Source organism: Micromonospora sp. NPDC050417, from assembly GCF_044458865.1.
Classification (GTDB): domain Bacteria; phylum Actinomycetota; class Actinomycetes; order Mycobacteriales; family Micromonosporaceae; genus Micromonospora_G.
In genome coordinates this window covers 1-230,686 of sequence record NZ_JBITIH010000007.1, presented here as the reverse complement: position 1 = coordinate 230,686, position 230,686 = coordinate 1, and the positions used below count along the sequence as shown (strand labels likewise).

The window sequence follows — 230,686 nt, the reverse complement described above, 5'->3', positions numbered from 1 at the left end:
GTGCCGACGACCAGCACGCCGATCAGGATGCCGAGCAGGCTCTCCAGCAGGGGGTAGATCACCGAGGCCAGACTGAACAGGATACCGACCGCAATCAGACCGATACACGCGGTGACGACCCAGGGCACGCCGCTCACCTCCTCGAAGGCGGCGGCGCCGGTGGAGAGGTGACCTGGCCAGATATAGACCAGGATCGCCACCCCGAAGAAGAACCACATCAGCGGTTTGAACACCCGGGCGGCGCCGAAGAAGATGCTCTCGCCGGTCGCCATCGCGTACCGGGCCATCTCCAGCATCACGAACGCCTGCAGCGTCACACCGATCAGGAACAGCCACCGGATCTCGGGTCCGAAGACCAGGACCAGACGGGGCCACATGTACGCCTCGCCCATGCCCACGCCGAGCGCGACGAGGAACACGGTGGGGCCGAGCAGATGGATCGAGGGCGGAGCGTCGGGCAGTTCGCGGATCGGCATCGGTTCGAGCTTGCCGGCCCGCCAGACGCGTTCCTCTCCCGCGACCTTGGTGGATGTGGTGGTGCTGGGTGGAGCGGTGGTTCCGCCCCCCTGAGGGTGGGGGGCGGGAGTGTTCGTAGCGTCCACGTTGGACCTCCTCGGGACCTAGTGGCTTGGGGGTCTGGGGGACGGAACCAGACCCCGACGTCATGTCGTGTTCGCCTCCTGGCCGCGGAGCGGTCGCTGTCGCAGGTTTCCCCTCGGCAAGACCGGTGTGCCGCGGGTGTGTCGGATCAACCGCCGGTGCTCGGGTCGGCCTCGACCAGGCCGGCGGCCCGGGCCCAGCGGTACTTCGCACCGAGGACGGCGACCGGCTTCTCCGTGGTGTACGGGTAGGCCACGATGCCGTGCCGGTACAGGTGCTCGCTGGCCTGCTCCACCTCCACGTCGCCGGCGAGCGAGGCGACGACGGGCTTGTGGATGCCCTTGGCCCGGAACTCCTCGACCACGTCGACCACCAGCTCGGCGAAGACCATCGGCGGGGTGACGATGGTGTGCCAGTAGCCGAGGATCAGCGCGTGGATGCGCGGGTCGGACAGGCCGAGCGCGATGGTGTTCCGGTAGGTCGACGGCGGTTCGCCGCCGGTGATGTCCACCGGGTTCCCGGCCGCGCCGAAGGGCGGGATGAACTTGCGGAACGCCTGGTCGAGGTCGGTCGGGATCTCCATCAGACTCAGGCCGTTGTCGACGCAGGCGTCGGAGAGCAGCACCCCGGATCCGCCCGCGCCGGTGATGATGACGACGTTCTCGCCCTGCGGGGCGGGCAGCAGCGGGATGCCGCGGGCGTACTCAAGCAGGTCGTTGAGGCCCGGGGCGCGGATGACGCCGCTCTGCCGCAGGATGTCGTCGTACACCTTGTCGTTGCCCGCCAGGGCACCGGTGTGCGAGCTGGCGGCCTTGGCGCCCTGGTCGGTGCGCCCGGCCTTGAGCACCAGCACCGGCTTGGTCTTCGAGACCCGCTTGGCGGTGTCGGCGAAGGCCCGGCCGTCCTTGAGGTCCTCCAGGTGCATGGCGATCAGCTGGGTGTTGTCGTCCTGCTCGAAGAAGGTGAGCAGGTCGTCCTCGTCGATGTCGGCCTTGTTGCCGACGCCGACGATGGACGAGACGCCCATCTGGGCGGAGCGACTGAAGCCGAGGATGGCCATGCCGATGCCGCCGCTCTGCGAGGAGAGGGCGACCCCACCCTTGACGTCGTACGGGGTGCAGAACGTCGCGGAGAGATTCTCCGGGGTGTAGTAGTAACCGTAGATGTTCGGGCCGAGGATCCGTACGCCGTGCCGGCGGGCGATCGCGACGACCTCGTCCTGGAGTTCGTGGTTGCCGGTCTCCCCGAAGCCGGACGGGATCAGGATGGCCCCGGCCACACCCTTGGCGCCGACCTCCTCCAGCGCCTGCGGCACGAACTTCGCCGGGATGGCGAAGACGGCGACGTCCACCGGCCCGGGTACGTCGCTGATGCTCCGGAAGGCCTTGCGGTCGAGGATCTCGTCGGCCTTCGGGTTGATCGGGTAGATCTCACCCTGGAAACCGCCGTTGACCAGGTTCTTCATCACCGAGTTACCGATCTTGCCGGCCTCGGCGGACGCGCCGATCACGGCGATCGCGGCGGGCTTCATGATCCGGTTCATGCTGGCGAGGATCTCCTCGTCGGTGAACCGTTCCGGCGTCTTCGCCGCCGCGTCGTCGACCAGGATCCGGACGTCGACCGCGGTCGCCCCGGCGGCGGTCGCCAGCACCGGGTTGAGGTCGACCTCGGCCAGTTCCGGGAAATCGGTGACCAGGTCGGACAGGCGCGTGATCAGACCGGCCAGCACCTCCCGGTTGGCCGGCTCCGCGCCCCGTACGCCGCGCAGGATCTCGGCCGAGGCGATCCCGTCGATCATCGACAGCGCGGTGTCGTGGTCGGTCGGGGCGAGCCGGAAGGTGACGTCCTTGAGCACCTCGACCAGCACGCCGCCGAGACCGAAGGCGACCACCTTGCCGAAGGTCTCGTCCGTGACGGTGCCGACGATCACCTCGTGGCCGGCGTTGAGCAGTTGCTGCACCTGGACCCCGACGACGCGGGCGTCGGCCTTGTACGCGTGCGCGTTGTCCAGGATGGTCTGGAAGCCGTCGGCCACCTCCGCCGGGGTCTTCAGGCCGACGAGCACGCCGCCGGCCTCGGTCTTGTGCAGGATGTCCGGGGAAACGATCTTCAGCACCACCGGCAGACCGATCTCGGTGGCCAGGGCCACCGCCTCGTCCGCACTGGTGGCAAGCCCCTCCTTGGGCGTCGCGACGCCGTACGCCTCAACCACCAGCCGACCCTCGGGGGCGGTCAGCGAGTCGCGGCCCTCGGCACGGACCTGGTCCAGGACCCGGCGTACCGCCTCGCGGTCGTAACTGGTTGCGATATCTGGCATTTCCTCGTCTCTCCTTCGGACCGTACGCTCCGCCGTTCGCGGCGGACGCCTGTGAACAGCGGGATGGTCAGATCACACCGGCGGCACGCAGGTCGGCGACCTGGCGCTCGTCGTAGCCGAGCTCGGCGAGAACCTGGGTGGTGTGCTCGCCGAGCAGGGGCGAACGCTCGATCTCGACGGTCGAGTCGGAGAGCTTGATCGGATTGCCGACGGTCTTGTAGGCACCCCGTTCGGGGTGCTCGACCTCGACCACGGAGCCCAGCGCGGCGAGGGTCTCGTCCTCGATCAGTTCCTTGGTCGAGAGGATCGGACCGCAGGGAATGTTGTGGGCGTTGAGCTTCTCCATGACCTCCCACTTGGTGTGCTTCTCGGTCCACTCCTCGATCAGGGCGAATGCCTTGTCGAGTTTGGCGAGACGCACCGCCGGGGTGTTCCAGGCCGGGTCGTCGGCGAGCTCGGGCTTGCCGATCAGCTCGGTGATCGGCTTCCAGCCCACCGGCTGGATGATCACATAGATGTAGTCGTTCGGCCCGCCCGGTGCGCAACGTACGGCCCAGCCGGGCTGTCCGCCGCCGGAGGCGTTGCCGGAGCGGGGCACCTCGTCGCCGAAGTGCTCGTTGGGGTACTCCCCCAGCGGTCCGTGCGCCAGTCGCTGCTGGTCGCGGAGCTTGACCCGGCAGAGGTTGAGCACCGCGTCCTGCATCGCCACCTGGACCCGCTGGCCACGGCCGCTGTTGGTGCGCTGGTAGAGCGCGGCCAGGATGCCGGCGACGAGGTGGATGCCGGTGCCGGAGTCGCCGATCTGCGCGCCCGTGGCGGTCGGCGGTCCGCCCTCGAAGCCGGTGGTGCTCATCGAGCCGGCCATCGCCTGGGCAATCACCTCGTACGCCTTGAAGTTGGCGTACCGCCCGGGACCGAAGCCCTTGATGGAGGCGTACACGAGGCGGGGGTTGATTTCCTGGAGCCGTTCCCACGGGAAGCCGAAGCGCTCCACCACGCCCGGCCCGAAGTTCTCGACCAGGATGTCCACGCCGGCGACCAGGGAGGTGAAGATCTCCTTGCCCTGATCGCTCTTCATGTTCAGGGTGATGCTCCGCTTGTTGGAGTTGAGCATCGTGAAGTAGAGACTGTCCACGTCGGGCAGATCCCGGAGCTGGCCCCGGGTGATGTCACCGGAACCGGGCGCCTCCAGCTTGATGACATCGGCGCCGAGCCAGGCCAGGATCTGCGTGGACGAGGGACCCGACTGGACGTGTGTCATGTCGAGGACGCGGATGCCCTCCAGTGCCTTACCCATGAGCCGACCTCCTGTACGTGACACGCCACGTGTTGCTGATCAGGGGATTCAGACCCGAGGTGCGCTCCTCGCGGGCGGGGCTTGACGGTGGAGTCATCAGCACCCTCCGCATCCTCGGGGATTGCATACCGTATGGGGTAGGCAATATCGTGGCCCATGTAACAGCGGGGTGTCTAGGGGGTAGCAAAACGAATTCCTGCGAACCCCCCCGCGGGCCGGCCTCACCTGCGCAACGCCGGGAACCCACGCCCGCTTCGCCAGTCGGCGCCCATCCGTCCCGAGTCCGGGCGCGGCTTACCACGAAGGTCGAAAGAGAGGAAGGCCCTCAGTGGACCTGTTGGAGCACCAGGCACAGGATCTCTTCGCCAAACACGGCGTGCCTGTGGGTAGGTACCGCGTCGCCAGCACCGCTGAACAGGCCCGGGAGGCCGCCACCGAGATCGGCGGCCGGGTCGTGGTCAAGGCCCAGGTGAAGACCGGAGGCCGGGGCAAGGCCGGCGGCGTCAAGCTCGCCGACGACCCGGATTCGGCGTACGGCCGGGCGAGCGCGATCCTCGGCATGGACATCAAGGGCCACACCGTCGGCCGGGTCCTGGTCACCGAGGCCAGCGACATCGCCGACGAGTACTACGTCTCGCTCCTGCTCGACCGCTCCAACCGCTCCTTCCTCGCCATGGTCTCCCGTCAGGGCGGGATGGACATCGAGCAGGTGGCGGCCGAGAACCCCGGCGCGCTGATCCGACTGCCGGTCGACCCGGCCGAGGGGCTGACCCCCGCCACCGCCGCCCGGCTCTGCGTCGACGCGCAACTCCCGCCCGAGGTCCACGACGGCGTGAGCGACGTACTGGTCCGGCTCTGGACCGTCTTCCGCGAGGAGGACGCGACCCTGGTGGAGATCAACCCGTTGGCGAAGCTGGCCGACGGGTCGATCCGCGCTCTCGACGGCAAGGTCACCGTCGACGACAACGCCCGGTTCCGCCAGAGCGGACACGCCGAGTTCGTCGACACCGCCGCGGCCGACCCGCTCGAGGCACTGGCTGCCGCCAAGCACCTCAACTACGTCAAGCTCGACGGCGAGGTCGGCGTCATCGGCAACGGAGCCGGCCTGGTGATGAGCACCCTCGACGTGGTCGCGTACGCCGGCGAGGAGTTCGGCGGGGTGAAACCGGCCAACTTCCTCGACATCGGCGGTGGCGCCTCGGCCGAGGTGATGGCGAACGGCCTGGAAATCATCCTCGGCGACCCGGCGGTGCGCAGCGTCCTCGTCAACGTCTTCGGCGGCATCACCGCCTGCGACGCGGTCGCCAACGGCATCGTGCAGGCGATCGAACTGCTCACCTCCGGCGGCGCCGAGATCACCAAACCGCTGGTGGTCCGACTGGACGGCAACAACGCCGAAGAGGGCCGTCGGATCCTCAGCGCCGCCGCGCTGGACTGCGTACGGACCGTGGACACGATGGACGGCGCGGCCCGCCTCGCCGCCGAACTCGCCGCGAAGGGGGCATGACCGAGATGGCTATCTTCTTGACCGACTCCAGCAGGGTGCTCGTCCAGGGCATCACCGGCTCCGAGGGCACCAAACACACCCGGCGGATGGTCGCCGCCGGCACGAACATCGTCGCCGGGGTCACCCCGGGCAAGGGCGGCCAGCAGGTCGACGGCATCCCGGTCTTCAATTCCACGGCCGAGGCCGTCGCCGCGACCGGTGCCGACACGTCGGTCGTCTTCGTACCGCCACGGTTCGCCAAGGCGGCGGTGACCGAGGCGATCGACGCGCACCTGAGCCTGGTGGTCGTGCTCACCGAGGGCATCCCGGTACACGACACCGCCGCGTTCTGGGCGTACGCCCGCGCGACCGGCAACCGGACCCGGATCATCGGACCCAACTGCCCCGGGTTGATCAGCCCCGGACAGTCCAACGCCGGAATCATCCCGCCCGACATCACCGGCCCGGGCCGGATCGGCCTGGTGAGCAAGAGCGGCACGCTGACCTACCAGCTCATGCACGAGCTGCGCGACTTCGGCTTCTCCACCTGCGTCGGCATCGGCGGCGACCCGATCGTCGGGACCACCCACATCGACTGCCTGCAGGCATTCGAGGACGACCCGGAGACCGACGCGATCGTGATGATCGGCGAGATCGGCGGAGACGCGGAGGAACGGGCCGCGGAGTACATCGCCGCCAACATCACCAAGCCGGTGGTCGGCTACGTCGCCGGCTTCACCGCCCCCGAGGGCAAGACCATGGGACACGCCGGAGCGATCGTCTCCGGCTCGTCCGGCACCGCCGCCGCCAAACAGGCGGCATTGGAGGCGGTCGGCGTACGCGTGGGCAGGACACCGTCCGAAACCGCCCGGCTGATGCGCGAGACCCTGCTGTCGCGGATGGCCACCCGGTAACCGACACGACGATCCGGCCTCCCCCGCCATCAGGAGGGGGAGGCCGGATGGCTGACGTCGTACCGGACTCAGGAGCGCGTGGAGGCGGCCGGTGCCCGCTCGGCGAGCCCCAGCCGGTGCGCGCCGGTGTAGACGTTCATCGACGCGCCACGGAGGAATCCGACCAGGGTGAGGCCGTTGTCCTCGGCCAGGTCGACGGCGAGCGAGGAAGGTGCGGAGACCGCGGCGAGCGCCGGTACGCCGGCCATCACCGCCTTCTGCACCAGCTCGAACGAGGCCCGGCCACTGACCAGCAGCACGGTGCCGCGCAGCGGCACTCGACCGGAGCGCAACGCCCAGCCCACCACCTTGTCGACGGCGTTGTGCCGACCGACGTCCTCGCGCAGGCAGAGCAGTTCGCCGGCCGCGTTGAACAGCCCGGCCGCGTGCAGACCGCCGGTACGGTCGAAGACCCGCTGGGCGGCACGGAGCCGGTCGGGCAGTGCCGCGATCAGGTCCGGTTCGACGCGGAGCGGGTCCTGCGCGACCGACCAGGCCGCGGTGGTGCGTACGGCGTCGAGACTGGCCTTGCCGCAGAGCCCGCAGGACGAGGTGGTGTAGAAGTTGCGCTCCAGTGACGGGTCGGGCGCCGGCACACCGGCGGCGAGCACCACGTCGACCACGTTGTAGGTGTTGCCACCGTCGTCGGTCGCCCCGGCGCAGTAGCGGATGCCCGCCACGTGCTCGCCGCGCTGCACCACGCCCTCGCTCACCAGGAAACCCGCCGCCAGGTCGAAGTCGTCGCCGGGCGTACGCATGGTGATGGTGAGCGCGCGCCCGTTGACCCGGATCTCCAACGGTTCCTCGGCCACCAGGGTGTCCACCGGTTCGGTGACCGTCCCGTCGACCACCCGTACCACCCGACGCCGGCTTGTCACGCGTCCCATCCGCCACCACCCATCAGTAGATCCGGTTCCGGTCCGTGTCCCGGCCGTGGCCGGTCCGCCCCGGTGACCGGGACGGTCACAGCTCGTCGGGACGCAGCCGGGGCAGGACCGACAGGGTCGGCCGGCCCGGTTGGCGCATCCCGCTCGTCAACAGTGCACCGAACAGGCCGAGACAGCCAGCCGCGACGAAGGCCGCGATCGCGCCGGGTGTACCGGTCACCAGCCCGGCCAGCCCGATGCCGGCCAGTCCGCCGACCACCTTGCCGGAGTAGACGATGCCGTAGTTGAACAGGGTGGCCTCGCCACCGAACCAGTCCCGCACCAGGCTGACCAACAGAGAGTATCCGGCTCCGGTGCCAGCGCCGGCGAGTCCGGCGAACGCCACCACCGCCAGCACCTGCTCGGCCTGTACGGCGGCGAGCAGGCCGAACTGGGCGACCCCGCCGACCGCCAGGGCGAGTCCGAGGGTCCGACGCCGACCGAGCCGGTCGGAGAGCGAGCTGGTCACCGCCCGGCCGATGCCGGTGGCGACGGCCAGTACGCCGATCGAGGCGACGACGAGCGACGGCTGCCCGGCCCGGTGGTCGGCGAACCCGACCAGGTACGCGATGTCGAACAGGGCCATCGCGGCGGTCAGTACGACGAGGAAGAACATCAGCGGCAGCATGCCGCTGCGTACCGCCGCCCGGGGCGAGTAGGGGCGCAGGGCCGGCATGTTGTTCGGGATGCTGCGGTTGAGCCGGCGGTCGACGGCCCACCGCTGCGGGTCGATCTGCGCCGGCCACCAGTGCCGGGGCGGTTTGCGCAGCAGCAGACCGCTGACCGCGATCACGACGAAGACCGCGACCGCGGTGCTGTCCAGCACCACCGGAAGGTTCTCGATCCCCAGCGCGTACGCGGCGACCACGACGAACGGGACGGCACCGTAGCCGAACGCCCCGCTGACCACGCCCACCATCGTGGCGGTGCGCTCGGGGAACCACTCGGTCACGGTGGCGATGCAGGTCATGTAGACCAGTCCGGCACCGATGCCACCGAGGACCGAGTAGCCGACCAGCACCGTGGCGAGGTCCCGGCTGTGTCCGAGGGTGATCAGTGCGACCAGGCTCAGCGACGCGGCTGCGAGCATCGGTACGACGAGCCGTACCCGTGCCCGGCGGTAGAGCCAGACCGCCGGCAGGGCGGTGCCCGCCTGGCAGACGATCCAGACGGCGAGCACGGTGAACGCCTCCCAGAGGGTCCAGCCGTTGGCGCGGGTGAGCGCCGGGATCGCGGCGCCGAAGCCGTACTGGAACAGGCTGATCGCCAGCATCGAGGCCCAGCAGAGCCGGAGCATCCAGATCCGGGATCGTCCCGTGAGGTCGAAGTCGGTCTCCCCGACGCGGTACCGACGCCCGTAGACGTCACGCACCTCGCGCACGGGTAGGGCATTGCTGGAGTCCGGCATCCTGGCACCTCCACCTGTCGCCGTGCGGCGGGCGTGGTGGTCAACCCGCCGGCGGCCATTGTATACAGTATGTTACGTGCACTAGTGTCTACCAGGGATGCGCGGCTGTCCAGGATCAATCGATACCCACCCCTCGGGTCGGGCACGATGGAGGTGCCGGCGCGACCGACCGGAAGACGACGAGGAGCGCTGATGAGCCAGTTGCAGGAGGGGACCCACCGGGTCCCGGACGGTGGACCGGCGCGGGGCGGCCGGTCGTGAACGCGACCAGTTGGCCCGAGGCGCGACGGATCGCCCGCTCCGCCGGCCGCCCACTGGACCCGATCGACGTCACCCTGCCCGAGGCGCTCGGCGCCACGCTGGCCGTACCACTGACGGCGCTCTCGCCCCTGCCGGCGTACGACGCCGCCGCGATGGACGGGTACGCGGTCTCGGGACCCGGACCGTGGCAGGTGACCGGTCGGGTTCTCGCCGGCGACGCCCGCCCGGTCGAACCACTGCTCCCCGGTACGGCGGTGGAGATCGCCACCGGCGCCCTGGTACCCGCCGGGGTCGATGCGGTGCTGCCGTACGAGCGTGCCCGGTTCCGGTCCGACCGGGTGCACGGCGAGATCGAAACCGGTCGGCACATCCGGCGACGCGGCGACGACTGCCCGCTCGGCGAGGAGGTGCTACCCACCGGCACCCTCGTCACGCCCACCCTGCTCGGCCTCGCCGCGAGCCTCGGCCACGACCGGCTGACCGTACACCTGCGCCCCCGGGTGGGGGTGGTGGTCACCGGGGCGGAACTGCTCTCCCACGGCCTGCCCACACCGGGACGGGTCCGGGACGCGATCAGCCCGATGCTGCCCGGCCTGGTCGACTCGGCCGGCGGCACGATCGCCTGGACCACCCGGGTGACCGACGACAAGACCGCCCTGGTCGAGGCGATGTCCCGACCCGACGCCGAGGTCGTCGTGGTCTGCGGCGCGACCTCGGTCGGTGCCGCCGACCACCTGCGGGGCGCGCTGGAGGCGTTGGCGGCACAGGTGCGGGTGCACGGGGTGGCGTGCCGGCCCGGTCACCCGCAACTACTCGCCACGCTGCCCGACGGCCGCTGCGTCGTCGGGCTGCCCGGCAACCCGTACGCCGCACTGGTCGCCGCGCTCACCCTGCTCACGCCGCTACTCGGTCGGCTCGCCGGGCGGACGGAACGGCGACCGGTGACGGCCCGGCTGGTCGGCCCGGTCAAGGTCCTCGACCGGGACACCCGGCTGGTGCCGGTGGCCCGCGAGGGTTCGGTCGTGGTACCGGTCGGTCACGACCGCCCCGGCCTGCTCTGGGGCGCGGCCGAGGCGAACGCGCTCGCGGTCGTGCCGCCCGGGTGGCAGGGCGCCGAGGTCGAACTGCTCGCGCTCCCCGACGCGGACGCCGCCGCGGCGGTCGTGGTGCGCCCGCCCGCCTCCGGGACGTCGGTCGACCCCGAACCGACCCCGCCCGAGGCCGCTGCTCCTACCGGCGCGGGTGGGCCGCCCGGTGGCGTGCTGCGCCTGCCGGAGCGGGCGCCGCTCGCCGTGGCGACCTCCCACGAAAGCTGAGGGCCGCCACGGTCGCGTCGGCAACGGGCGTCAGGAGACGGGTTCGGGACGGGGAGCCGCCTGCCGAGCCAGTCGCACCGCCGCGTGGACCGGCGGCCGGGCCATCACCTGGTCGCCGAGCCGCAGCAGGCGCATCGTGTTCGTCGAGCCGGGCAGTCCGGGCGGACTCCCGGCCACGATCAGGACCAGGTCACCGATCTGGAAGCGGCCCAGCGAGAGCAGCACGTCCTGCACCTGGTGCACCATCTCGTCGGTGTGCACGACAACCGGCACGGTGTACGTCTCCACCCCCCAGGTCAGCGCGAGCCGGGCGGGTACGGCCCGGTCCGGGGTGAACGCGAGCAGCGGCGCCGTGGGCTGGTGCCGCGCCAACTGTCGCGCGGTCGCCCCCGACCGGGTGAAACAGCAGATCGCGCTGACGGTCAGCGACTGGGCCACCTCGGCGGCGGCCGCGGAGATGGCGTCCACGTTGCCGGCCGACCCGGTTGACGGCCCACCCTCACCAGCATGGGCGTTCCCCTCGGCCGCCTCGATGATCCGGGCCAGCGTCCGCACCGCCGGCACCGGGAACGCCCCGACGCTGGTCTCGGCGGCGAGTAGTAACGCGTCCGCACCGTCCAGCACCGCGTTCGCCACGTCGGATGCCTCGGCTCGGGTGGGCCGGGACTGCTCGACCATCGAGTCGAGTAGCTGCGCGGCCACGACCACCGGCTTCGCCAGTTCCCGACAGCGTCGGACGGCCTGCTTCTGGGCCAGGGGTATCTCATCCAGCGGCAACTCGACCCCGAGGTCGTCGCGGGCCACCACCAGCCCGTCGAAGGCGGCGACGATGGCGTCGAGGTGCCGTACCGCGGCCGGGGTCTCCAGCTTCGCCAGGACCGGCCGCCACACACCCAGCTCTTCCATCACCTCGTGGGCGACCGCGACGTCCTCCGGCGAACTGACGAACGAGAGCGCCACCAGGTCGACCCCGAGACCGAGGGCGAACCGTAGGTCGGCGGCGCGTTGCTCGGCCAACGCGGCACCGGTCGCGCGCTGTCCGAACCGGATCTGGGGACCACGCAGGTCGGCGAGGACGCCGACGGTGCGACCGGCGCGCGCGGCGACCTCGCGTACCAGGTGGTAGGTCGCGGCGTGCTCGACCCGGGTGCCGTGGCCCAGGTCGAGCCGGGCCACGTCCATCCCGGCCTCGACCAGTTCCCGCAACCGGTCCGCGGTGGCGGTCGCGGGTCCGAGGGTGCAGACGATCTTCGCGCGGCGGGCCATCGGAGGCGGCCTCAGCCCGAGGCGCGACCGGAGAGCTGCTCGACCAGCTTGAGCAGCGCCGAGTGGTCCAGTTCCCCGTGCCCCTGCGCCTTCAGCGCCGCGATGAGCTGGGCGACCGCCGCGCCGAGCGGGATCACGACTCCCGCCTCGCGGGCAGCCGAGGTGACGATGCCCATGTCCTTGTGGTGCAGGTCGATGCGGAACCCGGGCCGGAACTCCCGGGCCAGCATGCCGGCCGCCTTCCGGTCGAGAATCCGGTTGCCGGCGAGGCCACCGGCGAGCACCCGGACCGCGGCCTCGGTGTCCACCCCGTACGCCTCCAGGAAGACGATCGCCTCGGCGACGAGTTCGATCGTCCCGGCGACGATCAACTGGTTCGCGGCCTTGACGGTCTGCCCGGAGCCGTGCGGGCCGACGTGCACGATGGTCGCCCCGACCACCTCCAGCAGCGGACGGGCGGCCTCGAAGTCGGCCGCGTCACCACCGACCATGATGGAGAGCGTGCCCTCGATGGCACCCTGCTCCCCACCGCTGACCGGTGCGTCGAGGACCCGTACGCCGTAGGGTTTCGCGGCCTCGGCCACCCCCTGGGCGGTCTGCGGCGAGATGCTGCTCATGTCGACGTAGAGCTGGCCGGGGCGAGCCGTGGCGAGAATTCCGCCCTCGCCGAGGGCGACCGCCTCGACGTCCGGCGAGTCGGGGACCATCGTGATGACCACGTCGGACTCCTGGACGACCTCGGTGATGCCGGTGGCGGCGCGTCCACCCCCGGCGGCCAGCGCCTCGGTCCGGGCCGGGCTGTAGTCGTAACCGATCACGTCGAAGCCGGCCTTGACCAGGTTTCCGGCCATCGGGCCGCCCATGATGCCGAGGCCGATGAAACCCACGCGTGTCGTCATATCAGCGATCTCCTCACGTAGCTCCAGGTCTCACTGCCGGGCGCGGTGGGGCGGTAGGTCGGGCCGCCGCCCGCCTACCGCCCGGCGGGGGACACCGCGGTCACCCCCTAGGATTCTGTATGCAGTATGGAAGCCCGTCAAGGCGCTGTGGTCCCGGCGCCGAGGCGCCCGATTCCTACCGCACGGTCAGACGAGCGCGCCCACCGGCGCGACGACGGCCTCGTCCACGGGACACACCCACACGGCGGCGGCGCCGCGCACGGTCGCGACCAGCGGGTGGCTGTCGGGATGACGCGGGCAGACGGGCCAGTTCGTCGGCGCCCGCCGCCACAACTCCTCGATCACCCACTCCTGCACCTGGTCGGCGACGTGTGCGACGCGATCGGGTGCCGACTGCGCAACGATGACGCTCACACCCGCACCGCTGCCGTCCCGGCTCCACAACATCGCCGACTCAGTCCCCGGGTCATCGGCCCAGTCCTCGTCCCGGATGTCGGGCACGGGTGCGCCGGACACACCGATGTCCCGCAACACCGGCTCCAGCGCCTGCCGCAACACCTCACCCATGGTGACGATTCTCCGTGCCCGAGAGGCACGGGGCCACGAAATTCGATCTACTGTCCGCCCCGGTCCCCGCCGGGGGACGTACGACGCCCGGACGCGTCCGCCCGCCAGGTCCGGACGTACTTGGCCGCGGTGGTGCGCTCGGCCGGCGTGAGTCGGAGTTCCCGCACCGCGAGGTCGGTGAGGGAGGAGTTGTCCTGCTCGTCGCCGGTGGAGACCATGGCGTCGAGCAGAGCGTGCACCCGGGACCGCAGCGAGCCCTCCCCCGGGGCCGGGACCGAGGCGACTCCCCGGGCCGCACGTACCGGCTCGGCCGCCGGCATCGCGGCGACCTGGGCGGGCGCGAGCGTACGCGTCGCCGCCGCGGCGACCAGGTCCGGCAGCGGACGCTCGGTGATGGGCACCACCGGCACCGGCCCGCCCGGCGCGACGGTCTCCGACTCGACCGCCGGCGCCGGTTCGGGCTCTTCGGCCACGTCCGACCCGGCATCCACCCCGGTCGACACCGGTCGTGCGGGCGCCGGCTCCCGTTCCGGGCTGGTCCGTGTGGGACGCCGCTGGCTCGTCGAGAAGATGGCACTCACCTCGGCCGTCAAGGCGTCCCAACGGGGCCGTACCGGCTCCGGACGCTCGACGGAATCACCCCGCGCGCTCCCGTCCGGCTCGGAGTCGTCCACGCTCTCGACCGCCCGGTCCGCCTGTCCGTTCGTCCGGTCAGCCACCCGGTGGGTACGCCCGTTCGCCCGGTCCCCGCGCCCGTTCCCCCTGCTCACCCGCGCGGTCGCCCGCTCCTCCGACTCGACACGCACGGCCGACGAGCCCGGCTGACCGGCCGCCACGGCCGGCGCAACCGTCCGCTGCGCCGCCACGTCCGAGGAATCCGACCGTGCGTTCGCCGCCGCCGGTGGGGCCAGCGCGTCCGGTACGGCCGGGGTCTCGGCCGACACCGGCAGCGGGTCGGGGTGTGTGAGTGCGGGCGCGAGCGAACCACGTATAGCGCCGGCCATGGAGCGGTGTTCCGGGTGGAGCCCGGACGGGTCCGGCGCCGAGAGGGCATCGCTGAGCAGGCGCCCGGCCGAGGCGATCTCGACCGCGTCGGGTGTCGCCCGCCGACGGCGCCACCAGCGGCGGCGGGCCGCCGGCAGGTTGCCGGCCAGCACCCGCGCGGGCGAGAGGTCGGCGGCGATCAGCGCGGTCAGCCCGTCATAGTCGGCGCGCTCGGCCAGCCGCCGGGCGATCTCGTCGAGGTCGTACACCGCGACCGCGATGTCCGCCGTGGTCCCGTCGAGCGCACGTCTGATCTTGCGCCGGAGGACCTTGGCGAGCGCCGCCTGCCGCCGCTCGGTGCGTACCTGGGTGCGGGCCGCCTCCAGCGAACCGTAGAGACCGAGCGCGGGTGCCGCCTTGGCCAGGGTACGGGCCCGCCGGGTCAGCAACGGATGCCTCAGCCAGTGACCGGCGACCTCGTACGCGGGCGGGGTGGGCGGCAACTGCCGCTTGGCCCGCAACCGGTCACGGCGCTTGTTCTCCGTGTTCATCAGCCACACCAGGTAGCCCAGCAGCGACATGCCGCCGTAGAAGCCGCCCTCAAGGTGGTTGGAGTGGGCCAACCAGTTGAAGGCCACCGCGCCACCCGCGATGCCCGCTGACAGCAGCCGGGAGAGTGTCGCGTGTTCACCGAGCCGGCGCCGGACGTCCGCGTTCGCCAGCACCACCATGCCGCCGAGTTCGAGTGCGCCGACCGCCGGCAGCGCGACGTACCAGGGCATGTCCAACGCCTCCATGGCGCCGGACACCTGGCCACCGAGCGCGATCAGCAGCACCACCACGTAGAACGCGGTCCGCATCCGGGTGGTGGAGCGGACCGCGGCGGCCAGGTCGGCGTCCTCCTCCGGCTGCGCCGCGCCCGCCACCGACTGCCCCGAGTCGCGAACCCTCCCGTCGGGCAGCCCGCGCGCCGGATCATCGCGCCGGTACGGGTCCTGGGCTCCAGACATCGGGTCGCGTGTCCTTTCGTCGGGGCCGACCGCGGCTGGCCCGACGATCGTCGGAGCCGGGTGGCGCACCGGTCCGCCTCGGCACGACGTCAGGCGCGGCATCCGCGCCGAACCACCCGAAACGCCCCCACAAGATAGCCCCCGGACATGTCCTCGATCGACGCGGTCGGGGCATCACCGGAAGCCGGGGCGGCAGCGCGACGAAGGCCCGCGACGCGACCAGCGACGATCCCGTACGGCAACCGGGCCGCTACCGCCGATCGGTCGGGCGGGTGACCGTCACTGTGGAGCGGTCTCGATGCTCCCCCGCCACCAGGGCGTCTCGACGAAGCCACGGCGCAGGACGAGCAGCACCACGCTGGCGGTCCAGCCCTGCACCCCCTCCAGCCGACCCAGGGTGTTCGTGGTGAACTCGAAGAGGTCCTGGGTGGTCGGCAGGATCAGCTCGCACATCAGTGCGTTGTTGCTCAGCATCGCCGCGACGTACCGCACCCCTCGATAGGCGGAGAGGGTGCGGGCCACCGAGTCGAGGAACGGCGGGGCCACGGTGATGTTGAGGACGATCTCCGACTCGAACCCCAGTGCCGGTGCCGGGACCAGGGTGGTGACGATGATGCAACCACGGCCGAGCAGTGCCTCGAACCGTCGCCGTACGGTGCTCTCGTTGAGCCCGACCTCGGTGGCGACGGTCCGGAAGCTGGACCGACCGTCCTCGCGCATCAGGTCGATGATCTGCCGGTCGACCGCGTCGAAGTGACTCGGATCGCACTGGTGCGCCTCGGTCACCTCTTCCGGCGGTGCGTCGCTGAGCAGTTGCCGGCTCCAGTCGTGCGACACCTTGTACACGTGCAGCGTCAGGTCGGTGTCGCAGCGCTGCACGCCCTTGATCGCCAGGATCCGCTCGACGATCCGGGCCTGCAACGACTCCTCCCGCCGCAGGTTCAACTCGGCCAGGATGTCGTACGGGCCGGTCACCAGGCCAAGGAACCGCAGGTCGCTGTGGCGGACCAGTTCGGCGAGCACCTCCATCTGGGTGCCCGGCTCGCAGGTGATGCGGAGCACGAAGAGGTCCGCCGCACCGGCGTGGTTGTTTCCGGGGATGGCGGCGACCCGGACGACTCCCTCACGCAGCAGTTGCTGCCCGCGCCGGGCGACGGTCGCGACCGAGCTGCCGGAAAGTTCCGCGATCTCCGTCCAACTGGCCCGACCGTCGCTCTGCAACGCGGCGATGATCCGCCGGTCGAGGTCGTCGAGGTCGTCGGTGCTACTGCTCATCGGCGCCAATCTCGTGGAGGAAGTCTCGTACCACCTGCCGCCACCGCTGCGCCTCTTCGATCTGCGGCGAGTGGCCGGACTTCTCGAACACGACGAGCCTAGCGTCCGGGATCAGGGATGCAATTACCTCGCTGCTCGCCACGGGGGTGATCCAGTCGTCCCGGCCGACGGTCACCAGGGTCGGGCAGGTGATCCGGTGTAGCTGCGACTTGATGTCGTAGTTCGGCATGTTGACGGCGAAGGCGTAGTTGTGGGTCTGGTACCGGTACGGGGTCGCCTCCACCCGCTCGGCGACCTTCGCCGGGTCGTACACATGGTCGTAGAGGGGCAGGATCTCCTGCCAGCAGTCGCGCAGGTCGGCGTCGTCGCGGGTCCGCCCGGTGTTGATCCGGTCGAGTTTCTCAAGGTCGATGGTGACCCGGGTGGAGGTCTCCGCGTTGTGCCGGGCCGCCTTGTCGTTCTCGTGGTCGGCCGAGGTGTCCCGGAGCACGAGGGCGCGCACCCGCTCGGGGTGGCGGATGGCGTACTCCATCGAGATGAAGCCGCCGTACGAGCCGCCGGCCATCACGAACCGTTCGACCCCGGCCCACTCGCGCAGACCATCCACATCGGCCACCCACTGCTCATGGCTGAACGGCGGCTGTCCCTCGCTGATCCCGGAGCCCCGGGCGTCGAAGACGATCACGCGGAAGGTGTCCGCGAAGGGGCTGAAGGTGGCCCTCGGCTCGGCACGTGAGCCGAGACCGGGCGCCCCGTGGTGGGCGATCAGAACCGGGGCGTCGTCGGCGCCGAAGACCTCGACCTCGAGGTCGTTGCCGTTGATGGTGAGCCGCACAGTCTTTCCTTTCCTGCCGGGTGGTGGTGCGGGCCGAAGCTCCTGCCGGGGGTGCGGGCTAGAGCGCGATGACCACGTCGTCGAGACAGCGGGGGTACGCGGTGAACGACCGGGCCCCGTCGTCGGTGATCAGCATCGAGTCGGAGATGCGGTATCCCGCGTGTCCGGGGATGTAGATGCCGGGCTCGTTCGAGACGACCATGCCGCTCTCCAGCGGGGTGTCGTCACCGTCGGCGAGCCACGGCGGCTCGTGCATGCCCAGGCCGATGCCGTGCCCCTGCCGGTGCCGAAGGTATTCGGCGAGCCCGGCGTCGCGGATCACGTCCAGGCACCGGTCGTTCACGGCGGAGCAGGCCACGCCGGGACGCAACGCCTCACCGCCGACCTGTTGCGCCTGCCGGACCGCCTCGTAGTAGCGACGCTGGTCGGCGCTGGGCTCGCCGAGGATGAAGGTCCGCTCCCCCTCGACGAACCGGCCGCCGACCGCGCAGCCGAGGGAGAGCATGAAGGTGTCGCCGGGACGCAGCCGGTAGCCCGAGGGCAGCGCGTGGGGACGGGCGCTGTTCGGCCCGGCGTACACCAGTCCGCCGGCCAGTGGCGAGACCACCACCACGTCGGTGTGCTCGGCGTACATGGTGCGGGTGCCGACGGTGGTGATGTGGTCGGCGAGTTCGGCCTCGCTGGGCAGTTCGCCGCCGGCGGCGACCGCGTCGGCGATCAGGGTGCGGCCGGCGGCCAGCATCAGGTCGGTGATCCGGGCCGCCTCCGCGTGCAGCGCGATCTCCTCCGGCCGCTTGCGGAACCGTGCCCGGGTGACCAGATCGGTACGGACCAGGGTGGCGTCCGGGAAGGCCGCCGTCACCTGGGCCAGCCGGTCGACGCTCATGCTGCCGGCGTACCCGATCCGTCCGATGACCGGAGCGAGATAGCTGAACTGTGGTCGCAGGCCGGGAAACTCCGGGTACGCGACCAGTTCGGCGGCGCTGTGCTGCGCGGACGCGTGCTCGCGTTCCAGTTCGGGCAGGAGCAGCCGGGTGGTGCCGTCGACCGGGAGCAGCACCGCCACCGGCCGCTCGCCGGGGTGGTGGAAGAAGCCGGTCAGGTACGCGACGTCCTGCCGGTCGTCGGCGAGCATCGCGTCGAGGCCGTGGCGGGCCAGTTCGGCCCGCAGGTCGTCCTGGAGCGCCTGGTAGAAGAGGGGCGACAGCCGTTGGGTTTCCAGCATCGTTGCTAGTCCTCCCGGGTGCGGGGGTTGCGGGCGTCGTTGTAGGCGATCGAGATCAGGGTGGCCGAGACCACCAGGGCGAGCATGGCCAGCGAGGGGAAGAGCGTGGTCCACCAGGCGCTCGACATCGCGCCGGACTGCTGGGCCTCGTAGAGGATCCGCCCCCAAGACCAGCTGTTCGGGTCACCGAGGCCGAGGAAGGCCAGGCCGGCGGCGGAGAGTACGGCCCGGGAGGCGGTCAGCACCACCGACACCACGATCACCGGGGCGACGGCGGGCAGCAGGTGCTTGCGGATGATCCAGACGTGCGAGCCGCCGGTGAGCCGGGCCGCGTCCATGTACGGCAACCGGACCACAGACAGCGCCTGGGAGCGGACCACCCGGGTCACCTCGGGCCAGGAGAAGAACGCGATGACCAGGACGAGGGTGACCAGGCTCGGCCCGGCCAGCGCGGCGACCAGGATCATCAGCGGCAGCACCGGCAACGACAGGCAGAGGTCGACGATCGTGCCGATGACGGTGTCCGCCTTCGGGAAGTAGGCGCCGAGCACCGCGACCAGCACACCGATCACGATGGCGAGGGCGGAGGAGAGCGCGGCGATCACGATGCTGAGCCGGGCTCCCCAGACCACCTCGGCGAAGATGTCCCGACCGAGGTTGTCGGTGCCGAACCAGTGCGCCCCGGAGGGGCCCTGGAGCACCTCGTCGCCGTACCCGGACGGCGAGGCGGTGATCAGCGGTGCGCAGACGCCGACGACCACGAGCACGACCAGGATGCCGACGGAGAGGAGGCCGAGCGGGTTACGCCGGAAGGCGGCCCAGGTGGCGCGGGCGGCGGTGACCTGGTCCGCGGCGACGGTTTCCAGTGGGCCGGCTCCAGCGGTGGCTGCCGCGGTCATGCTGTCCTCACTCTCGGGTCGAGCAGTCCGTAGGCCAGGTCGGTCAGTACGTTGGCGACCACGACGGTGGCGGCCAGCAACACGAACGCGCCCTGCAGGACCGGGAAGTCGAGCTGGGTCACGGCCTCGTAGATACCCCGACCGATGCCGGGATAGGCGAAGACGGTCTCGGTCAACACCGCTCCGCCGACCAGGAAGCCGAGTTGCAGCCCCACCAGGGTGGTGGTGGGAAGCAACGCGTTGCGCAGCCCGTGTTTCCAGACCACCTTGCGGTTGGGCAGTCCCTTGGCGCGGGCGAGCACGCAGTAGTCCTCGCCGAGGGAGTCGATCAGGGTGGAACGCAGGGTCAGCACGTACGAGCCGAGCTGGACCAGGACCAGGCTGAAGCAGGGCAGGACGAGGTGCAGGGCGACGTCGCCGTACCAGGCGGGGCCGTAGACCCCGGGGCTGTACGCGCCGCCGATCGGCAGCCAGTGCAGTTGCAGTCCGAAGACGAAGAGCAGGAAGATGCCGACGCTGGGGACGAAGAGCGACTGGCCGGTGACGCCGCCGACCTGGACGAGTCGGTCCAGGAAGCCGCGGGGGCGGGTCGCCGCCAGCACCCCCAGGGGGATGCCGACGGCGACCGTCACCACCAGCGACGAGATGGTCAGCAGCAGGGTCCACGGCAGGCGTTGCAGGAGCACGTCGGTGACCGAGATCTGCTGGGTGAAGGAGATCCCCAGGTTGCCGTGGAGCAACTGCCACAGGTACTTGCCGTACTGGGTGAGCAGCGGCTGGTCCAGACCGTACTGGTGCAGCAGGATCTGGCGCGCTTCCGGAGTCATGTTCGGGCTGGCGACGGCCAGCGCGGGGTCACCGGGCAGCAGTCGGAGCAGGAGGAAGGTGACCGTGGCGGCGAACCAGAGGGTCAGCACTCCCCTACCCAGTCTGCGAATCGCGAATCGAACAACCTGGGGCATCGGCGTCAGCTCTTCGTCACGTTGGCCAGCGACTGCGGATCCACCACGGAGAGCAGCTCACTGGGCTTGATCACGAATCCGCTCCACTTGTCGCTGTGCGCGAAGTAGAGGTTCTGCATGTACATCACGTTGTCGTACACGTTGTCGTGGACCAGCTTGGCGGCCTGCTGGGCGAGCGAGCGCTGCTCGGCCTTGTCGGTGCTCGCCTGTGCCTTGGTGATCAGGGCGTTCAGTGCCGGGTCGTCGACCAGGGAGTAGTTGATCGCACCGCCGGGCAGGTAGGTCAGCGCCATGTTGGTGGTCGGGTCGTCCATGATGGCGAAATTGCCGGCGTAGATGTCGTACTCGCCCGCGGCCGTCTTGGCCAGGTAGGTGTTGCGGTCCATGCCCTGCAGGTTGATGGTGATGCCGGCCTTGGCCGCGTCGTCCTTGACGATGGTCGCCCACTGCGCGGTCACCGCGTCCTGCAACGAGTAGATCATCGACAGCGAGAGCGTCCTGCCCGCACCGTAGCCCGCCTCGGCGAGCAGTTGCTTCGACAGGTTGGGGTCGAAGGCGTACTCGGTCAGGGACGGGTCGACGAACTCCTTGAGCACCGGCGGGATCGGGCTGGAGCCGGTGCTGACCGCCTGGCCCTGGAGCACGACGGTACGGATCGCGTTGTAGTCCACCGCGTGGGCGAGGGCCTGACGCACCTTCAGGTTCTCCAACGGCTTGCGCTTCATGTTGTACGTCATGTGCGCGTACCCGAGGCCGGGCACCTGTTCGACCTTGACCCCACTGACCGCCTGGAGGTTCTTCACCTGGGCCGGTGGCAGCGCGTTGGCGATCAGGTCCACGTCGCCGTTCTTCAGCGCCAGGATCTCGGTGTTGATGTCCGGGTAGACCCGGTACACGATCCTCGCCACGGTCGGGGTGCCGTTCGGCGCGAACGGGTACGGGGTGACCCGTTCCAGGGTGTAGTTCTGCCCCTTGGCGAAGCTGGTCAGCTTGTACGGGCCGGCGCTGACCCAGTTGCTGTTGTTGGGGAAGTTCGCCACGCTGCCGGCGGGTTCGAAGACGTGCTGCGGGACCACGTTCATCCAGAACCCGGCCTCGCTGACCACGGTCGAGTCCGGGGCCTTGAGCTTCAGTTCGACCCGGGTCGGCGACGGCGCCGAAGCGGAGTCGACGTTGACGAGTTGGCCGTACGTGGTGTTGCCGGCCGGCTTGTCCTTGAGGATCGCGTTGATCGTGTACGCGACGTCGGCGGCGGTGACCGGCTTGCCGTCGCTCCATCTCATGTCGTCGCGCAGTTCGTAGTAGCCGGTGGTCGGGTTGGTGTAACCGAACGACTCGGCCAGGTAGGGCTGCTTGGCGCCGTTGGCGTCGATGGTCAGCAGCCGGGGGTACATCAGGCTGGTGATCCAGTTGTCGGTTCGGCTGTTGCCGACCAGCGGGTTGAAGTTGACCACGTCGGTGGTGGTGGCGATGGTGAGTGTCGTGTCGCTGCCGCCGGCCGTCTTGGACGGGGCGGAGGGGCCGCAGGCGGCGACCGTGGTCGCGGCGGCGAAGGCGGCGACCGCGACGAGTGATAGACGGGCACGCATCTAGACCCAGACCTCCTCGAGGACACGGATGGTGTTACCCCCGACGACCTTGCGGATCTCGTCGTCCGAGTAGTCGTGGCTGACCAGCCATCCGATGATGTTGTAGAAGCACTCGGCCGGGTTCTCCAGGCCGTCGACGTACTCCACCTTCGGGTGCTCCACGTGGCCGTGTGCCTGCGAGATGGACAGGTTGTTCGAGAACGCGTTGTGCAGTCCGACGTGGTCACCGAAGAGGGTGTCCGGACCGAAGGTCACGTGGTCGATGCCGATCTTGTCGACCAGGTGGGTGAAGTGGTCCATCACCGATTCGAGCGAGTGGTTCGGGTGCGCCTCGGAGAGGGTGGTGTGCGGTGCCGCCTCGATGCCGATCACGCCACCGCGCTCGGCGCACGCCTTGATCAGGGCGTCCGGCTTCATCCGGTTGGTCGGCCAGACCTCGCGGGATCCGCAGTGGGTGATCAGGACCGGCTTCTTGGAGTAGGTGATGACGTCGAGCGCGGTGCGGTCACCGGAGTGGGAGATGTCGATGGCGAAGCCGAGCTTGTTCATCCGCTCCACGGCCCGTTCGCCGAAGTACGTCAGCCCGCCGTCGCCGCGCTCCTTGAGCCCGCTGCCGAGGTAGTTGGCCTCGGAGTAGGCGATGCCGATCTGCCGTACGCCGAAGCCGTAGAGCACGTCGAGCCGGTCCACCTCGTTCTCGATCGGGGTCGCCGCCTCCAGTGCGAAAACGTGGGCGAGCCGGCCGGTCTCGTGGGCGTGGTGGATGTCCTTGAGCGACTCCGCCTTGATCACGTAGTCCTGGTGGGCCAGGTCGGCCATGCGTACGCCGAGGTCGAAGAGGACGTCCTGGTACTTCCAGCCGGCGTCGCTGGAGATGCAGCAGGTGCCGTCCATGCCGTTGTCGAAGACCGCGGTCATGCCGGAACGGGCCAGGCCCTGGTAGCCGGTGGGTTCGCGCCCCTGCCGGATGTGTTCGCGGAGCTGCCCCATGTCCTCCGGGAAGACCTGGACGTGGTCGTGCAGGGAGATCACGATTTCGTCGGTGAGTAGCCGTACGGTCCGTTCCCGCTGGCTGTCCGACAGCTCCAGCCCCTGGTAGGCGGGGACCCGACTGATCTGTTCGGCGTACTTGAAGATCCTGTAGTCCTTGCCCGGCTCCAGGTAGTCATACGCGGTGTAGCCGGTGTATCGCTTTGCGCTGTCAAGCATCAAAGCTCCTCTCTTCGTGACGCCGAGTCGCAGACCATTGGTGACACTCGGTGTCCTTGCACTGCCTGATGGGTGGAGACGCGATCCGGTCGCCGCGCCGGGCGGAAAATCCGCGACCGGGGCGACCCATGCAAGGCTTGCAATAATCCGGCACTGAAGTCAAGATGCAAAAGAAGAACAGGCACTGCAAGTGCTTGCTAAGCGAGCTACGGGCAGAAGCGTCCGGATGATTTACCGGGAGGAAACAGATGCGTCACCCGCCCGACGCCGCGTTGCACGTACGCGGCCTCTCGGTAACGTTCGGCACCCGCCGTGGCCCCGTACCCGCCGTAGTCGACGTCGACGTGGACGTCGCCCGTGGTGAACTCGTCGCCCTGCTCGGCGAATCCGGCTCCGGCAAGTCCGCCGCGGCCCGCGCGATGATGGGCCTCTCCGCCGCCAACGCCACCGTCACCGCCGACGCGCTCCGCCTCGGCGAAACCGACCTGCTCAGCCTCCCCGACCGGCAACACCGGGAGATCCTCGGCAACCGGATGAGCATGGTCTTCCAGGACGCGCTCTCCGCGCTCAACCCGGTGCTCTCCATCGGTGACCAGCTCGGTGAGCTGTTCCGCACCCACCGGGGGTCCTCCCGCCGACAGGCCCGTGCCGCCGCGATCGACCTGCTCGGCCAGGTCGGCATCCCGGCCCCGACGAACCGGGTCGACGACTACCCGCACCAGTTTTCCGGCGGCATGCGGCAACGCATCCTGATCGCGATGGCGATCGCGCTCGAACCCGAACTCGTCATCGCCGACGAACCGACCACCGCGCTCGACGTGACCGTGCAGGCGCAGATCCTCGAACTCCTCGACAAGCTGCGCCGAGACCTGAACATGGCCGTCCTGCTGATCACCCACGACCTGGGGGTCGTCTCCGAGGTCGCCGACCGGGTCATGGTGATGTACGCCGGCCGGGTGGTGGAGGCGGGCAGCGCCGACGACCTGCTCAGCCGGCCGTCCCACCCCTACACCGAGGCGCTGCTGCGGTCGGTCCCGGCAGCCGAACACCGTGGCCGGGAGCTGTACGCCATCCCCGGCAGTCCACCCAGCCCGGCCCACCAGCCCGGTGGCTGCCCGTTCCACCCCCGCTGCGCGATGGTCGTCGGGCGCTGCCGGACCGAACGCCCCGCGCTCACCGTCGTCTCCGCCGGCCGCAGCGCGGCCTGCCATCGCAGCGAGGAGGTACGCCATGTCGCCGTCCCCGGGTGACCTGGTGCTCGACGCCCGGGATCTGCACAAGACCTTCGCCACCGGCCGGTCCGGCCTGCGCAGGTCACGGGTCAGCGCGGTCGACGGCGTCAGCCTGCGCCTGCACGCCGGTGAGTCGCTCGGCATCGTCGGCGAGTCCGGCTGCGGCAAGTCGACCCTCGCCCGGATGCTGGTGGGGCTGGAACGACCCGACTCCGGCAGCATCGAGATCCACGGTCGGGACGTCACCCGGGTACGGGGCCGCGACCGGAGGCTGCTGCGCGGGCAGGTGCAGATGGTCTTCCAGGATCCGTACACCTCGCTCGATCCTCGGATGAGCGTGCGCGAACTGATCGGCGAGCCGCTCACCGTGCACAAACGGGTGACCGGCAAGGCCGCCCTCACCGACCGGGTCGCCGAACTGCTCGGCCTGGTCAACCTGGCGCCCGAGCTGATGCACCGCTTTCCGCACCAGTTTTCCGGCGGGCAACGCCAGCGCATCGGCATCGCCCGCGCGCTCGCCCTCGACCCCGAGGTGCTGGTCTGCGACGAACCGGTCTCCGCCCTGGACATGTCGGTCCAGGCCCAGGTGGTCAACCTGCTTCGCGACCTGCAGAAACGCATGAACATCGCGCTGCTGTTCATCGCGCACGACCTGTCCGTGGTCCGGCACGTCTCGGACCGGACCGCGGTGATGTACCTCGGTCGGCTCGCCGAGGTCGGTGACACCCCGACCGTGTACGACCAGCCGGCCCATCCGTACACCCAGGCGCTGCTCTCGGCAGCGCCGGTGGTCGACCGGGGCCGACGTCGGCTGGCCGACCGGATCATGCTGATCGGGGATCCGCCCAGCCCGGCCGACCCGCCCACTGGCTGCCGGTTCCACACCCGCTGCCGGTTCGCCCAGGATCGGTGCACCGCGGAGCAGCCGGTCGCCCGGCGGCTGGAGGACGCCTCGGACCGAACGGTGGCCTGCCACTTCGCCGAGCAGGCCCAGGCGGCGGTCGGCTGACCCCGCCCCGGACGCTCACCGCCGGCCGGCCGGTCCTCCTCAGCGGCCGGGCCGGCGGTGCACCACCGCGCAGCGGTCGCAGCGCGGGCCGGATCCCCGGTCGTGTGACCACCATCGCTGGATCTTGGTATTGACCTGAAGCCGGGTTGAGGTTCTAGCGTTTCCTTGTGCGGCCGGCTGCCGCCAGTGCCGCGAAGGAGCAAGGGAACAACTTATGGATCGTCCTGTGCGGGTCGCCGTCGTCGGTGCCGGGCCGGCTGGCATCTACGCCGCCGACATTCTCACCAGGGCCGCCGCAGCGGCGACGGTGGATATCTTCGATCGGCTGCCGACGCCCTATGGTCTGATCCGGTACGGCGTCGCACCTGACCACCCCCGGATCAAGGAGATCGTCACCGCACTGCATCAGGTGCTGGACGATCCACGGATCCGGTTCATCGGCAACGTCGACTACGGCGTGGACGTGAAGCCGGAGGAACTCGACCCGTTCTACGACGCGGTCGTGATCGCCACCGGTGCCGACCGGGACCGCGACCTGGACATCCCGGGGATCGACCTGCCCGGCAGCTTCGGCGCCGCAGACTTCGTCTCGTGGTACGACGGGCACCCCGACGCCCCACGCGACTGGCCGTTGACCGCCTCGAAGGTGGCCGTCATCGGCGCGGGGAACGTCGCGGTGGACGTCGCCCGGATACTGGCGAAGACCGCCGACGAACTGCTGGAGACCGAGATCCCGGAGAACGTCTACCAGCCGCTGCGGACCAGTCCGGTGACCGACGTGCACGTGTTCTCCCGGCGCGGCCCGGGCCAGGTCAAGTTCACCCCGCAGGAACTCCGGGAACTCGACGAGTCGCCGAACGTCGAGGTCGTCGTCCATCCCGAGGGCATCGAATTCGACGACGCGAGCCTGGCGACGATACGTGCCCGGCGGACGGTCAAGATGTGCGTCGACATCCTGCAGAACTGGGCGGCGCGCGAGCCTCGCGGCGGGGCCCGGCGCCTGCACCTGCACTTCCTGCAGGCACCGGTGGCGGTTCTGGGTACGGACCGGGTGACGCACCTGCGTACCGAGACGCAGCAACTGACCGGCGACGGCTGGGTACGCGGCACGGGCGAGTTCACCGACTGGGACGTGCAGGCGGTCTACCGGGCGATCGGCTACCTCGGCCGTCCGATCGCCGACCTGCCGTTCGACCCGACGACCGGGACCATTCCGCACGCCGATGGTCGGGTGCTGGACCTCGACGGGAACCACATCCCCGGACGGTACGTGACCGGCTGGATCAAGCGTGGCCCGGTCGGTCTGATCGGCCACACCAAGAAGGACGCGAACGAGACGATCACCAACCTCCTGGCCGACCTGCGGAGCCTGCCGCCTGCCGTCCACGGCGACCCCGCCGACGTGCTCACCTACCTTGCCCGGCGCGGCCTCGAATACACCACCTGGGCGGGCTGGCAGCGGCTGGACCGACACGAGATCAACCTCGGCCGCCCGCACGGCCGCAAGCGGGTCAAGGTCGTACCGCGCGACGAGATGGTCGCCATCGGCAACGGGGCGGACGCCTCGTTGCCCTGATGGTCGCGCCGGGGCGGCATGAGCCGTCCACCCGCGCGACGTCACGACCCTGCATGTCCATGAAGGAACTGACCGAGGATACGGCCCGCCCCTTCGGGGTTGGCCCGTTCGGGCGGGGTGTACGGAACCGGGTGGCAGGCTGCCACCCGGTTCCGGCGGTTCAGCTCTGCTTGGTCTCCCAGAAGATCTTCGAAATCTCCTCGATCTTGCCGAGGAGCCGCTCCGCGACGGCCGGGTCCACGGAACCCTTCGCGCCGCCGGCACCGGCCAGCTTGGTGGCCTCGTTGAAGAGGCCGTGCAACTGCGGGTACTTCTCGAAGTGCGGGGCCTTGAAGTAGTCGGTCCACAGTACCCAGAGGTGGTGCTTGACCAGCTCGGCCCGCTGCTCCTTGATGATCAGCGACCGGGTACGGAACTCCGGATCGTCGCTGGCCTGGTACTTCTCGGCGATCGCCTTGATCGACTCAGCTTCGATGCGGGCCTGCGCCGGGTCATAGACGCCGCAGGGCAGGTCGCAGTGCGCGCTCACGACGAGGCGCGGGCGCAGGAAACGTGGCAGGTGCATCAGATTCCTTCCGAGAACAGCGATGAGGTGACCGCCACGGCACCGAGCCGTAGCTTGATCCAGAACGGGACGGTAAAACCTCAACCGCACTTCATGTCAAGTTCCGCTGCCGTCGGCCCTCCGGCCAGGGCGATCCGGTGGGTCACCTATGTGTCCGCTGCGAGTCGAGGCAGTCGGACGGTCAGCGCGGTCTGCCCCGGACGGCTGCTCAGGGTGACCGTGCCCCGGTGTGCCTCGACCACCGCGGCGACGATCGCGAGTCCCAGCCCGGTGCTGCCCACGGCCCGCGAGCGTGAACTGTCGCCACGGGCGAAGCGTTCGAAGACCTCGCCCTGCAACGCCTCCGGGATGCCGGGCCCGTCGTCGCGTACGGTGAGCGCCACCCCGTCCGGTCCGACCTCGGTCAGGCTGGTGGTGACGGTGGTACCGGGCGGGGTGTGCGTACGCGCGTTGGTCAGCAGGTTCGCCAGGATCTGGTGCAGCCGGGCCGGGTCACCGCCGACACAGACCGCCTGTTCGGGCAGATCGAGCCGCCAGCGGTGGTCCGGCCCGGCGACGTGGGCGTCGCTGACCGCGTCGACCGCGAGCGCACTGAGGTCGACCGGTTCGACGGCGAGCGGGCGCCCCGCGTCGAGCCGGGCGAGCAGCAGCAGGTCGTCGACGAGGGCCGTCATCCGCGTCCCCTCCGACTCGATCCGGCGCAGTGCGTGGGCGATGTCCGGTGGCACCGGGTCCCGACCCCGCCGGGTCAGTTCGGCGTAACCCCGGATCGCGGCGAGCGGCGTACGCAGTTCGTGGCTGGCGTCGGCGACGAACTGGCGTACCCGGGTCTCACTGGCCTGGCGGGCGGCGAGCGCGGCGCCGACGTGGCCGAGCATCCGGTTGAGCGCCGCCCCGACCTGTCCCACCTCGGTACGTTGATCGGTGTCCCCGGCCGGAACCCGGACGGCGAGCGCCACCTCACCCCGGTCCAACGGCAGTTCGGCGACCCGCCCGGCGGTCGCCGCGACGCGACGCAGCGGACGCAGCGCGGCCCGTACGATCAGCGCCCCGGCGGAGCCGGCGAGCAGCAGGCCACCGGCGCCGATCCCCACCGACATGCCGATCATCTGCCAGACCGTCTGCTCCAGTTCGGTCAGCGGCAGGCCGGTGACCACCACGTCGCCGTCCGGCATCTGTCGGGCGATCAACCGGTAGTCACCCAACTCGCCCAGAGCGCGGGTACGGGCCCGACCGTCGGTCGGAAGGCTGGCCAGGGTGGCGTGCTGCGCCGCCGGTACGGATTCCGGTGCGGCGCTGGTGTCGGCCGGGAGGGTGGCCGCCCACTCGAACTCCCCGTCCACGATCCGGGCGGTGAGGGTGCCGATCGGCTGCCCACGTTGGAACGGATTGCCCGAGCCCGGTACGACGCCGGGGGGCGGCCCGCCGTTCGGTGGCCCGCCGGCCCGGCCGGCGACCGTGCCGAGTTGCTGGTCGAGCTGGCGGATCAGCGAGTGACGCATCGCGATCGTGGTGGCCGTACCGACCAGGACACAGACGACGGCGAGCAGTGCGACGACCGCGGCGACCAGCCGCGCCCGCAGCGACCAGCCGGTCAGCCAGCGGTGCAAAAGTGTGGGGTCAGCCGGCGGGTTTGAGAACATAACCCGCCCCGCGCAGCGTGTGGATCATCGGCTCCCGGCCGGCGTCGATCTTCTTGCGGAGGTAGGAGATGTAGAGCTCGACGATGTTGGCCTGGCCGCCGAAGTCGTAGTTCCAGACCCGGTCCAGGATCTGCGCCTTGCTCAGCACCCGGCGCGGATTGCGCATCAGATAGCGCAGCAGGTCGAACTCGGTGCTGGTGAGCGAGATCGGGTGACCGGCCCGGTGCACCTCGTGGCTCTCCTCGTCGAGGGTCAGGTCACCGACCACCAGCACGGCGTCCGGCTCGGTGGCGATGCCGACGCCGGCCCGGCGCATCAGGCCGCGCAACCGGGCGACGACCTCCTCCAGGCTGAACGGTTTGGTCACGTAGTCGTCGCCGCCCGCGGTCAGGCCCGCGATCCGGTCCTCGACCGAGTCCCGTGCGGTGAGGAAGAGCACCGGCATCGCCGGGGCGTGTCCGCGCAGCCGGCGCAACACCTCCAGGCCGTCCAGGTCGGGGAGCATGACGTCGAGCACCACCGCGTCCGGCTGGAAGCGCTTCGCCTGCCGGACCGCGCCCATGCCGGTGTCCGCGCTGCGTACCTCCCAGCCCTCGTAACGCAGCGCCATGCAGAGCAGGTCGGTCAGGACCGTCTCGTCGTCCACCACCAGCACTCGGACCGGCTCGCCGTCCGGGCGCCGCAGTTCCACCTGCCGACCGCTGGCGCGCGTGTCCGTCGTCATCCGACCATGTTGCGGTCAGTAGCTGTGTCGCACCTCGGCGTTACCTGTGTGCTGGCTGTGTGCGCCTCCCCTTCCGGCGCGCGGCCGAGGCGGGACCGGGCCGATCACACAGGGGACACACAGGTACGACCTACCACCTGCTCAGCCAGGCCGACGACGGTGGCGGGGTGATTCATCGAGACCGGGAGGCATCATGGTGGAAGCACGCTGGTCGGATCGGGGGACCGAGGTACGGGTGGTGGTGGCCGGAAGCGGGACGCCCCGAGCCGCCCGCCACCTGGTCACGGCGGAACTAGCCGGGCTGGACCGGGCCTGCGGCTCCCGGTGGGGTGGCAGTGAGCTGTCCCAGGTGCAACGGGCGGTCGGCCGACCGATACCGGTAGGCCCACGACTCGCCGAACTTGTCGGCGCCGCCCTGACCGCCGCCGAACTGACCGGCGGCGACGTCGACCCAACCGTGGGCACCGCCCTGCTCCGGCCGGCCCCGACCGTCGACGGAGGGCTGCCGGTCTGCGGCTCGACCCCGCGGCCGGCGGCGCAACCGGACGGGTGGCGGCGGGTGCTGCTCGGTGACGGGTGGCTTGCCGTACCGGCAGCCCTCCTGCTCGACCTGCGGGCCACCGCGCGGGCGGCGACCGCCCGGCGGTGCGCGGACCTGCTCGCGGCGCGCGGCGACGGCGGCGCGCTGGTCGCCCTCGGCGGTTGTGTCGCCACCGCCGGCCCGACACCGCCGGGTGGCTGGCGGGTGCCGCTCGACGGTCTCGTGCTCCAGCTTCCCGGCGGGGCGCTCGCCACCACCCGCGCGGCGGGTCGCGGCCCGGCCGGGCCGATCGTCGACCCCCGTACCGGGCGCCCACCGGCACCGGTGTGGCGACGGGTCACGGTCGCAGCCGCCGACCCGGTGGTCGCGAAGGCGCTGAGCGTCGCCGCGTTCATCCGCGGGGTCGAGGCGACCCGGTGGCTCGCCGGGTTCGGCGTCGCCGCCCGGCTGGTCGCACCGGACGGCACCGAACGTACGGTCGGTGCCGGCCCGCTGACCAGCCCGGCCCGCACGGCGACGACCCGCCCCGGGCCGGCACCGGAACGGGCCGGCACCCGGTCAGCGGCGGCCGAGGACGACCGTCGCCTGCAACTCCTCGTCGCGGGCGACGGCCGGATCGAGTCCTGACCCGGCGAGCACGTCGAGCGCCGCCGCCACCTGGTCACCGCTGGTTTCCAGCAGCAGGTGGCCGCCCGGGGCGAGCCAGTCCCGGGCGTCGGCGGCGACCCGGCGCAGCACGTCGAGCCCGTCGGCGCCACCGTCGAGCGCCACCAGCGGTTCGTGGATCCGCGCCTCCGGCGGCAGCAGGTCGACCGCCGCGCTGGGTACGTACGGCACGTTCGCCACCAGCACGTCCACCCGCTCGCGCAGTTCGGGCGGCAGTGGTGCGTACAGGTCCCCCAGGTGGACGTGGCCGCCGTACGGGGCGAGGTTGCGCCGGGCGCAGCGCACGGCCGCCGGCTCGATGTCGGCGGCGTGCACCGTGGGACGGTCGACCCGGGTGGCGACCGCCAGCCCCAGCGCGCCGGAGCCGCAGGCAACATCGACGATGGTCGCGCCGTGCGGGGCGAGCGCCACGGCCCGGTCGACGAGGAGCGCGGTGCGGCGGCGCGGGACGAAGACCCCCGGGTCGACCAGGACCCGCAGGCCGCAGAAGTCCACCCACCCGACGATGTGTTCGAGGGGCAGCCCGGCGACCCGCCGTTCGACCATCTCGCCGAGTGCGGTCGGGCTGGTCGCCGCCTCGACCAGCAACCGTGCCTCGGCCTCGGCGAAGACACAGCCGGCGGCCCGGAGGCGGTTGACAATGGCGGCCCGGCTCAGTGCCGGGGTGGAGCGGGATGTGGACATGTGTGACCCTTCGGGACGCCTCTGGGCGCTCCCGCGGTTACCGACCCTCGACCTCGGTCAGGGCAGCCATGGCGCCGCGTGGTGGGAGCACCCGCCGATCGTGACGAGAATCGAACCCACCTCCTCGGGCAGTGGCCAACTGAGGCCGGCAACGTTACCCCCCGACCCCGCCCCGAGGTGCCCGGGGGTCGGGACCGGGCCGGCGGGGACGAACGACCGGAGGGCGGTGGTAGATCATGTGGCGAACCGCCGCCCCCACGGAAGGGACCCCCTCATGTTCGTCGACTGGCCGTTGGACCAACTTCGCGACTATCTGCCGACCCGTACCGAGCCGGACGACTTCGACGACTTCTGGGCCGGGACGCTGGCGCAGGCCCGGGCCGCCGGCGGCACCGCGCGGTTCGAGCCGGTCGACGCCGGCCTGGCCACCGTACGGGTCTACGACGTCACCTTTCCCGGTTTCGCCGGGCAGCCCGTACGCGGGTGGTTCCTGCTGCCGCGCGACGCCGCCGGCCCACTCCCGTGCGTGGTGGAGTTTCTCGGGTACGGTCGCGGGCGCGGCCTGCCGCACGAATGGCTGACCTGGAGCTCCGCCGGCTACGCCCACCTGGTGATGGACACCCGGGGGCAGGGCAGCAACGGTTCGATGGTGGGCGCCACCCCGGACCCGGACCCGGCCGGCCTGCCGCAGACCCCGGGCTTCATGACCCGGGGCATCACCGATCCGCAGCACTACTACTACCGACGGGTGTTCACCGACGGGGTCCGGGCGGTCGACGCGGCCCGGTCACACCCGGCGGTCGACCCGGACCGGGTGGTGGTCGCCGGCATCAGCCAGGGCGGGGGCATCGCGATCGCCGTTTCCGGGCTGGTCGACGGGCTGGCTGGGGTGATGCCGGACGTACCGTTCCTCTGCCACCACCGGCGGGCGACCGAGATCACGAACGAGCAGCCGTACGCCGAACTGGTCACCTATCTGAAGACGCACCGGGAGAGCGTGGAGCAGGTTTTCGACACCCTCGGTTACTTCGACGGGGTCAACCTCGCCAGCCGGGCCAGCGCCCCGGCGCTCTTCTCAGTCGCGTTGATGGACGCGATCTGCCCACCGTCGACGGTCTTCGCCGCGTACAACCACTATGCCGGTACGGCGAAGGAGATCGCCGTCTGGCCGTACAACGGGCACGAGGGCGGTGCCGCCTTCCAACAGCGCCGCCAGTTCGACTGGCTGCGTGACCGCCTCGGCGGCGCCGCCACGGCCTGAGTGTGTGGAGGGGCCCCTTGTTATACAGAAAGCGATAACAAGGGGCCCTTCCTTACATCAGTTGGGGTAGACCTCCAGTTCGAAGATCCGGGCGGCGGTGTCGCTGTCGTTGGTCGGGGTGAGCACGTTCAACCGGACGTACCGGGCGGTGACCGGGGTGAACGTGTGTGTGGTGACGTTCGCGGTGTTGCCGCGTACGGTCGCCACCGTGCTCCAGGCGGTGCCGTTCGTACTGACCTGGAGATCGAAGTCGCGGGTGTTCCACGGGTTCCAGTTCGGCAGCCCGCTGATCCACATGTTCACCGTGTTGACGTTGCCGTCGCGGTAGTTGTAGTACTGGTTGGTGTTGGAGTTGCAGACCCGGCCGCCGGTGCCGGTGCCGACCCGTCCGGGTGCTGGGAGAAGGAGTCCATCAGCACCTTGCGCCGGTAGTGCCAGAAGTGGTTGTTCCGGGGCGCCGGGTTGGCGAAGTTCTCCGAGTAGAGCAGGTTCCAGGCCACCTGGGCGTTGGCGTCCGCCGGTGCCGCCGGGTCCGGCGCGGCCAGCGCACCACCGGGTACGAACGAGGTGAACGCGACGATGCCGGCGGTGACCGCGGCGACGGCTCGCCGACGGCCGACACCGCCGTTGGTGTGACGCATGATGGATGACGACCCTTCACTCGACGGGTAAAGAGCGACCTGATCTGTCGGGTGACCGTGGATGACGCGCCGATCGCCATCCGATAATTCGAGTTACTCGAATTATCGAGCAATTTCAATCACCTATCGGAAATGCTCACGCTCGCACCGACTTCAGTCCATGCGACCCGTTGTCGGGCCGACGCACGGGATACCTGAGTGGATCTCCGCACGGGGGCTGGGCCATGATGGGCGCCGGTTGTCCCGACAGGTGAGGAAGTCGACGTGAGCGCAGGAACTGTCGTCCAGACCCCGGACGGAAGCCCGGTCACCCTCGGCGAGATCGGCCAGCGGGTGCTGTTGGTCAACCCCCGGGTACGCGTCTGGGACGTCGCACTCGCCCCGGGCGAGTCCCAGCCCTGGCACCTGCACCACAACCCGTACGTGGTGCTCTGCCTGGAAACCTCGCCGTGCCGGATGGACTGGCTCGACGGCAGCCCGCCCCGGTTCCTCTCCGAGCGGGTCGGCGGCGTGGTGTACCGGCCGGTCTCCCCGGTGCACATGCTCACCAACCACGGGGACGCGCACTACCGCAACCGGATCGTCGAGCTGCTCGACCTCGGCGAGGAGGCGTCCGGCGTACCCGATCCCACTCTCCCGCCCGCCGAGCCCACCACCGACGGCCTCGACCCGGAGCTGGTCTTCGCCGACGACGACGTACGCGTCTGGGGCGTGGAGGTGGCGCCGGGCGCCCGCCACGAGTGGCGGGCCGGCAACCTTCCCGTGGTCGTCGTCGGCCTCACCGACCCGGACCGGGACGGGGTGCACTACCTCGCCCCGGGTGGGCGCCACGTCCTCGCCGCCGACGGTCCGACCCCGCACTCGTTCCGCCTGGTCGAGCTGGCCTACCTCGGCAGCGGGCCGTCCTGAACCCGGCCCGGCGGTAGGGTGGCCGAATGCTCACCCCTCCCGGCGACATCTCCGAGGATGTGCTCGTGGCGGCGCTGCACCGGGCCTGGGGGCTGACCGTCGCCTCGTTGACGTACCGGCCGGTCGGTTGGGGAAGCCACCACTGGGAGGTCGTCGACACCGGGGGCGGGCGATGGTTCCTCTCCCTGGACGAGCTGGAGATCAAACGACACTCCCGAACCGAATCGCTGGACGGGGCGTTCGGGCGGCTACGCGCCGCGCTCGATGCCGCCCGCGCGCTCCGCCAGCAGGGTACGTCGATCGTGGTGGCTCCCGTATCCACCAGTGACAACGAGTCGCTGACCCGGTTGTCCGAGCGGTTCAGTTTGGCGCTCTATCCCCATGTGGACGGAGAGAGCTTCGCGTGGGGCGACTACTCGGCACCGGGACACCGGGCGGCCCTGCTGGATCTCGTCGTCGCGGTGCACGCGGCCCCGGAGGCGGTCCGCGGACACGCCATGGCCGACGACTTCGCCGTACCGCACCGGGACGAACTGGAGGCGGGACTTCGCTCCGGCGACGACGTCGAGGACTGTGGCCCGTACGCCCGGCCCAGCGCGACGTTGGTCGCCGCGCACGCATCGCCGCTGCGCCGGCTCCTCGGGCACTACGACGACCTGGTCGTCGCCGCGCGGGCGCAGCCGTCACGGGCCGTGCTGACCCACGGGGAGCCACATTCGGGCAACAGCATGCTGACCGCCGAGGGCTGGCGACTGATCGACTGGGAAACCGCCCTGCTCGCGCCGCCGGAACGCGACCTGTGGAATCTCGACCCCGGTGACGGCTCGATCCTGCGGGCCTACGCCGAGGCGACGGGCGTGACAGCACTACCCCGGATGCTTGAGTTGTACCGCATCCGTTGGGACATCACGGACCTCGCGGTCGACGTCGACCGCTTCCGCCGCCCGCACAGCGGTAACGCCGACGACAAGCAGTCGTGGGAACTCCTGAACCGCCTGGTCGCTCACCTGAGCACCTGACGCGACGAGCCCGCCCCCTCGGTCATACCGAGGGAGCGGGCTCGTGTCGGTCCTGGCCACGGCTCAGCCGAACCGGTGACGCCGTCAGGGGGCGCAACTCGCGTCACGGCGCTCCAGCGAACTGCACCGGAACAGTGACTGGTTCACCTGCGACGGCGGCTGCCACTTCCGCGACGCCTGCTCGTAGTCGTACGCGAGGGAGAGCAGGGACGCCTCGGTGTAGGCGGTGCCGAGGAAGGACATGCCGACCGGACGGCCGTTCGCCGGGTCGTAGCCGATCGGCACCGCGACCGACGGGTACTGGGCGCGGGCGCCGATCCCCGCCGAGCCGCTGCCGACGAAGACGATCGCGTCCAGGGTCTGCGCCCGCAGCACCGAGTCGATCCGGTCCCGCGCGGCGGCGATGCCGGTGTCCCGGTTGGTCTCGTACGCCGCCTTCGCCACCGGGTCGGTCAGGTCGATCTCGTTCGAGGTGACAAGTTGGGTCTGGCCGAACTTGATGGTCCCCTCGGCCGCGTGTGCCAGGTTGTACCGGACCACATCGTCCAGGGTGTCCATCGGCGCGCTGCGCGGCAACCGGGCCAGGTAGGCGTTCAGGTCCCGCTTGAACTCGTAGTCCAGGATGCCCGGCGGCAGCCCGCCGGTGCTGACGGTGACCGGTACGACGGTGGCGCCCCGCGCCCGGAGCACGTCGAGCGCCTCGTTGAAGACGACCCCCTGGTTGCCGGTCGGGGTGCTGGCGACCCCGATCCGCTTGCCCGCGAGGGCAGTGGTGGACAGCGCCCGGGTGTAGTCGGTGCCGACCACACCACTGCTGGTGGCGGTGATCGGATCCTCCGGGTCGATCCCGGTGAGCGCGGTGAGCAGCGCGGCGGCGTCGTACACCGAACGGGTCATCGGCCCGGCGGTGTCCTGGCTGGCGGCGATCGGGACCACGCCGGTCCGGCTCACCAGGCCGACCGTCGGCTTCACCCCGACCAGCGAGTTCGCCGCCGACGGGCTGAGGATCGACCCGGAGGTCTCGGTGCCGATGGTGACCGAGGCGAGCGCGGCGGCGGCGGCCGATCCCGAGCCGGAGCTGGAGCCGCTCGGGGTCTGGCTCACGTCGTACGGGTTGAGCACCTGCCCGCCGAGTCCGCTGTAACCCGACGGCATCCCGTTGGTGGTGAAGTTGGCGAACTCGGTCAGGTTGGTCTTGCCGAGGATGATCGCGCCGGCCGCGCGCAGCCGGGTGACGAGGAAGGCGTCCTTGCCCGGGTACGATTCGGCGAGGGCGAGCGCACCGGCGGTGGTGGGCAAACCTCTGACGTCGATGTTGTCCTTGACCAGGACCGGAATGCCGTGCATCGGGCCACGGGCACGGCCCTTGCGACGGTCGGCGTCGGCCTGGCGGGCCTGCTCGACGGAGTCCCGGGTCAACACCCGGACCGCGTTCAACCCCGGGCCGTTGCTGTTGAGCGCCCGGATCCGCTCCAGGTACGCCTCCACCAGTTCCTCGGACGTGACCCGCCGGGCGTCGAGTGCCTGCCGCAGTTGCGGGATGCTGGCGCGCTCCAGGTCGATCGGGAACGGCCGGTGCCGGCCGGTCGCCTCCGTCGGCGCCCCGACGGAGGCGACGACGAGCGCTGCCGCGGCGGCGAGTACGGCGGTGAGCAGGACGAGCCGGGACGCGTGTCGCGGCCGGAATAGCGCAACGGTGTGACGCACCTGTACGACCCTTCGATGAGGCCGCGCCCGGTCGAAGGCCGGGCGCGAAGTGGATCCGGACGGTGTCGATCTAGGAAGAGAACACGGTCCCGCTGTTGTGGCCGTGCGACACCGAGATTGCCATCCGGTAAACGATTTCGCTTGCCCGTACCCGGTTCCCGGTCAGTCCACTTCGGACCTGCCATGGGTCCACTAACGAGCAGAAGTCGGCCTGCGCACCATGAACACGTCAACCGGGCCCTCGGTCTCAGGAACGAATCCGTGCCGCTCGTCGTACCGCCCGAGCCGCTCCAGATCCGGCCGGAGCACCACGGCCCGCAACTCGGCCAGCACCTCGACGTCGGCCGCCGAAGCGGGTCGAAGCTCCCAGTCCGCCATGATCGCAGACTACTTCGCCCGGCTCGCCCCGCTCCCGCCCAGGTCAGGGCGGTCAGCGCGCAGCCGGCGTTCGTAGCAGAGCGACAGCTCCGAGCCCACGTAGCTGCCGAACGCCTCGATCGGGTGGTAACCCTCGCGCTGATAGAAGCGCTGGGCGTCCGGCTGGGCGGTGCCCGTCTCCAACCGGAGGGTGCTCCAGCCCCGGTCCGTCGCGGCCGACTCCAACGCCCGGAGCAGGGCCGTCGCCACCCCGGTTCCACGCGCGTCCGGAACGACGTACATCCGCTTGATCTCCGCCGAGTGCCGGGACAGTTCGCGCAGCGCCCCACAGCCGAGCGGCCGGGTGGTGGCGACGACGAGGGCGACGACGAAGACCGCGATGTCGGACTCGGACGGGGGTGTTCCGGGCTCGTGTTCGTCGGTGCCGTAGCGGGCGTCCAGTTCGGCGCGCTGGCGGGCCCGCAGGTCCCGACCTGCCGGGTCGTCCCAGGGCCGGGTCTCGACGCGCCACGGTCGCGTTACCTCGCCGTGAGCGGGTCGGTCCGGACGGTTCACGGCACGACGAGGGTGATGCCGGCGGTGCCGGGCCGGTCCATGGTCGCCAGCGCCTCCGGCGCCTCGTCCAGGGTCAGTGTCCGGGTCACCAGGCGACCGGGGTCCAGCACCCCGCCGGTGATCAGACCGAGCAGCGCCGGGTACGCGTGCGCCGCCATGCCGTGACTGCCGCGTACTTCCAGTTCGCCGGCGATCACCAGGTCCATCGGGAGCGCCGGCGCACCGAGCACCGCCGGCAGAAGGCCGACCTGGACGTGCCGGCCCTGTCGACGCAGACTCCGGATGCCGGCCACGCAGGTGTCGTGGCTGCCCAGCGCGTCCACCGAAAGGTGTGCGCCGCCACCGGTGAGGCCCCGTACCGCCTCGGCCACCCGGGCCGGACCGGTCAGGTTGGCGACGTTCACGGTAGCCGCCGCGCCGCACTCACGGGCCAGGGCGAGCGCCGACTCGGACACGTCGACCGCCACCACCCGGGCCCCGCTCGCGGCGGCGATCATCACAGCGGAGAGACCGACCCCACCGCAGCCGTAGACCGCCACCCACTCGCCGGCCGCCACCCGTCCCTGGCTGACCACGGCCCGGAAGGCGGTGGCGAACCGGCAGCCGAGCGCCGCCGCCACCGGATAGCCGACCTGGTCGGGCAGGGCCACCAGGTTCACCGCCGCGTGGTCGACAACCACGTACTGCGCGAACGACCCCCACTGGGTGAACCCGGGCTGGGTCTGGTGGGCGCAGATCTGCTGCTGTCCGGTGCGGCATTCGGCGCACCGGCCGCAGCCGTAGACAAAGGGTGCGGTCACCCGGTCGCCGACCCGTACGTCGGTCACCTGCGGGCCGACCTCGGCGACGACGCCGGCGAACTCGTGACCGGGCACGTGCGGCAACCGGACGTCCGGGTCGTGCCCCTGCCAGCCGTGCCAGTCACTGCGGCACAGGCCGGTCGCCTCGACCCGGACCACCACCCCGTCGACCGGCGTGCGCGGATCCGGCACCGTACGGATCTCGGGCCGGCTGCCGTACTCCTCGAAAACCACCGCTCGCACGGACGGCATCCTGTCACAGGACCCGGTCGGCCGGCATCCCGTCCGAGTGCGGATCGCTCAGGTCACGGGTGTGACGCTGGCCGGCGGCGTCAGGTCGCGTACGGTGCCGATCGTCGCACCGTCGGCGCCGATCAGCACGATCGCGTAACTGGCGGCAGTCGGCCCGCTCAACGCGTGCGGGACGAGGAACCAACCGCCGGTCACGGTCACCTCGGTCGGTGGCCCACCCCGGCTGATCCGGACCAGTGTGGCCGGCCAGGTGCCCACCGTACCGAAGACGATCTCGCTGTTGCGGTTGACCGTGACCTGGTCGTCGGTACCGCCGCAGCCGCCGAACCCACTGACCCAGCCGCCGTGGTCCTCAAGGTCGAGGTAGTAGCAGCGGGCTCTGAGGTGCCCACTCGCCACCGGGTCGGTCACCCAGAGGCTGATCCTGGTGCCGTTGGCGAGTTGGTCGCTTCCGGCGAGCAGGTGCTGGGTCGGCGCCGCCGACACCCCCTCCTTCTCCCGTACGCCGTCCGCGTACCGCTGGAACGCCTGGTCGACCCGGGTCTCCCGGTCCGGGGCGGGCTCCTCCCGCCCGCCACATCCGACCAGTCCCACCGCCGCGACCAGCAGCGCGGCCCCTGCTAATCGGGCCCGTCCGGCCACCCCGTGACTCGTCACGCCACACGCCTCCCCCGTTGTACGTCCGCCCAGCATGCCCGCAGGAGGCAACCGGACGCACGCCGCGGAGACCGACGGACTCGGAATCAAACGGCTCATGGTCGATCGAGGGCCGTGTCAGGGCGACAGCGGCGGCCCGCTGCTGGTGTGGATCGGGTTCGGATCGGAAACGGCCGGTAGGCCCGGATCGTCGCACTCCTGCGCTGGCCCCTCCGCCCCGGTGCTACCGGTCCGGAATCCAGCGGTACAGGACGGCGACCGCCGCCGCGCCCACCCCGGCCATGGTGAGCACGGCGGCGGCCAACGGTCCGACGGTCAGGACGGCGGCGATCAGCAGCGGGCCGGCACCCGTGCCGAGGTCGGCGCAGAGGCGCCAGGCACCGAGGAACTGCGCCCGCCCCGACACCGGTGAGACGTCCGCCCCCAGAGTCATCACGAGCCCGCTGCTCATGCCGTTGCCCAGCCCCATCAGCATCGCCACCCCGGCCAGCCCGACCACCGTCGTGGCCAGCGGCAGCAAGGCGTGCGCCAGCCCGAGCAGGAACATCGACGGAACAGCGACCACCCGCCGGCCCCACCGGTCCATCACCTTGCCGGACGGGTAGAAGAGCAGCATGTCGACCGCGCCGGAGAGACCGAAGATGAGGCTGAGCGTGGCGGGGTGGAGGTCGAGGTGCGCGCCCCAGAGCGGGACGACCGTCTGCCGTGCTGCGCGCAGCGCCCCGACCAGCAGGACACCGAGGCCGAGGGTCCGTAGCACGGCGAGGTTGTCCCGGATCACCGCGAGCGTGCCGACCCTGGCCGGCATGGTTCCCGTACCCGCCGTCCGGTCGACCGGCAGGCCGGGCAGGAGCACCAGTACCGTCGCCGCCACGGCGGCGGCGACCGCGTGGACCCAGTAGCCGCCGTCGGTGCCGAGCACGGTCATCGCCGCCGCCCCGACGAACGGGCCGACAAACGCCCCGATCCGGCTCGCCCCACCGAGGGTGGAGAGGGCGCGGGCACGCAACGCGTACGGCACCACCTCGGTGACGTACGTCTGGCGGGCCACGCCCCAGACCGCGCCGACCAGCCCGACCGCGCCCACCGCGAAGCCGAGCATCCAGACCGAGGTGGCGAAGACACAGCCGAGCAGCGCGGGCACCACGAGCGCGCTGGACCAGACCATCGCGGGCCGCTCGCCGATCCGGGCGATCAGGGCGCCCGCTGGTACGGCTCCGACGATCTGCCCGACCCCGATGAGGCCGACCAGCACACTGGCGGTGCCGGCCGAGGCGCCGAGGGCGGTCCCGGAGAGCACGACCACCGGAGCGACCGCTCCCTGCCCGAGGCTGTAGATGGCGCTCGGCAAGTAGACCGTCGGCCCGAGGGAGCGGATCGTCACCGCCACGGTTCCGCCGGTCGGGCCGGCTTCCGAGCCGAAATGATCATGCACCGGATCAACCTATCCGGCGCCGACGCCGGACCAGTCACCAGGGCTGTGAACAGGCGCGACGACCCGGGAAGACAGGCCCGGACCACAGTCGCCGATCGATCGAGCGGTCCGTGGGAGCGGCTGCGGCGGGTTATATTCGGCGCACCCAAGGAATTGATCAACCTCCTTCTGGTTACCGCTCGTCGTCCATCCACCGCCCGCCCATCGCCGGCCCATCGCCGGCCCGTCGCCGCCCGTCGTCGGCCCAAGCCGCCCCGTCGCCCACCCATCGCCGCCCCGTCGCCGACACCCCGCCAGGAGGCCGAGATGCCCGCACCGGTTCCACCGTTCACCCGCGAGACCGCGATCCAGAAGATCCGCATGGCCGAAGACGGGTGGAACTCCCGCGATCCGCAGCGGGTGGCGCAGGCATACACGCCGGACTCCCGTTGGCGTAACCGGGCCGAGTTTCTCCAGGGACGTGAGGAGATCGTCGCGTTCCTCACCCGGAAGTGGGCGAAGGAAATCGAGTACCGCCTGATCAAGGAGCTGTGGGCGTACGACGGCAACCACATCGCCGTCCGCTTCGCGTACGAGTCGCGGGACGACTCCGGGAACTGGTTCCGCTCGTACGGCAACGAGAACTGGGAGTTCGACGACGAGGGGCTGATGCGAGTCCGGCTGGCCAGCATCAACGACGTACCGATCAAGGAGTCCGAACGGAAGTACCACTGGCCGCTCGGTCGCCGCCCCGATGATCACCCGGGACTGAGCGATCTGGGGCTGTAGGGCTCAACGGGTACGCGCCTCGCCCGGTGGCCGCCACGGCCACGGTACGTCCTGGAACGCCGCCCGTACCAGCAGATCCTCAAGATCGCGCAGCAGTGCCACGGCCCGGTCCGGCGGCAGGAAACAGGTGTCCAGGGTGAGGACCAGCCCCACCGCACCGGGTGCGTCCACCAGTTGCAGCCGGCAGCGCCAGACGAACCTGGTGGTTGGTTCGGACCAGACCATCGTGCTGCGCGTCCGGGCGTCCTCCAGTGCCCACCGATCCAGGTCCGGCCCACCGCCGACCGGATCCCGAGGCAGCCGGATGTCGTTGACGAGGCAGTACGGACCGAGCATCGTGAGGTAGTCGAACCCGAGGTCGGCGAAGGCCCGCCGGATGGCCGGCGGGTCGTAGTAGGCGTGCCGGTACCCCTCCATCGCGGCCTGCCCGACCCGGGGCAGCAGCTGGGCGAAGCTGGGCCGGTCGGCGAGGTCAACGACGATGAGTCCGAGCTGGTTGAGCTTCGCGATCGCGTCGCCGTATCCGGGCTGGAACCGGTTGTTCGCCATGCTGACCAGGCCGCAACGGTCCGGTCCGCGCCGGACCTCCGCGTCGCCGGAACCGGTCTCGGTGCGGGTGCCGGAACAGGTGCGGGCGCCGGAGTCGGAGTCGGCGGTCAGCGCGGCCGAGTCGGAGTCGGCGGTCAGCGCGGCGGTGGCCGCGAGCAGGACGGTGGAGGTGCTCACCCGGTGCCGCGCCGCGATCATGCGGGTGGCCAGTTCGACCGCCTCGGAGACCAGCGTCAGCCGCCGGTAGCGGGGCGGATGCGCCGGGCCACCGCGAGCGAATCCACCTGCGGGCAGGCACGGGAACTCCCTGGTCCAGTAGGCGATCGCCCGAGCGGAGCGACGTCGCTGCGCCTGGGCCTCCCGCTGGGCGACGTCGATCGTCTGCAGGCCCGGCGGGTCGGCCACGGTTCCGCGTACGAGTAGCAGCCGCAGATCCCGCAGCACGGTCTCGGTGGAATGAAAGTCCACTGTGGCGTGACTGAAGACGAGGACGATCCGTCGTACCCGGCCGGCGACGAGCACCAGCGCCACCCGCAGGGGCCACTCCTCGGCGTGGTCGAACGGTGCGTCGCCGAGTCGCTCCCCCGTCCTCCGGGCGAGCCCCGCGCCGTCGTCGTCCGGGAGACCGTCCTCCGTACCGCCGCAGGCCGCCTCGATCACGAGCAGGGGTAACCGTCCCGCGTCGGCCGCCACCTGACGCAGTTCGTCCCCGACCGGGCGGACCCGGGTCCGCAGCGACTCGTGCCGGCTGACCAGGGCGCCGATCGCGTTGGCGACCGCTGGCACGTCGGCCGGGCAACGCCCCGGTACGGCAACCGTTCGGCACAGGTTGAGCCAACTGTTTCGCGACCGGAAGTCGTCCAGGGTCCACCACATCGCCCGCTGTCCCCAGGTCAGCGGGGCGGTCACCGCCCGGTCGCCACGAAACTCGGCGTGCGCCCAGCGTCGCGCGGTGGTCCCGTCCGGCATCACCACCCGTGCCATGCACCCTCCCAGGACGTCTCGGTAACCAGCGATTCTCGGTCCCGATCGCGATGCCGGCAACGCCCCCGGCGTGTTAACAAGGGGCCCTTGTACTACCGAAAACGATAAGAAGGGGCCCTTCCTTACAACGAGGGGGAAAGCGGTTTCCTGGGGCTAGAGGTCCTATGTGGAGGGTATCCGTGATTCGGCTCCAATCCGCTGCCCCGTTCGGCCGATCCCCGCCGGCGAGCGCAACGGGCACACTGCGAATCGGAACGCCACGCTAACACTGAGCGACGGAACAGTGAGCTGACCGACCGACAGACCGACGATGCGGCCGATGCACGGGGTGGGCCCGCCGTCTCGGCGAATTGAGGCAGACCACGTGACCGAGGTCGAGCTACCCGCACGACCGGCCGCCCCCCGGCCGCCGACGATTCCCTGCCAGCCCGACGGACGCGCCCCGCTCTCCTTCGGCCAGGAACGGCTCTGGTTCATGGAGCAGTTCGCCCCCGGCACCGCCGCGTACGTCATCCCGGCAACCCTGCGACTGCGTGGTCCACTCGATCCCGAACTACTCGGCCGTGCCCTCGACGCGGTCGCCGCGCGCCACGACAGCCTCCGGATGCGCTTCACCCAGGACGGCGACGGCCTGCCCGCCGTCGACCTGGTCGGATCGGTCACCGTCGCGCTCGTCACCAGCCAGGCGCACAGCACCGAGCGCGCACGGGAAATGGTCGCCGAGGCCGCCCGCCAGCCGTTCGACCTCGCCACCGCGCCGCTGCTGCGGGCGCTGCTCATCCGGCTCGACGAGACCGACCACGTACTCCACCTCGCGGCCCACCACATCGTCACCGACGGCTGGTCGTTCGACCTGCTCCTGGGCGAACTGGCCACCCAGTACGCCGGGTACCTCGACGGCCGCCCCGAGCCCCCGGCACCAGCCGTCCGGTACGGCGACTACGCGGCCTGGCAACGGGAACGGGTCGACGGCCCGGCCGTACGCGGCCAGCTCGACTACTGGCGCGGCGCGCTGGCGGACGTACCGCCGCTGGAACTTCCCACCGACCGGCCGCGACCGGCCGAACAGGGGCACGAGGGCGCGACCCACCGCTTCACGCTCGACGCCGAACTCACCGACGAGCTGCGGCGGTTGGGCCGGCGCCACCGTGCGACGCTCTACATGACGTTGCTCGCCGGACTGCAGGCACTGCTGTTCCGCCAGTCCGGCCAGCGCGACTTCGCGGTCGGCTCGCCGGTCGCCGGTCGGGTGGTGCCCGAACTGGAGCACCTGATCGGCCTGTTCATCAACACGCTCGCGCTCCGGGCCGACCTGAGCCTCGACACCACCGCAAAAATCGGAGCCGGTGGCGGCACCGTCAGCACGGCTGCCACCGGCAGCATCGACGGTACGGCCGGCACGGGCGGCGCGGCCGAGCCGAGCTTCGCGACGCTGCTCGGACGGACCCGGGGGACCGTGATCAGGGCCCTCGCCCGCCAGGAGGTCCCGTTCGAACGGCTGGTGCAGGAGTTGCACGTGCCCCGCGACGTCAGCCGCGCACCGGTCTTCCAGGTGATGTTCGCGCTGCAGAACTACGCCCGGGGCGCGAACCGGTGGCCGGCCGGGCTGGTCGCGGAGAGCTTCGGCACGGGCATCTCCAGCGCCCGGTACGACCTGGCCGTCTATCTTTCCGAAGCCGATGACGGGTTGCGCGGCAGCGTGCTCTACAACACCGAACTGTTCGACCCGCCGACGATGATCCGCTTCACCGACCACTACCGCAACCTGTTGCGCGCGGCGGTGACCCGGCCTGACCTGCCCCTGGTCGACCTCGACCTGCTCGACCCGGCCGAACGGGACCGGGTGCTCTCCCTCGGCACTCCGGCACCGGCCCGGCGAACGGTGGACGGCGCGGCGGTGACTACCGGCGCCAGAAATCTCGCCGACCTGGTCACGCCGTACGTGGCCAGCACCCCCACGACGGCGGCCGTGGTCTGCGGCGGCGACTCGGTCACGTACCGGGAACTGGACCGCAGGGCGAACCGGATCGCCGGATTCCTGCGCGGGCGGGGCGTCGGGCCGGAGTCGCTGGTCGGCGTCTGCCTGGAACAGTCGGTCGAACTCGCGGTGACCCTGCTCGGCGTGCTCCGGGCCGGTGGCGCGTACGTGCCGCTCGACCCCGAGCAACCACCGGCACGGCTCGCCGGCATGCTCGCCGACGCCGGGCCGGCGATCGTCCTCACCGACTCCACGCTCCGCGCCCTACTCGCGCCGCTGACCGACGCCCCGCTGGTCTGCCTGGACCTGGTACGTGACGAGATAGCGGCCGAACCGGTAACCGCGCCACCACACGGGGCGTCCCCGGACAACCTCGCGTACGTCATCTACACCTCCGGCTCCACCGGCACCCCGAAGGGGGTGGCCGTCGCCCACCGGCAGGTGCTGCGCTACCTCGACGGCATCGCCGACCGCCTGGAGGTGGCACCCGCCGGCCGGTACGCGCTGCTCCAGTCGATGTCGTTCGACTTCAGCGTCACCGTGTTCTACCTGGCCCTGGCGACCGGCGGCACGGTCCACCTGGTGCCCCGCCGCTGCACCGGCGCCGAACTCGCCGACGAGCTGCGCCGACACCGGATCGACTACCTGAAGATGACCCCGTCGCACCTGGCCGCGCTCGCCGCCGACGTCCCGCTGGGTGCGCTCCTCCCCCACCGGGCGCTGCTGCTCGGCGGGGAGGCGGCCGAGCCCGGCTGGGCGGCCGGGTTGGCGGACGGGGACGCCTGGGTGGTGAACCACTACGGTCCGACCGAGGCGACCGTCGGCGTGACCACGTACCGGATCCGGGCGACCGGGACCGGGCCGGGACCGGTACCGATCGGCGCGCCACTGCCGTACGCCCGGGTCCATCTGCTGGACCACCGGCTGCGCCCGGTGCCGGTCGGCACCGTCGGGGAGATCTACCTCGGTGGGGACCGGCTGGCGCGCGGCTACCTGAACCAACCGGGGCAGACCGCCGGGCGGTTCGTCGCCGACCCGTTCGGGGCACCCGGTGACCGGCTGTACCGCACCGGTGATCTCGGCCGGTGGCGTGGCGACGGTGAGTTGGTCTTCCTCGGCCGCCACGACCACCAGGTCAAACTCCGCGGCTACCGAGTGGAGTTGGGCGAGGTCGAGGCGGCGTTACGGGAGCGGGACGGCGTCGTCCAGGCAGCCGTGCTGCTCCGCGACGACCGGCTGGTCGCCTATCTCGAACGGCGTCCCGGCGCGGTGGCGACCGAACCCGCCGCGCTGCGCCGCGCCCTCGCTGATCGGCTGCCCGAGTACATGATCCCCAGCCGCTATGTCTGGCTCGACCGGCTGCCGTTGCAGGAGCATGGCAAGGTCGACCGCCGGGCACTGCCCGCGCCGGGTGACGACCGACCCACGGGTACGCGGGCAGCGCCCGACGGCCCGGTCGAGACCGTCATCGCGGCGGTCTGGCAGGCGGTGCTCGGGATCGACCAGCTCGGCGTCACCGACGACTTCTTTGACCTCGGTGGACACTCGTTGCTCGCCACGCAGGTGGTGGCCCGGCTCCGACGCGAACTGCCGGAGACCGTCGACGGACCGGTACACCCGGTCACCGTGATGGACCTGTTCAAGCACCGGACCGTACGCGAGCTGGCCGAACTCGCCACCGGTGACGGCGGCCGGGGCAGCGGTCTGCTGCACGAGCTGACCCCACCGGTGCCGGTCACCGCCGCACGGGTCCGTTCACTGGTCTGCGTGCCGTACGGCGGTGGCAGCGCGGTGGTCTACCAGCCCCTGGCCGACGCGCTTCCCGTCGGGCACCGCCTCTACGCGGTGGCCGTACCCGGGCACGACATCGGTCTCGCCGACGACCCCCGGCCGATCCCGGAGGTGGCCCGCGAGGTCGCCGACGAGATCCTGGCGACGGTCGACGGCCCGCTCGCGCTGTACGGCCACTGTGGTCCCGGTGGTGCGCTCGCGGTCGAGATCGCCCGCCTACTGGAAGCCGCCGGCCGTGACCTGGACGCCCTCTACCTGGGTGGGGTGTTCCCGTTCGCCCGGCCGGTCGGCGGGGTGCTCGGACCGCTGCTGCGGCTGCGGCTGGCCGAGCGGATCCGCAGCGACCGGATCTACCGCACCTGGCTCCAGGCTCAGGGCGCCGACCTGGGTGCGCTCGACCCGGAGCAGGCCGCCTTCCTGATCCGCGCGATGCGGCACGACGCCCGGGTCTCCGAGGACTACTTCACCGCCCTGGTGCACCAGCGGGTGGCGCCGCTGCGTACGCCGATCGTCTGCGTGGTCGGCGACCGTGACCGGGGCACCGAGTACGCCGAGGAGCGGTTCCGGGAGTGGCACTTCCTTTCCGACCGGACCGCGCTGGCGGTGATCGACGAGGGCGGTCACTACTTCCTGAAGTACCGGGCAGCGGAGCTGGCCGAGATCGTCACCACGGTCGACCGCCGGCTGGCGGCGTCGGACCACACGCTGGCGGCGGCGGACGAGGCACCCGGCCCGGCGGGGTCGGATCCGGGCTGGCGGCTGGCGGAGGTGTCGGGGCGTACCGCGCCGGACAGGTCCACCACGGACGGGGCGTCCGACGACGCCGCCCCGGGGCAGGCGCGGGCCGGTGCGCCGCTCCCGGGGTTCGCCGGCGGCGGCACCGCGCGCACTCCCGAGCCGAGCATCCGGCGGTTCGCGCTGGTCGCGGTCGGTCAGATCGTGACCATGACCGGCACCGCGCTGACCAACTTCGCGCTGCCACTCTGGATCTACCTGGAGACCGGTTCGCTCGCCCGGTTCGCCCTCTTCGCCGTCCTCGGTCTGGTGCCGGGGCTGCTCGTGGCGCCGCTCGCCGGTGCACTGATCGACCGGACCAGCCGACGCCGGATCATCCTGCTCGCCTGTTGCGCCGCCGGTGGCGCCAAACTGGTCGTCGCCGCCGCGCTCCTCGCCGGACTGGCCCAGGTGTGGCACTTCTACCTGCTGGTCTCCTGGCTCTCGGTGGCGTTGGCGTTCCAACGGCTGGCCTTCGTCTCGGCCGTGCCACAACTGGTGCCGAAACGCTATCTCGGTCACGCGAACGGGGTGACCCAGACCGCGTCCGGTCTGACCCAGTTCATGGTGCCGTTGATCGCGGTGGCGCTGCTGGAGGCGGTCGACCTGCACGGAATCCTCGTCATCGACGTGGTGCTGTACGGGCTGGCGATCGTCGTGCTGCTCGTCATCCGGTTCCCCGCCACGATGGCGCTACGGCGGCGGGAGAGCATCGGCGACGAGATCACCGGCGGGCTGCTCTACTCGTGGCGACGACGCGAGTTCCGGGCCATGCTGGTGTTCTTCGCCCTGCTCAACCTCTTCCTCTTTCCCGCTCTGTTCCTGCTCTCCCCGCTGGTGCTCGGATTCGCCGACCTCGCCGAGGTGGCCCGGATCGCCCTGGTCGGAGGGCTCGGCGGGGCCGCCGGTGGACTGGTCATGCTGGTCTGGGGCGGTCCTCGGCACCACCGGATGCGCACCGTCCTGATCGGCACCGTGCTGCTCGGCGTGGCCTGTGTGGTCACCGGCCTGCGGCCCGACCTGACGGTGATCGCCGCCGGGGCGTTCGGCATGTACCTCGCGCTCGGCGTCGTCAACGGCGTGTACGCCACGGTGGTGCAGACCAAGGTGCCGCAACTGTTCCACGGGCGGGTCTTCGCACTCAACCAGATGGTGGCCTGGTCCACCCTGCCGCTGGGCTGGGGCGTGATCGCACCACTCGCGTCCGGATGGGCGGAGCCGCTGCTCCAACCCGGTGGGGCGCTGGCACCGACGGTGGGCGCGGTGATCGGGGTGGGACCGGGCCGCGGTATCGGCCTGCTCTACGTCGCCTTCGGGCTGTGCATCGCGGTGACCGCGGTGGTGTCGCTGCGTACCCGGGTGCTGGCGCGCTTCGACGACGAGGTGCCCGACGCGCCGCCGGACGACGTACTCGGCATCGAGGCCCGGCAGGCCAGGGCTGCCCAGGCCGGGACCGGGCCGACGGACCGGTCGGGGCGGGAAACGGCCGGTGTCGGAACCGGCGCGCGGCGCACGGACGGGAGCTGAGGTGGCCGGCGGGACGGGAGCTGAGGTGGCCGGCGGGACGGGAGCTGAGGTGGCCGGCGGGACGGGAGTCGCTGCCGGCGGCCGGGGCGGGCGGGGAGCCGTCGCGCGGACCGTACCGGAGCTGCTGGGCTGGCGGGCGGCGGCCCACCCGGACCGGGTGGCGATCGAGGTGCACCGGGTCGCGTCGCTGACCTTCGCCGAGTGGGAGGCGGGTGCGACGGCGCTGGCCGCCGCGCTGCACGCGCGCGGCCTGCGTGCCGGCGAACGGGTCGGACTGCTCTTCGGCGCCGCCGGCTGGGTCGACTTCGCGGTCGCGTACTGCGGGGTGCAGCGGGCGGGCGGGGTGGCCGTGCCGCTCTCCGACCGGCTCGCCACCACCCAGGTACGGCAGGCGCTGGCGCACTGTGCGGCCACGATGTTGGTCCACGGCACCGAGGCCGGTACCGGACCGGCGCCGGGCTGGCCCGTACCGGCGGCAACCGTGACCGACCTCGTCGCCGCCGGTGGCGGATCGGCCGGCACCGCTCCGCGCGCCGTGGTCCGTCCCGAGGATCTGGCCCAGATCCTCTACACCTCCGGCACGACCGGTCGACCCAAGGGCGTCGGCGCGACCCACGCGAACCTGACCGCCGGGGCGCCCACGCACCCACGCCGGCTGGCGCTGGGCCACTCGGAGCGCTTCCTGCACGCGTTCGCGATCGGCACCAACGCCGCCCAGACAATGCTCTTCAACGCGCTCACCGCCCGCCCCACCGCACTGACCCTGCCGCAGTTCACCCCGGCCCGGTTCGCCCGCCTGATCGAGGCGCACGGCACCGGCACGGTCTTCGTGGTGCCGTCGATGGCGATCGAACTGCTGAACTCCGGCGCGCTGCGCGGTCGGGACCTGTCCCGGGTGCAGTTGATCGGGTCGACGGCCGCCCCGCTGGCACCCGCTGTCGCCGCCCGGCTCGCCGCCACCTTCCCGAACGCGGCGATCGTCAACTACTACACGTCGACCGAGGCGGCGCCCGCTCAGACCACGATGCTCTTCGACCCGGCCCGCCCCGACGCCGTCGGCCGGGCCACCTCCGGCGCCCTGATGATCGCCGACGACCAGGGGCGGGCGCTGCCCGACGGCGCCACCGGGCAGGTCTGGCTGCGCTGCCGCCACCCGCGCGCCTACTACCGGGACGAGCCGGCCAGCCAGTCCACCTTCCACGGCGAATGGGTACGGATGGGTGACGTCGGTCGAATGGACGCCGAGGGCTACCTCTACCTCGCCGACCGGCACGAGGACGTGGTCAAGTCCGGGGCTTTCAAGATATCCACACTGGAGATCGAGGCGGCCCTCTACGAACACCCCCGAATCGCCGAGACGGCCGTCGTCGGAGTGCCCCACCCGGTGCTCGGCAGCACCGTCGCCGCGGTGGTCGTGCCGCACCCGGACACCCCGGAGGCAGAACTCGCGCTGCCCGCGCTGCGGTCCTTCCTCACCGGCCGGCTCGCCGACTACCAACTCCCGACCCGGGTGCTGGTGGTCGACCAACTGCCCCGCAACGAGGCCGGCAAGGTCCTGAAACGTCAACTGGTCAGCCAACTCGCGCACACCCAGCTTCCGGAGGGCCCGTGAAGAACACCGCGACGACGTACGCCCAACACGCCGTCTGGTTCACCGAGCAGGCCGGCGTCGCGGGCGGCACGTACCAACTGGCGCTCGGGATCCGGTTCGGCGCCGATCTCGACCGGTCCGCCCTGGCCGAGGCGTGCACGGCCGTGATCGACCGGCACGAGGTGCTGAGTACGGCGGTGGAGCCCGACCCGGACGGCGTCCCCGCCCTGGTTCCCGCTACCGAGAAGATCTCGCTGCTGCACGCGGAACTGACCGACGAACGGCTTCGTACGGAGCTGACCCGACCGTTCGACCTGCGCCGGGGGCCGCTGGCCCGGTTCACCCTGCTGACCGCGCCGACCCGGGGCCTGCTCCTGGTCACCGCACACCACCTGGTCTTCGACGGCATGTCCAAGGACGTACTCCTCGCCGACCTGGCGACCGCGTACGAGGCGGCGGTGGCCGGACGGCCGGTCGACCTGGGGCCGGCCGCCGACTCGTACGCCGGGGACGCGGCGGCCGAGCAGGAGCGGGTCACCGCCGAACTGGAGCCGGCCCGGCGGTTCTGGGGCGCCCGCTGGTCACCGCCGGGCGGGGTGGTCCTGCCCGGCCTGATCCGGGTGCCGACCTCGGCCGAGCCCGGGCAGAGCAGGGAGTTCACGCTCGCTCCCGCACTCGTGCACGGCCTCGACCGGGTCACCCGGGAGATCGGCGTGACCCGCTTCGAACTGCTGCTCGCCGTGGTGCACACCCTGCTCGCCCGCTACGGCAACCAGGATGTGCCGGTGGGCGTGGGCATGTCCACCCGTACCGCCCGCAGTGCCGACCGGGTCGGCCTCTTCGTCAACGAACTGCCGATCTACCCACCGGCCCCGTCGACGTACCCGCCGGACCCGTCCGGCTCCTTCCGTGACTACGCACGCGCGGTCCGGGCCGGCCTGCGGGAGGCGTACCGGTTCCGGCACGTACCGCTCGCTCGGGCGGTGAGCGGGCTGCGTCCGGCGCCCGCGCTGACCCCGGTCTCGGTCGGCTACCGTCGCCGGGCTGCCGCGCCGGAGTTCGCCGGTGCGACCACCGAGGTCGTCTGGAGCCTGTTCAACGGGACCGCCCGCAACGCGCTGCACGTGCAGGTCGTCGACGGTCCGGACGCGGTCACCGTGAGCCTGCAACACAGCCCCGCCGCGATCGACGGCGCGGCGGTGGACCGGATCGGCGCGCACCTGCGCACGGTGCTGGCGGCGGTGGTCGACGACCCCGACCATCCGATGGTGACGCTGCCGCTGCTGCCGCCGGACGAGTGGGCCGAGCTGGTCGACGGCGGGAACGCCACCGCCCGCGACTATCCCGTCGGGGCCACCGTTCCCGACCTCTTCGCCGCCCGGGTACGCCGTCGCCCGGAGGCGGTCGCCGTCGTCGACACCGACCGGCGGCTGACGTACGCGGAGCTGGACGCGGTGAGCGGACGGCTCGCGGGGCGGCTGCGCGAGCGGGGCGTCGGAGCGGGTTCGCTCGTCGCGATCGCCCTGGACCGGTCCTGGCAGGCGGTCGCGGCGCTGCTGGCCGTGCTGCGGCTCGGCGCCGCGTACGTGCCGGTCGACCCCGCCTATCCGCCCTCGCGGCAGGCGATGCTGCTCGACGACGCCGATCCCGCGTTGGTCGTCACGACCGCGGCGGTCGCCGCCCGACTCGACCCACGGGCTCCGGTGTTCGTCGTGGACGACCTGGACGCCGGCACCGAACCGGACGACCAGGTCGCGGGGCAGGCGGCGCCGGTCGGCCCCGACGATCTCGCCTACGTGATCTACACCTCCGGCTCGACCGGCCGACCGAAGGGCGTCATGGTGCGCCACGGCGCGCTGGCGAACCTGCTGTTCGGCCTCGGCGACCTGCTCGCCGCCGGGCCGGCGCACCGGTGGCTCGGGCTGACCTCGCTCTCCTTCGACATCTCCGGGCTCGAAGTCTTCCTGCCGCTGGTCACCGGCGGCCGTCTGGTGGTCGCCTCCGGCACCCACGCGGCCGATGGGCCGGCGGTGTGCCGGCTGGTCCGGGAGCAGCGGGTCACCCATGTCCAGGCAACTCCGTCAGGCTGGCGGATCCTGCTCGACGCGGGCTTCGGCGAGCCGGATACCGGCGGGCCGGATACCGGCGGGCCGGAAAGCGGCGAGCCGGAAAGCGGCGAGCCGGAAAGCGGCGGGCCAGACGCCAGCGAGCCGGAAGGCGGCGGGATCGTGGCGCTCGCCGGGGGCGAGGCGCTGCCGCTGCCGTTGGCCCGGGAACTGCGGTCCCGGGTGGCCCGCCTGGTCAACGCGTACGGGCCGACCGAGGCGACCATCTGGGCGACCGCCGCCGACCTGCCCGAAGGGGCGCAACAGGTGACGATCGGACGGCCGTTGCCGAACACGCGCGCGTACGTGCTGGATGACCGGATGCGACCGGTGCCGGTGGGCGTGCCGGGCGAGCTGTACCTCGGTGGTCGGGGGGTGGCCGCCGGCTACCTGCGCCAGCCGGAGCTGACGGAGGAACGGTTCGTACCCGATCCGTTCGTGCCCGCCGCGTCGGGCGGGACGGCGGGACGGCTCTACCGCACCGGGGACCTGGTCCGGCGGTTGCCCGACGGCCGGCTCGACTTCATCGGCCGGACCGACCAGCAGGTCAAGATCCGGGGGCACCGGGTGGAGATCGGCGAGATCGAGGCCGAGTTGACGGCACATCCGGCCGTGGTCGCCGCAGCGGTCGTGTTGCGCGGTGACGCGACCGAGGCCACGTTGATCGGGTACGTCGTACCGGCCGGCCCAGCACCTGAGCCCGGCGCGCTCCGTACCCATCTGGCACGGAGTCTGCCCGCCGTGATGCTGCCGAACACCTGGGTCTTCCTGGACCGGCTGCCACTCACCCCGAACGGCAAACTGGACCGGGCGGCCCTGCCCGACCCACCACCGGACCGGGCGCTCGTCCCCGGCCCGCCGACGACGCCCGTCGCCGAGGACGACGAGGTGGTGCGACGGATCCGGTCGATCTGGCAGGACGTGCTCCAGATCAGCGACATCGGTCTGGACGAGGACCTCTTCGACCTCGGCGGTCACTCGCTCACCATCACCCGGATCAGCGGCCGGATCCACCAGCACCTGGGGGTGGAGGTGCCGCTGGAGGTCTTCTTCGACACCCCGACGATCGCGGAGATCGCGGAGTTCGTACGAGATTCGGGAGGTGGGCGATGAACGCCGACGACGACCTGCGGCGACGGCTGGCCGAACTGGTGCACGAGGTCACCGACGGGGCGGTCGCGGCGGACGACGCGCTGGAGGCCACCGCCTCGCTGGTCGCCCTCGGCGTGGACTCACTGGGGCTACTCCGGCTGATCGACGCGATCGAGACCGAGTACGACGTCGAACTCGACATCGCCGCCGGTGGCCACGCCCTGACCACTGTCGACGACCTCGCCGCCCAGCTCACCGCCCACCTCCCGGCGACGCCCTAGTGGTTTCCGTTCACCGCCGTCCCCGCCGCGTTGTCAGCCGGCTGCTCCTGGCTACTCGGCCCGCAGGTCCCGGTGAGCTGCCGCCAGACGCGGCACATGCTGTCGGCCACCCCGGTCCAGCTGAACTCGGTGGTGGCCCGGGAGACGCCCTGACTGGCCAGGCGGCGGGCGAAGTCGGGGTTGTCCCGCAGCCGAGCCAACCGGTCCACCAGGGCCAGTACGTCACCGGCCGGGTAGGTCAGGCCCGCCGTGCCAAGCACGTACGGAATCTCGCCCACGTCGCTGCCGACGACCGGCACCCCGCAGGCCATCGCCTCCACCAGTACCCGGCCGAACTGCTCCCGCAGCGGAATGCCGATCCACCGGACCAGGTTGCGCTGGATCACCTCGATCGAGGGCAGGACCAGCACGTCCATCCGGGCGAGCAACTTCGGCAGGTCACCGTGGTCGGTCCAGCCGTGCAGACGCACCCGTCCCGGGCGGTTCGCGGCGAGGCGTTCGATCTCGGGGGCGAGACTGCCGCCGCCCACCGCCAGCAGGTCGCAGTCGAGCAGCTCGACCGCCCGGAGCAGGTCGTGTACGCCCTTGTGCGGTTCGAGCCGGCCGACGAAGCCCACGGTGAATCGGCCGCCCTGCGGTCGGGACACAGGCCGGGGCCGGAACAGCGTGGTGTCCACACCGAGCGGGACGATGGTCGCCGCCCCCTGGTAGCCCTTGGCGCGCAGCACGCCGAGCGCGGCGGGGGTGATCGGGAAGGCGTGGTCGACAGTGTCGTACGCCTGCCGTTCCAGTCGCGGGAACGGGACCGGGAAACGCATCACGATGTTCTGGGCGGCGTGAAGCGTGATCGGCGTGGCGGGCCAGTACCGCTGCCGCATCCGGATCGCCTGCCAGGTGGTCAGGTAGGCGGCCTCGCCGATGACGTGTACGACGTCGGGGCGTTGGCCCCCGAGCAGGCGACCGGTGCCGGGCCGGAACAGCACCGAGGCCATGTGCCCGGTGCGGTCCTCGCCGAGCAGGTGCGGCACCAGGTGGTAGCGGAGGTTCGGCCGTTGCCGGGCCAGCCGGTCCAGGGCCCGGTGGGTGGGTGCGGAGACGTCGGCGGCGAGCACCGTGAGTGCCACGTCGGGCCGGTCGCAGAGTGCCGCGAACAGCTCGGTCCAGTGTTCGGTACGTTTGCCCCCCGCCGTGATCAGGACGTGCATGGAGGTCCCCTTTCCACAAGGTCGGGGGTGTTTTTTCCGGCATCTCCTGAATCACTATGAACCACCCGACACGCCGGGAAGCGCGCAACACGACGATCAGGGGCGGACAATATCCGTGCCGGAGGCTGACCACGGAGGGTGGCCTCGGCCCGTCTGACCAGCTCTGTCAGGGGTCGAGGTCGCACGACCGTTGCGGTCGCGCGACCCCAGGAAACCCGGGTGTACGGGTGGACGCGGTCAGCCGGCCGTGCCGGACTAGCTGGTGCGCCAGTTCAGTTGGACGAGCAACTGACGCGCCTGTTCGGCCTGCTCCGCGTCGACCACGATGGCGTACTGCTCCGCCGACAAGGAGCTGCGTGAGGTGAAGCACCTTCCGCTGCATACCTCGTAAACCGGCCTAATTGGATGCGGCAAGGTCCGTCGAGCGGGAGTTGAACCTATCGCGCCACGAGGAAGCCCTTGCATTCACATGGAGTTCCTCCATAACATATTGACATCCTTGGATTTGTTGATCGGAATGAAGATCCATTCGATCCAAAACCTTGACGCCACCTCTCCTATTCGTGAGGTGCCGGCAGGGGCGTTCTGCGCGAGCGAGGAGGAGCGATGAGAGAGATCAGAATCAGTCGACGAGGCGGGCTTGCCGCGCTAGGTGCAGGCCTAGGCGCGGCGTTGCTCGGCACAAGCCTCGCCGACCAGGCAAGGGCGACATCGCGCGCGGCGTCATTCCGCGACACCCTGTCCGAGAAGGATGCGGTCGGCTACAGCATCACGATCTCAAACGCTTCTGCGCTGGACGGTATGAATGCCATCCTCTTCCAGGAAAACCCCGCACTTCCGAGTGACGCGGTCACGCTCGCCTGGATGTCGAAGATGTGTCACCCGTCGACAACGATCGAATATGACTGGAGCATCGACTATAACTTCGTCTGGGGCCAGGTTGGAACGCTCGTCCCCGGAACGCAGTTCGTGGCAGGTCAAATTCTTCCGGCGGACCTGACCCAGAACAACCTGGTCACCCTCTCCTACGTCGACGGCGGTTTCGAATTCGGGCCGACCAGTTCCTCCGGGAAGAACGGAAGCCTGATCATCAAGGAGGACGACACCGTCCCGGGGCCGGGAAACGAAGACCAGGGAAGTGTGGGTATCGGCATGTCGGGGGCCGGAACATTCGTCGTGCCGACGCTGACCAACGCCGGGGTCGAGTTCGACCCCAAACCCACCTACTGGATCGCCTTCGGGAGCTTCGCAAGCAGCGAGGTGATGGACGTCTCCGAACTCACCCAGCCGGCTCAGGTGTCGTACCCCGACGGCATGACCAGCGCCAAGGCCGTCTTCGACGGCAAGGAATGGAGCATCACCTACGGGAACTAGTGCCGTGACCACGAACGTTCGCGGCGTTGGGGTCAGGCTGCCTGGGTGGCGGGCTGGCCCCAGTCGCCGGATTCGGCGGCGAACGCCTCGAACCGTGCCTCCGCGGCGGCCACAGTCGGAGCGGTGTAGATGTCCCGCAACGCCACACGGGGCTTGTCACGGCCGTGATCATGCCGGTCGCTGAACGGGTATACACAAGGCGTCGTCACCATCACCTTCTTCGAGGAGTGTCGGTCCCGGGGTGGGTCGGGGGGTGCGGCGGTGGCGTCCCCGTCGACCTTGGCATGGGTCCGCCGGCTTGGCAATGTTGGTACGGTGTGCCGCCGCCCGTGGCGGCACGCGCCGGCCAACCCGCCCGAGGCCGACACCAGGGCCAGCAGACAGGACCACAGATGACACCCCCGTCCGCGACCGGACCGACACCAGCACCGGCCACCGATGCCCGGACCAACTGGGCCGGAAACATCACCTTCGGAGCCCGTGGGTTCCACCGCCCCTCCTCCGTCGCCGAGCTGCGTCGTCTCGTCGCCGGCAGCGGGCGGGTACGCGCACTCGGCACCGGGCACTCGTTCAACCACATCGCGGACACGTCAGGTGACCTCGTCTCGGTCGCCGGGCTGCCGGAACGGGTGGAGATCGCCCCGGACGGCCGGACCGTCACGGTGAGCGCCGGGGTTCGGTACGGGGAACTCGCCGCGCGGCTGCACGCGCGGGGTTACGCCCTGCACAACCTCGGCTCACTCCCGCACATCTCGGTAGCCGGTGCCTGTGCCACCGCGACTCACGGCTCCGGCCAACGCAACGGCAACCTGGCCACCGCGGTCTGTGCGATGGAGTTGGTCACCGCCGACGGGGGGCTCGTCACGGTGAGCCGGGAGACCGACGGTGACCGTTTTCCCGGTATGGTCGTCGGGCTGGGTGCGCTCGGCGTGGTGACCGCGCTGACTCTGGAGATCGAGCCGAGCTACGACCTGCGGCAGTACGTCTACCAGGACCTTCCCGGTGCACGGCTGCGCGACCGGCTCGACGATGTGCTCGGCGGCGGGTACAGCGTCAGCCTCTTCACCGACTGGACCGGCGCCGGGGTCAACCAGGTCTGGCGCAAACTCCGGGTCGACGGCGGCGAGTCCCCCGCCGCGCCCGACTGGTTCGGCGCCACACTGGCGACCGACCCGCTGCACCCCGTACCGGGGATGTCCGCGGTCAACTGCACCGAGCAGCTCGGTGTTCCCGGCCCCTGGCACACGCGGCTGCCGCATTTCCGGCTGGAGTTCACCCCGAGCAGCGGCGAGGAACTGCAGTCGGAGTACTTCGTGGACCGGGTCCACGCGCGCGACGCGCTCGACGCGCTGGCCACCGTCCGGGACCGGATAGCGCCGGTGCTGCAGATCTCCGAGATCCGGACGGTGGCCGCCGACGACCTCTGGTTGAGCCCGAGCTACCGGCGCGACAGCCTGGCTCTGCACTTCACCTGGGTCAAGGACACCGCGGCGGTGACGCCGGTGCTGGCCGCGATCGAGGAGCGCCTGGCCCCGTTCGCCGCTCGCCCGCACTGGGGCAAGCTGCACGGCGTCGACCCCGAGGTGGTACGCGGGCGCTATCCCCGCTGGTCCGACTTCGTCCTGCTGCGCGACGAGTTCGACCCGCACGGCAAGTTCCGCAACGAGTGGAGCGAGCGGTTCTTCCCCACTGACCACTGACCACCGGTGGTGGCGACGGTGGGCCCCGACGAGCCGTGACCACAAAAGTGGGGAAAATTCGCCTTTAATCTCCAAAGTGTCCGATCTAGGACATCCGTGGTGTCGCCTAGCATACGGCTAATACCACCCCGGTAGGCTGGCCAGCGCTCACAGAGCATCATTATCCGCTCACATTGAGTAGCGCCTGACCCGTTCGGGCTCGCCGAGCGGATCACCACCCGACCGGAGGCAGCCATGGAACTCGTCCGACCTGTCCAGCGGTCCCTTCGCACAGCCGCCGTACTCACCGCTGTCGCCCTCCTCGTCACCGCGTGCGGCCTGGGCCCGGGGGGCGGCCCGGCCGGCGCCGGCACTCCGACGCCGAGCGGGGCGGGGCACGGCGGCCACGACAGCAGCGCCGATCCACCCGTACCGGCCCCGCTTCGGGACGGAGAACGATTCGTCAACCTGACCATGCCCCAGCCGTACACGCCAGCGGCACCGAACGGTGGCACCGACGAGTACCGGTGCTTCCTGGTCGACACGGGGCTCACCAACCCGGCTTACCTGACCGGCAGCCAGTTCCTGCCGCAGAACGTCGACCTGGTCCATCACGCGATCTTCTTCCGAATCGCACCGGCCGAGGTCACCGCCGCCCGCGCACTGGACGACCGTACGCCCGGCGCGGGCTGGACCTGCTTCGGCAACAGCGGCATCGGCGGCGACGCGGCCTGGATCGCACACTGGGCACCGGGCGCGAACGAGACCCTGCTCGCGCCGAACCTGGGCTATGAGATGCCGCCCGGCAGCCATCTCGTCATGCAGGTGCACTACAACCTGCTCGGCGCGCCAGCCGGCGCGGTCGGGTCCGACAGGTCCGGCATCCGGCTCCGGCTCAGCGACGGCGGGGCCGACTTCGTCCCCTTGCACACCACACTGCTCTCCGCGCCGGTCGAACTGCCCTGCGCGGCCGAGGAGTCCGGGCCGCTCTGCGACCGGGCCGCCGCCGTCGCCGACGTCGCACACCGGTTCGGCGCCGAGGCCGAGGAGGCGGTCGGCGAGCTGAACCAGTACTGCAACGGGGGCCGCGCGCCGACCGCCGGGATCACCCAGCACTGTGACCACCAGGTCACCGAGAAATCCACCCTGTACGCGCTCGCCGGGCACATGCACCTGCTCGGCCGCTCGATCAGCGTGGAACTGAACCCAGGCACCGCGAAGGCGCGTACGTTGCTCGACATTCCCGCGTACGACTTCGACGCCCAGGCGATCCGGCCCCTGTCGACACCGGTCACGGTGGAACCAGGTGACTCCTACCGGGTGACCTGTACGCACGACGCCGGGCTACGCCGACAACTGCCCGCGCTCCAGCCGCTCCCGCCCCGGTACGTGGTCTGGGGTGAGGGCACCAGCGACGAGATGTGTCTCGGCCTCATCGTCGAATCCCACCCGGCCTAGACGGGCCATCGCCAACAGCACGATGACGGATGCCCTCGCTGCTCGCCGCCGCCGAACCAGTCGGCGCTGAGCAGCGAGGGCATCCGGGCGTACTCCGGGCGGGTCGAGACGTCGAGGCCCTGGTCGGATGTGGTCGGACGAACCGTCAGTCGAGAGTGCCGGTGCCGCCGGGGACCGGCTGTGCGGCGGGTACGACCGGCAGGATGATCCGCGACGGTCGGGCCGCGTCGTGGTGGACGGTCTGGTCGGCGAACGCGGTGCCGGTCCCGTCCACCGCCCCGGTGTTGGGGTTGCGGTCCCAGCGGGGGAAGTTGCTCGACGTGACCTGGACCCGGAGCCGGTGACCCCTGCGGAATACGTGCCCGATCGACCAGAGGTCGATCTCGTGCTCCACCGGCTGGCCGGGCTCGCACCCGACCCGAACGATCCCGTCGGCGAGGTTGCGCGAGACGCCCGCCGGGTCGACGTCGCAGAGTCGGGCCACCCAGTCGGTGCCCGGGGCGCTGGAGGCGGCGACCAGTCGCATCCGCACCCGCCCGGTCACCTCCAGGTCGTCGGTGAGCGGCTCACCGGTGTAGACGAGCACGTCCGGCCGGCGTTCGACCCGTTCCTGGTCGAACGGGCCCGGTGGGTACTCCGTCGCCATCAGGATCGGCCCGCCGTGCGTGCGGACCGGGTCGGCCGGGTCGTACCGGAAGGTGTCCGGTTCCTCGTCGGGCGCCGGAGGTTCGACGCGGAGCCGCCCGCCGGCGCCGAGGTACATCGGGGTGTCGACGGCACGGGCCAGCGGCCAGGCCGGTTCGTCCCGCCAGCGGTTGACCCCGGTGAGGAAGAGCCGCACCGGGGCGACTGGTGCCCTTCGGCGGTCCGCCGCCGGCTTCAGCCACCGGTCGAACCAGTCGAGTTGGATGTCGCCCAGGGTGGAGCGTAGGTCGAGGCTGCGCTCGTTGGCGGCCAGACCGAAGTTGAGTTCGCCCTGCTGGTGACCGCCCTGGCTGCGATGTGACCAGGGTCCGACGACCAGTTGGGCGGGGCGGCCGGCGTCACTCATGGCGCGGAAGTTGTCCAGGGTCCCCTGGAGGAACACGTCGTACCAGCCGCCGATGTTGAGGGTGGGGAGGTCGAGTTGGTCGTACTTGTCGGCGACCCGGCAGGCGGCGACCACGTCCGGGTCGGCGAGCGCGCGTTGGTAGCCCAGGTCCGGAACCTGATGGCGGGCGAAGGCCGGGAACGCCGCCGCGGGCAGTTCCCAGTAGGCACCGGTGTCGAGCCCGTCGAGTTCGGCGACGAGCGCGACCAGCCGCCGGTGGCGCTCGTCGGGTGCGTCGTGGAACCGGCGGCTGATCAGGTTGGCGCCCTGTTGCAGTGACCAGTTGGCGCCGAGTCCGAGTTCGATCGCGCCGCCCCGGCCGAACAGCCCGTCGAACGGTTCGGACCAGGTGAACGCGGGAGCGATCGCCTTCAGCTCCGGCGGCTTGCCGGCCGCCGCCATCCACTGCGCGTTGCCGAGGTAGCTGGGGCCGTACATGCCGACGAGTCCGTTGGCGCCTGGCAGGGCGGCGGCCCAGCGTACGGAGTCGTATCCGTCGGCCTGCTCGTGGCGCAGCGGTTCCCACTCCCCTTCGGACCCGTACCGACCCCTGGTGTCCTGGAGCACGACGACATAACCCCGGCGTACGGCGGCCAGCGGGTTGAGCGTGGCGAAGATGCCCGGATCCTGCTTGCTGTACGGCGTCCGGACCAGCAGCACCGGCCACGGTCCCGCCCCGGCGGGTCGGAACACGTCGGCGCGCAGGACGACGCCGTCGCGCATCTCGGCGGGTACGTCGAACTCGGTCCGTACGTCTGTCATGGTCGTCGTCCCTCCCGCACTGCCGTTGCGGCCGGACGTCGACGGCACCGGCCGGAACGAGAATAGCGGTGCGGTCAGGCCAGGTAGCCGCTCGCCTGGAGGTGGAACAGCTCCTGGTAGAGCCCGTCTTCCTGGACGAGTCGGTCGTGACTGCCCTGCTGGATGATCCGGCCCTGGTGCATGACGTAGATCCGGTCGGCGTGCCGTACGTTCGCCAGCCGGTGGGTGATCAGGACGACCGTACGTTCGGGCCGGCGCCGCAGTTGCTGGAACAGGGCGTGCTCGGCGCGGGCGTCGAGGGCGGCGGAGGGTTCGTCACAGATCAGCAGGCGGGCGTCGCGGTAGAGGCCCCGGGCGGCGACGAGTCGTTGCCACTGCCCACCGGAGAGGTCGTGGCCGTCCTTGAACTCACGGTTGAGCAACGTCTCGTAGCCGCTCGGCAGGCCGCTGATCATGTCGTGGGCGGCGGCTGCCGCAGCCGCCTCGGTCACGCTGGGGCCGTCACCGTTGCTCCGGTCGTAGCGACCGATGGTGATGTTGCGGCCGGCGGTGAACGGGAACCGCCACCAGTCCTGGCTGATCACCGCGACCTGGCCGCTCAGGCTTGCCGGGTCGAGCCGGCTGGTGTCGACTCCGTCCCACCGGATCACACCGCCGCTGGGCTGGTACAGCCCGGCGATGAGCTTGGCGAGGGTGCTCTTGCCGGAACCGTTCTCACCCACCAGCGCGATCACCTCGCCCCGGCGGATACGCAGGCTGACCTGGTCCACCGCAGGCTTCTCGGTATCCGGGTAGGAGAGGCTGACCTGGTCGAACTCGATTTCCTGGTAGCCCGGGGCGGGCTCGCCGCCGCCGGTCGGGGTGTGCCCGTCGGCGCGGTGGAGAAAGGACTGGAAGTCCCGGTAGTACAGGGCGTCCTCGTAGAGCGAGTTGGTGGCGTGGACGGCCGTACTCAGGCTGCCGCGAGCGGCCTGTAGGGCGAGCATCGCGGTCGCGGCGGCTGCCAGCGGCACCATGCCGGTCAGGAGCAGCCAACCGAGCACGAGATAGACGGCGAAGGTGGCGAGCCCGGCCGCGGACGCTCCGGCGAGCCGGGTCACCGTCTGCGAGCGGACCAGGCGCAGTTGTGCTCGGGTTTCCATCCGCATGATCCGTTGGTACTCGCCCAGCAGGAAGGTTCGCATCTGGTAGGTGCGTACCTCGGCGGCCGTGTGCCGGTTCGCCATCAGGTGGGCGAGCATCCACATCCGCCGCCGTCGGGTGAGCCGGGCGAGCATGGCGAGATACTCCCGGCGGGCCATCCGGACCGCTGTGACGGCCAGCGGCGCCGCCGCGAGGAGCAGACAGGGCAGGAGCAGCGGCTGGATGACGGTGACCGCTGCGGCCGTGGCGAGGACCCCCACCAGACCGGTGATCAGGTTGACCGTGTCGTCGACGATGGACGCCGCCTCCCCCATGCCCCGGTCCCGGGCGCGGTCCATCTCCTCGGCGAATCCGGCGTCGTCGAAGGCGGCGAGTTCGACGGCGGTGGTCGCCTCGAACAGACGCAACTCCACGCCGTAGTTGATCTGCGGGATCAACCGTGCCTGCGCCCAGCCGGCGGCGATGGTGAGTCCGCCCCGGGCCAGCACCGCCAGCGCCGCCAGCAGCAGCGCGGGAGCGGCGGACCGGACCCGGTCGGGGGTCGGGCCGACGGCGAAGAGTTCGGTCAGCACCGTGCTGGTGGCGAGCAGGCCGAACGTGGTCATCACACCGGCGGCGACGTTCAGGCCGATCGCGGCCACCGTGTCGCGGCGACTCACGCCCCAGGCGAGGGCGATCGCCTCCCGGACGATGGCGGGCAGTCGCCGGGCCACGGCCCAGAAACTGGTCGCCGCGAACGCGGTGCCGTGGTGCATCCAGTCGGGATCGGCCAGTTCCGGCAGGGTCGCGGCGGTGTCGGTGTCGTCGTCACCATCCGGGGATGTTCCGGTGCGCTGGCGAAACAGTCTGGCGGTCTGACGCACGGCTCCTCCGTCAACCTGGCCGCTCGACCTCGGGCGGTCGGGGAACCTCTCCGACCACCCGAGCAGGCCATCGCGTTGCGTTAGCTTCCGCTCACACTGTGCCAAACGCAGCCGGTCCTGTCGATGTGGAACCCCGAGCGCCGACGACATCCGCAGGAAGCTCTGGACTCCGGCGAGCAGAGCATGCCGTACGGGTATCCTGAGCTAGACAATCCAGCACAAACCTGGACGGGTGAGCGTGCCTGACTACCCGCAGATGATCGTTCCGGTCAACCACGTCGAACCTGTGCCTCGGCGGGTCCGGGCGATGCTCGATGGTGAGGTGGTGCTCGACACCACCAGAGCTCTGTACGTGTGGGAGTGGCCGAACTATCCGCAGTACTACATCCCCCTGGCCGACGTACGCCCCGGGGTGCTGGTGGACGAGAGGCATCCGCAGCGACTGCGCCGGGGCACCGCGCACCGGCACGGGCTGAAGGTCGGCGACGCCACGCGCGCGGAGTCCGCCTGGGTGTACACCGGAGAGGTCCTCGCCTGCCTGGCGGAGACGGTCCGATTCGAGTGGCAGGCGCTCGACGCCTGGTACGAGGAGGACGAGGAGGTCTTCGTCCACCCGCGCAACCCGTACAGCCGGGTCGACGCACTCCGCTCGACCCGGCGGGTACGGATCGAACTCGACGGACTCGTGCTGGCCGAGTCGTCCGCGCCGGTGCTGGTCTTCGAGACCGGCCTGCCGACCCGGTACTACCTCAACCGCACCGAGGTCGACTTCACCCACCTGGTGCCCAGCGACACCGTGACCCAGTGCCCCTACAAGGGTCGGACCAGCGGTTACTGGTCGGTGCGGGCCGGCGACAAGCTGCACCCGGACCTGGCCTGGGCGTACGACTTCCCGACCCGGCAACTGGAACCGATCGCCGGTCTGATCGCGTTCTACAACGAGAAGGTGGACGTGGTCGTCGACGGCGAACGGCTCGCCCGCCCGAAGACCCACTTCTCCTGAGCCGGACCGCGCGCACCGTCGGGTGCAGACTTGCGGGATGGAGACGCGTGGGCGGCCGGCCGCGCCGGGTTGGGTGACGGTTGTCGTCCGATACGCTGTCGCGGTCTTCGTGTACGGCACCGTCGTGCACCTGTTCCAGCTCGCGACCGGCGGCACCCACCCCTATCCGGACGCACCCACCTGGCTGGCCGTCTACTTTGTCTCGCTCACCCTGCTCGACCCGCTGGCCGCCGGGTTGCTGGCCGCCCGCCGGGCCGAGGGGTTGTTCCTGGGCTGTGCGGTACTGCTCACCGATGCCATCGCAGCGCCGACGCGGCCTGGTTCGTCCAAGTAAACGGCGGTATGCCACTCACGCCGGGCTGAACCGGCACCGGCACATCCACACGCACCGGGCGGTGGGCTGGCGATCACCCACCGGATATTGGCCATAATGGACGGATGGTCAAATGGGAGTACGCGTTGCTGGTCCGGCGTCGGGTGGGCGAGGGCCGAAGGTTGGATCTCACCTACATCTGGTACGGCCCCGACGGTTCCAGACGGGACGTCTCGGCGTTCGGGGACACCGCGATCGCGCACCTCAACCGGGTCGGCGCGGAGGGCTGGGAGCTGGTCTCGGCCGCCGAGGACGTCAACAACCAGGAGAGCACCTTCGAGGTGCACCGCTACCACCTCAAGCGACCCGTCTCCTGAACCAGCGCCACGCGGGCCGGCGGTGGGTCGCCCCACCGCCGCCCCGCTCGACCGGTCACCAGGCCGAAGGGACGTAGTCCTTCAGGAAGCAACCGTGGAGGTCCTCGCCCTGCTCGCCCCGGACGATCGGGTCGTACACCCGGGCGGCGCCGTCGACCAGGTCGAGCGGAGCGTGAAAACCCTCCTCGTGCAGCCGCGCCTTCACCGGGTGTGGCCTCTCGTCGGTGATCCAGCCAGTGTCCACGCTGGTCATCAGGATGCCGTCGGCGAGCATGTCGGCAGCGCTGGTCCGGGTCAGCATGTTCAGCGCGGCCTTCGCCATGTTGGTGTGCGGGTGACCGGCACCCTTGTAGCCCCGGCTGAACTGTCCCTCCATCGCCGACACGTTCACCACGTACTTGCGCCGCGCGGGTGCCGCCGCCATCGCCGAACGCAGCCGGCTGACCAGCACAAACGGTGCGGTGACGTTGCACAACTGCACCTCAAGCAGCTCCACCGGGTCGACCTCGTGCACCCGCCGGGACCAGCTGTTCACCGCGTCCAGGTCCGGGGCGAGGCCACCGGCGTCGATCGCGGTCGCCGCGGCGACCCGGTCGAGGGAGGCGGACCCACTGGTCAGGGCGAGCGCGGTCAGCTCCTGCGGGGCGAGTGTCTGCCGTTGCTGGGGCAGCGCGGCGGCCAGTGCCGGCATGCCGGATCCGTGGTGCCCGAAGGTGACCAGCTCCGGCAGCGGCCCGGACGGCAACGGTGCCGACTCGGCGGCGGCGAGCTGGGCGTACGAGCCGGCGGAGCGGCGCACGGTCTGCGCCGCGTTGTTGATCAGGATGTCCAGTGTTCCCTGTGCGCTGACCGAGTCGGCGAGCGCCACCACCTGGGCCGGGTCCCGCAGGTCGATGCCGACGATCCGGAGCCGGTGCAGCCACTCCTCACTGTCGGGCATGGCGGAGAAGCGGCGGATCGCGTCGTTGGGGAACCGGGTGGTGATGGTGGTGTGGGCGCCGTCCCGGAGCAGGCGCAACGCGATGTACATGCCGATCTTGGCACGGCCTCCGGTGAGCAGCGCCCGGCGACCGGTCAGGTCGGTACGCGCGTCGCGGCGGCTGTGGTTGGTCGCCGCACAGGACGGGCAGAGCTGGTGGTAGAACGCGTCGACGTGGACGTACCGCTCCTTGCAGATGTAGCAGGCCCGGGGCTTGCGCAGGGTGCCGGCGAGCGGAGCCTCGGTCGAGGACGTCAGCGGCAGGCCCTTGGTCTCGTCGTCGATGCGGCCGGGGGCTCCGGTGGCGGTGGCTGCCGTCACCGCCTGGTCTGCGGCGGCCACCGCGGCCTGACGCTCCTTGCGGCGGCGCTCCTTCACGCTCTTGAAGATCCGGGCGGTCGCGAGTCGCACCCGCAGCGCGTCCGGGTGATCCACCGGCAACGCGTCCACCTCGGCCAGTACGCGCAGGCAGGTCTCCAGCTCCGCTGGGTCGATCCCCGCCGCCGCCCCGTCGGCCCCACTCTGCTCACTCGCCGTCATTGCGCGCTACTGCTCCGTACCTCGTGTGTTTTTCGCCGGTGACCCCGGAACTCTACGCGGAACCGGCCGGGGTCAGGACGGTCCGGGTCGGCGCGGGTAACGGATCAGCAGGCTGGCGTGCACCTCGTCCGGACCGGCGGCGGAGTAGCTGTGCGGTACGTCCGAGCGCCAGGAGATGTGCTCCCCCGCCCCGGCGAGCATCGGCGCCTGTTGCGGGCCGGCCCGCAACACCCCGGAAAAGACGGTGACGTGCTCCGTCACGCCCCACTGGTGCGCGGGCGAGACCTGCACCGGACCGGGCAGGACGCGCAGCCGGAACAGCTCGTACGTGACCGCCTCCTCCTCGAACACCTGTAACAGCGTGGCGACCACCGCTCGTCCGCGTACGACCGGCGGCGCCGGATCGGTCGTGCCTCCCGGCTCGGCGAGGACCGCCGCCAGGGGTACGCCGAGCTGCGCGGTGACCGCGTAGAGCGTCTCCAGCGTTGGATTACGGGTGCCCGTCTCCAACCCGGAGAGGGTCGCCTTGCCGATGCCCGCCCGCCGGGCCAACGCGGAGAGGGAGAGCCCCTGCGCCTCGCGCAGGTCCCGCAGCCGTCGTCCCACGCCGGCACCGCCCGGCGCGGCCACGGTGTTGTCCATGGCGCTATTCTCCATACCCCCGGAGCTGTTCCGTTTACGGAACGACCGACGCCGCACCTGGGAGGGCCGATGATCCGCCTGCTCCAACCCGTCCTGGCCGGCGTGCTGGCCGCGCTGGTGGGCTTCGCCAGCACCTTCGCCGTGGTCCTCGCCGGCCTGCGGGCGGTCGGCGCCGACGAGCGGCAAGCCGCCTCCGGCCTGCTCGCCCTCTGCGTGGCGATGGGTCTGGCCGCGATCTGGCTCGGCGTACGGCAACGCACGCCGATCAGCGTGGCCTGGTCGACGCCGGGTGCCGCGTTACTGGTCTCCACCGGCGCCGTCGAGGGCGGCTTCGCCGCCGCCGTCGGCGCCTTTCTGCTCTGCGGTGTGCTCATCACCGCCGCTGGCCTGGTGCCCGCGCTCGGCCGCGCGATCGCGGCGATTCCCGCCCCGGTGGCGAGCGCGATGCTCGCCGGGGTGCTCTTCGACCTCTGCGTCGCCCCGGTGCACGCGCTGGTGCAGGTGCCGCTCTTGGCGGCGCCGATCATCGTCACCTGGGCGGTGCTGACCCGGTTCGCCCGACACTGGGCGGTACCGGCGGCGCTCGGCGTGGCGGTGGTGGCGATCGTGCTGACCGCACCGGCCGGCGGGCTTGCCGGCGCGAACCTCCGCCCCACCGTCGAGGTCACCGCACCCACCTGGACCCTGGCCGCGACGGTCAGCCTCGCCCTGCCGCTCTTCCTCGTCACCATGGCGTCCCAGAATGTCCCCGGCATGGCGGTGCTGGCCGGTTTCGGCTACCGGCCGACGCTGCGCTCGGTCCTGGTCGGTACCGGGCTGGCCAGCACCGCCGCCGCGTCGCTCGGCGGGCACGCGGTCAACCTCGCGGCGATCACCGCGGCCCTGGCCGCCGGGCCGGACGCGCACCCCGACCCTCGACGTCGCTGGATCGCCTCGGTCAGCGCCGGGGCCAGCTACCTCGTCCTCGGTCTGGGATCCGGACTGGCCACGGCGCTGGTGCTGCTCTCACCCCCGGTGCTGGTCGAGGCGGTTGCCGGGCTCGCCCTGCTGGGAGCGCTCGGCGCCGCGGTCGCCGGTGCGGTCGTCGACCCGGTCGGGCGCCCCGCCGCTGTGGTCACCTTCGTGGTCACCGCGTCCGGGATCACCGTTCTCGGCCTGGGAGCCGCGTTCTGGGGTCTGCTCGCCGGTGGTCTCTTCCTCCTGCTGCACCGTCAGCGGACCGACCAGGCGGGGCCGGCACCGGAGGTCGGCGTGCCGAGGCAGGCCGACCGTGGACCGGAGCAGGGCGACCACGGACCGCATCCGGTCGCTTCCGGGCCGGCGTCGCCGGCCCGGAGCGAGTGAGCTACGCGGACGGGTCAGGGAAGGGCGACGGGCGGCAGCGTACGAAGCTCGTCCAGGGTGTACTTGGCCACCTGCTCGACCAGCTTGATCCCGTCCGTCTGCTTCACGTGGTCGTCGGAGAGGACGGCGACGAGCCAGTCGTGTCCCGGCTCGACCAGGCGACCGATGCTGTTGACCTGCCAACGCAACTTGTTCGCGTCGTCCTGGACCCAGCCGTTCTTGACGAAGACGTCGGTGGTCGCGGCGGTTGCCGCCGCCGGGATCCCCCACCGCTGTTCGGAGTCGACCTGACTCATCAGATCGAGGATCAGCTCGCGGTTGGACGCCTCGAGTGGACCGTCGGTGGAGGTGATCGTCTCCAGCAGCCGGATCTGGTCAGCGGCCGTGGTGCTGGTCATGCCCCAGTGGACGTCCGGCTTCGTCTCGGTCAGGCCGAGCTTCTTGTTCGCGGCGGTGAGCCCGGAGACGCCGCCGATCTTGTTGAACAGGGCGGTCGCGGAGTCGTTGTCACTGATCACGATCATCTTCCGGGCCCGCTCCCGGTCACTGGCGGTGAGCTGCCCGCCCTGGTCCTGCAGCCGCAGCAGCAGCGACGAGAGGATGTCGACCTTGACGATGCTGGCGGTCTGGAAGTGCCGGGTGCCGACCGTGAGGTCGGTCGTGGTCAGCAGGTCGCGTACCCCGATGGCGATGCGGCCACCGGTCTGGGTGACGTACGCCTCGATCCGGGTCTTCGCCTCGGCGAAGTAGTCCGGGGTGGGGCTCGGGGTCGGACTCGGGGTGTCCTTCGCCGCCGCGGATCCACCGACGGCGTCGGGCTGACGCAGCACCACCCCCGCGCCGAGCGCGGCCAGACCGGCCGCCGCCACCACGCCGGAAGCGAGTGTCTGCCGGCGGGACAGACCACCGCCTTGCCGCGAACGCTTACCCACGGTGGGTAACCTCCCCGTTGCTGACCTCGGCGTCGCCGGGCCGTACGGTCATGACCGGTCCGGTCGAACGTACGCCGAGGCGGGCAACCTCGGCGCGTGGCCGGATTCCTGCAGCGTTCATCGATCTCCCCAATCGCGCGCTACCGACCGTACAGTCATCGCGGGTCAGAGACGCAACCGGCGCGTCGGAAACCCGCGCTGGGGGCAGCCGGATATCGCGCGTGTCACATCTCGCACACGACTGTGCGTACAGTTGAGCATCTTTCGGATAAAGCAGAAGATGTAACAGTCTCGCATCACTCAGCAGGCGTACGTCCCACGGCGTGGGATACCGGACATGCCGGGCGTGAGACCCACCCGGAGCGAGCCGGACACGCCGGAGTCGGGAGAATGGCGCGCAACGCGAGCTGTCCGGATCCGGAGGGGCGGGACCACCATGTTCGTCAAGGTCTGCGGTCTACGGACCGCCCCGGACATCGCGACAGCGGTGGACGCGGGCGCCGACGCGATCGGGTTCGTGCTCACCCCGAGCCCCCGCCGGGTGACCCCGGCCGAAGCCCGCGAACTGGGCGAGGCGGTGCCGACCGGCGTGCTGACCGTCGGAGTGTTCCGGGGCGAACCGGTCGACGTGGTCCGGGACGCGGTGGCGGCCTCGGGCGTACGCGCGATCCAACTGCACGGCGACGAGCCAGCCACCCACTACACCGCACTACGGGACCTGGGCCTGCCGCTGATCCGGGGCACCTCCCCCGGCCGCCCGGCCGGACTGCGCCCCGGCGCCCTCGGTGAGGACCTGCTGATCGTCGACTCACCGCAGCCCGGCTCCGGTGCCGCCTGGGACTGGGACACGCTGGACCGGACCGCGCTCGACGGGCGGTGGCTACTCGCCGGTGGCCTGCACCCGGAGAACGTCGGCGCCGCCATCGACGCCCTGCGTCCCTGGGGCGTCGACGTCTCCAGCGGCGTCGAGATGCGGCGCGGGGTGAAGGACCCGGCACTGATCCGGGCGTTCCTCAAGACCGTACGGACGCGGGTCGGGCAGAACTGACCCCGCGATCGTCCGCTATAAGTAGCGGATGGAGCTTCCCGCGTACCTCGCCACCATGCCGATGCACGCGATCACCGAGATCCATGGGGAGGCCGGACTGCGGGAGCGGTTCCGGCTGGAGATCCAGCGGTTCGCCGCCACCGACCGGGACCGGCTCACCGCCGCCCTCGACCTCGCCAGCGAACTGCACCGGGCCGACCGGCGGGTCCGCGAGCCGTACCTGAACCACCTGCTGCGGGTCAGCATCCGGATGCTGCACCACTACGACGTACAGGACGTCGACGTGATCGTCGCCGGACTGCTGCACGACGCGGTCGAGGACCATCCGGCGGAACTGGCCGGCCCGGCGGCCGAGGGCGGTGACCAGACCGAGGCGGCCCTCGCCGAGCTCGCCCGGCGGTTCGGTGCCCGGGTCGCCCGACTGGTCGCGGCGGTCACCAACCCGGCCTACACCGCCGACCGGGACCGACACGTCCAGTACCGCGAGCACGTCGCGGCGAGCCTCGACCGCGAGCCGTGGGCACGGGTGATCAAGATGTCGGACTTCACCGACAACGGCGTCGGCGTCATCCACACCACCGGCCCCAAGGTCACCTCGTCGGCCCGCAAGTACCGTCCCCTGGTGCCGGTCTTCCGCGAACTGATCGGCCGCCCGGACACTCCCCTGTCGACCCGGGTGAAGCAGCACATCTTCCAGCAGCTCGACCTGGCCGAGGAGCGCTTCAGCGCCATCCTCGACCAGCCCGCGTCGCACGCCTGAACCGCCCGGGTGGCCGGAACCGCTCGCGTTCCACACCCGATCGCCGCCTCGAACGCCTCGCCGTCGACCACGTTCGCGCCATCGGCGACCACGAGAGGACTGCCCGTGGGCAACCCTGGAGTTGTCCCTGCCACCCAAAACAGACGTCGAGGCGGTCTGCTGGCAAGCCGGTTCACACACCCGATCTGACCTGCTCGGCCGTGGGCGACAATGGGCGCCATGCGGTTCGGCATCCTGGGTCCGACCCGGGTCCTCCTCCCCGACGGGCGACACCTCCCCGTCGGCGGCGCCCGGCTGCGCGCCCTCCTGGCGCTGCTCCTGGTCGACGCCGGGCGGGTGGTGCCCGTACCGCGACTCATCGACGGCCTCTACGGAGACGAACCGCCCCGGGGCGCCGCGAACGCGTTGCAGTCACAGGTATCCCGGCTGCGTCAGGCTCTGCCCGGCGACGACGGAACCCCACCACTGGTCGAATTCCACCAGACCGGCTACCGACTCGCCGTGGACCCCGACCAGGTCGACGCACACCGGTTCACCCGGCTCGCCGCCGCCGGACACCGGGCGCTCACCACCGGCGACCGGCAGCACGCCGCCGCCCTGCTGCGCGAGGCCCTCGACCTGTGGCAGGGGCAGCCACTTGCCGACCTCGCCGACACGCCCACCGGCCGCGCCCTCGCCGCCCGGCTCGACGAGGTACGCCTCACCGCCCTGGAAAACCGGATCGAGGCGGAACTCGGCCTGCCGGCAGCGGCGCCACCCGTCGGCGAACTGCGCGAACTGGTCGCCGCCCACCCGCTGCGGGAACGGTTGCGCGGGCAGCTCATGCGGGCGTTGCAGACCGCCGGCCGGACCGCCGAGGCACTCGCCGCCTACGAGGACACTCGCCGTACCCTCGCCGACGAACTCGGCGCCGACCCGTCCGCCGAACTCGCCGCGCTGCACCTGGCGATACTCCGGGCCGTCGAGCCCGCCCGCCCGGCCTCGACGGAGGAACTGGTCCCGACCGGCACGGGCCACACCAGCACCGCACCGGTCGGGCCGACCCGGAACAGGCCACCCAGCCAGTTGACCAGCTTCGTCGGCCGGGAGGAGGAGCTACGTCGGGTCGGCAAGCTACTCGGCGAGGCCCGACTCGTCACGCTCCACGGTCCCGGTGGCGCGGGCAAGACCCGGCTCGCGATCGAGGCGAGCGGCCGGCAGGAACGGGACGTCTGCTTCGTCGAGCTGGCCCCGGTGGCCCCCGGGGCGAGCGTCGCCCAAGCCGTACTCGGCGCGCTCGGCGTACGCGAAGCGGGGTTGCGGACCCCGGCCGACCACCACCAGGACGCCACCGACCGACTCGTCGCCGCCCTGACCGACCGGCAACTGCTGCTCGTGCTGGACAACTGCGAGCACCTGGTGACCGAATCAGCCACCCTCGCCGGACGGCTCCTCGGCGCCGACCCAGGGCTGCGGATCCTCACCACCAGCCGGGAACCGCTGCGGCTGACCGGCGAGGTGCTCTGCCCGGTCTCAGGGCTGGCCCTGCCACCACACCGGACCAGCTCGGAGGCGGCGGGCGACTACCCGGCCGTACGTCTCTTCCTGGACCGGGCGGCCGACGTGTCACCGGAATTCAGCCTCGACGCCAGCAACGTCGACGCGGTGCTACGAATCTGCCGCGCCCTCGACGGTCTGCCACTCGCGATCGAACTGGCCGCCGCCCGGCTCCAGGCCCTACCGGTCGCGGAGATCGCCGTCCGACTCGACGACCGGTTCCGGCTACTGTCCCGGGGCAGCCGGACCGCCCTGCCCCGGCACCAGACGCTCCGCGCCGCCGTGGAATGGAGCTGGGACCTGCTCGACCCCGCCGAACGGCTGCTCGCCCAGCGGATGACCGTCTTCACCGGCGGCGCCACCCTCGCCTCGGCCGAGGGCGTCTGCGGGCTGTCCGGGCACGACCTGGTCGAGGTGCTGACCAGCCTGGTGGAGAAATCGCTGGTCGAGGTCGGCGACGGGCGCTACCGGATGCTCGACACCGTGCGCGCGTACGGCGCCCAGCGGCTGGCCGAGGCGGGCGAGGAGGAGTCACTGCGCCAGGCACACGCGGACTACTTCCTCGACCTCGCGCAGACCGCCGACCCGTACCTGCGCCGGACCGAACAGGTGGAGTGGCTCCGCCGGCTCGACGCCGAGCGGGACAACCTGCACGCCGCGCTCCGACAGGCCATCCGGGCCGCCGACCCGAGCACCGCGCTGCGGCTGGTCTCCGCCCTCTCCTTCTACTGGTGGCTGCGCGGCCTACGCGGCGAAGGCGCCGCACTCGCCGGCGAACTGCTCGGCCGGCTCGGCTCGCAGCCACCCCCGGAGTTGGCCGAGGAGTACGCCCTCTGCCGGCTCAACGCCGCGCTCGACGGCTCCCGTGACGCGGGGCCGAGGGTCGGCCCCGGTTCGGCGCAATGGCTGCTGCGCGACCTGACGCGGCCACCCCGGCAGCCGTTCCTGCTCTTCCTCTCCGCCATGGCCTCCGGCCCGCCGGAGGACGGCACCACAGAGATCATGCTCGCCATGAACGAGGCGAACGCCGGCATGCTCGGCGGCGATGCGTGGGCCCGGGCGCTGGCCTCGATCGGACTCGGCGTCACCCTGCTGTTCGAGGGCGATCCCACGGCCGCGGAAGTCGAGCTGACCCGCGCACTGCACGGATTCCGCGAACTCGGCGACCGGTGGGGGACCGTACTGGCGCTGGCCTCCATGGTCGAACTGGCCGACGCCCGGGGCGACCACCGGACCGCCCTGGTCTCGATGGCGGAGGCGCTGCGGCTGGCCGAGGAACTCGACTCCACCGTGGACCTGTCCGACCTGCTGCGCATCCGCGGTGACGTCCGGGTGCACGCGGGCGACCTGGCCGGCGCGTACGCCGACTACGGCCGGGCCGCCGGGTTCGCCCGGCAGGCGGGCGCACCGGAGATGCGGGCCGCCGCCCGGCTCGGCCTGGCCGAGGTGGCCCGGCTCCGGGGGGACCTGGTCCAGGCTCGCCGGCTCTGCGACGACGCACTGGCGGAATGCCCCCAGGGGTGGTTCGGCGCCGCCGGCACCCGGCTCAACATACTGGTCGCACTGGGCCGGATCGCCGAGGCGTCCGACGACGTCCCGGCCGCCCGCGACCGGTACCGCACGGCGCTGACCAGCACACTCGGGATGCCCAGCCTGCCCCCACTGGGCGACGCGGTCGAGGGCCTGGTCCGACTCGAACTCGCCCGGGAACACCGGGAGCAGGCGGCGCTGCTGCTCGGCGCGGTCACGGCGGTGCTGCGTGGCGCCACCGTCGCCGGCTCCGCCGAACTGGTCCGGCTGGCCGAGACCACCCGATCCGTACTCGGCCCCGCCACCTACGACCCGCCCTTCGCGCGCGGCGCCGCCCTCACCACCTCCCAAGCCCTCACCCTGATCGCCGGCTGGTAAGGAAGGGCCCCCTGTTATCGCTTCCGGTATAGGAAGGGGCCCTTCTTAACACCTGTGCGGTGGCCGTCAGCCGATCGTGCGTGGGCGGTCAGCGACAGGCCACACGCTCGGCTCATGACAACGCAACCACCCGCGGTGTACGCCGACGGGCTCCGCAAGCGGTACGGACCGAAGTGGGCCCTCGACGGCTTCGACCTGACCGTGCCGGCTGGCTCCGTACACGGGCTGCTGGGGCCGAACGGCGCCGGCAAGACCACGGCCGTACGCATCCTCTCCACCCTGCTCCGCTTCGACGGCGGGCAGGCCCGGGTGGCCGGCCTCGATGTGGCCCGACAGGCCGGACAGGTCCGGCGGCGGATCGGTGTCACCGGGCAGTACGCCGCCGTCGACGAGATCCTCAGCGGGCGGCAGAACCTGACCCTCTTCGGCCGACTGCACCACCTCGGTCCACGCGCCGCCCGACGGCGGGCCGACGAGTTGCTGGAACAGTTCGGGTTGACGGACGCGGCCGGCAAGTCGGTTGTGGCGTACTCCGGTGGGATGCGCCGCCGGCTCGACCTCGCCGCCAGCCTGGTCGTCACACCCCAGGTCCTCTTCCTCGACGAACCGACCACGGGCCTCGACCCGCGCAGCCGCAACCAGCTGTGGGAAGCCGTACGGACGCTGGTCCGGCAGGGCACCACCGTGCTGCTGACCACGCAGTACATGGAGGAGGCGGACCAGTTGGCCGACCGGATCTCGGTGATCGACGCCGGGCGGGTCGTCGCCGAGGGGACCTCCGACGACCTGAAGTCGAAAATCGGTGGCGACCGCCTCGAACTGGTGGTGCGCGACGCCAGCGCACTCGAACCCGCCGCCGGCATCGTCGGGCGGGTCTGTAGGTCGACCGTGGATCGTGAGGTCGAGACCCGTCGACTCAGCGTGCCGGTCACCGATCGGGTCGCCGCCCTCGCCGAGGTGATGCGATCCCTGACGGACGCGGAGATCACGGTCGAGGACATCGGGGTGCGCCGGCCCACACTCGACGAGGCGTTCCTCCGCCTCACCGGCGGTCCGGCCACCTCCCTGCCCGGGAGTACCAGTGGGATTGGAGCTAGGCAGCCATGACGACGAGCACACTCGACGCACGCCGCACCGACCGTACTCTCGCCGCCCCGCCGGCGGCCCCGACCCCGCTGGCCCGGCTGCGCTGGGCGGTGGCGGACGGCTGGACCATGACCCGGCGGTACCTGACCCACGTGGTCCGGGCCCCCGAGGAGGTGGTCCTCTACTTCACCCTTCCGATCATGTTCGTGCTGGTCTTCGGGTATGTCTTCGGCAGCGGCATGGCGGTCCCCGGTGGGGGCAACTACCGGGAGTTCCTTCTGCCCGGGGTATTCGTGATGACCATGCTGTACGGACTCGGCGCGACCGCCACCGCCATCGCCACCGACCTCAGCCGGGGCGTGGTGGACCGGTTCCGGTCGCTGCCGGTGAGCCGGTCCGCGTTGCTGACCGGGCGTAGTGCCGCCGACCTGGTCCGGGCCCTGCTGGAGATGTCCACCCTGGTGGTCTGCGGGCTGCTGGTCGGCTGGCAGTGGCGTAACGGCGTGGTGGACGCGCTGCTCGCGGTGGCGCTCATCCTGCTGCTGCGTACGGCGCTGACCTGGGTCGGCATCTGGCTCGGGCTGGTGGTGCCCAATCCGGACCAGGTCTCCATGATCGTCTTTCCGTTGGCCTTCCCGCTCACCGCGCTCTCCAACGTCTTCGTGGCGCCGGAGCTGATGCCGGAATGGCTCGGCTCGATCTCGACCTGGAACCCGCTGTCGGCCACCGTCGCCGCCGCCCGTGACCTGTTCGGCAATCCCGGCATGGGGGGCGACTCGCTGGTCGCCCAGCATCCGGTGCTGCTGGCCACCATCTGGCCGGTGTTGCTGATCACGGTCTTCGCGCCGCTGGCGGTCCGCCGCTACCGCCGCCTGAGCCGCTGACCCTGAGCCACTGGTCGGGGCCGCCGACAAACCTTCCGGGTAACCGCCGGATCGGACGTCCACGGCCCCACCACGGCTGCCGACGAATGTCGGCGACCGTGGCGCCGAGCAAGGTTCTCCTGCTGGCCGAGGACGACCGGATCACGGACCCGTCGATCCTCGACCAGCTTGACCGCCTGGCTCCGCGCTGAACGGTCGGGCCGTCGCCCACAATGTGGGTGTGGGCATGTCAGGTACCGGCCGGCCGCCGTCGACCAGCGGGACGCACGTGGCGAGGGCGCGCCCGGCCGCGGGTGGCGGACGGTGGGTGGAGGTCTCGCCGGTGCGGTTCCGTGGCTGGCTCGACGGTTTCTACCAACGGCACCACGGCGCCACCGAACAGGGCCTGGTGCTGACGGGTACGAGCAACGGTGACACCGCCACGCTGTATCCGCCGCCCGGCCTGACCGGCGTCGAGGATGTCGACACGCTGCTGGCCGGTCTCGTCCGACCGCCGCGGATCGCCGTGCTGCTGGCGCGGAAGGGCGCCGCCGCCATCGGTGTGGTGGACGGTACGTCGGTGACCGTCTCGAAGGTCGAACGCTTCTACGTCCAGGGCCGCACCGCGGCCGGCGGCTCGTCCCAGCAACGCTTCGCGCGGCGGCGCGCCAACCAGGCCCAGGCGGCCACCGACCGGGCCACGGAGATCGCCGCCCGGGTCCTGCTGCCGTACCGGCCCGGGGCGTCCGCCGATCCCGACGAGGCGATCCGTGCCCTGGTTTGCGGTGGCGACAGGTCGATGGTCGATGTGATCCTGACCGACCGGCGCCTGGCCGCGCTGGTGCCGCTGCGTGACCCGCACCTGCTCGAATCCGCCGAGCCACGGCTGGTTGTACTCAAGGACGCGGCGGTGGCCGCCAGGCGGGTCCGGGTCCATCTGGTGCCGTGACCGGAGCGCCGGCCGAGCTGTCGTACCCGGGTCTTAGGCTGGCCGCCGATTCCACCGCGACCCGCACGGGTGTTCGAGGTGGCTGGTGCGAGCCGGGGTGCGCGGAGCCGACCCGGCCGAGACGGGGGATGGGGTTCACACCGATGACGGGTTCCGGGGGCGAGCACACGGTCGAGCTGGTCGACACTGTTGGGCCGGTCGACACCGCCGAACTGGTCGACACTGTTGGGCCGATCGATACTGCCGAGCCCGTCGACACCGCCGAGCTGGTCGACACCGTGAACCCGGTGGTCGACGCGGGCCGGGCAGCGCCGTTCGAGGCCGTCGAGGAGTACCAGTCCGCGATCGAGGCGATCAGGTCGGCGGCGGTCGCCTACTACACCGGCACCGATGTGACCATGGACGACGCCAGTTACGACGCGCTGATGGCCCGGGTGAGCGCCACCGAGGCGGTGCGCCCGCAGTGGCGTACCGCCGACTCGCCCACCGGATCGGTCGCCGCCGGCGTCGACATCGGCGGTGACGTCGTGCACACGGCACCGATGCTGAGCCTCGACAACGTCTTCGGCGCGGACGAGCTGCGCGGCTGGGCGGCCCGGTTGGAGAAGCTGCTCGGCCGACCGGTCGACGGTTTCACGGTGGAACCGAAGATCGACGGCCTGGCTGTCTCCGCTCGGTACGTACAGGGCCGGTTGACCCAGCTCGCCACCCGGGGCGACGGGCGCGCGGGCGAGGACGTCACCACTCAGGCCCGGCTGGTCGTGGGGTTGCCGCAGCTCCTGGACGAACCGGTCACGCTGGAGATCCGGGGCGAGGTCTTCATGACCGACGCCGATTTCACCCGCGCCAACGAGCTGCGCACCGGTCACGGCGAGCCGGCGTTCGCCAACCCGCGCAGCGCCGCGGCGGGCAGCCTGCGCGCCCAGGACCGGGCGTACGAGGTGCCGCTCTCGTTCTACGCGTACGGCGTACTCGGCGGCGGCTCGCCGGACGGAGCCGGGCGCCACTCCGCCGAGATGGCGTACGTCGGCACCCTCGGTGTCGCCACCACCGCCGGTTCGCCGGCCGGGATGCCGGTCTGCGCCACGGTCGGGGAGGCGCTCGCGGCGGTCGAAACCCTCAACACGCGACGGGCCCAGCTCGGGTTCGCCGTCGACGGTGCCGTGATCAAGGCGGACGCCTCGGCGGACCGGGAGCTGGCCGGGTTCTCCAGTCGGGCACCGCGCTGGGGCATCGCCTACAAGTTCCCGGCCGACACCCGTACCACCACTCTGCTCAGGATCGAGGTGCAGGTCGGTCGGACCGGGCTGATCACCCCGGTCGCGGTGCTGGCGCCGGTGCAGGTCGGTGGGGTGGTGGTCACCTCGGCGACGCTGCACAACTTCGAGGATCTGGTCCGGCGCAACGTACGCGCGGGCGACACGGTGTTCGTACGGCGGGCCGGCGAGGTGATCCCCGAGGTGACCGGGGCCAAGCTCGACGAGCGGCCGGCGGAGGCGGTGCCGTTCGAGCCGCCGGCGCTCTGCCCCCGCTGCGGTGGAGAGATCGACCGGTCGCAGAAGCGGTGGCGGTGTGCCCTGGGTCGGGCCTGCGGCGCTGCCGAGTCCCTGGCCTACTTCGCCGCCCGGGACTCCATGGACATCGAGGGCGTCGGCGACAAGATCATCACCCTGGTGGTCGCGGCCGGGCTGGTGACCGACCCGGCCGACCTCTACGACCTCGACGCGGCGACCCTGGCGAAGCTGGACCGGATGGGCGAGACCTCGGCGACCAAGCTGGTGGCGAGCATCGAGCGTTCCAAGGCGCAGCCGCTCTCGCGGGTGCTGACCGGACTCGGCGTGCGGATGACCGGACGGTCGATGTCCCGCCGGTTGGCCCGGCACTTCGGCGAGATGGCGGCGCTGCGCCAGGCCGACGTCGCGCAACTCCAGGAGGTCGAGGGGGTGGGCCCGGAGCGGGCGGTCACCATCGCCGCCGAACTGGTCGACCTCGCATCGGTGATCGACAAGCTGGTGGCCCGGGGAGTCAACATGGTCGAGCCCGGCCTGCCAGCCCGGGTCGTTCCGGGCGCGGGCGCCGATACCAGCAGCGGACCGGCACCGTCGGCGGGCGCGCCGCCGCCGCTGCGACGGCCCGATGGCACCCCGATGACCGTGGTGGTCACCGGTTCGGTTCCCGGCCTGTCCCGCAACGAGGGCAACGAGGCGGTCGAACGGCTCGGCGGCAAGTCCTCGGGGTCGGTCTCCAAGCGAACCGACCTGGTGGTGGTCGGTGAGGGCGCCGGCTCCAAGGCGGCCAAGGCCGAGGAGCTGGGCGTACGGATCGTCCCCGCCGACCTGTTCGCCGAGGCCCTCGCCGCGCACACCGACGGGCGTACCGAGGAGGCCCTGCGCCTGCTCGGCTGACTGCCGTTCGTCAGTCGGTCACCGGTTCGGTCTCCAGCAGCGCGCCGGTGTGGTGCAGGTGGGCGCGACCGGCGGCGATCGCGGTCCGGGTGTCGGCGACGACCCGGCCGGCCTTCCGAAGCCGGTCGAGTACGCCGACAGCGGTGAGCGCCCGTTCGTGCCCGGCGGCGACGGAGGAGATGAAGACGGCGATCCCCCGCTGTTCCAGGTCTTCGATCGCGCCGCGCAGGACGAGTGCACCGGTGCCGTCGACAGTGGAAACCCGGGACATCCGCAGGATGATCACCCGTACGTCATCGACCTCGGAGAGTTCGCGCTGGAACCGGTGGGCGGCGACGAAGAACAGCGGCCCGTCGAACCGGTAGGTCACCATGTGTTCGCGCAGCACGCCCTCCTCTGCGGCGTGGTGGTCGGTGAGGTCGAGCGGCACCTTCTCCAGCCGGGCGGCCCGCCCGATCTGGCGCAGTGCCAGGGCCCCGGCGACGACGATTCCGATCCCGACTGCGGCAACCAGGTCCAGGGCGAGGGTGGCGATCGCGGTCAGGGCCATGACGAGGGCGTCGGATCGGGTGGACCGGGCCAGGGCGGCCAATGCCCTGACCTCGACCATCCGGACCGCGGTGGCGAGCAGCACGCCAGCCAGCGCGGCAAGTGGCACATGGGCGACCAGTGGCGCGGCGGTGAGCATGATCAGCGCGAGCACGATCGCGTGGGAGAGGGCGGCGAGTCGCGAGCGCGCACCGGAGCGGACGTTGACGGCGGTACGGGCCATCGCCGCCGTCGCCGGCACCCCGCCGAAGAGGGGGGTCACGAGGTTCGCCACGCCCTGTCCGAAGAGTTCCCGGTCCGGGTCGTGGCGCTGGCCCACGGTCATGCCGTCGGCGACGGTGGCCGACATCAGGCTCTCCAGTGCGGCCAGGGCCGCCACCGCCAGCGCGGCGGTGAGCAGTGACGGGACGGCGCCCGGGTCGAGGAAGGCCCACGAGGGGGTGGGCAGGGTGGCCGGCAGGGCACCGACCTGGGCGACGTCGAGCCGCGTGTAGTGGGCGACCGCCGTCGCCACTCCGACCGCGATCAGCGAGAACGGGAGGGTCGGCCGGAGGTGGGATCCGACGAGCATCATCGCGGCGACGCCGAGCGCCAGGGCAAGCACCGGCCAGTACGGTTGGGCGGCGAAGTCGCGCAATGCGTGCCCCGCGACCGCGAGCACCCCTTCCCCTGCCGACGCGGGCACGCCCAGCGCGGCGGGTACCTGTTGGAGGAAGATGACCGCGGCGATGCCGACGGTGAATCCCTCCACTACCGGCGCCGGTACGTGCCGCACGTACCGGCCGGCTCGGAGCAGGGCCAGGACCACCAGGATGAGCCCGGCGAGCAGGCCGACGGTGAGCACACCGCCGGGCCCGTGCTGTGCCACGATCGGCACGAGCACGACGGTCATCGCGCCGGTCGGACCGGAGACCTGCAGGTTGGAGCCGCCGAACAGGGCGGCGAGGATGCCGGCGACGATCGCGGTGGCCAGGCCGGCGGCGGCGCCGGCACCGGAGGAGACGCCGAATCCGAGTGCCAACGGCAGGGCGACCACGGCCACGGTGAGTCCGGCGACCAGGTCCCGTCGGGGTTGCCGACCCATCGCCGTGAGGTCCTGCCGGGTGGGCAGCAGGTCGACGAACCGACGCCACACCAGGTCGAGGGCGCGGGTGGCGGTCACCGGCGGGCCGCCACCGGGCGGTCCTCGGAGCTTCCCGGCTTCGGCTCCTCGTCGGAGGTGGCCGGCGCTTCCCGGAGGGTGTCGAGCAGCTCGGCCTGGTTGGTCAGCATGTCGGTGAGGAACCGGCGAGCCGCTCGCATCAGGTCCGCGACGTCTGGTCCGGCGAGGGCGTAGATGACGGCGGAACCCTCGCGTCGGGACGTCACGATCCCCGCCCGCCGCAGCACGGACAGTTGCTGGGACAGGCTCGACGCCTCGATTGCCACGTCTGCCAGCAGGTCGCGTACGGCCATCGGCCCGTCGCCGAGCAGTTCCAGCACCCGGATGCGTACCGGATGTCCGAGCGTGCGGAAGAACTCCGCCTTCCGTTGGTAGAGCGGAACCGTCACGTCTCCCCCTCAGCTTGACCAGCTATGCAATTGAAGACTCTTTCAATTGCATAGGTCTACATCCGACAGCAGTGATTCTCGCCACCGGCAACGCCAGGAGGGGAAACGGACCGGGCAGAGAGTTGCCAACCGGGAGTCCGGAACTCTCGGTCACGCTCCGGGCAGGATGGTTGTCATCGCATCGGCGGGACGCGCGAGCCGGTCCCCACCTTCGGGCACCCGTCGCCACCTGCGGATACAGACTCTCCTGGGAAACTCGGTCTTGACCCAAGAAGTTGAAGTGTTTAGATTTCCTTTCCGGAACACTTCCGATAAATTTCGCCCGAGCTGTACCCTGCCCATCCCCTCCAGGCACGGAGAGCGCGAAATGAGAAGGCCCCCCGTCCCGCCCGCTGTCGCCCCCACCGCTGCACGCCCGCGCCGACGCCGACTCGCCGCCATACTGGCCACCTGCCTGCTCACCGCCTGTGGCGCGCCGCAGCCGGCGACCCCGCAGGCGACCGGCGGTACGGTGCCGGAGAAGCCCGCCTCCCCGGTCGTCCTGAACGTGCTCGACGTCGCCGGCAACCTCCAGCTCACCCAGGGCATGATCGACGAGTTCGTGGCGAAGAACCCGGATGTGGTGTCGAAGGTGACGTACTCGAAGTCGCCGGCACCGGAGCTGGTCGGCAAGATCAAAGCTCAGCAGGGGGCGAACCGGGTCGACCTCGACCTGGTGCTGACCGGGGTGGACGGTCTGGCCGCCGGCATCGAACAGCAGCTCTGGACCCCACTACTGCCGGCGTACGCCAACCGGCTGCCGGGCATGGCCGACTATCTGCCGGGTGCGGCGGCGATGCAGCAGCTCGCCGGGGACTTCGGCGTGACGATCACCTACTACCCCTCCGGCCCGCTGATCGAATACCTGCCCTCGAAGGTGCCGAACCCGCCGAAGACCGCCGCTGAGCTGCTGACGTACGCCCAGGCGAACCCGGGTGCGGTGCAGTATGCCCGGCCGTCGAACTCCGGACCCGGCCGCACCTTTTTGATGGGGCTGCCGTACCTGCTCGGCGACACCGATCCCAAGGATCCGGTCCGGGGCTGGGACAAGACCTGGGCCTACCTCGCCGAACTGAACAAGCACGTCACCCTCTACCCGTCGGGCACCAGCGAGACGATGAAGAACCTGGCCAACGGCTCGGCGAAGATCATCGTCAGCACCACCGGCTGGGACATCAACCCGAGGGTGCTCGGCACCGTGCCGGCCGAGGCGAAGATCGGCACCCTGGACGGGTTCCACTGGGTCGCCGACGCCCACTACGCGGTCGTACCCAAGGGGGTGTCAACCGACAAGCAGGCGGCCGTGCTCGCCCTGCTCAACTGGATGCTCACCCCCGGCCAGCAGGCCAAGGCGTACGACAACGGCTACTTCTACCCGGGTCCGGCGGTGAAGGACGTGACCCTGTCGATGGCCCCCGAGGCGAGCCGCAAGGCCATCGAGCAGTACGGCCGGCCCGAGTACGAGCAACTCATCGCGGGCCATCCGGTCGAGGTTCCGCTCGGCGCGAAGGCGCTGGTCGAGGCGTTCAGCCGGTGGGACCGCGAGATCGGCGGCGCGAAGGTGGGCAAGTGACCTTCACCCGGCTGCGGCTCGACGGCGTCTCACGCAGCTTCGGCGGTCACCAGGCCCTGGTCGGGCTGGACCTGACCATCGAGCGGGGCGAGTTCATCGCCCTGCTCGGGCCCTCCGGCTGCGGCAAGTCGACCGCGCTGAACTGCCTCGCCGGGCTGCTGCCGCTGACCCGGGGCAGCATCTGGACCGACGACACCCGACTGGACACCCTGCCACCGGAGCGGCGCGGTTTCGGCATGGTGTTCCAGAACTACGCCCTCTTCCCGCATCTGACGGTCCGCCGCAACATCGCCTTCGGGCTCCAGATGCGCCGACTGCCCCGGGCCGAGGTACGGCGCCGGACCGACGAGGCGATCCGACTGGTACGCCTGGAGGAGCACGCGGGGAAACTCCCCGGCCAGCTCTCCGGCGGCCAACAGCAGCGGGTGGCGATCGCCCGCGCGGTGGTGCTGGAGCCCGCGCTGGTGCTGATGGACGAGCCGCTGTCCAACCTGGACGCGAAACTGCGGTTGGAGATGCGGACCGAGATCCGGCGGCTACACCAGTCACTCGGCCTGACCACGGTGTACGTCACCCACGACCAGGAGGAGGCGCTGTCGCTGGCCGACCGGCTGGTGGTGCTGCGCGACGGCCGGGTCCAACAGATCGGCGCGCCGGAAGAGCTGCACACCCGCCCGGCGAACCGGCACGTCGCCGACTTCATGGGCTACCGCAACCTGCTGCCGCTGCGCGCCACGCAACGGCATGCCAGCTCCCAGATCGTGGTGGAGGGTGAGGGGCTGCGACTCGTCGGCACCCCGGTCGGCCCGGTGAGCCCCGGCGACACGGTGATCGCCGCCGTACGCCCCGAGGACCTGCGGATCGCCGAGGTGCAGGGCACCGGCCTGCTCGCCACGGTCGAGGTGGTCGAATACCAGGGTCGCGAGGTGGCGGTCGAGGCCCGGACCGAGGGCGGGCTCACGCTCAACCTGCGTACCTCCCGGCGTCCGGCCCTCGGCGAACAGGTGGAACTGGTCGTCGCCCCGGCCCGCCTGCTGGTCTTCCCGACCGACGACACCACACCAGACGACACCTCGACCGGCGACAATGCCGCCGACGACGCTCCCGCCGAGGCCGACAAGGCCGTACCGGCATGACCGCGCCACCTGACACCAGCGGGTCGCCGGTACGGGTGGCACTGCGCCACCGCCTCGCCGAACGCGGCGTCGACCGGCAACTCCTGCTGCTCGCCCCGGCGGCACTCTTCGTCACCGTGCTCTTCGTCTACCCGTTCCTCTACGGGGTGGGACTGTCGTTCCAACCGACCCGGGGCGGGACGTTCGGGGCGTACCGCGAGTTCTTCGCCGACCCGTACCAGCGCGACACCATCTGGACCACGTTGCGGCTGTCCCTGCCGGCGGCGTTGCTCAACGTGGCGGCGTCGGTGCCGATCGCGTACCGGATGCGCGGCCGGTTCCGGGGCAAACGGCTGCTGACGACGGTGCTGGTAGTGCCGATCACGCTCGGTACGGTGCTGACCGCCCAGGGCCTGCTCAACTTCCTCGGCCCGACCGGCTGGTTCAACCGGACCCTGCTCACCAGCGGCCTGATCGACGAGCCGGTACGGCTCACCTACAACTACTGGGGCGTCTTCTTCTCCCTGGTCATCACCGGTTTCCCGTTCGCGTTCCTGCTGGTGCTGTCGTACCTGTCCGGGATCGACCCGGCGCTGGAACGGGCGGCGGCCACGCTCGGCGCCGGTTGGGCGCAGCGGTTTCGCCGGATCACCCTGCCGCTGCTGGCACCGGGGCTGGCGACCACGTTCTGCCTGACGTTCGTGCTCGCGTTCAGTGTCTTCCCGTCGGCGGTGCTGGTCGGTGACCCCGCCGGCGACACCCGGGTCATCTCGATCGCCGCGTACGAGGCGGCCTACCTGCGCTACGACTACCCGATGGCGGCGGCGATCGCGGTGCTGATGGGTCTGGTCGAACTGCTGGTCATCGCCGCCGTGCTCGGCTGGCGGTCGCTGCTCTACACCGGCTCGACGGCGGGAGGGAAGGGCTGATGCCGACGACCGGCGGCACGACCCGCCGACGGTGGGTCGCCAGTCCCGGGGCCTGGCTGGTCTGGGGCGCGGTGCTCTTCTTCTTCGTCAACCTGGCCGGCGTCGTCGGCTCGGTGCTGGTCAACTCGTTCGGCACCCGCTGGTTCGACACCTGGTTGCCACAGGGCTTCACCACCAACTGGTACGGCACCGCCTGGCGCGAGTTCGGCCTGCTGCCCGTACTGGTGGTGACGCTGGAGGTGTCCCTGCTGGTGGTCGGCGTCTCGGTGCTGATCGGGGTGCCGGCCGCGTACGCACTCGCCCGCCGGACGTTCCCCGGTCGACGGCTGCTGTACCTGCTCTTCCTGCTGCCGATCCTGATGCCACCGATCACGTACGGCATCCCGCTCGCCACCGTCCTCTACAAGTTCGGCTTCGCCGGGCACCTCTCCGGTGTGGTGCTGGCGAACCTGGTGCCGTCGGTGCCGTTCGTGATCCTGACCATGACGCCGTTCATCGAGCAGATCGATCCGGCGATCGAACGGGCGGCGCGGATGTGCGGTGCCCGTACCGGTCAGGTTTTCGTCCGGATCCTCGCGCCGTTGCTGACGCCCGGCATCCTCGCGGCCTCGATCCTGGTCCTGGTCCGCACGGTCGGGATGTTCGAACTGACCTTTCTGACCGCCGGCCCGGACTCGCAGACCCTGGTGGTGGCGCTGTACTACTCGATGTCAGCGGCCGGCATCCGGGCCCAGCAGTCGGTCGACGCGATGGCGGTCATCTACACCTCGATGATGCTGGTGCTGCTGGTGGTGGCACTGCGCTTCGTCAACCCGACCCAACTGGTGGCCAGGGTCCGCGACGACGTCGACTAGGAGCGGCATCGAAGCCGGCCAGAGCCATTCGCTGGCCTTCAGCATGCCGGACGGCACAGCGTCGATGCCGCCTACTCTTCGGCACCGGCCGACGTGTCCTCGCTCCGAGGTTGGTCGGCACCAGGAGCATGGCGTCCCAGCTTCCTGGTCTTGAACAGCGATGCGGCTGCACCCCCGACCGCGCCGGCCGCACCGGCGATCGCTCCGCCCACACCCTTCACCGCGGTCAGCGCCTGCGGCGCATCCGGGATGCCGTCGCCGTCCAGGTCGACGCTTCTGAACGGACGCGTCACGGCGCCCGCCGCAGCCGTCACGCCGGCGCCCGCCGCATTGGCGGTGTCGGAGATCCAGTACCCCGTCGCCTTCGCTGCGTCTTCCAGGGCCGCGAGCGCTCGGTTCGGTTCAGCCTCAACGTCATCGTCCTCGGGCTTCACCTTCACCGGAATGGCCAAATGTGCCGGGAACTCATCCGGAGCATCAGCGAATGCGACCCGGGCAGCGTCAACCACCTCCCGACCGAACAGGAAGCGCGTGACCCCTCCTGCCAGGGCGCCGACTCCGTATTCGATCGCCGCCTGCTGCTTTCCATTCAAGTTCAGGCGCACGGTGTCCAGTTGGCCCGTCTGAATGGTGCGAACAAGGCTCTGCGCCGCGCCACCAGGGAGCATGTCCGCAAGTGTGTTCGCCCAGTGCGACCAATCGCTCCGACCGGCAGCAATCGCGTGCCCGACGCCAACGGCACCCCCCGTCGACACACTCGCGAGGTCACTTGCCATCGCCGCGATCTGCTGCTGGTTGACGCGCTCGTTCGACAGTCCGTAGACCAGGGCGTGAGCTTGCTCCTTGTCGAGGTCCATGCTGTGGATGTCGGCGATGGCGAGCCCGAAGAGCGCCGTGATCTCGAACTGGAGCTGCTCGTCACCCGCAGGGAGTAGCGCCGCGACCCGACGAGCTCCCGTCGTCGCGGCGCCGAGCGCGACGTTCTTGGCAGCCGCCTTCGCGGCTTCCTTGGCGACGACCTTCGCAGCCTCCTTACCGGCCTTCTTCGCCGCCTGCTGCCCCGCGCTCTTGGCACCGGCCGCAGCGGCACCGACGCCGGGAATCAGCGCGATCCCGACATCGACCACTATCGCGCCGGCGGCGATAACGGCACCTGCGGCGCTGATGGCGGTGACGTACTGCCGCTCGATCAGTCGGATCACCTCGGCCGGTGTCGCGTCGGGATTCCGGCGGCGGACTCGCATGACGTACTTACGAGCGATCGAATGGCGAGCGCCGACCGCCTTCGCAATGTCACGCGCGGCATCCTGCTCGACGAGTTCAGCCTCGAATGTGCTCTCGCCCGTGTCGTTCATCGATCAGCCCCCTCCGGCCCCCGAATTATTGCCGCACCGACCGCCGACCGCTAGCGCAGATCTGGCCGGACGTCTCGCCTTCGATCGACGCGCCGGAGACGGCAACCGACTGCTCCGCCCTCGTCGTGCACACCACCGTTGCCGTGGGGTCGGGGCAGGCGAGTTGGCCTGCCGTACCTCGCAGGACCGGGACGTCCGACTCGCCGGCCTGTGCTTCTCGTGCGCCGTGGTCGCGTCCGTCCCCGTCGTCGGGGTGGGCGTGACCAGCCACTGAGGCGAGCGAACCGACAGGCGTTGCCGCCGGCAGGTGTCAGTGGGACGGGCCGGGCCGGGTGACGGTGAAAGCCTCGTTGCCGAGGGACAGCGATACACCGGCGGTGTCGGAGAGGGCGTGGGAGGTGGCGAGCGCTGCGGTACGCAGCGACAGGCGCGCGGGTCTCTGAAACTCCCCCGATCGCAGTCCCCACGTGTCGTCATTGGACGGAACCGCAAGGTTGACTGTCGCGTGGGCGTCGTGCGCCGCCACGCGATGCTTCGATGAGGGACCAGAACTCGCTCATGATCACGGGATCAGCCTAGATCGGGAGCAGGGAGCGAGAATCAGACCTTACGATGATCGACTGGCTTGCGGGGGTCTGGTCACCGACACACGTGGCACAGATCGTCGAAGGTGGCCAGGTCGGAGGTCCTCTATCCGCTCAGACGGTCGGCGGCAGTTAAGTACCCGGACAAGATGCGAGGATGGCTCCGTGGAGATTCGGTTTGGCTTCGGTAACGAGCGTGGGAGAGTGTTGGTGGAGGTCTCGCCGAATGCCGACCCGGTGGCCGTCGGTAAGACCGAGCGGGAGTTGGGCATGCCGGTGTGTACCGCATCTGTCGAATTCAGTGCCCAGGGTTACCGGTCGCTGCTGGGCTGGGTGCAGTTGGTCCGCGAGCCCAGCGCGACGGACCGATTCGGGATCGACCCGTTCGACCTGTTCGCCGACTCCAGCGCACCCTTCGCCTGGTACGGAATACGGCCGGTGCTCTTCGACGCTCCTTCCCGTTGGCGCTCGGATGCGGTGCGATGGGAGGCACACAGCTTCCTGACTATCGGTCCCTGGGACCTTGACCGGCGGCTCGTCGTTCCACTGGTCGGGTTCGCCTGGGGCTACGAGCAGGATCCGGAGGAGCGGCTGCGACTGTCGCCGGTGCGGTTGCTCGGGCCGGCTGACTGGGACGGCCACCGCCGCTACATGTCCGAGAGATACCCGACGTGGAGGTTCAGCAACGGCGACCACCTTGCAGAACAGCACTGACGATCGTTCGATCCACCGGGACGCACTCTCGATGTCAGCGATCCGAAAGCCGATCGGCACGGAGGGCCAGCTACGAGCCTGACGACTCTGGCCAGGGCTGGAGCGCACGGTCGACGGCAGAAGCGGATGCTGATCGCGCTGCACCAGAACGTGGTCCATCGGTGCCAGCCGTGGCCGCCCATTGACCGGTGAGGAAGAGGTCCTCGCCGTTGATCACTAGGCATCCGAACATGTCGCCGAGGACGGTTCGTTGGTGTTCCGTGAGCGGGTTTACGAACACCGCAACGTCGACCCCCGCAGCCCGGGACGCCTGCGCGATTTCGCGGGCTTTGCCGGGGCTAAGCAGTGTTCGCCGTGAGAGCGGGGCAGTCATCTTTGCCGCACCGCCGTGCGAGACACCGCGGCGCTGGACGTGCCGGCCCACCACTCGCCCACCATGTGCCTCCACTGATGCCGCCAGGAGATCGAGCTTTGCGTCGAACTCCTTGTCCTTGGCCGTGAACAGGCCTACCAGCACCACGTCGGCGTCCGCCAGCACTGAGGTCGGTGGACCACTGGGATATCGCCGCACGGGACCATGGTGCCAGACACCGCGCGCATCCGCTCATCGACAGTTCAGGATGCCGGCACCACGGGAGGCCGGACACCGAGCGTGACGGCTGCCGTCTGCCTGCGCGCCCAGTCGGCGGCATGTGCGGATAACAGCTGGCGAAGCTGGCAGTTTGTGAGTCATGGTTGCGGGGTGATCACAGTCCAGCGGGTGCGGGTGCGGTGGAGCGCAGCGGCACGCGGCGCTCAGCACGCCAACCTCCGCCGTGGCCTGAACCGGCCGGTGCCACTTCCTGTCTCACTACCGATGTGCGACGTGGCCGTCCACGAGGTGCTTTATGACGAGGCGGCCGGCTACGTGCGCCACGACGAGGTGCTCAGTGGGGGCGTAGAGCGAGCCCGCGACGTGGGCTTGTGGCTCACCATCAAGGGTTCCACGGCGATTGTTGATCGGCTACCCGGCCGTGCGGCATATCCACGCGACCGTGGCACGGCCCGCCTGTTCACACTCTCGCGGGGGCAGGTGGGCCGCTACCGGGCGAACTTCCGGTTCACGTTCACTCAGTGCGCCTGCAACCCCAGCTGGTTCTACGAGGATTGGGTAGTGCAGGTCGGTAGCGGCCCGGTAGAGCCCGACGGGTTCATACATCGCGAGCCGGACCATGATGTCGACAACCGCGTGCATCTTTACGGCGGATCGGTGAGGCCGATCGCAGGCAGACCTCACTGGTAGGACCGGTTGGAGCGCGGCGGCAGCGGAACGCGTGCCCAGCCGCCGCTCGTGTCTGCTGACGGTCTGGTCGGCGGCGTCAGAACCAAGTCCTTGGGCGGGCGAGTCGCCACAGGCGTCCACGCCAGCGCGCACGCTGAGGGTGCAAGAAGAGCTCGATGTCCTCCAACGCGTTGGTGGCGGTAGCTCTGACATGAGGGCGGACACGCCGTTCACGCAAGGCTGCGACGACGCGTCCCTCGTCGAGTCGACGGTAGACCCTTGCCAGGTGTCCAAGGCAGGTGGCGGCGAGTGCCTGCACCTGGTGGTCATGGTGATCCAGTAGAGCCAGGTAGAGATCCTGCGACTCTTTCCAACCGCCGTCGCCGTATAGCGCGCATCCCACCATGGCATTCAGGGCAGCGCTGATGTCTTCGCGATCGAGAGCAGTCCGCACATCGGCTGGCGTAGCCGACGGAGGATTGTGAAAGGTGTGATGCTGGTGGCTCATGCCTCACATCTTTGATCACCGCTGCTGTCAGCCAACATCCGCTCATCGACAGAAGAGTGCACCGGGGCAGCGCAACGTCCCCGTACCGGGTTGGCACGGGGACGTGTGTGCGAGGGCTGCTAGGACCGTGTGGCGAGGCTGACGAAGGCCCGCCACGCGTCGGGGCCGAAGGTGAGCACCGGCCCGGTCACGTCCTTGCTGTCGCGGACGCCGACGACGCCAGGAAGGTTCTTCGCCACCTCGACGCAGGTGGACCCGCCGTTGCTACTGCGGGTCGACTTCCGCCAGATGGCGCCGGTCAGGTCTGCCATGTCGGTGCTACTTCCTTGAGCAGGTCGAGGGTGAGCGCAGTGGGCAGGGCTACCGCCCGGATGGATTCCCACACCGCTTCCAGCCTATCAATGTCCGCTTGCTGGGTGACGACGCGCGCTTGCAGCGGATCGTCCAGGTGGGCGGCACCACCACCGAGCGGCCCCTTCGCCAAGATGAAGCCACCGGCGAGCCCAGCATGACCTCCGGCATCGGCCGGCACCACCTGAATATGCACATGGGGTCGCTCGGCGAGCCGGATGAGGTGCGCACACTGCTCGGCCATGATCTCCCGGCTGCCGACACGCCGCCGAAGAATCGCCTCGTCAAGGATGGCGAAGACCTGCGGGGGCCTCGATCCGGCGAGGATCACCTGCCGCTCGATCCGGGAGGTCGCGCGCTCCTCGACCTCGCCCTCGTTCATCAGACCGCCGAACGAAAGGACGGCCCGCGCGTACGCCTCGGTTTGCAGCACGCCAGGCACGAGGGCCGGCTCGAACCAGCGCAGCAGCCGAGCGTCGCGCTCGTGTTCGATCCACTCCCGCAACCACGTCGGATAGCGGCGCCGCGCTACGTCCGGCCAAAGGTCCTCTATGTCCTTTCCGACCAATGCCGCGACCTGTGCCCGGTGTCGGGTCTGCGGAACCCGTCCACGGCTTACCCATCGGGCGGCCGTCTTGGGGTCTACACCTACTTGAGCGGCTAGCGATTCGGCGGTCTGACCCGACTCGATCATCGCAATTTGAAGGGCGTGGTTCACTCCGTCTCCCCTTTGGACGTACTGAACATAGACGAAACCTACTGCAACGCAGTGTGTTTGTCCCACCACTCGGGGGGAGGGTTTTCGTGAGCGGCGTGGCTGGTGGAGGTTCGAGCCCGGCGGTCGCGCTGTGGGGCGCCCCAAGCAACGGGCGCGGGGCGCCCCTCCAACCCCAAGGAGGTGGCGCGGTGTTCACGTTCCGGCGATGGTGGTCCGGGTGGCCATGGGTCCCCGGGCCCACTCCCCCGACCCCGCCCGAGCCGTCGCACCCACCGGCCCGCCCCGAATGGGCCGACGAGCGTACGGCGAACCTGCGCCCGCTGCCGCTGCTCACCCACGGGCAGGCCATGGGCTACCGCGTGCCCCGGAACAAGGGTCGTCACCATGTCCGATGAACCCCTGGTCAAGGTCGGTGACATCGTCAACGCCGAAGGCGAGGACTACTACCGGGGCACCGGAGCCAACCGCCGCCCCGGCGTCGGAGACCTCCACCTACGGGTCACCCAAGTCCCGACCCACACCCGGGACGACAACCGGGAATGGATCCCCGTACGCGGCATCGAAAAACCCATGGGCAAACCCGAACGCCCCGAAGCCGAATACGTCATCCGCCGCCGCGTCCTGCTCGACATCGAACGCCCCGCACCGAAAGGGCCAACCTGGTGATCGACCCGAAGCCCGTCGCGGGTCGGCAACTCCACCTGCCGCTACGGCCGGTCTGGTGCTGCCGGGTCTGCGCCCAGCCCTGGCCGTGCGCGGACGCCCGACTCGACCTCACCGTCAGCTTCCGCCACCAACGCATCGCACTGATGCTCTACCTCGGCACCCAGTTCGTCGACGCCATCTCCGACCTGCACGTCTACGACTCCGCCCTCGGACCACCGCCGGACGTACGCGCCATCTTCGACCGCATCATGTGCTGGATGCCACCCGAGCGTCGCGAGGCGTAAGCGGCCTCGTAAAGACCGTCAGAGGGGCGTACCGGTGACGCAGGTGAGCAGACGGTCCTGCCCGTACGTCGTAATTGATCGTGTGGTGCTGAAACCGTGCGCCTGGAGCAGCCGTTCGGTCGACGTGACGTTCGCGGTGGCGTTCGCGGAGATGGGCCGCTCGCCGAAGACGCAGAGCCTGCCCCCCGGAGCGAGCAGGCTCCGCACCCGCTCGATCTGCTGCGTCGCCGCTCCCATCCAGAACAGGCTGACGTTGACCGCGAATATCGTGGTGAAGTGATGGGCCGGAAGGTCGGTGGAGTCGAATCCGGCATGCCGGATCTCGACCCGGCCGGAACGGATGTGGCTGGCGTTGCGTTCGGCGGCGAGCCGCGCCATGGTCGCCGCGCGGTCGATCGCCACGATCCTGCCGGTGGTGAGTCGTTCGGCGACCAGCGAGACGGCCACTCCCCGACCGCATCCGATCTCCAGCAGGTGGTCGTCGGGGGCGACGGCCAGTGTCTCCACCGCCCACCGCTGGCGATGCGTCACCGCAGTCGTCTCGGACGATTCGCGCGGTTGCGGGATGGAGCTGCCACCGACCACGGTCGGGTGTCGCACGGGCAGGGCACATCTCACGAGGCCGCTGCCCGGGCCGTGACCGGGACCGGGACCGGATCGTGCGGGCGGACGGAGCCCTCGTGTCGCACCGACCGGACTCTGCTCACACACCTGTCGCACCTTTCGGGATGGCGCCATTCACTGCGTCTTCGGCGACCGAAGCGGCGGCCAGGGGTGGCTGCGGCAGGGTGCCCGTCGTAGCTGACCGGACGAGAGTGGGGCGTCCGTGCAGCAGTAATCCAGGGTACGACCCACACGGCCGGCACCACAGTGGGCCGGGCGCAGTGGCGGCATATGGACTGGCGGCCCCGCCTGTCGAGCGGGGCCGCCAGTTGTGACATCCGGTTCCCCGGGGAATCGGACACCGCCGGGTGGACGCCGGTCGGCGCCCCGGCGATCAGTGCATCATCACCGGTACGGGAACATCTCCGGCGTTCTCGTCGTCGGACGCGCCCGACCCGCTCGCCACCGCGCCACCGTCCTGACGGCCGGCCGTGACCAGGGTGAACGTGAGCGCCGCAGCCGCCACGAGCACGCCGACCGCCCACCAGATCGCGGTCGCGTAACCGTGTACTGCGGCCTCATTGACCAGGCTCGGGTTGCCACCGTGGTCGAGCAGGTACGCCGTGGTGGCGCTCGCCGCGACCGTGTTCAGCAGTGCCGTACCGATCGAACCACCCACCTGCTGCGAGGTGTTGATCATCGCCGAGGCGACACCCGCGTCACGCGGCTCGACACCGTAGGTGCCCAGAGCCATCGCCGGCATGAACGCCGTACCCATGCCGAGGCCGAGCAGGATCATGCCGGGCAGGATCAGGCCCGCGTAGGAGCTGTCCACCTTGAGCTGGGTCAGGATCAGCATGCCGAGTGCGGCGACCAGGAAGCCCGGTCCCATCAGCAGCCGGGGTGCGACCCGGTTCATCAGCCGGGCACCGATCTGGGTCGAGCCGGTAATCATGCCGACGATCATCGGCAGGAACGCCAGGCCGGTGACGACCGGTGACCACCCCTTGACCACCTGGAGGTAGTAGGTGAGGAAGAGGAAGAGACCGAACATGCCGATGATCGCGATACCCAGCGCCGAGTAGACGCCGGCCCGGTTGCGCTCGGTCAGCACCCGCAGCGGCAGCAACGGGTGGGCGACCTTCGACTCGACCAGGACGAACGTGGCCAGCAGCACGGCCGATGCGACGAACGAGCCCAGGGTCCAGGCGGCGGTCCAGCCGTCGGTCTCGGCCCGGGTGAAGGCGTAGACCAAGGCGACCAGGCCGGTGGTGGCCAGCACCACGCCAGGGATGTCGAGCTTGTTGCGGTTACGGGCTCCCGGCACATCCTTGATCACGAGGACCGCCCCAGCGGCGGCGACCAGCGCGAACGGGATGTTGACGTAGAGCGCCCAGCGCCAGTTCAGGTACTCGGTGAGTACACCACCGAGGATCAGGCCGATGGCACCGCCACCACCCGCGATCGCACCGAAGACGCCGAACGCCTTCGCGCGCTCCTTGGCCTCGGTGAAGGTGACCGCCAGCAGGGACAGCGCCGCCGGGGCGAGCAACGCGCCGAAGACACCCTGGAGGGCGCGGGCGCCGAGCAGCATGCCGGTGTTGACCGCGATCCCGCCGAGGGCCGACGCGGCGGCGAAGCCGAGCAGACCGATGGTGAAGATCCGCTTTCGGCCGGCGATGTCGGCGATCCGGCCACCGAAGAGCAGCAGCCCACCGAAGGCGAGCGTGTAGGCGGTGATCACCCACTGCCGGTTGCCGTCGGAGATCCCCAGGTCGTGCTGGGCGGCCGGTAGGGCAATGTTCACCACGGTCGCATCCAGTACGACCATCAACTGGGCCAGCGAGATGAATATCAGCGCTGTCCAGCGCCTCGGATTGGCTTCAACTTCTGTGGACATGAAGGTCCCCGCATTTTTCGCAAATATGGATGGAAACGGCAGCCTGTGGACGCAGGCAGCCCAGGTGTAGCGGTGGTGGTGGCGACGGATCCCCCGGCCGCGCTGGTCAGGGGACGGGTTTACCGTTCGGCGTGGTGGTAACCGGCTCGTCGTTGAGCCGATGGACGGAAAGCCGGAGTTCCGCCAGGGTTGCCGGGCCCCCTGGAAGAACGGACCGTTGGGGTGCCCGCAACCCGTCGAGGAGGATTTCCAGGTGCCGGTGGGCGTACGGCTCGACCGTTGCCCGCGCCGTACCGGGCAGCGGCCGAGTGAGCTGGACGATTGGGACGATCAGGTCACCGAGGCCGATGTCGGGCCGTAGCTGACCGGACTCACGGGCCCGGCGCAGCATCAACTCGAAAGCGTCCTCCATCTGCTCCCGCGCCTCACGCAGCTCCGGATCGGTCAGGTCCAACTGGTCGGAGAAGACCGCACAGAGCCCCCCGATGAGCAGGTCGGCCGAGGCGTGCGCGAACTGCCGCAGTGCTTCGAACGCGTCCGGCTCGGTTGCCCCGATCTGTTCCGCCTGAGCTGACAGACAGGACATCAGGCTCAACACCACGACCCGAATCAGTTCGTTCCGGTTGGCGAAGTGTCGGTACAGGGTGGCGTTACCCACCCCGGCCCGATGGGCGATTTCGTCCAGTGGCACGTCCGCGCCCCGCTCCAGGAAGAGCCGGGCTGCCGCGGCGACGATCCGCTCGTAGTTACGAGAAGCGTCCGCCCGTTGACGAGGCAGCCGCTGCTGGACGGCAGAACCGGCCGCGGCAGTATCAGTCACGTCGACGCTCCTCACTGAAACCGGGGAGTCCTTCCCCGGTTATCCGAAGAGTCAAACGGGGAAAGCCTCCCCACTTATTTCGACCATGGCTGTGACCTGCGTCCCGACATCGATCAGCACCCTTCCCCCGCCGCAGAGCCGCCCAGCCTTCCGCCCGGACGTCCCTCCCGGCCTGTCATCGAGGTCACCGCGACAGCGAGCGACAATGGTGGTTGACACGTCAATCATCTTCATATGATTGACGTGTCAACCATATGGGGCCACTCACTCACGAGGTGACGGTCCCGAGGCGCCGACCAGACGGCCACACCAAGCCAGCCGGACGGGCCGCAGACCAAGGAGAGTCCCATGGGAACGCTGGACGGGAAGGTCGTACTCATCACCGGCACCGGAGGGGGGCTGGGGCGCGTCGCGTCACTGGCCTTCGCGAGGGAAGGCGCCAAGGTCGTCGGAGCCGACATCCAGATTGAGGCAAACAACGAGACGGTCGAACTCGTCCGCCGGGCCGGCGGGGAGATGACGGGCATCGCGCCGATCGACCTCACCGATCCCGAACAGGCGCGGAAGATCGTCGAGAACACCGTGGCGGCCTATGGCGGGCTCGACGTGGTCTACAACAACGCGGCCTCGCTCCGGTTCGGCCCGATGCCCGATTTCTCCGTCGAGGACTGGCGGGCCACCATCACCGGCGAACTCGACATTCCTTTCTTCGTGTCGAAGTTCGCCTGGCCGCACCTGGTCCGGCGGGGTGGCGGCGTCATCATCAACGCCGCGTCGATGGCCGGCATGATCGCTGGTGAGGTTCCCCCGATGGTCGCGCACGCCGCCGCGAACGCCGGCATCATCGGCATGACGCGGCAACTCGCGCTCGAAGGCGCCCGCGACGGAATCCGGGTGGTGGCGGTGAGTCCCGGCCCCATCCTGACCCCCGCCAGCGACCGCGACCTCGGGGACAACCAGGCCGCCCGGGCCGCGATCACCGGCAAGACGCTCGTCAAGCGCTTCGCCCAGCCCGAGGAGATCGTCGAACTGGTGGTCTTCCTCGCCTCCGACCGGGCGGCCTACATCACCGGTGCGAACTACCCGGTCGACGGTGGTGCGACCGCCTGGTAACACCACCGTCGCGAAGCCGGATCCTAGGCGGCGGTGAACGCGAAGCCGGATCCTAGGCGACGGTGAAGACGAGGGAGACGTTCTGGCCGCCGAAGCCGAAGGAGTTGCAGACGGCGGCGTCGAGCCGCTGCTCACGCGGAGCGCCGGTGACCACGTCGAGCTTCACCTCGGGAGCCAACTGGTCGAGGTTCAGCGTCGGTGGGATGACCCCGTTGGCAACCGACAGCAGCGTGACGATGCCCTCCACCGCACCGGCCGCGCCGACCAGGTGTCCCAGGCTCGACTTGGGAGCGGTGAGCACCACATCGTCGCCGAGCGCCTGCGCGATGGCGGCGGCCTCACCCACGTCGCCGACGACGGTGGAGGTGGCGTGGCAGTTGACGTGCTTCACGTCCGACGGCTGGAGCCCCGCGTCGGCGACCGCGTTGAGGATCGCCCGGATCTGGCCGGCACCAGTCGGGTCCGGGCCGGTGATGTGGTGGGCGTCGGAGGTGAGGCCGTAGCCGGCGAGCCGGCCGAGCACCCTGGCCCCCCGGGCGGCGGCAAAGTCCGCCCGTTCCAGGACCATCACCCCGGCACCCTCACCGAGCACGAAACCGTCCCGGTCGACGTCGAACGGCCGGGAGGCGCGCTCCGGGTCGTCGTTGCGCTTGGAGAGCGTACGGGCCTGGGCGAAGCCGGCGATGGTCAACGGCGCGATGGCGGCTTCCGCCCCACCGGCGATGACCACATCGGCCTCCCCGGAGCGGATCAGCCTGGCGGCGAGGGCGAGCGCGTCGGCACCGGAGGCGCAGGCGGAGACCGGGGTGTAGACGCCGGCGCGGGCACCGAACTCCAGGCTGACCCAGGCGGCGGGTCCGTTCGGCATCAGCATCGGCACGGTCAGCGGGGAGATCCGGGCCGGTCCCTTCTCCTCCAGCAGGTCGTCCTGGTCGAGCAGGGTGTTGACGCCGCCGACGCCGGTGCCGATCACCACCGCGAGTCGGATCGGGTCGACCTCGGGGCTGCCGGCGTCGACCCATGCCTGCTGGGCGGCGACGAGCGCGGCCTGCTGGCAGCGGTCCATCCGACGAGCCTGGACCCGGGGCAGCACCTCGGCCGGAGCAACGGCCATCGGGGCGGCGATCTTCGTCGGCAGGTCGTCGGCGTGCCCGAATGAGGCCACCAGGTCGTCGATCCGGCGTACGCCGGAACGTCCGGCGAGCAGTCCCTGCCACAGTGAGTCGACGTCTCCGCCGAGCGGTGTGGTCGCGCCGAGCCCGGTGACGACAACGTCCTGGGCGTTCATGCTGGCCTCCTCGTGGCGTACGTGGTGTGGGGGCTTGCCGTCCCGAAGTTGTATCGAATACAACTTTAGGATGTCCACCGCCGAACCGCAGCCCCGTCCCTTCGCCCCGACTCGGGACCGGGGGCGGCGTACCCGGGCGTTGCTGCTCGAACAGGCCGCGACGCTCTTCGGCGAACACGGCTTCGAATCCGTGAGCGTGGCCGGGATCGCCACCGCCGCCCGAGCCCATCCGAACCAGGTCACCTACTACTTCGGGTCCAAGGACGCGTTGTTCGTACACGCCGCGTTCCTGCTGCTGCTGCGCGACGCCGAGCGCCTGGAGCCGGTCGGTCGCCGCCAGCGCACGCCGGATGCGTTCCGCAGGGCGATGGCGCGCACGGCGCTGGCGCTGCCCGCCGTCCCGATCGCGATCCAGGCGATGTCCATCACCCGGCAACGGCCCGAACTGCGGCCGGTCGCCGAACAGAACCTGGCCCTCCTGTTCCACCGGGCGCAGCGCTACCTCACCGCGATCCTCGAACTGCACGACTGGGTGATCGACCGACCCGCCGACGTCGAGACCCGCACCTTCTGGAGTGCGGTGCTCGGGGCACGACTGATCTCGGAATCCGGCTTCGGCGACCGGTCCAACGACATCGACCTCGCCGGGGTGCTCACCATCCGCCGCCGGAGCACGGCCTACGGTCCGGAACGTGACCGTCATTGACAAGATCGCCTGGTGCGACGGTCCGGATGACCTGTCACACCGCCGACTACCAGGGCAAGCCCACCGCCAGCAACGAAATCGCCGAGGTGACCTGGCTCGGATACGCCGACCGGCACCGAGTGTCCGCCCTGGACCAGGTCATCTTCGACCGGCTGTACGCTCAGGGCCTGCTCCGCTGATCCCCGCTCGACCGGCCCGGACCCGCCCGTACGGAGCGGAGGGCCCCGAAAACGTCGTACGGCCCCGGGCGAGCCCGGGGCCGAACGTGTCGCGTGTTGGTGTGGATCAGCCCTGAAGGTCCTCCAGACCCGCGAGGCTGTCCTGCAAACCCTTCAGAATCTCGGCGAAGTCGGCGGTCTCGGCCGCCGGCGGGACGTCGATGGTGACGGGCTTGCCGTACTCGGTGTAGTCGATGGTCACGTCGTTGGCGTCGTTCGTGAAGGACCGGACACGACGAAGCTGGTACTGCTCGTCCGCCCAGAGGTCAACCTTGACCTCCTTGACACCCAGCTTGGTGAACTCCTTCTCCAGGGCAGCACGGACCGTCGCGTCGGGCACCGCGGTCAGGTACGCGGCAACCGGGACCACGGCGGTGTAGTGCACGGTCTGCACACCGGCGATCGCCTCCTGACCCACGACCGTGCCACCAGCACCCGCGATCATCTGCTTCAAGGTCTGGGCCGGGTCGAGTTGGTCCAGCAGGCTGGACATCGCCTCACTGCCCGCCTCACCGGCCATCGCGGCATCCATCTTGAGCCACTTCTTGCCGTCGTACTCCGCCTGCTCGGCTGGCGGAACCGCGATGTACATGGCGCTGCCGATGATGCGAGCCGTCGTCGGACCCTCCTTCGGGTCCTCCATCGTCATCTCCACCCTGCGGTCGCTGCCGAGGGTCGCGACGCCCTTGCCCTTGGTCGGCTCGCCCTCGGACTTGCCCTCCATGGTGAAAGAGACGGAGGTGGCCTTGCCGACGGTGTCGGCCACCTTTTGCAGCGAGCCCGCAGCATCGGTCGCCATCAATTCCAGTGCCGCCGGCTCCTTCTTGGCATCCGACGACGGGTTGTCCTGCGAGCCGCAGCCGGCGAGCCCGAGCACCGCGAGCGCGGAGACGGCCAAGACTGCGGAACTCTTCCAACGTGACACGAGAATGAATCCCCCGATGATGAGGTGTTGCTCAGGCAAGGCTCGACACTGTATCCCACCCGTCCGATCCCACGCTCCTCGATTCCAACGCAAGGAGTCGACCGGCGAACACGCCCACCCGGAGCCACGTCTCCGACCTCCGTCGCCCCGGTCGCCGCACTCTGACACGGCCCGGGTTTCCCCACGCGGCTACGGGGGTAGCAGGAGCCACGAACAGCCGTATCGGAAACACCAGGGGGTTCAGATGTCGACCGACGCTCTCGTTCTCTTGAAAGAGGACCACAAGGAGATCCGGGCGTTGTTCAACGAGTTCCAGCAGGCCGGCGAGAACGCCACGAAGAAGAAGGGGGCGATTGTCGAGCGCATTCTGGAGGCGCTGACCGTGCACACGTACATCGAGAACGAGTGCATGTACCCGGAGACCCGGAAGCTACTGCCGGACCTTGAGGACGACGTGCTCGAATCGTACGAGGAGCACCATGTGGCAGACGTACTCTGCCTGGAACTGGCTGCGATGAAGCCGGAGGACGAGCGGTTCGACGCCAAGACCATGGTGCTGATCGAGAACGTCACCCACCACATCGAGGAAGAGGAAGAGGAATGGTTTCCGAAGGTACGTGAAGGGCTTGACCGGAAGAAGTTGCAGGAAATCGGCGAGCGCATGATCGAATTGCGCGAGCAGGCGCCCCGGAAGCCGACCGATCCGAAGGCGATGAAAAAGGCAGTGGACGCGGCGACCGCCTGAGCGGCCACCCACGCCGACACGTCAGGAGTCTGTGATGCGCATCGGATATTTTCTCTCCAGCGAGGAGTACACCCCCAGCGAGTTGCTGGAGCAGGCGCGCGGCGCCGAACGGGCCGGCTTCGAGGCGCTGTGGATCTCCGACCACTTCCATCCCTGGGTCGACGCGCAGGGACAGAGCCCGTTCGTCTGGTCCACGATCGGCGCGCTCAGCCAGGTCTGCCGACTGCCCGTCACCACCGCCGTCACCTGCCCGACCGTACGCATCCACCCGGCGATCATCGCCCAGGCCGCAGCGACCAGCGCGGTGCTGCACGAGGGTCGCTTCGTGCTCGGGGTCGGCAGCGGCGAGGCGCTCAACGAGCACATCCTCGGCGACGCCTGGCCGAGCGCGGACGTACGCCTGGAGATGCTGGAAGAGTCCGTCGAGCTGATCCGCGAACTGTGGGAGGGCGGGTTCACCGACCACCACGGCAAGCACTACCGGGTGGAGAACGCCCGGATCTATACCCGGCCGGAGACTCCCCCGCCCATCTACGTCTCCGGCTTCGGGCCGAAGGCGGTCGACCTGGCCGCCCGGATCGGCGACGGCTACATGAGCACCATGCCGGACGGCGACCTGGTCAAGCGCTTCCGTGACGGTGGCGGCGGGGACAAACCGTGCCAGGCCGGCTTCAAGGCGGCGTACGCGAGCAGCGAGGCCGAGGGCGCGCGGATCGCGTACGAGCGCTGGCCGAACTCCGGGGTGCCGGGCGAACTGTCCCAGGTGCTGCCCTCGCCCCGGCACTTCGAGCAGGCCGCCGAACTGGTCACCGAGGAGATGGTCCGCAAGGCGTTCGTCTGCGGCAACGATCCGGACGCCCATCTGGAGATGATCGACCAGTACGCCAAGGCGGGCTTCGACGAGGTCTACGTCGCCAACACCGGCCCGCACTACCAGGGCCTGTTCGACCTGTACGCCAACCAGGTCCTGCCCGCGCTCCGCCACCAACGGTAAGGAAGGGCCCCCTCTTATCGCATTTTGTATAGGAGGGGGCCCTTGTTAACGCCCGCCCGCCCGCACCTACGCGGCGGGTGGGCGGGCGGCGGGCGGGGCGTCAGCCCTTCGGCGGGTACGGGTCGTCCCGGTAGGTGTACTCGGTCTCGACCTGCCCGTCGGCGGTGTGCAGGACCAGCTGACTCGGCTGGTTCGCCCGGGCGGTCTCCCGCCCCTTGTCGACAGCCTCCTGCTTGGTGGCGTACGTGCCGAACCCGCGTGATCCCTGTTCGACCTTCCAGCGCCCACCATCGGGTACGACGTGGAATTCGCTGCGGCTCATCGTGCCTCCTCACCAGGGGTTTGAGATCATCGATCCACTACTTCCTACCCCGGTGTCCCGCGCTCAAACGACCGTCCCGAACGACCGTGGCAGCGTGCCTCGACGAACCCGTGGCACCACGCACGCCCAGCTTGCGTCTCACGACGACAGGAAGTCGACCACGACGCGTTCGGCCCCCGCCCCGACATCGCCCCGGCGCCGCCGCATGGGCGATGTCGGCGGTTCGCCCGTCGAGATACCGCGATGATCCTGGGGTCGACGTAGGAGGCACGAGCAACGGCGAGAGTGTTCCCCAACAGCTCGGCGTCGCACGCGAGTCAAGAACGGCGAACGGCGGCGGGGACACCACGGCGTCGACCCGCCGAGGGTGGTTTACCCGCCTCGGGAGAGCATCGAGGATCACCACGCCGCGTAGACGTCAGCCGGGCGCGGGCGACGGACCAGACGCTGACGCGGATGACGAAAGCGTCATTCTTTACTTCGCTCTCAAGAATTCGGTTCTCTTGAAGAGCAATAACAGAATGACGTTTCTCGTCACCGTCGTCAGCGGGCACCCGTCGAGGCGCCCGCTACGGGCGTTTAGCTCTGCTTTGCCAGCCCGACGAAGGCACGCCAGGCGTCCGGGCCGAAGGCCAGGGCCGGTCCCGCCGGATCCTTGCTGTCCCGGACGCCAACGACGCCGGGAAGGTTGTCCGCGACCTCGACACAGTTTCCCCCGCTGGTGCCACTGCGGGTGGACTTACGCCAGATGGCGCCGGTCAAATCCATGGCTTCACTACTTCCTTGATCAGGTCCAGCGACTGCCGTCGTGGCAGGGCCTCGTTGCGCACGCTCTCCCACCGCTCCATCAGCGTATCCAGATCTCCGGGCCGGTCCACGACAACCCCGCCCAGTTGATGTTCGAGGTGCCCGACCCAGGTGAGGTCGGCCAGCCGCGCCAACGAGAGCGGACCGGACAGTCCGGCGTGGAGGACGACGTCGGAGGGGATGATGTGCACGCTGATGTGGGGTCGCTCCGCGAGGGTCAGCAGGTGCGTCAACTGCTCGACCATGATCTTTTCGTAGCCGGCGCCGATCCGTCGGATCGCCGATTCGTCGATCACGGCGATGAGTTGTGGCGCCGCCTCCTTGGAAAGAACGACCTGCCGGTCGATGCGCATGGCGACGAGCCGATCCAACCCCTCGTCGCTCAGGCGGGCGTCGAGGCGCAGCACCGCGCGGGCGTAGTCCGGCGTCTGGAGCAACCCAGGAATCAGATTCGGTTCGAAGCATCGGAGTTGGGTGGCCAGCTGCTCCGCCTCCAGCCACGGTCGGAACCACTCCGGCGCCCCGAGCCTGGCGACCAGACGCTCATACATTCCCCCGTTGTCGAAAGCCCGATCGGCGCCGCGAACGAAATCCATCGTGAGCGCCCGCGTCCGGCTCTCGACGGCGCTCACGTGCGAGGCGCTGAAGCCGGCCGCCTTGCCGAACGCCTCCTGGGTCTGACCGGTGGAGTTCCGCCTCCGACGAATCTCCTCAACGATGAATTCAGCGAGCGGACCCGGTACGTCAGGCACTTACTTTCCCCCAAAATCCTAGATCGACTACTCATGTCTCTCCACCGAAAACGGCTGATCGGCCAACTCCACCCGACGGCCGTGGATGCCTTCCGACAGTAGGCGCTCGCACACCACAGTGTCACTAGCGGAACTGCTCGGAGCTACGGCAAGGGCCAGGGCAGAACTGCGGGGCCGCCCCGTCTCTTCCCCACTTCCGTCCACCGCCGGGGCGGCCCCTTCCCACCAGGAGAGGAGAACCGCCGTGTTCAACCGCGACGACCAACCCACAACACCCGCCGCGCCCCCGCGCGAGATGACCCCGGATCTCCCCCCGGCTCCCGGCACCCGCCGCTGTCACCGCAACCGGGGGCGGTTCGACGCGGTGAGCAAGCTCGGCCCGACGGAGTTCTTCGCGGTCGGGGTGTCCGGGCGGGTCCGGCGCAACCCGACGGGCTGACCGGTGGACGACTGGGCCAAGCTGCCTGTCGGGGGGCGGGTGAAATACTGGCGGCAGCGCCGTGGCCTCTCGCTGCAACTGCTCGCCGACCGGGTCGGCAAGTCGAAGAGCTGGCTCGAAAAGGTCGAACGTGGCGCCCGTGTGCTGGACAAGTTCTCGACCCTGTATCAGCTCGCCACGGCGCTACAGGTCAGCGTGGATGTGCTGCTGGGGCGGACCGAGGGCACCGCGCGCGTGACCCCGGTCGACCCAATCGACCTGGACGCCGTCCGCGTGGCGCTGACCCACTACGCCCCGGCGACCCCACCCGGCGACGCTGCCACCGGGCCGCTGTTTCACGAGGTGGCCCGGTCTGTGACCCACGCCTGGCTGACGTTGCAGTACGCCCGTTACGACGTCCTCGTTCGCGGGCTGCCGAAGCTGCTCCGCGACGTGCGTGCCGCCGAGGCACACCACCGGGGGGAGAACGCTGTCCGGGCCGCGAGCCTGGTCGGGCAGGTCTACCAGATCATCTCTTCGGTAACCCGCAAGCTCGGCGCTTACGATCTTGCCCGCCTCACCGCGGAGCGGTCGATAGACGCCGCCCAGCGGGCCGGCGATCCGCTGCTTTCTGGCACCGGGACGACCCGGTTCGCTGACGCCCTGCTCGCAGCCGGTAACGACCGGGCGGCGTTCGAGGCGAACGTGGTCATGGCGCACCGCCTCGCCCCGGACGGCCCGACCTGGGCCGACCCCGACCGAGTTTCCGTGTACGGGTCACTGTTGCTACAGGCCGCCATGGCTGCCGCGCGCCGGAACGACAGTGCGAGCGTGTCCGAACTGCTGCGGGAGGCGGGACGGGCGGCCGAGACGCTCGGCGCCGAAGGCAACCGTTACTGGACCGGCTTCGGCCCGACGAACGTGCGACTGCACCACGCGGCGGCGGCGGTCGAGTTGGGCGAGGGCCGCGAGGCAATCGCCGTGCACAACAGCCTGTCGGGGCGATCACTCGGGACGCTCATGCCCGAACGCCGCGCCCATCACCTACTCGACCTTGCCCGCGCCTTTTGCCTCGTCGACGACGTGACCAGCGCCGGGGAAACTCTCGTGGAAGCCGACCGACTCGCCCCGGCGGAGATCCGCGCCCGACCGGTGGCCCATGACGTGATGGCGACGGTGTTGCGGCGGACCAAAGGCCGCCCGCCGACGCTGGTCGAGCACTTGTCCGAACTGATGGGAGCGCGGGTGTGAACGACACCCCGGATGGCGGCACACCCGTCAAGGTCTACCTAGCCTGATCGGAGCCAACGTGACCAGTGAACAGCACATCGACCCCCCGTCGGGCGCCCTGCACCGGCCGGGCCGGGGCTGGCGCTGCACGGATGACGGCGAGGAGTGGCCGTGCCGGATATTCAAGCGCCGCATGTGGACGTGGTACCGGGACGACCGGCGCCGCCTGGCCGGCATCATGGCGATCCACCGCGACAATGCCATGGCGGGCATGCCCAACCTGACCCGCGAGCAGGCTCAAGCCCGTTTCGTCGGCTGGGTGGAAGGTCCGCCGTCCCGCCACCCTGACGCCCCGCCGGTCCGTCACCGGACGCGGAGAATCTGACTGCTCCGGATTTCCTGAGCACTCCCCCGGGTCGCATCCCGCCCCCGGCCGACGATCCTGCGCCTGCGGTACCTTCTTCGGTAGCCTGGGGCGATGTCGTGGCGTAGGGCCAACTCGTGGTGGCTGCTCTTCGCCACGGTCGCCGTCGTGTCGTCGGTGCTGGTCCTGCGCCGACCCTCCGACGACCGCCTCTCCGACCTGCACATCTACTACGGTGCGGCGCAGGCCGTGGCCGCCAACCACCCGCTGTACGAGTACGTCGCCGCGAACGGTGGCCCGTTCACCTATCCACCGTTCGCGATGCTGCTGCTCCGCCCGGTCATGGCCCTGCCGGAGCCCGTGGTCCAGGTGATCTGGCTGTTCGGCGTCTGCGCGGCGGTGGCCGCTGTCGCCGCCGCCCTCGCCCGGGGGATCGCCACCGCACCCCGCCACCGCCCGGTGGTCGTCGCCGCCGCCGCGTGCGCCCTGCTGCTCTCCGCGCCGGTGCAGAGCAACCTCCGCTTCGGACAGGTCAGCATCTTCATCGTGCTGCTGGCCCTGGTCGACGCGGCCGGACTCACTCCCCGCCGCTACCGGGGCGCGCTGGTCGGTGTCGCCGCCGCGATCAAACTGACCCCACTGCTCTTCGTCGTCTTCTTCCTGTTCTGCGGCCGGTGGCGGGACGCGGGCCGGGCGGCGGCGGCGTTCGTCGGTTGCGCCGCGCTGGCGGCGCTGCTGCTGCCCGGGGACAGTTGGACCTACTGGACCGGGACCATGTTGGAGACCTCCCGGATCGGGAACCTGGCCTCGCTCGGCAACCAGTCGGTGCACGGCATGCTGATGCGGGTCGGCGTCGCCCCGCAGACCCTGCCGGTGCTCTGGGCGGTGCTGGTCGCGCTGGTCTGCGGCACCGCGCTGCTGCGTGCCCGGCAGGTGGCGGCGGACGAGCCGGTACGCGCGGCGGTGCTGGTCGGCTGCGCCACCGTGGTCGCGTCCCCGGTCTCCTGGACCCACCACCAGGTCTGGACCGTACTGGCGGCGATGCTGATGGTGGCGACACGGGGGGTGCCGCGTCGGGTCGCCGGGGTGGTCCTGCTGCTCGTCATGACCGTCTCGCTGGGGGCGGCGCTCGGCGACGTGTCGACCTTTCCCGGGGTGCAGTTCCTGCTGGAGAACGCCCGTGCGTTCGGTGCGGTCACGGTCTGTTTGGCCGGGCTCGGCGGTGTCGCCGTGGTGGCGACCCGCACCTCCCGGCGGGCTGGTGACCGGCGCGGCTGGCTGCGCGCGGTCACCGCCGCCACCGCCACCCTGGCCTGCTTCGCGGTGCTGCCGCTGCCGGCCGGGGCGGACCCGACGTTCAAGGCGTACCGCCTCGCCGACGTCGACAATCCGCGTTACTTCTACTTCTGTCGAGGGTCGGTGGAGTGCGCCCGCCTGGCGGCCGGCGTACCGGTGCGGTTCGCGGTGGTTCGGGAGAAGACGAAGGTACGGGTGAACGGTGTCGTCGACGGCTCCGTCGCCCGCCTGGAATACCGCTCCGCCCCCGGTGGCGCGCCCCGGGTCATCCCGCTGCTGGAGGTTCATCCCGCGCACCGGACCTTCTCGTTCCGCAGCGCGAACATGGCCCACGGCCAACTGGTCGCGTACGCGGCCGACGGGCGGATCCTCGCCAGTTACCGCGACGAACTCAATCCTTGACCGGGGTCGTGTGAGCCGTTCTACGCCCCGGCACACTAGCCGAAGATCAACTAGGGGTCGGACGTACCGCGCGTGCCCGGTCGGCGAGGGTACGCAGATATGCCAGGTTGTCCCGGGTCCGTTCGGCGAGCGGTTGGGCGGTGGAGAAGTCCTCCACCGTCACCCACCCGTCGTAGCCCACCTCGGCCAGTGCCCCGAAGTACGCACCCACGTCGGCCTGCCCGTGGCGTAGCGGCGCCCACTGCTCGGCCCAGGCGGTGGAGCCGTCCGGTCGCTGACCCACCGGTCGCCACACGGCGTTCTTCACGTGCACGTGGGCGAGGTACGGTCCGAGCATCTCGAATGCCGCCAGGTAGTCCTCCTGCCCCTCGATGACCAGGTTGCCGATGTCGTGGATCACCCCGACCCGGGCCGGATCGAGCCCGTCGACCAGCCGGATGGCGGCGGAGGCGGACGCGACGATGGTGCGGTGGTGCAGTTCGACCAGGACGCTCACCCCGTACCCGGCGGCCCGCTCGGCGGCCCACTCCAGGTCGCGCCGGGTGGCGTCGAACAGATCCGGGTAACGGCCGGTGCCGAGCGCCGGCATCGTCACCCGTACCCGGCCGGCACCGAGAACAGCGGTGGCGCTCAGCATCCGCTCGACGTTGGCCCGGTCGCGGCTGGGGACGTACCCGCCGAGGCCCGAGAACTCCAGCCCGCAGGCGCGGGTGATCCGGTCGATCTCGGCAAGGTGCTCCTCCAGCCCGCGCAGCGGCCAGGTCGCCCGGTTGCCCACCCAGAAGCCCGGCTCCGCCGCCGGCTCCTGATCGGTGATTCGCCACTCGATGCCGTCCCACCCCTGCTCCGCCAACGCGTTCGCGGCCTCGAACGGGGACCACTGCGGGGTCGAGGCGGTGAAGACCGAGAACCTCATGAGAGCCGCCCCTCGTCTCCGCCCGCCACCGGCACCGTCCCGACCGGTTCGTGCTGGTCGTCGTACGCGCCGGCCAGCACGTCGTCGTACGCCACCGGTAGGCCCAGCGCGGCGGACCGGTAGACCGCCTCGACCAGGGCGAGTGCGGCGAGCCCGTCCTCGACCCGGACACCCGGCGGGCGCCGAAGGTCGATCGCCTCCACCACGTCCTGGTACTGACGCAGATGCCCGAGCACGAAGCCGTCCCCGGCCTTCGGCGCCCCAACCAGGTCAGCGGCCGGAACCCGGGCGGCTGCCTGGTTGGGTGGACGATGCGGGGCGACGTCGTCGCCGGCGGCAACGTGGAAGTACGCGAGCTGGTCGTCGTCGATGACCGCGCTGCCCCGGGTGCCGTGCACCTGGAGCCGGACGCCGAGGCCCGGATAGGCGGCGGTGGTCGCGTGCAGGGTGGCCAGCGCACCGGACCGGAACCGGATCGTGGCGACCGCGACGTCCTCGACCTCGATCCCGTGGTGCGCCAACCGCGCGGTCTGGGCGGCGACCTCGACCGGCTGGCCAAGCAGCCAGAGCAGCAGGTCCACGGTGTGTACCCCCTGGTTCATCAGCGCGCCGCCGCCGTCGTACGCCCGGGTGCCGCGCCAGCCCGCCGAGTCGTAGTAGCCCTGCTCGCGCCACCACGGCACGGTCGCCACCGCCGAGGTGATCGACCCGAGCTCACCGGCGGCGACGGCCTCGGCCACCGCCACGGCGGCCGGGTCGAAACGGTGTTGGCTGACCACGGAGACGACGAGTCCGCGCTGTTGCGCGTCGGCGGCGAGGTCGGCAAGTTTCCGGGCCCGCCCGAGGGTGACCTCCAACGGCTTCTCGATCACCACGTGGGCGCCGGCCGCCAGCGCCTGTTCGGCGAGCGGAGCGTGCAGGCCGCTCGGCGTACAGATCGCGACCAGCCCGATCGGCTGACCGGCGAGCGCGTCGTCGAGCGTCGGGTAACGCCGGGGCGGCTCGGCTCCGGTCATCCCGGCGACCCGGTCGGCCAGCCCAACGGCGGCCACCTGGTCCGGGTCGACCAACGCGGCCACCCGCAGCCGGTGATGTCGTTGTACGGCAGCCGCGTGGTTGGCGCCGATGATGCCGGCGCCGACGATGGCGACGTCGATCGGGACGGGTACGGATGGGTCGGGTGTGCCGCCGTTCATGCGGGACGTTCTCCGATCGTCGGGGGCGGGGATCGGGGTGCCGGTCACTTGACCCCTCCGTTGGTGAGGCCACTGACCAGGTACCGCTGGAAGAAGAGGTAGAGGGTGACGACCGGTACGGCGCAGATCAGCGCCGCCGCCATCAGTTGGCCGTACACCGGGATCGCACCGCCCTCCTGGGTGGCGCCGAAGATCTGGAGCGACACGGCGGCCGTGCGGGTCTGCGGGTTGGTCAGCACCGAGGCGAAGAGGACGTCGTTCCAGCCGAGCAGAAACGCGAAGATGGCCGACACGGTGAGACCGGGCCAGCTCAACGGCACGATGATCCGGGTCAGCACCCGCCAGGACGACGCCCCGTCGACCCGGGCCGCCTCGTCCAGTTCGCGCGGCAGACCCCGCAGGTAGGTGACCATCACCCAGGTGGAGAAGGGCAGCCCGAAGGTCAGGTACGTGAGGAAGAGGGCCCACCGGGTGCCGATCACCGGGACGCCGAGCACCGTCGCCGCGCTGGCGAAGAGCACGAAGACCGGCAGCAGCATCAGCGTGCCGGGGATGGTCTGCAACGCGAGCAGCCCGCGCAGAATCGCGATCCGGCCCCGGAAGGCGACCCGGACCAGGACGTACGCGCTGACGAGCGACACCAGTGCGCAGACCACCGCGACCGCTCCGGCGACCAGCACGCTGTTGAGCAGACCGGGGCCGAGGTCGGTGGTCGACCAGATCCGCCGGTAGTTGCCGAGGTCGGGGTCGCGGGGCAGGAACTCACCGGCGGCGACAGCCAGGTCGGAGTTGACCGAGGCAAGGAACATGTAGAGCAGCGGCGCACCCACCAGCAACAGCAGGGCGGTAAGGACGACGGCGCGCAGTGGTCCCGGCAGGAGCCGGTTGATCTCGGTCGAGCGGGTGGGTCGGCTCCGGGCGGTCATGATGCACGGCCCTCGTCCGAGGTGTCGAGACGGACCGCGCGCAGGTAGATCGCGATCGGGATCGCGACCAACAGCAACGAGAGCACCGCCATCGCCGCACTGAGTCCGAAGCGGAAGTTCTGGAAACTCTCCACGTACGTCAACACCGGCAGGACCTCGACGTCACGTGGGCTCGGCACCCCGAAGAGCACGAACGGCAGGGTGAAGTTGTTGACGTGGTGCAGGAAGGAGATGACCAGCGCCAGCGAGACCGGGCCGCGTAGGTAGGGCGCGATGACGTACCAGAGCTTGGCCGACCAGCCGGCGCCGTCGAGTGCGGCGGCCTCGTGCACCACCGGGTCGACGGTGTGCAGGCCGGAGACGGCCAACAGGTAGACCAGGGGCCAGGCGGTCCAGACCTGCACGATGACCAGGGCCCAGAAACTGCGCGGACCGTTGAGCCAGAGTCCGGGCGCGACCCCGAACCAGGCCAACACCGCGTTCGCCACACCGTCGGGTTGCAGGATGATCCGCCAGACGGTGCCGACGACGAAGGCCGGCAGCACGTACGGCACCAGGAAGACCGAGCGGACCAACGCGCGCCCCCGGAACCGGTCGTGGGTGGCGAGCGCGGCGGCGACGCCGAGCGGCAGGGTCAGCACGGTGGCAAGGAGGGCGTACCCGAGGCTGACGCCGATCGCGTGGAGCAGGTGTGAGTCGCGTACCGCCTCGACGTAGTTCGCCAGCGCCACGAAGGGCGCCCCCACCCACTGCCGGATCGAGTACTGGTCGAGGTCGAGCAGGGAGATGTAGACCGCGGTGAGCAGCGGTACGACGATCACCACGAGGGTCAGTACGCCACCGGGGATCAGCATCCAGAGGGGACGGTGGCGCTGCCGCGTACGGCTCATTTGGCCTTGTCCAGCGCTGCCTGGCCGGTGGTCTGCGCCTCGGCCAGCAGCGACCGCAGTCCGGCCTCGTCGACCCGGCCGGCGGAGAGTCCCGGGATCGACTGGACCACGACGTTGACCAGCGCCAACTGGATCTGGCTCCAGGCCCCGGTGAAGGGTGTGCCGACCGCCTTCGAGGAGGAGTCGACCACCGCCGCGAGCGCGGGATCGCCGGCCAGGGCGGCGGCGGCTTCGGCGTTGGTCGGCAGCTCGCCGAAGGTCTTGTAGTAGAGACCCTGCATCTCCGGGTCGGTCAGCATCTTGATCAGCTTGAGGGCGGCGTCCTTGTTCCGGCTGTACTTCGCCACCACCAGGTTGTCACCGGAGAGGATGCTCGTCGCCGGGCGGCCCTGGGCGGGGAGCGTCGACGCGCCGGGCGGAACCGTGGGCATGATCGCGTAGGCGTACTTGCCGGCGACCGGGGAGGCGTCCAGGGTCACCTTCGAGGTCGCCGACACCATCGGCAGGAACGCCGCCTTGCCCGCCGCGAACGCCGCGATGGCCTGGGCGTTCTTCCAGCCGACCGCCGCCGGGTCAACCACCTTGTCGCCCGCCAAGAAGCCCAGATAGGTGCGGTACGCGGCGAGCGTGGTCGGGTCGTCGAGCCGCAACGACCCGCCGTCAACCAGGGGATTGCCGGCCTGGACGGTCATCGCCCAGATGAACTTCCACGGGTCGAACGAGTCGGCGTAGGCGACCGCGAGGCCGTACCGCCCGTCGGTGGTGAGCTTGCGCGCCTGCTCGCGCAGACCGTCCCAGCTCTCCGCCGGCCGGTCGATCCCGGCCGAGGCGAGCAGTTCCTTGTTGTACGCCATCACGAACGGTCGGCTGGCGAACGGGACGCCGACCTCCTTTCCCGGTTCGGGTCCGGAGATGCCGAGGGTGGCGGGGAGGAACTTCTCCCGCCCGCCGAGCTTCGCCCAGTCGTCGGCGCCGAGCTCCACGAACGCGCCGGTGGCGTACGCGGTCGGGGTGAAGGTGGTGCCGAGGGAGTAGACGTCAGGCCCCTGGCTGGAGAGGACCGACGTCTGGATCTTCGTCAGCTCGTCGTTCGGGGAGGCGAAGGTCTCGAACCGTACGGTCACGCCGGTCTCGGCGGCGAACCGGGCCGAGACGTCGGCGAACCACTGCCGCTGCTGCTCCGGGTAGATGGAGTTCGCCTGGACCAGGACGTCCAGGTGGGAACCGGTGGCACCGCCACCACCGCCGTCGTCGCCACAGCCGGTCAGGCCGGCGGCGACCACGATCAGACCGCTCAGGGTGGCCAGAGCTCGTCGCGTCTTCATCTACCTCAGCTCCTCGGCGTATCGGCGATGTGCTGGTGCGTGTTCCGGTCGGCGATGTGCTGGTGCGTGTTCCGGTCGGAGACCGTGACCCGGCGGATTTCACGGGACCGTAACAATCCCTCAGTATCGACGGCAATCGTTTGCCATGCTTTTGCCAAGCTGGTTGCCTGTCGACATGGCCAGCGCCGAGCAGCACCCCGCGCCCGCGACAGCAGCCACCGACAACCGGCGCCGTACCCGCCCGGTCACGATCACCGACATCGCCCGGGTGACCGGTGTCGTACCGTCCACGGTCTCCCGGGCACTCAACAAACCCGGCCGGGTCAACGCCGCCACCAGGGAACGCATCCAGGCCGCCGCCCGCGAGCTGAACTACGTACCGAACTCGCAGGCGCGGGCGCTGATCTCGGGGCGAACCGGAACCATCGCCGTGGTGGTCTCCGACGTGACGAACCCGTTCTACTTCGGCCTGATCCGGGGCACCCAGCAACGGTTGAAGGCCGCCGGCTACGCCCAACTGCTCATCGACACCGAGGACCGAGGCGAACACGAGGCCGAGATGCTGCAGAAGATGCGCCGGTCCCTCGACGGCGCCATCCTCGCCGCCTCCCGGCTGCCCGAACCGGCACTGACCGCCCTGGCCGGCGAGATCCCACTGGTCACGGTGAACCGCAACGTACCCCGGGTGCAGAGCGTCGTGATCGACACCCCGACCGGCATCGGCCTCGCCGTCGAACACCTGGTCGGGCTCGGCCACCGGGACATCGTCTACGTCGCCGGACCGGAGAACTCCTGGTCCAACCACGCCCGCTGGCGGGCCGTCCGGGCGGCGTCCCAACGGTACGGGCAGCGATTCCGCCACGTCGGCCCGTTCCCGAGCGGTCGCCGGTCCGGTTCAGCGGTCGCCGACGCGGTGCTCGCCTCCGGCGCCACCGCCTGCGTCTGCTTCAACGACCTGTTCGCCATCGGCATGCTCCCTCGGCTACGGCAACGCGGCGTACGCGTCCCCGAGGACCTGAGCGTGGTCGGCTGCGACGACATCTTCGGCGCCGACTTCTGCCACCCACCGCTGACCACGCTGACCGCACCGATCGAACAGGCCGGCGAGGTCGCGGTCGCGATGCTGCTGGCCCGGCTGGAGCAGCCGGTGACGGAACAACCTGGTACGGCACCGGGCCGACGAGTGGTGCTGCTGCCCGCGACCCTGACGGTCCGCGAGTCGACCGGCCCGGCACCGACCGGCGGTTTCAGCGCAGTTCGCCCTCCAGCAGGCCCATCGTGAACTTGTCGTACCACCGGCCGTCGCGGCGGAAGACCTGGCGCAGCCGACCCTCGTCGACAAAACCCACCTTCTGGTAGACGTGGTGGGCGGCGTGGTTCTCGGCCACCACCCTCAACGTGATCTTGTGGAGGCGCATCTTCTCGAAGCCGTACCGGCAGACCGTACGCATCGTGTCGGTGGCGTACCCCTGCCCCCAGTACTCCTTCTCGCCGAGGTAGATGTCGAGGTCGGCGACACCGGTCTCCGGTTCGGTGTCGCGCAGGCGTCCCAGCCCGATCAACTTGGCGTCGCTGAGCACCTCGACGCCGAAGAGCACGTCGCCGTACTCGTTGCGGGGCCGCTCGTCCTCCAGCCACCGCCGGACCCGGGCCAACGACTGGGCGTAGCCGTCGTCCATCCAGCGCATGACCTCGGGGTCGTGGTTCCACCGCCACAGCGACTCGGCGTCCGACGGCTCCATCGCCCGCAGCTTCACCAACTGCCCCAGTACAAACATGGGCTACCCCTCACCTGATCGAGTTCGTGGACCCACTGGCTCAGCTCAGCTTCGAGCCGGTGGTGGTCGGTCGGCTCGCGCCGAGGAAGAAGATGCCGGGCAGGCCCTGGGTCTCGAAGCCGTCGCTCGGGTTGCGCCGTAACGTCGAACTCTCGATCCGCATGGTGCCGCTGCGGTCGTTGCTGACGAAGAAGACCGCCCCACCGCCCTCCTTGGCGTGGTTGTTCTCGATGATGCTGCCGGCGATCCGTACGGTGAAGGTGTTGCCGTCGCAGTAGATCGCACCGCCGCTGCCGCCGCCCGGCGTACCGCCACGGGCCGGGTTCGCCCCCTGGCCGATCGCCTCGTTGTGGCTGAACACACTGTTGAGCACCACCCAGGAGACGCCGATACTGCTCAGCGCGCCACCGTTCGAGCAGGAACCGCCCTGACCGGCGGCGCCGCCGAAGGTGCTCTTCACCACGTACACCGGTTTGCCCTGGTACTGGCTGAGCACCCGGATCGCGGCCCCGCCCAGGTCCGGGCCGGTACGGTCGCACTTGTTGCGGACGAAGCGGGAGTTGACCACCTTGAACTGCCCGCCCCGCACGAAGATCGCGCCGCCGCCACCGCCCTCGGTCTTCTCCCCGGTCGAGTTGCCGTCGGCGAAGGTCAGGTTCTGTACGGTCAACTGCGGGTGGTCCTGGTTGTCGCAGTGCGACGTGGTCCAGCCCTGGGCCTGGTCACAGGTGTTCATGTAGAGAATACGGTGCCGGCCGCCACCGCTGAGCGTGACCTTGCCACCGCCGTCCAAGACGATCCGTGGACCGTTGCCGTTCCTGACCTTCGCCGTCTCCGTCATGGTGATGGTCACCGGATCGGGTCCACAATCGAAGGTGATCATCCCGCCGGCCGCGACCGCGGAGACGACCGCCTTGCCCGTGCAGCTCGCCGCGGTACCGGTACCGACCACCCGGGTCGGTCGGGCGGTGTCCACCGGACGACCCTCGGCCGGGATCGCGGCCCCACCGTTCGGATTGCCCGCGCGGGCCACCGTCGCCGTCGACCTGCTCGGCGAGGCCGACGGTGCGCCCGTCGGCGCCGCACCGAGCCCGTCGCTCGTGCCGGTAGCCGCTCCCGAGGTCGCGGAGGGGCTACCGGGGGATGTCGGCGGGGGCGTCGGCGGGGCGTCGTCGCCCGCACGACCGCAGCCACTGACCAGGGCTGCGGCCATACCGATGACGAGCAGAAACGTACCGGGCTTGACGAGCATTCGCCGATGCTAGAAGGCCGGTGGCGCGCAGGGCGAATCAGCCGGCGGCGCGGTCGGGCCGGCGGAAACGTACCCGGGGCCGGCCGTCGGCCTCGACGGTGACGTCGGCGTGGGCCCCGTAGACCTCCAGCAGCCGCTGCGGTGTGCACACCTCGACCGGGGTGCCGGCGGCGACCACCCGGCCACCGTGCAGCAACACGATCTGGTCGCAGTACTGCGCGGCCAGGTCGACGTCGTGCAGGGTGACCACCACCGTGATGGCCGACTCGGCGAGGAAGTGCAGCAGTTCCAGTTGGTGCCGTACGTCCAGGTGGTTCGTGGGTTCGTCGAGGAGCAGCAGGTCGGGTTCCTGGAGCAGGGCGCGGGCGATGTCGACCCGCTGCCGCTCCCCACCGGAGAGAGCTGACCAGCGGCGGGTCTCGAAGCCGGCCAGGCCAGCGTCGGCCAGGGCCCGGCGGGCCAGGTCGAGGTCGGTCGCGCTGACCGGCGCCAGCCGGGACCGGTGCGGGATCCGGCCGAGCAGGAGTACGTCCAGGGTCGACATCTCCACGTCCGGGCTGACCTGCTGGTGCACCACCGCGATCCGACGGGCGAGTCGCCGACGGGGCACCTGCGCCAGTGGTTCGTCGTCGAGCAGCACCCGGCCGGAGTCGGGTCGGCCCAGCCCGGCGAGCAAGCGGAGCAGGCTGGACTTGCCGGACCCGTTCGGCCCGAGCAGCCCGACGGTGGCACCGGGTGCGGCGGTGAGCACCGCCCCGCTGAGAATCCGGACGCCCCGTACCCCCCAGTCGACATTGTCCGCGGTGATCCTCATCCGGTCCGGCTCCTCCGACGCATCACGATCGCGAAGACCGGTACGCCGATCAGCGCGGTCAGCACCCCGACCGGCAGTTCCTGCGGGGCGAACACGGTACGGGCCGCCGTGTCCGCCCAGATCAGGAAGACCGCCCCGGCGATCGCGCAGGTGGGGAGCAGGATCCGGTGCTCTGCGCCGACCAGGAGCCGGGCCGCGTGCGGGATGGTCAGCCCGACGAAACCGATCGCGCCGCTCGCCGCGACCAACACGGCCGCCACCAGCGCGGTCGTGCCGAAGAGCACCAGTCGGGTACGGGCGGCGGCGAATCCGAGCGACTCTGCGGTGTCGACTCCGAAGGCGAAGGCGTCCAGCGCGGGCGCGTACCACCAGCAGACACCGGCGCCCACGACCGCGACCGCCGCCGCCAGAGTCACCGCCGGCCAGGAGGCCCCGGTGAGCGAGCCGAGTAGCCAGAAGGTGACGCCACGAGTGTTCTGCACACTGGCGTCGGAGATGACGACCAGGCTGGTCACGGCGCTGAACAGTTGGGAGACTGCGACACCGGCGAGGACGATCCGGGTCGACGAGCTCCAGTGCCGGCCGGCGAAGAGCAGGACCGCGCCGAACGCGGTGGCGCTGCCGAGGAAGGCCCCGGTGGAGACGGAGACCGAACCGACACCCAGGCCGAGCACCAGCACCGCCACCGCCCCGGTCCCGGCACCGGCGGAGATGCCGAGCAGGTACGGGTCGGCCAGCGGGTTGCGGGTCAACGCCTGCAGCACCGCGCCACAGAGCGCGAGACCACCGCCGACCAGTCCGGCGAGCAGAACCCGGGGCATCCGTAGGTCCCAGACGATGCTGTCGGCGAGCCGGGGCAGCGGTCGCGCCGGCAGGCCCAGGTGCACCGCCACGGCACGGGCGACGTCGGTCACCGACAGGTCGGCGGTACCGATGGTGACCGCCGCCGCGATGCTCAGGGCGAGCACCGCCAGCCCTCCGGTGAGCACCGGTCCTCCGATCCACCTTCCCGGTGTGCCGAGTCGTGCCACCGCCGGGCCCGCCGGGCGTCGCACCGGCGGGCTGCTCGGTCGTCGCACCGACGGGTCGGTCGACTGTCCTGACAGCGGGTTCATCGGCGGGCGAAGACCACGTAGTCGTCGAGGTACTGCCAGACGGTGCCGACCTCGGCGAACCCGGCGGTACGCAGCGCGGCGAGGTGGAAGTCGAGCGGGGCGAGTGCCTGCGGGGGGCGGTCGGCGAAACGCCGTTCCCGCTCCTGCGCGAAGGCGGCGACCGCCGGGCCGGCGAGGGCCTCGTCGTACCACTGCTGGTAGGTCAGCGCACCGCCGGCGAACCCCTCCTCCTGCGTGCGGATGTCGTGCCGTCGGGCCACGTCGTGCAGGGTGGTCGAGAGGCCGAACCGGAGGTGGTCGGCGTTGAGCAGGAGGCCGCCGGGTGGCAGGAGTTCCGCCGCCGCCTGGTAGACCCGGAGCAACTGGTCCGGCGAGAGCCAGTGCAGCGCGGTGGAGCTGAGTACGGCGTCGACCCGACGGCCGTCGAGGACGCTTGGCCAGGCCGGGTCCACCAGGTCCGCCTCGCGTACCTCCGCCCGTGGCCCGTGGTCGGCCAGCACACCACGGGCGATGTGCAGCAGGATCGGGTCGTAGTCGACGGCGACGGCGCGGGCGTGGGGAAGGGCGGTGAGGACCCGGTCGGCGATGGCGCCGGGCCCACAGGCCAGGTCGAGGACGGTCAGATCATCGGGGAACAGCAGCCGTAGGACGTCCAGCATGACGGTGAATCGCTCGTCGCGGGCGGCGACGTACGCGGCCTGCTGCTCGTCCCAGAGTCGCAGCAACCGCCGGGCGGTGGTGCTGGTCGTCGTCGTTTCGTGGGGCATGGGATTCTCCGGGTGTTCAGCGGGTGGTCGGGGCATTGGCACGGAGTCCGGCGCTGACCTGTTCGAGCGCGGTGACGCTGCGGATCGAGGGATCCATCGACGAGCCGGAGACGGTGATGAAGCGGTTGTGCACCACGGCGTCGAGCTTGGCGGTGACCGGGTTCGACCGGAGGAACGCGATCTTCGATGCGGCGCTGTCGCCCTCGCCACCACGGGTCAGGTCGGCCAGCACGATGATGTCCGGATTGCGCTGGGCGATCTCCTCCCAGTTTCCGGCGGGCCACTTCTGCTGTGCGTCGGTGAACGCGTTCCGCGCTCCGAGCAGGGAGCTGATGGTGTCCGGGAGGCCGCCGTGGCCGGCGACGTACGGGGTTTTGGTGCCGGAGTAGTACCAGAGCAGCGAGGTGTCGGAGACCGCACCGGCGTTCTGCTTCGCCGCGTCGAGCCGGGCCCGCTGGTCGGCCACCACCCGCTCACCCCGGTCCGGTACGCCGAAGATGGTGGCGATGTCGCCGATCTCGGCGAAGATGCCGTCGAACGTCACCTCGTTCTTGGCAACGGACGGGTCTTCACAGGAGAACGCGGAGAGGTACGCCGGCACCCCCAGGTCGCCGAGTTCCTTGCGCGCGCCGGCGGCGTCGGACGCGTACGCCGACGCGTACGTGGAGTAGGCGAAGTCCGGGTTGGCCGCGCGGAACGCCTCCCGGGACGGGTACAGCTTGGCCAGGACGGGCACCTTCTCGTATTCGGCGCGCAGTTCGGGCAGGACCGGGTCGGTCTGGTAACTGGTGCCGACCATCCGGTCGGCCAGGCCGAGGCTCAGCATGATCTCGGTGGCGTTCTGCTCCAGGGCGACCGCGCGACGGGGCGGCGCGGCGATGGTCAGCGGCAGGCCGCAGTTGGTCATCGCGACCGGTCCCACGGTGGTGGCTGGGGAGTCCGGGGCCGGTGCGGTGGTGGCGCATGCGGCGGTGCCGGCAACCATCAGCAACGCCAAAGTTGAAATGAAAGTCGTTTTCACGAAGCGGAAGATTACCAGGTCAACGCCGTGCTCCTTGGCCACCCTTCGGGAAGAGACTCATGTCGTCGCATTGATGGTTTGCGACCGCCGATACGACAGAACGCCGGGCCACCACACGGTGGCCCGGCGTTCGATACGTCCAGCCGGACCGCTTCGGTTACCCGACGCGTCGGCCGGGAAAGTTACCGGCCGCCGCCCCGGAACACCTCGGCGACCGTGCGGAGCACGACCTTGATGTCCAGCCAGAGCGACCAGTTCTCGATGTAGTAGTTGTCGAACCGCGCGCGGTCGGAGATCGGGGTGTCTCCACGCAAGCCGCTGACCTGCGCGAGACCGGTCAACCCGACAGGCACCCGGTGGCGCATGGCGTAGTCGGGGTGTTCGGCGGAGAACTTCTCGACAAAGAAGGGGCGCTCCGGCCGCGGGCCGACCACCGTCATGTCGCCGCGCAGAATGTTCCAGAGCTGGGGCAGCTCGTCCAGCGACGTACGGCGCATGAAGCGACCGATCGGGCTGACCCGCCGGTCGTCGGCGATCGACCAGTTCGTCTGTGATTCCTGCTCGTTCACCGGACGCATCGAACGGAACTTAATCACCTTGAACGGCTCGCCGTACCGACCGATCCGCTCCTGGTAGAAGAAGATCCCACGACCGCCGTCAAGGAACGTGGCGATCGCGCAGAGCAGCAGGATCGGGCTCAGGACGATGAGCGCGAGGGACGCGAAGAAGATGTCCGAGGCCCGCTTGATCGCCCATCTCGGACCGGACAGGGTGGTGTGCCGGATCTGCACCACCGGAATGGCGCCGATGTGGTCGGGCAGTCCGGCGTACGACCGGGAGCCCCACAACCGCGGCACCGCCCAGAGATCACAATTCGCCGCGCTCGGCTGCCGCAGGACCTCCATGACGCTGGACTCGGAGGCGTTGACGTCGGCGATGATGAGCACGTCACACTCGACGATGTCGATCAGCTTCTCAAGGTCGTTCAACGTTCCGATGAGTGGTGGTGCGCCCGGGTCGTTGCGCAACTCGACGTCCACACAACCGGCGTAACGAAGACCGTACTGCGGGTAGCGACGCAACAACCGTGCGAGCTCAAGGGCGATCGGACCGCCACCGACGATGATGGCGTTGTGCTCGGCCCACCGCCGCTTACGCGCCACGATCGCGAGCTTGCGGGTGATCGCACGCCCGACGATGACCAGAACGGCGGAGAGAGCCACGCCGTGCATGAAGTCGACCAGATACCCGAGCGAGTCGTGGCGTGCCGCCGCGACCACCGCCACGATGCCGGCCGAGGCCAGCAGTCGCCCGCAGATGCTCGGCAACTCGTCGAGGATGCTCACGTGTCGGCGGGCCCGGTAGAGTCCGCCCGCCGCGAAGATCACGATGGTCAATGCCGCCGCGAACAGGGTGCCACGCCAGTAGTCGGCGGTGAGCAGCAGCGGCGCCAGCAACGCCACCAGGTCGGCCGGCGCGGTGAGCATCCAGGCTCGCAGCCCCCGGGTCTTCTTGGAGGCACGGGAACTCACGTAGGGCAGCACGGCCGTGGACGCGTTCGGCAGATGCTCCTGCACGGGCGTCTGCTGCTCGTCACTCACACGGGGACCGGGAAGCCTCTGTTGGCCACCGACATCGTCGATGGCGGCCTGGTAACCAGGCACCGACATCGACTGCACGGAAACGTCAGCCGCAGGCGGCTTCACCGTATCCTGGCCCATTGTCGGCCAGCTCGACATCCTCTTATCCTCCCCGTATGACGCAACGCGTTACGCGCCGGGAGCAGGATACGGCCGGCATACCCAATCCGCTAGAGGCACATCCGGCAGAGTTTGGGGGCCGAGAGTAGAAGAAGTCCTGGCGTGCAACTGATTGTCGGGTAAGGCTTACATTGCCGCCAACACGGAATCAGTCCAATTTGGTCAGATGCGATTATTCGACCGACGCAGCAGACGCCGACAACACCCTTTGCCGGTGGGACCGGCCGGGATGAGCCGCCGGTGACATCGATTCAGGCGCTTTGCCCGACTAGCGAAAATAACCGAGATTGTCGCCCGGTGGATCAGCTTCCAGACCGGATCGGCGCCGACCCGACGCAACCCCGACGACAACGGCTCCACGAAAACGGCGCGCGTGGGCAGAGCCCGACGCGCGCCGTTCATCCTTCGTACGACTTCGCAGGTCAAGACGCCTCCGGCGGGATACCCCCGGATCAGCGTCGCCTGGTCATCCCCGTTCGATCAGGTGCCCCACCAGGTCGGGACCGAAGATGGCGGCCCCGGAACCGTCCCGCCGGTCGTCGGGTTCCGGCAACGCCAGCGGCTCCCCACGCTTGCCCGCACCGACCGGACGCGGGCCGACCCAGGCCACAACCAGCCTGGTCTCGCCCTTGAGGAACCGCTGCGCACGCACCCCACCGGTGGCCCGGCCCTTCGCCGGGTAGAGCGCGAACGGCGTGACCTTCACACCACTGCCGGTGCTGGTCACCACCATCGGCTCACCGTGCTCCGGATCCTCGGTGCGGACCGCGCCGAAGAACAGGACCTGGGCGCCGGCCGCCAGATTCACGCCGGCCATGCCACCGCCCTTGAGACCCTGCGGACGCACCAGCGACGCCGCGAAGCGCAGCAGCGAAGCGTCCGAGGTCACGAAGGTGAGACTCTCCGTTCCGTCGCCGAGCCAGGTGGCACCGACCACCTCGTCGCCCTCACGAAGGCCGATCACCTCGAACTCGTCGGCGCGTACCGGCCACTCCGGTGCGCAGACCTTCACCACGCCCTGCCGGGTGCCGAGTGCGAGCCCCGGCGAACCGGTTCCCTGTTCGCCCAGTGGCGCCAGCCCGACGACGGTCTCGCCCGGGTGCAGCGAGACCAGTTCCGCGACGGACATGCCGCCGCTGACCGACACCGTGCCGGCCTGCTCCGGCAGGACCGGCAGTGGCAGGACATCGGTCTTGAACGCCCGGCCCGCGCTGGTGACCAGGAGCACCTGGCCACGGGCGGTGGTTCGGACCACCGCCCGGATCGCGTCGTGCTTGGTCCGACCGTTGCGGCGGCGCCCCTCGGACGCCTCCTCCGACTCCGCCGCGGTCCGGGCGACCAGCCCGGTCGCGGAGAGAATCACCTGGCACGGGTCGTCGGCGACCTCCAGCGGACCGGCCGGTACGGACGCGGCGAGCACCTCCTTGAGGTCCCCGTCGACCAGCGTCGTACGCCGCTCGGTCGAGAAGTCCTTCACCACCTTGGCCAACTCGTCCGAGACCACCCGGCGCAGCACACTCTCGTCGTCGAGGATCGCCGACAGTTCGGCGATCTCGGCGCGCAACTGGTCCCGCTCGGCCTCCAACTCGATCCGGTCGAACCGGGTCAGCCGGCGCAGCGGCGTGTCGAGGATGTAGGTCGCCTGGATCTCGGAGAGCGCGAACCTGGCCATCAGCGCGTCCCGGGCCGCCTGGGCGTTGTCACTGCCCCGGATCAGGCGGACCACCTCGTCGATGTCCAGCAGCGCGATCAGCAGACCGTCGACCAGGTGCAGCCGGTCCTGCCGCTTGCGCCGTCGATACGCCGTACGACGGGTCACCACCTGGTAGCGGTGGGCGAGGAACACCTCCAGCAGCGCCTTCAGGCCGAGGGTCTGCGGCTGCCCGTCCACCAGGACCAGGTTGTTCACGCCGAACGACTGCTCCAGCGGGGTCAGCCGGTAGAGGTCGGCCAGCAGCGCCTGCGGGTTCACGCCGACCTTGCACTCGATGACCAGACGCGTGCCGTTCTCCCGGTCGGTCAGGTCCTTCACGTCGGCGATGCCCTGCAAACGCGCCGGCTGGCGCTGCCCCTTGCGCGGCCCGGAGGTGATCGCCTTGCCCCGGACCTCGTCCGTGATCGCCTCGATGACCTTTTCCGCCCCGACCCCGTAGGGCAGTTCGGTGACGGTGATCGCCTGCCGGCCCCGGCTCCCCTCAAGCGGGCCGATCGTCACCCGACCGCGCATCCGGACCACCCCACGGCCGGTCTCGTACGCCTTGCGTACCTCGTCCAACCCGAGCAGCAGGCCGCCGGTCGGCAGGTCGGGGCCGGGGACGAACTCCATCAGCTTGTCCAGCGACGCGTCCGGGTGCCGAATCAGCCAACGGGCCGCCGCGACCACCTCGCCGAGGTTGTGCGGGATCATGTTGGTGGCCATTCCGACCGCGATCCCCGAGGTGCCGTTGACCAGCAGGTTCGGGAACGCCGCCGGCAACACGCTCGGCTCGGAGAGCGACCCGTCGTAGTTCGGCCGGAAGTCGACCGTGCCCTCGCCGAGTTCGCCGACCAGCAGCATCGCCTCGCGCGACATCCGCGCCTCGGTGTACCGGGCCGCCGCCGGCCCGTCGTCCGGCGAGCCGAAGTTGCCGTGGCCGTCGATCAGGGGAACGTTCAGGGAGAAACTCTGCGCCAGGCGCACCATCGCGTCGTAGATCGCAGTGTCGCCGTGTGGGTGGTACTTACCCATCACGTCACCGACGACGCGGGCCGACTTCACGTGACCACGGTCGGGCCGGTAGCCCTGCTCGCTCATCGAGAAGAGGATCCGCCGGTGCACCGGCTTGAGGCCGTCGCGCGCGTCCGGCAGCGCCCGGGAATGGATAACCGAGAACGCGTACTCCAGGTAGGAGTCCTCGACCTCGGTGGCGAGCGGATTGTCGATCACCCGCGCGCCCGCCTGGTCGAAGGCGGAGAGGTCGACCCGCTGCGGATTGCCGGTACGGCGTGCCATGACTACGTGCTCACTTCCATTCGTCGGCCGGTCCACCGGCCACTGAAACGACTTGGACCCGGGCGAGGCGAGCCGGCGACGAGGCGACCGGCTCCGGTGCTCACGTGTCGATGGTCTCCTGGTCGACCCGGCTGGCGGAGTCGATGAGCCAGTTCTTGCGAGGCTCGACCTTCTCCCCCATCAGCAGTTCCAGCACTTCCTCTGCGGCCGAGGCGTCATCGAGGGTGATCCGGCGTACGGCCCGGCTCGCCGGGTTCATCGTGGTGTCCCACAGTTCGTCGGCGTCCATCTCACCGAGCCCCTTGAACCGGGGGATCGGGGTGACGACCTGCTTGCCCGCCTTCTCCAACCGGGCCACGGTGCTCGACATCTCGGCCTGGGTGTAGGTGTAGACCGTCTCCGGACTCCGGCCCTTCGTGCTCACCTTGTGCAGCGGGGGCACCGCCGCGTAGAGCCGACCGGCCTCGATCACCGGCCGCATGTACTTGGCGAAGAGTGTGATCAGCAGGGTACGGATGTGCGAGCCGTCCACGTCGGCGTCCGCCATGATCATGATGCGGCCGTACCGGAGTGCTTCCAGGTCGAAGGTACGACCCGAGCCGGCACCGAGCACCTGGACGATCGCCGAGCACTCGGCGTTGTCCAGGACCTGCTGGAGGCTGGCCTTCTGCACGTTGAGGATCTTGCCTCGGATCGGCAACAGGGCCTGGTACTCCGAGGAGCGGGCCAACCGGGCGGTGCCCAGCGCACTGTCACCCTCCACGATGAACAGCTCACTGCGGGCGACCCCGGTCGACCGGCAGTCCACCAGCTTCGGTGGCATCGACGCGCCCTCCAGGGCGGTCTTGCGCCGGGCGGCGTCCTTCTGCTGCTTCTGGGTCAGCCGGACCCGGGCCGCGTCGACGATCTTCTGCAGGACGGTACGCGCCTCGGCCTTGGTCCGCCGGTCCTCCAGCCAGGTCTTGAGCTGCTGCTCGACCACGTTCTGGACCACCTTGGTGACCGGCGCGGTGGAGAGTTCGTCCTTGGTCTGCGAGGTGAACTGCGGCTCGGGAATCCGTACGTGCACGACGACGGTCATGCCTTCGAGCACGTCATCGAGGATCGGCGCGTCCTCCTTCGGCTTGAGCAGGCCACGGGTGTTGCGGATCGCGGCCGTCAGCGCCCGTACGGCACCGCGCTCGAAACCCTTGCGGTGGGTGCCGCCGTGCACGTTACGGATCGTGTTGGTGAAGCACTCCACCGTCCGCTCGTAGCCCGTGCCCCACTGGAGCGCGACCTCCACCTCGGCCCGACGCTCGACATTGCTCTGCATCACGCCGTGTTCGTCGGCGGCGTTCTCCCGGTAGTTCCCCTCGCCGACGATCAGGAGGGTCCCGGAGACGGGCTTGTCGCCGGCCGGGGCGAGGAAGTCCACCATGTCGGTGAGGCCCTGCGGGAAGTGGAACGTCTCCAGGGTGGGTTCGTCGGCGGTGTTGTCCTGCAGCACATAGGTGACGCCGGGAACCAGGAACGCGGTGTTGCGCAGCTTGGTCCGGACGGCGTCGACGTCGAGTGCCGCCCCGGTCTCGAAGTAGCGGGCGTCGTACCAGTAGCGGATGGAGGTGCCGGTGGAGGCGCCCCGCTTCATCCGGCCGACCGGCCGCAACCCCGGTTGCCGGCTGAAGACGCTCTCCGGCCCGGCGCCGTCGAAGACCCCCGGAACGCCGTGCTGGAACGACATCTGGTGGATCTGTCCGCCCCGCTGGACGGTGACGTCGAACCGCCGGGAGAGCGCGTTGACCGCAGAGGCGCCCACGCCGTGCAGACCACCGGAGGTCTTGTAGCCGGAACCACCGAACTTGCCGCCCGCGTGCAGCCGGGTCAGCACCAGTTCGACACCGGAGAGCCCGGACCTGGCGTGCAGGTCGGTCGGAATCCCCCGGCCGTCGTCGTCCACCTGCACCGAACCGTCGGCGTGCAGGGTGACCTCGACCCGGGTGGCATGACCGGCGACGCCCTCGTCGGTGGAGTTGTCGAGGATCTCGTTGAGCAGGTGACCCACGCCACGGCTGTCGGTCGACCCGATGTACATGCCGGGTCGTTTCCGGACGGCGTCGAGGCCTTCCAGATGGGTGAGGTCATCGGCCCCGTACAGAATCTCAGGCTGTGCAGTCAACGAGCTGAACTCCCAGAAGTGCGTTCTCCACGCCGCGGCACGGCATGATCGTCGTCGGCCCGGCCGGCGCTGCCCGCGAGCCTACCTACTCCCCTGCGCGCTTCGACGGGACTGTCCGTGTCGACGGGCGTGGCAGGGACCGACATCACCGGATCGTGCCGTCCCGGTACGACAGGAATACGCCCCCACCGGCACATCTTGTCACTGCCAGGTTCCCTCTCTCGGGCAATATTGTCGCTGTAAAGACTCAATCCGACCCGGCAGGATGCCCCGCCAGCCACCACCGGCCGGCCCTGCCCGGCCGGCCCTGCCCGCCAAAGCGTCCGGCCCGGGAAAACGACCCCGGGCCGGACCCACTCGCCGACCCCTGGTCGGCGTCGGCGTGCCGAACTCAGTCCGTCTGCACCGGGCGACGATCGGTACGACGCAGCTCCTGCCAGAGCAGGCGGTAGAAATCGCCGTAGCTCCGCTCGACGTTCACCGCGAGACGCCGGGTCTCCTCGTGCCGCGACGGCAGCTGGTTGATCGGCACCGTCATCGCCGCGTGATGCTCGATGTGCAGGTTGTTGCCGTTGGTGAACCAGGTGCTCAGCCAGCTACCCCGGATCGACCGGGTGTTACGCAGCACGTCCGTGGTGTCGGTCTCGCAGAGCAGATGTTCCGGCAGTTCGACGAGGAAGTGCATCGGCACCGCGAGCAGCAGCGGCAGAACCCAGAGCCGCAGCGGGTACGCCCCGTACCCGGCCAGGGCCAGGCCGATCACGGCCAGCACGACGACGCCGAGTACGAGGTGCTCGGTGACGATCCGCCGACGCATGGTCGGGCTGACCGCGCCGTACTGGTAACTCCAGCGCCCGGTGGCCGACCGGAACACGTCCCACCCGACCGAACCGAGGCGCGGATAGTCGAGCAGCCCGCGCAGCAGCGCGGCCACGGTGATCGGCTGACGGGTGTCGAAACCGAAGAACTCGGTGTCCTGCGGCGTACCGAGGTAGCGGTGGTGCTGGAGGTGACGCAACCGGTAGTGGCTGTAGACCACCAGCAGCGGCAACCCCAACGGCACACCGACCAGCCGGTGCGGCCACGACTTCCGGAAGGCCGAGTGGTGCAGGCACTGGTGCTGCAACTCGACCGCGTGCGTGTACATCGCCGCGAGCAGCACCACCCCGACAACGATCAGCAGTGGTTCCGGGCGCAGCGCCAGGACCACGCCGACGGCGGTGAGCACGGCCAGCACCACCAGCTTGGCCACGAAGACCCGCTCGTCGGCACCGGACACTCGGGTACGGGTGAACAGCAGGGCCGGGCTTGTGGACGTACGGGCTCCGGACACTGCGTCAAGTACGGTCATCACGTCTCCTGGCGTGGCTGATCGAGGTCTGTGGTGGGTCGGCGGGTCCGGCTCAGCGACCGCTGAGCAGCACCACGTGTGTGCCCGGGGTCAGGCCGACGGCAGCCGCCCGGGCGAGCAGTCCGGCCAGCGCGACGGCACCGGCGGCGGTGGGGTGCGCGCCATGGCCGGCGAGCGCGGTACGCGCCTCGACGAGTTGTTGGTCGTCGACGCCGTACGCCGCGCCACCCGTGTCGGCGATCGCGGCCATCGCCTCCGGTCCCTGGAGGGCGTGCCAGTTGACCAGCGGCTGGTTGTGGTCCGAGGTGGTGACCCCGTCCGGCGGGAGCATCCGGTACTCCCCCGGCCAGCTCGTCAACACCGGGTTGTTGCCGGCCGACCCGACGCCGTTGATCACCGTCGGCCAGTCCAGCGCCCGAAGCCGCCGGTGCACCGCGATGATCGTGGTGCCGTTGCCGACCGGGATCCAGAGGGCGGCCGGCGGTTCGCCCAGCACCGCGCGCAGCGCCGGCACCACCACCCCGTGTCCCTCGAAGACCGCATCGACGTACGGGCCGTCGACGTTGCCGTCGACCGCGCCGTCCTCGGCGGCGAGCCGGCGGGACTCGTCGACCGCGTCCTCGTAGCTGCCGGGGACGAGGTGTACGCGGGCACCGGCGGCCCGCATGAAGGCGCCGCCGTCGCTCCACCCGGTCGGCAGCACGACGGTGCAGGTCAGCCCGCTGGCGCGGCAGGCCATCGCCATGGCCCGTCCGTAGTTTCCGCAGGTCGCGACCACGATGTGCCGGTAGCCGTCGGCGATCGCACGGGCGACCACGGCACGGGCGGCCGGTTCCTTGTGGCTGCCGGAGGCGTACCTGGTCTCGTCCTTGATCAGGATCCGGACGCCGGGCACCAGGCCGGTGGCGTCGATCAGTGGCGTGCCGTACGCGTCGACCGGTGCGTCGAGGTCGGCGAGGGTCTCGATGGACATGGGGCTCCTCAGGAGGGTCCGGGGTGGCCGGATGGGAGGCGGGTGGGGGTGGCTCAGTTCCGGGCCGCGAGAAGCAGTTCGTCCGCCTCGCGCTGGAGGGTGTCCCGGTCACCGATCTCGGCTGGTGGCACCGCGTCCGGCAGGTGGTCCTCGATCAGCCGCAGTGGTCGGTTGAACCAGCCGCGTACCGCCCACGCGAGTTGGAGCAGACCGCTGACGACGACCAGCAGGGCGAGACCTCTGCCGGGCCCGGTGCCGAGCACGTGGCCGACCGTGTCGGCGAGACCGCCACCGGGTTCGAGCAGGGGCTGGACGTACCGGTCGGCCAGCGGGCCGACCACCAGGTAGCCCAGCGGCATGGTCAGCATCATCACCGTGATGAAGATCGAGAGGACCCGGCCCTGGAGTTCGAAGCCGACCTTGCTCTGAATCAGTGCGATCCAGTGCCCCTCGGTGACCGATTCGCCGAAGGTCAGCAGGAACATGCCGACCACCGCGAAGACCGGGCTGGCGCCGATGCCGACGACCGCCATCGCGAGGCTGGCCAGCCCCATGAAAATGATCATTCCGTTGGCCCGACGGGCGGTGCCGCCCCAGAGTCCCATCAGCAGACTGCCGCAGAGTCCGCCGAGGCCACCGGCGGAGAGCGCCATGCCGAGCGCGATCGGCGACTGCTCGATCAGCAGCATGGGGGTGATCACCGCGAAACCGAGCGTGTAGAAGGCGTGGTCGATGACGAAGAACCGCAGCGCGGCGCGGAGTCCGGGCCGGCGAGCGATGTACCGCCACCCGTTGGCCACCTCGGTCCGGAAGGTCTCCTCCCGCCGCCGGAACATCAGATCCGGGAAGCGGACCAGGAGCAGCGTGGTCACGCCGACACCGAACGTCGCCACGTCCAGCAGGATCACGCCGTCGATCCCGATCAGACCGATCAGCCCGGCGCCGAGCATCGGCGCGAACACCAATCCGAAGTTGACCCCGAGCTGGCTGACGCCGTTGGCGTGCCCGAGATACCGCTTCGGCACCAACTGGGCCACCGCCGCCAGGTAGGCGGGTCGTTGGAAGGCACCGGCGACCGAGGTGACCGACACCGCCAGGTAGACCTGCCAGAGTTCCAGGCCACCGCCGAAGACCAACAGGCCGAGCGCGCCCATCGCACACGCCGCCGCCGCGTCGCTGGCGAGCATCACCCGACGCCGGTCCCACCGGTCGGCGACCGCACCGGCGATCGGCCCGACCAGGATTCCCGGCAGCATGCCGACCGCGCTGACCACGGCGAAGTCGGTGATGGCGCCGGTCTGCTGGTAGACCCAGATGCTCAGCACCAACGTGCTCAGCCCACTGCCGATCATCGAGACGAACTGACCGAACGCGACCAACGCGAACCGGGACAGGCTCGGTGCCGGCTGCCGAGGCGCGCGGGTCGCGCCGATCGTGGGGCCGGCGGCGACCGCCGGCTCCGCCGCGCCCACGGTCGGTCCGGGTACGGCAGCCGCGTCGCCGCCGTCGGCCGGTGTGCGCGCCGGCCCCGCAGCGGTACGGTCCAGCCAGCCCCGCGCCCGCTCCACCAGCACCCCGGCCAGCGGTTCGGCGTGGGTACGGACGAAGAAGTGACCGGCCTTGGGCAGCACCGCCAGGTCGACCTCTTCCGCGAAGTGCTCCCACTCGCGGTGGCGCTCCAGGTAGTGCTCGGTGACCCGGTCGCGGGCACCGACGACGCTGAGCACCGGGGCGTTCAGCTTGGTCGGCTCCTCGCCCCGGTAGTCGGCGGTGAAGTACTCCTCGGCGTCCCGCGCGTCGTGCCGTACGTTGCGCAGCACGAACGCCTCGTCCTCGGGGCGGTCCAGGTCGGTGAAGCCGCCCCGGCCACGGAGGTAGGCGAGGTACTCCCGGTCGGAGGTGAACCGGTCGGTCGGCACCAGCCGGTAGAACCAGTCGAAGAACCGGCCGGGCAACCGGGCGGTGGGGAAGCCCGCGCCGAGTCCGACCCCGATCAGCTCGACCCCGGCCTCCTCGGCCCGTCGGGCGAGTTCCACGGTGGCCGCGACCCCGAGGCAGTGCCCGTAGAGCAGGACCGGTCCGGTGATCTCCTGGAGTTCGGGCAGTACCCGGGCCGCCACCTCGGTGCCGGGCAGCAACGGCTCGTCGGGTCGGCTCTGGTCGTGGCCGGGCAGTTCGAGCGCGTAGAGCGCCCAGTTGGCGGGCAGCGCCGCCGCGAGGGGCTGGTAGGCGATGGCGCTGCCACCGGAGTAGGGGACGGCGACCACGGTCACGCCACCGGTGGCCGGGTCGGCGTCGGTCGGGGTCAGCCGGTGCAGCATCCGGTCCGGCTGCCGGTCCGGCCCGGCGGAGCGCTGGTCCAGCAGGGCGGCGAGGGCACGCACGGTCGGGTGCTGGTACAGCTCGATCAGGGTCGGTGCCGGTTCGATCCGCCGGACCAGCCGCAGTGCGGTGAACGAGTCGCCGCCGAGGGAGAAGAAGCTGTCGTCGATGCCGATCTCGGCGATCCCGAGTGTCTCGGCCCAGATCGCGGCCAGTTGCCGCTCGGTGCCCGTACGCGGGGCCGTTCCACCGGGTGTGGCGCCCGTCTCCGGTGGTGCGGGCAGGGCCCGCCGGTCGAGCTTGCCGTTCGGGGTGAGCGGCAGTTTCGGCAGCGGGACCACCCGGGCCGGCACCATGTGCACCGGCAGGGTGGCGGCGAGCGCCTCGCGTACCTCTGCCTCGGTGACCTCGACGCCGGGCTGGGCCACCAGGTAACCGACGAGCTGGGCGATGCCGGAGGGCAGCGGGTGTACGGCCGCGGCGCAGGCGAGCACGCCGGGCAGGGCCCCGATGGCGGCCTCGACCTCGCCCAGCTCCACCCGATAGCCGTTGATTTTGACCTGGTCGTCGAGCCGGCCGAGGAAGTCCACGTTGCCGTCGCGGTGGAACCGCGCCGCGTCCCCGGTCCGGTACATCCGGGCCGGGCCGGCGCTCGGATCCTGGGTCGGGCCGGCGCTCGGGTCGGCGGCGGAGTCCACGAACGGGTCGGGGACGAACCGCTCGGCGGTCAGCTCCGGCCGGTCGTGGTAGCCGGGCGCGACCCCGACACCACCGAGGTACAACTCACCAACCACACCCGCGGGCACCGGCTCGCCGTACCCGTCGAGCACGTACACCCGGTTGTTCGGAAAAGGCTGGCCGATCGGCAGCGGCGCGTCCAACGGCAGCGTGTCGACGGCACCGTCGAAGTACACGTTGTCGACGGTGACCTCCGTGACGCCGTACGCGTTCACCACCCGGTTCCCGGCGCCGACCAGGTGCCGGGCCTGCTGGTACTCCCGGACGTGCCACTTCTCGCCGCCGCCGATCAGCAACCGGACGAAGTCCAGCCGCTCCCCCGCCGCCTCCACGTGGGCGAGCAGGGTACGCAGCACCGCCGGCACGAGTTCGGTGCAGTTGACCTGCTCGTCGCGCATCAGGGCGTACAGGTCGGCCGGATCGAGCAGCACCTCCCGGGGCACCACCACGAGCCGACCGCCGGTGCAGAGCGCACGCAGCGTCTCCCCGACGAACATGTCGAACGAGAAGCTGGCCGCCTGCTGGTAGGTCCACCCCGGATCGAGCTGGTACGCGCGCTGCCACATCACCGCCGCGTGCACCAGGTTGCCGTGGTTGACCACCACGCCCTTGGCCCGCCCGGTGGAGCCGGAGGTGTAGATCACGTACGCCGGGTCGTCGGGCGTGGTCGCCACCGGCAGGTCGCCGTCGTCGGCGGTGTCGACCTCGGACGCGTCGCGGTCCAGCGCCAGCACCGCCACGCCGTCCGGTGCCGCCGGAGCGCCGGCCAGGTCGAGCCGGGTCACCAGGGCCAGTGACCGACTGTCGGTCAACATGTAACGCAGCCGGTCCGCCGGGTAGGCCGGGTCGAGCGGCACGTACGCGCCACCGGCCTTGAGTACGGCCCACATCGCCACGAAGAGTTCGATCCCCCGGTCGAGGCAGATCGCCACCCGGGCGCCGGGTCGTACGCCGCGTTCACGCAGCAGCCGCGCGAGCTGGTTGGCCCGGCCGTTGAGCTGCCGGTAGCTGACCGTGGTGGCGCCGTGGGTGAGTGCCGGCGCGTCCGGGGTCGCCGCCGCGCACCGCTCGAAGAGCTGGTGTACGCCGTCGGCCTCGGGCACCTCCATCGTGTGGTCGTTCCAGTCGTGCAGGATCCGGTGCCGCTCGGCCGGCGTCAGCAGCGCCAGCCGGGTGACCGGTGTGGACGGGGCCCCGGCTCCGGCCGCCAGGAGCGTCAGCAGATGGTCCAGCAACGCCTCGACCCGCTCGGCGTCGAAGAGTTCGGTGGCGTAGTCGACGCTCAGCACCGGACCGTCGACCGGGAAGTCCAACCCGACCGCGAGGTCCACCATGGTCGCCGCCGGGGCCACCTCACCGGCGTACCGGACCGTGTCGGTGCCGGGCGCGGGGGTGTTGTGCACCGTGAGCATGACCCCGCTGAGCCGGTTGCGGTTGCCGGTCGCCGGTCGCCGGGTGGCCGCGATGATGTCCGGCAACGACAGTTCCTGGTGGTCCAGGTCGCGGACCACCGACTCCCGTACCCGGCGGACCAACTCGGCGAAGCTCGGCTCGCCGCCGACGTCGCCCCGGATCGGCAGGATGTTGAGCACCGGGCCGACCAGCGACTCCAGCTCCGGCGCGGTCCGCCCGGCGACCGGCGCCAGCACGGTCACGTCGCTGCGGCCGGTGTAGCGCAGCAGCACCGACTGGAGCCCGGCGAGCACCACCATGAAGAGGCTCGCCTGCTGCGCCCGCCCGCACCCGCGCAGCCGTTCGACCAGCTCCGGGTCGAGCGGCCGGCAGACCCGGCCGGCGGCGAACGAGCGCACCGGCGGGCGGGGACGGTCGGCGGGCAGTTCCAGGTCCAGGTCGGCGTCGGCGAACCGGTCGCGCCAGTAGTCGGTGAGCGAGCTGTCGTCGGCGTACGCCCGACGCCGGGCGGCAAGGTCCGGCAGCGGGTGCGACGGCACCCGTACCGGCTCCCGGCCTGCCGACAGGTCCCGGTAGAGCCCGGCGAGTTCGTCACCGAACAACCCGACCGACCAGCCGTCGAAGGCCAGGTGGTGGACCACGAGCAGCAGCTCGTCGTGGTCCGCGCCGGTACGCACCAGCAGCGCCCGGGCCAGCGGCCCGTCGGCCAGGTCGATCGGTTCCCGTACGGCCTGCCGGCGTGCCTCCTCGGCCCGGGTCTCCCGCTCCTCCGGTGGCAGGTCGCGCAGGTCGACCTCGGCCAGTTCGAGCGTGCCGAACGGCGCGACCACCATCCGGGGTTCGTCCCCGTCGAGCGGGAACCGGGCCCGGAGTACGGGGTGCCGGCGGACCAGTTCGGTCAGGCAGGCGGCGAGGATCTCGACCCGGACGCGGCCCGCCATCCGGTAGCGGATGCCGAGCGTGTGCGCCGGCAGGTCGGCGCAGACCTGCTCGGCGATCCAGAAGTCGCGTTGCAGCGGGGTGAGCGACAGCCCGGCCGGGTCGCCGACCGCCGGAACTCCGACCGTGGCGGCCGACGGGGTACCGGTCGTGGTCGCCGCCGTCGGTTCGGCCTCCGTGGTCGGCCCCGGGGCGGTGGCCCGGACCAGGTCGGCCAACTCGGCCAGGGTCGGTGCCGCGTAGAGCCGGCCGAGGGTGAGTTCCAGGCCGTACTCGCGGCGGAGCGCGCTGATCAGCCGGACCGCGTCGAGGGAGTCGGCGCCGAGGGAGAAGAAGTCCTCGGTCGCGGTGACCTCGGGAACACCGAGCAGGTCGGCCCAGAGACCGCCGATCCGCGCCACGACGGGATCGCGGGACGGCTCGGCCGGAGCCGGACCGACCGGCGACGCGGGAGCGTCCACCCCGGCCAGTGCGATCCGGTCGACCTTGCCCTGGAGGGTGAGCGGGAAGCGGGCGTGGCCGACGAACGCGCCCGGTACGAGATAACCGGGGAGGGTCTCGGCTAGCTGTCGGCGTACCGCGACCGCGTCGAGCGTGCCGTCGTCGACCGTGAGGTGGCCGACCAGTCTCGGCGTCCCGGTCCGTTCGTCGACCAGGACCACGGCGTCGGTGATCCCGGGCAGGTCGCGCAACGCGGACTCGATCTCCCCCAGCTCGACCCGGAACCCACGGATCTTGACCTGGTGGTCGAGCCGGCCCAGGTACTCCAGTTGACCGTCGGCGAGCTGCCGGACCCGGTCACCGGTCCGGTACTCCGGCGTGCCGTCGGGACCGGGAACGAAGCGCTCCCCGGTCAGCTCCGGACGACGCAGGTAGCCGGTGGCGACACCGGCACCTCCGACGGAGAGTTCGCCGGCCTCGCCGACCGGCACCGGGACACCGTCGGGGTCGAGCACCCGGGCGGTGACACCCGTCAGCGGGTGCCCGATCGGCACCGGACCGTCGCCGCCCCAGGTGGTCAGGTCGGCGGCGGTCGCGACCACCGTCGTCTCGGTCGGACCGTACGTGTTGAGCAGCCGTACCGCCGGGTCGGCCCGGTCTCGCCAGCGCAGCACTGCCGACGGCCGCGCCGCCTCCCCGCCGATGATCACGAGCCGCACCGTCGCCGGCAGGACGGCCTCCTCCCGGTCGATCGCGCCGACCAGCTCGTGCCAGTACGCCGTGGGCAGGTCCAGCACGGTGACGCCGAGCGCGGCGCAACGGTCCAGGAAGAGGTCGGGTCGGCTGATCATGTCCTCGTCGCGGATCACCACGGTGGCACCGGCGGCCAGCGGCGGGAAGATCTCCTCGACGCTCGCGTCGAAGCTGATCGAGGCGAACTGGAGGACCCGGTCGTCCGGAGTGAGCGCGTACCGTTCGACCGCCGCCGCGCAGAAGTGGTCCAGCGCGCGGCGGGGCAGCACCACACCCTTCGGCTGGCCGGTGGAGCCGGAGGTGAAGATGACGTACGCGGGGTCCTCGGCCGCCGCCCGCGCGGTCGATGCCGCGACGAACCCGGTCGGGGCGCCGACCGGCAGCACCGTGGTTCCGGCCGGCAGCACCGGCGGATCGACGTCGGCGGGCACGAGCACCAGCCGGGGCCGTACCTGCTCGGTCATGAACGCCAGCCGGGCCGCCGGATAGCCGGGGTCGAACGGCACGTAGCCCGCGCCGGCCCGCAGCACCGCGAGCATCGCCACCACCGCGTCCCGGCCCCGGGCGAGGCAGAGTCCGACCAGGTCCCCGACGCCGACCCCGGCTGCGGCGAGGGCACCCGCCAGGCCGTCGACCTCGGTGAGCAGCTCGGCGTAGGTCAGCTCGCCGGTCGGGTCGACCAGGGCGACCGCCGTCGGGCTCCGGTCCGCCCGCGCCTCGATCGCGTCGAGTACGTCGACCGCACCGGTCCAGCCGTTCGCGGAGTCCCGCCGTGGCTCGACAGGTCGGCTGACGTCGGGCAGGTCGACGGCAGGTACGGCACCCACGGTGAATCTCCTTGACCTTCGCGGCACGAGCGGGACGGCGCTGAACGCTACGAAGGAAGTGCCGGCCGTGGGTGAACCAGCGACGAACATCAACCCATGATCAGGACGGGGTCACATGACTATTTACCGATGGATGGATTTTCCGGACAAGAACCACTGTCCTATGTCCAACTGGATCAGCCGAGCGACTTGGCGAACCAGTGCCCCGCGTACGGGCTGTCGTTGAAGCGCTCCACCTCGACGTACCCGTGCCGGGCGTAGAGCCGACGGGCCTCGACCAGGTCGTGCCGGGTGTCGAGGCGCAGCCGGGACAGGCCCTCGCCCCGGGCGGCCCGCTCCAGTTCGGTGAGCAACCGAGACGCCACGCCACGCCGCCTGGCACTCTCGGCGACGAAGACCCGGGTGACCTCGCCGAGACCGTCCGGCAACAGACGCAGGCCGGCGCAGCCGACGGCCCGCACCCCGTCGGTCGCCACCAGGAACAGACCGTGCGGCGGGGTGAGGTCGTCGCTCGGTTCGTCCACCAGCACGGCGTCGACCTCGGCTCTGGTCGCCGGTCGGCCGTGGTAACGGCCCACGATGTCGACGTAGTACGCGCGCAGGATCGTGCGGGCGACCTCGCCGTCGGGGCGTACCGCCATGATCGGGATGTCACCTGGAATCGACGTCACCGCGCGATGATCGTCCGTACGCCCACCCCCACACCACCACTTTTCCCTCACCAGCGCTCCGGTGCGGCGGTGAGGAAGGGCCCCTTCCTCTACCGAAAGCGATAACAAGGGCCCCTTCCTTACCCGCGGGCGGTGGCGGCCTCGATGCCGTCGAGGAGGACGGTGAGGCCGAAGTCGAAGGTCTCCCTCGCCTCCTGCTCCAGGTAGGGCACGGTCTCGTCGTCCATCCGGAACCCCTGGTCGCTCTCCATCCGGGTCAGCGTCGGGAACCGCTGCGCCAGGTCGGGGGCGACCTCCGCCAGCAGCGCGGATCGGGCGTACCACCAGTCCTCGTCGGACATCCCGGTGGCGGCCTGTGCCTGTCGGGCCTCGGCGACGGTCTGGGCGGTGCCGCGGACGAAGTGGAACAGGGTGCCGACGGTACGTCGCAGCGCCTTCGCGTCCAGGCCGGTCCGGTAGAGGATGCGCACGAGGGTCTCCAGGACGACGTACTCGTGCGGGCCGAGTACCGGTCGGGCCTGTGACACCTGGAGCAGCCAGGGGTGGCGCAGGTAGAACCGCCAGAGGTCGCCGGCCCAGGCGGTGAGCGGCGCCCGCCAACCTTCGATCTGGTCGTACCCGGTGGGTAGCTCCGCGTGCACCCGGTCGTACATGAGGTCGAGCAGTTCGCTCTTGCTCGGCACGTAGGTGTAGAGCGCCATGGCGGTGCGACCGAACCGCTCGCCGACCGCACGCATGGAGAGCCCGGCCATCCCGTCCCGGTCGGCCACCTCGATCGCGGCGTCCACGATCTGGTCGACGGTCAGGGCGGGCCGGGGTCCGGGCCCGGTCCGCACGTCCGGGGGACCGGGCGTACGCCACAGCAGGGCCATCGAGCGGCGCGCGTCGCCCTGACCGGCATAGACCACCACTTGCAACTCCTTAGCGCATAAAGTAACCTCGCCAGGTTATCTTTTTATGTCGTAAGGATATCAGGGGGAACGGTATGGGCTCCGAGCACGTCAGCCACCTGTCGGGAAACGGCAACGGGCCGGACGGCGGACTGCTGCTGGCCGATGGCGATCCGCGCGACGACCGACCCACAACCGAGGTCACCCCTGGTCAGCGAGGTGAGAGCGACACTCGGCACGCGGCCGACAGCCACGAGGTGATCGAGGTGCGGGGCGCCCGGGAAAACAACCTCGCCGACGTGTCGCTGGACATACCGAAACGTCGACTCACGGTTTTCACCGGGGTCTCCGGATCGGGAAAGTCCTCTCTTGTCTTCGGCACCATCGCCGCCGAATCGCAACGATTGATCAACGAGACGTACACCGCTTTCGTCCAGTCGTTCATGCCGAGCCAGAGCCGGCCGGACGTCGACGCGCTCCACAACCTGAGCGCGGCGATCGTGGTCGACCAGGAACGGATGGGAGCCAACTCCCGCTCCACGGTCGGCACGGCGACCGACGCCCACACCATGCTCCGGATCATCTTCAGCCGCCTCGGCGCCCCGCACGTCGGCACCTCGACCGCGTTCAGCTTCAACAGCGCCGAGGGCATGTGTGTGACGTGCGAGGGGATCGGTCGGGTCTCGACCATCGATGTCAACGCGTTGGTCGACGTCGAGCGGACCCTCAACGAGGGGGCGATCACCGCACCGAACTTCGCCGTCGGTTCCTGGTACTGGCAGACCATGGCCCAGTCGGGGCTCTTCGACCCCGACGTCAAGCTGAAGGACTACACCCCGCAACAGTGGGAGGACTTCCTCCACAAACCCGCCACGAAGATCAAGCAGGGCACCTTCAACACCACGTACGAAGGTCTGCTGGTCAAGGTGCAACGGCTCTACCTCGCCAAGGAACGCGAGTCGATGCAGCCGCACATCCGGGCGTTCATGGACCGGGCCGTCACCTTCACCGGCTGCCCGGCGTGCGGCGGAGCCCGACTGAACGCGGCGGCACTGGGTTCGACGATCGACGGCCGCAACATCGCCGAGTGCTCGGCCATGCAGATCAGCGACCTGGCCCGGTTCGTCGCCGGCATCGAGGACGCCTCGGTACGGCCGGTGGTCGGCACCCTGCGCCACACCCTGGACTCGCTGGTCGAGATCGGTCTGGGTTACCTCAGCCTGGACCGGGAGTCCGGCACCCTCTCCGGCGGGGAGGCGCAACGGGTGAAGATGGTCCGCCACCTCGGCTCCAGCCTGACCGACGTCACGTACGTCTTCGACGAACCCACCGTCGGCCTGCACCCGCACGACATCGCGCGGATGAACGACCTGCTGATCCGGCTCCGGGACAAGGGCAACACCGTGCTCGTGGTCGAGCACAAGCCGGAGGTGATCAAGATCGCCGATCACGTGGTCGATCTGGGGCCGGGAGCGGGATCGGCCGGCGGGCGGATCTGCTACACCGGCGACGTGGCGGGACTGCGGCGCTCCGGGACACTCACCGGGCGGCACCTGGGACACCGGGCCCGCCTGCGGGAGCGGGTCCGTCAACCACACGGCCAGTTGCGCATCACCGGCGCCCGGCTGCACAACCTCAAGGACGTCGACGTCGACATCCCGCTGGGCGTGCTGACCGTGGTGACCGGGGTCGCCGGGTCGGGCAAGAGTTCGCTGATCCACGGTTCGCTGCCGCGCCGCGCCGGGGTGGCCGTGGTGGACCAGTCCCCCATCCGGGGGTCGCGGCGCAGCAACCCGGCCACCTACACCGGCCTGCTCGACCCGATCCGGGCCGCCTTCGCCAAGGCCAACGGGGTCAAGGCGGCCCTGTTCAGCGCGAACTCCGAGGGTGCCTGCCCGAATTGCAAGGGGATCGGTCTGGTCTACACCGACCTGGCGATGATGGCGGGGGTCGCCACGGTCTGCGAGCAGTGCGAGGGAAAGCGGTTCACCCCGGCGGTGCTCACCCACAAGCTGCGGGGCAAGGACATCAGCGAGGTGCTGGCGATGTCGGTGTCCCAGGCGCGTGACTTCTTCGGCAACGGGGCGGCGCGGGCGATCCTCGACCGGCTCACCGACACCGGTCTGGGCTACCTCGGCTTGGGGCAACCGCTCACCACGCTCTCCGGGGGCGAGCGGCAGCGGTTGAAGCTGGCCATCCAGATGGCCGAGAAGGCCACCACGTACGTCCTGGACGAGCCGACCACCGGGCTGCACCTGGCCGACGTGGACACGTTGCTGGCGCTGCTGGACCGGCTGGTCGACGACGGCAACACGGTGATCGTGATCGAGCACCACCAGGCCGTGATGGCGCACGCCGACTGGGTGATCGATCTCGGTCCGGGCGCGGGGCAGGACGGTGGCCGGGTGGTCTTCACCGGCACGCCCGCCGACCTCGTCGCGAGCGGTGACACGCTCACCGCCCGACACCTGCGGGAATACGTGGAATCGGGCGGCGCGTCCTGAGCCGACCCGGCCAGCCGAGCAACCCTCTGCGAACACAGTTTTCACATTTCGAACAGGCCGATGGTATAAATGGGCCGTGCCCATCGCTGATCGCTTGGACGTGACCCTGCGCCTGGTCCAGGCGGCCGGTCGGATCGCCGTGCCCGAACTCGCCACCCGGCTCGGTGTGTCGGAGATGACCGCCCGCCGGGACCTGGACGCACTACAACAACAGGGCCTGGTGCAACGGGTGCGTGGCGCCGCCGTCGCGGTCCGGCCGGTCGCCGCCGAGTCGGGCTTCGCCGCGCGAGCCGCCTGGCAGTCGGCGACCAAGGACCGGATCGGTGCCGCCACGGCGGCGCTGGTCCGTCCGGGCGAGACGGTCCTGCTCGACGCCGGCACCACCACCGTGCACGTGGCGACGCACCTGCGGCTGCTGGCCCCACTCACGGTCGGGGTACTGAGTCTGCAGGCGGCGGCGCAACTGGTCGACCAGCCCGGCATCCGGCTCCTGGTGATCGGCGGCGAACCTCGGCCGGCCGAGGGCTCGATGGTCGGCCAGCTCACCCTGCGGGCCCTGCGCGACCTGGCCTTCGACTGCTTCGTGCTCTCGCTCGGCGGAGTGCACGCCGAGGACGGCTACTCCGAGTTCTCACTCGAGGACGCGGCCGTGAAGCAGGTGGCGTTGGAGCGATCCGGGCGGACCGTCGCCGTCGCGGACGCGACCAAACTCGGCACCCGGGCGTTCAGCCGGATCGCCGGGCTCGACGCGGCCGGGCAGTTCGTCACCGACCGCGCCGCAGCCGACGAGGCCACCCACCCGCTCGGCCCCGAGACCCTGACCGCGTTGCGCGCGGCCGGCACCGAGATCCACCTCGCCTGATCGTCGCACCGAAAGGGACAATCATGTCCACTGCTCCGCCCAGCGCCGCCCCGCGTCCGCTGATGATCCTGGTCGCCGGCCCGTACCGGTCGGGCACCGGGGACGACCCGGCGAAACTGGCGGCGAACGTGGCCGCGATGCACGCGGTCGCGCTGCCGTTGTTCCAACGCGGGCACCTGCCGGTCACCGGAGAGGACCTCGCGCTGCCGCTCGCCACCCTCGCCGGCTCCACCCGGACCGGCGACGCACCGTTCACCGCGGTCTTCCACCCGTACGCGGAGCGGTTGCTCGCCCGCTGTGACGCGGTGCTGCGGGTCGGCGGTCCGTCGGCCGGCGCGGACGCCATGGTCGACCTGGCCCGGCGGGCCGGCAAGGCGGTCTACCAGGATCTCGACCAGATCCCGGCCGCAGCGTGACCGCCGGTCTTTCCACCCCGGACCGTCGTGGCCGGACCGGTCTCGACCGCGTCGGCCGCGACCTCGACGGCAATCCCCGGGTACGGGTCCGCGACGTCACGCTCCTGTCCAGCGACTGGTACGTGCTGCGGCGCACCACGTTCGACTTCCAGCACCGCGACGGCACCTGGAGCAGCCAGCAACGGGAGACCTACGACCGCGGCAACGGCGCGACCGTGCTCCTCTACGACCCGGACCGGCGTACGGTGCTGCTGACCCGGCAGTTCCGCTTCCCGGCGTACGTCAACGGTCATTCCAACGGAATGCTGCTGGAAACCGCTGCCGGGCTGCTCGACGCGGACGACCCGGAGCGGGCGGCCCGCCGGGAGACGGCCGAGGAGACCGGTCACCGGATCGGCGAACTGCACCACGTCTTCGACGCGTACACCAGCCCTGGATCGGTCACCGAGCGCCTGCACTGCTACGCGGCCCGGTACGGCGTCGACACCCGACGCTCCGCCGGTGGCGGGCGCGCCGACGAGGGTGAGGAGATCGAGGTCGTCGAGTTGCCGTTCGACGAGGCACTGGAGCTGGTTCGGACCGGGGGGATCGTCGACGCCAAAACAATCATGCTGGTGCAGTGGGCGGCACTGCACGGCCCGTTCCGCCCCGGACCGGACCGCTAGGCTCGCCCCGGTCGCCGATCGAAGGAAGTGGTCATGGCCGAGGATCCGGATACCGCGTTGACCGTGGCGCTGGCCGAGTACGAGCACCTGCGCGAGGCGCGCCGGGCGAGCAACGACCAGGCCACCGCCCGGTTCAACTTCTTCCTGGTGGTGACCTCGGCCGCGACCGCGGTGGCGGGTGCCCTGGTCACCGGCGGCGGCGGTACGGCCACCACCAGCGCGGTGGCGGGGATCGGCGCCCTGGTGCTGCTGCTCGGGCTGACCATCTTCGTACGCCAGGTCGAGTTCACGAACCGCGCCCGGCTCTACGCGGTGGCGATCGACTCGATCCGTACCTATCTCGTCCGGCGGGCACCCGAACTCGGCCCGTACGTCGTCATGCCGACGCTGGACGACGAGGGTGTCTACCAGGGGCGTCCGCCGGGCGGACCGTGGCTACGGGACGCGGTCGGCCTCTCGGGCACGATCGGACTGGTGAACAGCGCCCTGCTGGCGCTCGCCACCGGGCTTGGCGTACGGCACCTCGGTGCCGCGTGGTGGCTCGCGGTCACCTGCGGTGCGCTGGTGCTGGCCGGTGGCGCGAGCGCGCACGTGTGGTACGTCCGGCACCGCTCCCGTGCGTCGCACACGCGGATCCGTTCCACGGTGGAGCGCCGGCATCAGACGGCGGGCGACCCGGCGGGCGTGGATCCGGCGGACGCTAGCCGGGACGGGTCCGCGACGGAAGCGCCCCGGGTCCGCTGGACGCCGTAGCCCGTCCTCGAAGGGCACCAGCGCCAACCCGGCCACGTCATCGGATGTATGTGCGTCCGTCGACCAGCTCCCACCATCACGGCGATGGATACCGGTAGACCGCCCAGATGGCTTGCGGTACCGGTTCCACTACCGAGGATCATCGGCATCCCGGCCCTCTCAAGGGCCTGACCTGGGCCGACAAAACATCGACAGTCAAGGATTGACTAGCAAAGACATCCGATGTTAACTGCATGTGACAGACGTGAGTCCGGTGGACAACAAGGTCGGACCTTCCGGCCGCGTGCGCCCAGCGCACTCACACATCACAGTCTCGTGGTAGCTCCCCACTTCGGCGGATGGGGAGTGCACGGTCGCACCCGCGTCCCGTGGCACGAGACTCATCGGTTCGAGCGATCTAGAGGGGATCGTGTCGATGAAGATGAGCACGCCGACCCGCATTGCCGCCGCCGCCCTGCTCCTGGTCAGCCTGGCGGTCAGCGGCGAGAGCAGCCCCGCGCAGGCGTCACCCACCGACGCCGCTTTCAACTCCGGCACCGGGGCGCTCAACGTCAACTACGCCAACTACCTGTCCAAGCACGACATCGTCTACAACCGCCCGAACACCAACCCGCTGCACGGCCTCACGGTCGGCAATGGGCGCACCGGCGCGATGGCGTGGAACCAGAACGGTCTGACGATGCAGGTCTCCGGAGTGGACCTGTCGCAGCAGTCGACGTATGCCGCGGGCAACGTCAACCTGTTCAGCAACCCGCAGATGGACACCGGGTACACCACGTTCCAGCAGCGGCTCTCGCTCTACGACGGCACGCTCGCCACGAAGTACGACAGCAACCGCACGGTCACCGTCATGGGCTCGCCGAACTCCGAGGTCATGGGCATCCACGTCGAGGACACCCGACCGGGCGTCACCAGCATCGGGCTCGACCTGAGCCTCTGGGACCCGAACACCGTGCAGAACATCGCCGACGTGCCGGACCTGAACACGTGGCGCACATACTCCACGTTCGCCGACGCGACCGGGGTCGGGATCAGCCGGGGCCAGACCGATCCGAACAACTTCGGCTACACCCTGGCCGCCACCGTCGAGGGGGCGAGCTACACCTCGCAGGTCGTCAACGGCCGGCAGGTGCGGTTGAACATCACCCCGACCGCCAGCTACACGATCTGGTTCACCGCGGCCAGCCGGATCAACTCCCCCGGCCTCAACTCGGTCACCCAGGCCCGCAACCAACTCGCGTCGGTCAAGAGCACCGGGTACGCGACCACGCTGAACAACTACCGCAACTGGTGGCACGCGTTCTGGGAGAAGTCGTTCGTCCAGTACTCCAACTCGGCCGGTGACGCCGACTACCTGGAGAACGCCTACTACCTCGCGACGTACATGATCGCCGCCGGTGGCTACGGCAACTATCCGCTGCACTTCATCAACGGGGTGTTCCGGGCGACCCAGGACCAGAGCAAGTGGAGCAACGGCTACTGGTACTGGAACCAGCGCGACGTCTACAACTCGTTCTACGCGTCCAACCACACCGAGCTGATGGGCGGGTTCAACCGGCTCTACAGTCGCAACTACGCCGCGCTGAAGTCGTACACGACGACCCGGTACGGCAGCGACGGGCTCTGGGTGCCGGAGACCATGGGCTGGGACGGCAACGCGCGCGGAACGATCAACAGCGACTACGTCAACGACCTCTACTCGACCGGTACCGAGGCCGCGTACAACATGTACCTGCAGTACCGGTACACCAACGACGAGAACTACCTGCGCAACACGGCGTACCCGTACATGCGGGAAGCGGTGAAGTTCTACGAGGACCGGCTCTCGGTCGACGGCAACGGCCGCTACTACATGGCCAGCTCCAACGCCCACGAGACGTACTGGGACGTCAAGAACGCGATCACCGACCTGGCCGCCGTACGGCTGCTCTTCCCGCTCACCATCGCGGTCAGCAACCAGCTCGGGCTCGACAGCGGACTGCGGGCGAACTGGCAGAACATCGTCAACAACCTGGTGCCGTACCAGATCTCCAACGGCGCCTACCTGCCACACGACCCGCCGACCTCACCCACCCGCAACGGCGAGAACGTCGCGCTGGAACTGGTCTGGCCCTACGACCTGACCGGCATCGGCTACCCGGACCAGCAGACCGCGATCAACACGTTCAACGTCCGCCCGCACCCGTACGGCAACGTCTGGGCCAACGACCACGTGCACGCGGCGCGGCTCGGCCTGGCCGACCAGGCGTTCCAGGGCATGCGGACGATGTTGCAGAAGTACCAGAACTATCCCAACGGCATGACCAACAACACCAACGGGGTCTTCGAATACCTCGGCATCCACCTGGCGGCGATGAACGAGTCGCTGATGCAGAGCTACAACGACAGGATCCGGGTCTTCCCGGCGATCCCGTCGGGCTTCGTCGGCAAGTTCACCCTGCTGGCCAAGGACGGTTTCCTGGTCAGCTCGGAGCGCGAGGCGAACGAGACCAAGTACGTCGGGATCAGGAGCCTGTACGGCAAGCAGGCCCGGGTGGTCAACCCGTGGGGCACCCAGGAGGTTCGGGTCCGGCGTACGTCGGACAACGCCATCCTGACGACCAGCTCGGCCGGCGAGATCAGCTTCGCCACCGCGGCGAACGCGGTGTACGTGGTGGAGCGGACCGCGAAGCCGCTGGCCAACTACAGCTCGACCACCCTCACCGGGACCGCCAACCAGGGCGCCAAGTCCCTGCTCAACACGGCTTCGACGCTCGGCCTCGGCGGTCCGGGCGGCGGCGGGCTGGTGAACAACACCCTGCTCACCTACGACGCAAACTGGCACCTGACCACCGCGCGCGGGTACGGCGACTACAACGACGACACCCACCACACCAACACCGTCGGGGCAACCGCGTCGTACACCTTCACCGGCACCGGGGTGGAGTACCTCTCCGAACGCAACGGTGACATGGGCAACGTCGACGTCTACATCGACAACGTGTTCCAGGCCAACGTGAACCTCTACGTCAGTGGGGCACGGCAGGCCCAGGCGGTGGTCTACAGCAAGACCGGCCTGGCGAACGGTTCGCACACCATCCGGATCGTCAACAAGGCGACCTCGGTCGGCATGGTCGACGCGCTGCGGATCCTGACCGGCGGCACACCCCCACCGGCCACCGGCGGCACCGCCATCCGGGCCGAGGCCAACGGTCAGTACGTCACCGCCGGCAGCGCGCCGCTGATCGCCAACTCGGCCACCGTCGGCGCCGCCCAGCAGTTCGACCTGGTCAGCCTCGGTTCCGGCAACGTGGCGCTGAGGTCACGGGCGAACTCGATGTTCGTCTGCGCCGAGAACGCCGGCGCGGGCGCGTTGGTCGCCAACCGTGCGGCGGCCGGTTCGTGGGAGACGTTCGCCCGGATCGACAACCCGGACGGCACGGTGAGCTTCCGGGCCACGGTGAACAACAGTTACGTGACCGCCGAGAACGGCGGCGCGGAGGCGCTCATCGCCAACCGTGCCGCGATCGGCCCCTGGGAGAAGTTCCACCTGGTCGCCAGCTAGCGCGCCCACGCCACGAACCCCGGGCGGGGCCACCCCGCCCGGGGCCGGCGCCCCCTCCCACCTGCCCGCCAGTCCTTGCGCGAAGGAGCACACCCATGCGCATCCGTGCGCTCTCCACGGCCCTGAGCCTCACTCTGGTCGCCGCCGCCGCCCTGGTCGGGGTGAGTACCCCCGCGTCGGCGGCACCCCTGACCAAGGTGCTGGTCTTCTCCAAGACCGCGGGGTTCCGCCACTCGTCCATCCCCAACGGCATCGCCGCGATCCAACAACTCGGCACCACGAACGGCTTCACCGTCACCGCGACCGAGGACGCCGGCCAGTTCACCACCGCCAACCTCGCCCAGTACCAGGCCGTGGTCTGGCTCTCCACCACCGGCGACGTACTCGACCCGGCGCAGCAGAACGCGTTCCAGGCGTACATCGCCGCGGGCGGCGGCTATGTCGGGGTGCACGCCGCCGCCGACACCGAGTACGACTGGGCCTGGTACGGCGGCCTGGTCGGTGGCTACTTCAACTCGCACCCGGCGACGCAGCAGGCGACCGTACGCACCGAGGACCGGTCGAACGTCTCCACCGCCCACCTGCCGCAGAACTGGACCCGCACCGACGAGTGGTACAACTACCGCGCCAACCCCCGGGCGAACGTGAAGGTCCTGTCCAACCTGGACGAGTCGTCGTACAGCGGCGGCACGATGAACGGTGACCACCCGATCACCTGGTGCCAGAACTACGGCGGCGGGCGGGCCTGGTACACCGGGCTCGGCCACACCGAGCAGACCTACACCGAGGCGAACTTCACCCGGATGCTGCTCGGTGGCATCCAGATCGCGGCCGGGGCGAAGCCGGCGGACTGCCGGCCGGAGGTCGGCTACACCGCGCTCTTCGACGGCACCCAGGCGAGTTTGAACCAGTGGCGGCAGGCCGGGCCCGGCGGCTTCACCCTGGCCGACGGGACGCTCACCTCCAACGGCGGCATGGGCCTGCTCTGGTATCCGGTCCGCACCTTCGCCAACTACTCGCTGAAGCTCGACTGGATGATGCCGGGCGACGACAACGGCGGCGTCTTCATCGGCTTCCCCGACCCGCAGGGCGACCCGTGGCAGCCGGTCGACGCGGGCCACGAGATCCAGATCGACGCGACCGACGCCGACCCGTCCCGGACCACCGGCAGCGTCTACAGCTTCCGGGCGCCGGACACCGCCGCGCGGGCCGCCGCCCTGAACCCGCCCGGCTCGTGGAACACGTACGAGATCGGCGTACACGGGCAGCGGGTGGAGATCTGGCTCAACGGCGTGAAGATCAACGACTACACCAGTACCCGGAACATCGCCAACGGCTACATCGGCGTGCAGAACGACGGCGCCGGGATGGACATCAACTACCGCAACATCCGGATCAAGACCGACGGTGGCAATCCGCCGCAGCCTCCCACCACCGACCTCGCCCAGGGCAAGCCGACCGCCACCTCCAGCGTCGAGCCCGGCAGCCCGCACGTGGCCGCCAACGCGGTCGACGGCAACAGTGGCACCCGCTGGGGCAGCGCGCACGCCGACCCGCAGTGGATCTCCGTCGACCTTGGCGCCACCTACGCGCTTAACCGGGTCCGGCTCAACTGGGAAGCGGCGTACGGGCGGGCGTACCAGATCCAGACCTCGCCGAACAACAGCACCTGGACCACCGTCTACTCGACCACCACCTCCGACGGGGGCGTGGACGACCTGACGCTCACCGGCACCGGGCGCTACGTCCGGGTGAACGGCACCGCGCGGGGCACCGCCTGGGGTTACTCGCTCTGGGACCTCAACGTCTACGGCACCCCGGTCACCGGCACCCCGACGCTGCTCTCCTCGGGCCGACCGACCGCCACCTCCAGTGTCGAGCCCGGCAGCGCGCACGTGGCCGCCAACGCGGTCGACGGCAACACCGCGACCCGCTGGGGCAGCGCCTACGCCGACCCGCAGTGGATCTCGGTCGACCTCGGCGCCACCCGCTCGCTGAGCCGCGTCCGGCTCAACTGGGAAGCGGCGTACGGGCGGGCGTACCAGATCCAGACCTCGCCCGACAACAGCACCTGGACCACCGTCTACTCGACCACCACCTCCGACGGCGGGATCGACGACATCACGCTCACCGGCACCGGCCGCCACGTCCGGGTCTACGGCACCCAGCGGGCCCTGACCCCGTACGGCTACTCGCTCTGGGAGTTCGAGGTCTACGGCGCCTGACCCGCTCCTCCCCCGCCCCGCGCCACCCCGAAAGGAAGCCGATGTCCCCCACCCGTCATCGCTGGTCGCGCCTGCTCGTCGCGGCCACGGTCGCCGCGGCGAGCACAGCGCTCGCCGTGGCCGCCGCGCCGAGCGCGGCCCAGGCCGTGGTCATCCCCGCCGCCGACTACCAGCAGGTTCCGCTCGCCACCGGTTCCGCCGAGATCGGCGAAGCCATGTCCCTGGCGGTGCTGCCGAACCGCTCGGTGGTGCACACCGCCCGCAACGGCACCGTGCGGGTGACCGACGCCGCCGGCAACACCAAGGTCGCCGGCACCCTGCCGGTCTACACCCACGACGAGGAGGGGTTGCAGGGCGTTGCCGCCGACCCCAACTTCGCCAGCAACCGCTTCATCTACCTGTACTACTCCCCGACCCTGAACACACCCGGTGGTGACGCCCCCACCACCGGTACGGCAGCCGACTTCGAACCGTGGAAGGGACACCTGCGGCTGTCCCGGTTCACCCTGAACGCCGACGACACGCTCAACACGGGCAGCGAGCGGATCCTGCTCCAGGTCAACAACGACCGGGGCCAGTGCTGCCACGTCGGCGGAGACATCGACTTCGACGCCGCCGGCAACCTCTACCTCAGCACCGGCGACGACACGAACCCGTTCGAGTCCAACTCGTACACGCCGATCGACGAACGGACCAACCGCAACCCGCAGTTCGACGCCCAGCGTTCCTCGGGCAACACCAACGACCTGCGCGGCAAGGTGCTCCGGATCAAGCCGCAGGCGGACGGGACGTACACCATCCCGGCCGGCAACCTCTTCGCCCCGGGAACCGCCAACACCCGGCCGGAAATCTACGCCATGGGCTTCCGTAACCCGTTCCGGATGAGCGTCGACAAGCCCACCGGAATCGTCTACCTCGGCGACTACGGTCCGGACGCCGGTGTCGGCGACGCCAACCGGGGACCGGGCGGACAGGTCGAGTTCAACCGGATCACGGCTCCGGGCAACTACGGCTGGCCGTACTGCACCGGCACCAACACCACGGCCGAGACGTACAACGAGTACACCTTCCCGTCGGGCCCGTCGCAGGCGAAGTACAACTGCACCGGCGGCCCGACCAACAACTCGTTCCGCAACACCGGCCAGAGCACCCTGCCGCCGGCGAAGCCGAGCTGGATCAGGTACGGCGACGCGGGGTCGCCGCCGGAGTTCGGCGGCGGTTCGGAGTCACCGATGGGCGGACCGGTCTACCGCTACAACGCGTCGCTGAACTCCCCGGTCAAGTTCCCGCAGTCGCTCGACGGCCAGTTCTTCGCCGGTGAGTACGGCCGCCGCTGGATCAAGGCGATCGCGGTCAACGCCAACGGCACCCCCGGTGAGATCTCCGCCTTCCCGTGGACCGGTACGCAGGTGATGGACATGGCCTTCGGCCCGGACGGGGCACTCTACGTGCTCGACTACGGGACCGGGTCGAACAACCAGGCGCTGTTCCGGGTCGAGTACATCGGCGGCGGCAACCGCAGCCCGGTCGCGGTCGCGTCGGCGAACCGCACCTCCGGCCCGAACCCGCTGACCGTGACGTTCTCCTCGGCCGGCAGCTCCGACCCGGAGGGTGGAGCCCTCTCCTACCTCTGGACCTTCGGCGACGGCACCACCTCCACCTCGGCGAACCCGACGAAGACGTACACCGCGAACGGGACCTTCACCCCGACGCTGCGGGTCACCGACCCGACCGGGCTCTCCGGCACCGCGAGCCTGGTGGTCACCGTCGGCAACACGGCGCCGGTGGTGAACCTGCAACTGCCGGCCGACGGTCAGTTGTTCACCTTCGGTGACACGATCCCGTTCACGGTCAGCGCCAGCGACGCCGAGGACGGCACGATCAACTGCGCCCGGGTGACGGTGACGTACTCCCTCGGCCACGACAGTCACGCCCACCAGATCACCTCCAAGACCGGCTGCACCGGGACGATCACGGTGCCGGTCGACGGCGAGCACGACACCGCCGCGAACATCTTCGGCGTCTTCGACGCCGCCTACACCGACAACGGCGGGCTCACCTCGCGCAGCACCAGAACCCTGCAACCGAAGCACCGGCAGGGTGAGCACTTCGGCGCCCAGTCCGGCATCCAGACCGCCGACCACGCCGCCGCCGAGGGGGGCCGGACCGCCGGCTTCGTCGACAACGGTGACTGGATCTCGTACCAGCCGTACCTGCTCGGCAACGCCACCCAGTTCACCGCCCGGGTCTCCTCCGGCGGGGTCGGCGGCACCATCGAGGTACGCACCGGCTCGACCACCGGCACCCTGCTCGGCAGCGTCGCGGTGGCCCCGACCGGTGGCTGGGACACGTTCACCAACGTCACCGCCAACCTCTCCAACGTCCCGACCGGCAGCACGACGCTCTACCTCGTGTTCAAGGGGGTCACCGGGCAGGGCAACCTGTTCGACGTGGACGCGTTCACCTTCGTCACCGGCACGGTCGCCACGCCCACGGTGATCAGCCTGCGGGCGCGGGTGAACACCTCGTACGTCGCCGCCGACAACGCCGGCGCCGCACCCCTGATCGCCAACCGGGCCGCCATCGGCCCCTGGGAACAGTTCGACCGCCTCGACGCCGGCAACGGCACCATCGCGCTGCGCGCCAAGGCGAACGGGCTCATCGTGAGCGCCTCCAACGGCACCGCACCCCTGATCGCCAACGCGACCACCATCGGCACCTGGGAGAGATTCCAGGTTGTCAACAACACCGACGGCAGCATCAGCCTCCGCGCCACCGCCAACAACATGTACGTCGCCGCCGAAGGCGCCGGAGCCCAACCCCTGATCGCCAACCGCGCCGCCATCGGCGCCTGGGAACGATTCGACCTGATCACGAGCTGACCGTCGGGATCCCGTGACCGGTGCGGGCGTTCCACCGCCCGCACCGGTCCGGCCCGGCGACTACGGAGGAAAGACATGCACCCGATCAACCGCTGGGCGCGCACCGCCCTGGCGTCCCTGCTGCTCGCCGCAGCCGGGATCGCCGGCGCCCCCGGCCCGGCCGCGACGGCAACACCGCCGGTCACCGTGGCGCCGACGGCGGCGGCACTCGCCGCCCCCGCCTCGAACGTCCACATCTTCTACTACTCCTGGTACGGCAGCCCGGCCGTCAACGGCAGCTACCGACACTGGCAGCAGGGCAACCACACCCCGCCGCAGGACGTCGGGGCGAACTTCTACCCGACCCGGGGCGCGTACGACTCGGGCGACGTCAACACGATCAACCAGCACATGGCCTGGATCAGCCAGGCCGGCGTCGGCACGATCGTCTACAGCTGGTGGGGACAGGGGTCGTACGAGGACAACCTGACCGCCCGGGTGCTCACCGCCGCCGCCCAGTACGGCCTCAGGGTCGCCTGGCACCTGGAACCGTACAGCGGGCGGACGGCGGCGAGCACCGTCGCCGACATCAACTACATCAACTCCCGGTACGGCTCCAGCCCGGCCTTCTACCGGGACACCGCCAACGGCAACCGGCCGGCGTTCTATGTCTTCGAGAGCCTGCGGATCACCGACTGGTCCGCCCTGGCGCAGGTACGGGCGAACAACATCGTGCTCGCCCAGACCACCGACACCTCGAAGGTGGCGAACTTCGGCGGGATGTACACCTACGACGGCATCGCCGGGGCGACCGCGCCGGGCTGGGCGAACGCGGCGGCGTACTGCGAGGCGAACGGGTTGGTCTGGGCTCCCTCGGTGGCCCCCGGATATCTCGACGACCGGGCCGTGCCGGGCAACACCACGCCGACGGTGAACCGGGACAACGGCGCCGCCTACGACCGGCAGTGGGGTAACGCTCTCGGTACGCCGACCCGCCCCGACTGGATATCGATCACCTCGTTCAACGAGTGGCACGAGGGGTCGACCATCGAGCCCGCGAGCGCGAACCCGCCCGCCGGGCACGGCTACCTGACCTACTCCGGCGCGTACGGGCGGACCGGGGTGTCAGCGGAGACGGCGTACCTGGACCGGACCCGTTACTGGGTGGAGCAATTCAACCCGGCCGCGCCGACCACTCCGGTGATCAGTCTGAAAGCGCGGGTGAACAACTCGTACGTCGCCGCCGACAACGCCGGGGCGGCACCCCTGGTCGCGAATCGGGCCGCCATCGGCACCTGGGAACAGTTCGACCGTCTCGACGCGGGTAACGGAACCATCGCGCTACGTGCAAAAGCCAACGGGCTCATCGTCACCGCGAACGGCGGCACGGCACCACTGGTCGCCAACAAGACCACCATCGGCACCTGGGAAACATTTCGAATCATCAACAATACCGACGGCAGTGTCAGCCTCCGCGCCACCGCCAACAACATGTACGTCGCCGCCGAAGGCGCCGGAGCCCAACCCCTGATCGCCAACCGCGCCGCCATCGGCGCCTGGGAACGATTCGACCTCATCACCTAGCTGACCTGCGTCAACCGTGACCCGTGCGGGCCAGCCGACCCCGCACGCCGCTGCCGCCGCGATGAGGCCGACGCCTTGTCGCGGCGGTGGCGTATTCTCGATCGCCGGACCGTACGGGTATCGCCGATGCCGCGGATTCCGGGACCGACGGATGAGGCGCCGACGGCTGGAACAGGAGACGATAAGCGGATGAAGGTCCTATTCCTTGGCGGTCCGTGGCACGACCAACGCCATGAGGTGACACCCGCACGCGCAGTGGCCGCGGCTCGTTCGCTGCCGATGTACCTGAAAGTGCCGGTTACGGCGACCGAGGGTGGCGAATCCGCCGACCCGACCTCGACCCTTCCCCGGCAGTCCGGCGGTCACGTGACCTACACCCGCCGGTTCGCCCGTGGTGGTGGCGAGCGCCTTCCGGTTTACGTCGCACCGGATTACGACGGGCCGCCCCGGGCCTAAGGCCCGGCGGTCGCGCGGGGCGGCGGGACATCGCCCCGCGCCATCCGATCCTGACGGCATTCTCCCCCGATGCCGGACCAGGGCCCAGCGGTCCTCGCCGCTGGTTACCTCTTCCCCTCGTGCTCCGGCCGGCGCCGGACCGTGCCCTGAACGGGTGCGGTCAGCGCCGGCCGCGGCTTTCCGCCCGGCTGTAGCCGAGGCCGGGCGGCTGTGGTCGAGACCCGCCGGCCGTGATCAGTGCTGACCGGCTGCGGTCAACGCCGGCCGCGACCTCCCAGCCGACTTCCGGCCGAGAACGCGGCGACACTCCGTGCCGGCTTTGCTGCCTCTTGAGTGGGACGTCCCGATTCGGCCTGGTCAGATCCCGTTTGACCGGTTCCGCGACGCGCCGAACGATGCCGTGCCGAACCACCGCGAGCGGCGCCGTCACGACCGGACTCCCCTCGTCCAGTACCGTCACGACCAGTACCGTCACGACCAGCACCGTCACGCCCCGCGCCCGCGCGTCCCGCGCCGTCGTGGCCAGCTCCCGCCCGGCCGGCGCCCGTACGACCCGACCCGCCACGACCGGAGCCGCCCCGTCCCGACCCGCCACGACCGGAGCCGCCCCGTCCCGACCCGCCACGACCGGAGCCGTCCCGTCCCGACCAGGCGCGCTCTGCGGAGCCACCACCAGCGGATGCCTCAGCGCTGGCCGCCGACCGGACCGGCGGGGCGGTGAACCGACGCTCGCCCGGGGCGAGTTCCGCCAGCAGCGCGTGACCGGGCCGCAGTGGGGTGATCGTCGGCTTGATGCCCGCCTGCCGGGTCAGGTCCCGGACATCGGCGACCTGGTCGTCGGTCATCAGAGTGACCACGGTGCCACTGGCCCCCGCGCGGGCCGTCCGACCCGACCGGTGCAGATATGCCTTGTGCTCGGCCGGCGGATCGGCGTGGATCACCAGGGTCACGTCATCGACGTGGATGCCCCGCGCGGCGATGTCGGTGGCGACGAGCGTACGGGCGTCGCCGGTGGAGAACGCGGCCAGGTTCCGGGTACGCGCGTTCTGCGCCAGGTTGCCGTGCAACTCCACGGCCGGGATGCCCGAGGCGACCAGTTGGCTGGTCAGCCGCTTGGCCCCCCGCTTGGTACGGGTGAAGACGAGTGTGCGCCCCGGGGCCGCAGCGAGGTCGATCAGCACCGGCAGCCGGTCGTCGTGGCGTACCTGGAGGACGTGGTGGGTCATCGCGGCGACCGGGGACGTCGCCGAGTCGACGCTGTGCGTGACCGGGCTGGTGAGGTAACGCCGGACCAGGACGTCGACACCGGCGTCCAGGGTCGCGGAGAAGAGCAGCCGCTGGGTGCCGGCCGGCGTACGGTCGAGCAGCCGGCGTACCACCGGCAGGAAGCCGAGGTCGGCCATGTGGTCGGCCTCGTCGAGCACGGTGATCTCGACCGCGTCGAGGCTCGCCTGACCGGTCGAGACATGGTCGGCCAGCCGCCCGGGGCAGGCGATCATGATGTCGACGCCGGCCCGCAGCGCGGTCACCTGGGGCCGTGCGCTCACCCCGCCGAAGACGGTCTGGGTGCGCAGTGAGAGCGCCTCGGCCAGGGGCGCGATCGTCGCCTCGATCTGGGTGGCCAGTTCCCGGGTGGGGGCCAGGATCAGCGCTCGCGGCCGGCCGGGGCGCCGGGGCGTCTTCGACGCGGCGAGCCGGGCGAGGACCGGAATGGCGAAGGCGTAGGTCTTGCCGGAACCGGTCCTGCCCCGCCCGAGCACGTCCCGGCCGGCGAGTGCGTCCGGCAGGGTCGCGGCCTGGATCGGGAACGGGGCGGTGATGCCCGCCCGGCCGAGCGCGGCCACGAGCGGGCCGGGTACGCCGAGTTCGGCGAAGGAGGTTACCGGGGTATCGATCGTCTTACGGGGGCGGCGTGCCGCCATGGAGTGTCTCCGAACGTGGAAGGAAGGAATCGCCCTGCACGGCGCTGACCGTGCGGTCGCGGCGCGTGATGGTCGACATCAGGCAGGTCGCGGTGATGACCGGCGGGCTGCACTCCCACTCTACCCGCTGTCGAAGAGAGGACACCGACCGTACGCCGAAGTCGTGTCGGGGTGGCGGGGTACGCTCACGCTGCGATCGGATGACGACCTCCGGCGATCGACCGGATCCACTCCCGCTCGCTTCTCCACCCCGCTCTCGTACCATCCCGTTCGCTTCCCGGCCGCCCGCGTCCGCCAGCGGGAGAGCCGCGCGTCAGCGCAAGCATTGGAGCAGATGTTGACCGGTGTGATCTTGCATGACCCGAGCCCGTTCGGCGACCAGCCGGAGGGTGACCCGACGGTCGACGACCGGCCCACGGTCGACGTGAGTTCGGACGCGATGACCAGGTTGCGCAGCCCGTTCGAGGTCAGCGCGGACACTCCCCGGACGCACGGCGACCGTGCCGAGCGGCGCTAGTCGCCGTTCCCGCGTCCCTCACCACCGGCCGCGCCCCGTGCCGGCCCGCTAGCCGGTGTGCTGCCGGTCGACCCGCCGCCGCTCGGTCGGGGCCACGGCGGGCCGGCCACCGATGATGCCGTGCCTGCGGGCGAGGTGGCCCAGATAGGTGATCGCGCCGAGCAGGATTCCGATGTCGTCCAGGTAGATCGGGTCTGGCAGCACGTCCACGGGCGATATCCCGTAGATCACCGCAGCCCAGAACGCGGCCTTGCCGGAGAACGGCATCCTGGCACTGCGGATCAGGGACCTCATCCTGAGCAGCCTGACCACGAGCACGACGGCGACGACGAGCGTCACCGCTGCCAGCGCCACCAGCACCACGACCATCCACGAGTCCATGTGTCCTCCTGACGCACCGGTGACAGGTTGTCCGCCCGGTCGGGCAACCGCCTGCGGACCGTAGGTTACGTGCCCCGACCGCTTGATCCTTACGCGCTCGGAGAATCCAGAGCCCGCACGCCTCCGGTCCCGCTCGGCGCGCTCGCATGTAGACGGATCGCCCCGGCACCCGGCGGGCGACGGCACCGATTCGTCACGCCGCGTCGTCGGGGTCAGCCGACGTGCACCCGCGGTCGCCGACGCCGGTCCGGTTCGGCCTGACGGAGCACCTCACGGGTGAGCGGAGCGACCTCACCGTCGCCGAAGAACAGGTAACGCAGCAGGTAGAACAGTGGATTCCCCTCCGTCCAGGCGAAGTAGATGTGCGGCAGTTCGCCGGTGGTGTCGCGTACGTGCAGCAGGAAACCGGCAATGGCGTTGGCGATGCTGGCACCCTCGACCCGCAGGATCCGGTAACCGAACCGTTCCTCGCCGGTGACGATCAACTCGGACTCGAACTCGGACGGATCCCGGATTGTCACCTCAAGGAAGAGCACCGGATCCTCGGCCGGGATGTGGCTGTCGGCGCGTTCCTCGGCCTCCTTCTCCCGGTACTCGGTCTCGTCGCGCTCGTTCGGCTCGTTCGCGATGACGTGGATCTCGCCCCGCGCCGCCACGTCGGCGATGAACCGTTGGGCCTCCGGGTCGAGCACGACACCGGTGACCCGCAGTTCGGTGGCCCGGAACACCCGGGACAGGATGGAGGTGGCGATGATCGCGGCGATGAACAGCAACGCGATCCGGACGCCGTCCGGGCGCTCGATCACGTTCGCCACGGTGGTGTAGCCGAGCACCAGGGTGATCACCGCGAACGCGACCATCGACACACGCCGTCGGCGCCGCCGGGCGGAGAGGGTCACCGCGAGGGCGGCCGAGGTGATCAGTACGAGTACACCGGTGGCGTACGCGCCGCCCTGGGCGGTGACGTCCGCGCGGAAGACCACCGTGATGAGGAACGCGATGAGGGTGAAGACCAGGACCAGTGGTCGGATGGCCCGGCTCCAGTTCGGCGCCATGCCGTACCTGGGCAGATACCTGGGTACGAGATTGAGCAGCCCGGCCATGGCCGACGCGCCGGCGAACCAGAGGATCAGCACGGTGCTGAGGTCGTAGACGGTGCCGAAGAGGTTACCGAGGTAGGTGTGGGCGAGGAAGGCCAGCGCACGACCGTTCGCCTGCCCCCCGGCCTCGAACTCGTGCTGGGGAATGAGCACGGTGGTGGCGAAGCTGCTGGTGATGAGAAAGACGCTCATGATGATGGCCGCCGCGGTCAGCAGCCGGTGCGCACCGCGGATCCGACCCTCGGGCCGACGCGGCAGGTCGTCGGGACGACCCTTGATCAGTGGCATGACGGCCACCCCGGTCTCGAAGCCGGAGAGACCGAGGGCCAGCCGGGGGAAGACCAGCAGAGCCACGACCAGGATGCCGAGCAGGTTCGGGTGCTCGTTGAAGAGTAGCCGCCGCCACTGCGAGACGAGTTCCGGATGCTCCAGCAGGTGCCAGAAGGACACGATCATGACGATCAGGTTGAGCAGCAGGTAGACGCCGACCAGCACCACCGCGATGCCGATGGCCTCCTTGAAGCCCTTGAGGAAGACCGCGCCGAGGAGCGCGACCAGCACCAGCGTCAGTTCGACCTGGAGCCCGGCCAGCCCATCCGGCAGGTACGGGTTCTCGATGATGTGCGCGCTCGCGTCGGCGGCGGAGAGGGTGATGGTGATGATGAAGTCGGTGGCGGCGAACCCGAGCAACGCCAGGACCAGCAGCTTGCCGTTCCAGCGTGGCAGCAGCCGCTCCAGCATGGCGATCGAGCCCTGGCCGTGTGGACTCTCCCGCGCCACCCGGCGGTAGACGGGCAATGCGCCGAGCAGCGTCAACGCGACCAGGACCAGGGTGGCGATCGGGGAGATCGCCCCTGCGGCGAGGGCGGCGATGCCGGGCTGGTAACCCAGGGTGGAGAAGTAGTCCAGGCCGGTCAGGCACATGACCCGCCACCATGGCCGCTGGTGCTCGGTGCTCTCGCTGGTGTACGGACCACTCGCCCGTCCCGGTTGGAGACCGTGCAGAAGCCAGCGCCGGACCCGCCCTGCGGGCTCCGCCGGCCGCTCCCCCATTGCCTGACCCGCCACGTCGCTTCCCCCGCCCGCCGGTACCCGCCATCGCCACGGTCAAACCTGGTCGCCGCCGTGCCTGCCCGACCCGCGCAGCCCGCCGACTCGCGCCCAGCCCGACCCGCGCAACCCGCCGACTCGCGCCCAGCCCGGCCCGACGACCGGCCGGTTCCGGCATGACCGGTGCCGGAATGGGCACTCACCGGTACCGCACCGACCCGTCAGCGAGGTGAGCCGATGACCGGCAGCGAGGTGATTCGATGACCGCGAAGAAGCCGTCCGCGAAGGGCACCGAGACGGGCAACGCCGGCCAGGGCGGGCCGGAGTCGGTCGGGCCGTGGGGTACCACCCGCGGTCTCGACCAGGACGCACCCTGGGGAGTCGAGGAGGACTCGCCGTTGGACGAGGGCTCCGAGCCGACCGCTGTCGCCGAAGGTCGGCGTGGCGAGCGGCGGGCGGCCCCGTCGGCCGCGGCCGGCGAGGACGGCCTCGGCACGGTCGAGCCGACCCGCTTCCCCGAGGCGGGTCCGGGACTGACCCCGAACGCCCCCGGGCACCACCCGTTCCCCGACGAGAGTTCCACCGGCTCGCTGTCGGACAACCCGCTCGAAGAGGAAACCGGCATGCGCCCGGAGGGCGTCTCCCGCCGCGACGGCCACTGACCACGCGTCGACCGCCGGAGGCGTGCGGGGGCGCTCTCGTCCCCCCGGGGTCAGCGCCAGGGCCAGGGCAGGTTTCCGAAGGCCGCGTCGACCAGGATTCGTTCGAGGTCGCGCAGGAACCGCTCGATCGCGTCCGGTGGCAGGTGGGCGGTGTCCGCGGTGAGCGCCAGCCCGACCGCGCCCGGCCGGTCGACAACCTCGATGCGGGTACGCCAGGTGAAGGTGTCGAGCCCATAGCTCCAGGTGCAGGACGAGTCCGCCATCGCGGCCCGTACCGCGCTCTCCTGGGTCGTACGGCCGAACAGGTCGACGTCGGTCGAGAGCCGGATGTCGTTGAGGTACAGGTGCGGGCTCACCCCCTCGGCGTACGGATGCCCACGTGCCCGCAGCGCCTGCCGGATCCAGGTGGGGTCGTAGTACGCGTGCCGGTAGGCGGCGAGCGCGGCCCGCCAGACGCGTGGGAGGAGTTCCGCGAAGTCGGGGCGGTCGGCCAACTCCACCACGACCAGTCCGAGCTGGTTGAGCTTGGCGACCGCGTCGCGGTAACCGTCCCGGGACCGGTTGCTCGCCATGCTGTGGACGCCGACCACCTCGTTGCCGGACCACTGCGCGGCCACCACGGCGGCCGCCGCCACCAGGACGGTGGAACTGGTCGCCTGGTGCCGTGCGGCGATCAGTCGGATGGCGGTGTCGGCCGCCGTGGAGGTCAGCAGCGCCCGGCGGAACCGGGGCGTCAACGCCGGGCCGAGCCGGGGCAGGGTGTCGGCGGGCAGCCGGTCGAAACTCCGTACCCAGTGATCGACGGCGCGTTCGGCCCGGCGGCGCTCTTCCCCGTCCTGTTCGCGCCGGGCGACGTCGACCGACTGGAGGCCGGCGGGTGCGGCGATCGACCCCCGCAGCAACAGCAGTCGCAGGTCCCGGAGCACGATCTCGACCGCGTGGAAGTCGACCGTGGTGTGGCTGAAGACGACCGCGACCTGACGGACCTCCCCCGCGACCAGGATCAGCCCGATCCGCTGCGGCCACTCCCGGGCGTGGTCGAACTGCCGGTCGGCCAGTCGTTCGGCGACCGTCCGGGCGAGTGCGGCGCCGTCGTCGTCATCCGTCGCGGCCAACACGGCCGGATCGGCCCGAACCAGGAGCGCGGGCATTGCGCCACTGTCGGCGACGACCTGGCACCGTTCACCGTCGACCACCGGCATCCGGGTCCGCAACGAGCTGTGTCGTCCGATCAGGGCGCCGAGTGCCCGCAACACCGTGTCCGGGTCGCGCCCGGCTCGACGGGATACCGCCAGGGTCCGGCGCAGGCTGATCATCATGTACCCCGGTCCGTGTCGTTCGATGGCGTTCCACAACGCGCGCTGGCCCCAGGTCAGGGGCGCGGCGGGTTGTCCTTCGCCGACGAAGTGCACGACCGTCCATCCGGTCGCGGCTCCGGCGATGGTGACCGGAGCGGCGACCGGCTCGGCCGGCAGCGGTGGGGCAGTGCCGTCACGGATCACCACAGTATGTCTCCGCTCCCCCGGGCCACCACCACGGCCACCGATCCACCTGATTCGATGCGACCAGTATCCGGGTCCCGGTACTGCCTGCGAACATCCTCAAGAAAGCGCATTCCTGTATCCGATCAGCCGATCCCCACGGCGTACGGTGCGACAGGTGAACTGTCGGACCGGTCTGCCATCCTCGGGCGATGATGGTGTCCCGTCGGCGGTCTCCCGTCAGCATGTGCTTCGTGAACCGGCTGGCGCGGTCATGACGACGCCACACGAGATCGCACTGCTTCGGCTCGTCGCCCAACGGATCGTGGGTCCGCCACCGGCCACCCCGACCGACACGGTCCGTTGGCTGGCCGCCGCCCAGGCACAGGATTTCCCCGGGGTGCTCACGTCGATCGCACTACGCTCCGCCGACGGCGCCCGCCAGGCCGTGCACGCGGCGCTCGACGCCGGGGAGATCGTCAGGTCCTGGCCGATGCGCGGCACCCTGCACCTGGTGGTGTCCGAGGACCTGCCCTGGATCCTCAGCCTGACGGCGGCACGCACACTGGCCCGCGCCGCCGGACGTCGGGTCCAACTCGGTCTCGACGCGGCCACCCTGGCAAGGGCCCGGGACCTGGCCGTCGAGGCCCTCGTCGGCGGTCACCGGTTGCGTCGCGACGAACTGCTCGCCGTGTGGAACACCGCCGGACTGGGCACCGATGCCCAGCGCGGTTACCACCTGATCTGGTATCTGGCGCAGACCGGGACGCTCTGTTTCGGACCGATGGATGACGGCGAGCAGCAGATCGTGCTCGTCGACGAGTGGATTCCGCATCCCCGCCGACCGGACCGGGAGGAGGCCCTCGGGGAACTGGCGGCGCGTTACTTCCGTGGCCACGGCCCCGCCACGACCCGGGACTTCACCCGCTGGGCGAACCTGGTGGCGGCGGACGTACGGATCGGCCTGGCGCTGGCCCGGCCGACGCTGGCCCGGATCGAGGTCGATGGCGTGGAGTACCTGATGGACCCGCTCACCCCGGAACTGCTCGACACCGACCGGGTCCGCGCTGGCGGAGTGTTCCTGCTGCCGGGATTCGACGAGTTCATCCTCGGCTACCAGGATCGCTCCGCGGTGCTCCCGGCCGAGTTCGCGGACCGCATCGTCCCCGGCAACAACGGGATGTTCCGGCCGACGGTGATCGCCGACGGCCGGGTTCTGGGCACCTGGACACGGAACCGGCGGCGCGCCGACCGGGGCGTCGTCGCGACCCCGTTCACCGACTTCCCGCCCGAGGTCCTGGAGGCGATCGGGTTGGCGTACGCCGGCCTGCCGTTGCCGGACTGAGAGCGTCGGGCGTCCGGCGGGCTCAGCAGCCGCAGGCGGTGCCGGTTCCGGGTGCGGTGAGGTCGTCCACCGGCCGGCGGACGAGTCCGCTCGCGGTCCGCACCGGGAAACCCTCCCGGACCCAGTACTCGTAGCCGCCGATCATCTCCTTGACCGGGTATCCCAGCCGGGCGAATTCCAGTGCGGCCCGGGTGGCTCCGTTGCAGCCCGGGCCCCAGCAGTAGGTGACAACCGAGGCGCCGGCCGGGACCAGTTCCGCCGCTCGTCGCGCGATGTCGGCCCGGGGAAGATGGAGGGCACCGGGCAGGTGCCCCTGCCGCCAGGCGTGGTCGTCGCGGGAGTCCACCACCACCAGTCCCTCCACGCCCGCTTCCAGGTCGGCGTGGACGTCGCTGACATCGGTCTCGAAGGTGAGCCGGGCGGCGAAGTGGACGATCGCCTCGGCGGCCGACGCGGGCGGGGTACGCAGGACGTTCGACGTGTCGGGGAGCAGGTTCGTCATACCGACGATCCTCGGCGCCCGCCAGAACCCAAACCAGTGGCACACACGCCACTTCCCCTCAAGATTCCGCCAACCCCCTTCCTCGATCTGGGGCATGTCGTGGCGAATGAAGATCCACTAGCAGCGACATGCCCCAGATCGAGTCGTCACAAGGAGGGAGGGGGGTTAGAGGATGAGGATGGTTCCGGTGGAGAGGTGGAGCTCCCCGGTGCGGGTGCCGGACCAGTCCGAGGAGAGAAGCAGCCGCTCACCGTCGAGCAGGGTCACCCCGAGGCTGTCCTTCGAGCTGAGCAGCCCACGGTCGGTCGCGCTGAGCCGCAGGGTCAGGCCGGTGCCGACCGCAACCGGACGTCGGGCGTTGGTGACGTCGTACAGACCGGCCCGGCCGCGCCACTCCAGCACGTCCGCGCCGCCACCGGTACGGGCTCCGAAGGAGGCGATGTCGGTGCCACGGATCTCGTACCGCCGACCACCGGAGGTGAACGCGACAGTGGCGAGCCCGGTGGGTGCGCCGCTCCGGGCCTGGGCCACCAGCAGCGTGACCTCCGCCCTCGACCCGGCGTCGACGGGGTAGGCGCCGGCGGAACGGGTCGACGTGAGCGTGCCGGCACCGATCACCGCCCGGTTCTCCGGCCGGGCGACCTCGACCCGGGCGGTGGCGCTGCCGGTGTAGTTGCCGCCGACGGTCACCGTGACCTGGTGGGTGCCGAGCGGCAGGGCGGCGTCGCAGCTCGCCGATGCCGTGGTCGTGTCGGCGGTGACGAGCAGCCCCAACGCGCCGGTGCAGAGCGTCCGGCCACCAGCGGAGAAGGTCACCGTCGCGGTACGGATGTCACCCGGCCGGGGATCGAGCGGGTCACCGGCGGCCCAGCTGTCCCGAACGGTCGCGCCGAGCCGCGCGGTCACGCCTCCACCGTTGCGCCCGTACGCCAGGGTGTCACCGGTGTACGTCACCTCGGCGTCCTCCGGTCCGACCCGGACCACGAAGCTGGTGGCGCCGGTGGCGCCCGCCTCGTCGGTGACGGTGACGGTGACCGGGTAGTCGCCGAGCGGCGCGGTGGTGTTTCCGACCACCATCCACTGCCGGCTGCCGGGGCGGACACCCGGCCCGGAGGGCGACTTCGGCTCCAGGAACAGTCCACCGGGGAGACCGGCCGCGGTCGCCGACAGTCCGGCGCCGTCACTGTCCGGGTCGGCGGCGGAGACGGTCACCTGCGGCAGCAGGTGGTCGGTGTACTGCACGGTGGCGATGCCACCCGGTGCGTTGTTGCTGACCTGCGGCCCGACCCGAATGATGATCTTGTCATCGTTCAGGTCGAAGAAGACGTTGCCGAGCGCCTCGACCTTGATCCGTGCGGTGCTGGTGGCGACGTTCGGCACGGTCACCGTGGCACTGCCGTCGTTGGCGGTCCGCTCCGCCAGCACGTACGGGAAGGTCCGACCGTCGTCGGCGGAGAGTGAGATCCTCACCTCGCCGACCCCGATCGGCGCGGCGTCCGTGCCGGCCACGTCCCAGGTCACGGTCTGCTCCGCACCACCGAGCACGATGCCCTTCGCGGCGTGCGAGGTGACCAGGAAGGGTCCTGCGGTCGGGGCGACGACCAGGGCCGTGTCGGCGCTGCCGACACCGCCGGCGCCCAGGTGCCCGTCCCGGGCGGTGAGCCGGAAGTGCATCGTCCGGCTGTTGTCGAAGCCGACCCAGTCGGCGGTGGGCAGAAACTCGGAGAAGCAGTCGACGATGTCCGCCGGCACGTTGGTCGCCCCACCGGTCGGCGGCGCGGGCGGGGCGGTCGGGCAGGCGCCGGTCCTGGCGTTGGTGTTGTTCGCGGCGATCTGCGCCAGGTCCGGGAAGACCCGGGTCGGGTCGGTGGTCACCGCGTTGAGGCCCGGGGAGTGGTACTCCAGGGTGTCCGTCGGACTGACCACGGCGGCGGTGCCGAACTGGCGGAAGAGCGGACCGTTGGTCTTGGTGTTGTTGACCAACGCGGTGCCGGCGGCGCCGCCCCGGTCGTTCTGCTCCCACAGGTACGTGAGGGTGTCGCCGTCCGCGTCGGTGGCGCCGCCGGTCAACGCGAACGGCGTACGCGCCGGAATGGTGTACGACGCCGGCACGCTGACCACCGGTGCCCGGTTCCCGGTCTGCTCGACCAGCCAGCCGCCGTTGTCCACCGCGCCGCCCTTGACCGTCTCGCCGACCGTGCCGGAGGCGCCGGTCGCGGCGGTGACGGCGAGCGGCCCGACGTTGACCGCCGCGAGCGGGCCGGCGTTGAAGGTCACCTGGAACCCGGTGTCGTCCAGCGTGCCGCTGCCGCCGAACGCCGCGACACCGACCGTGGCACCGGCCGGCCAGTCCGGGATCGCCTCGATCGCGGCCTTGATGCCTGCGGCGGTGTAGTTGGTGCCGCGTACGATCGGCGCCGACTCACGGCCGCCGTAGCTGATCGCGAACGCGTCACCGGCGGTGTCGAAGCCGCGCAGCGCGGCGGTCTGCACCTCGTTGATCGCCGGACGGGCCGAGCCGACGAACGTGGTGATCTCGGTGTAGCTCCGCTGCGACCAGTACGGGTCGCTGTGCGGTTGCAGGTTGTCCTGCTGGCAGATGCCCGCGTACGCCATGATCGACGACCCGCTGCCCGGCTCGTACGAGTTCGCGGCGCTGCGGTTGCCGCCGGAGCAGTTGTACTGGGTGCCGTTGAAGGTGTGGTTGCCGGCGAACTGGTGCCCGATCTCGTGCGCCACGTAGTCCACGGCGTAGAAGTCACCGACCGGGGTCGGCAGCCCGGTGCAGCCACGAGCCTTGCTGGCACCACCGACCACACCGAGGCCGGCGACGCCGCCGCCGTTGACACCGAGGCCGATGTGCCCGACGTCGTAGTTGCCGGCGCCGACAAGCTGGCCGAGCACGATCTGGTTGCGGCTCAGGGTGCCGCTGCCGCAGGAGGCGATCTGGGCCGGGGTGAAGCAGGCCGCCGCACCGCAGGGGCCGTTCGGTTCGGTGGCCAGCGCCGTGGTGTTGAGGTTGGTCCGATCGGTCTCGTTGACCAGCACCAGCCGGATCGCGGTCTCGTCCTCGTAGACCTGGGTCACCCGGTTGACCAGCGTGGCCTTGGCCGCGGTGACGTTCTCCGGGCCGAAGAAGGTGGCGTACGACGGATCGGTGACCAGGGCCAGCCGGTAGGTCCGCAGCGTCACGGCCGGCCCGGCCACGGTCGGCTCGACCTGCTCGGTCACCGCCTCGGCCGCCGACTCGACGTCCTCCAGTTCGGCCGGCGGCTCCGCCGGGTCGGCCAGGTCGTGCCCGTAGTAGCTGGCGTAGACGCTCTGGTCCCGGTGGTAGTACGGGTCGACGAACCAGACGCCGCGTGCCGAGCGGACCGAGGCGTGGAAGCCGAGCGGGGTGAGGTCGGCGCGTACGGTCGCGGTCTTGTCGTCCAGACCCCGGCCCGCGTACGTCCGGATCTCGGGGTGCCTCGCGGCGAGCCCGGACTCCAGCACCGGCGAGTCGACGAGTTCGAACCGTTGCAGGGCGCCTTCCGGGGTGGGCAGCGACACCACCAGCGGCTGCACCCGGGAGGTGGCGGCGGCGCGCTCCTGCGGCGCACGCGCCAGCTCGGACTCGATCATCGCCCGGTCCAGCGTGTACGCGGCGAACCGGGCGGCCTGGATGTCGACCGGCCGGCTCGACCTGGCGGCGGCCAGGTCACCGTCGATCCTGGCCCACGCGGTGGTGGGCTTCTCCGGTGCCGCCACGGCGGGGGCGGCGGTGACCAGCACCGGCAGCAGGGTCGCGGCGAGACTCGCCACCACCAGCGAGGCGAGTCGTGGCCGGGGCGCGGCCCGACCACGGGCAGCGGCTGATAACGAGGGGATCGTCAACTCTGTCTCCTTGGGACTCGGGCGCCAGCCCGACGAGATCGGCAACCGTCTTCACACCCAGGTCCGCCCAGTGATCACCCGAGCGGTTGATCAGACGATAGGCGCCGAGACCCAGCCATGGATAGAGTTCAGTACGTTACGGATCGATGTGACGCGGCAGGTGGCTGCCGGGCAACCACTGGTTGTCGGCTGCCCGGACGCATGACACGTCGATGGACGTACGCCCGAGCAGCCGACAACGTGGGACACCCGCGAGGGAGCAGGTGTCAGGGGTTGCGGGCGGTGGCGTACGCGGCGCAGCCGATCAGTTCCAACGAGACCTGGAGACGCTCGACGCTGACGTTCTTCTCGATGGTGTCCTCGGGGCTGTGGTACGGCGGTTCGAGCAGTGCCGGGGACTCCTCACCGCGCCAGGAGAAGTTCGCGCTGGCGATGCCGACCTCCTGGAACGACTGATGGTCGCTGGAGCCGCGCAGGGTGACCGGCGAGATGCGCGGGTCGTAGCCGAGCCGGGTGGCGGCGGCGGCCACCTCGTTCGTCGCCCGGTTGGCAAGGCCGTCGAAGGAGAGCAGCCAGTAGCGGGTGGCCGGATCCCAACTGGTCGCCACCATGTCGTTCTGGTAGACGGCGACGATCCGGTCCCGTTCGGCCTGCGGCAACTGGGCCACGTGGTAGCGGGAGCCGATCAGCCCCTGCTCCTCGGAGCCCCAGAGTCCGAACCGGATGGTGGCGTCGGTCGGCAGGGAACGCAGCACCCGGGCGAGTTCGAGGCAGAGTACGGTGCCCGAGCCGTCGTCGTTGGCGCCCGGGGCGCCGATCACGGTGTCGTAGTGGGCGCTGACCATCACCACCGGGCTGGTGCTGGCGTGCCGGCGCGGGGACCGCTCGGCGAGCACGTTGTGCGAGGTGAGTCCCTGGTGCGCCGAGGTGCTGACGGTCAGGGTGAAGGGGCGGGCGGCAAGGCGTTCCCGGAGCCGGTGCTTCTGCGCCTGGGCCACCCCGACCACCGGGATCGGCACCGGCGAGGTCGCCGAGCCGGGCAGGGTGGGCGCGAAGGCCGAGGCGCGCCTCGGCTCCACCAGGTCCGCCGGAAGGAAGACGACGGCCGCCGCGCCCTTTGCCACTGCGGTGGCCACGAGCGCCTCACGCTGGGCCGCGACATAGTCGACGAGCACGATCTTGCCGGTGACGTCCTGCGGGTAGTCGGCGGGCGTACCGGCCTTGACGTCCACCACCCGGCCGCTGACCCGGGTGTCGAGGGCGGCGTGCGGCGAGGCGCCGACCTGCCAGTTCAGGTCGCTCGGCAGTCCCGGACGGGAACTGAGCTGGGCGAGGAACTTGTCCGCGACCGCGAACGGCTGCAGCGTCGTACGGTAGCCGAGATCGTCCAGCACGTCGGCCAGGTAGTCGGCGGCGGTGCGCTCCGAGGCGGTGCCGCCGATGCGCGGGCCGATCCGCTCGGTGAGGACCCGCAGGTGCCCCAGCGCCCGCCAGGCCGAGACCCGGCTCGCCACCAGCCGGTCGCTGGCGTGCAGGGACGGCGGACGGGTGGATCCGGGCCGCTGGTCGGTGACCGCCCAGGCCGGCGCGGCGACGGCCAGCCCGGCGGCGCCACCGAGGCCGATGGCGAGTGCCCGGCGGCGGGACAGGAACGAGCCGGACGAGGTGTCCCGGGTCGGCGCGGTGCCGGTGGGGGTGACGGCGGACGGGTCGGAAGAAGGTGCTGCGCTGGTGTCCATTGAAGACCTCCGGTCAGGCCGGGATCATCCGGCGGCGTAGGTACGGACAGCGACCGCGATCACATCGATGGTGGTGATCACTCGGGAGAATGTAACGTCCGTCACGGCCCCGATTCAAGATCGCGCCGGATCCGAGCCGCCACGGCGAGGTTCCTGGTCGCGCAGTCCGAACAGGAACCGGGTCACCCGGGTACGCCGCACCAGCAGGTCGTACGCGGCAACGGTCAGCACGAGCGAGGCGGCGACGATGACGACGTACTCGACCAGGATCGGGGCCCGCCAACGGACCACGCCGTACGCGACCGCCACCACGATCGGCTGGTGCAGGACGTAGAGCGGCAGTACGGCGGCGGAGAGGTAGGCGTACCGGCGCCGGCCCGGTGTGTCCCGTTCGGCGGTGCCGGCCGGGCGGCGTGGACGTCGGTCGAGCAGTCCCAGGATCGCGACCAGCCAGCACCAGCCGGTCGCCCCGTAGAGAGCGCGGGCGCCGATCGCGAGTGGGGTGTGGTCGGTGAACGGGTCACCGCTCTCCCCGGCGGCCAGGAATCCGGGCAGGCCGACCGCGAACAGCAGCAGACCGAGGGCGGCGGCGAGCACGGCGTCGCGCCGCATCGCCGTCCGGAACCGTTCGTCGGCGGCGAGCGCGAATCCGCACAGGAAGAAGAGCAGGTACGCCCAGCGGTGCCAGGCGGCGAAGCCCTCCTCGAGCCCGAGTACGGCGCTGACGACGCCGACCGCCACGGCGGGCAGCAGCACCAGGCCACGGTGGCGTACCGCCTCGGCGGTCCGGTCGCGTAGCGCGCTCCCCCATTGGGCCGGCAGCCAGCGGGCCACCGGCGCCAGCAGCAGCGAGAAGGCGAGCAGCAGCACCACGAACCAGAGGTGACCGGTCTCGAAGTGCTCGCCCTGGAGCACGAACGGGAAGTCGGCGGGCGCGAGGCGTACGTCGAAGAAACGCGGCAGGAAGCGCAGGTACGACTCGTGGTAGTCGGGGTCGGCGCGCAGCCGCAGCCACTGTGGTACCGGCACGATGGTGACGGTGGCGAAGAGCAGGGGAACTCCGAGCCGGCGTACCCGTTCCCGGGCGAACCCGACCGGCCCTCGTCGGCGCAGTGAGTGCCACGAGCCGAGGCCGGCGATGAGGAAGAGCATCGGCATCGCCCAGACCACACCGAGACTGGCGAAGATCATCGTGACGTCGGTGGTCTCGGCGTTCTTGACGTAGAAATCGTCCCGACTGTCGAAGACCAGGGCCGAGTGGAAGAAGACGAGCCCGACCACGACCAGGGCACGGATGGCATCCAGTTCCGGCCGTCGCGTCGGGTGCGCCACCCGGGACGGGTCGATCCGCTCCGCTGTCATACCGCCACCGCCGTCCGACTGTTCCTGGTCACCGCCAACGACGGTTGTCAGTGTCGGGCCCGGAGCGGGCGGAACACCATGCCCCGGTCGGGTCCTTGCCAGATCATGCAAGGTGCCAGGGGCAGCGGGCCACGCGACAAGCCGGCGGCGGGTCAGCGTGGAGCGTTGCGGGCGAGACGGAAACCGAGGTCGTCGACCTGGAAGGTGGGATGGCTGCGGCGCCGGACCGAGGCCCGGCAGCTCCAGTGCTCGTCGAACCAACCGCCGCCCCGGAGCACCCGGTAGGTGCCGTAGACCTCGGCGTCGTAGATGTCCCAGCACCAGTCCCAGGTGTTGCCGAGCATGTCGTACAGGCCCCAGGGGTTGGGCCGCTTTTCGCCCACGTCGTGGATCCGCTCCTGCGAGTTGCCCCGGTACCAGGCGATCTCGTCGAGTTGCCCGTACCGTGGGCCGGTCGTACCGGCGCGGCACGCGTACTCCCACTCGGCTTCGGTCGGCAGTCGGTACCCGTCGGCGGCGGCATCCCACTGTGCCTGCTCGCCCTCCACGTCGAGGCGGTACGCGGGGGCCAGCCCGTCGTGTCGGGACAGGGCGTTGCAGAACCGGACCGCGTCCCACCAGGAGACACCTTCGACGGGCAACCGGTCACCGTGCCGAGCGCCCGGCCGCTCGCCGGTGACCCGCGCGTACAGCGCCTGGGTGACCGGGACGGTGCCGAGCTGGTACGGCACGAGTTGCACCGGCCAACTGCGCTGGGTGCGTCGGTCCGAGAGCATCACCCGCCCCGCCGGGATGGTGAGCAGCTCAAGTCCGGTGCCGGTCTCCATGGGTAGGCGAGCCTACTGGCAGGTTCCCCCGCGCCGTGCCGATTTTCCACCCTCCGAGGTGGGGCACACGGCTGCGTTACGCCGCCCGGTGGCTCGCGGAGGCGGCGACCCGCCACGCCCGCCCGGTGGCCCGGGACGAGGTGTCGGTGAGGGCGGTGCCGCTGCGGGCGGCGAGAAGGGCCGCAACGCAGGTGGCGGCGATCATCCCGGCGAGCGGCAGGTAGCTGCGTACGGTTTTCATCTCGGGACCTCCGCGCCGTTGCCGCTCGCGTCGAGCCGTTCCCGCTGCGGCCCGACGGTGTACTTCGGGTCTTTCGCCGAGGCGAGGCCGGCGTGGAAGATGCCGAGCCGGGTGCAGAGGGATCCGGCGAGCAGCGCCGCGCCCGCCACCACGGTCGCCTTCCGGTTCCGGCCGGCCAGGGCCAGGGTCAGCGCGGCGGTCGCGGTGAACATCTTGCCGGCACGGATCAACAAACCGCCGGTGCCCTGTTGCATTGGTTCGGCGAGGGGGCCGAGCCGCTGCTCCAGTCGACGGGTCATGGCCAGTTCGGTGACCGCCCCGAGCAGGGCGGCCCGGCGCGCCGGGCCGGCATCGGCGCGCGGGGTGACGAGCAGGCCGAGGCCGCCGGCGGACGCGGCGGCCGAGCCGACGAAGAGCAGCGGCATCTCCCGGTGCCCCTCGTGCCAGGCGGGCACGGCGGTGTTCGAGATCAGAGCCCCGGTGTACGAGGCGATGCCCGGCCCGAGCAGTGCGGCCCCGACCGTGGCGAGCCGGCCGAGCACGGTGAACCGCCCGGTGACCACCGTGCCGGCCGCCGCGATCGCCATCGGGGCGTAACCGGCGAGCAGCCAGGAGCCGATGCTCATCGGCGAGGTCACCTTGACCACCCGAAGCATGTTGATGAATCGTTCCGGCCGGCCCAGGTCGTGCACCAGGAGGTAGAGCGATCCGGTGATGGCGGTGGCCGCGCCGGCCTTGAGCGCACGGGCGAGTCTCGGCCGCCTGGTGAACTCGGCCGCCGCGGCGAGGGTGGAGGAGGCGCCGGCCAGTCCGCCGAGGAAGAGGTACCCGCCGATGTCGGGTGCTTCCCAGGTCGGCTGGTTGAGCACCGGTAGGCCGTAGTAGGAGCGGAAGTCGGCCTTCGGCACCATCAGCCGTTCGCCGCGCTGCCGGCGGTTCTTGCGCCCGGCCGAGCCGACCACCGCGTCCCGCTCGGCGGGCAGGTCCGGTGCGTCGTCCAGCCGTACGTCGGTCATGGCGCCGCCGGTCGCGGTTCCCGTACGGCTCATCGGTGCGCTCCCGTCCGGCGTCCGCCGACCGGCATCGTGACCGCGATCAGCCCGATCAACAGTCCCGCGGCGGCCACCCCGACCCGACGCCACATGGCGGGCAGGTCTCGGGTGGTGACGACCGGGTCCGGCGGCAGGCCGTACACCTCGGGTTCGTCGAGGAGCAGGAAGAAGGCTCCGGCGCCGCCGACCCCGTCGTCGGGGTCGGCGCCGTAGAGCCGGGCGCTGGTGACCCCGCTCGCCTGCAACGCCACCACCCGCCGGCCCGCCCGCTCCCGTAGCTCCTCCAGCTCGCCGAACTGGATCGAGTCGGTGGGGCAGCTCTTGGCGCACGCGGGTTCCTGGCCCACCGACAACCGGTCGTAGCACATGGTGCACTTCCAGACCCGCCCGTCCGAGGGACGCTTGTCGATCACCCCGAACGGGCAGGCGGGTACGCAGTAGCCGCAGCCGTTGCAGATCTCCTCCTGCACCACGACCGTGCCGAACTCGGTGCGGAAGAGCGAGCCGGTCGGGCAGACGTCGAGGCAGGCGGCGTGGGTGCAGTGCTTGCACACGTCGGAGGACATCAGCCAGCGGAAGTCCATCTCCGGGACGGCGCCGACGACGCCGTCGGGCGGGGCGGACGCCGGCATGCCGAGCGAGACCGGGGCCCGGCCGACCGCCGCCTGCTTGAGTACGTCCGGCAGTTCGGCTGGGGCGAGGTAGGTCTCCTGCCGGCCGAGCTGTCGCGGCTGCTCGATGAAGGCGACGTGCCGCCAGGTGTCGGCGCCGAGGCCGATGCTGTTGTCGTACGACATGCCGGTGAAGAGCAGACCGTCCTCCGGTACGGCGTTCCACTCCTTGCACGCCACCTCGCAGGCCTTGCAGCCGATGCAGACGCTGGTGTCGGTGAAGAAGCCGACCCGTTCGGGATGGTCCCGGTAACCGCCGGCGGTTGCCGGGTCGATCCCCGTACCGGCCGCTTCGCGTAGGTCGAAGGTCATGGCCTCACACCTCCGTGCCGGTGCGTTCGGTGATCCCGGCCCGGCGCTGGTAGTCCCGGACCATGGCGGGGCGGGACGGCCCCCGGGGTCGGCGGCCGGGCCGGATGTCCGCGCTGAAGGCCTTGACCTCCTGGATGTGCGAGTTCGGGTCCAGGCTGATCGCGGAGAGTTCGTTCGCGGCATCGCCCCTGCTGTAGCCGTTCGGTCCCCAGTGGAACGGCAGTCCGATCTGGTGGATCACCCGACCGTCGACCCGCAGCGGGGCCATCCGGGAGGTGACCAGGACCCGGGCCTCGATCGCGTTGCGGGCGGTGACGATGGTGGCCCAGCCGGCGTGCTCCAGCCCTCGCTCGGTTGCCAGTTCCGGTGAGACTTCACAGAAGAACTCGGGTTGCAGCTCGGCCAGATACCGGTTGTTCCGGGTCATCGCCCCGGCGGTGAAGTGTTCGGTGAGCCGGTAGGTGGTCACCACGTACGGGAAGATCTCCGCACCCGGTTCGGAGCCGCTGGGCTGGTAGCGGTTCTCGGGGTGCGGGCGCAGCAGCCGGGCCGGGTTGCGCTGCTGACCGTAGAGCGGATTCTGCACCGGCGAGTCCTGTGGCTCGTAGTGCGTGGGCAGCGGCCCGTCCAGTACCCCGCTGGGCACGTAGAGCCAGCCCAGGCCGTCGGCCTGCATGATGAAGGCGTCGGTGCCGCGCAGTGCCGCCACCCCCTCGGCCCCCTCCGGCGGCTGGTAGTCGGGTCGCTTGGTCGGCTCGAAGTCGGGTACGTCGTGCCCGGTCCACCGCCCGGCCTGCTCGTCCCACCAGACCAGCCGTTTCCGCTCGCTCCACGGCTGCCCGTCCGGCCGGGCCGATGCCCGGTTGTAGAGCACCCGTCGGTTGGCCGGCCAGGCCCAGGCCCATTCGGCGCCGACCCAGTTCTGCTCCTGGTGGGGCTTGCGCCGGGCCGACTGGTTGATCCCGTCGGCGTAGACGCCGCAGTAGATCCAGACGCCGCAGGTGGTGGAGCCGTCGTCGCGCAGTTCGTTGTAGTTCGACAGCGGCCGGCCGTCGGCGTCCCAGCCGTTGATCTCGGCGAGGACCGCTTCGGCCATCGGCTCCCTGGTCTGCCCCTCGGTGGGATAGTCCCAGGTCAGATCGAGGATCGGCCGGTCCATCGGATCTGTCGAGCCGGCCAGCTTCTCTCGGATGATCCGACCGAGGTGGTAGGCGAACCAGAGTTCGCTGCGCTGGTCGCCGGCCGGTTCCACCGCCTGGTGGTGCCACTGGAGCATCCGGTTGGTGTTGGTGAAGCTGCCGGCCTTCTCGGTGTGTGCGGCGGCCGGCATGAAGAAGACCTCGGTGCCGATCTGCTCGGTCGACAGTTCGCCCGACTCGATCTCCGGGCCGTCCTTCCACCAGGTGGCGCTCTCGATCAGGCTGAAGTCCCGGACCACGAGCCAGTCGAGGTTCGCCATGCCGAGCCGCTGCATCCGGGCGTTCGCCGAGCCGACCGCCGGGTTCTCGCCGAGCAGGAAGTAGCCCTTGCAGGTCCCCTTGAGCTGTTCGAGCGTGGTGTCGTAGGCGGAGTGGCTGCCGGTGATCCGGGGCAGGTAGTCGAAGCAGAAGTCGTTCTCCGGCTGGGCGACCGGACCCCACCATGCCTTGAGCATGCTGGCCATGTACGCGCGCAGGTTCGACCAGAACCCCTTACGCGCCGCGTCGCCGTCGATGAAGTCGTCGAAGTCGCCCTGGCGGTGGGCGTGCGGCATCGGGATGTAGCCGGGCAGCAGGTTGAACAGGGTCGGGATGTCGGTCGACCCCTGGATGCTGGCGTGCCCCCGCAGCGCCTGGATTCCGCCGCCGGGCCGCCCGATGTTGCCGAGCAGCAGTTGCAGGATGCTCGCCGCCCGGATGAACTGGGATCCGTCGGTGTGCTGGGTCCAGCCGACCGCGTAGACGAACGAGCTGGTCCGTTCCGGCCCGCTCGCCTCGATCAGGTGCCGGCAGACCTGGTCGAACACGTCCTGCGGGATGCCGGTGATCCGCTCGACCATCTCCGGGGTGTAGCGGGAGAAGTGCCGTTTGAGAATCTGGTAGACGCAGCGCGGATCCCGCAGCGTCGGATCCTGTCGGGGGTCGCCGTCCAGGGCCGCGGTGCCGGAGCCGAACTTCTCCCCCCGTCCGGCGGGGTTGACATGCCGGCGGGCGGCGAGCCTGCGCTCGTACGCCACGTCGCGGTCACCGGAGGAGGGGGCCACCTGGGTGCCCTCGTACTGCCAGCTCGTCTCGTCGTACTGGTGGACCTCGTCGTCGAAGCCGGAAAAGAGGCCGTCCAGGTCTTCGGTGTCGCGGAACTGGTCGTTGACGATCGTCGAGGCGTTCGTGTACGCCAGCACGTACTCGCGGAAGTCCTTCTCCTCGGTCAGGATCTTGTTGATGATCCCGCCGAGGAAGGCGATGTCCGATCCGGCCCGGATCGGTACGTGCAGGTCCGACAGGGCGCTGGTACGGGTGAACCGGGGGTCGACGTGGATCACGGTCGCGCCGCGCGCCTTCGCCTCCATCACCCACTGGAAGCCGACCGGGTGTGCCTCGGCGAAGTTCGACCCCTCGATGACGATGCAGTCGGAGTGCTGCAGGTCCTGCATGAAGGTGGTCGCCCCACCACGGCCGAACGAGGTGCCGAGGCCGATGACGGTGGAGCTGTGACAGACCCGGGCCTGGTTCTCCACCTGCACCACACCGAGCCCGGTGAAGAGCTTCTTGATCAGGTAGTTCTCCTCGTTGTCGAGGGTCGCACCGCCCAGGCTGGCGACGCCCATGGTGCGGTTCACCCGCAGGCCGTCGTACTCCCACTCCCAGGTGTCCCGCCGGGTCCGGATCACCCGGTCGGCGATCATCTCCATCGCGGTGTTCAGGTCGAGCTCGCGCCACTCGCGGGCGTACGGAGGGCGGTAGAGGACCGTGTCGAGCCGACCGGAGTCGGTGGTCAGTTGGAGTGTCGCGGCACCCTTGGGGCAGAGCCGGCCCCGGCTCACCGGCGAGTCCGGATCGCCCTCGATGTGCACCACCCGCTCGTCGCGGACGTACACGTTCTGACCGCAGCCGACCGCGCAGTACGGGCAGATCGACTTGACCACGCAGTCGGCGGCGGCGGTCCGGGCTTCCAGGGATGCGCTCTGCGACGACTTCACGGCGGCGGCCCGCGCGAACGGGTCGGCTGCGGTCAGCTGACGCCAGACCGGCCACGATCCGATGGAGATTGGTTGACGCACCGGTATCCGCCTCCCTTTCCGCACTCCGTTGGTCGGTCCGCCGAAGGGGCGCTACCGGGTCGGATGGTCACGTTTGGCCCGGTCACGGATCCACCCGTGCACCCGCTCGGAGTGGGTCGGGTTGACCTCGCGCGGGTTCACCAGTCGTTGTGATCGGGAGGGGAGCATGCCCAGCCGTTTCCGCTGCCGGGTGGTGACGGTGTCGCTACCGTCGGCTGGGATACCGGTGGCGACGAGGTACGCCTGTCCGGCCGACACGCCGAGTATTCGGCCGATCTCGGGGTACCCGTGGCCCTGGTCGACCAGGTGCAGAACCTGCTGCTTGCTGACCATGCGAACCTCCACTTGCCGACAAGTTTCGCATTTCGCCCCGCTGTCGGTCCTGGAATGCGGAAACCTGGAACGCGGGTGGCGGCCGGTGGAGCGAGGCCGCGCACCCGCGTCAGGCAGTGCTTGTCGGTCAGGAGAAGGCTTTCACCTCCAGCAGGCCGACCGAGCCCGCTCCGCTCTGCAACACCACCCGCAGCCGGCTGGTGCCCAGAGCCGGGAAGGTGACCTGGTTGTACTGGTTGATCGCGGTGGGATAACCGCTGGCGCCGGGGACGTCGGCGTACGCGCTGCCGGTCCAGTACTGGAGTTTCCAGGAGGCGGGCAGGCGCACTCCGCCGTTGTCGTCGAAGAAGTAGACCTGGGCCGAGCGGAGTGTCTGCGCCGACGGCCAGGTCAACAGCGCCCACTGCTCACCGGTGTTGGGCCAGGTGCCCCACCGGGGGTTGACCGTGTCGTTCGACGACGGCGGGTCCACCCCGTCGTTCAGTGCCGCCACGCTCTCCCAGGCCGAGGTGTAGGAGGCGGTCGGCACGGCCGTACCGGCGAGGTTGCCGCCCGGCTCGGGATCAGGATCGGGGTCCGGGCCGGGACTGGTACCGCCCCGGTTGTAGACCTTGATCTCGGTCAGGCCGGTCTTGAAGCCGGACGCGTGGGTGAACTGCACCCGCAGCCGGGCGGTGCTGACCGGCGTGAACCGGACCTGGTTGTAGTTGGCCTGCGCCACCCCGGGGGTCTTGACCTGGGCGGCGGCGTTGACCCAGGTACTGCCGTTCCAGTACTGCACGTTGTACGAGGCGGGCGCCCGGTATCGGTTGGTGGCACGGTCGTTGCGGAAGTGGATCCGGGCCTCGTCCACCGCCCGCGCCTGGCCGAAGTTGATCTCGTACCAGTCGGTGCTGTTCGGCGAGCCGTAGCTGCCCCAGAGCGGTTCGTTGATCGGGAAGCCGTCCAGCGCCGCCCCGGTCGAGGTGCCCGAAGCGGTGTACGAGGCGGTCCCAGTGGCGCCCTGGGCCAGGTTCTGGATGGTGGCGGTGAGGTCGGCGCCGGCCTTGGCGAACATGTCCACCATCCGGGCGCTGTTCTGGTTGACCTGCTGGGGCGACTGCAGGCCCGGTACGGCGGCACTGTAGTTCACCACACCGGCACCGCCCGGGAAGCTGACCGCCCCGGTGGCCGGGTTGTAGAGCACCCGGGTCAGCCGGTCGACGGTGAATGCCCGGGTGCCGTTGAGATAGACCGAGTAACCCTGCGGGATGCCGGTGTAGCGGGTCACCCCGTCGGCCGGGTCGTCCCAGACGACGCTGAGGTCGGTGTTGCGGTATCGCAGGTTGTTGACCGCGAAGTGGGACCAGTTGATGTTGATCGGGGAGAGTTCGATCTGGGTGTCGGTACGCGGTCGCAGCCCGGCGACGTCCTCGATCACCGTCCAGTTGCTGCTGCCCAGGATGTTGTGGTGAATCCAGGACCGGTAGTCGATGGTGCGGCTGCCCGCGTTCCAGTTCGCCCAGAACTCGTTCGCGTCCGGCCACTGGGTGTTGCCGCCGACGTACTGGGCCCAGGCGTTCCAGTACAGCAGCTTCTTGTAGTCCTCCGCCGACATCCACTGGTTCGGATAGTTGCGCAGCACCGAGGAGTAGAGCCGGAACTGCACGGTGGAGTTGATGGTGGAGAAGTTGTTGCTGCCCGGCTGCCCGGCCGCGGCGGCTGCCGCCTTGTCCCGTTGGTTCGCGGTGAAGAACGGGAAGATCGGGTACTCGGCCGGGTCGTCGTAGAGCCGCAGCGCCTCCCGGTACTGGGCGGTGTTCGGCATCAACCCGACGGAGTACGGGTAGTAGTTGTTGATCTCCTTCCACGGCACGTGGGTGTTGGTGGAGACGTGCTTGTGCTCCAGCAACTGTCGACTCGGGTTCCAGAGCACGTTGATCACACCGTTGCGGACCCGGTCGGCGAGCACCTGCATCTCGTTCGCCTTCGCCGTGTTACCGAGCAGGGTGTACGCCTGCACCGCCGCCATCGCGCCGCTGTAGACGTACGCCGACTCGGCCCGGTCGAGGTTGCCGGCCCGCCAGTGGAACGACACCGCGTCGGCGTCGTTGCCGGTCATCGCGCCCCAGTCGTACTCGATCAGGCCGTTGTTGTTGGTGTCGTAGGTCGCCAACTGCCCCTTGACGTCGCCCTCGGCGTAACGGGCCAGGTTGCCGGCGATCGCCGGCTGTCCGCCGTGGATCTGGTACGACCGCCAGGCCGCCTCGGCGATGTACTGGGTGTAGCTGTTGGACCAGTTCTCCGGGTCACCGGGGTTGTCCATGAACCGGCCGTTGCGTGACGACTGGCCGACCGACAGCCACGGCCCGTACGAGTAGATCGGGTTGCGCAGGTACTTCAGGTCGTCGATGTGCATCGGCTGGGTCAGCGCGATCGCGTTGTTGTAGCCGGTGACGCCCTCGATCGAGACCGGGAACTGGAAATCCTGCCCGGGGATGTCCACGTCGAGGTAGTTGTACCGCATCAGCCACCAGCGGTAGTAGATGTTCTTCTTGATCGCCGGATCCGGCACGTCGATGTACGGGATGTTCTCCGCCCACCACCGGTTGTAGTCCCGTACGTGGGTGGCGAACGCGGTGGCCGGGGTGTACCCCCGGTAGGAGTTGTACTCGGTCAACGACTCCGGGATCTCGTTCGTCACGAATCCCATCACGACCTTGGTGCTGACGCTCTGCCCGGCGGCGACGGTCACCGACCGGTTCAGACCGCCACTGCTGACGGTGAAGCCGTCCCCGGCCAACCGGGGATAGATCGTGGTCAGGTTGTTCTTCACCTGCCGACTGCCGGTCAACTCGCTCCCACTGCCGGTCGTCGCGTACGGCGAGGTGGCTCGCAGTTGCAGGGTCGAGCTGGCGGAACCGTTGTTGATGATCGTCAGGTTGGTCACCGCGACGTTGTTGTGGGTGATGAACTTCGACATCTCCACCCGGATCGACCCGCTGGTGAAGACCCCCTTCCAGTGGCTGGGAGACTGCCACCGGCCGCTGACCTGCTCGGCGAAGGTACCCGGGGTGATCGCCACCGAGTAGGCGGCCTGACTGCTGATGTTGTCCCAGTAGGCGACCTGGCCGCCGAAACCGATCACGGACGGGGTGTGCGTGGTCATGAACAGTCCCCGGCCGCGGGTCATCAGCCAGGTACCGGCCGGATCGTTGCCGGGACGGGCGAGCAGCCGGTCCATCCAGAAGTCGGTGCCGCCGGCCTCGGCGTTGTAGATGGCCTGCATGGTGTTGCCGGTGCTGTAGCCGACCGGCGGGGCCGGAATCGTCGGACCGGAGAAGGTGGGATAGCCGATCGTCTGGGCCGCGACGGCCGGCGAACCCGGCACGGCGAGCACGCTGGCGGCGAGGACGGCCGCGAGGGTGAACGCCAACGGTCTACGGCGGCGGGTGGGGTGCAGTGACACTGGGTCACCTCCAGGGAAACGGGTGGGGACGGGTGCGGTGGGGTCGGATTCGGTTGGGGCGACTAGGGCTGGAAGGCCATCCACTCCAGGACGCCGGTGGAGAGTCCGGTCCGGGCGGTGATGGTCAACCGCAGCCGGGTGGTGCTGACCGAGCCGAACGTGGTGACGTTGTAGGCGTTTCCGGCGACACCGCAGCCGGACTGGTTCGGTACGTTGACGTACGCGCTGCCGTTCCAGTACTGCACCTGGCAGGAGGCGGGCACGTCGATCCCCTGGTTGTCGTCGAACCAGTAGGCGGCGGTCCGGTTCACGGTCCGGGCCGAGGGCCACTGGTACTCGATCCACTGGGTGCCCTGCTGGGGCCAGTTGCCGTACGCCAGGTTGCTCCGGTCCTGCGAGTTGGCCGGCACCCCGCCGTTGTTGATCGCGGCAAGGTTCTCCCAGGTCGACACGTACGACGTGGATCGGGTCGCGGACGGGGCGAGGTTGGTGCCGGTCGGCGGCTGGCCGGGGTTCGTCGGCGGTGTGGTCGGCGGGTTGGTCGGGCCACCGCCGCCCGGGTTCGGCGGCGGGCCGGTGGTGGTCTGGACCACCTGCTGGATCGTGCCGTCGGCGTTGAAGTAGAGCCGGTCGACCGCCACCGACCGGCGGAAGTTACCGCCGCCGGGGGCGTTGGCGTTGTGGTAGACGATGTACCACTGACCGTTGAACTGGACCACACCGGCGTGGTTGGTGGTCGAGGAAACCTGACCGAGCACGATGCCCCGGTGCGTCCACGGACCGAGCGGGTTGGTCGCGGTGGCGTACCGCTGGCAGGCGTAGCTGGACGAGGTGACGCAGCCGCTGGTGTCGTTCGCCGCGTACATCATGTAGTAGAGGCCGTTGCGCTTGAACATCCACGGCGCCTCCCAGAAGTTGGTGAGGCCGGTCGGGGTGACCACGGCGCCGTCCAGCTCGATCATGTTCGACTTGAGCCGCGCCGCCCGCGCACCCCAGTAACCACCCCAGTAGATGTACGCCTGGCCGTCGTCGTCGACGAAGACCGTGGGGTCGATGTTGAGGCCGGACGAGTTGGGCGTGCTGTCGCTGATCAGCGGTCCGCCCTTGGCGTCGGTGAACGGACCGAGCGGGCTGTCGCCGACCGCGACCCCGATGTCCATCCACCCCGCACCGTTGCCGTTGATCGAGGTGTACCAGTAGTAGCGGCCGTTGCGGGGTTCGACCTCGCTGGCCCAGGCGTCCGCACCGGCCCACGGGAAGGTGCCGATGTTCGCCCGGACCCCGTTGTCGGTCCAGGTGGCGGCGTCGGTCGAGGAGAGAACCCGCCACTCCCGCATGAGGAAGTTGTTGTTGCCGGTCGGCGCCTCGTCCCGGCCGGCGTAGATGTACATGGTGTTGCCGACCACCAGCGGCGCCGGGTCGGCGGTGTAGATGTTGGTGATGATCGGGTTGGCCGCGTGGGCGAGCGGGGTCAGCGCGACCCCGGCGACCACGGTGGCGACGACTGCGGTGGCGACGGCTGGGAACCAGCGTCTGCGGGACATGACTCCTCCTGTTCGGATGCGGACGGAGCGGGCGGCTTCACCCACCGGTGGTGTGCAGGTTCGCCACCTCGGCGGCGGTCAGGGCACGGCTGTAGACCCGCAGGCTGTCCACGGCCGCGTCGAGGTAGGGGTCGCCGCCGTACTGGGAGCGACCGACCCAGTTCTGGCTGGTGCTGCCGAGGCTGGCCGGGCGCAGGGTGAGCGCGGTGTTGCGGGCCACCTCGACGCCGTTGACGTAGAACACGCCGAGGTTGCCGGTCTGGGTGACCGCGACGTGGGTCCACGCCCCGATCGGTAGGGCCGCCGGCGCGTCGATCCGTTGCTCCGCTCCGGCACCGGCGGTGGTGATGGCGTACCGGGCGGTGCCGGAGCCGCTGCGTGGACTCAGGAAGAGGTAGGAGCCGGTGCCGGCACCGATGTCGACCAGTCGGGTCCAGGTGCCGGCGGTGTCGATCCGTACCCAGGTGGCGATGGTGAAGGCGGTGGCGCCGGCGAGGATGCCGGCCGGCAGCACGACGTGCGCGCCGGTGCCGTTGAGGTTGGCCGCGTTTCCGGTACGGCCGGCGGTCCAGTTCGCACCGCCGGCCAGGGTGGCGGTACGGCCGTTGCCGGTGGCGTCCGCCGCGGTGGTGCCGGAGGTCTCGTTGAACAGGTAGTGCGCCACGAAGGGGGCGGGCGGCGGTACGTCGACCACGCTCCAGTAGACGGTGTAGCGCTGCCCGTGGGTTTGGTAGAACGGCAGCAGCCGTACGGTGCCGGTGCTCGCGGTCGCGGTGTACTCAAGCGGTTGACCGGTCGGCGCCAGGGTCGACGGGTTGAGCGTGGGCATGGTGGTGAGGTTGTTGGTGCCGTACTGGCCGGCCAGCACGATCGGCCCGTGCTTGACCGCCTGGACGCCACTGTTGTCCGGGGTCGGTTCCCGGGTCAGCGCCATCGGCAGGGTCAGGTCGACCACGTCGCCGGTGGCCCAGGTGCGGTTGAGCTGCGCGTAGCTGCCCGGGGTGAGGGTGCCGCCGGTGACCACTCCGTTGAGCCGCAGTTGCGCGCCACTGGCCCAGGACGGGATGCGGATCCGCAGGTCGATGGCGCCCGTGCCGGTGACGGTCAGTCGGGTGGAGCCGGCCTGGGGGAAGGTGGTGTCCTGCCGTACGGTGATGCCCCGCCCCGGCCAGGTCAGCTCGGCGGCGATGAAGAGGTTCACGTACAGCGTGTTGCCGTTGTGGAAGAAGACGCTGTTGCCGTGCTTGGTGTTGGTCTCCATCCCGGTGCCGTGGCAGCAGGTGAAGTCGTTGTAGTCGTTGCTGTAGGTCTTGATGCCACCGGCCCGCAGCGGTGTGTAGTAACTGTGGTGTCCGTTGGCCGAGTTCGGGTTCTGGGCACCGAGCAGGTGGTTGTAGAGGGCCTTCTCGTAGAAGTCGAAGTAGTCGGCCCGCTCCGGGTTGGTGAAGAACAGTTGCCGGGTGAGCTTGAGCATGTTGTACGAGTTGCAGCACTCGCAGGTGCTGTCGGAGAGTTCGCTCGCGATCCGGTTCGGCAGCTTGAAGTACTCGCCGTTGGAGTTGCCGCCGATGGCGTAGCTGTGCCGGCCGACCACCATGTTCCAGAAGTTGACGGCGATGTCGCGGTACCGGGTCGTGCCGGTGGCGTGGTAGGCGCGGATCGCGGCGACGACCTTCGGGATCTGCGTGTTGGCGTGGTAGTTGTTCAGCGCGTCGGTGTTGGCCGCCAGGGGGTCGAGCACCTCGGCGTGGTCGAAGTACTGCGCGGTGGTGAGGTGCGTCGCCTCGGCGGTCTCCTGGTAGAGGTTGACCATCGTTTCGCCGACCCCGCCGAACTCGGTGTCGAGCATGTTCTGCCGGGCGGTGTAGCTGAGTCGGCTGTTGCGCAGGTTCAGCCAGGCAGCCTGGCGCAGCAGCACCTGGAGCGCCTGGGCGTTGCCGGCGAGCTGGTACATGTCGAGCAGTCCCGCCATGATCTTGTGCAGGGTGTAGTAGGGCGCCCAGACCTGCTGGCGGGCCTCGACCCGGTCGATGAAGCTCTCCGGGAACGCGGAGAGGTAGCCGGCGTTGAAGCCGACCGTCTGAGCCCGGTCCTGACACCTGGCCAGTTCGGCGACGAGGTAGTCGCCCTTGGTCTTGAACGCGGTGTCGCCGGTGCTGGCGTACGCCTGGGCCAGTGCGGTGAGGACGTGACCGGTCGAGTGGCCACGCAGCTCGGTGCTGGGCGACTCCCACCCGCCGCAGGCGGTCGCCGACGACGGCAGCCCGACGTTGAGCCGGAACGTGTGCAGCAGCCGGTCGGCGTTGAGGAAGTTGAGGTAGGTGTGGGTGCGGGCGGTGTTGGCCTGGAACGGGCCGGCGAGCAGGCGTACCGCGCCGAGCGGGAACGCGTACGCGGAGACGCCGGTGTCCGGGCGGGCGGCGATGGCCGGCGTGGTGGGCAGCGCGGTGGCGGCGGCGACGCCGACCGCCGTGGCGACACCGGTCTGGATCAGGGTCCGACGGGACAGGGATGGGTTGGGCATTCGGGTCACCTTCTCGGGAACGGACGGAAGGGTGGGTGAGCGGGGCGCGCGGACGAGACCTCCCCTCTCGATAAAGATCGACATTTATCGATCTCTTGGGGTCGGGTCCGCCCCGGGCGAAAAACCGGAGCGGCGGGACGAGGACGACAGACGACGGACGGGGCGGACCGGTGGCGCGCGGGGGCTGCTGGTCAGCCCTTGAGTGCCCCGGAGGTGAAGCCACGTACGTAGCTGCGCTGCATGACGCCGAAGAGCAGCAGACAGGGCACGGCCATGAAGACCACTCCCGCCTCCAGCGCGGCGTAGTCGATCGAGCCGTGGCTCGCCGTACGCATGTTCACCACCGCCAGCATCGTGGTGAACCGGTCCGTGGAGTTGAGCAGGATCAGCGGGGCGAAGAACTCGCTCCACGAGGTGAGAAAGGCGAAGAGGCCGACGGTGACCAAACCCGGTCGGACCGCCGGCAGCATGATCCGGAGCAACGCCTGGAAGCTGTTGCACCCGTCCATCGAGGCCGACTCGGCCAGCTCGTTCGGCACCGCCTCGAAGGAGTTGCGCATCATGAAGATGGAGAACGGCAACTGGAACATGATCAGGACCAGACTCAGCCCGATCAACGAGTCCTCCAGACCGATCCAGCCGAGCAGCACGTAGAGCGCGATCAGGATGGTCGCGTACGGCACCATCAGGATCGCCAGGGTCAGCAGGAAGAGCACGTCCCGGCCGGGAAAGCGGAACCGGCCGAAGGCGTACCCGCCCAGGGTCGAGACGAGCAGCGTGCCCAGCACGGTCAACCCGCTCACCACGACGCTGTTGAACACGTGCTGCGGCCGGACGCCGTTGTCCGAGGTGAAGAGCCGGTCGTAGTTCTCCAGACCGAAGCCGGTGTCCGTACGCAGCGACGCCCACCCGCTCCAGAGCAGCGGGAACAGGAAGAGGATGGCCAGCGCGGTGCCGGTGACGTAGTAACCCCACCGCGAGGCGGTGCTGGAGCCGATCATCGCTGGCCTCTCGCTCACTGGGACCGGCGGCGCAGGACGCCGAGTTGGATGACGTTGAAGACGACGAGCACCGCGAGCAGCGCCACCGAGATGCCGGCGGCCGAGCCGAGGTCGAACCGGATGAACGCCTCCCGGTAGATCACCATCACCAGCGAGGTGGTGCTGTTGTCCGGGCCGCCCCGGGTGAGGATCCAGAACTGGTCGAAGGCGAGCAACGAACCGGTGGTCATCATGGTCAGCACCAGGGCGATGGTGGGCCGCATCAGCGGCAGCGTGATCCGGCGCAGGACCTGCCACCGGTTCGCCCCGTCGAGACGGGCCGCCTCGTACACCTCGTTCGGGATCGCCTGGAGCCCGGTGAGCAGGATGAGCATGTTGAACCCGGCGAACCGCCAGAGCACCAACACGATGGCCGAGCCGAGGGCGGAGCCGGAGCTGCCGCTGGTCCAGGAGACGTAGCCGTCGATCAGCCCGAGTCGCGACAGGATGTCGTTCACCGGTCCGATCTCGTCACTGAGCAGGCCGAGAAAGAGCAGTGAGGCGCTGGCGAAGCCGACCGCCATCGGCATGAAGAAGGCGGTACGGAAGAAGCCGACGCCGCGCCGACGGTGCTGGACGAGCAGCGCCATCCCGAAGGCGACGGCGAAGAGCAGCACCGTCATCCAGATCGTGTACCGGACGGTGAACCAGATCGCGTCCCGGATCAGGTCGTTGTCGGCGATGTCGGTGTAGTTCTCCGGCGCGTTGAACGTCGGTGCTCCGAGCAGTGGCCACCGGTGCAGTGACATCCAGATCACCAGGACCAGGGGTGTCACGAAGAAGAGGCCGACCATGGCGGCGTTCGGGGCCGCGTAGAGGGCACCGACGAGCGCCCGCCGCCGCGCCCCGCGCCCCCGTTGCCGTGGTCGGGGCGTCTTCTCCGGTAGCGGAGGGCCGAGCCCGGCTCCGCTGCGGGTGATCACCGTCGTGGCCATCTGATCCTCCGGTCGGGTGGTGGCCCGGTCGTCGTACGGCGCCGGCCGGGCCACCGGACGTCAGCTCTGTTGCAGGGACTTGGTGATCGCGGTGTTCCCCTCGGACAGCGCGCTGTCCGCCGAGCCGAACAGTGCTCCCCGGACGGTGGCGAGCCACGGGCTCTGCGGGTCGTTGAAGGACGCGTTGAAGTTCTGCGCGTACGGCGTCTTGCCCTTGGCCATCAGACTGTTGATCATAACGATCCGGGGGTCGGCCGAGGAGTACTTGTTCGTCGCCAGGTCGGTCCGGGTCGGCACGCCCTTGTTCTTCGCGATCACCTCGACCTGTGCCTCGTCGGACATGGTCCACTGGAGAAAGTGCCACGCCTGGGCCGCCTGCTTGCTGCTCGCGCTGATGCCGATGGCGTCACCACCGACGAAGGTCGACTCACCACCGGCGATCCCGCTGATCGGCGCGACCCCCATCTTGACCCCGGCGGACTCGATCAGTCCCAGCCACACCGACGGGCCGGGCGCGACGCCGACCTTCCCGTTCTGGAGCGCACCGAGCCAGGTGGGCCCGGCCTCGTCCTTCGACGCGGGCGCGGCCACACCTTCCTCGTAGAGGCCACGGTAGAGCGCGAAGACGTCGGCCATCTCCTTGGAGTTGACCTTGGCGTTGCGACCCTCGGCGTCGATCACGTCGCCACCGGCGGCCCAGACCGAGGGCCAGAAGGTGAACTCGACACAGCCACCGCAGTTGCCGCCGAAGTAGGTGCCGTTGATGTCACCGCCCAGCTTGTCGATCTTCCGGGCGTGTTCGGCGTACTCGGCGAGCGTGGTCGGGCCGCGCTCCGGGTCGAGTCCGGCCCGCTGGTACAGGTCCTTGTTGTAGAGCATCACCGACATGTCGATGGTGTGCGGGACGGCGTAGTTCTTCCCCTCCCAGGTCGCCGCCGCCACGTGTGCCGGCGCCACCTTGTCCTTCACCCCGGAGGCGGCGAACCGCTCGGTGACGTCCTGCCACAGCCCCTGGGAGGCGTACTGGGCCGAGAAGACCACGTCGGCGGCGAAGAGGTCGGGCAGCGCCCGCGCGCCCGCCGCCGAGGCGAGCTTCGCCGGGTACTCCTCACCCGGGTACGCGGTCACCTCGACCTTGTTCTTGTGCGTGCTGTTGTACGCCTCGGCGTACGCCTTGGAGACCGACTCGGTCGCGGCCCGGGTCCAGAGCGTGAGCGTCGCTCCGTCGTCCACGCCCTCCGGGCCGCCGGTCGTGCTCCCCGGGTCGTCCCCGCCGCCGCAGGCGGCCATCGCCACGACCAGGAGCGCCGCCGCCGCGACACTGGCCGTCCTCACTCCGATTCTTCGCTGCACAGGATTCTCCTTGTGGGATCAACAGGTGATTCGGTGGCATGTCAGCCCGGTCACGCTGGCACGGAGATGCCCCTGGTCAACCCAGCGGCAGCCAGACCCGCATGGTGGACGGCCCCCGGCGGGCCCATCGGTGGTACGGAACCAGGCGCAGTGCGGCACGCGTCGTCTCCCCCGCTTGCGGCGCCGACTCGTCGTAGGGCCACCCCGACTCGGCCGGCTGGTCGAACCAACCGGCCACGGTGGCGCCGTCGCCCGCCTCGCGCGGCTCGGCCGACGGGTCGACGCGGACCAGGTCGAGGTCGGGCACCGGTTGGTCGACCGATTCGACGCAGAGGACCACCGGGCCGCGTTCCACCGCGACGCAGCCGCGTACCGCGTCGATCCTCGGGTCCGGGAAGGTCCACCGTGGCCGTACCGGCAGTTGGAGCCGGATCTCGTCACCGACCGAGAAGTCCCGGGTCACCTCGACCGTGCCGGGGGCGGCGGGGCGGCGCTGGTCGCCGTCGACGAGCACGGCGCCACCGGCCCAACGCGGCACCCGCAGGGCGATCGTCCACGGTCCGCCGTCGGTCTCGGTGACCCGGACACTGACCGTTCCGTCGTCGGGATACCGGGTGGCCATCCGTACGGCGACCCGCCGGCCGTCGGCGAGCCGGGTGCCCACCTCCGCGTCGGCGTACTGGTGCAGTTGCAGACCCCGCTCGTTCGCGGTTGCCAGGTAGGTGGAGAGGCTGGCCAGGGTACGTCCGATGTTGCCGAGGCAGCAGGAGACCTCGAACCAGGGTGCGCGCGGCCCGCCGCCGAAACCGAGCTGTTCACGATCGGGTGGCAGGTCCTCGGTCGGGGTCCGCTGGTGCAGGGTGTGGGCGTAGAAGAACGACGTGCCGTCGTCGCTGATCGCGGTGGCGAGCACGTTGTAGAGAATCCGTTCGATGAGGTCGCCGTAGCGCGGCTCGCCGGTGGCCAGCAGCAGCCGCCAGGCCACCATGACGGCGGCGACGCTGGCGCAGGTCTCGGAGTACGCCCGGTCGCTCGGGAGGACGAAGTCGTCGCCGAAGGCTTCGTCCATGTGCCGGGAGCCCATCCCACCGGTCAGGTACGTCCGCCGGGCGAGGGTACGGTCGAACTGGCTGATCACCGCGTCGAGCAGTTCCCGGTCACCGGTCTCGACCGCCACGTCGACCGCCCCTGCGGTGAGGTAGAGCGAGCGGACCGCGTGGCCGCGCAGTACCTCGGCCTCGCGTACCGGGATGTCGTCACTGAAGTAGGACCAGCCGAACGGATGCAGGGGCAGTGTCCGGTAGCCGCGCCGCTGCACGAAGAGCGACGCCTGGTCGAGGTAGCGCTGTTCCCCGGTGAGCCGGGCCAACTCGACCAGCGCCGGTTCGATCTCGGGGTGACCGCAGATCCCCCACATCCCCTCGGGCCCGAAGGTCTCGCAGACCTGGTCCGCGGCGCGTCGGGCGACCCCGAGCAGGTCGTCGGGCCCGCTGGTGCGGGTACGCGCGACGGCCGCCTGCACCAGGTGCCCGGTGCAGTAGAGCTCGTGCCCGGAAGCCAGGTCGCTGTAACGTGGCCGCTGCCCCGGACGCCCGAAGGCGGTGTTGAGGTAGCCGTCGGGCGCCTGCGCGGCGACCAGCATCGCGGTCAGCTCACCGATCTCGCGGTCACGGATCCGGTCGGCGCTCCGGCCGACCTCCCACGACATGGCCTCGACGAGCTTGTAGACCTCGGAGTCGGCGAACTCGCGGCCTCGCCGCTCTTCCGAGCCCCGGCCCTGCTCGACGGCGGTGAAGTTCCCGGTCCAGCCCATCTTGTCCATCCAGGACCGGCCGTGGTCGAGGGTCGCGCCACCGTTGACACGCTGCCGGTGGGACCAGGCGCCGCCGGTGATCCGCGCCTCGCCCAGCCCGAGCGGGCGCAGGGTGCCCCGGGTCGGGATCACGGGACGACCACCGGTGGGATCGGCGGCCGCAGACGTCACTGACATGTAGCTCCTTCACCGGTCTGACGACGTGAGCTGGATCACTCCTGTGTGCACTCACAGTGGCTTACGAAAAGGTTTTCGGCAAGATGCCAACGTTGTTACAGGTAGATAACAAGCAGCGCTATTGCAGGTGTCGCTTCTGGAGTCGGTAGACTCGACGAGCAGGATCGGTCGATCCGGTCGGAGTTCGGTTTCAGATACCGTTTCGAAAGGCTTTCGTGGGCAGGCGACGATCAGAGTCAGTGACCCTCAGCGACGTGGCGGGACGGGCCGGAGTCTCGGTCGCCACCGCCTCGAAGGCGCTCAACCAACGTGGCGAGGTCGCTCCCGCCACTCGTGAACGCGTCCTGCGTGCCGCCGCCGAACTGGCGTTCCAGCCCAACGTCCTGGCCCGAGGGCTGATCTCCGGGCGTACCCGCACCATCGGGCTGCTCACCGACGAACTCGGCGGCCGGTTCTCCATCCCGATCCTGCTCGGCGTGGAGAACGCACTCGGCAACGAGCAGATGTCCGTACTGCTCTGCGACGCGCGCGGCGACGCCATCCGGCGCCAGCACTACATCCGTACGCTGCTCGCCCGGCAGGTCGACGGGTTCATCATCCTGGGGGACAGCAACGACTTCCGCCCCTCGATCACCCGGGACATCCCGGTCCCGGTCGTGTACGTCTACGGCGAGTCGACCGATTCGGACGACCTCTCCGTCCTCGCCGACGACGAGGGCGGCGCCCGGCTCGCCGCCGAGCACCTCGTCTCGCTCAACCGGCGCCGGATCGCGCACATCACCGGCCCGGAGAGCTACCGCGCCGCCCGCGACCGGGTGACCGGGCTGCGCCGGGTGCTGGACGAGTCCGGGCTCGAACTGGCCGGCGGCGGGCCCCGCTACGGCGAGTGGTCCCAGCGCTGGGGCCGCCAGGCCACCCGGATGCTGCTCGCCGCCGACCCGGCGATCGACGCGATCTTCTGCGGGAACGACCAGATCGCGACCGGGGTGGCGGAGACCCTGCTCGACCACGGGCGCCGTATCCCGGACGACGTGGCCATCGTCGGCTACGACAACTGGGAGGACTTCGCCGCCGACTGCCGCATCCCGCTCACCACGGTCGACCTCAACCTGCAACAGCTCGGCGCGACCGCGGTCGCGCACCTGTTCGCCGCGCTCGGCGGCGAACGTCCCGCGGGCGTCCTGCGCCAGCCCTGCCGGCTGGTCATCCGCGAGTCCACCGGACCGGTCCCGGCCCACGCGACCAGCATCGGCAGGGACGGCGGCGACTGACGCACCGGGTGCCGTACACCTGGCTTCCATCGATGGCTTCCGGCAACCTGTACGGGGCGAAACACCACCACCCGCCCCCGGAGGAGCCGAACATGTCGATTCGCCGAAGTACCGCCGCGCTCTTGTCCGTGATGCTGGCCATGGCCCTGCCCGCCGCCCCGGCCAGCGCCGACACCAGGGGATCCGGGCGCGACGACGTGAAGGCGTTGCACTCGCTGCGCGCCCCGGTCACCGACGAGAACTTCTACTTCGTCATGGCCGACCGGTTCGCCAACGGCGACCCCGGCAACGACCGCGGAGGTCTCGGCGACGACCCGCTCGTCTCCGGTTTCGACCCGACCCGGACCGGGTTCTACAACGGCGGCGACCTCCGGGGCCTGCGCGACCGGATCGACTACATCCGGGAGTTGGGCACCACCTCGATCTGGCTCACCCCCAGCTTCAAGAACAAGGCCGTGCAGGTGGAGGACGGCCCGTCCGCCGGCTACCACGGCTACTGGATCACGGACTTCACCCAGATCGACCCACACCTGGGCAGCAACGCCGACCTGCGGGCGCTGGTCGACGCCGCGCACGCCCGAGGCATGAAGGTCTACTTCGACATCATCACCAACCACACCGCCGATGTGATCGGCTACCAGCAGGGCGCCCGGATGGCGTACAGCGGGAAGGACGCGGTGCCGTACCGGACCGCCGCCGGGGCGCCCTTCGACGACCGGGACCACGCGGGCCGGAACAGCTTCCCGACGCTGAACACCACCGGGTCGTTCCCGTACACGCCGGTGCTCGACCCGGACGAGCGGAACCTCAAGGTGCCGGCCTGGCTCAACGACGTCACGCTCTACCACAACCGGGGCGACACCACCTTCACCGGCGAGGACTCCTACTACGGCGACTTCTTCGGCCTGGACGACCTCTTCACGGAGAATCCCCGGGTGGTCGACGGCATGATCGACATCTATCAGCGGTGGATCGGCGACTTCGGCATCGACGGTTTCCGGATCGACACCATGAAACACGTCAACGACGAGTTCTGGCAGCGGTTCGGCCCGGAGGTGCTGCGCTACGCCCACCGCCACGGCAAGTCCGAGTTCTTCATGTTCGGCGAGGTCTTCGACACCACTCGGGCGTTCACCTCGCAGTTCACCACCCGCGACAGGATGCAGGCGGTGCTGGACTTCCCGTTCCAGGAGGCGGCGCGCAACTTCGCCTCACGCGGCCAGCCGACCAGCCAACTCGCCTCGTTCTTCGCCGACGACGACTGGTTCACCGACCAGGACTCGAACGTCTATGGGCTGCCGACCTTCCTCGGCAACCACGACATGGGCCGGATCGGCGGCTTCGTCGCCGCCGACAACCCGGGCGCCGACGACACCGAACTGGTGGCCCGCGACCGGCTCGCGCACGAACTGATGTATCTGTCCCGTGGCAACCCGGTCATCTACTACGGCGACGAGCAGGGCTTCACCGGTCCCGGCGGCGACCAGGCCGCCCGGCAGACGATGTTCGCCAGCCAGGTCCCGGCGTACCTCGACGACGACCTGATCGGCACCGACGCCACCCACGGGCAGGACAACTTCGTCCCCACGCACCCGCTCTACCAGTCGATCCGGGCGCTCGCCGGGCTCACCCGGGCACATCCGGCCCTGCGCGACGGGGCCCAACAGCACCGCTACGCCACCGACGGTCCGGGCGTCTACGCCCACTCCCGGCTCGACCGCACGGAGCAACGCGAATACGTTGTCGCCACCAACAACAGCGAACAGCCCCGGACCGCCGCGATCCCCACCTACCTGGCCGGGCACACCTTCACCAACCTGTACGGCGACGGTCCCGACCGGGTACGCACCGGCGGCGACCGGAAGCTGAACCTGACCGTGCCGCCGCTGAGCACCGTCGTCTACCAGTCGACCGGACGACTCCCCCGCTCCAAGGCCGCCCCGGCGATCTCGCTCGGGACGCCGGCGCCGGCCACCGAGACGGCGGGACGGATCCGGGTCGGCGCCGACGTGGCCGGGTCGGCGTTCCACGAGGTCACCTTCTACGCCCGGACCGGCAACGGTCGTTGGGAGTCGATCGGCACCGACGACAGCGCGCCGTACCGGGTCTTCCACGACGTGTCCGGGCTGGCTCCGGGCACGCGGGTGCAGTACCGGGCGGTGGTCGGGGACAACAACCGGCACAGTGCGCAGAGCGGGACTCGTTCCGCCGTGGTGCCGGCACCGACCCTGACCATCGCCGCGCCGGCCGAGGGAAGCGGCGTACGGGGGCGGGTCGAGGTGCGGGCCACCGCGGACCCGGAGCGGGCGACGCACGTCGTCGCGGTCGAACGGCGCGTCGCTGGCGGCCCCTGGCAACGGGTCGGCGCCGACGCCTCGTCCCCGGTCTACACCGTCTTCGACGACCTCACCCCGTTGGACCTGGCCGCCGACACGGTCGTCGAGTACCGGGCGATCCTCACCGAACCGGACGGAACCCGGGTCACCAGCGCCAACCGGCGGGTCCGGGCGGCGGGGCCACCGATCACCACCGCCACCCTGCACTACCTGCGACCCGCAGGCGACTACGGCCAGTGGGGTCTGCACCTCTGGGGCGACGCGGTCGACCCGGCGACCCTGGCCACGATCGGTTGGGACCGGCCACTGCCGGTGACCCGGACCGAAGCCGGTTGGGCCCAGTACGACATCCCGCTCGTCGACGACACCCGCCCGGTCAACTTCATCATGCACCTGCCGAACGGTGACAGCGTGCCGGCCACCCGGGAACCGGGCGGCGACCGCTCGTTCCTTCCGATCGACCGTCCCGAGGTCTGGATCGTCCAGGGCGACCCGACCGTCTACTCCAGCCCACCCGCCCGCTGAGCGGTCCGGTACGCCGCCGGGGCTGGGTCACCTGCCCCACCCCGGCGGTCACCGGCCCGCGAAGCGGCGGGCGAACAGCAGGATCACGGCGAGGGCGGACGCCTCGGCCGCTGCGGTGGCGGCGGCGGCACCGAATGGGCCGAACCCGGGGACGCCGACCGCGACGGCGACGGTCAGCAGCGCCGCGAGCACCGCCATGGCCCTCGTCGCCCGGCCGTAGTGGCCGTCGCCGATCCAGTTGGACATCAGCGCGCGGCTGACCGCCATGAACGGCAGCGCCAGCATGAACAGCGCCAGCCAGTTGGCGGCCTCCCCGTGCGGCAGCGAGAGCATCGTGCCGGTGAGCCAGGGTGCCAGCCAGGCGACGGCCGCCGCCATCGGAACCGCGCAGACCAGCGCGACCACCACCGAGAAGTGGGCCGGGTGCGCCGAGCGCTCGAAGCCCAACCGGCTGCGCGCCCGCGCCACCATCGGCACCTGTAGCGCCGACTGCACGACGCCGCCGATGGCCTGGTAGGCGGTGACGAGCGCCCCGAAACTGCCCATGATCGCGGGCGTCGCGACCAGCGACAGCACAAGCGTGGCGAACCGCGCCACGTACAGGTCGCCGAGGGCGAAACCGAACAGGTGCCGGCTGGACCGGTATCCCGCGATGGCGCGCCGCAACGAAAGCTCCCGGAACCGCTCACGCCGCAGCGAACCGTCCCCGCCGAGGACGAGTTCGCCGACAACGAGCTGCGTCAGACCGGCGACGGCGAGTGCCCCGGTGAGCGGAACCCCGAGCAGGACCATGACCAGCGACGCCGCCTTGCTGCCGCACATCAGCACGGCGCTGGCCAGGAACCGCATCCGCCGGCTGAAGTCGGCGGTCTGCAACTGGGCCAGGCCGTTGCCGAGCGCCACCACGCCCGCCGCCGCCAGCGCGGTCGCGTCGTAGCCCCGGTGGGCGTAGAACACGCCGACGACCAGCACGCCGAGCAGCAGTCCGGGTACGACCACCAGCGTCCACTGGCTGCGCACCAGCGTACGCTGCTCCTCGGTGCCGTTGAGGTAGAGCAGCGCCGATCCGCCGCTGAGGATGATCAGCACGAAGGCCAGCGCCGACGTGACCACCGTGTACGCCGCGATCTCGCCCGTCTGCCCGAACGACGCGCACAGCGCCAGGATCACCGCGCTCAGCAGCCCGTTGGCGACGACGGCACCGGCCGCGATCGCCGCGTTCCTGGCCAGCACCCGGTAGCCGGCCCCCGGGTCGGTGGGGCGAACGGCGTCGACATCGTCTGTCGGTCCGTCGACCGTCGCTCGCACGACAGGTACTTTACGCAGCGCCGGTCCCGCGTCGCGTGGCGCGATCCTGCTAGGCGGCCGACGGCGGGTCGGAGAAGGTTTCGCGGAGTGCCGAGCCCAGCGAACGGCCGGTCGTCGGCTCGATGAACAGCTCGGCGAGCAGGAGGTTGGCGAGGTAGGTGGGGTTCATGCCCGACTCCTTACCACCGAGTGACTGCAGCATGCCGCCACCGCCCAAGGCGGCCCGTACGGCACCGGCAGGCAGGCGGCCGACCCGGCGAGGTCGGCCGACCGCCTCGGCGATCCGCGCGATCATGTCGTTCCAGGTGAGGTTCTCGTCGGCGACCGGAATGTCCTCGCCACTGGCGTGTTCGAGCGCCTCGACCGCGATGTCGGCCACGCTGCGCGCCGAGGCCGCGGCAGTCCCGCCGACGGGGACAACCAGGGGTGAACGAGACCTCGCCCAACGGTCGAGCGGACCGGACCAGTTGGGCAGCCGGTCGCCGGCCCGGCCGAAGACGAAGGGCAGTTCGAGCACGGCAACGGGTAGACCCGGGCCGGCGGCCGCTCGTCCCTCCCGCGCCTGCTCCACCCGGCATCGGACGTACGTGTGGCGGGCCGCGAGGCGCCACTGCGGATGCAGCCGGTCGTGGTAGGTGTAGTACGAGCCCATCACGACGCCGCGGGTGAGACCCTCGTGGCGGGCCGCGGTGAAGAGGCGGACCACGGGTTCGACGTTGTCCCGGCGGAAGACCGGATAGATCGGCTTGCGCAGCGGTCGCTGCTCGTCCGTGCGGGTCGCGTACACCACGCCGTCATGGCCGGCGAGCAGCGGTCGCAGTTCGTCGACCGAGGCAGACGCGACATCGACCAGGTGATCGATGCCCGGCTGGGCGGTGCGCGCCAACGTGGTCACCGCGTGGCCTCGCTCACGCAGCACGTCCACGACATGAGCGCCGATCAGACCACTTCCGCCCACGACAAGAATCCTCATGCCAGATCGTCCAGGTTGGACCCCAGCGTTTGTCAAGCCACGATTCGGGCAAGACGTCGGTGGACCACCCCGCTGGCCGGTGGCCGGAACCCGAACACGCCTGTCGGCAGTGGCACCGGGAACGCGCCGGCAGCGACGGGCCGCCGATCCGGTACCCACCACTGTTTACGACCAGAGATGACAAGCGGGAAGGGCTGTGGCCGTCTACTACCCCTCCAGGGGTAGTAGACGGCCACAACGGCTTGGCGGTGGTGGTCAGGTCAGGAGGCGTACGCCTCGAACTCGGAGAGCTGACCGGCCGGCCAGCCTGTGTTGCCGGTGAAGGTCAGTCGCAGGTAGCGCTGCGACGTGCCCTGGAAGGTGATGGTCACGGTGTTGCCGCTGGCCGGGTTGAACGAGTATCCGGCCGAACCGACCACTGTCGCGTACGTCGAACCGTTGGTGGAGCCGAGCACCGACAGGGTCTGGGTACGGGTCTGCCAGTCGGCCTGCGGTGGGAGCTTGAGCACCAGGCGGGAGACTGTCGTCGCCGCGCCGAGGTCGACCGTGAGCGACTGCGGGAAGGCGTTGTTCGCCGACTCCCAGTAACTCGACGCGTTGCCGTCGACCGCGTTACCCGGCCCGTACCCCTGGTTGGTGCTGGTCGCGGTGATCGGCCGGCCTGCCGCCAGGTTGGTGTTGGTGGAGGTGCCGGTGCCCGTCAGCGCCACCGTGTGCGGGCTGCCGGGTGCGTTCGAGACCACCGACAGGGTGCCCGTACGGGCCCCGGACGCGGTGGGCGTGAACGTCACGTTGACCGTGCAGGTCGCCCCGGCCGCCAGGCTCGACCCGCAGTTGTGCGACTGCGCGAAGTCCCCGGTCACCGAGACGCCGGTGAGGCTCGCCGTGGCCGTACCGGCGTTGGTCACCGTGACCGCCGACGCCGGGCTGGGTGATCCGACCGTGCGGCTGCCGAACGACAGCGAGCCGGGTGAGAGGCTCAGCACCGGTCCCCCGGTGCCGCTGCCGGCGTACACCTCGAACTCGGAGAGCTGCGCGGCGGGCCAGCCGGTGTTGCCGGTGAAGGTCAACCGCAGGTAGTGGCGAGCACCCGCCGGCAGGTTGAGGGTGACGGTGTTGGCGCTGGCCGGATTGAAGGTGTAGCTGGCCGAGCCGAGCACCGTCGTGTACGCCGAACCGTCGGTGGAACCGAGCACCGAGAGCGTCTGGTTGCGGGTCTCCCAGTTCGGGGGCAGCTTGAGCACCGCCCGGTTGACCGTCACCGACGTACCGAGGTCGACCGTGAGCGACTGTGGGAAGGCGTTGTTCGCGCTCTCCCAGTAACTCGACGCGTTGCCGTCCACCGCGTTACCCGGCCCGTACCCCTGGTTGGTGCTGGTCGCGGTGACCGGCCGGCCCGCCGCCAGGTTGCTCGACGGGGTGACGCCGGTACCGGTCAACGGCACCGTCAGTACGCTGCCGGTCGCCGGGGTGACCGTCAACGAGCCACTGCGGGCGCCGGCAGCGGTTGGCCGGAACGTCACGTTGACCGTGCAGGTGGCACCGGCGGCGAGCGACGAGCCGCAGGTGTTGGTCTGGCTGAAGTCACCACCGGTGACCACGCCGGTGAGGGCCACCGCGGCGGTGCCGGTGTTGCGGACCGTCACCGCCTGGGCGGCGCTACTGGTGTTGACGTTCTGCGCGCCGAAGTTGGCGCTGGTCGGCTCTGCCACCAGACCACCACCGGTGCCGGTCCGCCGCCGTTCGAACTCGGCCGCCCAGTAGGCGGTCCGGTCGAGGTAGGCGGTCTCCGCCGACGCCCCGGTGCGCCCGTACGCGCCGGAGAAGGTCTGGTAGTTGAAGCCGGCCGGCGGGGTGCTCCGGGCGGGTTCGAGGGTGGAGCCCTCGTGCCACTCGTTGAACGAGGTGATCGACACCCAGGTCGGCAGTCCGCCGGTGGCCGTACCGAGGGCGTTGTTCCACACCTGGTCGTAGGTGGCGCCGTTGTTGCGGGCCAGGGTGGGGGTGGTGTTGCCGGGTACGGCCCGGTCGTCGATGTAGCCGGGGCCGATCGACGGGGCCCAGATCAGCCCGTTGGCCTTGGCGTACGCGCTCGCGTTGGCCCAGCCGGGTGCGGTCGCGGCGGCGATCGCGTCGTAGGTGTACATACCGGAGAAGTTGGCGATCTTCGAGGTGTCGGTGGTCTGGGCCAGGATGATGTTGTTCGCGTTGACCTGCGCCAACGCCGACCAGTCGGGGATGAGCAGGCTCTCGAAGACGTAGAACGCCGGCCGGTTGCCCTGGTCCGCCGCCCGGTAGAACGCCGGGTGGTTGCCGTACCGGGTGTTGATGTAGTTGATGTCGGCCACCGTCGAGGCGGCGGTGCGCCCGGCGTACGGCTCCAGGTGCCAGGCGATCTTGATGCCCTGCTGGGCCGCCGCGTTCATCACCGTGTTGACCAGGTTGTCCTCGTACGAGCCCTGGCCCCACCAGGAGTAGACGAGCACGTTCGCGCCGGACTGCCTCACCCAGTTCATGTGCTGCGTGAGCACCGCCGGGTCACCGGAGTCGTACGCGCCCAGGGTCGGGTAGAAGTCCGCGCCGACGTCGTTCGGCGGGGTACGTCCACCCTGCTGCCAGTGCCGCCAGCCGCCGTTCGGGCCGGTCGGGCTGCCGTACCACGGGTAGTAGAAGAGGTGCACGTTCGACGAGCCGGTCGGTGCCGGGCCACCGGTGGCGGTGACCGTGACCGTCGCGGTGCCGCGCGCACCACGGGAGTCGGTCACGGTCAGCGTCGCGGTGAAGGTGCCGGCGCTGGCGTACGTGTGGGTGGCGTTGGCGGTGTTCGCCGCACCGCCGTCGCCGAAGTCCCAGGCGTAGCTGAGCGGGATGTCGCCCTCGGCGTCGGTGGCGTTGCCGGTGAAGGTCACCAGCAGTGGCGCGCTGCCCGAGGTCGGCGTCGCCGACGCCGTCACCTGCGGCGGGGTGTTGCCGCCGACGCCCTGTCCGACGAAGTCCACCCAGTTGACGTTGAGCAGGGCAGCTCCCGCCGGGGTGCCCGACGCCGCCTTCGCCACGAAGTAGAGCGCCCCGGTGCTGGTGCTGGCCGCCAACGGCACGGTCAGGTCGGTGTAGTTCTGCCAACCGCCGGTGCCCGGTACGGTCACCGAGCCGAGCAGTGTCCCGGTCGCCGATCCGCTGCGGACCTCCACCGTGCCGCCGGAACCGCCGGAGGCTGCCCGCAACCGCAGCGACTGGATGCCGGTGAGGTTGGTCGGCGAGTACGACCACCAGTCGCCGTTCTCGACGAAGGCGATGTTCTGGAAGCCGCCCTGCGGGTCAGTGGTGGTCTCCCGCTGCACGCCCGGCGTACCGCCGGTGGGTGCGCCGGCGACCCGCCCGGTGGTGGTGAAGTATTCGGCCTGCTTGCGCTTCGGCTGCAACTGCACCAACGCCCGGCCGGTCAGCGGCGCCGCGCCGCCGGGTCCACCGAGGTCGGTGTAGGTCGCCTCAAGTACGGCGAAGATGTTCGCGTCGCCGCCGTGTCCGCTGTCCAGCGAGGTCTGGACGCTGCCCGAGCAGCCAGTCTTCTGCTGCAACGGGTGGGCGTGCTCGTCGTGTCCGAGCAGGTACTGCAGCACCACCCGGGAGCAGTCGATCGTGCCGCCGTCCGGGTCGGTGACGTTCACCGTGTAGTTGACCTGGGCGCCCCAGTCGAAGAACCCACCGTTCGGCGGCAGGCTCAGGGCCACCACCGGCGCGGTGTTGCCGACCGTGACCGGTACGTTCGCCACCGCACTGCGTCCGCCGGGGTCGGTCACCGTCAACTGGGCGGTGAAGTTGCCGTTGCCGGTGTACGTGTGGCTCGGGTTCGCCTGGTTCGAGGTGCCACCGTCGCCGAAGCGCCACGCGTACGTGATCGGCTGCCCCTCCGGGTCACGCGACCCGGCGCTGCTGAACTGGACGGTGAGTGGTGCCTGCCCACTGACCGGTTGCCCGCTCGCGGCGGCGATCGGCGCCGGGTCGACGGCCCGGTAGTCGATTCGGTAGATGCCCGAGTCGTCGTTGTTGCCGCCGAACCCGCTGCCCCACTCGATCAGGTACAGCGCGCCGTCCGGCCCGAAGTCGAAGTCCATCGGCCGGACCGTCGACAGGCCGGTCAGCAGCGGGTTGATGTCGACCAACGACCGGCCGTCGGCGCTGACCTGCATCGTGTACATCTTGTTCTGGTTCCACTCGCCGAAGATCGCCTTGCCGTCGTAGTAGGCCGGCCACTTACGGGCCGAGGCGAGGCCCGGGTCGTACCGGTAGACCGGACCGGCCATCGGGGCGCCGCCACCGCCGAGTTCGGGGAAGAGCGGGTTGGCGTCGTAGTCGTAGTCGACCGTCGCGGGGACCACCGGGGGCAGGTTGGTCAGGCCGGTGTTGTTCGGCGAGTTGTTGACCGGGGCGGCGCAGTTGAACGCCGGGCCGCTCGGTCCGGACGGGAAGGTGTAGTCCCGGTAGGCGACATTGCGCCCGACGCAGTACGGCCAGCCGTAGTTGCCGGCCTGGCCGACGATGTTCCACTCCACCGTGTTGCCGGGGCCCCGGTCGGCGTTCGCCTGCCCGGCGTCCGGTCCGTAGTCGGCCACGTAGAGGGCGTTCGTCTCCGGGTCGACACCGATCCGGAACGGGTTCCGGAAGCCCATCGCGTAGATCTCCGGACGGGTCTGCGCGGTGCCCGGCGCGAAGAGATTGCCGGCCGGCACGGTGTAGGTGCCGTTCGCCTCGGGACGAATCCGGATCACCTTGCCGCGCAGGTCGTTGGTGTTACCGGAGCTGCGTTGGGCATCGAAGTCCTGGCGTCCGGCGCGCTCGTCCAACGGCGAGTAGCCGCCGGACTCGAACGGGTTCGTGTTGTCGCCGGTGGCGAGATAGAGGTTGCCGGCGCTGTCGAAGGTCATCGTGCCGCCGGAGTGGCAGCAGGTGTTGCGCTGGGTGTCGACCTGCAACAGGATCCGCTCGCTGGCCAGGTCGAGGGTGTCACCGTTCACGGTGAACCGGGAGAGCAGGTTGCGTGCCGCCCCACCGTTGGGTGAGTAGTACAGATAGACCCACCGGTTGGTGGCGAAGTTCGGGTCGAGGGTGAGGCCGAGCAGTCCGTCCTCGTTGCCGGTGAAAACGTTCAGCGTGGCAGCGGTGACCGTGGTCTGGGTGTCCGGCTTGATGATCCGCAACCGACCGTCGCGTTCCAGGTAGAACACCCGGCCGTCGGGTGCGATGTCCAACTCCATCGGATTGCTGGTGTTGTTGTCGAGGGTGACCTTCTCGAAGCTGCTGGTCTGCGACGCGCCGCAGTCGGCCGCGACCACCCCCGCCACCGTCTGGATGCCGCCGAGCAGGTGGGCCCGGAACTGCGCGTCGGCGTACGACTCGTTCGTGTGGCCGCCTCCGGTGTACCAGGACCGGCCCCCGTCGTACGCCTTGCACCAGGCGGTCGGGTGGTCCGCGCCCATCGCACCGGAACCCGGCGTGTAGGTGGACTCGTCGAGGCTGGCGAGTACGTGCGCGGAGCCGCGCGGGTTGGTCCGGAAGTTGTACCACTCGTCGAACCGGCTCCAGCGGGCCGGCAGCGTGGCGGTGGACGGGTGGCCCGGATCCTCGACCTTGACGGTCGCCTGCTGGTTGGCCGGGTGCGAGGTGAAGTAGGCGCCGACCAGGTTGCCGTACCAGGACCAGTCGTATTCGGTGTCGGCGGCGGCGTGGATGCCGACGTAGCCGCCACCGGCCCGGATGTAGCGCTCGAATGCCGCCTGCTGGGTCGGGTCGAGTACGTCCCCGGTGGTGGAGAGCCAGATGACGGCCCGGTAGCGGGACAGGTTCGCGTCGGTGAAGGCGGTGGCATCCTCGGTCGCGTCGACGGTGAAGTCGTTCGCGGCGCCGAGTTGCTGGATCGCGGTGATGCCGGCCGGGATCGAGTCGTGGCGGAAGCCGGCCGTCTTGGAGAAGACCAGCACCGCGTACGCGGCGGCGGCTCGCACGTCCTGGACGGCGGGCACGTCTCCGTTGTTTCCGGTGGTCTCGGCCCCCCGGGCGGACGACACGGCCTGTGCCGGGGCGCCCTGCGACGGCGCCGCGATGGCGGGCGGCGCGACGGCGCCGAGGGTGGTGACCGTGGCGGTAACGGCGGCGGTCAGCCCGGCGAGCGTACGGGCGAGTCTCCGTGGTGTCGGTGGACGCGGGGAGCGGTGGTGGGACCGGAACATTCGGGGTCTCCTTTCCCGGTGGCGGTACCGGGACAGGCGCCATCGGCTCGGCGAGACCGTGGTGCCATGGCGGTGCCCGCATCGGGTCTTCGACGAGGACCGCGATCACCCCCCGCTGTGCGGGCGTTGCGGTCATGTTTCGGCGGTGTGTTGAGCGATAGATTAGTCCCGATGCCTGCAAGAATCCATCGGAAGCTAGAAAAATTTCGACTAATAGATGCCCGCTTCCCGCTCCCTCCCCTCCACCCTCCCCGCTCTCCCCCTCGCGCGACCCAGGGCTCATCGTCGCGACCAGAGATCAAAGCACGACGATATGTCTTAGATCAACGGGGTGGGAGAGAGGAGTGGGGGCGCTGGGGTCAGCGCGGTCGGGGTCTGCGGCGGGGGCGTGCCTTGCCGGAGGTGGGGTCGGAGGTCGGGGTGGGCTTCGCCGCGCGGGGCTGGCGGCGGATCGGAATCGTCGCCCGTCCCGGTGGCGGCCCCGGAACCATCCAGTGCGCGGGGCGGACGAGCGCCGCCGGCAGCCGGGTCTCCACGTCGCCGGTTGCCGCGTTGATCCCGAACTGGGTGAGGAAGATGCTGCCCCGCAGGTCGGCGCCGCGCAGGTCAGTCGCCCGAAGATCGGCGCCGAGAAGGTCGGCCAGCCGGAGATCGGCACCCGAGAGGTCGGCGCCGATCAGGTACGCGCCCCGCAGGTTCGCACCGCGCAGGTCGGCGCCACGCAGCCGGGCTCCGATCAGGTCGGCTCCCCGGCGGTCGAGCGCTCGGCCACCAGCGCTGCCCCGCACCAGTTCGCTCGTGCGGAGCAGCAGTTCGTTCACCTCCCGCCGGTACGTCGCCACGTCGAGTGCGAGCAGGTCGTCGGGGCCGAGGCGGGTGAGGCTCTCGGTCCGGTCGAGTGCGACGCCGAGTTCGGGGCGGATCGTGCGGGCCGGTTCCAGGTCGAGCGCCTCGGTCAGGTACCAGAGCACTTCGTGCAGTTGCCGCATCACGGTGAAGACGTCGAACATCTGTTCCGCCGTCTCCGGAGCCCGTCGCCAGTCCTCGCCCCGGTAGGTGACCTGGGCCACCTTCTGCCCAGCGCCGAGACAGTCGAAGACGGTGCACCCGGCGAATCCCCGTTGCCGCAGGTCGGGGTGGATGCCGCAGCGGAAGTCCTGGTCCAGGTTCGGGCAGGCGTGTCCGGCTAACTTGTCGATCGCGAAGTCCGCCGAGGCGGCGAAGGCCGGCCCGACGCAGCAGAGCCCGAAGCAGTTCCCGCAGTCGGCGCGGAGGTCGGGGCGGACCTGCTCGGTGCGTGACGCGGACAAGGCAGCGTTCTCCAGGTGGATGCGGGCGGGCCGATGAAGCCTACCCGCAGCGTGACCAGGGCAGAGGTCAGAAAGCGTGGTACATCAGGTGCAGTCCGACCCGGCCCAGCGTCGGGTGGGCGAACGCTCCGGGCACGGTGCCGAGCACCTCGAAGCCGTGGCGGCGGTACAGCTCGACGGCGGTGGTGTTCGACTCGACGACGGCGTTGAACTGCATCCCGGCGTACCCGCGTGCCCTGGCCCAGTCCAACGCGTGACGGCACAGGGCGGTGCCGACCCCCTGTCCCCGGGCGCCAGCCGCGACCATGAAACTGGCGGTCGCGACGTGCGAACCCGGACCGGGCCGGTTCGTCCCCATCTTGGCGGTGCCCAGCACCCGGTCCCCGTCCACCGCCACCACGGTCAGACCGGGCGGTGCCTCGACCCACATCCCCCGGGACTGTTCCTCAGTCATCCCGGGGTCGTACGGAAACGTCTCCTCCGCCCGGACGACCTCCCGCACGATCGGCCACACCTGCGCCCAGTCGCCCCCGGCATACTCTCGGATCAGCACCGCCGGACGGTAACGCCACGGCCAGGCACGGACAACCGATTTGTACGCCGCCCGACCACTCAGCCGTCGAAGATCCCCTGTCGGCGACGTCGACGCCGGCCGGCCGGACGCTGCGGACCACGCCGGCGCGACACCAGCAGGGCCACCACCGTCACCACCGCCGCGACCGCGAGGGCCGCGCCGAGCCCGACGCCGGCCGTCGGTGACACCCCCGACCACCACGGCGTGCTCCGAGCCGCGGCCCTGGTCGTCGAGCCGCCACCGGGCCGGGTCGAGGCCGGAGACGGCGACGGGGTTGCCGTTGCCTCACCCGGATCGACGAGTCGACCGACGGAGGTGTCCCGGGGCAGGGCGAATCCCCAGTCGAGCAGTGCCGCTCCCTGCTGCCAGCCCCGCAGCGGTCTCGCCTCGGCGCCGAGCAGGGTGACCACCAGCCGCCGACCGTTGCGCTCGGCGGCCCCGACGTACGTGTGTCGGGCCAGGTCGGTGAAGCCGGTCTTGCCACCGATCGCGCCCCGGTAGTTGAACAGGAGCTGGTTGTCGTTCTGGATCTGGAAGCCCTTCTTGGGCGGCTGCGCGGGGATCTGGGCACGTTCGGTCTGCTCGTACCGGACGAACGTCTCCTCGGCGAAGCAGGCGCGGGCGATCAGCGCCAGGTCGTACGCGCTGGTGAACTGGCCGGGAGCGTCGAGGCCGGATGGTGTCACCGCGTGTGTCTGGAGGGCGCCGAGTTCCCGTGCCCGCTCGTTCATCGCCTCCAGGGTGCCGTCGACACCGGCGTCTCCGCCGGCCAGACGAGCCAGTACGTTCGCCGCGTCGTTGCCGGAGTTCAGCAGCAGCCCGAGCCAGAGGGTCTCGATCGAGTAGCGGCCGTTGAGCAGTAGGCCGACGGCCGAACTGCCCTGTTCGAAGTCGAGGTCCTTACGGGTGACGGTGACGACCTGCTTCGGGTCGAGCTTCGGCAGCACGGTGGCGGTCAGCAGGAGCTTCTGCACGCTCGCCGGGGTGCCGTACTCGTGGGGGCCGCAACCACCGAGAACGGCACCCGTGTCCAGGTCGGCGACCAGCCACGACGTCGCGGTCACCGCCGGGGGCTTGGCCGATCCCGCCGCGACGACCAGGCCGGACGTCGCGAGTTCCGGGCCTCCGACCGTGCGCTTGACCGGGTCGTCGGCGGGCGGTTTCGGACGCGGCGGTGACGTCGGACGCGGCACCGGTGGCGTGGGCACCGGGCAGGGCACCGGCGGCGTGCTCGGCGTCACCGTGGCGGAACTGGTCGGTGCGGCACCGACCGCGCTCACCGGAACGGCTGTCGTGCCGGCGGACGCGCTCACCGGAAGGGCCGCAGCGGCGAGTACAGCCCCGGTCACCGCGGCGAGCAGACGCCGCCCCCTCACGAGCGCCAACCTCTCATGGCCAAGGAGGGTAACCGGGATCATTCGCCCGTGTGCGTCAGCCCCTGTCGGGTCGCGGATCAAGGGGCGGAACATCGGACGATCATGAAGGAAAGGAGTGCGTGAGCAGCGGAGATGGCTGCCCGTACGCCGAAGGGGTGCGGTTGTCAATCAGGAACCGGTCAGCGTTTCCGCCTCCACAACAGAGCGTCGCGACCAGCAACTCGCGGCCTGGACGTTCAGCCAGTGATAGTCTCCGGCTGATTCCACTGCGCAGTCAGCCCGCGACACACTGTGACCGAGGTGGCGACACTGGCCAACGGAGGCCGGCAACCGTGGTGATCATTTCTTGATCGAAGAAGGAGTGTCCCATGCTGCCCTCTGCGTCCCAGCGCTTCGCCCAACTCTCCACGGTGCAACAGCCCACCGGAGCCCAGATCGTCATGCGCCGGGCGGTGGTCCTCGGCGGGAGCATCGCCGGCCTGCTGGCCGCCCGGGTGCTCAGCGACCACGCCGACGAGGTGCTCGTGATCGAGCCGGACACCAGCGACGTCGCGCTTGGACCACGTCCCGGCGCACCGCAGGGCAGTCAGGTCCACGCGCTGCTGGCGGCGGGACAGGCGCAGATCGAACGCTGGTTCCCCGGCTTCACCGAGCAGGCTTTCGACGCGGGTGCGCCACGACCGACCAGTGGCACCGGCCGGATCTTCATCAACGGCGTACGGCGTACGGCGCCGATGTCCCGGCCGCAGGTGCCGGGCCTCATCACCACCCGACCCTTCCTCGAAGCACTGGTGCGCCGCCGGACCCTGGCGATCGGAAACGTCACGCTCGTGCCCGGTCGCGCGGACGGTGTGATCCTCGACGGCGACCGGGTGTCCGGTGTCCGGTACCTCCCCGACGGCGCCGACGAGCTCGCCACCGTCGACACCGACCTGGTGGTCGACGCGATGGGGCGCTCCAGCCGGCTCGGTGACTGGCTTGAGGAGAACGGTTGGCCCCGGCCCCCGATGCGTCGGATGCCGATCAAACTGAACTACGCCACCGCACTGTTCAAGCGGGATGAGCAGGTCAGCGACGCCTGGATGGCGATCGCGCAGACCACGCCGGGCAACGGACGGATCCCCCGCATCGGAGGGATCAACTCGGTCGAGGGCGACCGCTGGCTGATGCTGGTCGCCGGATACGACGATGACCGTCCCCGACGCGACGCGGACGACTTCATCGCCCGTTGCCGCGACCACTTCCCCACCGAGTTCCGGGAGATCGCCGAGAACGGCCAGATGATCGGCGACGTGGTCACCTACCACCAGGCGGACAGCCGACGCCGCGACTTCCATCAACTGGACCGACTCCCGGCCGGGCTGGTCGCCGCCGGGGACGCGGTCGCCTCGTTCAACCCGATCTACGGGCAGGGCATGACGTCGGCCGCGATGCACGCCTCCTGTCTCTCGGCGTACCTGCGCTCCGGCCCGGCGCCGCACACCGAGCCCGCGCGAGCCTACTTCCAGCAGGTACGGGTGATCGTCGACGCGGCCTGGCAGGTCTCCACCTTCGCCGACCTCGGACTACCGCACGTCGACGGCCCGTACCCGCCCGGATACCGACTGGTCAGATGGTTCAGCGAACTGCTCCTTGAGGGTTCGATGACCGACGAGGTGATCGACGAACGGTTGGCCAGGGTGACCACGATGGCCGAACATCCGTACGCGCTCGCCCGGCCGAGCACCGTGTGGCGGGTCCTCCGGTTCCGCCTGTCCCGTCCCCGCCACTCCCGGCGTTAGCGGCGGCCTACCGCCGACGGCGTACGGCCGAGGTGTTCACGGCGTACGGCGGCCGTACGCGCCGGCGGCGATCGAGACCCCGACCGCGGCGAGACCGACCTGGAGGGCGAGTTCGATCCAGTCGACACCGCGGGTGTCGGCGACGTCGAGACCACCGGCGATGAGGGTGCCGAGCAGGGCGGCGAGGATGCCGATGACCAGGGTGAGCCAGATCGGAATGCTCTGCCTGCCCGGTACGACAAGACGCCCGAGAGCGCCGATGACGAGGCCGATGACGATTGCGGTGAAGATGCCGCTGATCTCCATGTCGGTCCCTTCCCTTCTTGTCTGCCGGGTGGTTCCAACCACCCGGCGGGCCGTCTGCCCCCCAGTGTGGACCCGCGACCAAAGGCGAGCGGAGGTCCGTCGACGCACCATCTGAGCCTGCGGTCGGAAACCATCGGCGGTCGGTCGGACAAACCGACAGCGCCGGGTAGGTTGGTGGCTCCGACCGGTCGGTGAGGGAAGGCGTCGCGGCGTGGGTGAATACGGGCTCCAGGTAGCGCTGGTGGCGGTACTGGTGCTGGTCAACGCGGTCTTCTCGGGCAGCGAGATGGCGTTGGTGTCACTGCGGGAGAGCCAACTGCAACGACTGGAGCGCGGGTCGCGTACGGGGCGGGTGCTGGCCCGGCTGGCGCGGGACCCGAACCGGTTCCTGGCCACCATCCAGATCGGCATCACGCTGGCCGGTTTCCTCGCCTCGGCCGCCGCGGCCGTGTCTCTCTCCGCACCCCTGGTCGAACCACTGGGCTGGCTCGGCTCGGCGGCCGAACCAGTGTCGATCGTGCTGGTGACCATCCTGTTGACCTTCGTCACCCTGGTCTTCGGGGAGTTGGCTCCGAAGCGGATCGCGATGCAGCGCACCGAGGGCTGGGCGTTGCTGGTGGCCCGCCCCCTGGACATGCTCTCCAGCTTCTCCCGGCCGGCGGTGTGGTTGCTCAGCCGGGCCACGAACACGGTCGTACGGCTGACCGGCGCCGACCCCGACGGGGGCAGGGAGGAGGTCACCGCCGAGGAACTGCGGGACATGGTCGCCGCCCAGCCGAGCCTCACCGCAGAACACCGGACGATCATCAGTGGCGCGTTCGAGGTGGCCGACCGGATCCTGCGGGAGATCCTGGTGCCCCGGGGCGAGGTCGTGGCGCTCCGGACCGACGTGCCCACCGCCGACGCGCTGCGCCAGCTCGCCGCCTCCGGACACTCCCGTGCCCCCGTGGTCACCCGCGCCGGCCTGGACAACGTCGTCGGGGTGGTGCACCTGCGTGACCTGCTCGACGGGAGCGGGGTGGTGGGTGACCACGTCTCCGAGCCGCTGTTCATGCCGGAGACCCTCGGCGTCACCGACGCGATCCGGCAGATGCGTCAGCAACGACAGCAGTTCGCGCTGGTCGTGGACGAGCGTGGTTCGATCGACGGCATCGTGACGATGGAGGATCTGATCGAGGAGATCGTCGGCGAGATCTACGACGAGACCGACCGGGACGTCCAGGCCGTCGTCCGCGAGCCCGGCGGGACGATGCTGCTCTCCGGCACCTTTCCCATCCACGACCTGCCCGACATCGGGCTCGACCTCGACGAGGCGGACGACGGCGACTACACCACGATCGCCGGACTCCTGCTCGCCCGCCTCGGCCACATCCCGACGGCGCCCGGCGAGACGGTCGAGGTGCCCGCGTTCAGTGCGCAGGTGGTCGAGATCACCGGTCATGCGATCACCAAGGTCCGGCTGCGTCCCCGGAGCGCCGACCCGTCCGAGGTCGACGAGGAAGTCCCGGCGGACGCACCGACGAAGCGGTGACGCCCGGCGTCCGTCCCATCCGGGCCCCGGTCAGCCGAGGTCGAAGCTGGCCGTTCCGGAGCGGACGCCGTTGACCTGGACCTCGATCGCGTGCTCACCCGGATAGTAGCGGCGGGTGCTGATCGGTCTGAAGGAGTGCCGCCGGCTGAGCGTGAGTTGTTGTCCGGGCGCCAGGACCCGGGTGGTCAGCTTGAAGACCTTCGGCGCCAGGGTGCCGTTCGCCTTCCGGTGGTGGACGACGTAGTCGATCACCAGGTTGGCGTCCTGCGTGCCCTTGTTGGCGACGACGAGTTCGAAGGCCAGTTCGCCGCCGAGCCCGACTGAGGTCTCGGCCAGGTACGGTCCGCTCACTGTCACGTCGGCGGCCGGTGGAAACCCGAGCAGTGCCAGGGCACCAGGGTCGGCGGCCTTGACCAGGGTGCGCATCGCGTGCCGGACCAGGCGTGGCGTGGTCGGCTCCGGCCGCGCCGACCAGCGGGCGGCGGTGGCGACGGCCAGGTCCGGGGCGAGCCGGCTGACGTCGTTGAGGTGGTTCGCCACCGAGCGTCGTACGTACTCCACGTCGTCGCGGTAGAGCGCGTCGAGGATCGGCAGGGTCGCGTCGTGGCGCTGCTTCAGTGCTGGAACCTGCTTGGCCCAGGGCAGCCGGGGACGGGTGCCCTCGCTGGCGAGCCGACGTACGTGCTCGTCCGGGTGACCGCTCCAGCCGACCGCCGTCGCCAGGGTGCGGTCGAGGTCGGCGTTGAGGAACGTACGTAGGGCGAACTCGCTGGTCAGGCGGCTGGTCAGGGCGGCGAGCAGGCCGAGCCCGGCCTCGAAGTCACCGTCGCGGGGGGAGCCGAGCGCGCGTACCGCGACGGCCTCGGTCACCGGCCAGACCATCCAGCCGGTAAGGCGGGGTCGGCCAGCGCGGCGTCGACGATCGCGGCGGAGAGCGCGTACGAGTCGGGCAGATCGACCAGGAGAGCGTCACGAACAGCCAGAGACCGTTCACCCAGGGCAAGATCAGTCAGGCGGGTGGCACTTGCGGCGACCGCGTCCCAGCGCCGGTGGGGCGCGGCCGAGGTGAGCACGCGGACAAGCCCGGTCACCGTTGCCGTACTGATGAGTTCCTCGGCGGTGGGCATGACTGTCCTTCACGTGGTGTGGTCGGCGGGGTCGGCGCCAGCATCGCACGAGGGTGGGACAACACGCCGGGCCGACGTACGTAATCCCTGTCGGTCGCCGGTGATCCAGTGTTTGATGGAAACAATCAGCCGGATTCGGCACCATTCACTCCGTAGCATCGGGTGCATCTGGCGACCACGAGCAGAAGGAGGCCGGGCGTGCAGCTCGGGGTACAGATTCCCACCTTCACCTGGCCCGGCGGATCGGCCGCACTCGCCGGCAACCTGGCGGACGTCGCCCGCACCGCGGACCAGGCGGGGTTCGGATACATCGCGGTGATGGACCACTTCTTCCAGATCCCCACCGTCGGTACGCCCGAGGAGGACATGCTGGAGGCGTACACGACGCTCGGGTTCCTCGCCGGCCACACCGAACGTGCCACGCTCCTGACCCTGATCAGCGGCGTCCACCACCGACCCGCCGGACTGCTCGCGAAGATCCTGACAACCCTGGACGTGCTCTCCGGTGGACGGGCGATGGTCGGGATAGGCGCCGGCTGGAACGAGGAGGAGTCGCGCGGTCTCGGCTTCCCGTTCCCCCCGCTCGCCGAACGTTTCGAGCTGTTGGAGGAGACACTGCGATTCCTGCTGCAGATGTGGTCGGACGACGATGGCCCGTTCGCCGGCACACACATCCACGCCACACGTCTCCTGAACGCCCCGCAGCCGCTGACGAGACCACACCCGCCGATCATGATCGGCGGCGGCGGCGAGAAAAAGACCCTTCGGCTCGTCGCGCGTTACGGTCAGGCGTGCAACCTGTTCAACACTCCCGAGTTGCCGCACAAGCTCGACGTTCTCCGCCGGCACTGCGACGAGGTGGGCCGCGACTACGACGAGATCACGAAGACCGTCTACCAGCTCATGGACATCGGCGACCAGGGCGAGAGGACCCATGAACTGATCGACGAACTCGGCCGGCTGCACGGCCTGGGATTCGACATGGCGATCGGGGCGGTGCCGCAACTGCCACGACTGGACGCACTCGAGAGGCTCGGCGCCGACGTGGTCCCGGTCGCCGCCGCGTTCTGATCGGACGGCGACGTACGCGCCACCTCGGTCGGCGACAGAACCTGATCTCGTACATCTACTGTCCCTGATGTAACCACCCGTGCGTCACCGGGGTTTCGCCGCCTCAGCCCTGGGCGTTCACACCCGCCCCCCAGGGTTAGCGACCATGAAGAGGCTCAGTCGCCGCACCATCGTCCTGGGTGGACTCGCCACCGCCGGCACGGTGGTGGCGCCCTGGCGCACCGCCCAGGCCGCCGTACCGTTCCCGTTCACGCTCGGAGTCGCCTCGGGTGAGCCGGCGCCCGACAGCGTCGTGCTCTGGACCCGCCTTGCCCCGTCGCCGCTCAACGCCGACGGGCAGGGTGGCATGGCCAACGCCGACGTGACCGTCGAGTGGCAGGTGTCGACCAACGAACGGTTCAGCTCGTTGGTCTCCGCCGGCTCCGTCGCCGCCCGATACGCCGACGCCCATTCCGTGCACGTGGTGGCGGGCGGGCTCGCTCCCGACGCCGACTACTACTACCGGTTCCGCGCCCAGGGACACATCTCCCCGGTCGGGCGGACCCGTACCGCACCGGCGGTCGGCACCTTCGGCCGCGACCTGGTGATGGCCTTCGCCTCCTGCGCGCACTACGAGTCGGGCTACTACACCGCCTACCGCCGGATCGCCGAGGACAACCCGGGGCTCGTGCTCCACCTGGGCGACTACATATACGAGGACGCGGCGAGCACCGGCTCGGTACGGGAACACCTGGGCAGCGAGATCGTCTCGCTCGCCGACTACCGCCGCCGCTACGCCCAGTACAAGTCCGACCCGGACCTGCAGGCGGCGCACGCGGCGGCGCCGTGGTTGGTGGTGCCGGACGACCACGAGGTGGAGAACAACTACGCGAACATGGTTCGGGCCGACAGCAGCCCGGCGCTGACCGTCGCGCAGTGGACCGCTCGTCGTACCGCCGCCTACCGCGCCTACTACGAGAACATGCCGTTGCGGCCGAGTTCGGCCCCGAGCGGCAACGCCATCTCGCTCTTCCGGCGGGTCCGGTGGGGTCAACTTGCCACCTTCCACATGCTCGACACCCGTCAGTTCCGGGACGACCAGGCCAGCGGCGACGGGTGGAAGGTCTCCACCGACGCCGACCTCGCCTCCCGCAGTCTCACCGGCGCCGCCCAGGAGACCTGGCTGCTCGACGGCCTGGCACAGCACCACGGCACCTGGGACATCCTCGGCCAGCAGGTCTTCTTCGCCCGCCAACTGAACTCGGCCGGCGCGGCCAACATGGACGCCTGGGACGGTTACCGGGCCTCCCGCTCCCGGATCCAACAGGGCTGGCTGAACCGGGGCGTGCGCAACCCGCTGGTGCTCACCGGCGACGTGCACCAAGCGTGGGCGAACGACCTCAAGGCCGACTACGCCAACCCGGCCTCGGCCACCATCGGCACCGAACTGGTCTGCACCTCGATCTCCTCCGGTGGCAACGGGACCGCGAGCACGACGATCCCGAACGTGTCGAACAACCCGCACCTGAAGTTCTTCTCGGATCGGCGGGGCTACGTCCGTACGACCATCAGTCCCACCCAGGTCCGGGCCGATTTCCGCGCGGTGGCCTCGGTCACCGAGCACGGTGCTCCGGTCTCCACGGTCGGCTCGTTCGTCATCGTCGACGGCCAGCCCGGCCTGCGGCCCGCGTAGGAAGAGAAACGCATGTCAGCCATCACCTCGATGATCGTCGCGGCGCTGCTCGCGGCACCCGTACCGACCGACATCGCCGCCGAACCGGTGTCCTGGTCCACGGCGAACAGCGTCGCCACCGGCGACCAGGACACACCGGCGATCGCGGCGAACCGCAACGGGCGGGTCGCGGTGGTGTGGGAGGACGACCGGGACGACACCCTGCCGGGCGACAACCTGCACTCGGAGATCTACCTGCGGATGTTCCACAACGGCGCGGCCGTGTACGAGACCAAGATCTCGGCCGGCGGGACCAGTGGCGCCGCCTGGAAACACATCAGCCCCGACGTGGGGCTGGACGACAAGGGCAACGCGGTCGTGGTCTGGTCCGACGACCCGGACGGCAACGGCGTCTACAACGTGCCGTACCGGGTGGTGTCGCCGACCGGGGCGGTGCTCGCCTCCGGACGGGCCAACGCGGACGCCGCCGGTCAGCAACTGGCGCCGAAGGTGGCGGTCGACCCGGACGGGGTGCCGAACAACGCCGCCGGGGTGGCCTTCACCGTGGTCTGGGAGGACGTGCAGGGCACCGCGCCGGCGACGGTGAAGGCCGCCGGCTACACGAACCTGACCACCAAGGCGTACGAGGTGACGGCGAGCCAGACCACCGGCCAGCACCATCGCCCGGATGTGGCGGTGTCGGCCTCCGGTGAGGCGACCGTCGTCTGGGGCGAGGACGGCGACGCCAACGGGTCCTACAACGTCGGCCTGCTCCGGCTGGCCAGGACGAACGGTGCGGTGACGCTCTCCCGGCGGACCGCCAACGCCACCAGCGCGGGCCAGCAGGTGCGGCCGGCCGTGGCGGCGAACTTCGCCGGTGACTTCAGCGTCGCCTGGGAGTCCGACCACACCGGCACCCGTGGGGTGTGGACCCGCTCGTTCACCGCCGCCGGGGTCGCCCGGCACAACGAGGTGGAGACCTCCGCCGGTGCCGGTGCCGCCGCGCCCGGGATCGGCATCGACGACCAGGCCAACGTGGTGGTCGCCTGGACGGTGCAGGCGACCGACCCGGACGTCCGGGTCCGCGGCCTCAACCCGGACGGTACGGGCACCGGCCGGCTCGCCGCGCAGGTGTTCAGCCAGTCGACCACCGGCCGTCAGGAACAGATCGCCGTCGCCAGCTCGGCCTGGGGCGAGGTGGCCGTCTGCTACACCGACGACAACGACGGCAACCAGTTCGACCAGGTGCTGCTCGGTGTCGGGGCGACCAACTCCACCTGGTGACCGCCCACTTCCGCACTCGACCCGCCTGCGCCGCGCGGCACCGTGTTCGAGAATGTCGGATATAAGTCGCTTCCCGTACCGGTGGTCAGCGAACAGGGCCTGCTCACCGGAGAGAGAAGCCGGAACTCGTAGAATCCCCGGATGGCTTCCCCGACCGAGCTGCGGACCAGCGAATCGTTGCAGGTGCTGCGCCGGGTCTTCGGCTACGACGCCTTCCGGGGCAGCCAAGAGGAGATCATCGACCAGGTCGTCGGCGGCGGCGACGCGCTCGTGCTGATGCCGACCGGGGGCGGCAAGTCGCTCTGCTACCAGATCCCGGCACTGGTCCGCGACGGCGTCGCGGTGGTCGTCTCGCCACTGATCGCGCTGATGCAGGACCAGGTCGACGCCCTGACGAACCTCGGGGTACGCGCCGGGTTCCTCAACTCCACCCAGGATCTCGCCGCCCGGCGGCGGGTCGAGTCGGCCTTCCTCGCGGGCGAGATCGACCTGCTCTACCTGGCACCGGAGGCGCTGGGCTCCGGCGCGACCATCAGTCTGCTGGACCGGGGCACGATCGCCCTCTTCGCCATCGACGAGGCGCACTGCGTGGCCCAGTGGGGGCACGACTTCCGCCCCGACTACCTCGCCCTGTCGATGCTGCACGAGCGGTGGCCGGACGTACCCCGGATCGCCCTGACCGCCACCGCGACCCCGGCGACGCACGCCGAGATCGCGGCCCGGCTCAACCTGCGCGACGCCCGCCACTTCGTGGCGAACTTCGACCGGCCGAACATCCAGTACCGGATCGTGGCGAAGCAGGAGCCGCGCCGGCAACTGCTCGACCTGCTGCGCAACGAGCACCCCGGGGACGCCGGCATCGTCTACTGCCTCTCCCGCGCGTCGGTGGAGAAGATCGCCGAGTTCCTGGTCTCCAACGGCATCAACGCGCTGCCGTACCACGCGGGGCTGGACCCGTCGACCCGGGCCGCGAACCAGAAACGCTTCCTGCGCGAGGACGGCCTGGTGATGGTCGCCACGATCGCGTTCGGCATGGGGATCGACAAGCCGGACGTACGCTTCGTCGCCCATCTCGACCTGCCGAAGTCGGTCGAGGGCTACTACCAGGAGACCGGTCGGGCCGGCCGGGACGGGCTGCCCTCCACCGCCTGGCTCGCGTACGGGCTCCAGGACGTGGTGCAGCAGCGCAAGATGATCGACAGTTCGGAGGGAGACCTGACGCACCGTCGGATGCTCGCCGGACACCTCGACGCGATGCTGGCCCTCTGCGAGACGGTCGAGTGCCGACGGGTCGGGCTGCTCGCCTACTTCGGCCAGCGCAGCGACCCGTGCGGCAACTGCGACACCTGCCTCACCCCGCCGCAGTCCTGGGACGCGACGATCCCGGCACAGAAGCTGCTCTCCACGGTGCTGCGCCTGCACCGTGAACGGAACCAGAGGTTCGGCGCCGGGCAGTCGATCGACATCCTGCTCGGCAGGAAGACGGAGAAGGTCGTCCAGTACGGCCACGACTCGCTCACCGTCTTCGGTATCGGCGGTGAACTGCGCGAGGCCGAGTGGCGCGGGGTGGTCCGCCAGCTCCTCGCCCAGGGCCTGCTCGCGGTGCAGGGCGAGTACGGCACCCTGGTCCTCACGGAGACCAGCGCGGAGGTGCTGGGCCGGCAACGGACGGTGATGATGCGACGCGAGCCGGAGCGGACGTCCACCTCCCGTGCCGCCAAGTCGCGCGGCGCGACCGCGACGGTCGAACTGCCGCCCGGTGCCGAGCCGGTGTTCGAGCGGCTCCGGGCCTGGCGGGCGGCGACCGCGAAGGAACAGGGCGTCCCGGCGTACGTGATCTTCCACGATGCGACACTGCGCCAGATCGCGACCGAGGTCCCGTCGTCCCTGGCCACGCTGGGCGGGGTCAGCGGCGTTGGTGAGAACAAGCTGGCGAAGTACGGCCAGCAGATCCTGGACACCCTGGCCAACGACTGACCGGCTCAGCCCAACGGCTCCCCCGACCGGCGCAGGTTCCACCGCCCCGCCCCTCCCCCGAGCACGGTCGCGGTCAGCGGGGCGATGTCGATGCGCCAGAACGAGGCGGGGGTCGCCGCGATCGCGTTGACGACCAGGGCGCGGATCACCATCGGGTGGGTGACGGCGATGACCGTACGGGCGGTGCCGGGGAGTTCCCGTAACCAGGTCCCGGTCCGGGCGATCAGGTCGTCCAGACTCTCGCCGCCGTGGGGCGCGGCTGCCGGGTCGGTCAGCCAGGTCGCGACCGCGTCCGGCTCGTCGGCCGCCACCTCGTCGAGGGTACGCCCCGACCAGCGACCGAGATCCCCGTCACGCAACCCGTCGTCGGGGGTGGGAGTCAGCCCGAGCGCCGTGGCGGTCTGGGTGCAGCGCCGGGCGGGGGCGCAGCGCACCTCGTCGTAGCGGATCAGAGTCGCGGCGGCGGTGGTGGCGGCGGCGAGCCCGTGCTGGTCCAGCGGCTCGTCCAGGGGAAACGCCGCCCGGCGTACCGCCGGGGTGGACGCGTGGGAGACGAGGACCAGTCGGATCACCACCTGTGTCGACCTGCTTTCGATCCGGGTGCCGGCTCACGCCGGGGTGGTCGGTGCGCCGGGCACACGGGGCCGCAGTTGACACCCCTGCGCCGCCGCCCGTAGCGTCCCGAGCACAGCGTGACGGTGGGAGGAAGCCGGTGGGAACCCGGCACGGTCGCGCCACTGTAACCGGTCCGCCGATGTCGGCGGCTCCGGAAGTCAGACCCTCCACCGTCACGGACGCCGCTATGGGACGCGTGATCCCGAGGAGGTTTGCCATGGCAAACATATCCGTATCCGCACTGCCGACGCCGACCGCCGTACCGGCACCGACGCCGATCCCGCTCCGCCAGATCCTGCCCTGGGCGATCTTCGGTGCGGTGCTCGCCGTCGTGCTGCTCTACTTCGTCGGCGCGGAGCAGGGTGTGACCTCCGTCTTCTCCGGCGAGTCGGTGCACGAGTTCGTCCACGACGGACGCCACCTTCTCGGTTTCCCCTGCCACTAGTAGCGGGCGGACTCAGATGCTCTCCGCTCGTTCACTGCTGATTCGTGGGATGCTGGTCGGCCTGGCCGCCGGTGTCGCCGCCTACCTGTTCGCCACCCTCTTCGGTGAGGGCCCGGTCGGGCAGGCGATCGATTTCGAATCCGCGCAGGGTGCTGCCGCACACGCGGCGGCGCACGCGGCCGACGCCGGGGCACACACCGACGCGGCCGAGCCCGAGTTGGTCAGCCGTCTCGTGCAGAGCACGATCGGGCTGGCCACCGCCGCACTTGTGTACGGGGTGGCGCTCGGCGGCCTGTTCGCGCTCGCGTTCGCGATCGCGTACGGCCGGATCGGTCGGTTCACCCCGAGGGCGACCGCCGCCCTGGTCGCCCTCGGCGGCTTCGTGACGGTCGCTCTCGTCCCGTTCCTGAAGTACCCGGCGAACCCGCCGGCCACGGGTAACCCGGACACCCTCGACCAGCGGACCGTCCTGTACTTCCTGATGATCGTGATCGGGGTGGCTGCCGGGCTGCTCGCCCTGCACCTCGGCCGCTGGCTCCACCCCCGGTACGGGGCGTGGAACGCGACCCTGCTCGCGGTGGGGGCGTACGCGGTATTCATCACCGTCGTGCAGCTCTCGCTGCCGACGATCAACGAGGTGCCGGACGGCTTCCCCGCCCTGGTGCTGTGGGAGTTCCGGCTGGCGTCACTCGGCACCCAGTTCGTCACCTGGGCCACCCTCGGGTTGCTCTTCGGCGCGCTCACCGAACGCCGGGTCCGCGCCACCGCGACCCGACGGGCGGGCGAGACGGTCCCGGCCTGATCGCTTCGACATTCGACAGCACGGCCACCGCTCGGCGGGCTCCACGCCCGTCGGACGGTGGCCGTGGCAGTGTCCGGCGCCGCGTCGTTCAGCCCCGGCTGTGGACCGGGTTCGGCGTGTGCGGCAGCTTGCCGAGTTGGCGCCACTCGGTCTCGGCCACCTCGACCCCGTAGTGCTTCGCGGCGACCTTGATGTTGGCGAAAGCCTGCTCCCGCTCGGCGTCGGTAACGCCCTGTACCTGGTCAAACCGGGCCACCGCGTTACGTACGTGGGAGGCGTCGACTAGGGGTTCCTTGCGTTTTGTCGGGAACGCGAAGACCGTGTCTGGTAGTTCCCGCTTCTGCTTGCTACCGAGGGTGCCGTGCTCCTCGTGCGGCTTCCAGGTGGTTTTCATGCTGCTTCCCTACCCCGACCGGGGGCGGGATACACCGGTTCAGTGGCTGCGGTGGTCGCCGCCGTCGGCATCGGTGGGCAGCTTGCCGAGAACCTTGTCGATGATGTGGATCCGGGCGTTGACGGCACGGTAGTCGACACAGAGGGTGTCCGCCTGGCCGGCAACCCGGGCCATCGCGCCACTCGCGGTCACCTCGACCGGCGTGCCGTCCAGGGTGGTCACCTGGCCGGCGGCCACCAGGTCGGCCAGCGGGCGGGACCCGTCCACGATGTGCGCCTTGAGCAGTGCACGCAGGTCGTCCTTGCGCTCGATGAAGAGCTTGTCGAGGGTGTCCTCGGAGAACTTGCCGCCGAACGCGTCATCGGTCGGGGCGAGAATGGTCAGCCCCGTCATGCCGCGCAGTTCGGGCCCGAGTCCCGAGGCCCGCAGCGCCGCCTCGAAGCGGGTGAGGACGGGAATCCACTGCAACACCACGTCGACCGGCTCACCGGCGAGCGACGCCGGGTTCCCGGGATCGGTGCCGGCGGGCAGCACGTCGCAGAGTGGACCGGTCACGCCGGCGGGTCCCGCTACGGCCGGTGCGCCCCGGGCGGCGCCGCGTTCGCCGTGGTCGGGGTCGGCGCCCGTACAGGCGGTCGCGACGAGCGCCAGGAGCAGTGCCGCGACGGCGAGGCCCGGTGCCGTACGGGACCGGCGGGTGCCGGAGAGGGTCGACGGGTGGTACGGAGCGGATGGCTCGGACACGGTCTCAGCCCTTCGGATCCGGTCGTACCGGCGGACCGGGCTCGGGGCCCGGCCCGCCGGTACGAGGGTGCCGGTGGTGATCAGGTGCGTTACGGGTCCTGCCTGGTCAGAGCCCCGCGCACTGGCCCGATCGTGGGCCCTGCACGGTGTTGCGGAGGCCGAGGTTGATCGGCGCCGGACTGTTCCCGGCGCAGCTCAGCGGACCGCTGACGGTGTTCCCCGCGAGCAGGGGCAGGTCGGCGCCGGTGGCGTTGGCCGCCAGGGTGACCGGGCCGGAGACCGCGACGTCGACCAGGGCGACCGCACCGCTGGTCCCGGTGACCGACACCGGACCGCGTACCGTGCTGTCGGCCAGGAAGACCCCGGCGGCGCTGGCGGCGCTGACCGGGCCGCTGATGGTCGTGCCGGTGGCGATCAGGGTCGCACCCGGCCGGACCGTGATCGGACCGTTCACCGTGGCACCGGCGAGGCAGGTGACTCCGGAGACGACCAGCGGCCCGTTGTGCCGGTTCGGGCCGCTGGGGTAGACCCGCTCGGCACCGACGAGTTCCTCGGCGCCCTGGGCGTCGAGCAGCAGCGGGATCAGGCCACGCTCCGGCTGGGCCAGCGGTACGACGTACCCGTCGGCGGCCTTGACGACCTTCCAACCGTGCGCCCGTACGCGCTGCGCGACCGTGAAGCCCACTCCGCCGGGACCGTCGGTACGGGTCCCGTTGTACTGCTCCTCGGTGAGCTTGTACGCGCACGGCGCGTTATCCAGGATCTGGTCCTCGGTCGGCGCGTTCGCCGGTGGCGGGGCCTCTCCCGGGTGTGGCGCCGGGTGCGCCGGGATCAGGTGCGAGCCACGGAAGACGATCCGGCTGCTGTTCGACGCCTGGAACGTGATCGCCTCGGTCCGGGCCTGCTTGATCGCGTCCAGGTTGGCCCGGTGGTAGTCGAGGAACTCGTTGAACGTCCAGAGTGCGGAGAACGTCTTGCGCCGCCGGTTGTTCGCCGTGTTGCCCTCGTCCGGTCGGGTGGCGCCACCCGAGCTGCGCAGTTCGAGCAGCGAGTTGACCACGTTCTTCAGGCCGAGGGTGTTGCGCAGGATGGTCTCCTCGCTCAACCCCACGTTGCCCCCGCCGTTGCACCCGTACGGGCACGGCCACCAGCCGTCCTTGGCGCCGTGTTCGTACATGTGGCCCTCGATCATGTGCTGCGACTCGTTGAAGATCGAGGTGGCCACGTTCTGGTGACGCGGCGGCAGCATCGGCAGGTCACCGGCGCTGGAGTTGCCGAACTCGTGCCCGTCGTAACCGGCCACGGGCCGGTACTCGCGCAGCATCTGCACGAAGGAGAAGGTCTCCGGCTGACGGATCAGGGAGTAGTCGCGGTTGAGGTCCTGACCGGTGGAGTTGCCCCGGGTGTTGGCCGCCCGGCCGTCGCCGTTGACGGTGGGGACGATCAGCACGGTGGTGTGCGACAACAGGTCCTTCGTCCGGGCGTCGTCGCTGAAGGCCAACTGACGGGCCATGATCAGGCAGGCTTCGCGGTCGCCGGGTTCGTTGCCGTGCACGTTGCAGTTGACCGAGAGCGGCGAGGTCGCCGCCACCTCGGCGGGGGTGGCCGGCGGGGTGGGGTAGCCGATGACGAACATGTTGATCGGTCGGCCGAGCACGGTTCGGCCGATCTCGACGATCCGGACCCGGTCGCTGCGCTCGTCGATCGCCGCGGTGTAGGCGTACTCGTTGACATCGCTGGTGTACTGCGCGGCCTTGGTGGTCTCCCACTGGGTACGCAGATTCTGGCCGGGTACCGCGGGGTCGCCCCAGGGCGCGGTGGTGGTGCCCGAGACCGGCAGCGAGTATGGCTGCTCGGTGGTGCCGAGGCGGGCGCGTACCCGCCACTGGAACCGGTCGCCGGGGTTGAAGCCGGCGTCGGCGAAGGTCGGCTCCTCGTTGTTGATCTGACGGTTGGGGCGCCAGACACCGACGATGGTCGCCGGACCGGTGGCGGTGCCGGCATCGTCCACGAGGGTGCGTTCGATCTGGTAGTCGGTGGCCCCGTCAACCGGGGTCCAGGCCAGGGTGGCGAAGCCGTCGGCCTGCTTGACGGTCAGGTCCTGGACCTGGTTCGGCTCGGGCGCGGCGAGTCCGGCGAGGGTGGTCGCGGTCGGTTTGCCGAGCGCGGCGGCCGGGGAGGTGACCGTACCGAGGGTGGCGACGAGCAGTCCGGACAGGACGACCGCCGATGATCGTCTGTATCTCATGGGACCTCCAGGGTGGAAGGCACAGTTGACCAGGGACAGCAGTGCGGCCAGCATGATCGACTTGCGTGGATGACGCAAGATCTTGAGCAATTCTTGAGATTCGATCGCACGTCGGCACGGCAGCGCACCACGGTCGATACGCTGCGGCCCGCGCCATATGTCCAGAGCGGACAAGGAGCGTCGGGCCGCTCGACGCCGATCGACTCAGGCGACGCCGGCCGGGCGGAACTGCACGCTGACCCGGGGGCCGACCGGACGGTGCGTCTTCGGAATGGCGTGCTCCCAGGTGCGTTGACAGGAGCCGCCCATCACGATGAGGTCGCCGTGACCAAGCGGGAAACGCAGGCTGTTCCCACCACCCCTGGGGCGGAGCAACAGGGGGCGCGGAGTGCCGAAGGAGACGATCGCGACCATCGTGTCGACGGTGGCGGAACGACCATGGGTGTCGCCGTGCCAGGCCACGCTGTCCCGACCGGTGCGATAGAGACACATGCCGGCGGTGACGAACGGCTCCCCCAACTCCGGGGCGTAGTGCGCGTCGAGTCGACGGCGCGCCTCGGTCAGTAGCGGGTGCGGCAGCGTCTCGTGACCGTCGTACCAGCGCAGCAGGCGCGGCACGTCGACCTCGTCGTCGTACATCCGGCGGCGCTCGGCGCGCCAGTCGACCTCGTCGAGCAGGGTGCCCAACACCAGGTCGGAGCCGTGCACCCAGCCGGGAAGGTGGTCCACCCAGGCACCCCGGGTCAGCTCGTGCCGACGGACCGCCCCGGCGAGTCGACCGAGGCTCGCCATGGGTGCCGTGTCCAGCATCGAAGGCTGGTAGCTGCCGTGCGCCACCCGGCCAGCGTACGCGACGAATCGAACAGACGTTCGACGGGACCCCTTCCGGTGCTGGTCAGACCCGGTCCCCCGCCGCCGCTCAGTCGGCGAGCGTGGTACGCGGCACCGTCTGCGGTGACCAGCGCACGTCGTACCGCGCGGCGGCGACGCCCTCGGCGAAGGCCCTGCTCGACGCCCGTGAGCTGACAATCCGCCAGTCGAGTTCCTTGTCCACCTCGAACCAGATCAGCCCGATGATGTCCTTGTGCCGGGGCAGCAACTGGAACGTCTCCTCGATCCATTCGACCTTGCGCCCGTTGTCGTCGGCCGCGGCGGTCTCGGTGATCACCAACGGCCGCTCGCTGAACGTACGCATCTCGTCGATGGTGTCGTCGAAGATCTCGTCGAAGGAGCGGTAGTCCGAGAAGTACCCGGTGCCGTAGTAGCCGGAGAGCCCGAGCCAGTCGACGTACTCGTCGCCCGGGTAGAGCGTCTCCAGCGGCGGGTTGCTGTCGTCCCACTGCACGTTCGGGCTCCACACCCAGGTCACGTTCTCGGCCCCGGCGGCACGGAAGAGGTCGTGCAGGTGCCGCCATGCCTTGACGTACTCGCCGCGACGGTTGCCGTTGGCCGCCTCCGACCAGGGGTACCAGTCGCCGTTCATCTCGTGGGCGAACCGGATCGCCACCGGGTAGTCGAGAGACCTGATCCCCTCGGCCCAGGAGAGCAGATAGTCGTCGAGGTCACCGCGAATGATCCGGGAGAGCCGGTAGTCGGGCTGGTCGGAGCGGATCTCGTCGATTTCGCGCTGGTCCAGGTCCTGCTCCCGGGCCCGCTCGTCGATCCGGTAGTCCCACGGTTCCCAGGCCAGCATCGGCATCATGCCCCGGTCCCGGACCCGGTCGAAGAGCGACCGGTCGAACCGGGCGACCGCCCAGTCCGCGCTGAAGAGCATCACCTGCGGCTGCCGACCGGCGGCCTCGGCGAAGGCGTCGACCGCGCCGAAGTCGTAGGCGCCCTCGTGCGTCATCACGCCGACGAACACCTTGCCGGCGGGCGGGAAGAGTTCCTTCTCCCGAGGCGACGGCGACGCCAAGCCGCCCGGACCGGTCGTCGCCGCGACGTCGGAGCCGACGTCCGCGCCCCACCGCTGCGCCGTCCGGGGTGCGACCACGAAGGCGTACGTCAGCAGCAGCACGCCGATCAGCGCGACCGCCACCCTCGGTACGGTCAGCCTTGCCATTGCCTGTCCCCTCGACTGTTCCGGATGACGTACGCGGCCGGTGCGGCCGGTTCGTCGCGAAGTTCACGGCGGGCCAGCAGTCCGGTCACGATGGCGATCGCGGGCGGGGCCAACGCCGCCACCAGCGTCAACGCCGGCCACACCCGCAGCAGCGGATAGCTGTGGTCGAACACGAAGCTCAGGGTGAGCATGGCGGCGGCGAAACCGGCCCACAGGAAGTGCAGCCGGAAGGTGCCGAGCGACTCGGTGGTGCGCAGCTTGCCCTTGGCGGTGACCACGAAGGCGAGCTTGCGCCGCAGCAGCGCGGAGAAGCCGGCTGCCACGTAGATCGGGCCGACGAACAACGCCAGTGCCATCCCGACCATGCCGATCTCCTCCCGTTCGTGGGCGGCGATGTTGTAACGCCGCAGCCAGAGCCAGACCATGAACCAGGTGACGAGGGTGAACCCCCAGAGCGTGGCCCAGACGGTGGTGTCGAGCTGGGCCGTGGTGACGCCGGTGCACATGTAGAGGGCGGTGGCGAAGTTGCCGAGCAGCAGGCTCACCGCGACGCTCGGGTAGTAGAACTGGAGCAGTCGGTACTGCCACCGTCGCCGTGTCCCCAGTTCACGCGGTGCGCGCAGGTCCGGGCGGACCAGGATCTCCCAGATGCCGGCCGCCCAGCGTTTCTGCTGGTTGATGTAGTCGGCCCAGGAGGTGGGGCCCTCGCCGATGGCCACGACATCGGGGGTGTAGACGCCCTTCCACCGGTTCCCGGTCTCCGGGTTGGTCGAGGCGTGGATCCGGATGCTGGTCAGGTGGTCCTCGATAATCGAGTCCTGGTAGCCGCCGATGGCCCGCCAGGCACTGGGGCGATAGAGGTGGCCGGTGCCGGTGAGCAGCGGCGCGTCGAGTCCGTTGCCACCGCGCGCGATCAGGCCGTTGTAGAGGTACTGCTGCGCGGAGGCGCCGTGCGCGACCCAGTTCTGGTGCATGTTGCCGTACACCTGCGGGGTCACCACGAAGGCGACGTCCGGGTCGCGGAAGTAACCGAGGGTCCGTTCGAGGAAACCGGGCAGCGGTACGTGGTCCGGGTCGACGTTCGCCACCACGTCGTACCTCTGCTCGTGCTCGGCCCGCCAGGCGTTGTGGTTGCCGGACTTGGTACGGGTGCGGAACTCGCCGCTGGGCTGGTTGTACTCGGGCCTGCCCTTGCGGCTGAAGTGACGTACGCCGAGCCGCGCCGCCATCGCCCGTACCGCCGGGTCGTCACCCTCGTCGAGGATCCAGACGTCAACCGGGCCGCAGTAGACCAACTCCCGCATTCGCCGCAGAGTCCGCTCGGCGACCTCGATCGGCTCCTTGCTGGGCACGATCGTGGTGAGCAGGGCGACCCGCAGCCCGACCGGCGGGTCGACCGGGACCGGATCCTTGGCGTTGAAGGCGAAGACCCAGACCGCGACGTTCTGCGCGATGCGGATCAGCTCGATCGCGACGACGACACAGAAACCGATCCGGGCGAGCGTCAGTTGCCAGCCGCCGATCCCGATCACCCCAGCGCCGGGTACGTGACCGGGCAGCAGCAGCCAGCCGACGAAGAGCAGTCCGGCGGCGCCGTTGAGACAGACGAGCAGTGTCAAGACCAGCCGCGCGGCGGGCGAGGCGACGTGCCGCAACTCGACCGACGGCTGTTCCCGCCGGGGCGCAACCAGCGGCCCGGCGGTCGCGCCACAGTCCGCGTACGCCACCCGGGCGCTGATATTGCGCTGGCGTCGGTCCGGCGGGCGCCGCTGGTTCGTCGACCTCGATCCGTGGCGGCGGTTGCCGCCTCCCGGCGGCCCGGGTGGGACACGGGTAGGGCTGGCCTTGTCGGCGACGCTCACGATTTCCCCCAAGAACCTGAACCCTGCTCGCCTCAAACCCTGCTAGCCAGATCTTAAGCGGGCAATGCTGACAAACTTTGCGAACCTGCTTACTACCAACAAATGCGGCAATCCGCCCGGATTCGTTACCGGCACTCGCTGCCCTGACTCGTTACCAGCACTCGCTGCCGGCACTCGCTGCCGGCACTCGCTGCCGGCACTCGTTACCAGCACTCGCTGCCCGGCACTCGCTGCCGGGCCGCTCAGACCGCCGTCCGCTCGTCCACCAGCAGCGCCAACGTGAACCCCGTCGGCCGCCAGATCTGCGCCACCTCGTACCGCGTACGCAGCAGTTCCTCCTTGCGGCCACCGATCGCGTGCATCGGATCGACCAGCTCGCCGAAGCGCACCACCCAGAGCCGCCCGGTATCGCCAAGGCACCGACCGACCTCCACGCACTCCGCGACCGGGACACCGCCGAAAGCGCTCACCGATCCGATCGCGAGCAGGTCGTCGGGGCGACGGTCGGTCGGCAGGTACCGGTCGAGCGCACTTCGGCCGACCCGGCCGCCGTCCGGATCGGTCGAGACGTAGACGACCCCGTCCCCCGACCGCATTCCGGACCCGACGATCGCAGCGAGTTGCCGGGTGTTCTGGTCGTGGCCGTCAGGCTCGCGGACCGCCGCCTGCACCGGCAGGCCGATCACCGCGATCGCGGCGAGCACCGCGACACCCCAGACGGCGCGGGTCCGTCCGAGCGCGACCGCGCCGAGGGTCGCCCACGCCGGCAGGGTGAAGAGCAGGCACTGCGACAGCGACAGCGACACGACGCGCGAGGCCAGCAGCAGCACGAGCAACGGCACGACCGCCCAGGCGGTGTAGATCGCGGCGGTGCGGCGCAGTGGGAGGCTGAACAGGGCCAACCCGAGCAGCAGCGCACCCAGGGCGGTGACGCCGAACAGTTCCCTCGGCACGCCGGCGAGCAGCCGGGCACCGCCCTCGGATGCCCGCAGCGGCAGCCCGGTCACCCGCGAACCGAGCCAGAGCAGGGCGACCACCGGCAGCACACCGGCCGACGACGCCAGCAGCCACCGCCGGGCCACCTGACGCCCGAACACGAGTACCGCCCAGCCGTGCCCGGTGAGCAGCACCAGCGCGACCGCGTCGAAGAGACCGAGCAGCAGCACCGACATGCCGTACGCCACCAGCGGCCAGCGGCGGGGCCGGCCGATCGCCAGCACCAGGAACAGGGTGGCGAGCACGGCGACCAGCAGGGTGAACGCGTACGGCCGGGCCTCCTGCGCGTACCGGGTCGAGGTCGGCAGCAGCGCGAAGATCACCCCGGCGAGAAAGCCCACCCGCGCCCCGAACAGCCGGGTCGCCAGTGCCGCGACGAGTGCCGCCGCAGCCGCCATCGCCAGCAGCGAGGGCGCCCGCAGGGCCAGGTCCGAGGTGCCGAAGCCCTCTACCCACGCCCGCATGACCAGGTGGTACGGCACGCTGCCGACGTCTGTCCCGTGGCTCGGGAGCCAGTTCTCCCGCCAGGACGACGTGGCCCGGTCCCAGGTCACCAACTCGTCCGCCCAGAGTCCGGGTCCGGCCACCCCGGCGAGGCCGAACAGCCCCATCACCGCGCCCGGCACCAGCCAGGACGCGATCCGCGCCACGGACGCGAACCCGGTGGTGTCACGGTCCACTGTTCCGTACCGGCCGTCCGCCCCGACCCGACCCTCTCCCCAGGGGTCCTCGACACTCGCCTCCGAGGCCCCGATCCGGGGCATCACTACGGTTTCCGCATCCGTCATCGTGACTCACGACTTCCCTAGGGATGGGCGGTCAAGGCCATGGCGATGCCGCCCTGAAGCGATGCCAGGACAAGGTCTTCGGTGTTCGCACAGCGTCTCGGGTGTTCGCGCAGCGAAGGCGGCACCCGTCCCGAGTGTCCGGTGGGTGCCGGCTGTCATCTGGATCGTAGTGAGGATCCTTCGGGAAAAACCTTCAAATGCCCCGTATCTCCCGTCGTCCCGCCCGTGCCACGCTGCGCTTTCGCACGATCGAGTGACGGGGGTCGGGGTGGCAGAAAATCGTCGTCGGCGCCCGCCCAGGCCTCCGCCGCCACCGCTCAGCCGGCACGGAACCGGGCGCCCGGAGTTGGTGACGGCCGCGCACTCCGGGCGCCGTCCGTCCCGCTGGTGACGACCCTCCAATCTTGGAGGGCCGGTGGCCCGGTGGCCGGTGGCCCGGTGGCCGGTGGCCCGGTGGCCGGTGGCCCGGTGGCCCGGTGGCCCGGTGGAAACCGTTGCCCGAACCACTTGGCACTCGCCGGTGGAGAGTGCTAAAAAATGAGGTGTCGCACCTGACCAGGGCGGTGAAAGACCACCCCGCCCCGGCAGGCGCGACCTCGGAAACGAGCGCCACAGGACCTGCCGGACCCGCCGGCAGGCAGTCTCAAGGAGGTGGTTGGCGTGGTGCTGACTTTCGATCCATTCCGCGAGTTCGACCGTCTGGCCGGTCAGGTGTTCGGCACGACCAGCAGCGGCGCCGCGACGATGGCGATGCCCATGGACCTGTACCGGTCGGGTGACCACTTCGTGCTGCACTGCGACCTCGCCGGGATCGATCCCGGCTCGGTCGACGTGAACGTCGACGGCAGAGCCCTGACCATCCGGGCCGAACGCAGTGCCCGCACCGACGCCGACGTGCAGTGGGTACGCCGGGAGCGGGCCACCGGCACGTTCGAGCGCCGCATCACCCTGGGCGACGGGCTCGACCTCGACCGGATCACCGCGACCTGGCAGGACGGCGTGCTCACGCTGACGATCCCGGTCGCGGAGCAGGCCAAGCCCCGCCGGATTCCGATCGGAACGACCGCGGGTCCGGCCCTGACGGGCACCGCCGCCGACACCGTCGCCCTCGACAGGTCCTGACCGACAGAGGACGGGTGACGTGCCGCCGGCACGACACCCGTGGGTCTCGCGGGCGGTTCGCCCGCGAGACCCACCGGCCCTCCCCTCATTTCCCCGGTCGCGCTCCGGGCATCTCCCCATCGCCGCCTCGACCACCGGGGCGGGTGCTGGCGAGCCAGATCCCGAAAACCATGGCCAATATGGCGGGCACTTCCACCAGCAACCGCAGCCCGGTGATGGAGAGGGTCTCGTGGAACGCGGTCACGCCGATCACCACGCTGGCGACCGGGTCCACCAGCGTGATCGCGGTCAGCGGCGCGGCCAGCGGCCCGTTCTGGAAGGCGTTCTGATTGAGCATCACACCGCCGAGACCGGCCATGACCAGGGCGTAGAGGTGCCAATCGGTGAGGGCGTCGAACGGGTCCGCGAAGAGGCGTCCGGTGAACGCCTTCAGCAGCACCGCCACCCCGGCGTAGAAGATGCCGGTGGCGACCCCGAGCAGGGTCCCGCGCAGAGCACTGGTGGCACGGTGGGCGAGGGCCAGACAGACCACCACCACCAGGCCGCTGCCAAGCCCCACGCCCAGCCACGCCATCAAGGTCGGCTCAGCCACACCGGGACGTGGTCGCGCGACGACGAGGAAGGCCCCGAGCCCGACCACACAGGAGGTGACCGCGATGACGTCGCGGGGGTGCGGGCGTCGACGGTCGAGAGCCGCCTCCAGCGGGATGGCCAGGAACATGCCGCTGATCAGCAGCGGCTGGACCAGCGTCAATGGGCCGTACCGCAGCGCGAGCGCCTGCAGCAGGGTGCCGGTGATGTCGGGGATCTTCCCGAACAGCCAGTTCCGGCGGCGCAGCAGCCGCATGAACAGCCGGGGGTCGAACGTGTGGTGCACCGGCTCACGCCGGGCGGCGCGCTGTTGGAGCGCGGCCCCGGTGGCGAAGCAAGCGGCGGCGCAGAGCGCGAGCAGGACCGCAAGCGGTGTCACGGATCGTCCCGCTCACGACGCGACGCCCCCGACTTCGTACGCACACAATCACGCTACGTGATCAGCTCTGCTCCTGCCGCGCAGTTACGGGTACGGCACAGGCGCCCGATGCACCGGGAAAGGCCAATGTTAGGAAGGGCCCCTTCCTCTACCGAAAGCGGGCGGATTCCAGGGGTCGTTGCAACACGGTGGTTAGTCGGTGACGGTTAGGAGCTTAGCGAGGCGCTCGGCTGGGGTGTCCCAGCCGAGCGTTTT

General features: G+C 70.4%; 178 protein-coding genes, 1 pseudogene and 1 riboswitch (1 of these 180 cut by a window edge). Of the genes and pseudogenes, 71 read left to right on the top strand and 108 right to left on the bottom strand.

Annotated features, from left to right (window positions below):
• From ACIBF5_RS12110 to frc, 3 genes are all read right to left on the bottom strand, one after another.
• Positions 1-602 carry the beginning of an Nramp family divalent metal transporter gene (locus ACIBF5_RS12110; protein ID WP_396810771.1) on the bottom strand. It extends 931 nt beyond the left edge of the window, so 602 of the gene's 1,533 nt are visible here — the first part of the coding sequence; the start codon lies at positions 600-602; its stop codon lies beyond the left edge, outside the window.
• A gap of 146 nt (positions 603-748) precedes the next feature.
• Positions 749-2,917: an acetate--CoA ligase family protein gene (locus tag ACIBF5_RS12105; RefSeq protein ID WP_396810769.1), complete on the bottom strand. Its 2,169-nt coding sequence runs from the start codon at positions 2,915-2,917 to the stop codon at positions 749-751.
• A gap of 67 nt (positions 2,918-2,984) precedes the next feature.
• Positions 2,985-4,214 carry a formyl-CoA transferase gene (frc, locus tag ACIBF5_RS12100; protein WP_396810767.1) on the bottom strand — a complete coding sequence of 410 codons (1,230 nt, stop codon included), beginning with the start codon at positions 4,212-4,214 and terminating at the stop codon, positions 2,985-2,987.
• A gap of 328 nt (positions 4,215-4,542) precedes the next feature.
• On the opposite strand from frc, the gene sucC reads away from it, so the two are divergent.
• Positions 4,543-5,721 (top strand): ADP-forming succinate--CoA ligase subunit beta, encoded by a 1,179-nt coding sequence (sucC, locus tag ACIBF5_RS12095; RefSeq protein WP_396810765.1) that lies wholly within the window; start codon positions 4,543-4,545, stop codon positions 5,719-5,721.
• Positions 5,722-5,726: 5 nt separating this feature from the next.
• Complete coding sequence (gene sucD / locus ACIBF5_RS12090) at positions 5,727-6,614, top strand: succinate--CoA ligase subunit alpha (protein WP_396810764.1); 888 nt, start codon at positions 5,727-5,729, stop codon at positions 6,612-6,614.
• 68 nt (positions 6,615-6,682) lie between these two features.
• On the opposite strand, the gene fdhD is transcribed toward sucD, so the two are convergent.
• A complete protein-coding gene (fdhD, locus tag ACIBF5_RS12085) occupies positions 6,683-7,540 on the bottom strand; it encodes a formate dehydrogenase accessory sulfurtransferase FdhD (protein WP_396810762.1) in 858 nt (285 codons plus the stop codon).
• Between the two features lie 76 nt (positions 7,541-7,616).
• Entirely contained in the window at positions 7,617-8,987 is a 1,371-nt protein-coding gene (locus tag ACIBF5_RS12080) for an MFS transporter (RefSeq protein WP_396810760.1), read from the bottom strand.
• A 257-nt stretch (positions 8,988-9,244) separates the two neighbouring features.
• Between ACIBF5_RS12080 and ACIBF5_RS12075 the strand changes: the two genes are divergently transcribed.
• Positions 9,245-10,564, top strand: a complete 1,320-nt coding sequence (locus ACIBF5_RS12075; protein WP_396810758.1) for a molybdopterin molybdotransferase MoeA — start codon at positions 9,245-9,247, stop codon at positions 10,562-10,564.
• Between the two features lie 30 nt (positions 10,565-10,594).
• On the opposite strand, the gene ACIBF5_RS12070 is transcribed toward ACIBF5_RS12075, so the two are convergent.
• The 11 genes from ACIBF5_RS12070 to ACIBF5_RS12020 form a co-directional block, all read right to left on the bottom strand.
• A complete protein-coding gene (locus tag ACIBF5_RS12070; protein WP_396810756.1) occupies positions 10,595-11,830 on the bottom strand; it encodes a pyruvate kinase in 1,236 nt (411 codons plus the stop codon).
• 11 nt (positions 11,831-11,841) lie between these two features.
• Positions 11,842-12,729, bottom strand: a complete 888-nt coding sequence (locus tag ACIBF5_RS12065; RefSeq protein ID WP_396810754.1) for a 2-hydroxy-3-oxopropionate reductase — start codon at positions 12,727-12,729, stop codon at positions 11,842-11,844.
• A gap of 186 nt (positions 12,730-12,915) precedes the next feature.
• Positions 12,916-13,296 carry a hypothetical protein gene (locus ACIBF5_RS12060; protein WP_396810752.1) on the bottom strand — a complete coding sequence of 127 codons (381 nt, stop codon included), beginning with the start codon at positions 13,294-13,296 and terminating at the stop codon, positions 12,916-12,918.
• A 47-nt stretch (positions 13,297-13,343) separates the two neighbouring features.
• Positions 13,344-15,290, bottom strand: a complete 1,947-nt coding sequence (locus ACIBF5_RS12055; protein WP_396810751.1) for a hypothetical protein — start codon at positions 15,288-15,290, stop codon at positions 13,344-13,346.
• A 279-nt stretch (positions 15,291-15,569) separates the two neighbouring features.
• Positions 15,570-16,565 (bottom strand): Lrp/AsnC family transcriptional regulator, encoded by a 996-nt coding sequence (locus tag ACIBF5_RS12050; RefSeq protein WP_396810749.1) that lies wholly within the window; start codon positions 16,563-16,565, stop codon positions 15,570-15,572.
• Positions 16,555-17,400 carry an alpha/beta fold hydrolase gene (locus ACIBF5_RS12045; protein ID WP_396810747.1) on the bottom strand — a complete coding sequence of 282 codons (846 nt, stop codon included), beginning with the start codon at positions 17,398-17,400 and terminating at the stop codon, positions 16,555-16,557. Before ACIBF5_RS12045 ends, ACIBF5_RS12050 begins: the two co-directional genes overlap by 11 nt.
• Positions 17,401-17,458: 58 nt before the next feature.
• Entirely contained in the window at positions 17,459-18,625 is a 1,167-nt protein-coding gene (locus tag ACIBF5_RS12040; RefSeq protein WP_396810745.1) for a M24 family metallopeptidase, read from the bottom strand.
• A gap of 5 nt (positions 18,626-18,630) precedes the next feature.
• Entirely contained in the window at positions 18,631-19,524 is an 894-nt protein-coding gene (locus ACIBF5_RS12035; RefSeq protein ID WP_396810743.1) for an ABC transporter permease, read from the bottom strand.
• Positions 19,521-20,486 carry an ABC transporter permease gene (locus ACIBF5_RS12030; protein WP_121153924.1) on the bottom strand — a complete coding sequence of 322 codons (966 nt, stop codon included), beginning with the start codon at positions 20,484-20,486 and terminating at the stop codon, positions 19,521-19,523. Before ACIBF5_RS12030 ends, ACIBF5_RS12035 begins: the two co-directional genes overlap by 4 nt.
• A 5-nt stretch (positions 20,487-20,491) precedes the next feature.
• Entirely contained in the window at positions 20,492-22,075 is a 1,584-nt protein-coding gene (locus ACIBF5_RS12025; RefSeq protein ID WP_396810741.1) for an ABC transporter substrate-binding protein, read from the bottom strand.
• A complete protein-coding gene (locus ACIBF5_RS12020) occupies positions 22,076-23,284 on the bottom strand; it encodes a dipeptidase (RefSeq protein ID WP_396810739.1) in 1,209 nt (402 codons plus the stop codon).
• 248 nt (positions 23,285-23,532) lie between these two features.
• Between ACIBF5_RS12020 and ACIBF5_RS12015 the strand changes: the two genes are divergently transcribed.
• The 3 genes from ACIBF5_RS12015 (at position 23,533) to ACIBF5_RS12005 (ending at position 27,101) form a co-directional block, all read left to right on the top strand.
• Positions 23,533-24,534: an ABC transporter ATP-binding protein gene (locus ACIBF5_RS12015; RefSeq protein ID WP_396810737.1), complete on the top strand. Its 1,002-nt coding sequence runs from the start codon at positions 23,533-23,535 to the stop codon at positions 24,532-24,534.
• Positions 24,515-25,525 carry an ABC transporter ATP-binding protein gene (locus tag ACIBF5_RS12010; RefSeq protein ID WP_396810735.1) on the top strand — a complete coding sequence of 337 codons (1,011 nt, stop codon included), beginning with the start codon at positions 24,515-24,517 and terminating at the stop codon, positions 25,523-25,525. Before ACIBF5_RS12015 ends, ACIBF5_RS12010 begins: the two co-directional genes overlap by 20 nt.
• Before the next feature lie 214 nt (positions 25,526-25,739).
• Complete coding sequence (locus ACIBF5_RS12005; RefSeq protein WP_396810733.1) at positions 25,740-27,101, top strand: FAD-dependent oxidoreductase; 1,362 nt, start codon at positions 25,740-25,742, stop codon at positions 27,099-27,101.
• Positions 27,102-27,261: 160 nt separating this feature from the next.
• Here the strand turns inward: ACIBF5_RS12005 and sodN are convergent, their stop codons facing one another.
• The 3 genes from sodN to ACIBF5_RS11990 form a co-directional block, all read right to left on the bottom strand.
• Positions 27,262-27,666 carry a superoxide dismutase, Ni gene (gene sodN, locus ACIBF5_RS12000; RefSeq protein WP_396810731.1) on the bottom strand — a complete coding sequence of 135 codons (405 nt, stop codon included), beginning with the start codon at positions 27,664-27,666 and terminating at the stop codon, positions 27,262-27,264.
• A 146-nt stretch (positions 27,667-27,812) separates the two neighbouring features.
• Complete coding sequence (locus ACIBF5_RS11995; RefSeq protein ID WP_396810729.1) at positions 27,813-29,309, bottom strand: sensor histidine kinase; 1,497 nt, start codon at positions 29,307-29,309, stop codon at positions 27,813-27,815.
• Positions 29,287-30,033 (bottom strand): response regulator transcription factor, encoded by a 747-nt coding sequence (locus ACIBF5_RS11990; protein WP_396810727.1) that lies wholly within the window; start codon positions 30,031-30,033, stop codon positions 29,287-29,289. The genes ACIBF5_RS11995 and ACIBF5_RS11990 overlap by 23 nt, the downstream gene beginning before the upstream one ends.
• A 193-nt stretch (positions 30,034-30,226) precedes the next feature.
• On the opposite strand from ACIBF5_RS11990, the gene ACIBF5_RS11985 reads away from it, so the two are divergent.
• The gene (locus ACIBF5_RS11985; RefSeq protein ID WP_396810725.1) at positions 30,227-31,201 is read left to right on the top strand and encodes an FAD:protein FMN transferase; all 975 of its coding nucleotides are present in this window, start codon (positions 30,227-30,229) and stop codon (positions 31,199-31,201) included.
• Here the strand turns inward: ACIBF5_RS11985 and ACIBF5_RS11980 are convergent.
• Positions 31,133-31,924 carry a putative protein N(5)-glutamine methyltransferase gene (locus tag ACIBF5_RS11980; protein WP_396810723.1) on the bottom strand — a complete coding sequence of 264 codons (792 nt, stop codon included), beginning with the start codon at positions 31,922-31,924 and terminating at the stop codon, positions 31,133-31,135. The two genes, ACIBF5_RS11985 and ACIBF5_RS11980, sit on opposite strands and share 69 nt — an antisense overlap.
• A gap of 274 nt (positions 31,925-32,198) precedes the next feature.
• On the opposite strand from ACIBF5_RS11980, the gene ACIBF5_RS11975 reads away from it, so the two are divergent.
• On the top strand, positions 32,199-33,185 hold the full coding sequence (locus tag ACIBF5_RS11975; RefSeq protein ID WP_396810721.1) for an acetylxylan esterase: 987 nt from the start codon (positions 32,199-32,201) through the stop codon (positions 33,183-33,185).
• Positions 33,186-33,242: 57 nt separating this feature from the next.
• Here ACIBF5_RS11975 and ACIBF5_RS11970 read toward each other — a convergent pair whose 3' ends face one another.
• Both ACIBF5_RS11970 and ACIBF5_RS11965 read right to left on the bottom strand, forming a co-directional pair.
• Positions 33,243-33,482 carry a discoidin domain-containing protein gene (locus ACIBF5_RS11970; RefSeq protein WP_396810854.1) on the bottom strand — a complete coding sequence of 80 codons (240 nt, stop codon included), beginning with the start codon at positions 33,480-33,482 and terminating at the stop codon, positions 33,243-33,245.
• 2 nt (positions 33,483-33,484) lie between these two features.
• Positions 33,485-33,826 (bottom strand): hypothetical protein, encoded by a 342-nt coding sequence (locus tag ACIBF5_RS11965; protein ID WP_396810719.1) that lies wholly within the window; start codon positions 33,824-33,826, stop codon positions 33,485-33,487.
• A 264-nt stretch (positions 33,827-34,090) separates the two neighbouring features.
• Here ACIBF5_RS11965 and ACIBF5_RS11960 point away from each other — a divergent pair, with 264 nt between their 5' ends.
• Both ACIBF5_RS11960 and ACIBF5_RS11955 read left to right on the top strand, forming a co-directional pair.
• On the top strand, positions 34,091-34,735 hold the full coding sequence (locus ACIBF5_RS11960; RefSeq protein WP_396810717.1) for a hypothetical protein: 645 nt from the start codon (positions 34,091-34,093) through the stop codon (positions 34,733-34,735).
• Positions 34,736-34,761: 26 nt separating this feature from the next.
• Positions 34,762-35,754 (top strand): phosphotransferase family protein, encoded by a 993-nt coding sequence (locus ACIBF5_RS11955; protein WP_396810716.1) that lies wholly within the window; start codon positions 34,762-34,764, stop codon positions 35,752-35,754.
• A gap of 84 nt (positions 35,755-35,838) precedes the next feature.
• Here the strand turns inward: ACIBF5_RS11955 and ACIBF5_RS11950 are convergent, their stop codons facing one another.
• The 6 genes from ACIBF5_RS11950 to ACIBF5_RS11925 form a co-directional block, all read right to left on the bottom strand.
• Positions 35,839-37,461: an amidase family protein gene (locus ACIBF5_RS11950; protein ID WP_396810714.1), complete on the bottom strand. Its 1,623-nt coding sequence runs from the start codon at positions 37,459-37,461 to the stop codon at positions 35,839-35,841.
• A 192-nt stretch (positions 37,462-37,653) separates the two neighbouring features.
• Positions 37,654-37,839, bottom strand: a complete 186-nt coding sequence (locus tag ACIBF5_RS11945) for a hypothetical protein (RefSeq protein WP_396810712.1) — start codon at positions 37,837-37,839, stop codon at positions 37,654-37,656.
• A 9-nt stretch (positions 37,840-37,848) separates the two neighbouring features.
• Positions 37,849-38,394, bottom strand: coding sequence for a GNAT family N-acetyltransferase (locus ACIBF5_RS11940; protein WP_396810710.1), 546 nt, complete (start codon positions 38,392-38,394; stop codon positions 37,849-37,851).
• Positions 38,391-39,446, bottom strand: a complete 1,056-nt coding sequence (locus ACIBF5_RS11935; protein ID WP_396810708.1) for a zinc-dependent alcohol dehydrogenase family protein — start codon at positions 39,444-39,446, stop codon at positions 38,391-38,393. The genes ACIBF5_RS11940 and ACIBF5_RS11935 overlap by 4 nt, the downstream gene beginning before the upstream one ends.
• Before the next feature lie 48 nt (positions 39,447-39,494).
• Complete coding sequence (locus ACIBF5_RS11930; RefSeq protein WP_396810706.1) at positions 39,495-40,103, bottom strand: hypothetical protein; 609 nt, start codon at positions 40,101-40,103, stop codon at positions 39,495-39,497.
• A gap of 223 nt (positions 40,104-40,326) precedes the next feature.
• Entirely contained in the window at positions 40,327-41,538 is a 1,212-nt protein-coding gene (locus ACIBF5_RS11925; RefSeq protein WP_396810704.1) for an MFS transporter, read from the bottom strand.
• A 306-nt stretch (positions 41,539-41,844) separates the two neighbouring features.
• Between ACIBF5_RS11925 and ACIBF5_RS11920 the strand changes: the two genes are divergently transcribed.
• Positions 41,845-42,306: a DUF1348 family protein gene (locus tag ACIBF5_RS11920; protein WP_396810702.1), complete on the top strand. Its 462-nt coding sequence runs from the start codon at positions 41,845-41,847 to the stop codon at positions 42,304-42,306.
• A 3-nt stretch (positions 42,307-42,309) separates the two neighbouring features.
• Here the strand turns inward: ACIBF5_RS11920 and ACIBF5_RS11915 are convergent, their stop codons facing one another.
• Positions 42,310-43,839, bottom strand: coding sequence for a condensation domain-containing protein (locus ACIBF5_RS11915; protein ID WP_396810700.1), 1,530 nt, complete (start codon positions 43,837-43,839; stop codon positions 42,310-42,312).
• A 364-nt stretch (positions 43,840-44,203) separates the two neighbouring features.
• Here ACIBF5_RS11915 and ACIBF5_RS11910 point away from each other — a divergent pair, with 364 nt between their 5' ends.
• The 4 genes from ACIBF5_RS11910 to ACIBF5_RS11895 are packed head-to-tail and all read left to right on the top strand — an operon-like array spanning position 44,204 to position 54,978.
• Positions 44,204-49,909, top strand: coding sequence for an amino acid adenylation domain-containing protein (locus ACIBF5_RS11910; RefSeq protein ID WP_396810698.1), 5,706 nt, complete (start codon positions 44,204-44,206; stop codon positions 49,907-49,909).
• Between the two features lie 49 nt (positions 49,910-49,958).
• Positions 49,959-51,521, top strand: coding sequence for a class I adenylate-forming enzyme family protein (locus ACIBF5_RS11905; RefSeq protein ID WP_396810696.1), 1,563 nt, complete (start codon positions 49,959-49,961; stop codon positions 51,519-51,521).
• Positions 51,518-54,718, top strand: coding sequence for an AMP-binding protein (locus ACIBF5_RS11900; RefSeq protein ID WP_396810694.1), 3,201 nt, complete (start codon positions 51,518-51,520; stop codon positions 54,716-54,718). The genes ACIBF5_RS11905 and ACIBF5_RS11900 overlap by 4 nt, the downstream gene beginning before the upstream one ends.
• Positions 54,715-54,978, top strand: coding sequence for an acyl carrier protein (locus ACIBF5_RS11895; RefSeq protein ID WP_396810692.1), 264 nt, complete (start codon positions 54,715-54,717; stop codon positions 54,976-54,978). The genes ACIBF5_RS11900 and ACIBF5_RS11895 overlap by 4 nt, the downstream gene beginning before the upstream one ends.
• Here ACIBF5_RS11895 and ACIBF5_RS11890 read toward each other — a convergent pair.
• Positions 54,975-56,183, bottom strand: coding sequence for a glycosyltransferase family 4 protein (locus ACIBF5_RS11890; RefSeq protein WP_396810690.1), 1,209 nt, complete (start codon positions 56,181-56,183; stop codon positions 54,975-54,977). The genes ACIBF5_RS11895 and ACIBF5_RS11890 overlap by 4 nt on opposite strands.
• Positions 56,184-56,789: 606 nt before the next feature.
• Here ACIBF5_RS11890 and ACIBF5_RS11885 point away from each other — a divergent pair.
• The gene (locus tag ACIBF5_RS11885; protein ID WP_396810688.1) at positions 56,790-57,557 is read left to right on the top strand and encodes a hypothetical protein; all 768 of its coding nucleotides are present in this window, start codon (positions 56,790-56,792) and stop codon (positions 57,555-57,557) included.
• 32 nt (positions 57,558-57,589) lie between these two features.
• Here the strand turns inward: ACIBF5_RS11885 and ACIBF5_RS11880 are convergent, their stop codons facing one another.
• A complete protein-coding gene (locus tag ACIBF5_RS11880; protein ID WP_396810686.1) occupies positions 57,590-57,862 on the bottom strand; it encodes a hypothetical protein in 273 nt (90 codons plus the stop codon).
• Between the two features lie 87 nt (positions 57,863-57,949).
• Here ACIBF5_RS11880 and ACIBF5_RS11875 point away from each other — a divergent pair, with 87 nt between their 5' ends.
• Positions 57,950-59,257, top strand: coding sequence for a D-arabinono-1,4-lactone oxidase (locus ACIBF5_RS11875; RefSeq protein ID WP_396810684.1), 1,308 nt, complete (start codon positions 57,950-57,952; stop codon positions 59,255-59,257).
• Between the two features lie 234 nt (positions 59,258-59,491).
• Positions 59,492-60,694, top strand: a complete 1,203-nt coding sequence (locus ACIBF5_RS11870; protein WP_396810682.1) for a monooxygenase — start codon at positions 59,492-59,494, stop codon at positions 60,692-60,694.
• A gap of 145 nt (positions 60,695-60,839) precedes the next feature.
• On the opposite strand, the gene ACIBF5_RS11865 is transcribed toward ACIBF5_RS11870, so the two are convergent.
• Together ACIBF5_RS11865 and ACIBF5_RS11860 are read right to left on the bottom strand one after the other, a co-directional pair.
• Positions 60,840-62,546: a CocE/NonD family hydrolase gene (locus ACIBF5_RS11865; RefSeq protein WP_396810681.1), complete on the bottom strand. Its 1,707-nt coding sequence runs from the start codon at positions 62,544-62,546 to the stop codon at positions 60,840-60,842.
• Positions 62,547-62,620: 74 nt separating this feature from the next.
• Positions 62,621-64,552 carry an ABC transporter ATP-binding protein gene (locus ACIBF5_RS11860; RefSeq protein WP_396810679.1) on the bottom strand — a complete coding sequence of 644 codons (1,932 nt, stop codon included), beginning with the start codon at positions 64,550-64,552 and terminating at the stop codon, positions 62,621-62,623.
• Positions 64,553-64,784: 232 nt separating this feature from the next.
• Between ACIBF5_RS11860 and ACIBF5_RS11855 the strand changes: the two genes are divergently transcribed.
• The 3 genes from ACIBF5_RS11855 to ACIBF5_RS11845 all read left to right on the top strand — a co-directional run bounded on the left by ACIBF5_RS11855 (position 64,785) and on the right by ACIBF5_RS11845 (position 66,245).
• Positions 64,785-65,555 carry a DUF427 domain-containing protein gene (locus ACIBF5_RS11855; protein WP_396810677.1) on the top strand — a complete coding sequence of 257 codons (771 nt, stop codon included), beginning with the start codon at positions 64,785-64,787 and terminating at the stop codon, positions 65,553-65,555.
• A gap of 37 nt (positions 65,556-65,592) precedes the next feature.
• Positions 65,593-65,889: a hypothetical protein gene (locus tag ACIBF5_RS11850; protein ID WP_396810675.1), complete on the top strand. Its 297-nt coding sequence runs from the start codon at positions 65,593-65,595 to the stop codon at positions 65,887-65,889.
• Between the two features lie 104 nt (positions 65,890-65,993).
• Positions 65,994-66,245, top strand: a complete 252-nt coding sequence (locus tag ACIBF5_RS11845) for a hypothetical protein (protein WP_121153997.1) — start codon at positions 65,994-65,996, stop codon at positions 66,243-66,245.
• Positions 66,246-66,300: 55 nt separating this feature from the next.
• On the opposite strand, the gene ACIBF5_RS11840 is transcribed toward ACIBF5_RS11845, so the two are convergent.
• Positions 66,301-67,764, bottom strand: coding sequence for an SDR family NAD(P)-dependent oxidoreductase (locus ACIBF5_RS11840; protein ID WP_396810673.1), 1,464 nt, complete (start codon positions 67,762-67,764; stop codon positions 66,301-66,303).
• Between the two features lie 72 nt (positions 67,765-67,836).
• On the bottom strand, positions 67,837-68,406 hold the full coding sequence (locus ACIBF5_RS11835; RefSeq protein ID WP_396810671.1) for a helix-turn-helix domain-containing protein: 570 nt from the start codon (positions 68,404-68,406) through the stop codon (positions 67,837-67,839).
• A 69-nt stretch (positions 68,407-68,475) separates the two neighbouring features.
• On the opposite strand from ACIBF5_RS11835, the gene ACIBF5_RS11830 reads away from it, so the two are divergent.
• A complete protein-coding gene (locus ACIBF5_RS11830; protein ID WP_396810669.1) occupies positions 68,476-69,750 on the top strand; it encodes a benzoate/H(+) symporter BenE family transporter in 1,275 nt (424 codons plus the stop codon).
• Between the two features lie 14 nt (positions 69,751-69,764).
• Here the strand turns inward: ACIBF5_RS11830 and ACIBF5_RS11825 are convergent, their stop codons facing one another.
• Positions 69,765-70,682, bottom strand: coding sequence for a serine hydrolase (locus tag ACIBF5_RS11825; protein ID WP_396810667.1), 918 nt, complete (start codon positions 70,680-70,682; stop codon positions 69,765-69,767).
• Positions 70,675-70,803 carry a hypothetical protein gene (locus tag ACIBF5_RS11820; protein WP_396810665.1) on the bottom strand — a complete coding sequence of 43 codons (129 nt, stop codon included), beginning with the start codon at positions 70,801-70,803 and terminating at the stop codon, positions 70,675-70,677. The genes ACIBF5_RS11825 and ACIBF5_RS11820 overlap by 8 nt, the downstream gene beginning before the upstream one ends.
• A 315-nt stretch (positions 70,804-71,118) precedes the next feature.
• Here ACIBF5_RS11820 and ACIBF5_RS11815 point away from each other — a divergent pair, with 315 nt between their 5' ends.
• The 7 genes from ACIBF5_RS11815 to ligA all read left to right on the top strand — a co-directional run bounded on the left by ACIBF5_RS11815 (position 71,119) and on the right by ligA (position 81,237).
• Complete coding sequence (locus ACIBF5_RS11815; RefSeq protein WP_396810663.1) at positions 71,119-71,730, top strand: phosphoribosylanthranilate isomerase; 612 nt, start codon at positions 71,119-71,121, stop codon at positions 71,728-71,730.
• Positions 71,731-71,758: 28 nt separating this feature from the next.
• Complete coding sequence (locus ACIBF5_RS11810; protein ID WP_396810661.1) at positions 71,759-72,490, top strand: HD domain-containing protein; 732 nt, start codon at positions 71,759-71,761, stop codon at positions 72,488-72,490.
• Positions 72,491-72,709: 219 nt separating this feature from the next.
• Complete coding sequence (locus ACIBF5_RS11805; protein ID WP_396810659.1) at positions 72,710-75,934, top strand: BTAD domain-containing putative transcriptional regulator; 3,225 nt, start codon at positions 72,710-72,712, stop codon at positions 75,932-75,934.
• Positions 75,935-76,048: 114 nt separating this feature from the next.
• Complete coding sequence (locus tag ACIBF5_RS11800; RefSeq protein WP_396810657.1) at positions 76,049-77,041, top strand: ATP-binding cassette domain-containing protein; 993 nt, start codon at positions 76,049-76,051, stop codon at positions 77,039-77,041.
• Positions 77,042-77,148: 107 nt separating this feature from the next.
• On the top strand, positions 77,149-77,904 hold the full coding sequence (locus tag ACIBF5_RS11795) for an ABC transporter permease (RefSeq protein WP_396810853.1): 756 nt from the start codon (positions 77,149-77,151) through the stop codon (positions 77,902-77,904).
• 268 nt (positions 77,905-78,172) lie between these two features.
• Positions 78,173-78,832 (top strand): acVLRF1 family peptidyl-tRNA hydrolase, encoded by a 660-nt coding sequence (locus ACIBF5_RS11790; RefSeq protein WP_396810851.1) that lies wholly within the window; start codon positions 78,173-78,175, stop codon positions 78,830-78,832.
• 143 nt (positions 78,833-78,975) lie between these two features.
• Positions 78,976-81,237: an NAD-dependent DNA ligase LigA gene (ligA, locus tag ACIBF5_RS11785; RefSeq protein ID WP_396810656.1), complete on the top strand. Its 2,262-nt coding sequence runs from the start codon at positions 78,976-78,978 to the stop codon at positions 81,235-81,237.
• 10 nt (positions 81,238-81,247) lie between these two features.
• On the opposite strand, the gene ACIBF5_RS11780 is transcribed toward ligA, so the two are convergent.
• A complete protein-coding gene (locus ACIBF5_RS11780; protein WP_396810654.1) occupies positions 81,248-82,948 on the bottom strand; it encodes a SulP family inorganic anion transporter in 1,701 nt (566 codons plus the stop codon).
• Complete coding sequence (locus ACIBF5_RS11775; protein WP_396810653.1) at positions 82,945-83,337, bottom strand: ArsR/SmtB family transcription factor; 393 nt, start codon at positions 83,335-83,337, stop codon at positions 82,945-82,947. The genes ACIBF5_RS11780 and ACIBF5_RS11775 overlap by 4 nt, the downstream gene beginning before the upstream one ends.
• Positions 83,338-83,704: 367 nt before the next feature.
• Here ACIBF5_RS11775 and ACIBF5_RS11770 point away from each other — a divergent pair, with 367 nt between their 5' ends.
• Genes ACIBF5_RS11770 through ACIBF5_RS11755 form a run of 4 tightly spaced genes read left to right on the top strand, consistent with a single transcriptional unit; the run spans position 83,705 to position 87,847 of the window.
• A complete protein-coding gene (locus ACIBF5_RS11770) occupies positions 83,705-84,949 on the top strand; it encodes an extracellular solute-binding protein (protein WP_396810651.1) in 1,245 nt (414 codons plus the stop codon).
• Entirely contained in the window at positions 84,946-86,085 is a 1,140-nt protein-coding gene (locus ACIBF5_RS11765; RefSeq protein ID WP_396810649.1) for an ABC transporter ATP-binding protein, read from the top strand. The genes ACIBF5_RS11770 and ACIBF5_RS11765 overlap by 4 nt, the downstream gene beginning before the upstream one ends.
• Complete coding sequence (locus ACIBF5_RS11760; protein ID WP_396810648.1) at positions 86,082-86,993, top strand: ABC transporter permease; 912 nt, start codon at positions 86,082-86,084, stop codon at positions 86,991-86,993. The genes ACIBF5_RS11765 and ACIBF5_RS11760 overlap by 4 nt, the downstream gene beginning before the upstream one ends.
• Positions 86,993-87,847 (top strand): ABC transporter permease, encoded by an 855-nt coding sequence (locus ACIBF5_RS11755; RefSeq protein WP_396810646.1) that lies wholly within the window; start codon positions 86,993-86,995, stop codon positions 87,845-87,847. The genes ACIBF5_RS11760 and ACIBF5_RS11755 overlap by 1 nt, the downstream gene beginning before the upstream one ends.
• Positions 87,848-87,918: 71 nt before the next feature.
• Here ACIBF5_RS11755 and ACIBF5_RS11750 read toward each other — a convergent pair whose 3' ends face one another.
• Positions 87,919-89,202, bottom strand: coding sequence for a hypothetical protein (locus tag ACIBF5_RS11750; protein WP_396810644.1), 1,284 nt, complete (start codon positions 89,200-89,202; stop codon positions 87,919-87,921).
• A gap of 749 nt (positions 89,203-89,951) precedes the next feature.
• On the opposite strand from ACIBF5_RS11750, the gene ACIBF5_RS11745 reads away from it, so the two are divergent.
• Entirely contained in the window at positions 89,952-90,500 is a 549-nt protein-coding gene (locus ACIBF5_RS11745; RefSeq protein WP_396810642.1) for a hypothetical protein, read from the top strand.
• An 856-nt stretch (positions 90,501-91,356) separates the two neighbouring features.
• A complete protein-coding gene (locus ACIBF5_RS11740; protein WP_396810849.1) occupies positions 91,357-91,782 on the top strand; it encodes a hypothetical protein in 426 nt (141 codons plus the stop codon).
• Between the two features lie 606 nt (positions 91,783-92,388).
• On the opposite strand, the gene ACIBF5_RS11735 is transcribed toward ACIBF5_RS11740, so the two are convergent.
• Positions 92,389-92,580, bottom strand: a complete 192-nt coding sequence (locus ACIBF5_RS11735) for a DUF397 domain-containing protein (protein WP_396810640.1) — start codon at positions 92,578-92,580, stop codon at positions 92,389-92,391.
• Positions 92,568-93,338 (bottom strand): Scr1 family TA system antitoxin-like transcriptional regulator, encoded by a 771-nt coding sequence (locus ACIBF5_RS11730; RefSeq protein ID WP_396810638.1) that lies wholly within the window; start codon positions 93,336-93,338, stop codon positions 92,568-92,570. The genes ACIBF5_RS11735 and ACIBF5_RS11730 overlap by 13 nt, the downstream gene beginning before the upstream one ends.
• A 188-nt stretch (positions 93,339-93,526) precedes the next feature.
• Between ACIBF5_RS11730 and ACIBF5_RS11725 the strand changes: the two genes are divergently transcribed.
• Genes ACIBF5_RS11725 through ACIBF5_RS11715 form a run of 3 tightly spaced genes read left to right on the top strand, consistent with a single transcriptional unit; the run spans position 93,527 to position 94,288 of the window.
• Positions 93,527-93,733 carry a hypothetical protein gene (locus ACIBF5_RS11725; protein WP_396810636.1) on the top strand — a complete coding sequence of 69 codons (207 nt, stop codon included), beginning with the start codon at positions 93,527-93,529 and terminating at the stop codon, positions 93,731-93,733.
• On the top strand, positions 93,723-94,004 hold the full coding sequence (locus tag ACIBF5_RS11720) for a hypothetical protein (protein ID WP_396810634.1): 282 nt from the start codon (positions 93,723-93,725) through the stop codon (positions 94,002-94,004). The genes ACIBF5_RS11725 and ACIBF5_RS11720 overlap by 11 nt, the downstream gene beginning before the upstream one ends.
• Positions 94,001-94,288, top strand: coding sequence for a hypothetical protein (locus ACIBF5_RS11715; protein ID WP_396810633.1), 288 nt, complete (start codon positions 94,001-94,003; stop codon positions 94,286-94,288). Before ACIBF5_RS11720 ends, ACIBF5_RS11715 begins: the two co-directional genes overlap by 4 nt.
• Before the next feature lie 18 nt (positions 94,289-94,306).
• Here ACIBF5_RS11715 and ACIBF5_RS11710 read toward each other — a convergent pair whose 3' ends face one another.
• The 3 genes from ACIBF5_RS11710 to ACIBF5_RS11700 form a co-directional block, all read right to left on the bottom strand.
• The gene (locus tag ACIBF5_RS11710; RefSeq protein ID WP_396810630.1) at positions 94,307-94,888 is read right to left on the bottom strand and encodes a class I SAM-dependent methyltransferase; all 582 of its coding nucleotides are present in this window, start codon (positions 94,886-94,888) and stop codon (positions 94,307-94,309) included.
• A gap of 397 nt (positions 94,889-95,285) precedes the next feature.
• Positions 95,286-96,791, bottom strand: a complete 1,506-nt coding sequence (locus ACIBF5_RS11705) for an MFS transporter (protein WP_396810627.1) — start codon at positions 96,789-96,791, stop codon at positions 95,286-95,288.
• Between the two features lie 106 nt (positions 96,792-96,897).
• Positions 96,898-97,611, bottom strand: coding sequence for a TetR/AcrR family transcriptional regulator (locus ACIBF5_RS11700; RefSeq protein WP_396810625.1), 714 nt, complete (start codon positions 97,609-97,611; stop codon positions 96,898-96,900).
• Between the two features lie 348 nt (positions 97,612-97,959).
• Between ACIBF5_RS11700 and ACIBF5_RS11695 the strand changes: the two genes are divergently transcribed.
• Positions 97,960-98,724: an SDR family NAD(P)-dependent oxidoreductase gene (locus tag ACIBF5_RS11695; RefSeq protein ID WP_396810623.1), complete on the top strand. Its 765-nt coding sequence runs from the start codon at positions 97,960-97,962 to the stop codon at positions 98,722-98,724.
• Positions 98,725-98,776: 52 nt separating this feature from the next.
• Here the strand turns inward: ACIBF5_RS11695 and ACIBF5_RS11690 are convergent, their stop codons facing one another.
• Positions 98,777-100,012 (bottom strand): beta-ketoacyl-[acyl-carrier-protein] synthase family protein, encoded by a 1,236-nt coding sequence (locus ACIBF5_RS11690; RefSeq protein ID WP_396810621.1) that lies wholly within the window; start codon positions 100,010-100,012, stop codon positions 98,777-98,779.
• Positions 100,013-100,082: 70 nt separating this feature from the next.
• Between ACIBF5_RS11690 and ACIBF5_RS11685 the strand changes: the two genes are divergently transcribed.
• Both ACIBF5_RS11685 and ACIBF5_RS11680 read left to right on the top strand, forming a co-directional pair.
• Entirely contained in the window at positions 100,083-100,718 is a 636-nt protein-coding gene (locus tag ACIBF5_RS11685; RefSeq protein WP_396810619.1) for a TetR/AcrR family transcriptional regulator C-terminal domain-containing protein, read from the top strand.
• Positions 100,719-100,744: 26 nt separating this feature from the next.
• Positions 100,745-100,897 carry a hypothetical protein gene (locus ACIBF5_RS11680; protein WP_396810617.1) on the top strand — a complete coding sequence of 51 codons (153 nt, stop codon included), beginning with the start codon at positions 100,745-100,747 and terminating at the stop codon, positions 100,895-100,897.
• 106 nt (positions 100,898-101,003) lie between these two features.
• Here the strand turns inward: ACIBF5_RS11680 and ACIBF5_RS11675 are convergent, their stop codons facing one another.
• Positions 101,004-101,900 (bottom strand): hypothetical protein, encoded by an 897-nt coding sequence (locus ACIBF5_RS11675; RefSeq protein ID WP_396810615.1) that lies wholly within the window; start codon positions 101,898-101,900, stop codon positions 101,004-101,006.
• Between the two features lie 205 nt (positions 101,901-102,105).
• Between ACIBF5_RS11675 and ACIBF5_RS11670 the strand changes: the two genes are divergently transcribed.
• On the top strand, positions 102,106-102,606 hold the full coding sequence (locus ACIBF5_RS11670) for a hemerythrin domain-containing protein (RefSeq protein ID WP_396810613.1): 501 nt from the start codon (positions 102,106-102,108) through the stop codon (positions 102,604-102,606).
• Positions 102,607-102,640: 34 nt separating this feature from the next.
• Complete coding sequence (locus ACIBF5_RS11665) at positions 102,641-103,600, top strand: LLM class F420-dependent oxidoreductase (RefSeq protein WP_396810611.1); 960 nt, start codon at positions 102,641-102,643, stop codon at positions 103,598-103,600.
• A 100-nt stretch (positions 103,601-103,700) separates the two neighbouring features.
• Here ACIBF5_RS11665 and ACIBF5_RS11660 read toward each other — a convergent pair whose 3' ends face one another.
• The 3 genes from ACIBF5_RS11660 to ACIBF5_RS11650 form a co-directional block, all read right to left on the bottom strand.
• On the bottom strand, positions 103,701-103,922 hold the full coding sequence (locus tag ACIBF5_RS11660) for a DUF2188 domain-containing protein (protein WP_396810609.1): 222 nt from the start codon (positions 103,920-103,922) through the stop codon (positions 103,701-103,703).
• Positions 103,923-104,501: 579 nt separating this feature from the next.
• The gene (locus ACIBF5_RS11655) at positions 104,502-104,690 is read right to left on the bottom strand and encodes a DUF397 domain-containing protein (RefSeq protein ID WP_396810607.1); all 189 of its coding nucleotides are present in this window, start codon (positions 104,688-104,690) and stop codon (positions 104,502-104,504) included.
• Entirely contained in the window at positions 104,681-105,481 is an 801-nt protein-coding gene (locus ACIBF5_RS11650) for a helix-turn-helix transcriptional regulator (protein WP_396810605.1), read from the bottom strand. The genes ACIBF5_RS11655 and ACIBF5_RS11650 overlap by 10 nt, the downstream gene beginning before the upstream one ends.
• 244 nt (positions 105,482-105,725) lie before the next feature.
• Between ACIBF5_RS11650 and ACIBF5_RS11645 the strand changes: the two genes are divergently transcribed.
• From ACIBF5_RS11645 to ACIBF5_RS11630, 4 genes are all read left to right on the top strand, one after another.
• Entirely contained in the window at positions 105,726-105,920 is a 195-nt protein-coding gene (locus tag ACIBF5_RS11645) for a hypothetical protein (RefSeq protein ID WP_396810603.1), read from the top strand.
• A 3-nt stretch (positions 105,921-105,923) separates the two neighbouring features.
• Entirely contained in the window at positions 105,924-107,150 is a 1,227-nt protein-coding gene (locus tag ACIBF5_RS11640; RefSeq protein WP_396810602.1) for a helix-turn-helix domain-containing protein, read from the top strand.
• Between the two features lie 58 nt (positions 107,151-107,208).
• The gene (locus ACIBF5_RS11635; protein ID WP_396810600.1) at positions 107,209-107,514 is read left to right on the top strand and encodes a hypothetical protein; all 306 of its coding nucleotides are present in this window, start codon (positions 107,209-107,211) and stop codon (positions 107,512-107,514) included.
• 93 nt (positions 107,515-107,607) lie between these two features.
• Entirely contained in the window at positions 107,608-109,191 is a 1,584-nt protein-coding gene (locus tag ACIBF5_RS11630) for a glycosyltransferase 87 family protein (RefSeq protein WP_396810597.1), read from the top strand.
• A gap of 46 nt (positions 109,192-109,237) precedes the next feature.
• Here ACIBF5_RS11630 and ACIBF5_RS11625 read toward each other — a convergent pair whose 3' ends face one another.
• Genes ACIBF5_RS11625 through ACIBF5_RS11605 form a run of 5 tightly spaced genes read right to left on the bottom strand, consistent with a single transcriptional unit; the run spans position 109,238 to position 114,444 of the window.
• On the bottom strand, positions 109,238-110,107 hold the full coding sequence (locus ACIBF5_RS11625) for a sugar phosphate isomerase/epimerase family protein (RefSeq protein WP_396810595.1): 870 nt from the start codon (positions 110,105-110,107) through the stop codon (positions 109,238-109,240).
• Positions 110,104-111,303 (bottom strand): Gfo/Idh/MocA family protein, encoded by a 1,200-nt coding sequence (locus ACIBF5_RS11620; RefSeq protein ID WP_396810593.1) that lies wholly within the window; start codon positions 111,301-111,303, stop codon positions 110,104-110,106. Before ACIBF5_RS11620 ends, ACIBF5_RS11625 begins: the two co-directional genes overlap by 4 nt.
• 44 nt (positions 111,304-111,347) lie before the next feature.
• Positions 111,348-112,229 carry a carbohydrate ABC transporter permease gene (locus ACIBF5_RS11615; RefSeq protein ID WP_396810591.1) on the bottom strand — a complete coding sequence of 294 codons (882 nt, stop codon included), beginning with the start codon at positions 112,227-112,229 and terminating at the stop codon, positions 111,348-111,350.
• The gene (locus tag ACIBF5_RS11610) at positions 112,226-113,119 is read right to left on the bottom strand and encodes a carbohydrate ABC transporter permease (RefSeq protein WP_396810589.1); all 894 of its coding nucleotides are present in this window, start codon (positions 113,117-113,119) and stop codon (positions 112,226-112,228) included. Before ACIBF5_RS11610 ends, ACIBF5_RS11615 begins: the two co-directional genes overlap by 4 nt.
• Complete coding sequence (locus tag ACIBF5_RS11605; RefSeq protein WP_396810588.1) at positions 113,116-114,444, bottom strand: ABC transporter substrate-binding protein; 1,329 nt, start codon at positions 114,442-114,444, stop codon at positions 113,116-113,118. Before ACIBF5_RS11605 ends, ACIBF5_RS11610 begins: the two co-directional genes overlap by 4 nt.
• Before the next feature lie 175 nt (positions 114,445-114,619).
• On the opposite strand from ACIBF5_RS11605, the gene ACIBF5_RS11600 reads away from it, so the two are divergent.
• Positions 114,620-115,726, top strand: a complete 1,107-nt coding sequence (locus ACIBF5_RS11600; protein WP_396810586.1) for a LacI family DNA-binding transcriptional regulator — start codon at positions 114,620-114,622, stop codon at positions 115,724-115,726.
• Here ACIBF5_RS11600 and ACIBF5_RS11595 read toward each other — a convergent pair.
• From ACIBF5_RS11595 to ACIBF5_RS11530, 14 genes are all read right to left on the bottom strand, one after another.
• Complete coding sequence (locus ACIBF5_RS11595) at positions 115,692-116,222, bottom strand: GNAT family N-acetyltransferase (protein WP_396810584.1); 531 nt, start codon at positions 116,220-116,222, stop codon at positions 115,692-115,694. The two genes, ACIBF5_RS11600 and ACIBF5_RS11595, sit on opposite strands and share 35 nt — an antisense overlap.
• A 40-nt stretch (positions 116,223-116,262) precedes the next feature.
• Positions 116,263-117,474, bottom strand: coding sequence for a hypothetical protein (locus ACIBF5_RS11590; RefSeq protein ID WP_396810583.1), 1,212 nt, complete (start codon positions 117,472-117,474; stop codon positions 116,263-116,265).
• A gap of 37 nt (positions 117,475-117,511) precedes the next feature.
• Positions 117,512-118,288 (bottom strand): ABC transporter ATP-binding protein, encoded by a 777-nt coding sequence (locus ACIBF5_RS11585; protein ID WP_396810581.1) that lies wholly within the window; start codon positions 118,286-118,288, stop codon positions 117,512-117,514.
• Positions 118,285-119,343, bottom strand: a complete 1,059-nt coding sequence (locus ACIBF5_RS11580) for a FecCD family ABC transporter permease (RefSeq protein WP_396810579.1) — start codon at positions 119,341-119,343, stop codon at positions 118,285-118,287. Before ACIBF5_RS11580 ends, ACIBF5_RS11585 begins: the two co-directional genes overlap by 4 nt.
• A gap of 56 nt (positions 119,344-119,399) precedes the next feature.
• Positions 119,400-120,170, bottom strand: a complete 771-nt coding sequence (locus tag ACIBF5_RS11575) for a class I SAM-dependent methyltransferase (RefSeq protein WP_396810577.1) — start codon at positions 120,168-120,170, stop codon at positions 119,400-119,402.
• A 16-nt stretch (positions 120,171-120,186) separates the two neighbouring features.
• Positions 120,187-121,191, bottom strand: a complete 1,005-nt coding sequence (locus tag ACIBF5_RS11570; RefSeq protein WP_396810575.1) for an ABC transporter substrate-binding protein — start codon at positions 121,189-121,191, stop codon at positions 120,187-120,189.
• A 182-nt stretch (positions 121,192-121,373) separates the two neighbouring features.
• Positions 121,374-122,792: a sugar transferase gene (locus ACIBF5_RS11565; protein ID WP_396810573.1), complete on the bottom strand. Its 1,419-nt coding sequence runs from the start codon at positions 122,790-122,792 to the stop codon at positions 121,374-121,376.
• A 625-nt stretch (positions 122,793-123,417) separates the two neighbouring features.
• Positions 123,418-125,943: a DNA topoisomerase (ATP-hydrolyzing) subunit A gene (locus tag ACIBF5_RS11560; RefSeq protein WP_396810571.1), complete on the bottom strand. Its 2,526-nt coding sequence runs from the start codon at positions 125,941-125,943 to the stop codon at positions 123,418-123,420.
• A gap of 100 nt (positions 125,944-126,043) precedes the next feature.
• The gene (locus tag ACIBF5_RS11555; protein WP_396810569.1) at positions 126,044-128,101 is read right to left on the bottom strand and encodes a type IIA DNA topoisomerase subunit B; all 2,058 of its coding nucleotides are present in this window, start codon (positions 128,099-128,101) and stop codon (positions 126,044-126,046) included.
• Positions 128,102-128,492: 391 nt separating this feature from the next.
• Positions 128,493-129,452 (bottom strand): fatty acid desaturase family protein, encoded by a 960-nt coding sequence (locus ACIBF5_RS11550; protein WP_396810567.1) that lies wholly within the window; start codon positions 129,450-129,452, stop codon positions 128,493-128,495.
• Positions 129,453-129,504: 52 nt separating this feature from the next.
• Positions 129,505-130,425, bottom strand: a complete 921-nt coding sequence (locus ACIBF5_RS11545; protein WP_396810565.1) for a pyridoxal-phosphate dependent enzyme — start codon at positions 130,423-130,425, stop codon at positions 129,505-129,507.
• A gap of 53 nt (positions 130,426-130,478) precedes the next feature.
• The gene (locus ACIBF5_RS11540) at positions 130,479-137,858 is read right to left on the bottom strand and encodes an amino acid adenylation domain-containing protein (protein ID WP_396810564.1); all 7,380 of its coding nucleotides are present in this window, start codon (positions 137,856-137,858) and stop codon (positions 130,479-130,481) included.
• A 176-nt stretch (positions 137,859-138,034) separates the two neighbouring features.
• On the bottom strand, positions 138,035-138,529 hold the full coding sequence (locus tag ACIBF5_RS11535) for a GNAT family N-acetyltransferase (protein WP_396810562.1): 495 nt from the start codon (positions 138,527-138,529) through the stop codon (positions 138,035-138,037).
• Positions 138,530-138,648: 119 nt separating this feature from the next.
• Complete coding sequence (locus ACIBF5_RS11530) at positions 138,649-139,440, bottom strand: TetR/AcrR family transcriptional regulator (RefSeq protein WP_396810560.1); 792 nt, start codon at positions 139,438-139,440, stop codon at positions 138,649-138,651.
• Between the two features lie 74 nt (positions 139,441-139,514).
• On the opposite strand from ACIBF5_RS11530, the gene ACIBF5_RS11525 reads away from it, so the two are divergent.
• From ACIBF5_RS11525 to ACIBF5_RS11485, 9 genes are all read left to right on the top strand, one after another.
• Positions 139,515-141,923, top strand: coding sequence for an ATP-binding cassette domain-containing protein (locus ACIBF5_RS11525; RefSeq protein WP_396810559.1), 2,409 nt, complete (start codon positions 139,515-139,517; stop codon positions 141,921-141,923).
• 76 nt (positions 141,924-141,999) lie between these two features.
• Positions 142,000-142,785, top strand: a complete 786-nt coding sequence (locus tag ACIBF5_RS11520; RefSeq protein ID WP_396810557.1) for a DeoR/GlpR family DNA-binding transcription regulator — start codon at positions 142,000-142,002, stop codon at positions 142,783-142,785.
• Between the two features lie 23 nt (positions 142,786-142,808).
• Complete coding sequence (locus ACIBF5_RS11515) at positions 142,809-143,201, top strand: DUF4406 domain-containing protein (protein ID WP_396810555.1); 393 nt, start codon at positions 142,809-142,811, stop codon at positions 143,199-143,201.
• A complete protein-coding gene (locus tag ACIBF5_RS11510; protein WP_396810552.1) occupies positions 143,198-143,866 on the top strand; it encodes an NUDIX domain-containing protein in 669 nt (222 codons plus the stop codon). The genes ACIBF5_RS11515 and ACIBF5_RS11510 overlap by 4 nt, the downstream gene beginning before the upstream one ends.
• A gap of 33 nt (positions 143,867-143,899) precedes the next feature.
• The gene (locus ACIBF5_RS11505) at positions 143,900-144,619 is read left to right on the top strand and encodes a hypothetical protein (RefSeq protein WP_396810549.1); all 720 of its coding nucleotides are present in this window, start codon (positions 143,900-143,902) and stop codon (positions 144,617-144,619) included.
• A 415-nt stretch (positions 144,620-145,034) separates the two neighbouring features.
• Entirely contained in the window at positions 145,035-148,163 is a 3,129-nt protein-coding gene (locus ACIBF5_RS11500; RefSeq protein ID WP_396810547.1) for a glycosyl hydrolase family 95 catalytic domain-containing protein, read from the top strand.
• Positions 148,164-148,258: 95 nt separating this feature from the next.
• Positions 148,259-150,388, top strand: coding sequence for a ThuA domain-containing protein (locus tag ACIBF5_RS11495; protein WP_396810545.1), 2,130 nt, complete (start codon positions 148,259-148,261; stop codon positions 150,386-150,388).
• A gap of 41 nt (positions 150,389-150,429) precedes the next feature.
• Positions 150,430-153,270 (top strand): PQQ-dependent sugar dehydrogenase, encoded by a 2,841-nt coding sequence (locus tag ACIBF5_RS11490; protein WP_396810543.1) that lies wholly within the window; start codon positions 150,430-150,432, stop codon positions 153,268-153,270.
• Positions 153,271-153,345: 75 nt separating this feature from the next.
• The gene (locus ACIBF5_RS11485; RefSeq protein ID WP_396810542.1) at positions 153,346-154,833 is read left to right on the top strand and encodes a hypothetical protein; all 1,488 of its coding nucleotides are present in this window, start codon (positions 153,346-153,348) and stop codon (positions 154,831-154,833) included.
• 995 nt (positions 154,834-155,828) lie between these two features.
• Here ACIBF5_RS11485 and ACIBF5_RS11480 read toward each other — a convergent pair.
• Positions 155,829-157,211: pseudogene (locus tag ACIBF5_RS11480) on the bottom strand (DEAD/DEAH box helicase); the annotation flags it as partial.
• A 346-nt stretch (positions 157,212-157,557) separates the two neighbouring features.
• Here ACIBF5_RS11480 and ACIBF5_RS11475 point away from each other — a divergent pair.
• Positions 157,558-157,728 carry a hypothetical protein gene (locus tag ACIBF5_RS11475; protein WP_396810540.1) on the top strand — a complete coding sequence of 57 codons (171 nt, stop codon included), beginning with the start codon at positions 157,558-157,560 and terminating at the stop codon, positions 157,726-157,728.
• A gap of 48 nt (positions 157,729-157,776) precedes the next feature.
• On the opposite strand, the gene ACIBF5_RS11470 is transcribed toward ACIBF5_RS11475, so the two are convergent.
• Together ACIBF5_RS11470 and ACIBF5_RS11465 are read right to left on the bottom strand one after the other, a co-directional pair.
• A complete protein-coding gene (locus ACIBF5_RS11470; RefSeq protein WP_396810538.1) occupies positions 157,777-158,109 on the bottom strand; it encodes a YkvA family protein in 333 nt (110 codons plus the stop codon).
• A 212-nt stretch (positions 158,110-158,321) separates the two neighbouring features.
• Positions 158,322-160,262 carry an amino acid transporter gene (locus ACIBF5_RS11465; protein ID WP_396810847.1) on the bottom strand — a complete coding sequence of 647 codons (1,941 nt, stop codon included), beginning with the start codon at positions 160,260-160,262 and terminating at the stop codon, positions 158,322-158,324.
• Between the two features lie 257 nt (positions 160,263-160,519).
• On the opposite strand from ACIBF5_RS11465, the gene ACIBF5_RS11460 reads away from it, so the two are divergent.
• Positions 160,520-160,921 (top strand): hypothetical protein, encoded by a 402-nt coding sequence (locus tag ACIBF5_RS11460; protein ID WP_396810536.1) that lies wholly within the window; start codon positions 160,520-160,522, stop codon positions 160,919-160,921.
• Positions 160,922-160,971: 50 nt separating this feature from the next.
• On the opposite strand, the gene ACIBF5_RS11455 is transcribed toward ACIBF5_RS11460, so the two are convergent.
• Positions 160,972-162,426, bottom strand: a complete 1,455-nt coding sequence (locus ACIBF5_RS11455) for a condensation domain-containing protein (protein ID WP_396810535.1) — start codon at positions 162,424-162,426, stop codon at positions 160,972-160,974.
• Between the two features lie 250 nt (positions 162,427-162,676).
• On the opposite strand from ACIBF5_RS11455, the gene ACIBF5_RS11450 reads away from it, so the two are divergent.
• The gene (locus ACIBF5_RS11450) at positions 162,677-163,747 is read left to right on the top strand and encodes a winged helix DNA-binding domain-containing protein (RefSeq protein ID WP_396810533.1); all 1,071 of its coding nucleotides are present in this window, start codon (positions 162,677-162,679) and stop codon (positions 163,745-163,747) included.
• Positions 163,748-163,769: 22 nt separating this feature from the next.
• On the opposite strand, the gene ACIBF5_RS11445 is transcribed toward ACIBF5_RS11450, so the two are convergent.
• The 17 genes from ACIBF5_RS11445 to ACIBF5_RS11365 form a co-directional block, all read right to left on the bottom strand.
• Positions 163,770-164,249: a rhodanese-like domain-containing protein gene (locus tag ACIBF5_RS11445; protein WP_396810532.1), complete on the bottom strand. Its 480-nt coding sequence runs from the start codon at positions 164,247-164,249 to the stop codon at positions 163,770-163,772.
• Positions 164,250-164,414: 165 nt separating this feature from the next.
• Positions 164,415-168,125: a M12 family metallo-peptidase gene (locus ACIBF5_RS11440; protein WP_396810530.1), complete on the bottom strand. Its 3,711-nt coding sequence runs from the start codon at positions 168,123-168,125 to the stop codon at positions 164,415-164,417.
• Positions 168,126-168,391: 266 nt separating this feature from the next.
• Entirely contained in the window at positions 168,392-169,864 is a 1,473-nt protein-coding gene (locus tag ACIBF5_RS11435; RefSeq protein ID WP_396810528.1) for a M28 family peptidase, read from the bottom strand.
• A 114-nt stretch (positions 169,865-169,978) separates the two neighbouring features.
• Entirely contained in the window at positions 169,979-171,226 is a 1,248-nt protein-coding gene (locus tag ACIBF5_RS11430) for an acyltransferase (RefSeq protein ID WP_396810526.1), read from the bottom strand.
• A 152-nt stretch (positions 171,227-171,378) separates the two neighbouring features.
• A complete protein-coding gene (locus ACIBF5_RS11425; RefSeq protein ID WP_396810525.1) occupies positions 171,379-172,053 on the bottom strand; it encodes a formylglycine-generating enzyme family protein in 675 nt (224 codons plus the stop codon).
• 76 nt (positions 172,054-172,129) lie between these two features.
• Positions 172,130-172,294: a hypothetical protein gene (locus tag ACIBF5_RS11420; RefSeq protein ID WP_396810523.1), complete on the bottom strand. Its 165-nt coding sequence runs from the start codon at positions 172,292-172,294 to the stop codon at positions 172,130-172,132.
• Positions 172,291-173,343 carry an NrfD/PsrC family molybdoenzyme membrane anchor subunit gene (gene nrfD / locus ACIBF5_RS11415; protein WP_396810521.1) on the bottom strand — a complete coding sequence of 351 codons (1,053 nt, stop codon included), beginning with the start codon at positions 173,341-173,343 and terminating at the stop codon, positions 172,291-172,293. The genes ACIBF5_RS11420 and nrfD overlap by 4 nt, the downstream gene beginning before the upstream one ends.
• Positions 173,340-174,329, bottom strand: a complete 990-nt coding sequence (locus tag ACIBF5_RS11410) for a 4Fe-4S dicluster domain-containing protein (protein WP_396810519.1) — start codon at positions 174,327-174,329, stop codon at positions 173,340-173,342. Before ACIBF5_RS11410 ends, nrfD begins: the two co-directional genes overlap by 4 nt.
• 4 nt (positions 174,330-174,333) lie before the next feature.
• The gene (fdh, locus tag ACIBF5_RS11405) at positions 174,334-177,588 is read right to left on the bottom strand and encodes a formate dehydrogenase (RefSeq protein WP_396810517.1); all 3,255 of its coding nucleotides are present in this window, start codon (positions 177,586-177,588) and stop codon (positions 174,334-174,336) included.
• A 51-nt stretch (positions 177,589-177,639) separates the two neighbouring features.
• Positions 177,640-177,921 carry a hypothetical protein gene (locus ACIBF5_RS11400; RefSeq protein WP_396810515.1) on the bottom strand — a complete coding sequence of 94 codons (282 nt, stop codon included), beginning with the start codon at positions 177,919-177,921 and terminating at the stop codon, positions 177,640-177,642.
• Positions 177,922-178,048: 127 nt separating this feature from the next.
• The gene (locus ACIBF5_RS11395) at positions 178,049-181,369 is read right to left on the bottom strand and encodes an MGH1-like glycoside hydrolase domain-containing protein (RefSeq protein ID WP_396810512.1); all 3,321 of its coding nucleotides are present in this window, start codon (positions 181,367-181,369) and stop codon (positions 178,049-178,051) included.
• Between the two features lie 62 nt (positions 181,370-181,431).
• On the bottom strand, positions 181,432-182,913 hold the full coding sequence (locus ACIBF5_RS11390) for a glycoside hydrolase family 43 protein (RefSeq protein ID WP_396810510.1): 1,482 nt from the start codon (positions 182,911-182,913) through the stop codon (positions 181,432-181,434).
• Between the two features lie 37 nt (positions 182,914-182,950).
• A complete protein-coding gene (locus tag ACIBF5_RS11385) occupies positions 182,951-185,437 on the bottom strand; it encodes a beta-L-arabinofuranosidase domain-containing protein (RefSeq protein WP_396810507.1) in 2,487 nt (828 codons plus the stop codon).
• A 191-nt stretch (positions 185,438-185,628) separates the two neighbouring features.
• On the bottom strand, positions 185,629-186,438 hold the full coding sequence (locus ACIBF5_RS11380; protein WP_396810505.1) for a carbohydrate ABC transporter permease: 810 nt from the start codon (positions 186,436-186,438) through the stop codon (positions 185,629-185,631).
• 14 nt (positions 186,439-186,452) lie between these two features.
• Positions 186,453-187,466, bottom strand: coding sequence for a carbohydrate ABC transporter permease (locus ACIBF5_RS11375; RefSeq protein ID WP_396810503.1), 1,014 nt, complete (start codon positions 187,464-187,466; stop codon positions 186,453-186,455).
• Positions 187,467-187,472: 6 nt separating this feature from the next.
• Complete coding sequence (locus tag ACIBF5_RS11370; RefSeq protein WP_396810501.1) at positions 187,473-188,765, bottom strand: ABC transporter substrate-binding protein; 1,293 nt, start codon at positions 188,763-188,765, stop codon at positions 187,473-187,475.
• A gap of 76 nt (positions 188,766-188,841) precedes the next feature.
• Positions 188,842-190,755 (bottom strand): glycoside hydrolase family 127 protein, encoded by a 1,914-nt coding sequence (locus ACIBF5_RS11365; RefSeq protein WP_396810499.1) that lies wholly within the window; start codon positions 190,753-190,755, stop codon positions 188,842-188,844.
• A gap of 239 nt (positions 190,756-190,994) precedes the next feature.
• On the opposite strand from ACIBF5_RS11365, the gene ACIBF5_RS11360 reads away from it, so the two are divergent.
• Both ACIBF5_RS11360 and ACIBF5_RS11355 read left to right on the top strand, forming a co-directional pair.
• Entirely contained in the window at positions 190,995-192,026 is a 1,032-nt protein-coding gene (locus ACIBF5_RS11360; protein WP_396810497.1) for a LacI family DNA-binding transcriptional regulator, read from the top strand.
• Positions 192,027-192,118: 92 nt separating this feature from the next.
• Positions 192,119-194,887 (top strand): alpha-amylase family glycosyl hydrolase, encoded by a 2,769-nt coding sequence (locus ACIBF5_RS11355; protein WP_396810495.1) that lies wholly within the window; start codon positions 192,119-192,121, stop codon positions 194,885-194,887.
• 48 nt (positions 194,888-194,935) lie between these two features.
• On the opposite strand, the gene ACIBF5_RS11350 is transcribed toward ACIBF5_RS11355, so the two are convergent.
• The 6 genes from ACIBF5_RS11350 to ACIBF5_RS11325 form a co-directional block, all read right to left on the bottom strand.
• On the bottom strand, positions 194,936-196,195 hold the full coding sequence (locus ACIBF5_RS11350) for a polysaccharide biosynthesis C-terminal domain-containing protein (protein WP_396810494.1): 1,260 nt from the start codon (positions 196,193-196,195) through the stop codon (positions 194,936-194,938).
• 49 nt (positions 196,196-196,244) lie between these two features.
• Positions 196,245-197,168, bottom strand: coding sequence for an NAD-dependent epimerase/dehydratase family protein (locus ACIBF5_RS11345; RefSeq protein WP_396810492.1), 924 nt, complete (start codon positions 197,166-197,168; stop codon positions 196,245-196,247).
• Between the two features lie 260 nt (positions 197,169-197,428).
• Positions 197,429-203,395 (bottom strand): ThuA domain-containing protein, encoded by a 5,967-nt coding sequence (locus ACIBF5_RS11340; protein WP_396810490.1) that lies wholly within the window; start codon positions 203,393-203,395, stop codon positions 197,429-197,431.
• A gap of 359 nt (positions 203,396-203,754) precedes the next feature.
• Complete coding sequence (locus ACIBF5_RS11335) at positions 203,755-204,705, bottom strand: pentapeptide repeat-containing protein (RefSeq protein ID WP_396810488.1); 951 nt, start codon at positions 204,703-204,705, stop codon at positions 203,755-203,757.
• Between the two features lie 67 nt (positions 204,706-204,772).
• Positions 204,773-205,258: a GNAT family N-acetyltransferase gene (locus ACIBF5_RS11330; protein ID WP_396810486.1), complete on the bottom strand. Its 486-nt coding sequence runs from the start codon at positions 205,256-205,258 to the stop codon at positions 204,773-204,775.
• A gap of 59 nt (positions 205,259-205,317) precedes the next feature.
• Positions 205,318-206,655, bottom strand: a complete 1,338-nt coding sequence (locus ACIBF5_RS11325) for a D-alanyl-D-alanine carboxypeptidase family protein (protein ID WP_396810484.1) — start codon at positions 206,653-206,655, stop codon at positions 205,318-205,320.
• A gap of 368 nt (positions 206,656-207,023) precedes the next feature.
• Here ACIBF5_RS11325 and ACIBF5_RS11320 point away from each other — a divergent pair, with 368 nt between their 5' ends.
• On the top strand, positions 207,024-208,436 hold the full coding sequence (locus ACIBF5_RS11320; protein WP_396810482.1) for an FAD-dependent oxidoreductase: 1,413 nt from the start codon (positions 207,024-207,026) through the stop codon (positions 208,434-208,436).
• A gap of 36 nt (positions 208,437-208,472) precedes the next feature.
• On the opposite strand, the gene ACIBF5_RS11315 is transcribed toward ACIBF5_RS11320, so the two are convergent.
• Positions 208,473-208,742 carry a GlsB/YeaQ/YmgE family stress response membrane protein gene (locus tag ACIBF5_RS11315; RefSeq protein ID WP_396810481.1) on the bottom strand — a complete coding sequence of 90 codons (270 nt, stop codon included), beginning with the start codon at positions 208,740-208,742 and terminating at the stop codon, positions 208,473-208,475.
• A gap of 211 nt (positions 208,743-208,953) precedes the next feature.
• On the opposite strand from ACIBF5_RS11315, the gene ACIBF5_RS11310 reads away from it, so the two are divergent.
• Positions 208,954-210,273: a hemolysin family protein gene (locus tag ACIBF5_RS11310; RefSeq protein WP_396810479.1), complete on the top strand. Its 1,320-nt coding sequence runs from the start codon at positions 208,954-208,956 to the stop codon at positions 210,271-210,273.
• A 30-nt stretch (positions 210,274-210,303) separates the two neighbouring features.
• Here ACIBF5_RS11310 and ACIBF5_RS11305 read toward each other — a convergent pair whose 3' ends face one another.
• Together ACIBF5_RS11305 and ACIBF5_RS11300 are read right to left on the bottom strand one after the other, a co-directional pair.
• A complete protein-coding gene (locus tag ACIBF5_RS11305; RefSeq protein WP_396810477.1) occupies positions 210,304-211,143 on the bottom strand; it encodes a hypothetical protein in 840 nt (279 codons plus the stop codon).
• The gene (locus tag ACIBF5_RS11300; RefSeq protein WP_396810475.1) at positions 211,140-211,400 is read right to left on the bottom strand and encodes a hypothetical protein; all 261 of its coding nucleotides are present in this window, start codon (positions 211,398-211,400) and stop codon (positions 211,140-211,142) included. Before ACIBF5_RS11300 ends, ACIBF5_RS11305 begins: the two co-directional genes overlap by 4 nt.
• Before the next feature lie 198 nt (positions 211,401-211,598).
• Here ACIBF5_RS11300 and ACIBF5_RS11295 point away from each other — a divergent pair, with 198 nt between their 5' ends.
• The 4 genes from ACIBF5_RS11295 to recQ all read left to right on the top strand — a co-directional run bounded on the left by ACIBF5_RS11295 (position 211,599) and on the right by recQ (position 217,383).
• A complete protein-coding gene (locus tag ACIBF5_RS11295) occupies positions 211,599-212,471 on the top strand; it encodes an LLM class F420-dependent oxidoreductase (protein ID WP_396810474.1) in 873 nt (290 codons plus the stop codon).
• Positions 212,472-212,616: 145 nt separating this feature from the next.
• Positions 212,617-214,143 (top strand): alkaline phosphatase D family protein, encoded by a 1,527-nt coding sequence (locus ACIBF5_RS11290; RefSeq protein WP_396810472.1) that lies wholly within the window; start codon positions 212,617-212,619, stop codon positions 214,141-214,143.
• A gap of 12 nt (positions 214,144-214,155) precedes the next feature.
• Complete coding sequence (locus ACIBF5_RS11285) at positions 214,156-215,406, top strand: hypothetical protein (protein ID WP_396810470.1); 1,251 nt, start codon at positions 214,156-214,158, stop codon at positions 215,404-215,406.
• 141 nt (positions 215,407-215,547) lie between these two features.
• Positions 215,548-217,383 (top strand): DNA helicase RecQ, encoded by a 1,836-nt coding sequence (gene recQ / locus ACIBF5_RS11280; protein ID WP_396810468.1) that lies wholly within the window; start codon positions 215,548-215,550, stop codon positions 217,381-217,383.
• A 5-nt stretch (positions 217,384-217,388) separates the two neighbouring features.
• Here recQ and ACIBF5_RS11275 read toward each other — a convergent pair whose 3' ends face one another.
• Positions 217,389-217,958, bottom strand: coding sequence for a histidine phosphatase family protein (locus ACIBF5_RS11275; RefSeq protein WP_396810467.1), 570 nt, complete (start codon positions 217,956-217,958; stop codon positions 217,389-217,391).
• 116 nt (positions 217,959-218,074) lie between these two features.
• Positions 218,075-218,176: riboswitch (adenosylcobalamin (AdoCbl) riboswitch) on the top strand.
• A gap of 39 nt (positions 218,177-218,215) precedes the next feature.
• Here ACIBF5_RS11275 and ACIBF5_RS11270 point away from each other — a divergent pair.
• A complete protein-coding gene (locus ACIBF5_RS11270) occupies positions 218,216-218,443 on the top strand; it encodes a CbtB domain-containing protein (protein WP_396810465.1) in 228 nt (75 codons plus the stop codon).
• 16 nt (positions 218,444-218,459) lie between these two features.
• The gene (locus ACIBF5_RS11265) at positions 218,460-219,245 is read left to right on the top strand and encodes a CbtA family protein (RefSeq protein WP_396810463.1); all 786 of its coding nucleotides are present in this window, start codon (positions 218,460-218,462) and stop codon (positions 219,243-219,245) included.
• Between the two features lie 88 nt (positions 219,246-219,333).
• Here ACIBF5_RS11265 and ACIBF5_RS11260 read toward each other — a convergent pair whose 3' ends face one another.
• The 7 genes from ACIBF5_RS11260 to ACIBF5_RS11230 form a co-directional block, all read right to left on the bottom strand.
• Entirely contained in the window at positions 219,334-219,639 is a 306-nt protein-coding gene (locus ACIBF5_RS11260) for a DUF6582 domain-containing protein (protein WP_396810461.1), read from the bottom strand.
• Between the two features lie 39 nt (positions 219,640-219,678).
• On the bottom strand, positions 219,679-220,383 hold the full coding sequence (locus ACIBF5_RS11255) for a fasciclin domain-containing protein (RefSeq protein WP_396810459.1): 705 nt from the start codon (positions 220,381-220,383) through the stop codon (positions 219,679-219,681).
• A 106-nt stretch (positions 220,384-220,489) separates the two neighbouring features.
• Complete coding sequence (locus ACIBF5_RS11250) at positions 220,490-222,631, bottom strand: M14 family zinc carboxypeptidase (RefSeq protein WP_396810458.1); 2,142 nt, start codon at positions 222,629-222,631, stop codon at positions 220,490-220,492.
• A 204-nt stretch (positions 222,632-222,835) separates the two neighbouring features.
• Complete coding sequence (locus ACIBF5_RS11245; protein ID WP_396810845.1) at positions 222,836-223,441, bottom strand: alpha-ketoglutarate-dependent dioxygenase AlkB; 606 nt, start codon at positions 223,439-223,441, stop codon at positions 222,836-222,838.
• 109 nt (positions 223,442-223,550) lie between these two features.
• Positions 223,551-224,693, bottom strand: a complete 1,143-nt coding sequence (locus tag ACIBF5_RS11240; protein WP_396810456.1) for a glycoside hydrolase family 26 protein — start codon at positions 224,691-224,693, stop codon at positions 223,551-223,553.
• The gene (locus tag ACIBF5_RS11235) at positions 224,681-226,420 is read right to left on the bottom strand and encodes a glycosyltransferase family 2 protein (protein ID WP_396810454.1); all 1,740 of its coding nucleotides are present in this window, start codon (positions 226,418-226,420) and stop codon (positions 224,681-224,683) included. The genes ACIBF5_RS11240 and ACIBF5_RS11235 overlap by 13 nt, the downstream gene beginning before the upstream one ends.
• A 377-nt stretch (positions 226,421-226,797) precedes the next feature.
• Positions 226,798-228,339 carry a glycosyltransferase family 39 protein gene (locus ACIBF5_RS11230; protein WP_396810452.1) on the bottom strand — a complete coding sequence of 514 codons (1,542 nt, stop codon included), beginning with the start codon at positions 228,337-228,339 and terminating at the stop codon, positions 226,798-226,800.
• 660 nt (positions 228,340-228,999) lie between these two features.
• Here ACIBF5_RS11230 and ACIBF5_RS11225 point away from each other — a divergent pair.
• Positions 229,000-229,461, top strand: a complete 462-nt coding sequence (locus ACIBF5_RS11225) for an Hsp20/alpha crystallin family protein (protein WP_396810450.1) — start codon at positions 229,000-229,002, stop codon at positions 229,459-229,461.
• Positions 229,462-229,546: 85 nt separating this feature from the next.
• Here the strand turns inward: ACIBF5_RS11225 and ACIBF5_RS11220 are convergent, their stop codons facing one another.
• Entirely contained in the window at positions 229,547-230,431 is an 885-nt protein-coding gene (locus ACIBF5_RS11220; protein ID WP_396810448.1) for a DMT family transporter, read from the bottom strand.
• Between the last annotated feature and the right edge of the window lie 255 nt (positions 230,432-230,686).

What these genes read in the sequence shown, in the direction of transcription:
- ACIBF5_RS12105 (WP_396810769.1), bottom strand. Translation starts at nt 2,917, where the DNA reads ATGCCAGATATCGCAACCAGTTACGACCGCGAGGCGGTACGCCGGGTC.
- frc (WP_396810767.1), bottom strand. Translation starts at nt 4,214, where the DNA reads ATGGGTAAGGCACTGGAGGGCATCCGCGTCCTCGACATGACACACGTC.
- sucD (WP_396810764.1), top strand. Translation starts at nt 5,727, where the DNA reads ATGGCTATCTTCTTGACCGACTCCAGCAGGGTGCTCGTCCAGGGCATC.
- fdhD (WP_396810762.1), bottom strand. Translation starts at nt 7,540, where the DNA reads ATGGGACGCGTGACAAGCCGGCGTCGGGTGGTACGGGTGGTCGACGGG.
- ACIBF5_RS12080 (WP_396810760.1), bottom strand. Translation starts at nt 8,987, where the DNA reads ATGCCGGACTCCAGCAATGCCCTACCCGTGCGCGAGGTGCGTGACGTC.
- ACIBF5_RS12070 (WP_396810756.1), bottom strand. Translation starts at nt 11,830, where the DNA reads ATGGCCCGCCGCGCGAAGATCGTCTGCACCCTCGGACCCGCGACCGCC.
- ACIBF5_RS12065 (WP_396810754.1), bottom strand. Translation starts at nt 12,729, where the DNA reads ATGACGACACGCGTGGGTTTCATCGGCCTCGGCATCATGGGCGGCCCG.
- ACIBF5_RS12060 (WP_396810752.1), bottom strand. Translation starts at nt 13,296, where the DNA reads ATGGGTGAGGTGTTGCGGCAGGCGCTGGAGCCGGTGTTGCGGGACATC.
- ACIBF5_RS12055 (WP_396810751.1), bottom strand. Translation starts at nt 15,290, where the DNA reads ATGTCTGGAGCCCAGGACCCGTACCGGCGCGATGATCCGGCGCGCGGG.
- ACIBF5_RS12050 (WP_396810749.1), bottom strand. Translation starts at nt 16,565, where the DNA reads ATGAGCAGTAGCACCGACGACCTCGACGACCTCGACCGGCGGATCATC.
- ACIBF5_RS12040 (WP_396810745.1), bottom strand. Translation starts at nt 18,625, where the DNA reads ATGCTGGAAACCCAACGGCTGTCGCCCCTCTTCTACCAGGCGCTCCAG.
- ACIBF5_RS12035 (WP_396810743.1), bottom strand. Translation starts at nt 19,524, where the DNA reads ATGACCGCGGCAGCCACCGCTGGAGCCGGCCCACTGGAAACCGTCGCC.
- ACIBF5_RS12030 (WP_121153924.1), bottom strand. Translation starts at nt 20,486, where the DNA reads ATGCCCCAGGTTGTTCGATTCGCGATTCGCAGACTGGGTAGGGGAGTG.
- ACIBF5_RS12025 (WP_396810741.1), bottom strand. Translation starts at nt 22,075, where the DNA reads ATGCGTGCCCGTCTATCACTCGTCGCGGTCGCCGCCTTCGCCGCCGCG.
- ACIBF5_RS12020 (WP_396810739.1), bottom strand. Translation starts at nt 23,284, where the DNA reads ATGCTTGACAGCGCAAAGCGATACACCGGCTACACCGCGTATGACTAC.
- ACIBF5_RS12015 (WP_396810737.1), top strand. Translation starts at nt 23,533, where the DNA reads ATGCGTCACCCGCCCGACGCCGCGTTGCACGTACGCGGCCTCTCGGTA.
- ACIBF5_RS12010 (WP_396810735.1), top strand. Translation starts at nt 24,515, where the DNA reads ATGTCGCCGTCCCCGGGTGACCTGGTGCTCGACGCCCGGGATCTGCAC.
- ACIBF5_RS12005 (WP_396810733.1), top strand. Translation starts at nt 25,740, where the DNA reads ATGGATCGTCCTGTGCGGGTCGCCGTCGTCGGTGCCGGGCCGGCTGGC.
- sodN (WP_396810731.1), bottom strand. Translation starts at nt 27,666, where the DNA reads ATGCACCTGCCACGTTTCCTGCGCCCGCGCCTCGTCGTGAGCGCGCAC.
- ACIBF5_RS11995 (WP_396810729.1), bottom strand. Translation starts at nt 29,309, where the DNA reads ATGTTCTCAAACCCGCCGGCTGACCCCACACTTTTGCACCGCTGGCTG.
- ACIBF5_RS11990 (WP_396810727.1), bottom strand. Translation starts at nt 30,033, where the DNA reads ATGACGACGGACACGCGCGCCAGCGGTCGGCAGGTGGAACTGCGGCGC.
- ACIBF5_RS11985 (WP_396810725.1), top strand. Translation starts at nt 30,227, where the DNA reads ATGGTGGAAGCACGCTGGTCGGATCGGGGGACCGAGGTACGGGTGGTG.
- ACIBF5_RS11980 (WP_396810723.1), bottom strand. Translation starts at nt 31,924, where the DNA reads ATGTCCACATCCCGCTCCACCCCGGCACTGAGCCGGGCCGCCATTGTC.
- ACIBF5_RS11975 (WP_396810721.1), top strand. Translation starts at nt 32,199, where the DNA reads ATGTTCGTCGACTGGCCGTTGGACCAACTTCGCGACTATCTGCCGACC.
- ACIBF5_RS11970 (WP_396810854.1), bottom strand. Translation starts at nt 33,482, where the DNA reads ATGTGGATCAGCGGGCTGCCGAACTGGAACCCGTGGAACACCCGCGAC.
- ACIBF5_RS11965 (WP_396810719.1), bottom strand. Translation starts at nt 33,826, where the DNA reads ATGCGTCACACCAACGGCGGTGTCGGCCGTCGGCGAGCCGTCGCCGCG.
- ACIBF5_RS11955 (WP_396810716.1), top strand. Translation starts at nt 34,762, where the DNA reads ATGCTCACCCCTCCCGGCGACATCTCCGAGGATGTGCTCGTGGCGGCG.
- ACIBF5_RS11945 (WP_396810712.1), bottom strand. Translation starts at nt 37,839, where the DNA reads ATGGCGGACTGGGAGCTTCGACCCGCTTCGGCGGCCGACGTCGAGGTG.
- ACIBF5_RS11935 (WP_396810708.1), bottom strand. Translation starts at nt 39,446, where the DNA reads ATGCCGTCCGTGCGAGCGGTGGTTTTCGAGGAGTACGGCAGCCGGCCC.
- ACIBF5_RS11920 (WP_396810702.1), top strand. Translation starts at nt 41,845, where the DNA reads ATGCCCGCACCGGTTCCACCGTTCACCCGCGAGACCGCGATCCAGAAG.
- ACIBF5_RS11915 (WP_396810700.1), bottom strand. Translation starts at nt 43,839, where the DNA reads ATGGCACGGGTGGTGATGCCGGACGGGACCACCGCGCGACGCTGGGCG.
- ACIBF5_RS11895 (WP_396810692.1), top strand. Translation starts at nt 54,715, where the DNA reads ATGAACGCCGACGACGACCTGCGGCGACGGCTGGCCGAACTGGTGCAC.
- ACIBF5_RS11890 (WP_396810690.1), bottom strand. Translation starts at nt 56,183, where the DNA reads ATGCACGTCCTGATCACGGCGGGGGGCAAACGTACCGAACACTGGACC.
- ACIBF5_RS11885 (WP_396810688.1), top strand. Translation starts at nt 56,790, where the DNA reads ATGAGAGAGATCAGAATCAGTCGACGAGGCGGGCTTGCCGCGCTAGGT.
- ACIBF5_RS11875 (WP_396810684.1), top strand. Translation starts at nt 57,950, where the DNA reads ATGACACCCCCGTCCGCGACCGGACCGACACCAGCACCGGCCACCGAT.
- ACIBF5_RS11870 (WP_396810682.1), top strand. Translation starts at nt 59,492, where the DNA reads ATGGAACTCGTCCGACCTGTCCAGCGGTCCCTTCGCACAGCCGCCGTA.
- ACIBF5_RS11865 (WP_396810681.1), bottom strand. Translation starts at nt 62,546, where the DNA reads ATGACAGACGTACGGACCGAGTTCGACGTACCCGCCGAGATGCGCGAC.
- ACIBF5_RS11850 (WP_396810675.1), top strand. Translation starts at nt 65,593, where the DNA reads ATGGAGACGCGTGGGCGGCCGGCCGCGCCGGGTTGGGTGACGGTTGTC.
- ACIBF5_RS11845 (WP_121153997.1), top strand. Translation starts at nt 65,994, where the DNA reads ATGGTCAAATGGGAGTACGCGTTGCTGGTCCGGCGTCGGGTGGGCGAG.
- ACIBF5_RS11840 (WP_396810673.1), bottom strand. Translation starts at nt 67,764, where the DNA reads ATGACGGCGAGTGAGCAGAGTGGGGCCGACGGGGCGGCGGCGGGGATC.
- ACIBF5_RS11835 (WP_396810671.1), bottom strand. Translation starts at nt 68,406, where the DNA reads ATGGACAACACCGTGGCCGCGCCGGGCGGTGCCGGCGTGGGACGACGG.
- ACIBF5_RS11830 (WP_396810669.1), top strand. Translation starts at nt 68,476, where the DNA reads ATGATCCGCCTGCTCCAACCCGTCCTGGCCGGCGTGCTGGCCGCGCTG.
- ACIBF5_RS11820 (WP_396810665.1), bottom strand. Translation starts at nt 70,803, where the DNA reads ATGAACGCTGCAGGAATCCGGCCACGCGCCGAGGTTGCCCGCCTCGGC.
- ACIBF5_RS11815 (WP_396810663.1), top strand. Translation starts at nt 71,119, where the DNA reads ATGTTCGTCAAGGTCTGCGGTCTACGGACCGCCCCGGACATCGCGACA.
- ACIBF5_RS11810 (WP_396810661.1), top strand. Translation starts at nt 71,759, where the DNA reads ATGGAGCTTCCCGCGTACCTCGCCACCATGCCGATGCACGCGATCACC.
- ACIBF5_RS11805 (WP_396810659.1), top strand. Translation starts at nt 72,710, where the DNA reads ATGCGGTTCGGCATCCTGGGTCCGACCCGGGTCCTCCTCCCCGACGGG.
- ACIBF5_RS11800 (WP_396810657.1), top strand. Translation starts at nt 76,049, where the DNA reads ATGACAACGCAACCACCCGCGGTGTACGCCGACGGGCTCCGCAAGCGG.
- ACIBF5_RS11795 (WP_396810853.1), top strand. Translation starts at nt 77,149, where the DNA reads ATGACCCGGCGGTACCTGACCCACGTGGTCCGGGCCCCCGAGGAGGTG.
- ligA (WP_396810656.1), top strand. Translation starts at nt 78,976, where the DNA reads ATGACGGGTTCCGGGGGCGAGCACACGGTCGAGCTGGTCGACACTGTT.
- ACIBF5_RS11770 (WP_396810651.1), top strand. Translation starts at nt 83,705, where the DNA reads ATGAGAAGGCCCCCCGTCCCGCCCGCTGTCGCCCCCACCGCTGCACGC.
- ACIBF5_RS11760 (WP_396810648.1), top strand. Translation starts at nt 86,082, where the DNA reads ATGACCGCGCCACCTGACACCAGCGGGTCGCCGGTACGGGTGGCACTG.
- ACIBF5_RS11755 (WP_396810646.1), top strand. Translation starts at nt 86,993, where the DNA reads ATGCCGACGACCGGCGGCACGACCCGCCGACGGTGGGTCGCCAGTCCC.
- ACIBF5_RS11750 (WP_396810644.1), bottom strand. Translation starts at nt 89,202, where the DNA reads ATGAACGACACGGGCGAGAGCACATTCGAGGCTGAACTCGTCGAGCAG.
- ACIBF5_RS11740 (WP_396810849.1), top strand. Translation starts at nt 91,357, where the DNA reads ATGTGCGACGTGGCCGTCCACGAGGTGCTTTATGACGAGGCGGCCGGC.
- ACIBF5_RS11735 (WP_396810640.1), bottom strand. Translation starts at nt 92,580, where the DNA reads ATGGCAGACCTGACCGGCGCCATCTGGCGGAAGTCGACCCGCAGTAGC.
- ACIBF5_RS11720 (WP_396810634.1), top strand. Translation starts at nt 93,723, where the DNA reads ATGTCCGATGAACCCCTGGTCAAGGTCGGTGACATCGTCAACGCCGAA.
- ACIBF5_RS11705 (WP_396810627.1), bottom strand. Translation starts at nt 96,791, where the DNA reads ATGTCCACAGAAGTTGAAGCCAATCCGAGGCGCTGGACAGCGCTGATA.
- ACIBF5_RS11695 (WP_396810623.1), top strand. Translation starts at nt 97,960, where the DNA reads ATGGGAACGCTGGACGGGAAGGTCGTACTCATCACCGGCACCGGAGGG.
- ACIBF5_RS11690 (WP_396810621.1), bottom strand. Translation starts at nt 100,012, where the DNA reads ATGAACGCCCAGGACGTTGTCGTCACCGGGCTCGGCGCGACCACACCG.
- ACIBF5_RS11685 (WP_396810619.1), top strand. Translation starts at nt 100,083, where the DNA reads ATGTCCACCGCCGAACCGCAGCCCCGTCCCTTCGCCCCGACTCGGGAC.
- ACIBF5_RS11680 (WP_396810617.1), top strand. Translation starts at nt 100,745, where the DNA reads ATGACCTGTCACACCGCCGACTACCAGGGCAAGCCCACCGCCAGCAAC.
- ACIBF5_RS11670 (WP_396810613.1), top strand. Translation starts at nt 102,106, where the DNA reads ATGTCGACCGACGCTCTCGTTCTCTTGAAAGAGGACCACAAGGAGATC.
- ACIBF5_RS11665 (WP_396810611.1), top strand. Translation starts at nt 102,641, where the DNA reads ATGCGCATCGGATATTTTCTCTCCAGCGAGGAGTACACCCCCAGCGAG.
- ACIBF5_RS11660 (WP_396810609.1), bottom strand. Translation starts at nt 103,922, where the DNA reads ATGAGCCGCAGCGAATTCCACGTCGTACCCGATGGTGGGCGCTGGAAG.
- ACIBF5_RS11655 (WP_396810607.1), bottom strand. Translation starts at nt 104,690, where the DNA reads ATGGATTTGACCGGCGCCATCTGGCGTAAGTCCACCCGCAGTGGCACC.
- ACIBF5_RS11630 (WP_396810597.1), top strand. Translation starts at nt 107,608, where the DNA reads ATGTCGTGGCGTAGGGCCAACTCGTGGTGGCTGCTCTTCGCCACGGTC.
- ACIBF5_RS11625 (WP_396810595.1), bottom strand. Translation starts at nt 110,107, where the DNA reads ATGAGGTTCTCGGTCTTCACCGCCTCGACCCCGCAGTGGTCCCCGTTC.
- ACIBF5_RS11620 (WP_396810593.1), bottom strand. Translation starts at nt 111,303, where the DNA reads ATGAACGGCGGCACACCCGACCCATCCGTACCCGTCCCGATCGACGTC.
- ACIBF5_RS11615 (WP_396810591.1), bottom strand. Translation starts at nt 112,229, where the DNA reads ATGACCGCCCGGAGCCGACCCACCCGCTCGACCGAGATCAACCGGCTC.
- ACIBF5_RS11610 (WP_396810589.1), bottom strand. Translation starts at nt 113,119, where the DNA reads ATGAGCCGTACGCGGCAGCGCCACCGTCCCCTCTGGATGCTGATCCCC.
- ACIBF5_RS11605 (WP_396810588.1), bottom strand. Translation starts at nt 114,444, where the DNA reads ATGAAGACGCGACGAGCTCTGGCCACCCTGAGCGGTCTGATCGTGGTC.
- ACIBF5_RS11600 (WP_396810586.1), top strand. Translation starts at nt 114,620, where the DNA reads ATGGCCAGCGCCGAGCAGCACCCCGCGCCCGCGACAGCAGCCACCGAC.
- ACIBF5_RS11595 (WP_396810584.1), bottom strand. Translation starts at nt 116,222, where the DNA reads ATGTTTGTACTGGGGCAGTTGGTGAAGCTGCGGGCGATGGAGCCGTCG.
- ACIBF5_RS11590 (WP_396810583.1), bottom strand. Translation starts at nt 117,474, where the DNA reads ATGCTCGTCAAGCCCGGTACGTTTCTGCTCGTCATCGGTATGGCCGCA.
- ACIBF5_RS11585 (WP_396810581.1), bottom strand. Translation starts at nt 118,288, where the DNA reads ATGAGGATCACCGCGGACAATGTCGACTGGGGGGTACGGGGCGTCCGG.
- ACIBF5_RS11575 (WP_396810577.1), bottom strand. Translation starts at nt 120,170, where the DNA reads ATGCCCCACGAAACGACGACGACCAGCACCACCGCCCGGCGGTTGCTG.
- ACIBF5_RS11560 (WP_396810571.1), bottom strand. Translation starts at nt 125,943, where the DNA reads ATGGCACGCCGTACCGGCAATCCGCAGCGGGTCGACCTCTCCGCCTTC.
- ACIBF5_RS11550 (WP_396810567.1), bottom strand. Translation starts at nt 129,452, where the DNA reads ATGACCGTACTTGACGCAGTGTCCGGAGCCCGTACGTCCACAAGCCCG.
- ACIBF5_RS11545 (WP_396810565.1), bottom strand. Translation starts at nt 130,425, where the DNA reads ATGTCCATCGAGACCCTCGCCGACCTCGACGCACCGGTCGACGCGTAC.
- ACIBF5_RS11525 (WP_396810559.1), top strand. Translation starts at nt 139,515, where the DNA reads ATGGGCTCCGAGCACGTCAGCCACCTGTCGGGAAACGGCAACGGGCCG.
- ACIBF5_RS11515 (WP_396810555.1), top strand. Translation starts at nt 142,809, where the DNA reads ATGTCCACTGCTCCGCCCAGCGCCGCCCCGCGTCCGCTGATGATCCTG.
- ACIBF5_RS11505 (WP_396810549.1), top strand. Translation starts at nt 143,900, where the DNA reads ATGGCCGAGGATCCGGATACCGCGTTGACCGTGGCGCTGGCCGAGTAC.
- ACIBF5_RS11500 (WP_396810547.1), top strand. Translation starts at nt 145,035, where the DNA reads ATGAAGATGAGCACGCCGACCCGCATTGCCGCCGCCGCCCTGCTCCTG.
- ACIBF5_RS11495 (WP_396810545.1), top strand. Translation starts at nt 148,259, where the DNA reads ATGCGCATCCGTGCGCTCTCCACGGCCCTGAGCCTCACTCTGGTCGCC.
- ACIBF5_RS11490 (WP_396810543.1), top strand. Translation starts at nt 150,430, where the DNA reads ATGTCCCCCACCCGTCATCGCTGGTCGCGCCTGCTCGTCGCGGCCACG.
- ACIBF5_RS11485 (WP_396810542.1), top strand. Translation starts at nt 153,346, where the DNA reads ATGCACCCGATCAACCGCTGGGCGCGCACCGCCCTGGCGTCCCTGCTG.
- ACIBF5_RS11470 (WP_396810538.1), bottom strand. Translation starts at nt 158,109, where the DNA reads ATGGACTCGTGGATGGTCGTGGTGCTGGTGGCGCTGGCAGCGGTGACG.
- ACIBF5_RS11465 (WP_396810847.1), bottom strand. Translation starts at nt 160,262, where the DNA reads ATGGGGGAGCGGCCGGCGGAGCCCGCAGGGCGGGTCCGGCGCTGGCTT.
- ACIBF5_RS11460 (WP_396810536.1), top strand. Translation starts at nt 160,520, where the DNA reads ATGACCGCGAAGAAGCCGTCCGCGAAGGGCACCGAGACGGGCAACGCC.
- ACIBF5_RS11450 (WP_396810533.1), top strand. Translation starts at nt 162,677, where the DNA reads ATGACGACGCCACACGAGATCGCACTGCTTCGGCTCGTCGCCCAACGG.
- ACIBF5_RS11445 (WP_396810532.1), bottom strand. Translation starts at nt 164,249, where the DNA reads ATGACGAACCTGCTCCCCGACACGTCGAACGTCCTGCGTACCCCGCCC.
- ACIBF5_RS11435 (WP_396810528.1), bottom strand. Translation starts at nt 169,864, where the DNA reads ATGGACACCAGCGCAGCACCTTCTTCCGACCCGTCCGCCGTCACCCCC.
- ACIBF5_RS11430 (WP_396810526.1), bottom strand. Translation starts at nt 171,226, where the DNA reads ATGACAGCGGAGCGGATCGACCCGTCCCGGGTGGCGCACCCGACGCGA.
- ACIBF5_RS11425 (WP_396810525.1), bottom strand. Translation starts at nt 172,053, where the DNA reads ATGGAGACCGGCACCGGACTTGAGCTGCTCACCATCCCGGCGGGGCGG.
- ACIBF5_RS11420 (WP_396810523.1), bottom strand. Translation starts at nt 172,294, where the DNA reads ATGAAAACCGTACGCAGCTACCTGCCGCTCGCCGGGATGATCGCCGCC.
- nrfD (WP_396810521.1), bottom strand. Translation starts at nt 173,343, where the DNA reads ATGAGCCGTACGGGAACCGCGACCGGCGGCGCCATGACCGACGTACGG.
- ACIBF5_RS11410 (WP_396810519.1), bottom strand. Translation starts at nt 174,329, where the DNA reads ATGACCTTCGACCTACGCGAAGCGGCCGGTACGGGGATCGACCCGGCA.
- ACIBF5_RS11400 (WP_396810515.1), bottom strand. Translation starts at nt 177,921, where the DNA reads ATGGTCAGCAAGCAGCAGGTTCTGCACCTGGTCGACCAGGGCCACGGG.
- ACIBF5_RS11390 (WP_396810510.1), bottom strand. Translation starts at nt 182,913, where the DNA reads ATGTCCCGCAGACGCTGGTTCCCAGCCGTCGCCACCGCAGTCGTCGCC.
- ACIBF5_RS11385 (WP_396810507.1), bottom strand. Translation starts at nt 185,437, where the DNA reads ATGCCCAACCCATCCCTGTCCCGTCGGACCCTGATCCAGACCGGTGTC.
- ACIBF5_RS11380 (WP_396810505.1), bottom strand. Translation starts at nt 186,438, where the DNA reads ATGATCGGCTCCAGCACCGCCTCGCGGTGGGGTTACTACGTCACCGGC.
- ACIBF5_RS11365 (WP_396810499.1), bottom strand. Translation starts at nt 190,755, where the DNA reads ATGTCAGTGACGTCTGCGGCCGCCGATCCCACCGGTGGTCGTCCCGTG.
- ACIBF5_RS11355 (WP_396810495.1), top strand. Translation starts at nt 192,119, where the DNA reads ATGTCGATTCGCCGAAGTACCGCCGCGCTCTTGTCCGTGATGCTGGCC.
- ACIBF5_RS11345 (WP_396810492.1), bottom strand. Translation starts at nt 197,168, where the DNA reads ATGAGGATTCTTGTCGTGGGCGGAAGTGGTCTGATCGGCGCTCATGTC.
- ACIBF5_RS11340 (WP_396810490.1), bottom strand. Translation starts at nt 203,395, where the DNA reads ATGTTCCGGTCCCACCACCGCTCCCCGCGTCCACCGACACCACGGAGA.
- ACIBF5_RS11320 (WP_396810482.1), top strand. Translation starts at nt 207,024, where the DNA reads ATGCTGCCCTCTGCGTCCCAGCGCTTCGCCCAACTCTCCACGGTGCAA.
- ACIBF5_RS11315 (WP_396810481.1), bottom strand. Translation starts at nt 208,742, where the DNA reads ATGGAGATCAGCGGCATCTTCACCGCAATCGTCATCGGCCTCGTCATC.
- ACIBF5_RS11300 (WP_396810475.1), bottom strand. Translation starts at nt 211,400, where the DNA reads ATGCCCACCGCCGAGGAACTCATCAGTACGGCAACGGTGACCGGGCTT.
- ACIBF5_RS11290 (WP_396810472.1), top strand. Translation starts at nt 212,617, where the DNA reads ATGAAGAGGCTCAGTCGCCGCACCATCGTCCTGGGTGGACTCGCCACC.
- ACIBF5_RS11285 (WP_396810470.1), top strand. Translation starts at nt 214,156, where the DNA reads ATGTCAGCCATCACCTCGATGATCGTCGCGGCGCTGCTCGCGGCACCC.
- recQ (WP_396810468.1), top strand. Translation starts at nt 215,548, where the DNA reads ATGGCTTCCCCGACCGAGCTGCGGACCAGCGAATCGTTGCAGGTGCTG.
- ACIBF5_RS11270 (WP_396810465.1), top strand. Translation starts at nt 218,216, where the DNA reads ATGGCAAACATATCCGTATCCGCACTGCCGACGCCGACCGCCGTACCG.
- ACIBF5_RS11265 (WP_396810463.1), top strand. Translation starts at nt 218,460, where the DNA reads ATGCTCTCCGCTCGTTCACTGCTGATTCGTGGGATGCTGGTCGGCCTG.
- ACIBF5_RS11260 (WP_396810461.1), bottom strand. Translation starts at nt 219,639, where the DNA reads ATGAAAACCACCTGGAAGCCGCACGAGGAGCACGGCACCCTCGGTAGC.
- ACIBF5_RS11250 (WP_396810458.1), bottom strand. Translation starts at nt 222,631, where the DNA reads ATGAGATACAGACGATCATCGGCGGTCGTCCTGTCCGGACTGCTCGTC.
- ACIBF5_RS11245 (WP_396810845.1), bottom strand. Translation starts at nt 223,441, where the DNA reads ATGCTGGACACGGCACCCATGGCGAGCCTCGGTCGACTCGCCGGGGCG.
- ACIBF5_RS11240 (WP_396810456.1), bottom strand. Translation starts at nt 224,693, where the DNA reads ATGGCAAGGCTGACCGTACCGAGGGTGGCGGTCGCGCTGATCGGCGTG.
- ACIBF5_RS11230 (WP_396810452.1), bottom strand. Translation starts at nt 228,339, where the DNA reads ATGACGGATGCGGAAACCGTAGTGATGCCCCGGATCGGGGCCTCGGAG.